The 230,686-nt window shown below is 39.1% G+C and carries 203 protein-coding genes and 1 other RNA gene (2 of these 204 cut by a window edge); 121 read left to right on the top strand and 83 right to left on the bottom strand.

The features are described from left to right. On the bottom strand, positions 1-2,319 hold the 5' portion of the coding sequence (locus tag ACOKFG_RS13630) for a glycoside hydrolase family 3 N-terminal domain-containing protein (protein WP_422861462.1). It extends 105 nt beyond the left edge of the window; 2,319 of the gene's 2,424 nt are visible here — the first part of the coding sequence; its start codon is at positions 2,317-2,319; the stop codon falls past the left edge of the window. 81 nt (positions 2,320-2,400) lie between these two features. On the opposite strand from ACOKFG_RS13630, the gene ACOKFG_RS13635 reads away from it, so the two are divergent. The 3 genes from ACOKFG_RS13635 (at position 2,401) to ACOKFG_RS13645 (ending at position 4,820) form a co-directional block, all read left to right on the top strand. Then, the gene (locus ACOKFG_RS13635; RefSeq protein WP_298790476.1) at positions 2,401-3,120 is read left to right on the top strand and encodes an NUDIX hydrolase; all 720 of its coding nucleotides are present in this window, start codon (positions 2,401-2,403) and stop codon (positions 3,118-3,120) included. Between the two features lie 146 nt (positions 3,121-3,266). After that, positions 3,267-4,100, top strand: a complete 834-nt coding sequence (locus ACOKFG_RS13640; RefSeq protein ID WP_299485797.1) for an alpha/beta hydrolase — start codon at positions 3,267-3,269, stop codon at positions 4,098-4,100. A gap of 219 nt (positions 4,101-4,319) precedes the next feature. Then, positions 4,320-4,820, top strand: a complete 501-nt coding sequence (locus ACOKFG_RS13645) for a nuclear transport factor 2 family protein (RefSeq protein WP_299174062.1) — start codon at positions 4,320-4,322, stop codon at positions 4,818-4,820. A gap of 89 nt (positions 4,821-4,909) precedes the next feature. Here the strand turns inward: ACOKFG_RS13645 and ACOKFG_RS13650 are convergent, their stop codons facing one another. Together ACOKFG_RS13650 and ACOKFG_RS13655 are read right to left on the bottom strand one after the other, a co-directional pair. Then, positions 4,910-5,869: a lytic transglycosylase domain-containing protein gene (locus ACOKFG_RS13650; protein ID WP_299174065.1), complete on the bottom strand. Its 960-nt coding sequence runs from the start codon at positions 5,867-5,869 to the stop codon at positions 4,910-4,912. 31 nt (positions 5,870-5,900) lie between these two features. Beyond that, positions 5,901-6,578: an alpha/beta hydrolase gene (locus ACOKFG_RS13655; protein ID WP_299485799.1), complete on the bottom strand. Its 678-nt coding sequence runs from the start codon at positions 6,576-6,578 to the stop codon at positions 5,901-5,903. 150 nt (positions 6,579-6,728) lie between these two features. Between ACOKFG_RS13655 and ACOKFG_RS13660 the strand changes: the two genes are divergently transcribed. Next, the gene (locus ACOKFG_RS13660) at positions 6,729-7,022 is read left to right on the top strand and encodes a GNAT family N-acetyltransferase (protein ID WP_298790486.1); all 294 of its coding nucleotides are present in this window, start codon (positions 6,729-6,731) and stop codon (positions 7,020-7,022) included. A 49-nt stretch (positions 7,023-7,071) separates the two neighbouring features. Here ACOKFG_RS13660 and mtaB read toward each other — a convergent pair whose 3' ends face one another. The 3 genes from mtaB to ACOKFG_RS13675 all read right to left on the bottom strand — a co-directional run bounded on the left by mtaB (position 7,072) and on the right by ACOKFG_RS13675 (position 10,032). Then, entirely contained in the window at positions 7,072-8,400 is a 1,329-nt protein-coding gene (gene mtaB, locus ACOKFG_RS13665) for a tRNA (N(6)-L-threonylcarbamoyladenosine(37)-C(2))-methylthiotransferase MtaB (RefSeq protein WP_298790488.1), read from the bottom strand. 107 nt (positions 8,401-8,507) lie between these two features. Then, the gene (locus tag ACOKFG_RS13670) at positions 8,508-9,683 is read right to left on the bottom strand and encodes a GlmU family protein (protein WP_422861464.1); all 1,176 of its coding nucleotides are present in this window, start codon (positions 9,681-9,683) and stop codon (positions 8,508-8,510) included. 79 nt (positions 9,684-9,762) lie between these two features. Further along, on the bottom strand, positions 9,763-10,032 hold the full coding sequence (locus tag ACOKFG_RS13675; protein WP_299485803.1) for a type B 50S ribosomal protein L31: 270 nt from the start codon (positions 10,030-10,032) through the stop codon (positions 9,763-9,765). A 163-nt stretch (positions 10,033-10,195) separates the two neighbouring features. Here ACOKFG_RS13675 and ACOKFG_RS13680 point away from each other — a divergent pair, with 163 nt between their 5' ends. From ACOKFG_RS13680 to ACOKFG_RS13715, 8 genes are all read left to right on the top strand, one after another. Further along, the gene (locus ACOKFG_RS13680; protein WP_299485805.1) at positions 10,196-10,717 is read left to right on the top strand and encodes a DUF4199 domain-containing protein; all 522 of its coding nucleotides are present in this window, start codon (positions 10,196-10,198) and stop codon (positions 10,715-10,717) included. 42 nt (positions 10,718-10,759) lie between these two features. Then, on the top strand, positions 10,760-11,707 hold the full coding sequence (locus tag ACOKFG_RS13685) for a glycosyltransferase family 2 protein (protein ID WP_299485807.1): 948 nt from the start codon (positions 10,760-10,762) through the stop codon (positions 11,705-11,707). A gap of 56 nt (positions 11,708-11,763) precedes the next feature. Then, positions 11,764-13,470 carry a phospho-sugar mutase gene (locus tag ACOKFG_RS13690; protein WP_298790498.1) on the top strand — a complete coding sequence of 569 codons (1,707 nt, stop codon included), beginning with the start codon at positions 11,764-11,766 and terminating at the stop codon, positions 13,468-13,470. A 4-nt stretch (positions 13,471-13,474) separates the two neighbouring features. Beyond that, the gene (locus ACOKFG_RS13695) at positions 13,475-15,307 is read left to right on the top strand and encodes an ABC transporter ATP-binding protein (RefSeq protein ID WP_298790500.1); all 1,833 of its coding nucleotides are present in this window, start codon (positions 13,475-13,477) and stop codon (positions 15,305-15,307) included. Between the two features lie 73 nt (positions 15,308-15,380). Then, positions 15,381-15,923: an RNA polymerase sigma factor gene (locus ACOKFG_RS13700; RefSeq protein WP_298790502.1), complete on the top strand. Its 543-nt coding sequence runs from the start codon at positions 15,381-15,383 to the stop codon at positions 15,921-15,923. Positions 15,924-15,957: 34 nt separating this feature from the next. Then, positions 15,958-16,488 (top strand): hypothetical protein, encoded by a 531-nt coding sequence (locus tag ACOKFG_RS13705; RefSeq protein WP_298790504.1) that lies wholly within the window; start codon positions 15,958-15,960, stop codon positions 16,486-16,488. Continuing rightward, positions 16,481-16,921: a hypothetical protein gene (locus tag ACOKFG_RS13710; RefSeq protein WP_298790506.1), complete on the top strand. Its 441-nt coding sequence runs from the start codon at positions 16,481-16,483 to the stop codon at positions 16,919-16,921. Before ACOKFG_RS13705 ends, ACOKFG_RS13710 begins: the two co-directional genes overlap by 8 nt. Before the next feature lie 107 nt (positions 16,922-17,028). Next, positions 17,029-17,379 (top strand): DUF6515 family protein, encoded by a 351-nt coding sequence (locus ACOKFG_RS13715; RefSeq protein ID WP_298790508.1) that lies wholly within the window; start codon positions 17,029-17,031, stop codon positions 17,377-17,379. 51 nt (positions 17,380-17,430) lie between these two features. On the opposite strand, the gene ACOKFG_RS13720 is transcribed toward ACOKFG_RS13715, so the two are convergent. Then, complete coding sequence (locus ACOKFG_RS13720; RefSeq protein WP_298790510.1) at positions 17,431-19,161, bottom strand: carboxypeptidase-like regulatory domain-containing protein; 1,731 nt, start codon at positions 19,159-19,161, stop codon at positions 17,431-17,433. 179 nt (positions 19,162-19,340) lie between these two features. On the opposite strand from ACOKFG_RS13720, the gene ACOKFG_RS13725 reads away from it, so the two are divergent. Further along, entirely contained in the window at positions 19,341-20,555 is a 1,215-nt protein-coding gene (locus ACOKFG_RS13725) for a methyltransferase domain-containing protein (RefSeq protein ID WP_298790512.1), read from the top strand. Positions 20,556-20,559: 4 nt separating this feature from the next. Here the strand turns inward: ACOKFG_RS13725 and ACOKFG_RS13730 are convergent, their stop codons facing one another. Further along, entirely contained in the window at positions 20,560-22,164 is a 1,605-nt protein-coding gene (locus ACOKFG_RS13730) for an amidohydrolase (RefSeq protein ID WP_299485810.1), read from the bottom strand. Between the two features lie 164 nt (positions 22,165-22,328). On the opposite strand from ACOKFG_RS13730, the gene ACOKFG_RS13735 reads away from it, so the two are divergent. The 7 genes from ACOKFG_RS13735 (at position 22,329) to ACOKFG_RS13765 (ending at position 30,129) form a co-directional block, all read left to right on the top strand. Further along, positions 22,329-23,237 (top strand): AraC family transcriptional regulator, encoded by a 909-nt coding sequence (locus ACOKFG_RS13735; RefSeq protein ID WP_299485812.1) that lies wholly within the window; start codon positions 22,329-22,331, stop codon positions 23,235-23,237. Between the two features lie 88 nt (positions 23,238-23,325). Next, positions 23,326-24,087, top strand: a complete 762-nt coding sequence (locus ACOKFG_RS13740) for an SDR family oxidoreductase (RefSeq protein WP_299485814.1) — start codon at positions 23,326-23,328, stop codon at positions 24,085-24,087. 215 nt (positions 24,088-24,302) lie between these two features. Then, on the top strand, positions 24,303-27,971 hold the full coding sequence (gene purL, locus ACOKFG_RS13745; protein ID WP_422861465.1) for a phosphoribosylformylglycinamidine synthase: 3,669 nt from the start codon (positions 24,303-24,305) through the stop codon (positions 27,969-27,971). Positions 27,972-28,001: 30 nt separating this feature from the next. Beyond that, positions 28,002-28,658: a DUF664 domain-containing protein gene (locus tag ACOKFG_RS13750; RefSeq protein WP_299174104.1), complete on the top strand. Its 657-nt coding sequence runs from the start codon at positions 28,002-28,004 to the stop codon at positions 28,656-28,658. A 2-nt stretch (positions 28,659-28,660) separates the two neighbouring features. Beyond that, entirely contained in the window at positions 28,661-29,125 is a 465-nt protein-coding gene (locus ACOKFG_RS13755; protein ID WP_299174105.1) for a GNAT family N-acetyltransferase, read from the top strand. A 3-nt stretch (positions 29,126-29,128) separates the two neighbouring features. After that, entirely contained in the window at positions 29,129-29,701 is a 573-nt protein-coding gene (locus ACOKFG_RS13760; RefSeq protein WP_299174106.1) for a Crp/Fnr family transcriptional regulator, read from the top strand. 71 nt (positions 29,702-29,772) lie between these two features. After that, on the top strand, positions 29,773-30,129 hold the full coding sequence (locus tag ACOKFG_RS13765) for a DUF4406 domain-containing protein (RefSeq protein WP_422861466.1): 357 nt from the start codon (positions 29,773-29,775) through the stop codon (positions 30,127-30,129). 23 nt (positions 30,130-30,152) lie between these two features. Here the strand turns inward: ACOKFG_RS13765 and ACOKFG_RS13770 are convergent, their stop codons facing one another. Next, positions 30,153-31,394, bottom strand: a complete 1,242-nt coding sequence (locus ACOKFG_RS13770; RefSeq protein ID WP_422861467.1) for a cytochrome-c peroxidase — start codon at positions 31,392-31,394, stop codon at positions 30,153-30,155. Between the two features lie 201 nt (positions 31,395-31,595). On the opposite strand from ACOKFG_RS13770, the gene ACOKFG_RS13775 reads away from it, so the two are divergent. The 6 genes from ACOKFG_RS13775 to ACOKFG_RS13800 all read left to right on the top strand — a co-directional run bounded on the left by ACOKFG_RS13775 (position 31,596) and on the right by ACOKFG_RS13800 (position 40,979). Then, positions 31,596-33,368, top strand: coding sequence for an AMP-dependent synthetase/ligase (locus ACOKFG_RS13775; protein WP_299174111.1), 1,773 nt, complete (start codon positions 31,596-31,598; stop codon positions 33,366-33,368). A gap of 138 nt (positions 33,369-33,506) precedes the next feature. After that, positions 33,507-33,953 carry a MarR family winged helix-turn-helix transcriptional regulator gene (locus tag ACOKFG_RS13780; protein WP_298790534.1) on the top strand — a complete coding sequence of 149 codons (447 nt, stop codon included), beginning with the start codon at positions 33,507-33,509 and terminating at the stop codon, positions 33,951-33,953. A 13-nt stretch (positions 33,954-33,966) separates the two neighbouring features. Then, entirely contained in the window at positions 33,967-36,372 is a 2,406-nt protein-coding gene (locus ACOKFG_RS13785) for a 3-hydroxyacyl-CoA dehydrogenase/enoyl-CoA hydratase family protein (RefSeq protein ID WP_422861468.1), read from the top strand. A gap of 1 nt (position 36,373) precedes the next feature. Continuing rightward, complete coding sequence (locus ACOKFG_RS13790) at positions 36,374-37,564, top strand: acetyl-CoA C-acyltransferase (protein WP_298790538.1); 1,191 nt, start codon at positions 36,374-36,376, stop codon at positions 37,562-37,564. A 24-nt stretch (positions 37,565-37,588) separates the two neighbouring features. Beyond that, positions 37,589-39,400, top strand: coding sequence for an acyl-CoA dehydrogenase family protein (locus ACOKFG_RS13795; RefSeq protein ID WP_299485825.1), 1,812 nt, complete (start codon positions 37,589-37,591; stop codon positions 39,398-39,400). 133 nt (positions 39,401-39,533) lie between these two features. Further along, positions 39,534-40,979 (top strand): pyridoxal phosphate-dependent decarboxylase family protein, encoded by a 1,446-nt coding sequence (locus ACOKFG_RS13800; protein ID WP_422861469.1) that lies wholly within the window; start codon positions 39,534-39,536, stop codon positions 40,977-40,979. Here ACOKFG_RS13800 and ACOKFG_RS13805 read toward each other — a convergent pair. Continuing rightward, the gene (locus ACOKFG_RS13805) at positions 40,972-42,771 is read right to left on the bottom strand and encodes a glycoside hydrolase family 15 protein (RefSeq protein WP_299485829.1); all 1,800 of its coding nucleotides are present in this window, start codon (positions 42,769-42,771) and stop codon (positions 40,972-40,974) included. The two genes, ACOKFG_RS13800 and ACOKFG_RS13805, sit on opposite strands and share 8 nt — an antisense overlap. 100 nt (positions 42,772-42,871) lie before the next feature. Between ACOKFG_RS13805 and ACOKFG_RS13810 the strand changes: the two genes are divergently transcribed. From ACOKFG_RS13810 to ACOKFG_RS13870, 13 genes are all read left to right on the top strand, one after another. Further along, on the top strand, positions 42,872-45,079 hold the full coding sequence (locus ACOKFG_RS13810; RefSeq protein WP_299485831.1) for a bifunctional alpha,alpha-trehalose-phosphate synthase (UDP-forming)/trehalose-phosphatase: 2,208 nt from the start codon (positions 42,872-42,874) through the stop codon (positions 45,077-45,079). Further along, positions 45,079-46,599, top strand: a complete 1,521-nt coding sequence (locus ACOKFG_RS13815; RefSeq protein ID WP_422861470.1) for a nuclear transport factor 2 family protein — start codon at positions 45,079-45,081, stop codon at positions 46,597-46,599. The genes ACOKFG_RS13810 and ACOKFG_RS13815 overlap by 1 nt, the downstream gene beginning before the upstream one ends. A gap of 114 nt (positions 46,600-46,713) precedes the next feature. Further along, on the top strand, positions 46,714-48,048 hold the full coding sequence (locus ACOKFG_RS13820) for a M28 family peptidase (RefSeq protein WP_422861471.1): 1,335 nt from the start codon (positions 46,714-46,716) through the stop codon (positions 48,046-48,048). A 41-nt stretch (positions 48,049-48,089) separates the two neighbouring features. Then, positions 48,090-49,703, top strand: a complete 1,614-nt coding sequence (locus ACOKFG_RS13825; protein ID WP_298790554.1) for a M1 family metallopeptidase — start codon at positions 48,090-48,092, stop codon at positions 49,701-49,703. 1 nt (position 49,704) lies between these two features. Next, positions 49,705-50,286 carry a YdeI/OmpD-associated family protein gene (locus ACOKFG_RS13830; protein ID WP_298790556.1) on the top strand — a complete coding sequence of 194 codons (582 nt, stop codon included), beginning with the start codon at positions 49,705-49,707 and terminating at the stop codon, positions 50,284-50,286. Continuing rightward, positions 50,283-51,710, top strand: a complete 1,428-nt coding sequence (locus ACOKFG_RS13835) for an amidohydrolase family protein (protein WP_422861472.1) — start codon at positions 50,283-50,285, stop codon at positions 51,708-51,710. Before ACOKFG_RS13830 ends, ACOKFG_RS13835 begins: the two co-directional genes overlap by 4 nt. A 2-nt stretch (positions 51,711-51,712) precedes the next feature. Continuing rightward, positions 51,713-53,110 (top strand): amidohydrolase family protein, encoded by a 1,398-nt coding sequence (locus ACOKFG_RS13840; protein WP_422861473.1) that lies wholly within the window; start codon positions 51,713-51,715, stop codon positions 53,108-53,110. A gap of 74 nt (positions 53,111-53,184) precedes the next feature. Beyond that, positions 53,185-56,391, top strand: coding sequence for a WD40/YVTN/BNR-like repeat-containing protein (locus ACOKFG_RS13845; RefSeq protein ID WP_422861474.1), 3,207 nt, complete (start codon positions 53,185-53,187; stop codon positions 56,389-56,391). Further along, positions 56,391-57,089 (top strand): DUF2490 domain-containing protein, encoded by a 699-nt coding sequence (locus ACOKFG_RS13850; protein WP_422861475.1) that lies wholly within the window; start codon positions 56,391-56,393, stop codon positions 57,087-57,089. Before ACOKFG_RS13845 ends, ACOKFG_RS13850 begins: the two co-directional genes overlap by 1 nt. A gap of 36 nt (positions 57,090-57,125) precedes the next feature. Continuing rightward, positions 57,126-58,346, top strand: coding sequence for a bifunctional alpha/beta hydrolase/OsmC family protein (locus ACOKFG_RS13855; RefSeq protein WP_298790566.1), 1,221 nt, complete (start codon positions 57,126-57,128; stop codon positions 58,344-58,346). Between the two features lie 409 nt (positions 58,347-58,755). Then, positions 58,756-59,337, top strand: coding sequence for a superoxide dismutase family protein (locus ACOKFG_RS13860; protein WP_298790568.1), 582 nt, complete (start codon positions 58,756-58,758; stop codon positions 59,335-59,337). A gap of 62 nt (positions 59,338-59,399) precedes the next feature. After that, positions 59,400-59,771, top strand: a complete 372-nt coding sequence (locus tag ACOKFG_RS13865) for a VOC family protein (protein WP_298790570.1) — start codon at positions 59,400-59,402, stop codon at positions 59,769-59,771. 66 nt (positions 59,772-59,837) lie between these two features. Continuing rightward, positions 59,838-60,851, top strand: a complete 1,014-nt coding sequence (locus tag ACOKFG_RS13870; RefSeq protein WP_299174151.1) for a helix-turn-helix domain-containing GNAT family N-acetyltransferase — start codon at positions 59,838-59,840, stop codon at positions 60,849-60,851. 85 nt (positions 60,852-60,936) lie between these two features. Here ACOKFG_RS13870 and ACOKFG_RS13875 read toward each other — a convergent pair whose 3' ends face one another. Continuing rightward, a complete protein-coding gene (locus tag ACOKFG_RS13875) occupies positions 60,937-61,584 on the bottom strand; it encodes an OmpW family outer membrane protein (protein WP_299485854.1) in 648 nt (215 codons plus the stop codon). 179 nt (positions 61,585-61,763) lie between these two features. On the opposite strand from ACOKFG_RS13875, the gene ACOKFG_RS13880 reads away from it, so the two are divergent. Then, on the top strand, positions 61,764-62,306 hold the full coding sequence (locus ACOKFG_RS13880) for a mechanosensitive ion channel domain-containing protein (RefSeq protein ID WP_298790576.1): 543 nt from the start codon (positions 61,764-61,766) through the stop codon (positions 62,304-62,306). A gap of 68 nt (positions 62,307-62,374) precedes the next feature. After that, a complete protein-coding gene (locus tag ACOKFG_RS13885) occupies positions 62,375-63,559 on the top strand; it encodes an LETM1-related biofilm-associated protein (protein ID WP_299485856.1) in 1,185 nt (394 codons plus the stop codon). 96 nt (positions 63,560-63,655) lie between these two features. On the opposite strand, the gene ACOKFG_RS13890 is transcribed toward ACOKFG_RS13885, so the two are convergent. From ACOKFG_RS13890 to ACOKFG_RS13925, 8 genes are all read right to left on the bottom strand, one after another. Further along, on the bottom strand, positions 63,656-64,411 hold the full coding sequence (locus tag ACOKFG_RS13890) for a LytR/AlgR family response regulator transcription factor (RefSeq protein ID WP_299485858.1): 756 nt from the start codon (positions 64,409-64,411) through the stop codon (positions 63,656-63,658). Positions 64,412-64,429: 18 nt separating this feature from the next. Further along, positions 64,430-64,759 (bottom strand): 2TM domain-containing protein, encoded by a 330-nt coding sequence (locus tag ACOKFG_RS13895; protein WP_422861476.1) that lies wholly within the window; start codon positions 64,757-64,759, stop codon positions 64,430-64,432. 46 nt (positions 64,760-64,805) lie between these two features. Further along, positions 64,806-65,111 carry a 2TM domain-containing protein gene (locus tag ACOKFG_RS13900; RefSeq protein WP_298790584.1) on the bottom strand — a complete coding sequence of 102 codons (306 nt, stop codon included), beginning with the start codon at positions 65,109-65,111 and terminating at the stop codon, positions 64,806-64,808. 2 nt (positions 65,112-65,113) lie between these two features. Beyond that, the gene (locus ACOKFG_RS13905; protein WP_298790585.1) at positions 65,114-65,416 is read right to left on the bottom strand and encodes a 2TM domain-containing protein; all 303 of its coding nucleotides are present in this window, start codon (positions 65,414-65,416) and stop codon (positions 65,114-65,116) included. A gap of 38 nt (positions 65,417-65,454) precedes the next feature. Then, a complete protein-coding gene (locus ACOKFG_RS13910) occupies positions 65,455-65,733 on the bottom strand; it encodes a 2TM domain-containing protein (protein WP_298790587.1) in 279 nt (92 codons plus the stop codon). Positions 65,734-65,859: 126 nt separating this feature from the next. After that, a complete protein-coding gene (locus ACOKFG_RS13915; RefSeq protein ID WP_299174170.1) occupies positions 65,860-67,182 on the bottom strand; it encodes a 2TM domain-containing protein in 1,323 nt (440 codons plus the stop codon). 2 nt (positions 67,183-67,184) lie between these two features. Next, entirely contained in the window at positions 67,185-67,808 is a 624-nt protein-coding gene (locus tag ACOKFG_RS13920; RefSeq protein WP_422861477.1) for a hypothetical protein, read from the bottom strand. A 165-nt stretch (positions 67,809-67,973) separates the two neighbouring features. Beyond that, the gene (locus ACOKFG_RS13925) at positions 67,974-69,116 is read right to left on the bottom strand and encodes a hypothetical protein (protein ID WP_299485865.1); all 1,143 of its coding nucleotides are present in this window, start codon (positions 69,114-69,116) and stop codon (positions 67,974-67,976) included. Positions 69,117-69,386: 270 nt separating this feature from the next. On the opposite strand from ACOKFG_RS13925, the gene ACOKFG_RS13930 reads away from it, so the two are divergent. From ACOKFG_RS13930 to ACOKFG_RS13955, 6 genes are all read left to right on the top strand, one after another. Then, positions 69,387-71,786: a TonB-dependent receptor gene (locus tag ACOKFG_RS13930; protein ID WP_422861478.1), complete on the top strand. Its 2,400-nt coding sequence runs from the start codon at positions 69,387-69,389 to the stop codon at positions 71,784-71,786. Between the two features lie 4 nt (positions 71,787-71,790). Beyond that, positions 71,791-72,636 (top strand): DUF4249 domain-containing protein, encoded by an 846-nt coding sequence (locus tag ACOKFG_RS13935; RefSeq protein ID WP_422861479.1) that lies wholly within the window; start codon positions 71,791-71,793, stop codon positions 72,634-72,636. Positions 72,637-72,705: 69 nt separating this feature from the next. Beyond that, positions 72,706-72,882 (top strand): hypothetical protein, encoded by a 177-nt coding sequence (locus ACOKFG_RS13940; protein WP_422861480.1) that lies wholly within the window; start codon positions 72,706-72,708, stop codon positions 72,880-72,882. 380 nt (positions 72,883-73,262) lie between these two features. Then, positions 73,263-74,162 carry a DUF4382 domain-containing protein gene (locus tag ACOKFG_RS13945; RefSeq protein WP_422861481.1) on the top strand — a complete coding sequence of 300 codons (900 nt, stop codon included), beginning with the start codon at positions 73,263-73,265 and terminating at the stop codon, positions 74,160-74,162. Positions 74,163-74,294: 132 nt separating this feature from the next. Beyond that, positions 74,295-75,050: a DUF3179 domain-containing (seleno)protein gene (locus ACOKFG_RS13950; protein ID WP_298790604.1), complete on the top strand. Its 756-nt coding sequence runs from the start codon at positions 74,295-74,297 to the stop codon at positions 75,048-75,050. A 12-nt stretch (positions 75,051-75,062) separates the two neighbouring features. Then, positions 75,063-75,668 carry an FMN-binding negative transcriptional regulator gene (locus ACOKFG_RS13955; RefSeq protein ID WP_298790606.1) on the top strand — a complete coding sequence of 202 codons (606 nt, stop codon included), beginning with the start codon at positions 75,063-75,065 and terminating at the stop codon, positions 75,666-75,668. A gap of 15 nt (positions 75,669-75,683) precedes the next feature. Here ACOKFG_RS13955 and ACOKFG_RS13960 read toward each other — a convergent pair whose 3' ends face one another. Then, complete coding sequence (locus tag ACOKFG_RS13960; RefSeq protein WP_422861482.1) at positions 75,684-77,504, bottom strand: PorP/SprF family type IX secretion system membrane protein; 1,821 nt, start codon at positions 77,502-77,504, stop codon at positions 75,684-75,686. A 375-nt stretch (positions 77,505-77,879) separates the two neighbouring features. On the opposite strand from ACOKFG_RS13960, the gene ACOKFG_RS13965 reads away from it, so the two are divergent. Beyond that, entirely contained in the window at positions 77,880-78,359 is a 480-nt protein-coding gene (locus tag ACOKFG_RS13965; RefSeq protein WP_298790610.1) for a GNAT family N-acetyltransferase, read from the top strand. A 118-nt stretch (positions 78,360-78,477) separates the two neighbouring features. Continuing rightward, the gene (locus ACOKFG_RS13970) at positions 78,478-78,900 is read left to right on the top strand and encodes a DoxX family protein (protein ID WP_298790612.1); all 423 of its coding nucleotides are present in this window, start codon (positions 78,478-78,480) and stop codon (positions 78,898-78,900) included. 10 nt (positions 78,901-78,910) lie between these two features. On the opposite strand, the gene ACOKFG_RS13975 is transcribed toward ACOKFG_RS13970, so the two are convergent. Further along, complete coding sequence (locus tag ACOKFG_RS13975; RefSeq protein WP_298790614.1) at positions 78,911-81,073, bottom strand: TonB-dependent receptor; 2,163 nt, start codon at positions 81,071-81,073, stop codon at positions 78,911-78,913. A gap of 255 nt (positions 81,074-81,328) precedes the next feature. Between ACOKFG_RS13975 and ACOKFG_RS13980 the strand changes: the two genes are divergently transcribed. Continuing rightward, complete coding sequence (locus ACOKFG_RS13980) at positions 81,329-84,724, top strand: tetratricopeptide repeat protein (protein ID WP_298790616.1); 3,396 nt, start codon at positions 81,329-81,331, stop codon at positions 84,722-84,724. 52 nt (positions 84,725-84,776) lie between these two features. On the opposite strand, the gene ACOKFG_RS13985 is transcribed toward ACOKFG_RS13980, so the two are convergent. From ACOKFG_RS13985 to ACOKFG_RS13995, 3 genes are all read right to left on the bottom strand, one after another. Continuing rightward, positions 84,777-88,268 (bottom strand): 4Fe-4S binding protein, encoded by a 3,492-nt coding sequence (locus tag ACOKFG_RS13985; RefSeq protein ID WP_422861483.1) that lies wholly within the window; start codon positions 88,266-88,268, stop codon positions 84,777-84,779. A 74-nt stretch (positions 88,269-88,342) separates the two neighbouring features. Then, entirely contained in the window at positions 88,343-88,897 is a 555-nt protein-coding gene (locus tag ACOKFG_RS13990; protein ID WP_299174211.1) for an OsmC family protein, read from the bottom strand. Between the two features lie 175 nt (positions 88,898-89,072). Next, a complete protein-coding gene (locus ACOKFG_RS13995) occupies positions 89,073-90,923 on the bottom strand; it encodes a sigma 54-interacting transcriptional regulator (RefSeq protein ID WP_299485886.1) in 1,851 nt (616 codons plus the stop codon). 173 nt (positions 90,924-91,096) lie between these two features. Here ACOKFG_RS13995 and ACOKFG_RS14000 point away from each other — a divergent pair, with 173 nt between their 5' ends. Further along, entirely contained in the window at positions 91,097-92,038 is a 942-nt protein-coding gene (locus tag ACOKFG_RS14000; RefSeq protein WP_299485888.1) for a LysR substrate-binding domain-containing protein, read from the top strand. 39 nt (positions 92,039-92,077) lie between these two features. On the opposite strand, the gene ACOKFG_RS14005 is transcribed toward ACOKFG_RS14000, so the two are convergent. Continuing rightward, positions 92,078-92,275: a hypothetical protein gene (locus ACOKFG_RS14005; protein ID WP_298790626.1), complete on the bottom strand. Its 198-nt coding sequence runs from the start codon at positions 92,273-92,275 to the stop codon at positions 92,078-92,080. Positions 92,276-92,393: 118 nt separating this feature from the next. Here ACOKFG_RS14005 and ACOKFG_RS14010 point away from each other — a divergent pair, with 118 nt between their 5' ends. Further along, positions 92,394-93,680, top strand: a complete 1,287-nt coding sequence (locus ACOKFG_RS14010; RefSeq protein WP_299485890.1) for a D-alanyl-D-alanine carboxypeptidase — start codon at positions 92,394-92,396, stop codon at positions 93,678-93,680. Here the strand turns inward: ACOKFG_RS14010 and ACOKFG_RS14015 are convergent. From ACOKFG_RS14015 to ACOKFG_RS14035, 5 genes are all read right to left on the bottom strand, one after another. Beyond that, on the bottom strand, positions 93,655-94,173 hold the full coding sequence (locus ACOKFG_RS14015; RefSeq protein ID WP_298790631.1) for a peptide-methionine (S)-S-oxide reductase: 519 nt from the start codon (positions 94,171-94,173) through the stop codon (positions 93,655-93,657). The two genes, ACOKFG_RS14010 and ACOKFG_RS14015, sit on opposite strands and share 26 nt — an antisense overlap. A gap of 21 nt (positions 94,174-94,194) precedes the next feature. After that, complete coding sequence (locus ACOKFG_RS14020) at positions 94,195-94,779, bottom strand: NUDIX domain-containing protein (RefSeq protein WP_298790634.1); 585 nt, start codon at positions 94,777-94,779, stop codon at positions 94,195-94,197. Between the two features lie 64 nt (positions 94,780-94,843). Further along, positions 94,844-95,497 carry a DUF2461 domain-containing protein gene (locus ACOKFG_RS14025; RefSeq protein ID WP_298790636.1) on the bottom strand — a complete coding sequence of 218 codons (654 nt, stop codon included), beginning with the start codon at positions 95,495-95,497 and terminating at the stop codon, positions 94,844-94,846. A 76-nt stretch (positions 95,498-95,573) separates the two neighbouring features. Beyond that, complete coding sequence (locus tag ACOKFG_RS14030; RefSeq protein WP_298790638.1) at positions 95,574-96,371, bottom strand: TIGR00266 family protein; 798 nt, start codon at positions 96,369-96,371, stop codon at positions 95,574-95,576. A gap of 104 nt (positions 96,372-96,475) precedes the next feature. After that, complete coding sequence (locus ACOKFG_RS14035; RefSeq protein WP_298790640.1) at positions 96,476-96,922, bottom strand: hypothetical protein; 447 nt, start codon at positions 96,920-96,922, stop codon at positions 96,476-96,478. Positions 96,923-97,015: 93 nt separating this feature from the next. Between ACOKFG_RS14035 and ACOKFG_RS14040 the strand changes: the two genes are divergently transcribed. Continuing rightward, complete coding sequence (locus ACOKFG_RS14040) at positions 97,016-97,246, top strand: hypothetical protein (RefSeq protein WP_298790642.1); 231 nt, start codon at positions 97,016-97,018, stop codon at positions 97,244-97,246. Positions 97,247-97,385: 139 nt separating this feature from the next. On the opposite strand, the gene ACOKFG_RS14045 is transcribed toward ACOKFG_RS14040, so the two are convergent. Both ACOKFG_RS14045 and ACOKFG_RS14050 read right to left on the bottom strand, forming a co-directional pair. After that, a complete protein-coding gene (locus ACOKFG_RS14045) occupies positions 97,386-97,715 on the bottom strand; it encodes a YegP family protein (protein WP_298790644.1) in 330 nt (109 codons plus the stop codon). 141 nt (positions 97,716-97,856) lie between these two features. Continuing rightward, positions 97,857-98,309 carry a DUF4442 domain-containing protein gene (locus tag ACOKFG_RS14050; RefSeq protein WP_298790646.1) on the bottom strand — a complete coding sequence of 151 codons (453 nt, stop codon included), beginning with the start codon at positions 98,307-98,309 and terminating at the stop codon, positions 97,857-97,859. Positions 98,310-98,478: 169 nt separating this feature from the next. On the opposite strand from ACOKFG_RS14050, the gene ACOKFG_RS14055 reads away from it, so the two are divergent. The 5 genes from ACOKFG_RS14055 to ACOKFG_RS14075 all read left to right on the top strand — a co-directional run bounded on the left by ACOKFG_RS14055 (position 98,479) and on the right by ACOKFG_RS14075 (position 102,629). Continuing rightward, positions 98,479-98,961: a DUF4870 domain-containing protein gene (locus ACOKFG_RS14055; RefSeq protein WP_298790648.1), complete on the top strand. Its 483-nt coding sequence runs from the start codon at positions 98,479-98,481 to the stop codon at positions 98,959-98,961. 154 nt (positions 98,962-99,115) lie between these two features. After that, positions 99,116-99,445, top strand: coding sequence for a PadR family transcriptional regulator (locus tag ACOKFG_RS14060; protein ID WP_298790649.1), 330 nt, complete (start codon positions 99,116-99,118; stop codon positions 99,443-99,445). 8 nt (positions 99,446-99,453) lie between these two features. Then, entirely contained in the window at positions 99,454-101,193 is a 1,740-nt protein-coding gene (locus ACOKFG_RS14065) for a PspC domain-containing protein (protein WP_422861484.1), read from the top strand. A gap of 85 nt (positions 101,194-101,278) precedes the next feature. Next, positions 101,279-102,001, top strand: coding sequence for a head GIN domain-containing protein (locus ACOKFG_RS14070; protein ID WP_422861485.1), 723 nt, complete (start codon positions 101,279-101,281; stop codon positions 101,999-102,001). A gap of 178 nt (positions 102,002-102,179) precedes the next feature. Beyond that, on the top strand, positions 102,180-102,629 hold the full coding sequence (locus ACOKFG_RS14075; protein ID WP_298790655.1) for a hypothetical protein: 450 nt from the start codon (positions 102,180-102,182) through the stop codon (positions 102,627-102,629). 65 nt (positions 102,630-102,694) lie between these two features. On the opposite strand, the gene trxB is transcribed toward ACOKFG_RS14075, so the two are convergent. Next, complete coding sequence (gene trxB, locus ACOKFG_RS14080; RefSeq protein WP_298790658.1) at positions 102,695-103,663, bottom strand: thioredoxin-disulfide reductase; 969 nt, start codon at positions 103,661-103,663, stop codon at positions 102,695-102,697. A 775-nt stretch (positions 103,664-104,438) separates the two neighbouring features. Continuing rightward, on the bottom strand, positions 104,439-105,356 hold the full coding sequence (locus tag ACOKFG_RS14085; protein WP_299174248.1) for a TIM barrel protein: 918 nt from the start codon (positions 105,354-105,356) through the stop codon (positions 104,439-104,441). A gap of 305 nt (positions 105,357-105,661) precedes the next feature. On the opposite strand from ACOKFG_RS14085, the gene ACOKFG_RS14090 reads away from it, so the two are divergent. Next, the gene (locus ACOKFG_RS14090; protein WP_422861486.1) at positions 105,662-106,768 is read left to right on the top strand and encodes an MBL fold metallo-hydrolase; all 1,107 of its coding nucleotides are present in this window, start codon (positions 105,662-105,664) and stop codon (positions 106,766-106,768) included. 129 nt (positions 106,769-106,897) lie between these two features. Here ACOKFG_RS14090 and ACOKFG_RS14095 read toward each other — a convergent pair whose 3' ends face one another. From ACOKFG_RS14095 to ACOKFG_RS14155, 13 genes are all read right to left on the bottom strand, one after another. Then, entirely contained in the window at positions 106,898-107,782 is an 885-nt protein-coding gene (locus ACOKFG_RS14095) for a glycosyl hydrolase family 17 protein (protein WP_422861487.1), read from the bottom strand. Positions 107,783-107,834: 52 nt separating this feature from the next. Next, on the bottom strand, positions 107,835-109,259 hold the full coding sequence (locus ACOKFG_RS14100) for an MFS transporter (RefSeq protein WP_422861488.1): 1,425 nt from the start codon (positions 109,257-109,259) through the stop codon (positions 107,835-107,837). Positions 109,260-109,316: 57 nt separating this feature from the next. Next, positions 109,317-109,931, bottom strand: coding sequence for a hypothetical protein (locus ACOKFG_RS14105; protein ID WP_298790669.1), 615 nt, complete (start codon positions 109,929-109,931; stop codon positions 109,317-109,319). 45 nt (positions 109,932-109,976) lie between these two features. Beyond that, positions 109,977-111,407, bottom strand: a complete 1,431-nt coding sequence (locus tag ACOKFG_RS14110) for an MFS transporter (RefSeq protein WP_422861489.1) — start codon at positions 111,405-111,407, stop codon at positions 109,977-109,979. Between the two features lie 10 nt (positions 111,408-111,417). Beyond that, the gene (locus ACOKFG_RS14115) at positions 111,418-112,929 is read right to left on the bottom strand and encodes a glycoside hydrolase family 30 protein (RefSeq protein WP_422861490.1); all 1,512 of its coding nucleotides are present in this window, start codon (positions 112,927-112,929) and stop codon (positions 111,418-111,420) included. A gap of 45 nt (positions 112,930-112,974) precedes the next feature. Beyond that, positions 112,975-114,267 carry a glycosyl hydrolase family 17 protein gene (locus tag ACOKFG_RS14120; RefSeq protein ID WP_422861491.1) on the bottom strand — a complete coding sequence of 431 codons (1,293 nt, stop codon included), beginning with the start codon at positions 114,265-114,267 and terminating at the stop codon, positions 112,975-112,977. 15 nt (positions 114,268-114,282) lie between these two features. Next, positions 114,283-117,744, bottom strand: a complete 3,462-nt coding sequence (locus ACOKFG_RS14125) for a hypothetical protein (RefSeq protein ID WP_422861492.1) — start codon at positions 117,742-117,744, stop codon at positions 114,283-114,285. 22 nt (positions 117,745-117,766) lie between these two features. Beyond that, entirely contained in the window at positions 117,767-119,281 is a 1,515-nt protein-coding gene (locus tag ACOKFG_RS14130; protein WP_299485905.1) for a sugar porter family MFS transporter, read from the bottom strand. A gap of 154 nt (positions 119,282-119,435) precedes the next feature. Next, positions 119,436-123,362, bottom strand: a complete 3,927-nt coding sequence (locus ACOKFG_RS14135) for a PKD domain-containing protein (protein WP_422861493.1) — start codon at positions 123,360-123,362, stop codon at positions 119,436-119,438. A gap of 28 nt (positions 123,363-123,390) precedes the next feature. Continuing rightward, a complete protein-coding gene (locus ACOKFG_RS14140; RefSeq protein ID WP_299485909.1) occupies positions 123,391-124,227 on the bottom strand; it encodes a glycoside hydrolase family 16 protein in 837 nt (278 codons plus the stop codon). A 32-nt stretch (positions 124,228-124,259) separates the two neighbouring features. Beyond that, positions 124,260-125,663, bottom strand: coding sequence for a glycosyl hydrolase family 16 (locus ACOKFG_RS14145; RefSeq protein WP_299485911.1), 1,404 nt, complete (start codon positions 125,661-125,663; stop codon positions 124,260-124,262). A 13-nt stretch (positions 125,664-125,676) separates the two neighbouring features. Further along, positions 125,677-128,862 (bottom strand): glycoside hydrolase family 2 TIM barrel-domain containing protein, encoded by a 3,186-nt coding sequence (locus ACOKFG_RS14150; protein WP_299485913.1) that lies wholly within the window; start codon positions 128,860-128,862, stop codon positions 125,677-125,679. A 281-nt stretch (positions 128,863-129,143) separates the two neighbouring features. Continuing rightward, positions 129,144-131,972 (bottom strand): triple tyrosine motif-containing protein, encoded by a 2,829-nt coding sequence (locus ACOKFG_RS14155; protein WP_299485915.1) that lies wholly within the window; start codon positions 131,970-131,972, stop codon positions 129,144-129,146. A gap of 181 nt (positions 131,973-132,153) precedes the next feature. Between ACOKFG_RS14155 and ACOKFG_RS14160 the strand changes: the two genes are divergently transcribed. From ACOKFG_RS14160 to ACOKFG_RS14215, 12 genes are all read left to right on the top strand, one after another. Then, positions 132,154-132,864, top strand: a complete 711-nt coding sequence (locus ACOKFG_RS14160) for a membrane or secreted protein (RefSeq protein WP_299485917.1) — start codon at positions 132,154-132,156, stop codon at positions 132,862-132,864. 61 nt (positions 132,865-132,925) lie between these two features. Then, positions 132,926-133,222, top strand: a complete 297-nt coding sequence (locus ACOKFG_RS14165; RefSeq protein ID WP_299485919.1) for an antibiotic biosynthesis monooxygenase — start codon at positions 132,926-132,928, stop codon at positions 133,220-133,222. Between the two features lie 24 nt (positions 133,223-133,246). Then, complete coding sequence (locus ACOKFG_RS14170; RefSeq protein WP_299485922.1) at positions 133,247-134,164, top strand: AraC family transcriptional regulator; 918 nt, start codon at positions 133,247-133,249, stop codon at positions 134,162-134,164. Positions 134,165-134,201: 37 nt separating this feature from the next. Then, a complete protein-coding gene (locus tag ACOKFG_RS14175; RefSeq protein ID WP_299485924.1) occupies positions 134,202-134,579 on the top strand; it encodes a DUF1428 domain-containing protein in 378 nt (125 codons plus the stop codon). Between the two features lie 47 nt (positions 134,580-134,626). Beyond that, positions 134,627-134,914 carry a hypothetical protein gene (locus tag ACOKFG_RS14180; protein ID WP_299485926.1) on the top strand — a complete coding sequence of 96 codons (288 nt, stop codon included), beginning with the start codon at positions 134,627-134,629 and terminating at the stop codon, positions 134,912-134,914. A 128-nt stretch (positions 134,915-135,042) separates the two neighbouring features. Beyond that, positions 135,043-136,716, top strand: coding sequence for an OstA-like protein (locus ACOKFG_RS14185; protein ID WP_422862193.1), 1,674 nt, complete (start codon positions 135,043-135,045; stop codon positions 136,714-136,716). Positions 136,717-136,721: 5 nt separating this feature from the next. After that, positions 136,722-137,918 carry an aspartate aminotransferase family protein gene (locus ACOKFG_RS14190; protein WP_298790701.1) on the top strand — a complete coding sequence of 399 codons (1,197 nt, stop codon included), beginning with the start codon at positions 136,722-136,724 and terminating at the stop codon, positions 137,916-137,918. A gap of 86 nt (positions 137,919-138,004) precedes the next feature. Beyond that, entirely contained in the window at positions 138,005-139,405 is a 1,401-nt protein-coding gene (locus ACOKFG_RS14195; RefSeq protein WP_298790703.1) for a tetratricopeptide repeat protein, read from the top strand. A gap of 24 nt (positions 139,406-139,429) precedes the next feature. Further along, complete coding sequence (locus tag ACOKFG_RS14200; protein WP_298790705.1) at positions 139,430-140,347, top strand: DUF368 domain-containing protein; 918 nt, start codon at positions 139,430-139,432, stop codon at positions 140,345-140,347. Between the two features lie 17 nt (positions 140,348-140,364). Further along, positions 140,365-141,402, top strand: a complete 1,038-nt coding sequence (locus ACOKFG_RS14205) for a DUF368 domain-containing protein (protein WP_298790707.1) — start codon at positions 140,365-140,367, stop codon at positions 141,400-141,402. After that, complete coding sequence (locus ACOKFG_RS14210) at positions 141,356-142,108, top strand: shikimate dehydrogenase family protein (RefSeq protein ID WP_298790708.1); 753 nt, start codon at positions 141,356-141,358, stop codon at positions 142,106-142,108. The genes ACOKFG_RS14205 and ACOKFG_RS14210 overlap by 47 nt, the downstream gene beginning before the upstream one ends. Before the next feature lie 142 nt (positions 142,109-142,250). Further along, positions 142,251-144,305 (top strand): DUF349 domain-containing protein, encoded by a 2,055-nt coding sequence (locus ACOKFG_RS14215; RefSeq protein ID WP_298790711.1) that lies wholly within the window; start codon positions 142,251-142,253, stop codon positions 144,303-144,305. Between the two features lie 53 nt (positions 144,306-144,358). Here ACOKFG_RS14215 and ACOKFG_RS14220 read toward each other — a convergent pair whose 3' ends face one another. The 5 genes from ACOKFG_RS14220 to ACOKFG_RS14240 all read right to left on the bottom strand — a co-directional run bounded on the left by ACOKFG_RS14220 (position 144,359) and on the right by ACOKFG_RS14240 (position 147,233). Beyond that, the gene (locus tag ACOKFG_RS14220) at positions 144,359-144,778 is read right to left on the bottom strand and encodes a CBS domain-containing protein (protein WP_298790713.1); all 420 of its coding nucleotides are present in this window, start codon (positions 144,776-144,778) and stop codon (positions 144,359-144,361) included. Positions 144,779-144,849: 71 nt separating this feature from the next. Beyond that, positions 144,850-146,421 (bottom strand): ribonuclease Y, encoded by a 1,572-nt coding sequence (gene rny, locus ACOKFG_RS14225; RefSeq protein WP_299174327.1) that lies wholly within the window; start codon positions 146,419-146,421, stop codon positions 144,850-144,852. A 51-nt stretch (positions 146,422-146,472) separates the two neighbouring features. Further along, positions 146,473-146,582, bottom strand: a non-coding RNA gene (gene ssrS, locus ACOKFG_RS14230) — 6S RNA. A gap of 53 nt (positions 146,583-146,635) precedes the next feature. Further along, positions 146,636-146,929: a cell division protein ZapA gene (locus ACOKFG_RS14235; RefSeq protein ID WP_298790717.1), complete on the bottom strand. Its 294-nt coding sequence runs from the start codon at positions 146,927-146,929 to the stop codon at positions 146,636-146,638. 13 nt (positions 146,930-146,942) lie between these two features. After that, complete coding sequence (locus tag ACOKFG_RS14240) at positions 146,943-147,233, bottom strand: hypothetical protein (RefSeq protein ID WP_298790719.1); 291 nt, start codon at positions 147,231-147,233, stop codon at positions 146,943-146,945. Between the two features lie 153 nt (positions 147,234-147,386). Here ACOKFG_RS14240 and ACOKFG_RS14245 point away from each other — a divergent pair, with 153 nt between their 5' ends. From ACOKFG_RS14245 to ACOKFG_RS14255, 3 genes are read left to right on the top strand one after another with little or no spacing between them, the layout of a single operon-like run. Beyond that, complete coding sequence (locus ACOKFG_RS14245; RefSeq protein WP_299485933.1) at positions 147,387-149,078, top strand: M23 family metallopeptidase; 1,692 nt, start codon at positions 147,387-147,389, stop codon at positions 149,076-149,078. Next, on the top strand, positions 149,032-151,551 hold the full coding sequence (locus ACOKFG_RS14250; protein ID WP_422861494.1) for a carboxypeptidase-like regulatory domain-containing protein: 2,520 nt from the start codon (positions 149,032-149,034) through the stop codon (positions 151,549-151,551). Before ACOKFG_RS14245 ends, ACOKFG_RS14250 begins: the two co-directional genes overlap by 47 nt. Positions 151,552-151,560: 9 nt before the next feature. Then, positions 151,561-152,214 (top strand): hypothetical protein, encoded by a 654-nt coding sequence (locus ACOKFG_RS14255; protein ID WP_298790725.1) that lies wholly within the window; start codon positions 151,561-151,563, stop codon positions 152,212-152,214. Here the strand turns inward: ACOKFG_RS14255 and ACOKFG_RS14260 are convergent. Then, positions 152,211-153,359 (bottom strand): cysteine desulfurase family protein, encoded by a 1,149-nt coding sequence (locus ACOKFG_RS14260; protein WP_298790727.1) that lies wholly within the window; start codon positions 153,357-153,359, stop codon positions 152,211-152,213. The two genes, ACOKFG_RS14255 and ACOKFG_RS14260, sit on opposite strands and share 4 nt — an antisense overlap. 109 nt (positions 153,360-153,468) lie before the next feature. On the opposite strand from ACOKFG_RS14260, the gene ACOKFG_RS14265 reads away from it, so the two are divergent. Then, positions 153,469-153,984 (top strand): hypothetical protein, encoded by a 516-nt coding sequence (locus tag ACOKFG_RS14265; RefSeq protein ID WP_298790730.1) that lies wholly within the window; start codon positions 153,469-153,471, stop codon positions 153,982-153,984. Between the two features lie 6 nt (positions 153,985-153,990). Here the strand turns inward: ACOKFG_RS14265 and ACOKFG_RS14270 are convergent, their stop codons facing one another. Continuing rightward, the gene (locus tag ACOKFG_RS14270; protein WP_298790731.1) at positions 153,991-154,533 is read right to left on the bottom strand and encodes a Smr/MutS family protein; all 543 of its coding nucleotides are present in this window, start codon (positions 154,531-154,533) and stop codon (positions 153,991-153,993) included. 127 nt (positions 154,534-154,660) lie between these two features. Between ACOKFG_RS14270 and ACOKFG_RS14275 the strand changes: the two genes are divergently transcribed. Genes ACOKFG_RS14275 through ACOKFG_RS14290 form a run of 4 tightly spaced genes read left to right on the top strand, consistent with a single transcriptional unit; the run spans position 154,661 to position 155,954 of the window. After that, positions 154,661-154,924 carry a DUF2752 domain-containing protein gene (locus tag ACOKFG_RS14275; RefSeq protein ID WP_313819523.1) on the top strand — a complete coding sequence of 88 codons (264 nt, stop codon included), beginning with the start codon at positions 154,661-154,663 and terminating at the stop codon, positions 154,922-154,924. Between the two features lie 10 nt (positions 154,925-154,934). Beyond that, positions 154,935-155,267 (top strand): CCC motif membrane protein, encoded by a 333-nt coding sequence (locus ACOKFG_RS14280; protein WP_422861495.1) that lies wholly within the window; start codon positions 154,935-154,937, stop codon positions 155,265-155,267. A gap of 17 nt (positions 155,268-155,284) precedes the next feature. Further along, positions 155,285-155,572: a CD225/dispanin family protein gene (locus tag ACOKFG_RS14285; protein ID WP_298790735.1), complete on the top strand. Its 288-nt coding sequence runs from the start codon at positions 155,285-155,287 to the stop codon at positions 155,570-155,572. After that, positions 155,556-155,954, top strand: coding sequence for a DUF2752 domain-containing protein (locus tag ACOKFG_RS14290; protein ID WP_422861496.1), 399 nt, complete (start codon positions 155,556-155,558; stop codon positions 155,952-155,954). Before ACOKFG_RS14285 ends, ACOKFG_RS14290 begins: the two co-directional genes overlap by 17 nt. Here ACOKFG_RS14290 and recQ read toward each other — a convergent pair. After that, on the bottom strand, positions 155,951-158,152 hold the full coding sequence (gene recQ, locus ACOKFG_RS14295) for a DNA helicase RecQ (RefSeq protein ID WP_298790737.1): 2,202 nt from the start codon (positions 158,150-158,152) through the stop codon (positions 155,951-155,953). The two genes, ACOKFG_RS14290 and recQ, sit on opposite strands and share 4 nt — an antisense overlap. A gap of 189 nt (positions 158,153-158,341) precedes the next feature. On the opposite strand from recQ, the gene ACOKFG_RS14300 reads away from it, so the two are divergent. Genes ACOKFG_RS14300 through lptB form a run of 4 tightly spaced genes read left to right on the top strand, consistent with a single transcriptional unit; the run spans position 158,342 to position 161,281 of the window. After that, a complete protein-coding gene (locus tag ACOKFG_RS14300) occupies positions 158,342-159,307 on the top strand; it encodes a KpsF/GutQ family sugar-phosphate isomerase (protein WP_298790739.1) in 966 nt (321 codons plus the stop codon). Then, positions 159,307-160,143: a twin-arginine translocase subunit TatC gene (tatC, locus tag ACOKFG_RS14305; protein ID WP_298790741.1), complete on the top strand. Its 837-nt coding sequence runs from the start codon at positions 159,307-159,309 to the stop codon at positions 160,141-160,143. Before ACOKFG_RS14300 ends, tatC begins: the two co-directional genes overlap by 1 nt. After that, the gene (locus ACOKFG_RS14310) at positions 160,133-160,483 is read left to right on the top strand and encodes a carboxymuconolactone decarboxylase family protein (RefSeq protein ID WP_298790744.1); all 351 of its coding nucleotides are present in this window, start codon (positions 160,133-160,135) and stop codon (positions 160,481-160,483) included. The genes tatC and ACOKFG_RS14310 overlap by 11 nt, the downstream gene beginning before the upstream one ends. Before the next feature lie 57 nt (positions 160,484-160,540). After that, on the top strand, positions 160,541-161,281 hold the full coding sequence (gene lptB, locus ACOKFG_RS14315; protein WP_298790746.1) for an LPS export ABC transporter ATP-binding protein: 741 nt from the start codon (positions 160,541-160,543) through the stop codon (positions 161,279-161,281). Here lptB and ACOKFG_RS14320 read toward each other — a convergent pair. Continuing rightward, positions 161,278-162,009: a CDP-alcohol phosphatidyltransferase family protein gene (locus ACOKFG_RS14320; protein ID WP_298790748.1), complete on the bottom strand. Its 732-nt coding sequence runs from the start codon at positions 162,007-162,009 to the stop codon at positions 161,278-161,280. The genes lptB and ACOKFG_RS14320 overlap by 4 nt on opposite strands. 101 nt (positions 162,010-162,110) lie before the next feature. Between ACOKFG_RS14320 and ACOKFG_RS14325 the strand changes: the two genes are divergently transcribed. The 9 genes from ACOKFG_RS14325 (at position 162,111) to ACOKFG_RS14365 (ending at position 175,865) form a co-directional block, all read left to right on the top strand. After that, on the top strand, positions 162,111-163,280 hold the full coding sequence (locus tag ACOKFG_RS14325) for a DUF4105 domain-containing protein (protein ID WP_298790750.1): 1,170 nt from the start codon (positions 162,111-162,113) through the stop codon (positions 163,278-163,280). Positions 163,281-163,302: 22 nt separating this feature from the next. Beyond that, the gene (locus ACOKFG_RS14330; protein WP_299485969.1) at positions 163,303-165,177 is read left to right on the top strand and encodes an ABC-F family ATP-binding cassette domain-containing protein; all 1,875 of its coding nucleotides are present in this window, start codon (positions 163,303-163,305) and stop codon (positions 165,175-165,177) included. Positions 165,178-165,211: 34 nt separating this feature from the next. Then, a complete protein-coding gene (locus ACOKFG_RS14335; protein ID WP_422861497.1) occupies positions 165,212-165,712 on the top strand; it encodes a hypothetical protein in 501 nt (166 codons plus the stop codon). Between the two features lie 222 nt (positions 165,713-165,934). After that, complete coding sequence (locus ACOKFG_RS14340) at positions 165,935-166,492, top strand: cob(I)yrinic acid a,c-diamide adenosyltransferase (RefSeq protein ID WP_299485973.1); 558 nt, start codon at positions 165,935-165,937, stop codon at positions 166,490-166,492. A gap of 124 nt (positions 166,493-166,616) precedes the next feature. After that, positions 166,617-166,841 (top strand): DUF2795 domain-containing protein, encoded by a 225-nt coding sequence (locus tag ACOKFG_RS14345; RefSeq protein WP_013551418.1) that lies wholly within the window; start codon positions 166,617-166,619, stop codon positions 166,839-166,841. Positions 166,842-166,975: 134 nt separating this feature from the next. Beyond that, positions 166,976-170,338 carry a preprotein translocase subunit SecA gene (secA, locus tag ACOKFG_RS14350; RefSeq protein WP_299485975.1) on the top strand — a complete coding sequence of 1,121 codons (3,363 nt, stop codon included), beginning with the start codon at positions 166,976-166,978 and terminating at the stop codon, positions 170,336-170,338. 219 nt (positions 170,339-170,557) lie between these two features. After that, on the top strand, positions 170,558-171,724 hold the full coding sequence (locus ACOKFG_RS14355; RefSeq protein ID WP_299485977.1) for a sensor histidine kinase: 1,167 nt from the start codon (positions 170,558-170,560) through the stop codon (positions 171,722-171,724). A 41-nt stretch (positions 171,725-171,765) separates the two neighbouring features. Next, positions 171,766-174,279 (top strand): M14 metallopeptidase family protein, encoded by a 2,514-nt coding sequence (locus tag ACOKFG_RS14360; RefSeq protein WP_299485979.1) that lies wholly within the window; start codon positions 171,766-171,768, stop codon positions 174,277-174,279. A gap of 8 nt (positions 174,280-174,287) precedes the next feature. Continuing rightward, positions 174,288-175,865: an amidohydrolase family protein gene (locus ACOKFG_RS14365; RefSeq protein ID WP_299485981.1), complete on the top strand. Its 1,578-nt coding sequence runs from the start codon at positions 174,288-174,290 to the stop codon at positions 175,863-175,865. Positions 175,866-176,046: 181 nt separating this feature from the next. Here ACOKFG_RS14365 and ACOKFG_RS14370 read toward each other — a convergent pair whose 3' ends face one another. Next, positions 176,047-176,283: a hypothetical protein gene (locus ACOKFG_RS14370; protein ID WP_298790767.1), complete on the bottom strand. Its 237-nt coding sequence runs from the start codon at positions 176,281-176,283 to the stop codon at positions 176,047-176,049. A gap of 405 nt (positions 176,284-176,688) precedes the next feature. Between ACOKFG_RS14370 and msrA the strand changes: the two genes are divergently transcribed. Continuing rightward, on the top strand, positions 176,689-177,366 hold the full coding sequence (gene msrA, locus ACOKFG_RS14375) for a peptide-methionine (S)-S-oxide reductase MsrA (RefSeq protein ID WP_299485983.1): 678 nt from the start codon (positions 176,689-176,691) through the stop codon (positions 177,364-177,366). 78 nt (positions 177,367-177,444) lie between these two features. Here msrA and ACOKFG_RS14380 read toward each other — a convergent pair whose 3' ends face one another. Genes ACOKFG_RS14380 through ACOKFG_RS14390 form a run of 3 tightly spaced genes read right to left on the bottom strand, consistent with a single transcriptional unit; the run spans position 177,445 to position 180,026 of the window. Further along, positions 177,445-178,857 (bottom strand): hypothetical protein, encoded by a 1,413-nt coding sequence (locus tag ACOKFG_RS14380; RefSeq protein WP_422861498.1) that lies wholly within the window; start codon positions 178,855-178,857, stop codon positions 177,445-177,447. 19 nt (positions 178,858-178,876) lie between these two features. Then, positions 178,877-179,500, bottom strand: a complete 624-nt coding sequence (locus tag ACOKFG_RS14385; protein ID WP_299485987.1) for a hypothetical protein — start codon at positions 179,498-179,500, stop codon at positions 178,877-178,879. Continuing rightward, entirely contained in the window at positions 179,484-180,026 is a 543-nt protein-coding gene (locus ACOKFG_RS14390; protein WP_299485989.1) for an RNA polymerase sigma factor, read from the bottom strand. The genes ACOKFG_RS14385 and ACOKFG_RS14390 overlap by 17 nt, the downstream gene beginning before the upstream one ends. A 104-nt stretch (positions 180,027-180,130) precedes the next feature. On the opposite strand from ACOKFG_RS14390, the gene meaB reads away from it, so the two are divergent. The 3 genes from meaB to ACOKFG_RS14405 are packed head-to-tail and all read left to right on the top strand — an operon-like array spanning position 180,131 to position 183,066. Beyond that, a complete protein-coding gene (gene meaB / locus ACOKFG_RS14395; RefSeq protein WP_422861499.1) occupies positions 180,131-181,216 on the top strand; it encodes a methylmalonyl Co-A mutase-associated GTPase MeaB in 1,086 nt (361 codons plus the stop codon). A 34-nt stretch (positions 181,217-181,250) separates the two neighbouring features. Beyond that, complete coding sequence (locus tag ACOKFG_RS14400) at positions 181,251-182,213, top strand: glycosyltransferase family 2 protein (protein WP_299485993.1); 963 nt, start codon at positions 181,251-181,253, stop codon at positions 182,211-182,213. Next, positions 182,194-183,066 (top strand): lysylphosphatidylglycerol synthase transmembrane domain-containing protein, encoded by an 873-nt coding sequence (locus ACOKFG_RS14405; protein ID WP_299485995.1) that lies wholly within the window; start codon positions 182,194-182,196, stop codon positions 183,064-183,066. Before ACOKFG_RS14400 ends, ACOKFG_RS14405 begins: the two co-directional genes overlap by 20 nt. On the opposite strand, the gene ACOKFG_RS14410 is transcribed toward ACOKFG_RS14405, so the two are convergent. The 4 genes from ACOKFG_RS14410 to ACOKFG_RS14425 are packed head-to-tail and all read right to left on the bottom strand — an operon-like array spanning position 183,063 to position 186,913. Further along, positions 183,063-184,721 (bottom strand): ArnT family glycosyltransferase, encoded by a 1,659-nt coding sequence (locus ACOKFG_RS14410; protein WP_422861500.1) that lies wholly within the window; start codon positions 184,719-184,721, stop codon positions 183,063-183,065. The two genes, ACOKFG_RS14405 and ACOKFG_RS14410, sit on opposite strands and share 4 nt — an antisense overlap. Continuing rightward, positions 184,718-185,287: a phosphatase PAP2 family protein gene (locus ACOKFG_RS14415; protein ID WP_422861501.1), complete on the bottom strand. Its 570-nt coding sequence runs from the start codon at positions 185,285-185,287 to the stop codon at positions 184,718-184,720. The genes ACOKFG_RS14410 and ACOKFG_RS14415 overlap by 4 nt, the downstream gene beginning before the upstream one ends. Continuing rightward, entirely contained in the window at positions 185,287-185,514 is a 228-nt protein-coding gene (locus ACOKFG_RS14420; RefSeq protein WP_298790787.1) for a hypothetical protein, read from the bottom strand. Before ACOKFG_RS14420 ends, ACOKFG_RS14415 begins: the two co-directional genes overlap by 1 nt. A gap of 7 nt (positions 185,515-185,521) precedes the next feature. Continuing rightward, positions 185,522-186,913 carry an MATE family efflux transporter gene (locus ACOKFG_RS14425; protein ID WP_422861502.1) on the bottom strand — a complete coding sequence of 464 codons (1,392 nt, stop codon included), beginning with the start codon at positions 186,911-186,913 and terminating at the stop codon, positions 185,522-185,524. Between the two features lie 323 nt (positions 186,914-187,236). Between ACOKFG_RS14425 and ACOKFG_RS14430 the strand changes: the two genes are divergently transcribed. Further along, positions 187,237-188,106, top strand: a complete 870-nt coding sequence (locus ACOKFG_RS14430) for a helix-turn-helix domain-containing protein (protein WP_422861503.1) — start codon at positions 187,237-187,239, stop codon at positions 188,104-188,106. 100 nt (positions 188,107-188,206) lie between these two features. Continuing rightward, positions 188,207-188,947, top strand: a complete 741-nt coding sequence (locus ACOKFG_RS14435; protein WP_422861504.1) for a methyltransferase family protein — start codon at positions 188,207-188,209, stop codon at positions 188,945-188,947. Between the two features lie 269 nt (positions 188,948-189,216). Here ACOKFG_RS14435 and mazG read toward each other — a convergent pair whose 3' ends face one another. Continuing rightward, positions 189,217-189,990 (bottom strand): nucleoside triphosphate pyrophosphohydrolase, encoded by a 774-nt coding sequence (mazG, locus tag ACOKFG_RS14440; protein WP_422861505.1) that lies wholly within the window; start codon positions 189,988-189,990, stop codon positions 189,217-189,219. Between the two features lie 99 nt (positions 189,991-190,089). On the opposite strand from mazG, the gene ACOKFG_RS14445 reads away from it, so the two are divergent. Together ACOKFG_RS14445 and ACOKFG_RS14450 are read left to right on the top strand one after the other, a co-directional pair. Beyond that, a complete protein-coding gene (locus ACOKFG_RS14445; RefSeq protein ID WP_422861506.1) occupies positions 190,090-190,731 on the top strand; it encodes a GDSL-type esterase/lipase family protein in 642 nt (213 codons plus the stop codon). A 13-nt stretch (positions 190,732-190,744) separates the two neighbouring features. Continuing rightward, positions 190,745-192,325, top strand: a complete 1,581-nt coding sequence (locus tag ACOKFG_RS14450) for a family 20 glycosylhydrolase (RefSeq protein ID WP_422861507.1) — start codon at positions 190,745-190,747, stop codon at positions 192,323-192,325. Positions 192,326-192,330: 5 nt separating this feature from the next. Here ACOKFG_RS14450 and ACOKFG_RS14455 read toward each other — a convergent pair whose 3' ends face one another. From ACOKFG_RS14455 to ruvX, 3 genes are read right to left on the bottom strand one after another with little or no spacing between them, the layout of a single operon-like run. Further along, positions 192,331-192,768, bottom strand: coding sequence for a DUF5606 domain-containing protein (locus ACOKFG_RS14455; RefSeq protein ID WP_422861508.1), 438 nt, complete (start codon positions 192,766-192,768; stop codon positions 192,331-192,333). A 52-nt stretch (positions 192,769-192,820) separates the two neighbouring features. Then, positions 192,821-193,411: a peptide deformylase gene (gene def, locus ACOKFG_RS14460; RefSeq protein ID WP_422861510.1), complete on the bottom strand. Its 591-nt coding sequence runs from the start codon at positions 193,409-193,411 to the stop codon at positions 192,821-192,823. A 3-nt stretch (positions 193,412-193,414) separates the two neighbouring features. Further along, positions 193,415-193,825, bottom strand: a complete 411-nt coding sequence (ruvX, locus tag ACOKFG_RS14465; protein ID WP_299486008.1) for a Holliday junction resolvase RuvX — start codon at positions 193,823-193,825, stop codon at positions 193,415-193,417. Positions 193,826-193,924: 99 nt separating this feature from the next. Between ruvX and ACOKFG_RS14470 the strand changes: the two genes are divergently transcribed. Both ACOKFG_RS14470 and ACOKFG_RS14475 read left to right on the top strand, forming a co-directional pair. After that, a complete protein-coding gene (locus ACOKFG_RS14470; protein ID WP_299174434.1) occupies positions 193,925-194,740 on the top strand; it encodes a 2,3,4,5-tetrahydropyridine-2,6-dicarboxylate N-succinyltransferase in 816 nt (271 codons plus the stop codon). Positions 194,741-194,993: 253 nt separating this feature from the next. Next, positions 194,994-195,797, top strand: a complete 804-nt coding sequence (locus ACOKFG_RS14475; RefSeq protein ID WP_298790816.1) for a glycosyltransferase family 2 protein — start codon at positions 194,994-194,996, stop codon at positions 195,795-195,797. Here ACOKFG_RS14475 and ACOKFG_RS14480 read toward each other — a convergent pair. Next, the gene (locus tag ACOKFG_RS14480) at positions 195,779-196,612 is read right to left on the bottom strand and encodes a glycosyltransferase family 2 protein (RefSeq protein ID WP_298790818.1); all 834 of its coding nucleotides are present in this window, start codon (positions 196,610-196,612) and stop codon (positions 195,779-195,781) included. The two genes, ACOKFG_RS14475 and ACOKFG_RS14480, sit on opposite strands and share 19 nt — an antisense overlap. Positions 196,613-196,677: 65 nt before the next feature. On the opposite strand from ACOKFG_RS14480, the gene ACOKFG_RS14485 reads away from it, so the two are divergent. The 6 genes from ACOKFG_RS14485 (at position 196,678) to ACOKFG_RS14510 (ending at position 202,172) form a co-directional block, all read left to right on the top strand. Further along, a complete protein-coding gene (locus ACOKFG_RS14485) occupies positions 196,678-197,493 on the top strand; it encodes a glycosyltransferase family A protein (RefSeq protein ID WP_422861511.1) in 816 nt (271 codons plus the stop codon). A gap of 4 nt (positions 197,494-197,497) precedes the next feature. Further along, the gene (locus ACOKFG_RS14490; protein ID WP_422861512.1) at positions 197,498-198,058 is read left to right on the top strand and encodes an L-threonylcarbamoyladenylate synthase; all 561 of its coding nucleotides are present in this window, start codon (positions 197,498-197,500) and stop codon (positions 198,056-198,058) included. Beyond that, the gene (locus ACOKFG_RS14495; RefSeq protein WP_422861513.1) at positions 198,058-199,494 is read left to right on the top strand and encodes a CCA tRNA nucleotidyltransferase; all 1,437 of its coding nucleotides are present in this window, start codon (positions 198,058-198,060) and stop codon (positions 199,492-199,494) included. Before ACOKFG_RS14490 ends, ACOKFG_RS14495 begins: the two co-directional genes overlap by 1 nt. After that, positions 199,484-200,497, top strand: coding sequence for a COX15/CtaA family protein (locus ACOKFG_RS14500; protein ID WP_298790827.1), 1,014 nt, complete (start codon positions 199,484-199,486; stop codon positions 200,495-200,497). The genes ACOKFG_RS14495 and ACOKFG_RS14500 overlap by 11 nt, the downstream gene beginning before the upstream one ends. Positions 200,498-200,542: 45 nt before the next feature. Beyond that, positions 200,543-201,037 carry an IS1096 element passenger TnpR family protein gene (locus ACOKFG_RS14505; protein WP_298790830.1) on the top strand — a complete coding sequence of 165 codons (495 nt, stop codon included), beginning with the start codon at positions 200,543-200,545 and terminating at the stop codon, positions 201,035-201,037. 76 nt (positions 201,038-201,113) lie between these two features. Next, positions 201,114-202,172 carry a nucleoid-associated protein gene (locus tag ACOKFG_RS14510; protein ID WP_298790833.1) on the top strand — a complete coding sequence of 353 codons (1,059 nt, stop codon included), beginning with the start codon at positions 201,114-201,116 and terminating at the stop codon, positions 202,170-202,172. Here ACOKFG_RS14510 and ACOKFG_RS14515 read toward each other — a convergent pair. After that, positions 202,169-203,245, bottom strand: coding sequence for a hypothetical protein (locus ACOKFG_RS14515; protein WP_298790835.1), 1,077 nt, complete (start codon positions 203,243-203,245; stop codon positions 202,169-202,171). The genes ACOKFG_RS14510 and ACOKFG_RS14515 overlap by 4 nt on opposite strands. A 74-nt stretch (positions 203,246-203,319) precedes the next feature. Here ACOKFG_RS14515 and ACOKFG_RS14520 point away from each other — a divergent pair, with 74 nt between their 5' ends. The 5 genes from ACOKFG_RS14520 to uvrB are packed head-to-tail and all read left to right on the top strand — an operon-like array spanning position 203,320 to position 211,615. Then, complete coding sequence (locus ACOKFG_RS14520; RefSeq protein ID WP_298790837.1) at positions 203,320-204,216, top strand: ABC transporter ATP-binding protein; 897 nt, start codon at positions 203,320-203,322, stop codon at positions 204,214-204,216. A gap of 3 nt (positions 204,217-204,219) precedes the next feature. Then, the gene (locus ACOKFG_RS14525) at positions 204,220-205,053 is read left to right on the top strand and encodes an ABC transporter permease (protein ID WP_298790839.1); all 834 of its coding nucleotides are present in this window, start codon (positions 204,220-204,222) and stop codon (positions 205,051-205,053) included. A gap of 28 nt (positions 205,054-205,081) precedes the next feature. Next, the gene (locus ACOKFG_RS14530; protein WP_422861514.1) at positions 205,082-207,799 is read left to right on the top strand and encodes a T9SS type B sorting domain-containing protein; all 2,718 of its coding nucleotides are present in this window, start codon (positions 205,082-205,084) and stop codon (positions 207,797-207,799) included. Positions 207,800-207,844: 45 nt separating this feature from the next. Continuing rightward, the gene (locus ACOKFG_RS14535; protein ID WP_422861515.1) at positions 207,845-209,578 is read left to right on the top strand and encodes a T9SS type B sorting domain-containing protein; all 1,734 of its coding nucleotides are present in this window, start codon (positions 207,845-207,847) and stop codon (positions 209,576-209,578) included. A gap of 48 nt (positions 209,579-209,626) precedes the next feature. After that, a complete protein-coding gene (gene uvrB / locus ACOKFG_RS14540) occupies positions 209,627-211,615 on the top strand; it encodes an excinuclease ABC subunit UvrB (RefSeq protein WP_299486017.1) in 1,989 nt (662 codons plus the stop codon). A gap of 94 nt (positions 211,616-211,709) precedes the next feature. Here uvrB and ACOKFG_RS14545 read toward each other — a convergent pair whose 3' ends face one another. From ACOKFG_RS14545 to ACOKFG_RS14560, 4 genes are all read right to left on the bottom strand, one after another. Then, complete coding sequence (locus ACOKFG_RS14545; protein WP_299486019.1) at positions 211,710-212,135, bottom strand: Hsp20/alpha crystallin family protein; 426 nt, start codon at positions 212,133-212,135, stop codon at positions 211,710-211,712. A gap of 115 nt (positions 212,136-212,250) precedes the next feature. Continuing rightward, positions 212,251-212,652, bottom strand: a complete 402-nt coding sequence (locus ACOKFG_RS14550) for a TerB family tellurite resistance protein (protein WP_299486021.1) — start codon at positions 212,650-212,652, stop codon at positions 212,251-212,253. A 137-nt stretch (positions 212,653-212,789) separates the two neighbouring features. Then, positions 212,790-213,983, bottom strand: a complete 1,194-nt coding sequence (gene sucC / locus ACOKFG_RS14555; RefSeq protein WP_298790848.1) for an ADP-forming succinate--CoA ligase subunit beta — start codon at positions 213,981-213,983, stop codon at positions 212,790-212,792. 133 nt (positions 213,984-214,116) lie between these two features. After that, positions 214,117-214,755 carry an LON peptidase substrate-binding domain-containing protein gene (locus ACOKFG_RS14560; protein ID WP_299486023.1) on the bottom strand — a complete coding sequence of 213 codons (639 nt, stop codon included), beginning with the start codon at positions 214,753-214,755 and terminating at the stop codon, positions 214,117-214,119. A gap of 164 nt (positions 214,756-214,919) precedes the next feature. On the opposite strand from ACOKFG_RS14560, the gene lysA reads away from it, so the two are divergent. From lysA to ACOKFG_RS14575, 3 genes are all read left to right on the top strand, one after another. After that, a complete protein-coding gene (gene lysA, locus ACOKFG_RS14565; protein ID WP_299174466.1) occupies positions 214,920-216,158 on the top strand; it encodes a diaminopimelate decarboxylase in 1,239 nt (412 codons plus the stop codon). A 1-nt stretch (position 216,159) separates the two neighbouring features. Further along, complete coding sequence (locus ACOKFG_RS14570) at positions 216,160-216,573, top strand: DUF3995 domain-containing protein (RefSeq protein WP_422861516.1); 414 nt, start codon at positions 216,160-216,162, stop codon at positions 216,571-216,573. 69 nt (positions 216,574-216,642) lie between these two features. Beyond that, positions 216,643-217,167, top strand: coding sequence for a DUF255 domain-containing protein (locus ACOKFG_RS14575; protein WP_299486027.1), 525 nt, complete (start codon positions 216,643-216,645; stop codon positions 217,165-217,167). A gap of 4 nt (positions 217,168-217,171) precedes the next feature. Here ACOKFG_RS14575 and guaB read toward each other — a convergent pair whose 3' ends face one another. Further along, positions 217,172-218,644 carry an IMP dehydrogenase gene (gene guaB / locus ACOKFG_RS14580; protein WP_298790857.1) on the bottom strand — a complete coding sequence of 491 codons (1,473 nt, stop codon included), beginning with the start codon at positions 218,642-218,644 and terminating at the stop codon, positions 217,172-217,174. 123 nt (positions 218,645-218,767) lie between these two features. Here guaB and ACOKFG_RS14585 point away from each other — a divergent pair, with 123 nt between their 5' ends. Next, complete coding sequence (locus ACOKFG_RS14585) at positions 218,768-219,139, top strand: DUF6686 family protein (protein WP_422861517.1); 372 nt, start codon at positions 218,768-218,770, stop codon at positions 219,137-219,139. Here ACOKFG_RS14585 and ACOKFG_RS14590 read toward each other — a convergent pair. The 5 genes from ACOKFG_RS14590 to ACOKFG_RS14610 all read right to left on the bottom strand — a co-directional run bounded on the left by ACOKFG_RS14590 (position 219,126) and on the right by ACOKFG_RS14610 (position 223,062). Then, entirely contained in the window at positions 219,126-219,641 is a 516-nt protein-coding gene (locus tag ACOKFG_RS14590) for a hypothetical protein (RefSeq protein ID WP_298790861.1), read from the bottom strand. The genes ACOKFG_RS14585 and ACOKFG_RS14590 overlap by 14 nt on opposite strands. Continuing rightward, the gene (locus ACOKFG_RS14595) at positions 219,641-220,171 is read right to left on the bottom strand and encodes an FMN-binding protein (protein WP_298790863.1); all 531 of its coding nucleotides are present in this window, start codon (positions 220,169-220,171) and stop codon (positions 219,641-219,643) included. Before ACOKFG_RS14595 ends, ACOKFG_RS14590 begins: the two co-directional genes overlap by 1 nt. An 81-nt stretch (positions 220,172-220,252) precedes the next feature. After that, positions 220,253-221,431: a hypothetical protein gene (locus ACOKFG_RS14600; protein ID WP_298790865.1), complete on the bottom strand. Its 1,179-nt coding sequence runs from the start codon at positions 221,429-221,431 to the stop codon at positions 220,253-220,255. A gap of 151 nt (positions 221,432-221,582) precedes the next feature. Further along, complete coding sequence (locus ACOKFG_RS14605) at positions 221,583-222,446, bottom strand: hydroxymethylglutaryl-CoA lyase (RefSeq protein WP_298790867.1); 864 nt, start codon at positions 222,444-222,446, stop codon at positions 221,583-221,585. Positions 222,447-222,465: 19 nt separating this feature from the next. Then, positions 222,466-223,062, bottom strand: coding sequence for a LysE family translocator (locus ACOKFG_RS14610; protein WP_298790869.1), 597 nt, complete (start codon positions 223,060-223,062; stop codon positions 222,466-222,468). Positions 223,063-223,391: 329 nt separating this feature from the next. Between ACOKFG_RS14610 and ACOKFG_RS14615 the strand changes: the two genes are divergently transcribed. Further along, entirely contained in the window at positions 223,392-225,380 is a 1,989-nt protein-coding gene (locus tag ACOKFG_RS14615) for a choice-of-anchor L domain-containing protein (protein WP_299486033.1), read from the top strand. Between the two features lie 12 nt (positions 225,381-225,392). On the opposite strand, the gene ACOKFG_RS14620 is transcribed toward ACOKFG_RS14615, so the two are convergent. Next, complete coding sequence (locus ACOKFG_RS14620; protein ID WP_299174481.1) at positions 225,393-226,430, bottom strand: quinone-dependent dihydroorotate dehydrogenase; 1,038 nt, start codon at positions 226,428-226,430, stop codon at positions 225,393-225,395. Positions 226,431-226,484: 54 nt separating this feature from the next. Further along, entirely contained in the window at positions 226,485-226,874 is a 390-nt protein-coding gene (locus ACOKFG_RS14625) for a hypothetical protein (protein WP_299174483.1), read from the bottom strand. 126 nt (positions 226,875-227,000) lie between these two features. Between ACOKFG_RS14625 and pepT the strand changes: the two genes are divergently transcribed. The 3 genes from pepT to ACOKFG_RS14640 all read left to right on the top strand — a co-directional run bounded on the left by pepT (position 227,001) and on the right by ACOKFG_RS14640 (position 230,279). After that, a complete protein-coding gene (gene pepT, locus ACOKFG_RS14630) occupies positions 227,001-228,233 on the top strand; it encodes a peptidase T (RefSeq protein WP_422861518.1) in 1,233 nt (410 codons plus the stop codon). A gap of 1 nt (position 228,234) precedes the next feature. Next, positions 228,235-228,828 carry a YdeI/OmpD-associated family protein gene (locus ACOKFG_RS14635; RefSeq protein WP_422861519.1) on the top strand — a complete coding sequence of 198 codons (594 nt, stop codon included), beginning with the start codon at positions 228,235-228,237 and terminating at the stop codon, positions 228,826-228,828. A 152-nt stretch (positions 228,829-228,980) separates the two neighbouring features. Then, the gene (locus ACOKFG_RS14640) at positions 228,981-230,279 is read left to right on the top strand and encodes an amidohydrolase family protein (RefSeq protein ID WP_299174489.1); all 1,299 of its coding nucleotides are present in this window, start codon (positions 228,981-228,983) and stop codon (positions 230,277-230,279) included. A 163-nt stretch (positions 230,280-230,442) separates the two neighbouring features. Here ACOKFG_RS14640 and ACOKFG_RS14645 read toward each other — a convergent pair whose 3' ends face one another. Then, positions 230,443-230,686: the 3' portion of a Gfo/Idh/MocA family protein gene (locus ACOKFG_RS14645; RefSeq protein ID WP_299174490.1), read on the bottom strand. The gene runs 1,106 nt beyond the window's last position; the window shows 244 of its 1,350 coding nt (coding positions 1,107-1,350); the start codon falls outside the window, past its right edge; its stop codon occupies positions 230,443-230,445.

A 230,686-nucleotide genomic window follows, 5' to 3' on the forward strand; every position in this document is an offset into this window, starting at 1 on the left:
CCAAAAGCTCAATTCCTTTATTGGAATTTGGATTGAAATGCTATCCAATGATTCTGGATGTAAAAGCTGAGTTTTGGCAAAGGCCTTTAGTTCTTTGGTAGGGCGGTCAACTCTAGAGTCCTGTTTCCCTGTATAAACCTGCACAACTTCTTTACCAGGAAATGCACCTATATTTTTTATGACAACCGCAACATTGATGGTGTCGTTTTCCAATTCAACTTCTACGTCCCCATATTCAAAATTGGTATAACTCAAACCATAACCAAAAGGGTAGGAAACATCCGTACCTTTTTTATCAAAATAACGGTAGCCTACGTATATCCCTTCGTCGTAATGGGTATAATCTTCATCGCGCACCCATTCCGATTCTGGTTTTTCCTTTGGAGGAAAAATTAAATCTTTCATCATTCCTTGAATGGTCATCATTTCAGGATTTTTAGGAAAATTGGCATTGGAGGCATGATCCGATAATTTCACAGGAAAGGTCATCGGCAATTTTCCGCTGGGGTTTGCCCTTCCGCTAAGAATATCCACAACAGAATTTCCGCCTTCCTGTCCGCCTTGCCAAGCCAACAAAATGGCATCCGGTTTTGCACTCCAGGAAGCAGTCTCTATAACCCCGCCAATATTGAGAACTACCACAAGCTTTTTACCTGCTTCATTATAGGTTTTGGCAATTAAATCGATCATTTCCTGCTCTGTTTCTGTCAAAAGAAAGTCATCCTTTTCTACCCGGTCCCCTCCTTCACCGGCATTTCTTCCTATGGTGAGAATACCAATATCGGAGGTATTCACTATGTGATTCAGTTGTTCTTTGGAATATTTGAGCTCGGGAGGAGAATATGGACTAAAAACAGCATCCATCCCCTCAGGTTTTTTAAAACCTTCACTATTGGAGAATTTATGTTCTGCGAACGCTGCTTTTCCATCTTTATTGATGTCAAACCCGGCATTCATCAATCCTTCTTCCAAAGAAACTGTGTAGGCCTCGTTTACATCTCCAGAGCCGGTCCCACCTGCAATAAACTCATAAGATGTTACTCCCAGCAAAGCAACATTTGTAACATTGGTAAGCGGCAGCGCACCGTTATTTTTAAGTAAAACCATACCTTCAGATGCTGATTGGCGGGTAATTTGGGCATGGGCTTTTAAATCAGGATTTTCTTGATAATCATAATCCTGCATTTTTCTTGTTTTGAAAATCAATGTCAAAATACGCTCTACTGCCCTATCAATATTGTCCATGGAAAGACTTCCATTTTCCGCTGCTTCTGTTAAAGCCTTCCATTGTCTTTTTGTTCCAGGTTCCAATAAGTCGTTCCCCGCCGTTATCTGGGCCGATGGGTTCTTTCCACCAAACCAGTCCGTCATGACCAAACCTTCAAATCCCCAATCATCACGTAAAACATCGGTCAGTAATTGTTTGCTTTCTGAAGTATATGTTCCGTTCACCTTGTTATACGAAGACATAATGGTCCAAGGCTGCGCTCGTTCCACGACGTGCTGAAAGCTTTTTAAATAAATTTCTCTTAAGGCTCTATCTGAAATAATGACGTCATTAAGAAATCGTTCCGTTTCCTGGTTGTTAGCGACGAAATGTTTTACCGAAGTTCCTACACCGTTGCTTTCAATACCGTTAACAATAGCAGCGCCCATATAACCTGAGAGTAAAGGGTCTTCTGAAAAGTATTCAAAATTACGACCGCAAAGTGGGTGGCGATGAATATTGGCGCCAGGCCCCAAGATCACATCAATTCCGTATTCTTGAGCTTCTTTACCCATAGCATTGCCCACCTCATAAATCAAATCTTCATTCCAAGAAGAAGCCAAAAGGGTGGCAATTGGAAAAGCTGTACAATAATATGTTCGGTCTTCACCTTCTCGGGTGGGTAAAATCCGTAGACCAGCAGGCCCGTCTGAAAGGTATACCGTGGGAATACCAAGTCGCGGTGTTGGAACAATTGTGCCAACTGCTCCCGGGATGCCTCCGGGTTCACTCTGCCCCATTGCAGATGCGATGCCACTACCCTTTAATAGGTGGATTTTTTCTTCCAAGGTCATTTTTGAAAGCACATCAGCAACCCTTTCTTTGATTTGTCTTCGGTCGTCCTCATATACATCTAATTCGCCGTTATTGTTGCGGTCCAAAAAAGTACGTCCTTCAATAGTCAACTCATTGAACTGGGTATTTTCGGCGTAGTCTTTTTCAAAACTTAGAAATGTTTTGCTGAAATAACGAAACAAGAAAAATGCGGTGAGCGCAATCAAAATAATTATTATGCCCAAAATTTTGAGCGAAAGGAATATTTTTTTCTTCATGATTATATTAATTGTGACTATTTGACACAAATGTAATAATTTAATTTGTGACTTATCGTCTCAAACGATATTTTTGTAGTAATGGAAATTCAAAAACTATTAGAAAACGGTACAGATCATTTTCTTCCCAATTTATCTATTGACCTTGTAATCATCGGATATCAAGAAGGCGAATTAAAATGTTTATTGCTGAAAATAGGACAAAAGTGGACCTTGCCAGGAGGGTATATCAATAAAAAGGAATCTGTTGATGAGGCCGTAATCCGAATTTTAGAAGAGCGAACGGGCCTCAAAGACCCTCATTTTAAATTTTTATCCGTTTTTGGAGCCTCGAATCGTCGATTTGTTCAAGAATTCAAACAGTATTTTGATAAAAATGGTTTACCGTGGCGAGAGGATTATTGGATAAATGATCGTTTTGTGACCTTAGCCTATTATTCTTTAGTAGACATTGACAATACCCATCCGGTACCCGGAGAGTTCGACGAAGCCGCATCCTGGTTTTCGATGGATGATCTCCCGAAATTTTGGATGGACCACAAGGAAATAGTTGATAAAGCCCGGAATCGTTTAAAGGAGGACAGTAAGAACGAACTACACACGCATAACCTTTTGTCTGAGACATTTACTATGCCAGAGCTGCATCATCTTCACCAAGCTATCTTTCGTGAAAAAATAGACCGCAGCCGTTTTCAAAAAAAAATGTTGGCCACCGGTAAATTCGAACGCCTGCCCAAACTGAAAAAAGAAAGTCCTGGAAGTAACCCTTATCAATATAAGCTTAAAAAAACCAACAGTTAACCAGATGTAGAATTGGATCGTTGGCAAATTCATATGTAGTTGAGGAACTGCATCAACCATCTCGGACTCTAAACAAAAAAATGAAGAAACTCCTTTATACCATTAGTTTAGTTACATTATTTACATCCTGCAATAAAAAAAAGGACATGAAAAGTATATATAAAGTGATGGAAGATATTTCAATAATATCACAGATTACCTATAAAACAATAGATTCCTTAGAAAAACAGCTGGACGTCTATTATCCTGCGAAAAAATTGGGCAAGGAACCCTGGGAAGAGCTGTCAGATCAAACTAAACCAACCCTTATTTATTTTCATGGAGGTGGCTGGGTAAGTGGAGATAGAATATCGCGGTCACTAGCGTTTTTACCATATCTTGAAAAAGGTTGGTGTGTTGTAAATGTAGATTACAGATTGCTTCAGGAGACAAATTTAATCGGTTGTGTAAATGACTGTATTGATGCAATAAACTGGGTCAATGAGAATTCCTCGACCTACAAATTCGACACAGATCAAATTTATTTATCAGGAGAATCTGCTGGTGGTCATTTAGCATTACTTGCCGGGATGATCAATGAATTTGAGTTGGACGGACATCATTTAAGCAAGAGAAAGGGCGCGATTAAAGGTATAATTAATTGGTATGGAATTACAGAAACAAAAAGTGCCATAGCATTCTGGAATGATGAAGGATATACAGATCTTATTCTAAAAAAATGGGAAGGCGACAGAAACCGGTACCTAGAGTTTACCTCCCCTATAAATCACATTTCACAACAGAAGACTCCACCAATAATCAGTTTTCATGGAAATAAAGATATCAACGTGGAATACGAACAGGCTACTTTACTCCATGAAAAGTTGGAAGCATCTGGAGTAAAAAATAAACTGGTTACCATAGAGGGCAAAAAACACGGAGACTTTTCGGCAAACGATTTAGAATTCATATTTAACGAGATTTGGGGTTTCCTCAAATAAAACTATTTGCTATTATTGAAATTGCGGAAGTATTCTTTACTGTTCAATTAAGGCCAACTAACCTACAATTGCCCTTTAGGACATAAATTCAAAAATTAACACTAGGTGTGTGGTTAAAATTCCGAACTTCACTTTTCAACATTAAGCTTATGTAGTAGATTCAAGCTTTTGAAAAATCAATAGTTTAAATCTATTAGCGCATTATTAAAAACCGAATTGATGAAATTTTGTTATCAACAAAAACTATTTCTCTTATCATTTATATTGTTGGCCACAGCTGCATGCGGTGATAAACAAACTAAAAAACCAACTGATGTTGCTGAATTGGAAATTAGAAAAATCCATAAAGCTTACGTGAATGGTTGGTTAGCATCCGATGAAGAAGGAATTATGGAGCTTTTGGTAGAAGATTCAAGAATTCAACCTAATACACTTCAACCCATTGAGGGGAAATCAGAAATTAGAAAATTTTGGTTTCCCAATGATAGTTCAAAAACAACCATAAACAATTATGTCACTGAAATAGTCAGCTTGGACGTAATGGATACATTGGCCATTTCAACCCATACATCTCTTTTAGATTGGACATATAAAAAGGATTCCATCAATTTTGGAATGGTTCAAAATGGAATAAGTACAACCATTTATAGAAGACAATCTGATAACTCCTGGAAAATATGGAGATCAATGTGGACAGATATCTATGTTGAAAGAAAGTAAAAAAGCGTCAACCATTTCTACGAACTATTGACAAACTCCTCAGCACTTAAAAGGGGCTGAAAAAGCACCCACCTTTGTAACAACAATAACTATCTTCCGGCACCGGAGTTACGATAATATCCCTTATTCGGAATCTCCACCACATATTTTTTACCTGAACTGTTGTTCAAATGAGGCTCGCGCAACCATGGATTATGTCTTTTTAGAATCTTATAGTTGATTTCATAGAGTTTGGCAAAGTCCGCCCAACTGGCAACTGCCGAATCCACTTCTACCGAAAATGTAGGCACTGCATTATAGAAATCTTCTTTTTCAACATTAAAACCATATTTATCTGGATTAGAGACAATCTCCTTTATTGCCATTATCCGAAAGACATAACGTCCTGTCTCCTCTCCCAACAATAAATCATAGTAATCATCAGCTTTTTGAATATTCATATATTTTCGAATACCTGCAGGACCAGCGTTGTACGCAGCAGCTGTCAAGGTCCAACTGCCAAAACGACTCTTCCACTTTTTAAGGTAATCACAGGCCACTTGCGTTGCCTTCTCAACATGGTAACGTTCATCAACGTTGGAATTTACTTCCAGTCCGTATTCCCTTCCGGTGGTTTTCATGATTTGCCAAAACCCTCTTGCTCCTGCGGGAGAAACCACATTTTGCAATCCACTTTCGGCTACAGCAAGATATTTAAAGTCGTCAGGGACTCCGTTCTTGGCTAAAATGGGCTCAATAACGGGAAAGTATTTATGAGCGCGCTTCATTAACAAAAGAGCATTAGATTGCCAATAGGTGTTCACCAAGAACTCACGATCTACCCTTTCTAATATTTCTGGGTCTTCCAAAGGAACTGCTTCACCTGCAAAATTTAAATCTTGTGGGATTTCTATAGCGCTAATTTGGTAACCTCTGGAAACATTCTTGTCGATAGCTTCTGTATCTGGCTTTTCCGGCTGGTCTATATCGCTTGATTGGACGGCAAAAATTAAGCTACCAATTACCACTGCTAATCCGATACCTGCCAAGATGTTCTTTATATATTTCATGCTGATTTTTTATTTCTTTCGTAAAGATATACTATATACAACTCTCTTCTCCCAAAATAATTGCCGGTAAGCGCTCATTGAACCATTTTGCACGATGTATGATCATGGTATGGGTACCATTTCTGACGGGGATACAATCTTTAATATTTACCATAGGAAAAACGGCATCTTTTTCTCCATGGATATGCACTAGGTTTTCTGGTACAATTGTCTGCTTCCAGTTTACTATTTTGTCCAAGGACCAATCTATATAGCTTTTATCTCGAACGGAAAGATACTTTTCATAAAGCTCTAAACGCTTGGTCACAGTTTCGCCAAAAGCGTATTTGGCCAAAAGTTCAACGTTGTTGACCAAACCAGTTGGCAGCAACTTATGTGCCTTGGTGTACTTGGCAAACAGCATACGCTTGGGAAGTTCAGAACTATGTTTTACGCTAGACACTATAACCACCTTAGATGTTTTAATGTGTCTCGCCATTTCTTGCACTAAAAGGCCTCCAAACGAAACTCCAAGAAGTACAGGGTTTTCGTGGCGTATCTTTGAACACATTTTTTTTGCATAAGCTGATAGGGTCATACCCTTGTCCGGAACAAACCATGCAAGCTTATGGGTTTCAAAATGAGTCGAAGGTAATGCAATCCCATCAAAAATAGAGGGATTGGCAGCCATTCCGGGCATGAGGTAAACATGGGTTTTGTTGTCGGGCATTTCTGACCTAATATCGATTTGGCTAGGAATTTAGCAATTTTTTAAGTAATTTTGTAACCCTTTTTTTATCACCGCCCCAAAATGCATAAGGAAGGTAATCTGTAATTGCAATTATGCAATTTGCACGATGTCAAATAAAAACAAAACTATATGACAGAAATGAAAATCAATGACAATAGTTTCTTGCGTCAGTATGAAACTAAGGTTGATGGGCATTTAGCCAAGATTGAATACTCTTCTCAAGAACGTAAAGTTTTTTTAACCAAATTGGTTATCCCCGAAGAAATTACACAAGACGGTTTTAAAGAAACTTTTATTAAAGCTGTGCTTCACGAGATACAAGAAAAAAACCTAAGGGTTGTTCCTACTAGCCCACACATTGCAGGTTTTCTAAGAAAAAACAGACAATACAAAGAGATGCTTCCCGTTGGGATACGCATCTAATTTATATGTAAGGTGTAAGTTTAAAGACCTCTCTTTCCGAGAGGTTTTTTTATGCCAATATCTTTTCCAATACAAAATTGAAACGGACCAATCCATCCTCATCAATTTCAGTAAGTTCCACTCGATGCAATGTATTCACTAATTTGGGATTCCAAGGAGTTTTAACTTTGACATAATTCTCCGTGAAGCCATGGATATAACCAGATTTGTTTTCTCCTTCGAACAAGACGGTTCTCATACTTCCCAATTGGCTTTCATAAAAAGCCCTTCTCTTTTTAACCGATAATCCTCTTAGCATTTTACTTCGCTTGCTCCTAATGTTTTTGGGAACCGGATTTTCCATTTCGGCAGCCAACGTATTATCTCTTTCCGAATAAGTAAAAACATGCAGATAGGAAATATCCAAATCATTTAAAAAATGATAGGTTTCCAAAAAATGTTCATCAGTCTCGCCAGGAAAGCCAGCAATAACATCTACTCCAATGCAGGCATGAGGCATGACCTCTTTAATCCGTTTTACCCTATCAACATATAGATTGGAAAGATACCTACGTCGCATCAATTTCAGAATCGTATCACTTCCGCTTTGCAAAGGCACATGAAAATGAGGCACGAAGGAATTGCTTTGAGCAACAAAATCAATGGTTTCATTTTTAAGCAGATTGGGCTCGATGGAAGAAATGCGTAATCTATGGATTCCTTCAACCTTGTCTAAAGCTTTGACCAGCTCAAAAAAGGTATGCTCATGCTTTTTATTTCCAAACTCCCCCTTTCCATAATCACCAATATTGACCCCAGTAAGTACAATTTCCTTGATTCCTTTTGATGAAATCTCCGTTGCATTTCGAAGTACATTCTCCAAGGTATCACTTCGGGATATACCTCGAGCCAATGGAATAGTGCAATAGGTACATTTATAGTCGCATCCGTCTTGAACCTTTAAAAAGGCTCGAGTGCGATCTCCAATGGCATAACTTCCAACATAAAAATCGGCCTCTTCAATTTCACAAGAATGCACCTCCCCTTTGTCATTTTTTGTTAAATCATTGAGGTAATCTGTAATCTTAAATTTTTCGGTGGCTCCTAACACCAAGTCAACGCCATCAACAGCGGCCAGTTCTTCAGGTTTTAGCTGAGCATAACAGCCAACCGCAGTTACAAAAGCTTCGGGATTGGCCTTCTGAGCCTGTTTTACAATGGTCTTAAAACGCTTATCCGCGTTCTCTGTGACCGAGCAGGTATTGATTACATAAACATCGGCCTTTTCATCAAAATCAACGCGCTCAAAATCCTCTTTTTCAAAACTTCGTGCTATCGTAGAAGTTTCTGAGAAATTGAGCTTGCAACCCAGTGTATAAAAGGCAACTTTTTTGTGCATTGACCTGCGTTAAATTTTGGGCTGCAAATTTACAAAATTGATTTGAGTAATGGATAGTTGGATAACCTAGCTAAACGCGTATGCCAAAAACAAAACCAACACACGGGCTAATAATTCCGCCACTTTTTAGTCTCTTCAAAAACATGCTCCAGAATCCGGGCCTCTTTTTCATCAAATTCAACACCTCTTCTCGCCATCATCACCTTTGCCGCTTCGAACGCTCGTTTGGGAAGATATTCTGTAAAACCAGATGCCCCACCCCAACTAAAGCTAGGTACAAAATTTCTTGGAAATCCCGGTACATATATGTTTGAGTTAACCCCGATTACTGTTCCCGTATTGAACATTGTATTGATGGCCGTTTTACTATGATCGCCCATCATAAGTCCACAAAACTGTAAGCCAGTATGGTCAAACTTTTCTGTCGCGTAGTTCCAGATACGAACTTTGGCGTAATTATTTTTTAGGTTGGAATTGTTGGAGTCTGCCCCAATATTGCACCACTCTCCCAAAACAGCATTCCCAAGATATCCATCATGCCCCTTGCTCGAGTATCCAAAAATCACCGAATTACTGACTTCTCCGCATATTTTTCCATGCGGCCCAACTGTTGTGGGACCATATATTTTGGCGCCCATTTTCACAACTGCTTTTTCGCAAAGGGCCAGCGCTCCCCGTACCATGCAGCCTTCCCATATTTCAGCGCCTTTATCTAGGTAAATAGGTCCTTCTGTTGCATTCAAAATACTATGTTCAACTACCGCTCCTTCTTCCAAAAAGATATTCTCAGGGCATATCAATTTATTGGTATTTGAAATCGGAGCACTTTTTCGTCCTTGGGTAATCAAATCAAAATCAGCCTGCAAGGCTTCTCCATTTTTTGAAAATATATCCCACGTATAATCCACAGTAAATGGCTCTTTATCCAAGTCGATACGCTTGTATTCGGATAAATCCACCTCTTCTTTAGGACTAGAGCTAAAGTAGGCGACCAACTTATCACCAATGAAGATGGCTTCGTTCTGCTTTAATGCAGTTATTGATTCGACCAGTTCGGCATTTGGCAGAAAAGAAGCAATAATGATAACATTTTCAGTTGCCTCTACAAGAGTATACTTTTCAGATAAATAGTCCTCTGTTTTGAAACTTACCGAAGTATTAAGGTACTTTTCCCATTTTTCTCGAATGGTCAAAATTCCAATTCTAATCTCCGCAACAGGTCTGGTAAATGTAAAAGGCAACAATGCTTTTCTTTGCGATCCGTCAGAAAGGATATAGTTCATGGTCATGTTTTAATGGTGCAAAAATAAAAAACGCCCCTGATTAATAACCAGAGGCGTCAAATATTGTTGTAAAAGAGGCTTATTCCTCTTTCTTCTCTTCTTTACCGAACTTTTTATACTTGTTCTTGAACTTATCAATTCTACCGGCTGTATCAACCAATTTGGTCTTACCAGTATAGTATGGATGTGAAGTTCTTGAAATTTCCAACTTTACCAAAGGATATTCAACACCATCAACTGTAATGGTTTCTTTAGCTTCGGCAGTAGACTTTGTAATAAACACATCGTCGTTGGACATATCTTTAAAAGCTACCAATCTATAATTTTCTGGGTGTATACCTTTTCTCATCGTCTTAAATGCTTGATCTCAGAATTTTCGAGGTGCAAATTTAATGATTTCTTGGATATTGCCAACTTAAAATCAACAAAAAAGAAAAAATCTATTTTTATATGTAACAAATTGATCTGGAACTTAACTAACGAGCTACAATCAACACTAAAAAATAAACAAAATGGAAGAAAATCAACCAAAAATAGGGAAGTTTTCCCTTAACTATGGACTTATTTTAGGTCTAATTTCTATTGTATTCGGGGTAATGCTCTATACCCAAGGCATGCATTATGAAATGAACACTTCGGTAATTGTTATTTCAACAGTACTTACAATTGTGGTTATTGTTTTGGGCACTTTGGCTTACAAAAAAGCAAATGGTGGCTATCTAAAACTTGGAGAAGCCGTAAAGTTGGCCGTCGGGATTGCTTTGGTCTCAACCATTCTGTCTCTTTTGTATCAATATGTTCTTATCAACTTTATCGAACCTGATTTTATGGATAAGGCAATTGCGTTGGCTAAACCCGATGCTTTTGAAAAGAACCCCAGCATGACAGAGGAACAATGGGAACAGGGAGTTGCAATGCAAAAGAAAATGTCATGGTTGCGCTACCCTATAGGTTTAATCATAAGTTGTTTGTTAGGATTGGTAATCGGACTAATAACCGGTCTTATTCTCAAGAAGGATAAACCTGCCTACTAAACCAAAAAATACTATTTTTGAAGGGAATTCCAGAATTGAACAATGCAGATTTCCATTGTAATTCCCTTACTTAACGAACAAGAATCACTAAAAGAACTTCATGATTGGATTGCACAGGTTATGCAGTCCAATCATTTTTTATATGAGATAATTTTTATTGATGACGGCAGTATTGACGGTTCATGGGAAACAATTCAGGAACTTGCAAGCTCCAATAGTCATGTAAAAGGCATTCGGTTTTTAAAGAACTTTGGGAAATCACAAGCCCTTCATGCTGGTTTTAAGGCGGCACAAGGTGACGTAGTGATCACCATGGATGCCGATCTTCAAGATAACCCTGAAGAAATACCCGAATTATACAAGTTAGTCAATGAAGGTGGAAATCATGTGGTTTCCGGATGGAAAAAAAAGCGATATGATTCCATCATCACGAAGAACATTCCATCCAAACTCTTCAATTGGGCGGCACGAAGAACATCTGGGTTAAAACTGCACGACTTTAATTGTGGATTAAAAGCATACAAGAATGATGTTGTAAAAAGCATAGAAGTATCTGGAGATATGCATAGGTATATCCCGGTTTTAGCCAAAAATGCAGGCTTTTCCAAAATCACAGAGAAAGTAGTCCAGCATCAGGCCAGAAAATATGGAAGCACCAAGTTCGGAGCCGAACGTTTTATAAATGGCTTTTTGGATTTGATTACCATATGGTTCGTTTCAAAGTTTGGCCGTCAACCTATGCATTTGTTTGGCGCACTTGGAGTACTCATGTTTATTGTTGGCTTTGGATTCTCTATCTATCTTGGAGTGGATAAACTATATATCAATAAAACAGGAAGGTTAATCACTGATCGCCCCCAATTTTATATAGCGCTAACGGCAATGCTCATTGGGTCGCAATTGTTCCTAGCTGGTTTTTTGGGTGAAATTATTGTTAGGTCACGAAAAAATGACACCCGATATACCATCTCCGATAAAATAAACGTTTAAGCAAATCTTAAATACAGATTCTTTGTAATTTTATTCCTATTAAAACAAAAATATCCATGGATTCCATTACATCAAACGCACATACTTGGCTTACTGATTTTTTTGATGAAGCAACCAAAAAGGAAATTCAACACTTAATCGCCAACGATCCCGAAGAACTTAAAGAACGATTTTATAAGGACTTGGAATTTGGAACTGGGGGAATGCGAGGAGTTATGGGCGTGGGAACCAATAGGATAAATAAATACACACTCGGAAAAAATACACAAGGACTTAGTAACTATTTGAAAAGAACATATTCCGGAGAAGATATTAAGGTCGTAATTGCGTACGATTGCCGCCATAACTCCGATACGCTGGCCAAAACGGTTTCTAATGTTTTTGCCGCAAACGGAATCAAAGTTTTCTTGTTTTCCGAGCTCAGAACAACTCCAGAGTTGTCATTCGCAGTGCGACATTTGAACTGTCATGCAGGAATTGTATTGACTGCATCTCACAATCCACCAGAATACAATGGATATAAGGTATATTGGACCGACGGAGGGCAAATTGTTCCGCCTGAGGATGGCGAGATTATTGCGGAAATCAATTCCCTTTCCTTTGAAGATATTAAGTTTGATGCCGATGAAAGTCTTGTTCAATTGATTGATAAAGACGTGGACGAAGCCTTTTTCGAGGCCTCAGTAAATAAAGGCAGTTTCGGCGCAAAAGGGAAAGATGATTTTAAAATAGTTTTCACCTCATTACACGGTACCTCAATTACGGCAATACCAGAAGTACTAAAGAGAGCAGGCTATAATAATGTTACCATTATAGAAGAGCAGGCAAAACCGGATGGAGCATTTCCCACAGTTGAATCTCCAAATCCAGAAGAACCCGAAGCATTAAAAATCGCCATCAAGAAAGCGGAAGAAATTGGAGCCGATATGGTGGTAGGTACAGACCCCGACAGTGACCGCCTGGGAATAGCTGTGCGGAATTTAGATGGGGAAATGGAATTGTTAAATGGTAACCAAACCATGGTGTTGATGACCAAATTTCTCTTGGATCAGTACAAGAAAAAAGGATTTCAAGGAAACGAATTCATTGCTACCACTATTGTTTCTACCCCAATGGTAGAGCAAATGGCCAAAGCCTATGGTGTGGAATTCAAAACAGCCTTAACAGGATTTAAGTGGATAGGCCAAATGATCAAGGATTTTCCAAATTCAACCTTTATTGGTGGGGGCGAGGAAAGTTTTGGTTATATGGTAGGTGATTTCGTGCGCGATAAAGATGCCGTCACCTCTACCCTATTGGCTTGCGAGGTTGCTGCAGATGCAAAAACCAATGGGAGTTCTTTTTACAAAGAATTAATCGATAGCTACGTAAGCTTTGGCTTTTACAAGGAACATTTGGTTTCATTGACCAAAAAAGGGATTAGCGGCGCCGAGGAAATCAAACAAATGTTAATCGATTTCAAGGAAAACCCCGTAGAATCGGTGCAAGGTTCCAAAGTTGTTTGGATAGAAGATTACAACACTTCCATCTCGAAAAATGTGCAAACGGGTGAAGAAAAAGCGATTGACTTGCCTAAATCCAATGTATTGATCTACGAAACCGAGGATGGTACCCGCATAGCGGCAAGACCAAGCGGAACCGAACCAAAGGTGAAATTTTACATTACCACAAACACCAAATTGGTGAAAGCAGCAGATTTTAAATCCGTAAATTCGCAGCTGGATACCAAGATTAAGGGTATCCTTTCCGAATTGAACTTGTAGCTGAATGAATTACTTTAAAAAGATTCTCCGTTTTGCGGTACCCTATCGTAAATATGGTTTTCTGAATATTCTATTTAATATCCTTTATTCGATTTTCAATGTGTTATCGATAATCATATTTATCCCAACACTTGGAATACTTTTTGGCACCCAAGAAAAGGTTGAAAAAGCTCCGGTTTATGAAGGTATGGGCAACTTAAAAGAATACCTCGAAGGTTCTTTGAACCATTTTCTGACCGTCAAAGTTGAGGGTGACGGACCCTTAGCGGCGCTGGTCTTTATTTGTATAGCAAGTATTGTGATTTTCTTTTTAAAAAACCTGTTTCGCTATGCCGCCATGTATGTTCTGGCTTATCTAAGAACAGGCATGGTCAAGGACATTCAAGACAAATTGTATATAAAGACTCTGGATTTGCCTTTGGGTTACTTTTCTGAAGCTCGAAAAGGAGATTTATTGGCAAGGATGACCTCCGACGTTAAGGAAGTAGAGAATTCGATTATCAATTCACTAGAAGCACTTGCAAGAGAACCAATTACTATTGTAATTGTCTTGATTTCGATGCTAGCCATAAGTGCTCAGTTGACCCTATTTGTATTTATATTTCTTCCCATCGCTGGATTCTTAATTTCTATCGTTGGAAAGAAGCTGAAGTCACAGTCCCTTGAAGCTCAAAAGGAAACAGGAGTTTTTCTATCCTTTATTGAAGAGACATTGGGAGGATTAAAAATTATCAAAGGGTTTAATGCCGAGGACAGGTTAACGGAAAGATTTACCGAATCGACTTCCAGGTTCAAAAAAATTATGATTTCCGTTTTGCAACGCAAAGGTCTTGCCTCTCCTTTCAGCGAATTTTTAGGAGTAACTGTTGTGATTACTGTTCTATGGTATGGAGGAAGTTTGGTTTTGGGAAATCAAAGCACCCTTTCTCCTCAGGAGTTTATGGGTTATATCGGGCTCTTTTATACCATTATCAATCCAGTGAAGGCCATTACCACGGTCAATTATAATATCAAAAAAGGGAATGCATCCGCCGAACGTATTTTTGATGTTTTGGATACGGAAAATCCCATCTCGGACGCCGAAAACGCCATCGAAAAGGGTGATTTATCATCGGATATCTCTATCAAAGATGTTTCTTTTAAATATGAAGATGATTATGTGCTTGAAAATTTCAATTTAGAAGTTAAAAAAGGACATACTGTAGCCTTGGTAGGGCAATCAGGAAGTGGAAAAAGTACTATTGCCAATTTGGTGACCCGCTTTTATGATGTTGATGAAGGTGAAATTTCTATTGATGGCACCAATATCAAAGCTATAAGGAAAAAATCACTTCGTGGTTTAATGGGATTGGTCACCCAAGACTCCATTTTGTTCAACGACACCGTTAAAAACAATATCGGATTAGGAAAGGAAAATGCCACAGATGATGAGATTATTGATGCAGCTAAAGTAGCCAACGCACATGATTTTATCATGGAACTTCCCAAGGGCTATAACACCAATATAGGTGATAGCGGAAATAAACTTAGTGGAGGGCAAAAACAGCGACTTTCCATTGCCAGGGCAGTCCTTAAAAACCCTCCCATAATGATTTTGGACGAAGCCACTTCTGCCTTAGATACCGAAAGTGAACGTTTGGTTCAGGATGCGCTGGAAAAGATGATGCAAAACCGTACCTCCATCGTTATTGCGCATCGTCTGTCCACAATTCAAAATGCCGATTCCATTGTAGTTTTGAATAAAGGGAAGATTGTGGAGCAAGGCACTCATGACGAATTGATGAAATCCAAAAAAGGTTATAAAAAATTGGTCGAAATGCAATCATTGGGTTCTTAACCTATCCCCTATTTCATAAGCACATTAAACCTTTTTCTATTACCTTAGTCATAGCACCAAAATGTAGAAACATTTGATTGCTGAGGAAACCTTAGTCAACGAGCTAAAACAAAAAGAAAGTCAAGCGCGAGCCTTTGAGGTATTGGTCAATACTTACAAAGAGCGTTTGTATTGGCATATTCGAAGAATTGTTTTGAATCATGATGATGCAGATGATGTGCTGCAAAATACTTTTATCAAGGTATACCGCAACATTGAGGGTTTTAAAGGCGATAGTAAGCTATATTCATGGATGTATCGGATAGCCACCAATGAATCACTGACCTTTTTGAAACAAAAATCAAAAAAGTTAGGCATAAGTGATGAGGAACTTAAAACCACAATGATTGAAAATTTGCAATCGGATGTGTATTTTGAAGGAAGCGAAATCCAACTAAAATTGCAACAGGCAATGGCGACACTTCCAGATAAACAAAAATTAGTATTCACTATGAAATATTTTCAGGAAATGAAGTATGACGAAATTTCTGAAGTATTGGAGACATCGGTTGGAGCCCTAAAAGCTTCCTACCATTTGGCAGTAAAGAAAATTGAAACGTATCTTAAGGCAGATTAAACCTTTATTGGGTTTGATTGTCTAACCAAAAAAGATGGGAAAGGACAAGGAAAATAATTTTAAGACCCCGGAGGGCTATTTTGATAGTTTTCATGACCGGCTCATGGATAAAATCAAACAGCAAGAAGGTGAAATGGAAGACTCCATAATTCCAAAATCGGATGGTTTTACCACACCCGAAGGGTATTTTGAGCATCTTCCAGAAAAAGTATTGTCCAAGCTTGACTTTAAGGAACCCAAGGTCATTCAACTAAAATCTTATAAAAAATTCTACTACAGCGCAGCTGCAATTGCTGCTGTGTTTCTCCTAATTTTTGGGCTTAACTGGAAAACAACTACCCCCGTAACGTTTGAAGATTTGGCTTCGGCCGAAATAGACGCGTATTTTGAAAATACGGAGCTAGACTTAAGTTCATACGAATTAGCCGAAGTTGTAGTGATTGATGAACTTAGCATAGATGATGTGTTGGAAAATCAATTGGAAGAAGATAACATCTTGGAATATTTAGATGAAAATGTTGAGGATATTGAAGATTTAAATTTAGATTACGATGATTATGAATAAAAAGCTACTCATACTGCTGTTGTGTTTCATGGGGACTTCTTGGTTTTATGCCCAAGGTCCCGCCAGAGATCGCATTAAAACCCTAAAAGTGGCCTTTATTACCGAAAGAGTTGGGCTCACTTCAAAGGAAGCACAAGCTTTTTGGCCCGTTTATAACGAATACGAGGAGGCATTGGAAGCGATTCGACGAAGAGAACGAATAGAACTCAGGTCTCAAATAAGCATGCTACAGGATTTATCCAGTTCGGAATCTTCGACGCTCTTGGATAAGTTCATGGCTATTCAAAAAGAAAAGTATTTAGCACAGCAAGACTTTATTTCCGAGATAAGGACGGTTATTTCACCCAAAAAGACATTATTACTCTTAAAAGCCGAAGAAGACTTTAAAAAGCGGCTATTGCAACAAATGCGCAAACGAAGAGGTGGCGGATAGCCCTTATTTCGACAAAATACACTAAAAGGAGCCAATTGGCTCCTTTTTTCATTAAACCTTAGGGCAAATCCATGGTCAAAGAACTATAAACCATAAAAATCTACGTTATGAAAAATTTAAAAACAATGTTGTTCACCATAGCATTATTGGGAAGTATGTTGGCCGCAAGCGCGCAAAGTACAGTAGTCCGTGTTTATCCAAAACACGGTACCGTGGTCGCCAAGGTCACTAAACCAAAGGTTATCGTCCATAAAAAGACCAATTTCTACTTTGCAGATGGAGTCTGGTATAAGGCCCGAGGAAAAAAATACATTGTATGTGCAGCCCCAAGAGGTGTAAAAGTTAGAAGATTGCCAAGAGCACGAAAAGTGGTTGTAGTCAACGGAAGAAAATTATACAAATACCGAGGTATTTGGTATAAAAAAACCGGCAGACACTATGTGGTCGTGAATGTTTAGTTGGTTTAGGTTAGTTGTTAGTCAAAAAGAGCGGTAAATACCGCTCTTTTTTTATTTTCCTTCGAACTCGGCTTCTAAAGGACTATTCATGAATGAGGCCAGCTTATAATTATCTTCTTTGTTTTCTAGTCGAAATAGTTTCATCATCCTATTCTCAAAAGCTGTTCCAAAATTTGTCCATAAGGTCACCTTTAAATATGTTGGCACTGTTGTCTTGTTTCCAAAATATTTAAGGTTGACCTGCCAATTTCCCTGTAAATCACTGTCCAGAAAAAATTGCTCGGATGAATATCCCCGTAACTTCTCATCTTGTATTCTTTCTTTATCCGAAGTGTTCTCATGGGTCCAGGTAAAGTATCTTTTTTTAGGGTTTACAAACTGTACTTCGAACTCAGCCTCTCCGTGCGACCATTCAAACAGCAGTCGGGTTCCATTTGGCACTTTTCCAATCGTGTTCTTTTGGTTTTCCATCCCAAGTTCGGCAACGTTATTTTTCAATAGTGCATTCAATTCCGTGAGCATTATAAAATCGATACCCTCCCTATTTTCCGAAGTCTCCTTATCAAATCTTGGGAAACCTTCTTTATTCATATAAAATCGCAATGCGGTTTTAGCATCTCCTGTTTGCTGATATGCGTTGGCAACATCTCTATAGGATTGCTCATAATTCGGTCTAATCTTAAATAGCTGTTGATAGACATCCAGAGCGGAATCATATTGCTTAGAATCCTCCAGAACGTAGGCCAGTGACTTCATAATAACCGGATTGTTACCATGTTTGTTCAAAAGCAGTTCTAGAACTTCTTCCTTTGCTGATTGCTGTGGCCATCTCTTTTGGAAATAGGTGTATGCTTGGAGATACGAATACCCTGATGTTTCCGATGAAGACTTTAAAATTTCCAATCTGCTTAAGGCATCTTCCAAAGTGTTTATATTGGTGAATTCTCCAAACAGTTCGGATTCATTGTAGTCCACTACATCGGTATCATTGAATAATCGAATGCCTAATTTGGCAGCAGCAGATTTTTTACGCAGTGCTTCTCCTCTTTTTGTATTTATTACAACTACCCCACCGGCACCTCGGGTTCCGTAACGTAAAGTACCTCCAGTTCCTGAAATCAAAGCAAGTCGATCAATTTCAGTAACCGGTATAAAAGGAAGGTCGGTAGTTGGCACTCCATCAATTTCAAATAAAAGCGGAACATTACCATTTAAAGTTCTGGTCCTATTTAAGTAGGCTTTCCTGAATCCAACCGCTGACGGATCGGATAAAAAGTAAATACCCGGAAGCCTTGCCTGCAGTATGTCCAATACATTGACAAATCCAAGACTAAAGTCATCCCCATTCATAACACGCATAGTAAAACCTACCCTATCCGCATCAAGAATACCGTAATACGTTCGTATCAATTTTTTATTGGAAGCAAATTCTTTTTCTAAATCTTTTTGCGACTTTGTTCCTCGTTTTCTTACTATTACCTCTTCTAAACGTTCTGTTTTGGGTTTCATATCAATATTCAGCAAGGATGTGACATCTTCTGTAATAATCTCAACGGGTTCCATTCCCAAGCGATTAAATACAATGACATCCCCAGGTTGAGCCTGAATATTATATCTTCCTTCCGCATCAGTCTCCGTGCTTTCTGAAGTTCCTTTTACCTGCACACTTACCTCACTTAGTGTTTTTGAACCTTCGCTTATTGTTCCATGGATGTGCAACGGATTTTCCTGTGATAAAGCAAAGAATGGGACAATTAGAAATAGTAGTAGTAAATTTTTCATAACGCAATAGATTGTTTGTTGAACATGCATAAATAGCATCAAAAATCGAGCCATATAAAGCTAGTAATTAAGAGGTTATTCTGGAAACCTAAAAGGTTAATTTTCAGATAAAACTCCATTCTTTTGTATCAGACAGATCGTATTAGAAACCATACCTTTGCAATCCTTAATTTTTTCGAATGCGTTTACATAGAAATCTGGTTTTTGCGGTTATTGATGCACTACATCTTATTTTCAATGAAAAAGAATATGCGGATAAAGTCATTGAAAAAGTACTTCGGTACGATAAACGCTGGGGAGCTCGTGATAGAGGTTTTATCGCGGAAACCACCTATGATATTGTGCGTTGGAAACGCTTGTATGCCGAAATAGCCGAGGTTAACGAACCGTATTCACGACAACATTTGTTTCGCATGTTTGCCGTTTGGTGTGTACTTAGAGGTATCCGATTACCAGATTGGAAGCAATTGGAGGAAACTCCGGAGCGCCGTATCAAAGGAAAGTTTGATGAACTATCAAAAATCAGAAAATTCAGGGAATCTATTCCCGATTGGCTCGACCAACTAGGAGAAAAATCTTTGGGAGATAAACTTTGGACCAAGGAAATTGCTGCATTGAATAAGCAAGCCGAAGTAATTCTGAGGGTCAATACTTTAAAAATCCAAAAAAATCAACTTCAAGCTTTACTTGCCAAGAACGAAATTGAGACTATTGAAGTTGAAGACCATCCTGATGCTTTAAAGTTGAAGGAACGTAAAAATGTTTTCACAACTGAGGCTTTTAAAAATGGTTTTTTTGAGGTACAAGATGCTTCATCACAATTGGTAGCGCCATTTTTGGAAGTAAAACCAGGCCAACGCGTTGTAGATGCCTGCGCCGGTGCAGGGGGAAAAACCTTGCATTTAGCATCCCAAATGAACAATAAAGGACAGCTCATAGCTTTGGACATCTATGAAAGTAAACTAAAGAAGTTAAAGAAGCGAACAAGAAGAAACGGAGTCCATAATGTCGAAACTCGTGTAATCGATTCAACTAAAGTGATCAAAAAATTGCACAATAGTGCTGACCGACTTTTGCTGGATGCCCCATGCTCTGGTTTAGGAGTTATACGAAGAAACCCAGATTCTAAATGGAAATTAGAACCTGAATTTGTGGACCGAATTATGGGCGTACAACAAGATATTCTTCAAAACTATAGCAGAATGGTTAAAAAAGGTGGTCAAATGGTTTATGCCACTTGTTCTATACTGCCCCAAGAAAATTCCGATCAAGTTCACTCCTTTTTAGCATCCGAAAATGGAAAAGACTTTGAGTTTGTTCAGGATCAAAACATTTACGCTTCTAAAAGCGGCTATGACGGGTTTTACATGGCACTTTTAAAAAGAAATAAATAGCCATCTACTTCTTTAAGGTCGGATATTCCACACCTAACTGCTCCAAATACGAATCGTATTTGGTTTCATCATAGTAAAATTTTTCAAGTGCTGTTCTAAACTGGTCTTGTTTGTCTTTGTTCAGATAAATAGGTGGCATGTCGTCTTCAGAAATCATGGGCTCAAACTTGGTTTCCTTCGTCTGCTCATTATTGAAATAATCCCAAGCTTGTTTCAGCAATTCAGGTCTGAGTAAAAAGTCAATAAGCGTCATCGCCTCCGCTTTGGCACCAGCCACCACTCCTTTATGAGCAATTGGTGTAGCCATAGCAATGGCATTACTCCAATGGTGGCCTTGAAGACCTGGAATATTTGATGGAAACCGCATGGTGACAGTGGGAACTTTCCAAGAAATATCACCAATATCGTCAGATCCCCCGCTTATGGGATCCACCACAGGTAAACCAATGGTATCCAACTTAACCGCCAATCCTTCTGTTTTTTTAGAGTTTACTTCGGTTTGCACTGCTTTAGCCAGTGTTTGGTCTGCTTCCGACCATTTGGGAAGTCCTACTTTTTTGATGTTCGCATACATGGTTTCAGCAATTACTTTATTAAAATGTCTTGGCCATGCAGCCCCTAAAACTTTGGATTTCATGGTTGTACCAGTCATCAGCGCTGCTCCTTTCGCCATATCATTGGCAGTAGCATACATTTCCATAATGCCATCGTACTTAATATCCCTGAAGTAAAACCAAATAGAGGCCTTTGAAGGCACCACATTGGGTTGGTCACCTGCATCCGTAAAGATAGAATGGGAACGACGTAAGGGGTGTAAATGTTCTCTCTTATAGTTCCAACCAATATTCATAAGCTCAGCAGCATCCAGAGCACTTCTACCCCGCCACGGAGAACCAGCAGAATGGGCAGCTTCACCTTCAAACGAATATTCAACGGAAATAAGCCCAGTGCCACGCGCAGGTCCGTAGCTTACGCTCAAATTATTACTCACATGTGTGAAAATGCACATATCAATTTTATCAAAAAGACCATCTCGGACATACCAGGCCTTTGCCGCAACCAACTCCTCAGCAATCCCTGGCCAAACAACAAGTGTACCTCCAATTTGTTCACGCTCCATAATTTTTTTCACTGCAAGGACTGCAGAAATGTTCAGAGGAATGCCTGAATTATGTCCTTCACCATGACCAGGTGCGCCATCTACCATTGGTTTATGATAAGCAACTCCAGGATACTGCGATGCTTTTGGTATACAATCTACATCACTCCCAATGGCAATTACAGGACCTTCACCATTGTTCCAAGTCGCGAACCAAGCTGTAGGAATTCCTGAAATCGAATGTTCAATAGTAAATCCATTGTCATTAAGAATACCGGTTAGATATTTAGAACTTTCCACTTCCTGGAAACCTAATTCAGCAAAACTGAATATCTTATCCACCATGACCTGGGCTTGTTTTTTATCCGCTTCCACAAGGGCTGCAACCTCAGCCTTCAATTTGGCGATTTTAGATTTGGAATATTTCTTCTGGGCGTTGACCAATGGTATACACATTGAAAAAAGTAATGCAACAAGTAAACCAGTTCGAATGGAATAATTTCTTTTCATTGGGTTGGATTTTGAATTAGCTAACAATCCTTCTAAAATACTAAATATTGGAAAGGAATCTACAAGGTTCGATTGCTTAATCTGATATAAAAACGAATAGTCATTCTTTCAAAAGATACAAGTGCCTCCAGAAAGGTATTATTTGATTTTCATAAATTTATTGCATGCAAAAGAAAAAGACTCTAGAAAATTTTTATTCAGAATCCGGAAATCAAGTCCCCGAAAGTTTGAAATCGGGAATAGGGCATTTCAATGTATTCAAGTTGGATGAATTTGCTGGCCCTAAGGCAAAACCAATGCCGTTTAATCGGAGGGACTATTTTAAAATTAGTTTAGTTACCGGGAAAAGTAAAGTTCATTATGCGGACAAAATTGTAAATGTGGACAAACATGTCTTAGTATTTTCCAATCCCCAAATACCCTATAATTGGGAGCAAATCGAAGAGCAATTGACTGGTTATTTCTGTGTGTTTACTGAAGCCTTCTTTCACCAATTTGGAAATTTGCAAAGTTACCCGGTTTTTCAACCAGGAGGACGTCCTGTTTTTCGGTTGACTGATGACCAAGTTGATTCCTTTGCGCCAGTTTACAAACGCATGTTCCTTGAAATTGGTTCTGATTATGCCTACAAATATGATATTCTTAGAAATTTGGTTTTTGAATTGATTCATGCTGCGATGAAATTGCAACCGGCCAACCTAGCTTCCAATCTACATTCTAATGCCAGCGAACGAATCTCCTCTTTATTTTCGGAACTATTGGAAAGGCAATTTCCCATAGAAAGTCCAAATCAGCAAATGCAATTACGGTCACCAGCAGATTTTGCACAACAATTGGGTGTTCATATCAACCATTTAAACCGGGCTTTGAAAGATTCCCTGCAAAAAAGTACTTCCACACTCATTGCTGAAAGAATTGTTCAAGAATCAAAAATTCTTGTCCGACATACCCAATGGAACATTTCTGAAATTGGACATTCTCTTGGCTTTGAAGAAACTGCCCATTTTTCAAATTTCTTCAAGAAACACACCTCTCTGTCTCCTCTTACATTCAGAAAAGCAGTAATTGTTTGATTTTTGCAACTAATTCATTGATACTAACAAGTTAATCAGTGTACTAGCAGTGAATTTTGCAGTGTTCATAAATTAAAATCGAAAACACATGAATACTACAAAAATTGCATTAATAACTGGCGGCAGTCGTGGATTGGGTAAAGACATGGCGCTTAGTATTGTAAAAAAGGGATTGAATGTTGTCATCTCCTACAATTCCAACGAGACGGCAGCCTTGGATACCGTAAACCAAATTACAATGTTAGGAGGTAAATGTATCGCACTACACCTAGATACTACGAAAGTAGCCACTTTCAATACTTTTAAAAAGCAACTAACACAAGAGCTCAATGACCAATGGAATACCAACAAAATTGATTACTTGATTAACAATGCCGGTTTCGGGCACAATGCCTCAATTGCGGAAACAACTGAAGATGGTTTTGATGATTTGTTGAATGTACATTTAAAAGGTGTATTTTTTTTAACGCAAACCTTATTGGACACCCTTAACGATGGTGGTGGAATCATAAATATTTCCAGTGGATTAGCACGTTTTTCTTTCCCGGGATATGCTGCCTATGCAGTCATGAAAGGAGCAATAGAAGTTTTTACGCGCTATTTGGCAAAGGAATTGGGTGAACGAAAAATAAAGGCCAATACAATTGCCCCTGGGGCCATAAACACCGATTTCAACAAAGAACGTTTTGAACAGGCCCCGCAAATAGTAGATATGATTGCCTCCCTTACTGCGTTAGGTCGTGTTGGAGAAAGCGATGATATTGGAAGTGTAGTTGCCTTTCTGTGTACTAATGATGCGAGATGGGTAAATGGACAACGAATCGAAGCCTCGGGCGGAATGTTTGTTTAGGATTAAAATAATTTATCTTGAGAAAGTCCCTTTTGGGGCTTTTTTTGTCAATAATTAAACCCAAAACCTCATTTATGAGAGCATAACAAAGGAGGGTCGGTGGATTGATAAACTATCAACACTTTGAAGTTAACAACTCTCATTTTCTATAGACCAAAATTCAAGCTAAACTCGTAAATTTGCATTTTCTTAATCTGTTCAACAATTAAGCTGATATGATTCATTTCTTTGGGGACGTCGCAACAAAAGTGTTTGCTGTCCAAACTGCACAAGAAATTGCTCCAGAAGACATAAAAAAATTGACATGGTTGTTCGGCAACCAACCTAAGATAAACTCGGCGTCTCTTGACGCCTTTTTTATTGGTCCACGCGCCGCCATGGTTACTCCCTGGAGCACCAATGCCACCGAAATTACACAGAATATGGGTGTTGTCGGAATCCTTCGAATAGAAGAATTCCACTCGGTGAATGAGGATTATCAAGACCACGACCCCATGCTTTATCAAAAGTATCCGGGGTTGAACCAAGACATTTTCACTGTCGATATTGTACCTGAACCTATTTTAGAAATAAAAGACATTGCTGCCTATAATCAGCAAGAGGGGCTGGCTCTTAATGCGGATGAGGTTGAATACTTAGAAAGTTTGTCAGAAAAATTAGGAAGAAAACTTACTGATTCTGAGGTTTTTGGTTTCAGTCAAGTAAATTCTGAACATTGCAGGCATAAAATCTTCAATGGCACTTTTGTGATTGATGGGGAAGAGAAGTCCAGTTCGCTGTTTAAATTGATTAAAAAGACGTCGGAAAAAAATCCAAACGATATTGTTTCTGCTTATAAGGACAATGTAGCTTTTATCAAAGGACCCAAAGCAGTACAGTTTGCCCCAAAAAGTGCTGACGTACCTGATTTTTACGAAGAAAAAGATTTTGACTCCGTGCTTTCATTAAAAGCGGAAACACATAATTTCCCAACTACGGTTGAACCTTTTAACGGCGCCGCTACAGGTTCTGGTGGAGAAATCCGTGATAGGTTGGCTGGGGGAAAAGGTTCTTTGCCCCTCGCAGGAACAGCTGTTTATATGACTTCCTATTCTCGCCTAGAGGAAAACCGTCCTTGGGAAAATGGAATGCAGGAACGAGAATGGCTGTATCAAACCCCAATGGATATTTTAATCAAAGCTTCCAATGGAGCTTCTGATTTCGGAAACAAATTTGGACAACCTCTAATTTCTGGCTCAGTACTTACTTTTGAACATCAGGAAGAGGCCCGCCGATTAGGTTTTGATAAGGTAATCATGCTCGCTGGTGGAATAGGCTATGGAAAAGCTGACCAAGCTCTAAAAGATACTCCGAAAAAAGGAGATAAAATTGTCATCTTAGGTGGCGACAACTATAGAATCGGTATGGGAGGTGCTGCAGTTTCTAGCGCGGACACTGGGGAGTTTAGCTCTGCTATTGAGTTGAATGCCGTTCAACGTTCCAATCCAGAAATGCAAAAACGGGCATCCAACGCCATTCGTGGCCTTTTGGAAAGTCATGATAATCCCATCGTTTCTATACATGATCATGGTGCAGGAGGTCATCTAAACTGTTTATCCGAATTGGTGGAAGAAACCGGTGGTGTTATCAACACAGATAAACTTCCTGTTGGAGATCCAACTCTTTCAGCAAAAGAGCTTATTGGTAACGAATCCCAAGAACGTATGGGGTTGGTTATTAGTGAAAAAGACCTGGAACTTCTAGACCGGGTTGCGGCAAGGGAGAGATCTCCAATGTACGACGTGGGTTCTGTAACGGGTGACCATCGATTTACATTCGCTTCTGAAAAAACAGGCGATAAGCCAATGGATTTGGAACTATCCGATATGTTCGGGAGTTCGCCAAAAACGATAATGGAGGATAGCACCGTGACCAGAAATTATGATACGGCGTCCTATTCTTTAGAACACTTTCATGACTACTTGGAACACGTCTTACAATTGGAAGCTGTAGCCTGCAAAGATTGGCTTACCAACAAGGTAGACCGTTGTGTCGGAGGTCATGTAGCCAAACAACAATGTGCAGGTCCACTGCAATTGCCTTTGAACAATTGTGGAGTAATGGCTTTGGATTTTAAAGGAAAAGAGGGTGTCGCCACCAGTATTGGGCACTCTCCTATTTCAGGATTAATAGACCCCTCTGCTGGAAGCAAAAATAGTATTGCTGAAGCACTTACCAACCTTGTATGGGCACCACTTAAGGATGGACTGCACTCCGTTTCCTTATCCGCTAACTGGATGTGGCCTTGCAAAAATGAGGGAGAAGATGCGAGATTATACGAAGCTGTTGAAGCGGTTTCCAACTTCTCCATTGATTTGGGAATCAATGTGCCTACTGGTAAGGACTCGCTTTCCATGAAACAAAAGTACAAGGATGGAGATGTAATCTCTCCTGGAACGGTTATCATATCTGCTGCAGCAAACTGTAATGACATCACCAAGATTGTTGAGCCAGTATTTCAAAAAAATGGAGGCGCAATTTATTACATCAATATTTCAAAGGACGATTTTAAACTAGGCGGTTCCTCGTTTGGTCAGATTTTGAACACAATAGGCCAAGAAGCGCCAACCGTTTCAGATGCCTCATACCTGAAACTGGTTTTTAATAGTATACAAGAACTCATTAGGGATGATATGATTCTTGCTGGACATGATGTGGCCTCTGGCGGACTGATAACAACTTTATTGGAAATGTGCTTTGCGGATAATAACCTAGGGGCCAGTCTCGATTTAAGCTCGTTAAATGAAGCCGATACAATCAAATTGCTATTTTCAGAAAATGCAGGAATCGTTTTCCAATCGCAAGATGACTCCATTGAAAAAGTTTTAACTAAGGCTGGAGTTGATTTCAAAAAAATCGGATCTGTTACTCCTGAAGGAAATCTCAACATCAAAAACCATGGAATTGAAATTGGATTGAATGTAGCATCACTTCGTGATACTTGGTTTAAGACTTCCTATTTGTTGGATCAAAAGCAAACGGCAAACAATCTGGCGCAAGACCGTTATGACAACTATAAAAACCAAGCCTTAAACTATAAATTCCCTTCAGATTTTGACGGTACGTTAACTCCTAGGTCTGAATCGACCGTTGCGCGTCCAAAAGCTGCCATCTTAAGAGAAAAAGGCAGCAACTCAGAACGAGAAATGGCGAACGCTATGTATCTGGCCGGGTTTGACGTTAAGGATGTCCATATGACAGACTTAATTTCCGGAAGGGAAACTTTGGAGGACATTCAGTTTTTAGGTGCCGTGGGCGGTTTCTCCAATTCGGATGTTCTAGGAAGTGCAAAAGGTTGGGCAGGTGCCATTAAATACAATGAACGTGCAAACAAGGTCATTAATGATTTCTTTGCAAGGCCCGATACGCTTTCTGTTGGAATTTGCAATGGATGCCAATTATTCATGGAATTGGATTTGATAAATCCAGACCATGAAACTCATGGTAGAATGACCTATAATGATTCTGGAAAACACGAAAGTAATTTCACATCTGTTAAAATAGAGGAAAACAATTCAGTAATGCTTTCCTCCTTGGCCGGGTCAACATTGGGCGTTTGGATTTCACATGGTGAAGGGAAATTTAGCCTTCCGCATGCCGAGAAAGAATATGATATCGTTGCCAAATACGGTTATGATGCATATCCGGCAAATCCGAATGGAAGTGATTACAATACAGCGATGCTTTGTGACAAAACAGGGCGTCATTTGGTGACCATGCCCCATATTGAGCGTTCCACATTCCCTTGGAACTGGGCACACTATCCAGCGGATAGAAATGATGCCGTTTCACCATGGTTAGAAGCTTTTGTTAATGCAAGAAAGTGGGTAGAAAAGAATTCGTAATTTACAGATTCTAATCAACCGTAAACAATCATGGAAAATCAACAAGGAGTAAACAGAAGAAGCTTCATTAAAAAGTCTTCTTTATTAACGATGGGAGCACTGGGAACAACCGGCCTAATGGCAGCGCCACATCTAAAACCATTGCCAAGTTTTACCCAGGATAGCGATTTAAACATCTTTGGACCTAAGGAGGGCTATACTCCACAGCTAGGAACTTTGGTTTCCATGATGAATTGGATGCGATTTGTAATCTTAAGACCAGTGCAGGATATGAGCGTATCCGACTTGGATTATTTGGTAGATGATAATGCCAATAGTATTGGTGCCATGTTAATGCATTTGGCTGCTACCGAACGCTTTTATCAAATTCATACATTTGAAGGCAAAACCTGGGGTGATTGGTCAAAAGAAGATTCAGATAAATGGTCTGTAGCATCAGGTTTAGGTGAAAAAGCAAGAAAAGAAATTAAAGGAAAACCTTTGGATTATTATTTAGAAGAAATGACCAAGGTTAGAGAATTCACCTTATCAGAATTTGCCAAGCGTGATGATGATTGGCTCATGGCCGTCGACAACGAATTTCCCTGGGGCCCTACCAACAATTACTGTAAATGGTTTCATGTTTGTGAGCACGAGTCCAACCATAACGGACAATTTAAATTTATAAAGTCTAGAATCACTTCGTAATCTTGCAGATTCGAAAAGCTAAAAAAGAAGATGTTTCCCTAATTGTGCAAATGATTGCCAATGATAAATTGGGCAAGCTTCGCGAGGATTATAAAGTACCGCTACCAGAAAAATACATTATAGCTTTTGAAAATATAGATGCTGACCCAAACCAAGAATTGGTGGTAATTGAAGACGAATCTGGAAGGGTCATTGGAACATTACAACTAAGCTTTATTCAATATCTAACCTACCAAGGAGGCATTAGAGCTCAAATCGAAGCCGTTCGTGTGCATGAAGCGTATCGCGGAAAAGGAATTGGCAAAATTTTATTTCAATGGGCCATCGAGCAATCTAAGTTGAAAGGTGCCCATGTAGTACAGTTGACCACAGATAAAAAAAGACCTGAAGCATTGGCGTTTTATCAATCGCTTGGTTTTATTGCTTCACATGAAGGAATGAAGTTACATCTTAATCCAAATTCTTGATTAATGTGTTTTGATACCATTTTGCGGAATATTTCAAAGCATGTTGCATTGACCCCAGAAGAAAAGCAGGTCTTCACCTCTTCATTGATTGAAAAAAAGTTGGAAAAAGGTCAGGTGCTCTTGCATCAAGATAGTTTTTGCGATGCCATTTACTTTGTAAATGAAGGAATTCTTCGAGCATATTTTTTAAACCCTGAAGGCAAGGAAACCACCATCATGTTTGCAATCAAGGACTGGTGGGTTACGGACATGTATGCTTTTACCAATGTTGATAAAAGTGCACTGACTATCGAAGCTCTTGAACCAACCACAGTACTGACTTTGACCAAAAACCATTTTGACCGTTTTCTGACGGAGATACCCAAATTTGAACGCTTTTTTAGAATTCTTCTTCAAAATGCATACATCAGGGAGCAGCAAAGAGGGCTTGAAAACCTCTCCTTGACCGCTCGTGACAAATACCTGCTATTTATTAAAAAGTACCCTGCTATAGCCGAAAGAGTCAATCAAAAGCAAATCGCATCCTATCTTGGAATCACTCCCGAGTTCTTAAGTATGATCAAAAACGAAAAGTAAAATTCCTTCCGCTTAAACTACTTATTTTTTCTGATTTTGTTTTTGTTTTTCTTTATACAAAACAAGTAACTATGATGATCTTGATTGCAGGACCCTATCGAAGTGGAACCAACAATGACCCAAAACTAATGCAAGAAAACCTGGAACGTTTGGAATCCATGGCACTTCCACTCTTTAGAATGGGGCATATGCCCATAATCGGCGAATGGTTGGCACTACCTTTATTAAAACTTGCAGGAGCCAAAGAGCCTGGAGATAAGGTTTGGGAGGAAATACAATACCCTGCCGCCCATAGGATGCTATTGAAATGCGATGCGGTACTAAGAATAGAGGGAGAATCCAAAGGCGCCGATGAAGATGTTCGAGTTGCGCGAGAAAATGGGTTGAAAATTTATTTTAATTTGGAAGACGTCCCCAAGGCAAATTAGCCTCAGGAACACCTTCCGCCAACCTACTCTAATTGATCAATAAATGGATTTGAAAATTTATCATCTGTGATAAAAGTCTCATCCGTCAACGTATTCATAAAATCAACCAAGGCTTGTTTATCCGCTTCTGAAAGATTCAACCTCCTAACAGTGCCGCCCTGTACTTGAAGTCTATTATCGAGGTCATCACTATTTTGCACACCACTATTATAGTGTTCAACAACATCCATAAGAGTTTCAAACCTACCGTCATGCATATAGGGTGCAGTAAGTGCAATATTCCTTAAAGACGGTACCTTGAATTCACCATTTTGGTTGTTGTTCCCGGTAATACCGCCCACACCTAAATCTGTTAGAGTTGCATCCAAACCATTATTTCTTGCCCTATCCCCTACTTGCACATTGGTATCATGGCATTGAGCACAATTGGTTTGATTGCTCATAAACAATTGTTTTCCCCTGTTTTCTGAGGCTGTAAAATTGGGGAAGTTGTTGTTTGGGTTATTTACTTGGGCCAATCCTTCGTCAAATCTGGACTGATATGAAACCATAGATCTTACAAATTGGGCCAACGCCAATGAAATGCGATTGCTGGTGATTTCACTATCACCAAAGGCCAATCTAAAAAGAACCTCATAATATGCTTCACTACCAACCTTTGTTTCCAGTTCATCCAGGGTCAGGCCCATCTCAACAGCGTCTTGAATGGGTTGCAAGACTTGTTCTTCCAAACTCGCTGCGCGCTCATCCCAAAAAAAACGCCCATTTTCATAAAATCGGGCATTGCTAAGTCCCATTGAGTTCCTGCCCGTAAGACCTCCTTCGAAACCAATACTTAGTCGATTGGGGTCGGAAAATCCATTTTGCTGCACATGGCATGAAGCACAAGAGACCGTGTTATTGGCAGACAAGCGAACATCATAAAATAAAACCCTGCCAAGGGTTGCCCCAGCTTCTGTTACAGGGTTATTGTTTGGGGTGTTATCCTCATCACTCAGTTCATTGTCCAGGAAAAAATTGGGGAGCTGAACATCATAATTGTAGTACGTTGAGGGTATATCAAGAGTCAAATTAAGAATATCAAGATCTTCCCCGGAAATTGTCCCTACGTTGTCTCCCTGGTCATCCGTGTCATCCGGGTCATTGTCTAAATCATCATTTTGGGAAGCATCCGGTAAATCGATCATTTCTTCTGAATAATCATTTGAACAGGAAATCTGAATTACCACAAAAGCTAAAATTGTAATATTGAAAACACTTTTCATAGTGGGGGGTTTTAAGTTGATACAAAAAGTAGTTTTCTACATAGGCACGGCCAGGATAGTTTTAGATTTAGATGCGTGTTTGATTAAAAACTTGTGCTCTTAAAATGTTTTTTTGTCAATTTGCATTAGACTTTGTTGAATTTTCCATTTTAAAATCCCGCTTCCTTTCCCTATTTTGCAATTACTTTACAGAAACTTACTATGCAAAAAGTTACCCGCTTATTCGATTTTCCATATTATCAGTTAGAAAAATTCCCGCTTGAGAAAGCGCTGGTCACCAAGTACGATGGACAATGGGTCGGTACTTCCACAAAGGACTATATTGACCAGGCTAATGCCATTAGCCGAGCACTATTAAAATTGGGTGTGGAGCCTAATGATAAAGTGGCCGTTATATCCATGTCCAATCGGACTGAATGGAATATTATGGACATTGGAATATTACAGATTGGAGCCCAAAATGTTCCCATTTATCCCACGATTTCATCAGCAGATTATGAATATGTACTTAATCATTCAGAAGCCAAATATTGTTTTGTTTCGTGCACAGAGGTGTTAGAGAAAGTACTCGAGGTTACTCCAAAACTGAAGAAATTAAAGGATGTATATTCCTTTGATTCATTGGGAAATTGTAAAAATTGGAAGGAAGTCTTGGAACTTGGAGCCGATGAATCCACCCAAGACGAGGTTGAAAAATTAAAAGCAGCGGTAACCCCTGAAGATTTGGCGACCTTAATTTATACTTCGGGTACCACCGGAAGACCCAAAGGTGTTATGCTTTCCCATGATAATTTAGTAAGTAATGCAATAGAGAGTTCAAAACGATTCCCCATTGTGGATGGCGAAACAAAGTCTTTAAGCTTTTTACCCCTTTGCCATGTTTACGAGCGCATGCTTATCTATCTATATCAATACCGAGGAGTAACAATATATTATGCAGAGTCTTTGGAAACCATAAGTGATAATCTTAAAGAAACAGCTCCTCATGTTATGACAGCTGTTCCCAGATTATTGGAAAAAGTATACGACAAAATCATTGCTAAAGGCACAGAACTAACCGGAATAAAACAAAAGCTTTTCTTTTGGGCCGTTGAAATAGGATTGAAATATGAACCCTATGGAAAGAATGGCTGGTGGTACGAAAAGAAATTGGCCTTGGCCAGAAAACTGATTTTCAGCAAGTGGAAAGAAGGTTTAGGAGGCAATCTAAAACTAATTGCATCTGGTAGCGCCGCATTACAACCTCGATTGGCTCGCATTTTTAACGCTGCCGAAATGGGCGTGATGGAAGGTTATGGTCTAACCGAAACTTCCCCGGTAGTTTCAGTCAACGATATGCGAGATAGTGGTTTTAAAATTGGCACAGTTGGAAAACCCATTGAAAGAACCGAAGTTAAAATCGCGGAAGATGGCGAAATCTGTATCAAAGGCCCTCAAGTAATGATGGGGTATTACAAAGACCCTGAAAAAACTTCAGAAGTACTAAAGGATGGATATTTCCATACCGGTGATATCGGTGAAATAGATTCCGAAGGATTCTTGAAAATTACCGATCGTAAAAAGGAAATGTTCAAGACTTCAGGAGGAAAATATGTGGCTCCCCAACTTTTGGAAAACCGATTTAAACAATCGCGCTTCGTAGAACAGATTATGGTTGTGGGCGAAGGTGAAAAAATGCCTGCCGCTTTGATTCAACCCAACTTTGAATTTCTATACGAATGGGCAAACAGACATGATATCACTTTAGGAGAAAACTCTGATATCATTCTAAATGAAAGGGTAATTGCCCGTATCCAGGAAGAAATTGATTTAGCCAATGAAGATTTTGCCAAATGGGAAAAAGTAAAACAATTTAGACTTACACCAGATGTTTGGAGCATAGACGATGGGCATATGACACCGACCATGAAACTCCGAAGAAAAATCATTCGGGAAAAATACATTGACCTTTATAATAGCATATATGGTCGCTAATGGAAGTCAACACTTAACAACTTAACTTAAGAGGGTGCGAAAACTTATTTGCACCCTCTTTTTTATAATACTACAATTGTCTATATTTATTATGCATGCATAATAAATTTTTGTATATTTGGTCACCAATCCAGATTTATGAAAGAGTTGACCATCGATTATGCATTAAGGGCCACATGGCAAGCCGTAAGTAAAATGTATAACGAAGAAGCCAAGCATTATGGGCTTACCATGGCCATTGGTTTCACACTCTTGAGTATTGATCCCAAAAAAGGAACGCCCAGTACCGCTTTAGGTCCTAAAATGGGAATGGAGGCGACAAGTCTATCTCGAATTCTAAAAAGTATCGAAGAAAGAGGTTACATCCAAAGAAAACCTAATCCAAAAGATGGAAGGGGTGTACTTATTCATTTGACTGCGTTAGGATTGGAAAAAAGAAAAGATTCAAAAGATGTGGTACTAAGGTTCAACGATGTGGTTAAGGAGAATGTAACGGAAGATGACCTGCTAAGTTTTTTTAGAACCGCTGAAATCATCAATAAGCTGATTATTGAAAAGAAAATTTATACAAAAACAACTAATTAATTCTAGTTCATAAATGAAAAGGCATATCAATAAAGTTGCCGTAATAGGTTCTGGTATCATGGGTAGTGGCATAGCATGTCATTTTGCCAATATTGGTGTCGAGGTTTTGCTATTGGACATAGTTCCAAGGGAGCTCAATGACAAGGAAAAAGCAAAAGGATTGACTTTGGAAAACAAGGTAGTTCGAAACCGTTTGGTCAATGACTCCTTGGTAGCGGCCCTTAAATCCAAGCCCTCTCCTATCTATCACAAGAAATTTGCAGATAGAATAGTAACAGGTAATCTTGAAGATGACATTTCAAAAGTTGGCGATGTAGATTGGATTATTGAGGTCGTGGTAGAACGTCTTGATATCAAGAAGCAGGTTTTCGAAAATTTGGAAAAACACAGGAAACCAGGCACGCTAATCACTTCAAATACTTCTGGAATACCTATCAATTTCATGAGTGAAGGAAGAAGTGACGACTTTCAAAAACATTTCTGTGGCACACACTTTTTTAATCCTGCCAGATATCTAAAACTTTTCGAAATCATTCCTGGACCAAAAACTTCCAATGAAGTTTTGGACTTTTTAAATGGATATGGCGAACAGTTCTTGGGAAAAACCTCAGTTGTTGCAAAAGATACACCTGCATTCATCGGAAATCGAATTGGTATTTTCAGTATTCAAAGTCTTTTTCACGCAGTGAAGGATTTGGGTATGACGGTTGAAGAGGTGGATAAACTTACCGGCCCTGTTATTGGCAGACCAAAATCTGCAACATTCCGTACAGTGGATGTAGTCGGATTGGATACTTTGGTTCATGTAGCCAACGGAATCCATGAAAATTGTAAGGACGATGAACGATTGGAGCTATTCCAATTACCAGATTTCATCAAAACCATGGTAGACAATAAATGGTTGGGCAGTAAATCAGGACAGGGTTTTTACAAAAAAGTTAAGGACGAAAGTGGGAAAAGTGAAATCCTAACCTTGGATTTGGACACTATGGACTATCGCTCAAAAAAGAGCGCCAAGTTTGCCACTTTGGAATTGACCAAGACGATTGATAAAGTAGTTGACCGCTTTTCAGTATTAACCGGCGGTAAGGATAAGGCTGGTGAGTTTTATAGAAAAAGCTTCGGAGCTCTTTTCGCATATGTCTCACATCGAATTCCTGAAATTTCAGATGAGCTCTATAAAATAGACGATGCCATGAAAGCTGGTTTCGGGTGGGAACATGGGCCCTTCCAAATATGGGATGCGGTTGGATTGGAAAAAGGTCTAGAGTTCATCAAAGCGGAAAGCTTGGAAGCTGCCTCATGGGTGACAGAAATGAAAGAAGCCGGAATCGATACATTCTATTCTGTTAAAGATGGTGCCACCTATTTCTATGACATTCCAAAGAAAGCCATGGAAAAAGTTCCAGGTCAGGATGCATTTATCATTTTAGACAACATAAGAAAATCGAATGAGGTCTTTAAAAATAGTGGTGTTGTTATTGAGGATTTGGGCGATGGAATCTTAAATGTTGAGTTCCAATCCAAGATGAATACCATTGGAGGAGATGTGTTAGCTGGTTTGAACAAGGCTGTTGACATCGCCGAAAAAGATTTCCAAGGATTGGTCGTTGGTAATCAAGCCGCAAACTTCTCAGTAGGGGCCAATATTGGAATGATCTTTATGATGGCCGTTGAGCAAGAATATGATGAATTGAATATGGCCATCAAGTATTTCCAGGATACCATGATGCGCATGCGCTACTCATCCATTCCAACCATCTCTGCTCCGCATGGGATGTGTTTAGGCGGTGGTTGTGAACTTTCCCTGCACGCTGATAAAATTGTGGCAGCTGCTGAAACTTATATCGGTTTAGTCGAATTTGGAGTCGGAGTTATTCCAGGTGGCGGAGGGTCTAAGGAAATGGCCTTGAGAGCATCAGATACCTTTAGGAAAAACGATGTGGAGCTGAACGTACTACAAGAATATTTCTTAACCATTGGAATGGCGAAAGTGTCAACATCGGCATATGAAGCATATGATTTGGGAATTCTTCAAAAAGGAAAAGATGTAGTGGTTGTCAATAAAGACCGACAAATAGCTACGGCCAAGGCATATGCAAAATTGATGGCCGAAGCAGGATACACCATGCCTCCTAAGCGATCCGATGTAAAAGTGCTTGGAAAACAAGCTTTGGGCATGTTTCTAGTGGGAACAGATTCAATGGAAGCTGGACATTACATTTCCGAACATGACAAGAAAATTGCTGATAAGCTTGCCTACGTTATGGCAGGTGGGGATTTATCCGAAGCCAGTTATGTAAGTGAACAATATCTATTGGATTTGGAACGCGAAGCATTTCTTTCATTATGTACCGAAAGAAAAACTTTAGAACGTATCCAGCACATGTTGAAAACAGGAAAACCTTTAAGAAATTAAGATGAAAACAGCATACATCGTAAAAGCATATAGAACAGCAGTTGGCAAAGCACCTCGAGGCCTATTTCGATTCAAAAGACCCGACGAATTGGCTGCGGAGACCATTGAACATATGATGAAAGAACTCCCCGGTCTTGATAAGAAAAGAATCGATGACGTCATCGTAGGAAATGCAATGCCAGAAGCAGAGCAGGGATTGAACATGGCGCGATTAATTTCCTTAATGGGATTAAATATCGATGATGTCCCAGGAGTCACCGTTAACCGATATTGTGCGTCAGGATTGGAAACTATAGGTATTGCAACGGCAAAAATTCAATCTGGAATGGCTGATTGTATTATCGCCGGTGGTTCTGAGAGCATGAGCTACATCCCTATGGGAGGTTATAAACCCACTCCGGACTATGCAACCGCCAAAGAAGGCAACGAAGATTACTACTGGGGTATGGGTCTTACCGCAGAAGCCGTGGCAAAACAGTTTAATGTATCAAGAGAAGATCAAGACGTATTTGCCTATAGCTCCCACATGAAGGCTTTAAAAGCGCAGGAGGAAAATCGATTCCAAGACCAAATTGTACCCATTGATGTAGAGCACACCTTTGTGAACGAAGCTGGGAAAAAGGAAACCAAGAATTATACAGTAAATAAAGACGAAGGACCTAGAAAAGGAACCAATATTCCTACCTTAAACAAACTCCGCCCCGTTTTTGCAGCAGGTGGAAGTGTAACTGCAGGAAATTCATCCCAAATGAGTGATGGTGCAGCCTTTGTAATGGTTATGAGCGAAGAGATGGTCAAAGAATTGAACCTTGAACCCATAGCACGCCTAGTTAATTACGCTGCTGCTGGAGTAGAACCCCGTATTATGGGAATTGGACCAGTAAAAGCCATTCCAAAAGCATTAAAACAAGCTGGTTTAAAGCAAAATGATGTAGAACTGATAGAATTGAATGAAGCTTTTGCTTCACAATCTTTAGCGGTAATGCGAGAACTGGATTTGAACCCAGATATTATCAACGTAAACGGTGGTGCAATAGCACTAGGACACCCTCTTGGATGTACAGGTGCCAAGTTATCTGTGCAACTTTTTGATGAGATGCGTAAAAGAGAAATGAAGGGTAAATATGGTATGGTAACCATGTGTGTTGGAACCGGCCAAGGAGCCGCAGGTATTTATGAATTTTTGAATTAAGAGAAAGAAACAAATAATAAAGCTATGAGTACTGAGACCCTAAATAAAGAAATCCTACGAGGTGGGCAGTTCTTGGTGAAAGAGACCAAATGTGAAGACGTATTTACTCTGGAAGACCTTTCAGAGGAACAAAAAATGATGCGGGAGAGCACCAAGGAATTTGTTGACAGAGAACTTTGGGCCCATTGGGAACGATTTGAGAAAAAAGATTACGCATACACCGAAGAAACCATGCGAAAAGCTGGTGAACTTGGACTTTTGAGTGTTGCCGTTCCCGAAGCTTATGGAGGTATGGGAATGGGGTTTGTCTCGACCATGTTGGTATGCGATTACATTTCTGGAGCTACCGGTTCTTTCAGTACCGCTTTTGGTGCGCATACAGGTATTGGTACCATGCCGATTACCCTCTATGGAACCGAAGAGCAAAAACAAAAATATGTTCCCAAATTAGCCTCAGGTGAGTGGTTTGGTGCATACTGCTTGACAGAACCCGGTGCTGGTTCCGATGCAAACTCAGGAAAAACCAAAGCTGTCCTATCAAAAGATGGGAAACATTATAGCATCACTGGTCAAAAAATGTGGATTTCCAATGCAGGTTTCTGTAATCTTTTTATCGTTTTCGCACGAATCGAAGATGATAAGAACATAACTGGCTTTATCGTCGAAAATGACCCTGACAATGGGATTACTTTAGGTGATGAGGAAAAGAAATTAGGGATTCACTCCTCCTCTACCCGACAGGTCTTTTTCAATGAAACCAAAGTGCCCGTTGAAAATATGCTATCAGAAAGAGGCAATGGATTCAAAATCGCAATGAACGCCCTTAATGTAGGTCGAATCAAACTGGCGGCGGCTTGTTTAGAAGCGCAAAGACGTGTGCTTTCTGAGGCCACCAAATATGCAAACGAGCGTATTCAGTTTAAGACACCTATCATCAACTTTGGTGCTATCAAGGCGAAAATAGCAGATATGGCAACCAACGCATATGCGGATGAGTCTGCCTGTTACAGAGCTGCAAAAAATATTGAGGATAGGATTGCAATTCGGGAAGCCGATGGCAACTCACATCAAGAGGCAGAACTCAAAGGTGTAGAGGAATATGCAATAGAATGCTCTATTCTTAAAGTCGCAGTTTCTGAACATGTGCAGCATACCACCGATGAGGGAATCCAAATATTTGGAGGAATGGGCTTCAGTGCCGATACTCCAATGGAATCAGCATGGAGAGATGCTCGTATTTCAAGGATTTATGAAGGAACCAATGAAATCAATAGAATGTTGGCCGTTGGCATGCTTGTCAAAAAAGCAATGAAAGGTCATGTTGACCTTTTAGGCCCTGCCACCGCCGTCGGTGAAGAATTGATGGGTATTCCTTCATTCGATACTCCCGATTTTTCTGAGCTCTTCTCTGAAGAAAAGGACCTGGTTTCGAGATTGAAAAAAGTCTTTTTAATGATTGCCGGTAGTGCCGTGCAAAAATTTGGCCCAAGCTTGGAAGAACATCAGATGTTGTTGATGTCTGCTTCAGATATTTTGATACAGGTTTATTTGGCAGAATCTACTATATTGCGCACCGAGAAAAATGCTAAAAGATATGGCGAAGATTCTCAATCCGCTCAAATTGCGATGTCTAAATTATATTTGTACAGAGCGGTTGATATTATCAATCAAAAAGGAAAAGAAGCCATCGTAAGCTTCGCTGAAGGCGATGAACAACGCATGATGCTTATGGGACTAAAACGTTTTACGAAATATACAAATCAACCCAACGTCGTAGCACTTCGTACACAAATTGCGGATACAGTAGCCGCGGATAATGGGTATACCTTTGACTAATTCAAATAATGCTTAAACAAAGCTGATTTTGGAAACCGCTCTGTAAAAGAGCGGTTTTTTTATGCTTTTTTTTAACTTAAGTAATGGAAGGTTCATCTGGAAATCTGAGTAAAAAACAAAGTAACTTTGTATTATGAAGGAATCCGTTTTACAAGAACTCTACAATTCAGAAAATTTTCAAGATAAAAGTGAGCAGTTGCTTGCGTTAGTTACCAAACATCTCGAGGATTCTCTATCCGGAAATAAACAAAAAACCCTAACATGGAACCAACCTGAAAAGGAATTGGCTTTTTGGAAAGATTTTTTGAAAAATGGTAATGAAGAGGACTTCTTTTCTGAGATTTTAAAAAGGACAACCCATACCCACAACCCAAAATATGTGGGCCATCAGGTTGGAGTTACTGCGCCAATCACATTGTTGACTGGTATGCTAAGCAACTTGTTGAACAATGGAATGGCGGTCTACGAAATGGGGATGTCTCCTAATGCTATTGAGCGAATTGTTACGGAAAAACTATGTTCCACTGTCGGATATGGTTCAGATTCCGGAGGCTTTTTAACTTCTGGAGGGACCTTGGCCAATCTGACCGCCTTGCTATCAGCTCGAAAAGCAAAGGTTAAGCAGGATGTCTGGAATGAAGGATATACCAATCCGCTTGGAATAATGGTCTGTGAAGAAGCACATTATTGCGTGGATAGAGCGGCCAAAATCATGGGGTTGGGTGAAAAGGGCATCATTAAAGTTCCTACCACTGCCGACTTCGCAATGGATATCGAAAAACTGGAAGAGTACTATCAAAAAAGTACAGCTAAAGGCATACAAGTTTTTGCCATTGTTGGTAGCGCACCGTCAACTGCCACTGGAGCTTATGACAATTTGGAGGCAATACAAAAATTCGCAGAACGCTATAACCTTTGGTTTCATGTGGATGGTGCCCATGGCGGAGCGGCTATTTTTTCAAAAAAATATACGTATTTACTCAAAGGGGCCGAAAAATCAGATTCCATGGTAATTGATGGGCATAAGATGCTAATGATGCCTACAATCACAACAGCTTTGTTGTTTAAAAACAAAACACATTCCAATCACACCTTTAGTCAAAAAGCCGACTATTTGCTGAATGAAACTGAAGAGGATGAATGGTACAACAGTGGGCGTAGAACTTTTGAATGCACTAAAAATATGATGTGCATGCACTGGTTTATCCTCCTTAAACTATATGGCGAAAAGGCCTTTGATGTCTATGTCACTCGTCAATATGATTTAGCTAAGGAATTCGCCAGCACCCTTAAAAAGAATGATGATTTTGAACTTGCTGTGGAACCCATGTCCAATATTTTGTGCTTCAGGTACGTAATGCCAGGTCTATCCTTGACCGAATCAAATGTTTTAAATCAGACCATCCGACAACAGCTATTGGAAGATGGGGAATTCTATTTGGTTCAGACCAAATTGAATGGCATTCATTATCTAAGAACCACGTTGATGAACCCTTTCACAACAATTGAACACTTAAAAAGTCTCCTGGAAAAAGTCAACGTTGCTGCTGAAAGACTCCTGTCAAATCAAATCAACTAATTGATTCGAGAATTTTTTCCTCGCTTTTCTTTCGGGAGAAATTAATCGCACACTCAATTAATGCCAAATGTGAATACGCCTGAGGGAAGTTACCCAATAAACGCTTGCTCTTAAAGTCAATGTCTTCACTGAACAGCCCCAAATGGTTACTATACCCCAACAAACGCTCAAAATAAGCTAAAGCTTTATCCTCTTCACCAATTTTGAACAGGCTATTAATGAACCAGAAAGTACATATGGTGAAAGAGGACGAAGGAAGCCCAAAATCATCTTCATTTTTGTATCTGTATAGTAATCCATCATTGTTCAAATCCTCTTCAATCGCCCTAACCGTGCTTACAAACTTGGGGTCTTTGGCATGAATAAACCCGTAAGACTCCATAAGTAAAACAGAAGCATCTAAATGAGTTGACCCATAGGATTGCACAAAAGCATTCACATCAGGATTCCAAGCGTGCTCATGGATATCGTGTTTTATCTCTTGTTCAAGGGTGGTCCATTGTTCAAGTTTACGTTCTTTTCCGAAGATTTTTGCCACTTTAATCGCTCTGTCTATAGCAACCCAGCACAACACCTTGGAAAAGGTAAAATGCCTATCCTCACCTCGGAATTCCCATATTCCTTTATCCGGTTCTCTCCAATGCTTGTTCACAATCCAAACAATTCCCTTGGTGATACTCCAAAGATCTTCTCCATTCTCAATATCATTTTCAAAACGCACCAGTTGTTCGTAGATAACATCCATCAAAATACCATAAATATCATTTTGTTTTTGTTTGTAGGCCGCATTTCCTATTCTGACAGGTTTTGAACCTCTATATCCATCTAAATGTTCCAAGGTCTTTTCCGTAAGCGTTTTTTCACGGTTAATACCATACATTATCTGCAGTTTCTCATCTTTATCCGGCATCAAATCAATAATGAACTGCAAATATCTTCTGGCGGAATTTTTATGTCCCAATTCAGACATTACCTTTATTACCATGGAGGCATCCCTAATCCAGCAAAACCTGTAGTCCCAATTGCGGACCTCACCAATGGTTTCAGGTAAAGATGTGGTTGCAGCGGCCAACACTGCACCCGTTTTATCATAAGTGAGCAACTTAAGCGTAATAGCGCTACGCATTATCTCAGCATTAAACTGCTTATAAGTAGGTGTTCTATCCACCCAATCAAGCCAATAGATTTTCGTACGCTCGAGCTCCAGGGATATTTTTTCCGTAGTCGGTCTAAAGATTTTTTCATTGTAACAAACTGAAAAATACCCGTCCTCTTTTATAGTTATTTCCTCCCCTTCCAAAACCTGTCTTTTATTAAAAGAGGTATACATGAACAGAGTGTCAAACTTTTGTTTGTTCGTTAAACTAACAACAAAATTCTTTTTGATATGATGAGTGGTCTGCCCCTGGGCATACTCAAGTTTAGGATCATACCGAACGCTAAATTTAGGGGCCCCCGAAATATGCTTCACATACCTGACAATCTCTGGTGGAGCATTATATTTCCCGGTGAGCTTATGATACCTTGGCATAAAATCATGAACTTCAAAAGTATTTTCGCCATCTGAATATCTTGTCACCAGAATGGCGGTATTTCTATAATACTGCTGATGTATCTCGTAGTTGTATTTTGTAAGGATTTCAAAACTGCCCCCATTTTTATCATCCAAAATCTTGGCAAAGACGGAGGTTGAATCGAATTGTGGCAAACAGCACCATTCCAAGGAACCAGTATCTGAAATTAATGCAGCACTTCGGCAGTTTCCAATTATTCCGTAATTTAGGTTATCCATAGTAAGGATTTGAATTTCTGTTGGTTATTGTAGGTTTTTACCTTCTTATAAATCGAAAAAATAGGAATTTTATTACATTTTTGTCCTAAAATCACCTTTCATGAGTAAAACTATAATTATTTCCAATAGACTACCAGTACAGTTACAAATAAGTGATGGCGGTCTAAATGCAATTCCAAGTGTTGGAGGGTTAGCTACGGGCATGAAATCCGTTCATAGCGGTGGTGAGAGCCTATGGATTGGGTGGTCTGGTTTGACAGAAGAAGAAACTCCACCTTCTTTGGAAAAGAAAATAGACAAAGCTTTAGAGCAACATGGATGTGCCAAAGTTAAACTTACTACCAAAGAAATGGAGGGGTTTTATTTTGGGTTCAGCAATCGCACAATCTGGCCTCTTTTTCATTATTTTCTGGAATACACAGAGTTTGAGCTTGATTTTTGGAACACCTATAAAGCAGTAAATCAGAAATTTGCCGATGCGATTATCGAACATTCGAATGAAGGTGATACCATATGGGTGCACGATTATCAATTGATGTTGGTGCCCCAAATGGTTCGAGAAAAAAGGCCTAATACTTCAATCGGCTTCTTTTTGCATATCCCTTTTCCTTCCTATGAAATTTTTAGGACATTACCCTGGCGTGAAGAAGTGTTGGAGGGGTTGTTGGGAGCTGACCTGATTGGCTTCCATACCTATGATTACGAACGTCATTTTTTAAGCTCAGTACGAAGACTTTTAGGGCTGGATGTAAGCTTTAATGATATCTACCTAGATCATCGAGTCATTAAAGTCGATTCTTTCCCTATGGGTATTGATTATAAAAAATTTAAGGATGCAGCTGTTGCCAATCAAAAAAACATTAATGAGAAGCGCAGTGACCTCCAAATAAAATTAGATAATCACAAAGCTGCAGCTCCTGACACCAAACTTATTTTATCCATTGATCGACTGGATTATAGCAAAGGCATCGCAAAACGAATTAATGCATTCGAATACTTTTTAAACAAATATCCCGAGTACAAAGAAAAAGTGCGTTTGATCATATTGGCGGTACCGTCCCGCTCCAACGTACCTCAATATCAACTACTTAAAAAGGAGGTTGATGAACTGGTCGGTAGAATCAACGGAGAATTGTCCACGGTTAACTGGACTCCTATTTGGTATTTCTACAGATCACTTCCCTTTGAAAACTTAATTGACCTTTATACCTCTAGTGATATTGCTTGGTTGACACCGCTTAGGGATGGAATGAACCTCGTAGCCAAAGAGTATATTGCTACTCGAATAGACAAAACCGGAGTGTTAATTCTCAGTGAAATGGCGGGCTCAGCTTATGAAATGAATGAGGCCCTTTTAATCAATCCAAACAATTTTGAACAGCAGGCCGATACCTTGAAAAAAGCGATTACCATGCCCAAAGAAGAGCAGGTGGCTCGTAATATGTTTCTTCAAAATCGATTGGAACGCTATAATGTTGAAGTTTGGGCCAATGAATTTATGGGGGCGCTCAATCGAAAAAGTGAGGGAGAATCCACACATAAATCCAAAAAAATGTCGGATTCTATTCTAGATAAAGTGGGTCAAAGCTATACCGATGCTAAAAAAAGGCTATTGTTTTTGGATTATGACGGCACGCTAACTGGATTTCACAAAGACCCACAAAAAGCATCACCTGATGACGAATTGTACCAACTTTTGGACAAGCTTCAAAATCAGAAAAACACCACGCTCTACCTGATCAGTGGTAGGGACAAACAAACATTTACCCGCTGGTTTCTGCATAAAAAGTACAATATGATCGTGGAGCACGGGGTATGGATTTCAAGGGATGGCGCGGAATTCAAGCTTTTGGAAAAAGTTAAGGATGATTGGATGGAAAAAATCAAGCCCGTTCTGGAATCTTTTGTTGATCGTACTCCGGGGTCCTTTATTGAAGAAAAAAATTATTCCTTGGCATGGCATTATCGAAGTACCGATCCGGACTTTGGTCAAAAAAGAGCAACCGAACTCAACACCGTTTTGACAAGCCTCATCGGTAATGATGATATTAGTGTCTTAAACGGGAACAAAGTAGTTGAAATTAAAAGCAGCAATGTGAACAAAGGCAGGGCTTCTGTTCGTATATTAGGTGAGGATGATTACGATTTCGTTCTGGCAATTGGCGATGATTGGACCGATGAATTTATGTTTGAAGAACTACCTGACTCGGCGGTAACAATCAAAGTCGGAATAAAGAAAACCCAGGCGAAGTATCATGTTGAAAATACCAAACGCGTAAGAACACTTTTAAAACGATTAGCAACATAATGAACCCCAAGTTATTGATTGTATTCCTGCTCACTGTTTCAATGTATGGGCAGGTAAACACGGACGTTTATCTGTTCGATTTATCCATGGAATCGGGAAATCCAGTTTTGACCAACCCCAAGAACATTTCGAACAATGAAGGCTATGACAATCAGCCTTCTTTTTTAGATAACAACACAGTTCTTTTCTCTTCTACAAGGGCAGACCAAACTGACATCAGAAGATTCAATATTGAAGCGGGCAGTACTTCATCTTGGATTTCGAACACGCCAACAGGAAGTGAATATTCGCCGCTAAAAATTCCGAGAAAGAATGCAGTTTCTGCCATCCGGCTTGATTTGGACGGACTTCAGCTTCTTTACGAATACGATTTGAAAACCGGTGAGCCTACTCCCATTTTTGATAAGTTAAAGGTCGGTTATCACCTGTGGTACAATGACAGCACCTTAATTTCCTCTGTTCTGGTGAGTGACCGATTGGATTTGGTCATGAGCAATGTTACGAATGGTACTCACCGCACATTACAAAGAAATATTGGACGTTCACTCTCTAAAATTCCAAACACCGAACTCTTAAGCTATGTAAGCAAGTCCACATCGCCTTGGCAAATAAAATCACTTGATCCGAATTCCGGAGTTGTAACACATATAGCTAATATTCCAGACAAGAGTGAAGACATCTGCTGGTTAAACGGCACAACAATTTTGACCGGTGTAGGGAAATCATTAATGAAATTCAATACGGAAAATGGAAATGAATGGACCTCTGTAATGCAATTTCAACAGGAGGAAATCAATAATATCAGTAGGATTGCCGTAAATGAAAATCGAACCAGATTGGCGTTTGTAGCAGAGGAATCTATTCGAAAGTTAATTGACAGACAAGTACAAACCTTCAATAATCGAGATTTACTTGGTTTTGTTTCCTGCTATTCAGAAAATGTGCTGGTACAACGTTTTCCTGATGAAATGATGTATACTGGAAGGCAAAAAATGACCGAAAACTACGATCGTTTCTACCAGAACACCAAAGAGGCCAAGGTAGAGGTGGTTAATCGAATTCAAATTGGAAATACAGTAATAGACGAAGAAATTACGCTGGTAGACGGGCGTAAAGGACATCAGGTGGCCATCTATGAGGTGGAAAATGGACTCATAAAGTCTATGCGGTTTATTTTTCCAGATAGAGAAACCAAAGATTCCGAATCCGTAGTGAAATCCCAATTGGAAGCCTACAACGCAAGGGATATTGATGCATTTATGGATACCTATTCTGATGATATTCAATTGTTTGAATTTCCAAAAGAACTTTTTCAAAAAGACAAGTCCCGCATGAAAAAATCGTATCAAGATTTTTTTGAGGCAACTCCAAATCTCCATTGTGAAATCAAAAATCGCATCGTTATTGGCAACAAGGTGATTGATGAAGAATTTGTTACCATTAATCAGTCAAGTTTAAGCGCTGTTGCCATTTATGAAGTCGAAAATGGTAAAATTGCGAAGGTGACTTTTATTCAATGATACCTCGGTCCTATCTATTACAATAAATTCTGAATTGTTAGATAATTTGGTCCTATCCTTTTATCTATTTTTAGTACTTTCATAAACTTCTTTAAAAAAATTTAATTCAAGTTTATGAAGCCATTTTTCACTTTGTTATTAGTGTTATTTTCTGTCACATCTATTTTTTCCCAGGCAGATTCAAGATTGTATGAAATTATAAACAACGTATCTGCGGAGCGAATTCAAAATGATGTCACAACTTTGGCAAATTTCGGAACACGACATACATTGAGTGATACCATTTCACAAACTCGAGGAATTGGTGCAGCAAGAAGGTGGATAAAATCAGAATTTGAAAAAACCTCTTCCCAATGTGATGGATGTCTGGAAGTATTTTATCAAAAAAACCTAGTAAAAGAAGGTGAGGGCTCAAGAATTATTAAGGATGTCTGGATAGTGAACGTAGTTGCAATACAAAGGGGAACAAAATTTCCGAACCGTTTTATAATCATGAGCGGGGATATTGATTCTCGAGTAAGCAATCCTAATAATTTTACTTCTGACTCTCCAGGAGCCAACGATAATGCGAGTGGTATGGCCGGTACCATAGAAGCGGCCAGAGTGTTGTCCAAATATCAATTTGAAAACAGTATTATTTATGTAGGTCTCTCAGGGGAAGAGCAAGGTCTTTTCGGTGGAAAAGGTTTAGCTGCTCATGCCAAGGAGCAAGGTTGGGAAATCATCGGAATACTCAATAATGATATGATTGGGAACATCACTGGAGTAGACGGCGTGGTCAGCAACCGTGATTTTCGAATTTTTTCAGAACCCGTTCCGCCTACAGAAACTGAAGACCAAAGAAGGGCTCGACGTTTCTATGGTGGGGAAGTTGATGGAATTTCTCGTCAATTGGCGAGATATGTTCACAAAACCACCAAAACGTATATGCCAGAAATGAACCCTATGATGATCTACCGTTTAGATCGTTTTGGTAGAGGAGGACATCACAGGCCTTTCAATGATGCTGGCTTTCCGGGAATCAGAATTATGGAGGCTCATGAAAATTATACCCAACAACATCAGGACATCCGGGTAGAAAACGGAATTGCCTATGGCGATGTGCTGGAGCATGTGAATTTTGAATATGCTAAAAAACTGACTGCGGTCAACGCGATTAATCTAGCTTCGATAGCCTGGGCTCCGCCTTCACCATCCACGGTTGAAATTGGCGGAATTGTTGAACCCTCAGCCAAATTAAAATGGAATAAGGTCGAGGGTGCCGTTGGTTATAGAATTTATTGGCGTGATACCACATCCCCAACCTGGGACAATTCAAAATTTGTGGGAGATGTTTCGGAATTCACTTTAAATGGCATTGTTATTGACAATTTCTTTTTCGGAGTCGCATCCGTGGGAAAAGATGGGCATGAAAGCCCGGTGACTTTTCCCAATAAAATTTTTAGATAAAACGAATTACCTCGAGTAAGGCCTAAAGTTTTGATAGCAACATGAAGCATTACCTCACATTTTTTCTGTTCATATGCGCAGTACATTTTTCCATTGCGCAAAATTTCACTAGACAAGACACCCTTAGGGGCAGCATTACACCTGAACGCGCGTGGTGGGATTTGAATTATTACGATTTGAATATTAAAGTGGACCCTGAAAATGAAACTATTGAGGGCTATAATGTCATTCGATACAAGGTTTTGGAGAAAGCTGATGTACTTCAGGTCGATTTGCAAAAACCTTTGCAAATAGCATCCATTTCACAAGATGGAAAAGAACTCGACTTCACTTCAGAAGGAGCAGCACATTTTGTGAAATTGAAAAAAAAGCAAGTACCTGGAACGTTCAATCATATTGTTGTCAAGTATTCTGGCAAACCTAAAAGAGCGCTCCGTGCTCCTTGGGATGGTGGTTTTTCTTGGGATAGGGATAAAAAAGGGAATCCATTTGCGGCAACCTCCTGTCAAGGACTGGGCGCAAGCGTTTGGTGGCCCAATAAAGACCATATGTATGACGAAGTAGACAGTATGCGTATCAGTGTAGCTGTTCCAAAAAGCTTAATGAATGTTTCAAACGGAAGGCTTAGAAGAGTAGATGAAAATAAAGAGGACAAGATATATACATGGTTCGTATCTAACCCCATTAACAACTACTGCGTAAACGTAAATATTGGTGATTACGTTCATTTTGGTGAAAAATTTCAAGGTGAAAAAGGAGAACTAGACCTGGACTATTATGTGCTGCGCAACAATTTAAAAAAGGCCAAAGAGCAATTCAAGCAGACCGCAATGATGTTGGAAGCCTTTGAACATTGGTTTGGCCCCTATCCGTTTTACGAGGATAGTTTCAAGCTGGTAGAAGTGCCTTATTTGGGTATGGAACATCAAAGTTCGGTCACCTATGGAAATCAGTACCGTAATGGCTATTTGGGTAAGGATTTATCCAGATCAGGTTGGGGACTTAAGTTCGATTTCATTATTATACATGAAGGCGGGCACGAATGGTTTGCCAACAATATCACTTACAAGGATATCGCAGATATGTGGATACATGAAAGTTTTACGGCATACTCCGAGAATCTGTATCTGGATTATCACTTTGGAAAAAAAGCTTCCGCAGAATACGTCATAGGTACGCGTGACAATATCCAAAACGACCGACCTATAATTGGTCACTATAATGTGAACAAAAAAGGTTCTGGAGATATGTATTATAAAGGTTCAAATATGTTGCATACCTTGAGGCAACTCATTGAAGACGATGAGTTATGGAGGAAGGTACTTCGAGGCCTAAATACCGAATTTTACCATCAGACAGTTACCACGGAACAAGTTGAAAACTACATCAGTGAAAAAACTGGGAAGGATTTGTCAGCATTTTTCAATCAATATTTGAGAACTACTATGATTCCAAAGTTGGAATATTCGCTTTCTGGTACTACCTTGAAGTATCGATATGTAAATGTTGTGAATGATTTTGACATGCCTATCCGTGTCTTTGTCAATGAAAAAGAACATTGGATATTCCCTAATTCTGAATGGAAAACCCAAACCATAAATGGCACTAATATGGAATTCGATATCAATTTTTATATAGAAACTCAAAAAATGTAGGTTGGATAAATATCCCGAACATTATTTTAAAAATGATGCCGAATGGAGGGACTGGCTTCATGAAAACCACACAGTTTCGGACGGAATCTACCTTATTTTCTATAAAGTAGATCATGAAATGGATAGTATGCGCTGGGAAGACGCAGTGCGCGTTGCCTTATGCTACGGATGGATCGATAGTACCGTAAAAAGTCTTGGAGATGGTAAACGAAGACAATACTTCTGCCCTAGAAAACCTAAAAGTGTTTGGAGCAAGGTCAATAAAAACCATATCAAGGAACTTATCAAGAATGGATTAATGCATAAAAGTGGACTTGCCATAATCAATGTAGCCAAAAAGAACGGTTCTTGGACTGCTCTGGATCATGTTGAGAACGGTATTGTTCCACAAGACCTCCAAAAAGCATTTGACTCGAACAAGATAGCCCTTATGAACTTTAAAAACTTCACTCATGGGCAACGAAAAAGCTATCTATATTGGTTGCATCAAGCCAAAAGAGAAGAGACCCGTCAGAAAAGGATAAAAGAAATTATTCAGCTATGTGAGGGCAATATCAAATCTAGAAATCCTGGAAGCAGATGAAAGATTACATCAAAATCAGTTATTGTCTAGTAACATCGCTATTATTCTTGGTTGGATGCCAAGATAAAGAATCAAAGCAATCGGTGGATATGCTCATTGCAAATGCCAATGTAATCCACTTAGAGACCGGTGAAATCAAATTACAGGATGTTTATATCAACAAAGGACGGATAAGTTCACTTACAAACACAGGTGAGATCACTAACTATGATGCCAAAAACAAAATAGATGCCACTGGCAAATACCTTCTTCCAGGTTTTTGGGACAATCATATCCATCTGCGTGGAGGAGATTCTCTTATTTCGAACAACAAGAATTTATTAAATCTTTTTATTGCTAACGGAATTACAACGGTAAGGGATGCCGGCGGTGACCTTACTACTTCTGTGTTAGAATGGAAAGAAAAAATTGCCGAGGGAAACCTAGTAGGTCCATCTATATTCTCCTCCGGACCTAAAATAGATGGCCCCAACGCTACTTGGGCTGGTTCTTTAGAAGTAGAAAAGGAAGATGATATTATTAAAGCCTTGGACTCTTTGGAGAAGCTCCAAGTAGATTTTGTGAAACTGTATGATAGTAGAATTTCCGGAGAACATTATTTAAAAACCATAGTAGAAGCAGAGGCCCGAGGTTTAACAACATCAGGACATGTTCCTTTTACGGTGACACTTGACGAAACCATCGATGCAGGAATAGATGCAGTGGAACATCTGTATTATATTATGAAAGGATGTGCCTCCAATGAAATAGAAATCACTGAAAAACTTAAAGCAAAAGAAATTGGGTTTTGGCAAGCCATGCCTGCACTTCAGGACAATTATGCGGATAGCACCGCCCAAAGAACGTTTCAAAAGTTAAAAGAACAGCAAGTCTTTGTGGTGCCTACCTTACATATCGGCAAGACCTTAAGTTATTTGGATGAAATAGACCACCGCAACGATGCCTATCTAAAATATATGGGGAAAGGAATTATCCAGACCTATCAAGGACGAATCGACAGAGCTTTAAATGCCTCTGAAAAAACAAGGGCAGACCGAAAAAAAATCGATGCCTTTTTTGGTCAACTTACCAAGGCACTTCACGATGCTGATGTAAGCCTTTTAGCAGGATCCGATAGTGGTGCCTATAACTCCTATACATATCCAGGGGTTTCTTTGCATCAAGAATTAAAAGAAATGGTTGAAAATGGAATTTCTCCTTTGGATGCCTTACGAACATCAACCCCAAACGGAGCCAAGTTTTTGAAAAAAAGTGATGATTTTGGCGGTATTTCTGAAGGCAAAATAGCCGACCTTGTCTTTTTGGATGCCAATCCGTTGGAAAATATTGAAAACACTCAAAAAATACATGCAGTACTCAAAGGTGGTAAGCTATTTACCAAACAGCAAATCGCTCATCTTTTGAAGGCATCAGAAATACATTAATTATGAAAACTACAATTAAAAAAATTACCCTTTTACTATTTGTTTGTGCATTTGGAAGTTCATGTCAGGAAAAAAAGCAAGCAGAAGAGATTAGTCCTTCACTGATTCTTATTTCCAAAGCCAATATTGTTGATGTCCGCACTGGGCAGGTCAAAATGGGTCAAAATATTTTTATTGATTCCGGGAAAATAAAGAAAATCAATGCATCAAAAATTGATGATCTTTCAGAATATAAAACGGTTATTGATGCTCAAGGAAAGTTTGTTATCCCAGGGATGACTGAAATGCATGCACACATTCCACAACCCCCTACTTCAAATGAGCGGCTTGAAGATGTCTTGTTTTTATATTTGTCCCAAGGTATCACAACAATTCGTGGAATGCTAGGGCATCCTGACCATTTAGTACTCAGAAAAAAAGTGCAGAACAGAACAATTTTAGGGCCAAGAATATTTACCTCCAGTCCCTCGCTAAATGGAAATTCGGTACAAACAGAAGAAGAAGCCATTAACAAGGTTATAGCTTTTCAAAAAGAGGGTTATGATTTTTTAAAAATTCATCCGGGAATTCAGCGGAATGTATTTAATCAATTGGTTAAAACCGCCAATGAAGTTGGAATCCGATTTGCTGGGCATGTGCCTGTGGATGTGGGCATCCGCCATGCGCTTGAGAGTAAATTTGCAACCATTGACCACGTTGATGGTTTTTTGGAGGGATTGGTCCCCGAAGCCGAAAATGTCGACCCAACATCCAATGGTTTTTTTGGTTACAATTTCACTCCTTTGGCGGATACCACGAAAATTGACGAATTAGTACAATTATCAAAAGATAATAAGGTCTGGATAGTACCCACCCAAAGTCTGTTCGAAAGATGGTTCGCACCGGTCAATGTCGACAGCCTGTTGGCAGAACCTGAAATGAAATATATGCCAAAATCTACATTAGAGAATTGGAGAAGAGTCAAAACACAGACTTTGGAAAACTCTGGTTTTAGTGTTTCACAATGGGAACAATTTGACGCCATCCGAAAAAGTCTCATCAAGAAGCTTCAAGATAATGGTCATGGAATCCTTTTGGGCTCAGATGCTCCGCAACTGTTCAACGTCCCAGGATTTTCCGTCCAACATGAAATGCAAGGAATGGCAGGGGCAGGTATGCAACCCTTGGAAATCTTACAATCTGCCACCATCAATCCCGCTATCTTTTTTGAGATGGAAAGCACGTTCGGAGAGGTTAAGGAGGGCACCGAAGCAGATTTGGTCCTTCTATCCGGAAATCCATTGGACGACCTAAAAAGTTATACTAAGGTTGATGGGGTTATGGCCCGTGGCTTATGGATTTCTAGTAGCGATATTGAAAAAAGGTTAAAAGTAATTGCAGAAAGAGCAGCCAAAAACTAATGGCAATCCATTAACAACTCCTTAAGAATTCCACTTACCGTTTTTGGTATCTTTAGACGACTAATTCAACTCAAATGAAACATTGCTTTACCCTATTGATGCTGTTTGCATCTTTCTTTACATTTTCACAAGAATTTACAATGGATTTGGTCCAGGATATGAAGCCACGGAACATAGGCCCTGCAGGCATGAGCGGTCGGGTTACTTCCATAGATGTGGTACATTCAAACCCTGATATCATGTATGTGGGAACAGCTTCCGGCGGACTTTGGAAATCTACATCCGGAGGCATCAAATGGGAGCCCATTTTTGACAAAGAAGTTACTGCTTCAATCGGTGCAGTTGCCATCCAACAATCTAATCCATCAGTAATTTGGGCCGGAACCGGGGAAGGAAACCCCAGAAACAGTCTCAACGGAGGTTACGGCATTTATAAATCTTTGGATGGTGGAAAAACATGGAAGTCTATGGGTCTTGAAAAAACAAGGCATATTCATAGAGTTATCATTGACCCAACAAATCCAGATATTGTTTACGTAGGCGCGATTGGTTCTCCCTGGGGAATCCATCCCGAACGTGGTGTATATAAAACCACAGATGGTGGAAAAACATGGAATAAGATTCTTTTTGTAAATAATAAGACCGGGATTGCCGATTTAGTAATGGATCCCTCAAATCCCAATAAACTGATTGCTGCAATGTGGGAGCATAAACGTGACCCATGGTTTTTTAAGTCAGGAGGCGCTGGAAGTGGACTGTATATTACACATGACGGTGGAAACAATTGGAAAAAATTATCCGAGGAAGATGGTCTTCCAAAAGGAGAATTGGGTCGTATTGGTGTTGCCATCGCCAAAAACAAACCAAATATCATTTATGCACTCATCGAAGCAAAGAAAAATGCTTTATATAAATCGGAAGACGGAGGTTTTAAATGGAGGAAAATCAATGACAAAAATGACATTGGAAATCGTCCATTTTATTATTCGGAAATATATGCTGACCCCGAAAATGAAAATCGTGTCTATTCCATTTTTACGTATGTAAATGTTTCTGAAGATGGAGGAAAGAATTTCACACAATTAATGCCGGCATATCAAGTTGACAATGGCGTACACCCAGATCACCATGCATGGTGGATCCATCCTGAAAATGGCCAGTTTATGATTGATGGAAACGATGGTGGGTTGAACATTACCAAAGATGGAGGGAAAACATGGCGTTTCATAGGTAACCTTCCTGTGGCGCAGTTCTATCATATTAATATTGACAATGAATACCCCTATAACGTTTATGGTGGAATGCAAGATAATGGCTCTTGGAGAGGACCTGCATACGTTTGGCGTGCGCAGGGCATCCGAAACAGTTACTGGCAAGAAATTGCATTTGGGGATGGTTTTGATGTGGTTCCCGATCTGGATAACAATCAATTCGGATATGCAATGAGTCAACAGGGATTTGTGTCTCGATACGATTGGAAAACGGGAAACAACTACATCGTAAGACCTACGCCCCCAGATGAAAAGACCAAACTGCGTTTTAATTGGAATGCAGGCATAGGCCAGGACCCATTCAACAATAGTACCGTTTATTTTGGAAGTCAGTTTGTACATAAATCAACCAATAAGGGACTTACTTGGGAAGTTATTTCTCCTGATCTAACAACCAACGACAAGGAAAAACAAAAGCAACATGAAAGTGGAGGTCTTACCATGGATGCCACAGGGGCTGAAAACTATTGTACCATTCTGGTCATTGAGCCATCACCGGTTGAAAAAGACATGCTTTGGGTCGGCACAGACGACGGACGTGTCCATATTACCCAAAATGGTGGCGGAAGTTGGACCGAGGTAACCAAAAATCTAAAAGGATTACCCAATGGAAGCTGGATTCCTCAAATAAAAGCTTCTAAAACTAATAAAGGTGAAGCATTATTGGTGGCCAATGATTATCGAAGATTTAATTATGAGCCATACGTTTATCGCACCAAAGATTATGGCAAAACCTGGACAAGAATTGTTGATGCTTCTGATGTCGAAAGCTATGCTTTGTCCATTGTAGAAGATTCTGAAAACCCAAATCTCATGTTTTTGGGAACAGATGATGGGCTTTATCTTTCTTTAAATGCAGGAGGTAAATGGCAAAAATGGACAGAGGGTTTTCCAACCGTTTCAACTAAGGATTTAGCCATTCAAACTCGTGAGAATGACTTGGTCATTGGCACTTTTGGTAGAGCCGCTTGGGTTTTGGATGATATTCGCCCGTTAAGGACTCTAGCTTCAAACCCATCCGTTTTACATAAAGACATCAGTCTTTTTAATAGTCCAGATGCTTATTTAGCCGCATACCAACAAGCTACTGGCAGTAGGTTTGGAGGTGATGCTCTTTACAATGGGGAAAACAGAAAATCGGGCGCAATGATTACCTATTATCTGAAAGAAGGGAAGGAAGAGGTGAAAACCGAAGATGAGGAAAACAAAGATGAAAAATCTGAGGAAGCAGGGGAAGAAAAAACCAAAGTGACAAAGGATTCCATTTTCTTTACATTCTATGACGGAAATCGACTGATTAGAACTTTAAAACATAAGACCCCTAAAAAACCAGGTTTCCACAGAATCTATTGGGATCTTGATGAGAAAGGTCCGGACACTCCATCAAGGAAAATCAACAAGAGTAAAACCGAATCTGGTGGTATCACTGTGAAACCAGGGACTTACAAAGTCAAGGTTCAATATGGAAAAGCTTTGGATTCCACAAAAGTAACTGTCAAAACAGACCCTCGCATCAATACTTCCGAAGCTTCTTTAAACGAGGTTTATACTGCTGGTAAAAAACTAGAACAATACACCCAAACCGCTTCTGATGCTGTAAAACAACTGGTACAAAGCAAGAATCTGGCAAGTAAGTACCAAAAAGAGCTAAAAGATTTGGACAAGGAAAAATATAAAGAGCAGATTGATGCTTCGAAAGAAATCATCAAACAAATAGATTCGGTTGTTGCACGTTACCTAGGCAAAGAAGATAAAAGACAAGGGATAACCCGTAATCCAGAAATTTCTGTGACGCAACGATTGAACGCAGCGAGGTTTTACGTAGGCACAAGAAAAACCGGTGTGACTGCCACCGAACAAAGATTGATAAAGTTCGCTGGTGAAGAACTCCAATCAGCCTTGGATGCGACCAACGCATTTTTCACCAAGGACTGGAAGGCTTACCAAGAATCCATCGAAGCTTTGGACGTATCACCATTTAAAGAAATATCAACTTTTACCATAGAGTAATGAAGAAAACACTATTTCTAGGGGTTTTAATGACCTCGATATTAACGCTTAATGCCCAGCAGCCAGGAGAAGATGAATTTGGTGCTTGGTATATGTATTTCGGAACCAATAAAGTAGCAGAACGCTTTAGTATTCATACCGAAGCGCAGTTTCGATTTTATGAAACCACCTCCAATTTTAATCAATTATTACTGAGAACGGGGTTAAATTATCATATCAATCCTAATGCCATTGCTACTGGGGGTTATGGATATATATCAACAGACACCAGTTTTTTGGAATTTCCGGGTGAGACCAACACCAAGGAACATCGTATTTTTCAGCAATTTATTCTAAAGAATAAAGTTTGGGAATTTCTTTTTGAACATCGCTATCGACTGGAGCAGCGTTTTTTGGATTTTGGGGATAATACGGACACCCAGCATCGGGCCCGATACCGTATTCAGGTCACCTTACCGCTAACCGATACTTTTTTCTTGAACTTTTATGACGAGCTTTTTATTAATCTTCAAGACAATTTATTCGGTCAAAATAGATTGTACGCAGCTTTGGGAGTCCACATCACCAATAACAGTAGCGTTCAGTTTGGATATTTGAGAAATCAGTTCAGTAGCGCAGTTTTTGACCGTTTACAGACAGGTTTCTTCTACAATCCCGACCTAAGAGGTGTATTTAAAAAGAAGACCAAAGACCAGTAATTGTCAATTTGGTCAACTACAAACATTTCTAGAAAAATGAGTCTTCAAAAGGTTACCTTCAAGAATGCCCAAGGTCAGGAATTGGTAGGTCGTTTAGAGCTTCCTGCCGATAACTATCCCCATAATTTTGCGGTATTTGCACACTGCTTTACCTGCAACAAAAATTTATTAGCGGTAAAAAACATAAGCAAAGGATTGACTTCGAACGGCTTTGGCGTACTACGATTCGATTTTACCGGGCTCGGTGAAAGTGAAGGTGATTTCGCCGATACCAATTTCTCTGGAAATGTCGAAGATTTAGTAGCTGCGGCGCGATTCCTTTCTGATAATTATACGGCTCCTGCACTAATCATAGGGCATTCCTTGGGTGGATCTGCCTCTATTTTTGCAGCTAGTGAAATTCCTTCAATAAAGGCTGTTGCAACTGTTGGGGCGCCATCAAATCCTGTTCATGTAAAACACCTTTTGAAAAGTGGGATTGAAGAAATTCAATCTGAAGGTAAGGCCGTTATCAATCTTAGCGGAAGGGATTTTACCATAAAAAAACAGTTTTTAGATGACCTTGAAACAAAATCATTGCCTGAAACTGCCAAGGCATTAAGAAAACCGCTATTGATAATGCATTCGCCCCAAGATGATACTGTGGGCATAAGGAATGCTGAGGAAATATATATCGCAGCACATCATCCTAAGAGTTTTGTATCATTGGACGGAGCTGACCATTTACTCTCCAGAAAAGAAGATTCAATTTATGTTGGTGAAGTCATTGCAAATTGGGCCAAAAGATATCTGGTTGAAAGTGGAAAAAAAGAAAATCGTTTAAAAACCAAACATCAGGTGGTGGCTAGCTTGGACGGTGCGGACGGATTTACCACCCAAATGAAAGTCGGCAAGCATTACATGATAGCCGATGAACCAGAAAGTTTCGGTGGAAATGACTTTGGGCCCTCACCGTATGAATTGGTTTCGGCTGGTTTATCAGCGTGTACGGTAATGACCATTCAAATGTATGCCAGACGCAAAGGATGGATGGTCGACAATGTTGAAGTACATACTTCATACAGCAAATCCCACATGGAAGACTGTGAAAATTGTGAAAGTGATACTGCCAAAATCGACACCTTTCACCGAGAAATCAAATTAACGGGTAGTTTGGACGAAAAACAGAAAGCGCGGATAATGCAGATTGCGGATAAATGTCCAGTGCATAAAACTTTGCACAGTCAAACCCAAGTCATCACTAAATTATTGGAATAGGAAATATGCGAACTATTGTCGCATATATAAAATATCAAAGTAGCGTAGTTCTAGCTCCAGAGCTGCATTATGAATTTTTCGCAGTGCCCTAACATAGTCGTTATACCCAATTTGCCCGTTTAGCCAAGCTTTTTTCGATTGGTGATACCCTTTACAAAAAGATTTTCTCTTCTTACAATAGATAAGAAAATTTATGTAATCGGTCGGTTGTTGAACCAGGGTACTCACGAACTTCTATGTTTTATTGTTGATTAAAGTGCTTTTGTTATAACGAGATTAACTTAAAAATAGTATTTCATCGGTGTTTATTAACCTTTCATCGATAGAATTCATAGTGCAATTGCAAAACAAAACTATTGCCATGTGCCCAAATATTGAGTAACTTGGACCAAAACCTAAAACAAATACCATGAAAAAAATACATACACTGGCGCTCGCTGTAATTCTATTTGTAGGCTTTAGCTGTAAACAAGCCAAAAAAGAGGCAGATGTGAGTACTGAAGAAGCAGTGGAAGAGGTAAAGGAAGAAATTGTTGCCGTAAAGTCCATAAAGTTTGCAATGGAAGCCAAAAGTGATAGTGATGTGGCTGGAGAGGTAACATTTTCCGAAGAAAATGGGAATGTAATTATGAAGGCCAACCTATCTGGTCTTTCTGAAGGAGAACATGCGATTCACATTCATGAGAAAGCCGATTGTTCATCTGCTGATGGAAAATCTACCGGTGGACACTGGAATCCAACTTTTCAGCCTCATGCCAAATGGGGTGACGAGGGAGGTTACCACAAAGGTGATATCGGAAATTTTGTAGCAGACGCCGAAGGAAATGCGGAAGTGGATTTCGCAACTGCAGAGTGGTGCATTGGTTGTGATGATGAAACAAAGAATATTTTGGGCAAAGCTGTTATCGTCCACCAAGGTGTGGATGATTTCACTTCCCAGCCCAGTGGGGCAGCTGGAGCAAGAGTGGCTTGCACCGGGATAATTCAATAAATACGGGGAGCCACCTTTTTAGGTGGCTCTTTTTTTTCATCTTCAAAACTTCGTTTGCAGCTATGAAACTAGGAGCTTTTTCTATCAGTCTTGCAGTAAAGAACCTTGAAACTTCAAAGGCATTCTATGAGAAACTCGGTTTTACCGTATTCGCCGGAAGCCAGAATCACAACTACTTTATTTTAAAGAATGGCAATGCCCTCATTGGAATTTTCCAAGGAATGTTTGAAAACAACATACTTACTTTTAATCCCGGTTGGAATGAAAATGCGGAAGCTTTACCAGAATTTGATGATGTACGAACTATACAAAAGCATTTAAAATCCAGTGGAATTGCGTTGACCTCTGAAACCGATGAAAACGCTTCAGGTCCTGGAAGTTTTACCGTGGTTGACCCTGATGGTAACGTAATTCTTGTTGATCAACATCTCTAAAGCCCTTTACCCTCCTATTTCTATATTAAATTTAATATATTTATGTAACTAGTTACATAAATGAATATGCAAAACGATTTCCTACCAGGATTGAAACATTTGGGGTTTACAGCTCGCATCAAAAGACTGAACGAGAAAATAGTTTCAAGCACCTTTGGACACTATTCAAACCTAAAAATAAAATTAGAGCCAAATTGGCACGTCATTTTTCTTTTGTTGAAGGAAAAAGGTGAGTTGACCGTAACCGAAATAGCCAATGCTTTGGGGTTCTCCCATCCTGCCATAATTAAGATTACCAGAAAAATGAAGGATGAAGGTTATTTGGAAACTTACAAGGACCTACTTGATGGAAGAAAAACACTGATCAAGATATCGAACAAGGGAGAAAAGGCCCTGCCAGATTTCGAAAAAGAATGGCTCAAAATACAAGAGGTACTTCAAGAGTTTGTAGATGAAGATTTTTTACAAAAGCTTACTGTCTTGGAACAAAAATTGAATGAACAGAGCTTCGCAGCACGTTATCAAAATCGTTATGGACAAATTGACTCTGAACAAGCGTTTGTTATTCGCAATGCCAAGCCCACTGAACACTGGCGTATTGGGCAACTAATGGTTGAGGTATATGCAGGACTTGAAGGATTTCCAAATGAGACTGAACAACCTGCATATTATCAAACCCTTAAAAACATTGGGGACTTCACCAAAAAACCTGAAGTAGAACTTTTGGTTGCCGTAACCGCAAAAGGTGAAATTATAGGAGGAGTACTGTATTTCGGAAATATGAACTACTATGGTTCGGGAGGGGCAGCTCCTTCTGAAAAAAATGCATCTGGTTTTAGGCTTTTGGCTGTTCATCCGAATGGCAGAGGTTTAGGAGTAGGTAAGGCTCTAAGTTTAGCATGTATACAGAAAGCCAAAGAGAAAAACCATAAAAACGTTATAATCCACACCACAGAATTCATGAAAGTGGCCTGGAAAATGTATGAAAGACTGGGCTTCAAAAAAGCTGTGGACCTTGATTTCCTTCAAGGAAAATTAAAAGTTTACGGGTTTCGCTTAAAAGTGAAATCGCCTTTTTAGCTGGAGAGTTTCTAGATATTGATAAAAAAGAACGACCTGGTTACCCAAGTCGCTCCTTTAATCAACTAAAATCAATACTCAAAAATTACAATTTAACCCCTACCCCAAAACCAATAATCCATGGGTTTATATCTACATCTGCTCCGACTGTTGCTCCAAGTGCAGTGGTAGCGTTTACCGTGGCATCTGTGCTAAGAAATAATTTTTTAACATCCGCATTTAAGAACCATTTGTCATTCAACATAAAATCAAACCCGGCCTGCAGAGCATAGCCAACGGAGGTATCGTAGTCCACATCATCTGCAACAGGTCCCTCGTCAACACCATAAAACAATGTTAGGTTAAGTCCTGCTCCCACATATGGAATAAAGTCTCCACCTGTAAAATGGTATTGTCCAGTCAAGGTCGGAGGAAGCAACCATACATGTCCTAGATCAATATCCCCGGCAGATGTTCCCACTGCTTCAACATTATGTTTGGTAGTTGCTAAAATCAGTTCTAAAGACCAATTTTCATCGAAGAAATATGAAATATCAAATTCAGGAACAATGGTTGTTGAAATTGAGGCGTCACCTCCAATTGCTTCAATATCTGCACTCTCATCTGGGGTTACTACTATTCCACGCAGTCTAAACTGCCAAGGACTTTCGTTAGTATCAGCCGATTCCTGGGCCATGATAAAGGTCGACATACCAAAAAGTAGCATGATTGAACAAATAACTAGTTTTTTCATTGTGCTGTGTTTTAAAATTTGTCAAAACTACCTCTAGGGTAATTCAGAGAATATGATCTTTATCATTGTCCTTCTTTTTTGATTCCAAAATTTCATTTACATTGGTTATCATTGGAAATCAGTCCTCTTTTTTCGCTACAACGAGAAATGGGTAATTTGCAAGACCTAAACGAGCATCCATGGTTGATATAATGTCTTTTAAACAGGAAATCTTGATTACCTTAATTCTAACGGTCGTCATTTTTGGTCTTAATTTATTAAGTAAACATGCGATTCGTCGGTTCGGAAGAACTAGTGCAATCGACCTAAATAGCCGAAAGATTATTTTTTATTTAAGTAATCTGTTTTTTTACGGACTCGGTATTATTTTACTTGGTTTCATATGGGGTATCAATCTTCAACAGTTTTCGGTATTCATCTCTTCTGTATTGGCCATAGTTGGGATAGGGTTCGTTGCCCAATGGTCCATTCTCTCTAACTTAACGGCCAGTGTGATTCTATTTTTTAGTCACCCCCTGCGACTTGGAGACCGTATTAGAGTTATGGATAGCGATTTCGACTGGACGGGAAAAGTTGAGGACATTAGTGGTTTTTACCTTTTTATGCGCACAGATGATGGTAGAAGGATTAGCATTCCCACTAACCTTGTAATTCAAAAAGGTATCGAGATTTTACAACCTGATGAAAATGAAGTTACTGCGCCGGAGAAAATAGAATCCTGACAAATACCATTAAATACCTAAGGGAAGTCCTATAATTTGTTTTATTTTGAAACGTAAACATTAACCTAATGAACCCTTCTGCTTCTGGTTGGATCAATAAATTTGGGCATCTTGTAAAAAGTGTACCCGATGCCTTTCCAAATTTTGAAAGCCTTTACCAAGAACTCAAAAGAAACGGGTTTGTTTATGGAATTCATATTGATATCCCGCCATTCATCAGTGTTGAGCATCAATTAACCGAGGATGAAGTAGCAAAAATTAATCTGCTTACCGCTCTATACTATACTTATCAATTCGATAAGCAAGAAAGTGATTTCGAACTTTTTGTAAATACGGTTTTCGGGTATTACCAATCGTTAGAGGTAGGTAAAATTTCGTTTCTCAATAAGATTTTGACGGGGAGTCATACAGAATCCCAACTTGAAAAGCTCATAGATTCTCGAATTTATCTAGGTGGAAACGCGTTCAATCGTGCTTTTGGCAACAGTCTTACCAATTCACTTCTGTATGTTGATGTTCTTATCTTCAGAATTTATCTTTTAGGTCAACGATCTTTGATAGAGCATGCCCAACTTTTGGAATATGTTACCATCAATATTGCATATCAAGCTTTAAATTCCAAAGAAGTCCAAAAAGAAGATGCCAAACTTATTCAGCTTTTGGGTTCGTCACTCACCTATTTAAATTTAGATGATGCAAATTATGAAGGTAATTATCATGATTTGTTGCAATACAATTTCACTGACTGTGAGAAAGATTATTTTTTGGATATGGCATGTTTGACCTTGTGGGAAGACAAGCAAATCGATCACGCAGAATCCGAGTATATTTTTCATCTTGGAAGGGATTTGGAAAGGTCCAAAAAAGAGGTCGATTCGGCCATGGATTTCGTTCAGTTTTTCTTCAAAAAAAACAAGTCGAAAATTGGGTATTTAAATGACAAAAATGTCGCTGTTCAATTCTACGAAGGAATGTCCAAAAATGTTGGAAAATTAATTTTAAGAAACAGCAAAAGATTAAAAAAGGAATTGGCAGAAAGCAAGGAATTAGTTTCACTTTTATCCAAGTCCGCAACCAAGGAATTGAATGCGGATGAAAGGAAAAAAATTCAAAATCAATTGTTGGATATTTTTAAGACCATTCCCTCGTTGGCTATTTTTATGCTTCCAGGTGGAGCTGTATTATTGCCTATTTTCATCAAGTTAATTCCTAAATTGCTACCTTCCGCTTTCGATGATAACAGAGTAGACTAAATTTCTTTGATTTTAGGCTAAAAAGCCACTATAAGAAAAACTTATAATTGATTTGTAATGACTTTATTAAATTGGTATTCAGATTTTTAAATATAATTATTCCAACCATAACTTAAAGTCTTTCACACGCTCCCTACTTACTATGATTTCTTGCTCATTAAAGCGGTTCAGCTTAATTTGAAGTCGGGAATTCGTATACGAAATGATGTCATTGATGTGATTGACGTTCACATAAAACTTTCTGCTTATTCTAAAAAAAGTTTTTGGAGACAACTCCTCCTCCAACTGCTCAAGGGTAGTATCCAACAAATAATTCCTGCCATCCAAAGTTGCTGCATATGTGCCTTTGTTCTCGCTATAAAAACATTCCACATCATCTGCATTTATGATCTTAAGATGCTGCCCCACCTTCACCGTAAATCGTTTTTTGTATTCCCTTTCCAAAGGGTTTACCAACAGCTTTTTTATGTCATTAAAATCGACTGCTATTTTTTGGTTTTCGGGTTTAAAGTTTTGATACTTTTTTACTGCTATTTCAAGCTCATCATCGTCAATAGGTTTCAACAAATAATCGATGCTATTTAACTTGAATGCTTGGAGTGCATATTCGTCATAAGCCGTAGTAAAAATGATTGCACTTTTTACCTCGATGATATCGAAAATTTCAAACGAAAGACCGTCCGATAATTGGATGTCCAAAAAAATCAAATCGGGATGTTGATTGTTCTGAAACCATTCAATCGATTCTTCAACTGAGTGAAGCATTATTGATACCTCAACATCCAATTCGGAAAGTAACCTGTTCAATCTTCTTGCGGCAGGTTTTTCGTCTTCTATGATTATAGCGTGCATTTATTAGGTAATTTATTATTATCGGTATTTTTTTTGCTCTTCTTCCTCTTCATCCATGTATTTCCGAATCTGCCTTTCTTCCCAGTTTTTAAGAAAGGGTACTTTATTTCTGTTAAGAATTAGGGCATGGATTACAATTATTAGTCCCCAAATGGCAAAATTACTGTGGATCCAATCAAAATAATAGGTCTCCTTAGGAAACCATTCTGGCATAAAAGGATGCAACCATCCGCTTTTAAAGAGATAAAATATCCCGTTGATTATTACGAAAATCTTAAGGTGATTGTAGAAGCCCTTTAGCTCTTTGACCCTTTTCTTGGCGCGTTCGTATTTTTGGATATCCATCATGACGGCAGCTTAAATAAACTTACATTAATTCTAACTGTCTTTCTCATTATTTGAACTTGTCCATTTCTTTTTTATCCTTATCGATGTATTTCTGGATTTGTCGCTCCTCCCAATCTCTCCCAAATAAAAGATTAAATCCAAAGACTTTGGATGCATGGAACAACAGCCCTATGCCCCAGCCTACCAATGTTACAAAATGAGGCCACTGCCAAAAATCATCCGTATTTCTATAAATATTAACCAATATAACAGCGTTAATAAGAGTATATATGGATAAGTGGATGTAAAATCCCTTCATTTCCTCAACCTGTTTTTTAGCTCGTTTGTACTTGTCTTTATTAAAATTTTCCATAATTATCTCCATTTTTTTGTGTTCTCATCTTCATTCATCAACTCCTTTATCTTGCGTTCTTCCCAACTCTTTCCAAAAAACGGATTGAGATTGAAGGTGCATAAAGCATGAAATACAATTCCGATACCCCATCCGAAAGCGGCCCATAAAAACCACATGTATCGAAAATCGTTTACAACATAGTTGATAATCGCTAGGGCAGATATCACCATGATATAGGACCATAGGTTGGCATAAAACTTCTTTAACTCATCAACTCTTCCTTTTGCCCTTATATACTTACTTTCTTTTTTTGATTGTTCCATTTTGGTTGGTGTTGCAAATTATTAAATATAAGTATTCGTTAAAATTTATCGTCCTGCATCAATTCTTCAATTTTGCGGGCTTCCCAGTTTTTCCCAAGAATGGGATTATAACCAGTTACGTGCATCCAATGAAGCACCAATCCAAAACCCCAGCCCAGAGCAGGGAATATAGCCCAGATAAAACTTGTGGTTTGGTAATTTATGTAGACTAGAAAGGGAATCACCAAACAATAAGTCACTAAATTATTGTAGAAGCCTTTTAGCTCTTTTACCTTCTCTTTAGCTCTTTCGTATCTGTATTCGTCTTGAGTTTTCATATGTTTTGTTTTTAGATGTATTTATTATTACACCTCAAAATTCCATATAAATAAGGGGTAGTAAAAAAATGGATTCGCGAACTGTTGTTTTACCTGGATGAACTGTATTGAAATGTCAAAATGGTATTAAAAATCATCTTGGTCCATCAGTTCCTGAATCTTACGCTCCTCCCAACGCTTACCCCAAAGTGGGTTGTAACCGAAGGCCTCCATTCCATGCGCGAGTACGCCAAAGCCCCAACCCAAAGTAGGGAAAAAGGCCCATAAAAAATCAGTGGTTCTTAAGTTGAGCCACCATAAAAAGGGAATTACAATACAATAAGCTGTTAAATTGGAGTAGAACTCCTTTATACCCTTCACCCTTTCTTTGGCCTTTAAATAACGTTTCTCCTCAATAAAGCTTTGTTGAGTTTCCATTACCGAGATTTGCTCTGTAAGGATTGGAAGCCCCACACTGAATTCTGATTTAGTTTTGGTTATAAAAACTTCACGATCAGTGAGAATACCGTACCGTTGTTTAATGTTTTGAAGTCCAACTCCACTACTTTTTTTAACGACCTGCTTTTCTTGCAGATTATTGCGCACAATCAACATCCCATCTTGTTCAATGACTTTTAAATGCAGAGGTTTGCCTGCGGTAACGATATTATGCTTTACTGCATTTTCCAATAACAGCTGCAGTGATAATGGGACTATTTTGGCGTCTGGGACACTACAATTATCTGGGATTTCAAAAACAATACTGTCTTCAAATCGCATTTTCAAAAGTCTTACATAGGTACGCGCAAAATTGAGTTCCTCATCAACAGTTACAAGGTCCTTGTTTTTCTGTTCAAGTACGTATCGATATACTTTGGATAGTGAGGTGGTGAATTTTTGTGCTTGAGTTGGGTCCTCTTCAATCAAACTGGTCAATACGTTTAGACTGTTGAAGAGAAAATGAGGATCCAGCTGATTTTTTAAAGCATCAAATCTTGCAGAGGCTGTTCCCGCAATAATTTTTTGCTTTTTGACCTCCTTTTTTTGAAGTGCCCGATAAAAATAAAAGGCATGCGTAAAAAGGGAAGCAATGATGGTAATAACAATAGCTATAATGTATGAATCCACCGTTTCTTCTCTTAGGAATTCCGTGATGGACAAACCTTGGTAATAGAAATGAACCAAATAACGCAGTATTCCAAAGGTAATAATGGTAAGAAAAAAGGAACCTATAGCACCTATCCACAGTCGTTTTTTTGGGTCTTTCTCCCAAGAATAACGAATGTCCATCCCATCATAGTAGTAAGAGTTGACAACTGTTAAACCAAACGAAAAAATAAAGCTAATGATGATGTCTCTTACAACACTATCAAAAGAATAGTCGCCATCCCCAAAGACAAAAATGCTTAGGATGGCGACAAATGCCGTTATCAATAAAGAAACCTTGACAACCTTGATAAAGTTACGCATACTTATGACTTACATTGTGCTAAGACCTGTTCTGCCCTGTCTTTTCCCCAAGAAGGATAGAACGGAGTATCGTTGTTAAAATTAGCAAAAAGTTCCAAGGCTCTTTCGATATCTTTACAATATGGTGCAATATCATTACCAAAATATCTAGCAGCCCCCATATCCCACTCCGCTTTTGAGAATATCACACGTGGGTTATCTGGAGCTAATTCCAAAGCCTTTTGATACAGTTGGGTGTTTTTGCCGGATAAGGTCATCCCATATGTTGCGCCATCAAAAGCAATCCATGCCGTATTGATCATGGCCTCTTGAACCAGTAATTCAGGATTGTCGGGTGAAATCGCTTTCGCCAAATCAGTAAACTCTTTTGCCTTTTCCAACTGTTTGGAAAGTTGTTCCAAATCGGTTACCCCGAACGAGTAAATCGTGTTTATTTGGGCCACATAATAATGAGGCAACCAATTGTCTTGTTCTGCCATGGCTATGCGTTCAAAGAGGTTTGCCGCTTCCATAGGTTTCTGTTCCCCCCATAACTGAAAGGCTTTTTCCATGCCCTTGGTATATTTATCCTGGGCGTTAACCGTTCCAACACATGCAATTAAAATAAGAAGAATTAGTTTTTTCATGACTGTTCGTTTTTTAATTATTTATGCAGCAAAAGTGCTTTAGAACAGCATATTTGACTAAAAACTATTACCCAACTGTAGATTTTTACAACTGAGTTGTCATATCGAAACAAAAAGTCCGGCAATTCTTTTGAAAAGCCGGACTCCTAAATATATAAATATTGGTTATTGGTTGCTATAATCTTTATAAATCGCTTCTTCAAAAGCCGCCCAATGGGCATCCGTCATTCTTCCAGGTGTAAAAAGGCATATTCCCGTAGCGCCGTTTAACATAGACCCCGCAATGGCTTCTCCAATCTCCTCGGGCAACAACCCATGATTTTCTGGATCTTTCTCATCACCCTTTTTTTCTGGTTTGGGGCAAATGAACAATCCGCTATATACGGGAATTCCATTTTTGATGGCCCCAACTTCTTCTTTAACAATCTCACCCACCCATTCTGGTCCTTCCAAATAAAAGTCATTGTAATTCATGGGATAAACGGCATCCAAATTCCATTTATTCCACTCCTGTCTCACTAATTTTTTGGCGATAGAAGGTCCCGGAAAAACGGCAGCATTAATTTTTTTGCCTTTGGTGTGCGCTACTTCTGCCAATCTGCTCACCATATTGGTAATAAGGTCATATCTAAACTGCTTCCATTCGGGTACTTGCGTAGCATCCTCAACTTCTTTGATGTCGATGCCGCTCTTCGCTTTGAAATCGGAAGTACAATCATCACAATAACAGTAGTCATAAGGTGCATATTCTTTGTCCATGACCAGTCCATATTTATCCCATAAACCTCGGGCCAGAATAACATCGGGAAAACGGATATAATCCAAATGAATTCCATCAACTTCCGCAACATCAGCAACGCTTCCGTACAGTTCAGCTAAGAAATTGTATGTTCCTTCTTTGCTTGGGCACAAAAATTTATAGTAGGGAACATAGGCCGGTTTTTCGAAAGCTGATTCCCCATCCCTGTTAACAGCATACCATTCTTTTTCTATTTTAGCATTCTCCCCTTGGACCATGGTAGGAATCCAGGTGTGAAATTCCATTCCAGCAGCTTTCACCAGTTTTCCAACTCGTTTATATGTTTCAGGGTCATGCCCTCCATTATACATAAGTCCATCAATTCCTTTTTTCTTAAAGTCTTCAAATTGCGCAGATAATTCTGCATCTGTTGCCTCACCAGGACCGCCCGTCCAAGCGTATACCGGAATCTTATTCTTTTTCTCAACTGAAGCAGGACTTTCCGAATTTTTGGTCTTGCAGGAAATCAATAGTAAACCGACTCCGGCGAATAGAAGAAATTTGTTCATTTTACTCATTTTTTAGTCTTACGCAAGATCAATTTATGCAAACTTTTCTTGTTCCCTGAGATTCTTAGCTCAATGACGCGTCTGTCAATATGAACACCTATAGTTTGATCACTTTTGAGTTAAGGTCTTGGTCATCAATTCTAATTTTAAGTTAAAAAATCATTCAAACTAGATTTCTTTTTGGTTTGGTGCAACCCTTGTTTTTTTCCCATGTCCTTAGGGAGAATAAAATCAAAAAACGATTACATCTAAACTTAAATCAAAAAACAGATGAAGAAAAACAAAAAAAAGCGTAGTCCCATACGTTTACTCATTGGCCTATGTCTTTTACTGAGTTCAATTACGCTAAGCGCTCAAAACAGCTATACGGTAAGTGGAAATGTGAAGGATCAAATCAATGGTGAAACACTTTTTGGCACTTCCATATTTTTAAAAGGAACCACCATTGGAGCCATAACCAATGAATACGGTTTCTATTCCATAACAGCCCCTGAAGGGTCTTACACCCTTGTCTTTTCACATTTAGGATATAAAGAAATATCGATGCAGCTTGTCCTGGATAAAAATCAAAAAATTGATGTGGAAATTGCAGAATCCTCCACGCAGTTGGATGAAGTTGAGGTTACTGCCGAAGAACCAGAGCGTGCTATTCTGCGAAAACCTGAAATGAGTGTTTCCAAGCTCAACATAAAAACGGTAAAACAGATGCCCGTAGTCTTGGGTGAAGTAGATGTAATTAAGTCACTTCAAATTTTACCAGGGGTCACCAATAATGGCGAAGGATCTAGCGGCTTTCATGTTCGCGGTGGAGCAGTGGACCAAAACCTTGTACTCTTGGATGAGGCCATTATTTATAACACCTCACATATGCTCGGATTCTTTTCGGTTTTCAATGCGGATGCCGTAAAGGACCTAAAATTGTATAAGGGTGGTATTCCAGCAAAATTTGGTGGCAGGGTATCCTCTGTATTGGATGTTAGGCAGAAAGATGGAAACAGTAAGAATTTTGCATTAACAGGCGGTATTGGCGTAATCTCCAGCAGGCTAGCCGCTGAAGGACCCATGTTCAACGACAGAGGTTCATTTCTTGTGGCTGGTAGAGGCTCGTATGCCCATCTATTGTTGAAACTAGCCGGGGAAAAGAACAGTGTGAGTTTTTATGACCTCAACCTAAAGACCAATTATCGTTTAAATGACAACAACAAGCTATTTCTTTCTGGATACTTTGGAAGGGATGTTTTTGATTTCGATGGCTCATTTAGCAGCAGCTACGGTAATGCCTCAGGAAATTTAAGGTGGAACCATATTTTCAACGACCGTTTGTTCTCAAACTTATCCCTTATTTACAGTAAATATGATTATGAACTGGGTATAGAGGATTTCGAATTTGACTGGATTTCATCCATCAAAAATTATAATGCCAAATACGATCTGAAATATTACTTCAGTGATGCATTTAAGCTCGATTTTGGTATTAGTACTATAAAATATGAGTTTGACCCAGGGCAAATCAAACCTACTGGTCCTAACTCTTCCATAAACGAACTACAACTTGATAAAAAACGAGCTTTAGAAAGTGCCGCCTACATTAATGCGGAACACAAATTGACCGACAATTTAACCGCACAATATGGACTACGATTTAGCCATTTTAACAGGATGGGAGGACAACCGTTGTCTGAGTACGCGAATGACCAACCGCTAATTTACAATCCTACCCTTCGATTTTATCAACGAACAGACCCCATTGGCGAAACTGTTTATAAGAAAAGTGAGAGCATAGAAACATTCAGCAATTTTGAGCCACGCCTTGCACTAGCCTATCAACTCAACGACTATTCATCCATCAAATTGGGTTATTCCAGAGCTGCGCAATACATTCATTTACTATCCAACACCTCTTCGGTTACTCCTCTAGATGTTTGGACTCCCAGTGGAAAGTATATCAAACCTCAATTGTCCGATCAATATGCATTGGGATATTTCAGAAACTTCAAAGACAAAATGTACTCCATGGAGGTGGAAGCCTATTACAAGACAGTAGATAACAGAATTGATTATATCGATGGTTCGGACCTGATAGGCAACAACAACATTGAGCGAGAGATTTTAAATGGTGAATCCCGAGCATACGGACTTGAACTATTGTTCAGAAAGAATGAAGGCCCTTTCACTGGTTGGATCTCCTATACACTCTCCAAATCAGAACAAAGAACTTTTGGTGGAAATGCCGGTGGCCCAGGAATCAATAATGGTGATTGGTACAATACTCCCCATGATCGCACCCATGACATTTCTGTTACCGGAGCTTATCAATTCAATGAAAAATGGAGTTTTGGGGCCAATGCCATTTTCCAAACCGGAAGGCCGGTAACCTATCCCAATGGCCAATATCAATACGAAGGTATATCCATTGCGTCCTATTCTGATCGCAATGCCGACAGGTTGCCCGCTTACCATAGATTAGATGTTTCGGCCACTTATAGACCAAATAAAAGACCTGACAAAAAATGGAAAGGGGAATGGGTGTTTGGCATCTATAATGTTTTCAATCGAAAAAATGCGGCGAGTATTTCGTTTGGACAAAATTTTGAAACCGGAGCCAATGAAGCAACCCGAACCGCAATCTTCGGCATTGTTCCATCAATCACCTACAACTTTAAATTTTAAAACAATGAAACACATATATAAAATCTTATTCAGCATCTTATTATCCGGTATAGCTTCCTGCACAGATGTTATTGAAGTCGATGTTCCCGAAGGGCCTATTCGATTAACAATTGAGGCCTCAATTGATTGGGAAAAGGGCACATCCGGAAACCAACAAACCATTTTATTAAGTACTTCTACACCTTTTTTTGAAAGTCAGAACAATTCGGCCGTAACAGGTGCATCCGTCCAAGTTCGAAACAACAATAGTGGTGTCGTTTTTAACTTTCAAGATCAGAACGACGGTCGCTATACCACATCTTCATTCATTCCCGTCATTGGAAATTCGTATACCTTGGAAGTCTTATATGAAGGAGAACAATACACCGCCACGGAGACAATGCTTGCAGTAAGTAATATCTCCAGTATAACACAAACCAGGGAAGATGGTGAGGATGATGAAGCCCTTGAAGTCAATGTTTCCTTTGTAGACCCAGTTGATATTGAGAACTATTATTTTCTCAGATTTCAAAGTAGGGAAGACTTACTACCAGAACTTTTTTACATCAAGGACGAATTTGTGGATGGTAATGAAGTGACTTTTTACTACGAAAAACTTGAGGATGAAGAGGAGAATATCCAGGAATTCGAACCTGGTGACACTGTGGACATTGTTTTATTGGGAATTTCGGAAGATTATCACAATTACCTCCGCTTGTTGGTCGAACAGTTTGAAAGTGCAGGAGATGCCTTTAGTGCCACTCCTGTGGCGTTGGTAGGTAATTGCATAAATGTGGACAATCCAGAGAATACACCCTATGGCTATTTCAGGGTTTCAGAAAAAGTAGCCAGTAGTTTTACGTTTGAGTAGTTTTTGTTTAGGTTGGTAATCCCAAAGTTCGAATCTTCGGCTTTGGGATTTTTGCATTACAGTTCATTGATGTCCGAGGAAGATAAATTTCCGCAATGGTATGAGGAAGTTCATGGTGAAGGAACTTTTATGGAATTTTTAAAGGAGTTTGGAGATACCACCCATGGAGATTTCCAAGAATTATGGGCTTTTAGGGCCGACCTTAATGGAACGGATGGTTCCGTTCAGTCCGCTGCAAGGCAATAATTCGCATTTTTTAATTATACCAGGGGGCAAAGTTTGTCCCCTGTTTTTTATGTCCAATGTCAAAATATCCAAACAAATATGACAGCCACCAATATTTTCAGTCAGTTCAAAAAAAGTTCAATAATCAGAACGATCAAGTTTTAAATATTTTTATTTGAAATTTATCTCAATAAAACTGGTATTGGGTTTTTTGTTCGTGAACATTATTAAAGCTTCTGACCGTCACTATATAACAAACTGAAGGTAAAAGCTTACAAATCAGTGCATTTCATCGAAAACCTTGAATTATCAAAGATTTTAAAAGCGGAGATTTGCATTTTTGAGGGTAACACTAAACATTAACTTCAAGGGTACTCACCCTGTTTTCAAAAACCTCAAATATGAAAATTAAATTCTTTCTGGGTCTACTCATGGCCTTTGCGCTCACTTTTATAAATTGTTCAGATGATAGCAATTCCAATACTGATGGAACGGGTAAACTAACCGTACAATTAACAGATGCTCCTTTTCCATTTGATATGGTAGCGGAGGCCAATGTCACGGTATTTAAGTTAGAAGCCAGAAACAAGGATAGTGAAGATGGTGATATGGATGAAAACACCGATAGCGATATGGATGATGACAGTGAAGGTTCTCCTTTTATTACCTTGATGGAAGAAGAAATGAATGTAAACCTTTTGGAACTTACAAACGGAGTTACAGAACAGTTGGCAAGCATAGACGTTCCTGTGGGCACATATGATCTCTTACGAATCTATGTAAAAGGGGTCAACGTAGTTTTGACGGATGGCCGAACCTTCGACTTAAAAGTTCCAAGTGGAGAACAAACAGGTATTAAAGTATTTATTAAGCCGGGAATCACCGTTGCCGGAGGGTTATCTGCAGACTTGTTGTTAGACTTTGATGTAAGCCGCTCCTTTGTCGCAAAAGGTAACATAAAGAATATTGATGGTATTAATGGCTTTAACTTCAAACCAGTGATTAAGGTGAGTAACCTTTCAACCGCTGGAAGCCTTACAGGAAACGTTAACACCTTGGAAGAAGAGATGCAGGTTGCTCTTGAAGGTGCCCAGATATCTGTTTTAGCAGCTGACACCCTAAATACATCAGGTTTTAGCGATGCAGATGGCAATTATACCATCATGGGATTGGAAGCCGGTTCTTATAAGGTATTTGCTGAATTGGAGGGCTATATCAAAAGTGATACCGTTGATGTGGAAATAGCGGTGGCCAATAAAACCATTCAAGATTTTCAATTGGTAAAAGAGGTGATAGAATAAAACTTTTGAGAGATTTTTAAAATAACAAGCGGGAATTAAATTCCCGCTTTTTTTTGTTCGCTATTCTAATGAATGGCCAAGTTTTGCTTAATCTCAATTTTGTAACTTTCAAAACATATTTAAAAACTAGTCATGAAATCAATTGGATTAACTTTCCTATTCGTATTGTGTACTATTTCGGGATATTCCCAAAGACCAAGCGCATTGGAAAATGGTAAATTTTTTGATAAAAATGGTGCCAAAATGTTATATGGAGGTGAAAGTGAGGCTGAACATTTTATCATAGATAATCTTGACCTGGAACCTGCACAGTTTCATTATGGCATTGGTCGTGAGCGTTTCCCTGCCTTGCTAAAGCCAGAGTTTCAAACCGTTCAAGAAGCAGATTCGAGCTGGACCCCGGAAAGCCGTTTTTTACTAGCCAAAAAAGGAAATGATATCAAAGCATACTCTGTTGCTGATTTAACTCGCCACGAAGTGGTCAATGATATGTTGGATGGTGAACCTGTGTTCGCTGCCTATTGTATTTTGGCAGACTTGGGAGCAATTTATAAAAGAACCTACGCAGATAAGGTTTTTACTTTCGCACTCAGCGGATATACCTATTTTGACCCACAAGTATGGGATGGATTGGACGGTTTTGTGCTATGGGATAGGGAGACTGAAAGTCTTTGGTGGCCCCTGATTGATAAAGCGGTATCAGGTTCACTTAAAGATGTTAAGCTTCAAAAACTGGAAGACACGTATTGGGAAGATACCACTTGGGGACGGATAAAGGAACAGTACCCAACCGCAAAAGTTATGAAGTCAGGTTTGGACTATGAACGTCCAAAAACGTGGAAAAGATATGATGATGTTTCTGACGTCGTAAAAAAATACGCTAACTGAAAAATTTCACCTTTGTATATTCCACATTACTACAAAAACGAAAGTGTTGACGAGGTCAAAACATTTTTAAAAGAAAACAGTTTCGGTATTCTGGTTAACCAAGTTGATGGTAAACCATGGGCCACACATATTCCATTAGAGCTCGATACAGATGACCAAGGAAAAGATGTTTTGGAGGGACATATCTCCAAGGCCAATCCACAATGGAAAGCATTTGAAATGTCCAAAGAGGTTTTATGCATTTTCAATGGACCTCACGCTTATGTTTCCTCTTCATGGTACCAAGAAGAAGAGGTGCCAACTTGGGACTATATAGCAGTGCATGTTTACGGTAAATTAAAGGTTTTGAGTGAAGAAGAAACGATGGAATCTCTCCATAAATTGGTAAACAAGTATGAGAAGGGTTCCAAAAACCCCATATCACTTCATGATATGTCACAGAAAACCCTACGGCAGGTCAAAGGGGTAGTTGGGTTCAGTATTGAGATTACCGAAATTCAAGCAGCCTATAAACTGTCACAGACCCGACCACAAGATCATGCTAAAATTGTTTCCGAACTCTCGGAACGGAAAGACTCTGGAAGCAAATTAATTGCCAAAAAAATCGAAGGCAATTAATATTAAACAAATTTCCTATTCATTATCCTGAAACTTAGTGTCAGCCCATCCAGAGTATCGGGAATTGTTCACATGCATAATCCAGATTTCATCTTTATAAGAACCCTTCATCTTAGAGCGATAGGCTGCGTAGGCGTCCTCATTTTCCTGGTATTTGGCCAAGTACACATAGTTCAATCCATTATCAGGGTTCGTAAAATATTTCGCGTTAAGGCCCTTGGCTTTCAAATTGGCCATAAAACTCTTTAGGTAACGTTCATTTTTAAAAACGTTGGCTACAATGTAATGACCTTTACTTACACCATCCAGGCTAATGAATTTTTCAACGGGCTTATAGGCGCCGCCGGTAAACGCTCCTTTTTTACTAGCAGCCTTTGTTTTAGGTTTTGCAGCGGTATTGGCAACCACTTGTGATTGCTTCACGGAATTATAACCCTTGAACTCGCTTTTTTTAGCCGGTGTGCTTATTTTAAGTTTTGCTGTCCTGTTGGTTTTAGGTTTTACAGCAGTATTTTCAGCAACTTGGGTTTGGACCGTAGCATTGTAAATAGAATCTAAGTCTGAGGAATTTTTGGCTAAATAAATTTTCTGCGCTTTTTCCTCTAGGTCAGGCCGCCTATTGTCTGTTTGTCTTTTGACCATGCGCATGACCATTTCGAAACGTTTCTCCATTTCCTGATCTTTGGACTTTTCCAAAGAGTCCATTTTAAAGAGCAATTCATCAATAATAGCGTAGCTATCTTCTTGATTCTCCTTCAATTGCTTTACTTGTTCCTCCCAAAAAGCCAAATCTTCCTTATTGGTTGGCCTAAGAGTGGTTTCTGTGTCCAGTTTACTTTTCTTTGACTTTTTCTTCTCTTTTTTGATATCGGCAACAAAAGTACCTTCAATAGGCTTTCTGGTTGAACCTTCTTCATTTGATGCCAAGGTATTCCGTGACATAGTGGGCACAAATGAAAACGCAATAGAAACCTCATGGGTCACTCCTAAATTGGCAAAATTGTTATTGATGTTCTTTTCGAAATTGTAACCGAAGGACAATCTTCTGTTCAAATTGAATCCTGTTCCGGCTGAAGCACCATAGAGCTGATCATAACCTCCTTGAATCCAACCTAGTTTGGGTAAATCAAGAATCAATCCTCCACCAAATATTGGATCTTGTTCTGCCTGAAAACGGGCTCTTGCCAAAGGTAATAGCCTTCCATCCTGAAAAATACCAGCGCCATTTTTAAATTCATGGGCAAATTGAACATGGCCAGAAAAAGTTTTCTCATTGAAATCGGTCAAAGACTTACCGGATTTTATATTGTAATCCACCAAATTTTGAGCAAATACACCAAAATCAAACTTCCCAAATGAAACATTCAATCCCGGTTGAAAAGAAATTATGGAGTTTTGGGATGCATCATTTAACAGAGGGTCCTCTTCCAAGGTTACCGCTCTATCCGGGTCAAAACTGCTAACGTAATATGGAATGTTTACACCAAAGCTCAAGCTACTTTTTTGACCTAGTTGAATACCATGGGAATAGTTAGCCATCACCCCCAAATTAGAGATAACACCTTCTTGCTGATTATACAGACTTAATCCCAGTCCAACGCGATCGTTAATTCTTCCACTATAACTTAAAAAGTAATTCTGGTTGTTATCGTTAAAGTCGGAACCTTGGCTGCGATGAAAGAGATTCACATAGGATTTATCCTCCCTAACGGCAGAAAATGTAGGGTTAATCAGAAACCTATTGAACTTTAATAGATTCTGGAACGGCACATCATAGCTTACATAGGGGTTATCTTCCTGCGCATTCATTGCACCGCAGAAAAGTAATGGTATCATCAATAGAAAGAGCCGTTTATTGCGACCTATAGGGATATTTTTTAAATGTAGGGGTAGTTTTATAGCCATGGCCTGGGGTTCTAAGTAGGTTCATTATCCCGGTTGGGATTTGTTTGGTTTTATTGTCTGGTCTCATTGCAAGATTTGGGAACTTGTAAGAGTTTTATTATTAATTGTTCTTGTAATTATACGTTTTTTGTCGACAAAAAACCAATTTAATCGTTGAACTGCATGGTTATTTGTCGACTGATGCTTATATGTAACGACAAACATTCAATTTTCTTATGTAGCTGATTTTGAGCCTCTTCTAGTTTGCCAAAATTTAAAACCAATTTCCTAGTATTTTTGTATCTGCCTATATCGTGTAAGAATGTTATGAGTGAGCATATAAAAATCGTCAGTTGTTCGGAAAAATACTTCGAGGCTTTCAAAGCGTTGAACGAGGAATGGATTAACCAATATTTTAAAATTGAAGAGATGGATCGTATCTCTCTCGGCAATCCAAAAGAATACATTTTGGATAAAGGTGGATACATTGCTGTGGCTTTGCTCAATGATGAAGCTGTTGGTGTTTGCGCTCTAATGAAAAGTAGTCACGAAGGCTTCGATTTTGAACTAGCCAAAATGGGGGTTTCGCCCAAAGCTCAAGGCAAAGGCATTGGCAAGCTTTTGGGTGAACATATTATCCAAAAAGCCCAAACTACGGGTGCCACTAAGTTATATCTGGAAACCAACAGCGTTTTGGGTCCGGCAATTGCCTTATATAAAAAACTGGGTTTTAAGGAAATAACAGGTGTTACTTCTCCTTATGAGCGAAGCGATATTCAAATGTCGCTTGATCTGAATCATTTTTGAAACTATCTACTAGACACTACATTTCTGTCGGTCTATCTTGTTCAAACCTTATACTTTGACTTTCCTATCTCGTTAAAAATGAGTATATTAAAGAATTCACCTTTAAAATTCCAACGTCATGGGAACAGTTAAGAATTTGAACAAATGGGCTAATGCCCATACCTATTATCCATTGGATTTAGTGCGAATTGCCCTTGGAATCTTTCTTTTTTACAAGGGAGTGGAATTTATGACGAATCATGAACAAATGGCCATAATGGTCAGACCCTTTCAAGAGATGCCGGGAGGAATGATTCTTTTGCATTACATAACCCCAGCACATTTTGTCGGCGGTTTTTTGATCGTGGTTGGTTTGCTAACGCGATGGGCAGCAGCGGCCCAGTTACCAATCTTAATCGGTGCGGTATTAACAAATTTCCTAGGGGAAATGAATACCACAAACCTTATTTTGGCAACGCTGACCCTGCTAGCCTGTATATTTTTCCTAGTGTACGGGTCAGGAAAGCATTCTGCCGATTACTATTTGAAAATGCAGCAATAGGAAATCAGTACTATAAGTTATCCAATTGATTGCTCTTGCCATCGTTACTAATGGTCCAAAAGAACCCTACAAAAAAGAAACTATCAGCAGGGGGCGTAATTGCCCTTCTGTCAAAGATTCCATCGACATTCGGTGTGTTTGCGTATTGATAGTCGCTTACATTGTTAAAACTCAATATATTGTTCACCGAAAAGTATAGAATCTTTTGCTGATCAATCAAGTAGGCCCAATTTACACTGAGGTTATTGAAGGATTTGGTCTTTTCTGCCAAAAATTCCGGAGTGTTCGGATTATCATAGGGTCTTCCTGAACCGTAAGAATATGAAACTCCGACCTGCGAACGCAGCTTGTTCACCCAGTATTTGGTCACCAAAGAGAAATTGTGTTTAGGTGCAAAATTAGGTGTTGCACGTTCCATAAAATTCTGATAATCACGTTCCGTGTCCAAATAGGAATATGAAATCCAATAGTCTAAGTTGTTGATGCTTTTATTGTCTCTCCAAAAAACATCGAACCCAGCCGCATAACCACTCCCTAGATTGGAAAAAGCTGAGTTGAACTGCGGAAGCTGAGTATCGTATTTTACCAGATTGTCATAATCTTTGTAGTACCCTTCTGCTCTAAACGTCTTGCCATCACCTACGTATTGGTAATTTAGAATGTAATGTGAGGTTTTTTCAGATGAAAGAGGTGCTCCAAACTTGGCCACATTAGATATAGGGTTCTGATAAAAATCTCCATAAGCAAGTGAAAATTGACCTTTGTCACCAGGCTTATAGGCAAGCGATACTCGTGGTGAAATCGTAAAATCCTGCATAAAAGAACTGTGTTCTCCCCTAATCCCAAGTTTCATTGCAAACTTATTGCTCAAGAAGATATCCGTCTCCGCAAAACCTGCCCACAGCTGATCATCGTAGTCACTTTCAAAGGTAAAGCCATCATTTGCCGAAAAGGTTTCCTCAAAATTGGTATTGAATAATTCAGAACCAATGGTAAGATTAAATCGATTGCTGAAGTTTTTTCGAACTTTAGCCTTTACGTGGGTTGCTGTCTCTTTAGCTTCTACAACGTCTTGCTGTATACCGACATCGTTCGTATCCCACGAAATGGCAGCTCCGGTGGTTAAGCTCCAATCGTTTCCGAAAAAATATTTATATGAGGAGTTAAAATAAAGGTTGTTATTCTTTAATCTAAACTGTATGAAATCATCAAAATTGATATCCTCTTGAGCAATGTCCAAATCTGCATGATTGAATCCTGTGTATAGTTTAAACATGCTCTTCTCTCCCTTGCTCCTGAAAACAGCTTCCCCCGAAATAGACTCGTATGGACTATTCCATCTTACCCCTTGATCAGAAGGAATCAAAGCTTCGTACGGTGAAAGGTTGATATAGGAAGTGTTCAAACTCAACGATTGATCACCCCATATCTCTGTATGACCCAATCCCCCACCGACAGACATTATTGAAATATCCGTCTTTTCTTGGTCAGGCACGTCGGTTGTATTCAAAAGAAGTACGCTGGATAAGGCCTGTCCGTACTCCGCAGAATATCCCCCAGTACTAAAGGTGATTCCTTTAAAAAGAAACGGAGAAAACCTGCCTCTTGTAGGTGTATTGTTTGCGGATGCGTTAAAGGGTTGAAAAACTCGAAGTCCATCTATGAACACCTGTGTTTCATCGGCCGAACCACCTCTTACAAAAAGTCTTCCGTCTTCATTTACGGTAGTTGTTCCAGGTAAGGTTTGCAGAGCCGCAACAAAATCCCCTGCCGCCCCTGCTGTGGTAACAATATCCAATGGCTTTAAAACTGAAACTTTGGAATTGTCGCCTGCCTCAAAAGTTCCGGCAGTTAAGGTAACCCCTGTCAATGCATTTATCGATTCAACCAGTTGTATCTGAATATCTTTAAAATATGTAACATCTCCTATCTCATAGTGGGGGTCATAAGACAACATGGAAATAACCAAGGTTTGGGTACCTGTTTCCGTGGTTTCAAAGTTAAAAGTTCCATTTTCAGTGGTCGAAGCACCGTCATACGTACCCTCTAAATAGACGTTGGCCCCGCTTATCGGATTGTTTTTGGCATCGGTTACGGTGCCGGATACTGTGGTTTGGGAAGATACTGCTCCTGCGATTAAGATTGTAATAAATAAAAGAATCTGGTTTTTCATGACTGTTCGTTGTTTGATACCCCAAAATTGCCTTAACAGTCTTATGTATACCAATCCGTGATACCCAATTGTAGAATTTTAATGATGAATTGAACCTTGGGTCTTAAATGATAAATCAGCCATCAAATAAGTAGAATATGGTCCAGGGGAAATCTCTTTTATTTTGTGCTTTACGCTTTAAACATTACATTTAAATAGCCATATCAACCACTTTAAACCAATATCATAAAAACCTCAGTACACACAATTCTACTTGTGTGCTTTTCGATTGTTTCGTTAAAAGCGCAAAACTCTGTAATCGATAGTCTACAGGGTATTTATCCAAGTGCCCAAAGTGATTCTGCCCGAGTTAAGATTTTAAAAGATATTTCTTGGCAATACCTCAACCATCGAAGCAGCGCCGAATTGGCAAAAAAACATATTGACAGCTTCAATTACATAAGCGAAAGAGCAAATTTACCTTGGGGCATTTCATTAGCTAACTATCAGTATGCCGTATTGGAAAGACAAAAGGGCAACTATGCTGAAGCATTACGTTTTATTGACACGTATCTTGACTTCCATCAAACGAAAAAGGAATCCTTTGCCTTGGCCAATGGTCTATATCAAAAAGCCGTCATATTAGATGATCTGGGCAATTTTGATAAAAGTCTGGAAATCTATTATTCAATTCTCAAAATTTATGAAGAACTGGATGATTCATTTAGTGTAGCCACTACCCTGAATGCAATGGGAGAAATCTTAAAGAACAATGGCAAAATGCTAGATGCCATGGATTCCTATAACCGGGCTCTTAAACTCTTCACTGAAATTGGTGATAAAACCGAAATTGCCAATTGCCTTTTTAACATTGGTGACACCCATATGCAAATGGAACAGTATGATCTGGCTCTGGAATATTTGGGTCGTGCATTGGCTCTAGATCAGGAGACACAGAGCGATTGGGGCATGGCATATGACTACGAAGCGCTTGGAAAAGTATATGGTTTTCAGGAAAAATTTGCAGATGCCTTAGAATACCATAATCAGGCGCTTGTGTTGCGCGAAAAACTTGGGTTAAAACGCGAACTGGCCTTGAGCCATTCACAGATTGGGGTTATTAATCTCAAATTAAAGCAATTTGCAAGAGCAGAAAGGAGCCTTAACAATGCCATTGAGATTGCAGAGGAAATAAAAGCCAAAGCCGTACTTAAAGATAATTATGCTGCGCTTTCACAACTCTACGAGCAAACCGGAGATTATCAGAGATCATTGGAATTCAAAAACAAATTCATTGAGGCAAAGGATAGCTTGTTCAATGAATCCAAATTCAAGCAGGTCGAAGAGTTGCAGGTTCGTTTTGAAACTGAAAAAAAACAAAGTGCCATCGCTGCCCTAGAAAAGGATGCTGAAATTACCGGGCTTCGGCTTGAACAGCAAACCACCATTCGCAATATTATCATTGGTGCGGCATTGGTCATTTTGCTGTTTGCTTACTTCGCCTTCAACAGATATCGACACAACCAAAGAGCAAGACATGCCGATGAAGAAAAGAAAAGAATGCTCGCTGAAGAACGAAAACGAACCGAAATTGAAAAACAACGTGTAGTTGAGCTTGAAAAGATAGATAAACTTAAAGATGAATTTCTCGCCAATACCTCCCACGAATTACGAACACCATTGGTAGGTATCATCGGATTGACAGAATCTCTAAAAGATGGGATAGCAGGAAAGCTTCCGAAAGCTGCCATGGAAAATTTGGACATGATTGCCAATAGCGGCATGCGACTTTCCCATCTTGTTAATGACATCTTGGACTTTTCAAAACTTAAGAATAAAGACATTGAACTCTCCATCCGTCCGGTGGATATTCATGCGCTATCCACGATTGTAATGCGCCTATCAAATCCCTTGGTCCAGGATAAAAAATTGAAGCTCATCAATTCAATCCCAAAAGATGTTCCTCTGGTAGATGCTGACGAAAATAGATTGCAGCAAATCATGCATAACTTAATCGGGAATGCTATAAAGTTTACTCAAAAGGGTTATGTAACCTTGTTATCAGAAGTTAAGAACAATATGTTGAGCATTTCTGTTACGGATACAGGTATCGGAATCCCAGAAGGCAAATTTGAAACCATTTTTAACTCATTTGAACAAGCCGATGGTTCTACACAAAGAGAATATGGTGGTACAGGACTTGGTCTTTCAGTGACCAAACAATTGGTCGAACTGCATGGAGGCTCCATTGTGGTGACTTCTGAAAAGGGAAAAGGTTCTATTTTTTCATTTACGCTTCCCTTGAGCAAAACTGATCGCAAAGACTTTGAATCCAAAGGGTTTGTCTCAACAGATTTTGTACAATCTCGGTCAACACCTCAAAAAGATTTGCCATTACCCGGAGTATCCAAGAAACATGGTCAAGAAATACCCAAAATTTTGATTGTGGACGATGAGCCGGTCAACAGAAGGGTGCTTGAAAATCATTTAACGGTTGCAGGTTACGAAATTACCGAAGTCAGTTCTGGGAAAGAAGCCTTAAAGGAATTGGATAGCGAGAATTTATACAATCTGGTATTGCTTGATGTTATGATGCCTGGAATTTCTGGTTATGAAGTTTGTGAGAAAATCAGAGAAAAATATATCGCTAGTGAGCTTCCTGTAATTTTACTGACAGCCAAAAATACCGTAAACGAATTGGTAGTTGGTTTCAATGCAGGTGCCAACGATTATTTGACCAAACCGATTTCCAAGAATGAGTTATTAAGCCGAATCAAAACGCACATCAATTTAAATACCATCCACAGGGCCACTTCTAGATTTGTTCCTTCGGAATTTGTCCAATCCGTAGGCAAGCAATCCATCACAGATGTGAGGTTGGGTGACCACATTGAAAAAAATGTCACCGTATTGTTTTCTGATATACGAGATTACACAACGCTTGCGGAAAGCATGACTCCTGAACAAAATTTCAAATTTGTGAACGCCTATGTGGGTCGTATGGGTCCAATTATCAAGGAAAACCATGGTTTTGTAAATCAATACTTGGGCGATGGAATCATGGCGCTATTTACGCATACTTCAGAAAGTGCTTTGGATGCAGCTATTGAAATGCAACGGACCTTAGCTCTCTATAATAAAAGACGAATCAAGGAAAAAGGGTATGTCCCAATTTCCGTTGGTATGGGACTTCATACCGGCCAGTTAATTATGGGTATTATTGGTGATACCCAAAGAAATGACCCTGCTGTAATATCCGATACGGTAAATAGTGCTTCGCGGGTTGAAGGTGTGACCAAACATTTTGGTGCTAACATCATAATAAGTGAAGACACCCTAAATTCCATGACAGATTCGGATGGTTTTAATTTTAGATTCTTGGGTAAAGTAAGGGTGAAAGGAAAGCAAAAAGCCATCGGCATTTACGAATGCATTGATGGTGATAGCGTAGAAAGTATTACCCTAAAATTGGAAACAAAACCAGATTATGACAAAGGCGTTGATCTATATTTTAATCAAAAATTTACAGAAGCTCTTACCGTCTTTGAAAAAATCTTACTGAAGAACCCTAAAGATACCATCACCCAATATTTTATTTCAAAAGCTAACAAATACCTGTCGGAAGGTGTGCCGGAAAACTGGCTTTCGATGACCGTTATGCACGAAAAATAAACTTTCTATTCCCTTGGAAAAGCTATGGACTTTGTCAAAAACAAACATATGCTCAATTTGATATATAGTCACTGACCAACTTTTCCGATAGTTTTCTTTCTACACCGGTATTGAAGGTTGCGCAACCCATAATTTCGCGCCACTTATAATTTGAATACCGTTGGTTGATATTAGATTGAGCTTGTTCAATAATCTCAGTAAAGGTGTCCATTTCCTTTTCAAAAAGAATTCCAAATCGTTTTTCCATTCTAAAGTATTCCGAAATAGGAAGGGTTGGGCCTTCTGAGTCTAGTTGCAAAGAGTTTAATCCTTTAGCTCTTCGGGACGGATCATTTCTATACAACAACCACTGTCCTGCTGCAACGGCAGCTTTGTGGTACTGCGAAGGATTTTTCATATCAATCCCATGAGCAGGGCTATGACAATACGCTATGATTAAGGATGGTCCATCATGTTTTTCTGCTTCAATAAATGCCTTTAAAGTCTGCTCTCGATCAGCTCCAATAGCTACTGATGCAACGTACACATCATCATAGTTCATTGCTAAAAAGCCTAAATCTTTCTTTTGTTTTTGTTTTCCCTTGGCGGCAAACTTGGCGGAGGCACCAAAAGGTGTTGCCTTGGACATCTGTCCTCCAGTATTGGAATACACCTCATTGTCTAACACCAAAATATTTACATTCTTACCAGAGGCCAATACATGGTCAAGTCCACCGTAACCAATATCATAAGCCCATCCATCTCCCCCAACTATCCATACACTTTTTTTCACCAAACTGTCGAGGTTTTGCTTTAAATTCACAGCTTCTGATGAGTTCAAAGAACCCAGTAGTGTATTCAACTTTTCAATACGAGTTCTTTGCAAAGCAATTTCGGCTTCAGTGTTTTGTTTCGCTTTTACAATGCTCTCAACCAATTCGGCGTCAAGATGATGCTTCATTTTCTTTAGTAAGTTTCTGGTCTGAGCTTCCTGCTGATCTAGCGATAGTCGAAAACCTAAACCGAATTCCGCATTATCTTCAAACAGTGAATTGGACCATGCAGGACCCCTTCCCATTTGGTCATTAGACCATGGTGTGGTTGGTAAGGCTCCGCCAAAAATGGAGCTTGCTCCGGTTGCATTGGCAATTACCATTCTATCTCCGAACAATTGTGATGCTAGTTTTAGGTAAGGGGCCTCTCCACAACCATCAACACCCATGGCATATTTAAAAAGAGGTTCTTGCAATTGTTGCTGACTTATTTGAGTAACATCAATTTTTGTTCTGTCAAACTCAGGAATGGTTTCAAAAAAATCCCAGTTCTCTTTTTCCTGCTCAATTTTCTCTTGGTTATTAGACATTATCAACGCTTTGGCAGGACAGGCATCTACGCAGTTGTTACATGAAGTACAGTGGTCAGGGTTAACTTGAATGGTATAATTAAGTAAATCAAAGCCATCCATATGCGTTGCAAATTCAACAGATTGGAAGTGTTTAGGTGCTTGGCCACTATAGTCATCGGCATATGCTTTTATCCGCAACGTCCCTTGTGGACAGGCCATGCTGCAAGCACCGCATTGCGTGCATAAATCCGTATCCCAAATCGGCAATTCTGAGATCACATCCCTTACATTGAATCTTGATGTATTACTTTGATATGTTCCATCCGAAGGCAATGCACTTACAGGAATTTCATTTCCTTTTTGCGCCAACAATTGCCCCAATAGCGTTTTTGAAAAAGTATCATCTTGCTCCAAAGGCGTTTCCGATGAAAATATTGAAGTATCAACTTTTACAATATGTTTTTTAACGAATTCCAAGTCAGCATTGTCCCATAGTTTGTTAGTCAATGCCAAATGACAAACATGGAACATTGAGATTGAATGTTCTCCTATGTCCATGAATCTGGGTAATTCTTTCAAATTCACCACGAACAACTCCAAATTTTTGGCTTGTATGCTTGTTTGCAGTCCATAAGAAAGTTTCTTCCAGAATTGGTCCGGTGTCAGTTCCGAATTCACCAAAATCTTCCCATGAAGTTTGATGTTTTCCAATACAGAATGTTCATCTAAAAATGATATGGAATCACATACCATAAAATCCGCTTCAGAAATCAAATACGGTGCTTTGATTTTATTTGGTGCCAATCGTAAATGTGCGACACTTTTTGAGTTTGACTTTTTATAATCACATTCGATATAACCTTGAACAAAAATGTCTGATTCACTACCGCACAACCTCAAATACCTACTGAAATGTTTACTGGTCTGCTCAGTTTTTGTCTGGTAAAACGCTGTTTGCTGATATTGATTGTCAATTCGAAATTCTTTGTCATATTTCAGGCTGGTGTGGGTCACATCATCTTCAATTCCTATGGTGAAGTTGTTCTTTGGTGTTGTCGATTGCATATTATCCACGACAGCTTTAACCATTGCAGGTGTGAACTCTTTGGAACTCAACCCATAACGTCCACCAACAACTTTGGGAAGTTTTTCAAATTTATCCGCAGCCTGAAATAAGGCTTGAACCACATCCAAATAAAGTGGTTCTCCTGCCGCCCCTGGCTCCTTGGTTCGGTCCAATACCGCAATGTTCTTACAGGTTGATGGTATGATATTCACCAAATGCTCAATGCTAAACGGTCGAAACAACCTTACCTTGATCAAACCAATACGTTCACCATTGGCATTGAATTTTTTGATGGTCTCCTCTATAGTTTCCGTAGCTGATGCCATAGCAACGATAATATGCTCTGCATCCGGGTGACCTATATAATCGAAGAGTTTATATTGTCTTCCCGTCAGTTCAAAAAACTTGTCCATATGATTCTGAACAATTACCGGGCAGTTGTTGTAATATGAATTTACTGCTTCCCTACTCTGAAAAAATACATCTGCTCCTTGTGAAGTACCTCTAATAACAGGTGTGTTTGGGTTAAGGGCTCTTTTTCTGTGAGCGCTAATAAGTTTTTCATCGACCATGGTTCTTATGGCCTGATCGGTAACCACTTCTATTTTGTTTGATTCGTGAGAAGTTCTAAAACCGTCAAAAAAATGTACAAATGGAATTCTGGATTCCAATGAAGCGGTTTGTGAAATCAATGCCATGTCCATGACTTCCTGTACCGAGGAAGATCCTAAAAAGGCATAACCAGTGCTTCGTACCGCCATAATATCGCTGTGGTCTCCGAAAACGGACAAAGCATGGGTTGCAATAGATCTTGTAGCTACATGAATAACGTTGGGCGTCAGTTCGCCAGCTATTTTATACATGTTTGGCATCATCAACAAAAGCCCCTGGGAAGCTGTGAAAGTAGTTGATAAGGCTCCGGTTTGTAATGCTCCGTGCATTGCTCCGGCAACACCGACTTCGCTCTGCATTTCAAATACTTCAGGAACATTACCAAAAATATTTTCTTGTTGCTCAGCACTCCACTCCTCAACCAATTCTGACATTTCAGATGCAGGTGTGATGGGATAAATAGCACACACCTCATTAAGTTTGTAGGCAATATGGGCTGCGGCCTGGTTGCCATTTAATATGTTGTGCTGCTGAGTTTTCATTTTTGGAGGTTTGGAAAATTGAAGGAAGGAAAGAAGGAATAAGCCGCCCTATATAGGGCGGCTTATTTCAAGTTTTACTTTTCGAACTCTATGGAAACTGGAGTTGGATTAGTAAGCATGTCAAATACTGGAGAGAATTGCGATAAAGCTCTCAATTGTTCATCAGAAGCATCAGATTTTACTTTGAACTTCACCTTGATTCCGTCGTACCCTTTTCTTACTTCAGGATCCAAACCAAGGAAACCGTGTAAATCAACACCACCTTCCAAAGAGGCTTCCATACCCTCAATGTCGATTCCATTAGCAGCAGCATGGTATACCATTGCTCCAGTTAAGCAAGAACCTAAGGCATGCAATACAATCTCTCCCGGATTAGGTGCCAAATCTTTACCTAAAAGGGGCTCCACATGGTCAGCTTCCATAGTGAAAGCATCTTTACTTCTTTCCGTGTGCTCAGCACCAACACCATACCAGTCTTTGATACTTGTTACACAGTGACCGCCGTCTATCCAGTTGGTTTTAGCTCTAAATTCAAATTTTGCCAAAGAAGGATCTTCTTGCACGTGATTGATGGTGTCTACCAGTTGATCTACGTTTACTCCGTTTTTAATGTTTGCTGTTGTAATCATTGTTTTAATTTTTAAAAGATTAATTTTTCGTTTTGCCTTTATTAATGCAGTTGGCGTGCCAAAAAACATAACTATTTAAAAATCAATGATTTACATAGTATTTTGAGTGAATTCAGAGTGACGATATTTCGTAATTTAACGAAATGTCGTAAGTGTATTTATGAAATTTCGTGAATTATACAGGACGAACGATGCCAAGTGCCTTAATCTTGGAAGTTAAGGTAGTAGGGCGCAGTTGTAGAAGGGCCGCTGCACCATTTTCCCCGGATATTTTCCATTGGGTTTGCCGCAAAGCCTTTAAAATATTCTCTTTTTCTATCTCAACCATTTCTTTTGAAGTAAGAATACGGTTCGATTCAGTACTTTCTTCTGTAGAGCCACCCGAAGGGGTAAGCGGAATTATGGATTGCCAGTTCACTTTACCGTTTGTAGAAACAATGATTGCGCGTTCAATCAAGTTTTGAAGCTCCCTAACATTCCCTGGCCAATCGTATTCCATGAACAATTGTTTCTGATCTTTGGATAAAGGCTCAATGTATTTGTTCATTTTTTTAGAAAACTGTTTTACCATTCTATCCGCAATTAAGCAAACATCATCTCCCCTATCCTTTAATGCAGGTACAACTATTGGAAATACATTCAATCGGTAATACAAATCTTCCCTAAATTTTCCGGTTTTTGAAAATTCCAACAAATCCCTATGGGTGGCAGCTATAATCCGAACATCAACCTTTAGCGTTTCTGAGCTTCCAACGGGGTCAAACTCTCCTTCCTGAATTATACGGAGTAGCTTAGGTTGTAAATCCAAGGGAAGTTCCCCAATCTCATCCAAAAATATTGTTCCTTTATCCGCCAATAAAAACCTTCCTTTTCTGCTGGTTGTAGCTCCGGTAAATGCCCCTTTTTCATGACCGAACAACTCGCTTTCAATTAAATTCGCCGGAATTGCACCACAATTGATTCGTATTAAAGGTTTTTCACTTCTATCACTTGCATTATGAATTGCCCTGGCCACCAGTTCTTTTCCCGTTCCTGTTTCTCCCTGAATCAAAACTGTAGCCTCTGTACTTGCAACCTGTTCAACCAAATCCAATACTTTGGCCATGGTTCGGTCTTGAGCAATTATTCCGTAATCGTTTGTCAACTGTTTTATTTCTTCCTCCAAATATTTGGTCTGGTTTGTAAGTGAACTGATTTTTCGCTCCGCCAAAACCCTATCATTAATATTTCTTAGAATTAAAGTGTAAAACATATCATTTCCTGTGCCGTAGGTACTTATAGTACCTTCATTCAGGGTTTCTGTTTCGTTGGAACCTATTACCTTTACTTCTGATGGGAGATAGGTGTTCATTCCATCATTTTTACCATCCTGATGTGACCTAACCAAGGTCTCCAATATATCTGCACTTTCTTCATCCAAAAAGAAAAGCACATTACGTTTTATTACATCTTCGTTTTCCAAAATGGCATTTGCCGAAGTGTTGGCCAATACAATTTTAAAGTTGGTGTCAAACATAATGATGGCATCCATTGCTCCATCTATCAAGCCCATCATCTTCGAATTGGACAATTCGATTTGCTTTTTTGAAACCGCTAAACTTTCTTGAATAATATCAAGTTCTCGATGCCTTCTAATCAAAACGGATAGAACGCCTTTTGTGAAACCTCTGTCCACAGCGATAAGGTCAACAAACGATTTAGGTTGAATTTTGAGCACTGATGTATCCTTCAAGGCCGTAACAGAAGCTGACCTTGGTTCTTCATCTATTAAGGCATATTCACCGAAACAATCCTTTGGAACCAAGGTACTATACAAATGGTTTTGGTCATGCACCTTTACTTCGCCGTCCAATATGACATACATACCATCTCCAATGGCTCCCTTTTCGATAATACAATCATTTTTATCGTATTCCTCCGTTTGGGCATCCTTGCACAATTGTAGTAGTGAAGTCTTATCTACTTCGGAAAAAAAAGGGACCTTTTTTAGAAAATCCACTAGATTATTTAGTTCGGTATGGGCCATTGCCAACTTTTGGTAATTCAGTAGAAAATAAATATAAAGATTTGGAAATTAATCGACATACCTTTCTAGAAAGAGTTATGCCGTAAGGTGTTCACAATATTTTGGTCTTTTTCATATCAATCATAAATATAATTGATGGTTTTTTATATTTTTATTTCTCAAACCTATGATTAATGACCATAACCCAATTACAATATGTTTTGGCAGTCGCTGAATACAAAAATTTCACTCTTGCTGCAGAAAAAAGTTTTGTCACCCAACCCACACTTAGCATGCAGGTGCAAAAGCTTGAGGATGAATTGGACATTCTAATCTTTGATCGGAGCAAAAAGCCCATATCCATTACCGAAGTAGGAAAAAAAATTGTAGCCCAGGCCAAAAACATAGTGGCCGAGGCAGAACGTATCAAAGATATTGTGGATCAGGACAAAGGGTACATTGGGGGCGATTACACTATAGGGATTATTCCAACGGTGATGCCAACATTGTTACCCATGTTTTTGGGCGCTTTTATTAAAAAATATCCGAAAGTGAACCTGATCATCAAAGAGCAACCCACCGATGCCTTGATTAGAAATATTTTGGACGGACATTTAGATGCCGGTATAGCGGCAACTCCGCTCGAAATTGAGTTCATTAAAGAACGGCCACTTTATTATGAACCTTTCGTGGGGTATGTTCCGGAAAATCATAGGCTGTCCCCAAAGGAACAGCTCATTACGGAAGACTTGCAGGTTGGTGATATCTTGTTGCTTCAGGATGGGCATTGTTTTAGGGACGGGGTTATTAATCTTTGTCAGTCTCCGCGAAACATGAATCAAGAGCATTTTAAAATTGAAAGTGGAAGCTTCGAAACCTTGGTGAGCCTGTCAGATGAAGGTATGGGAATGACATTATTGCCCTATTTGAACACCTTAGAACTTGACCAGAAGAAAAAACGACATTTAAAAGAGTTTAAAAAACCATCGCCGGCGCGGGAAATAAGTCTTATTTACCATAAAAGCGAACTCAAAATACAGATCACAGAAGCATTAAAAGAGGTAATCTCCAGTATTGTGAGGGGAGCGATTGCATTTCAGGATGTTGAAATAATAAGCCCTCTTGGAAAAAACTAACGGGAACTTTTAAAAAAAAAGCCGCATCAGCGGCTTTCTTTAATTTTTTATTAATAACAAAGTGGGTTGTAATTCTGGTTTGTCAATTATAAATTGTTGCAACCAGATTTTAAGTTCTTCGATTTCATTTGGTAATAACCTTGAAACGGCTTTCTTCAATTCTTTGGTAAAGAGTTTAGCATCAAAACTAACTTTTTGAAGCACAGTTTTGGTGTAATCTAACATTGCTCTCGGCATAGAAATTTGATTATTTTGAATTAAAGGTTGTACAGCAAATTACGAAAAATCGACCTGTGTTTCACCAAAATGGGGTTAAAAATTCAATAATTTCGTGTTAAATTCGACAAACTACAAAATGTACCTAACCTATAATCAAGCAGTTAAGAATCTAACACTCATAATGTTAGGAGGATTTTTCTTTCTTTTTGGTTGTTCTTCTTCCCGCCTTTCCAAATTTGACAAAGAGTTAAGTGGAGACACTTTTCAAAATTCCTTCCATGGAGTTCTCGTGCAGGATGCCAAAACCAATAAAGTTTTATACAGTACCCATAGTGATAGGTATTTTATTCCTGCAAGCAACACGAAAATTGTTACGCTCTTTGCAGGTCTAAAACTCATTCCAGAACGCTTTCCTACCTTAAAATATGCTACAAAAAATGATTCGATTTATATTATCCCCACTGGAGACCCTTCCTGGTTGCATCCATATTTTAAGGATAGTACGGCCATTGATTTTTTAAGGCAAAAAAAGAACATTGCCATTTACCTCAACAATTTTAATGAAGGTAGATTTGGGCCTGGATGGGCTTGGGAGGATTATCCCTATTACTATTCTGCTGAGCGGAGCTCACTTCCCATTTATGGGAATGTGGTTTCTATATCAAATATTGATGGATTAGAAGCATCCCCCCTATTTTTTTTGGATAGCACCTACATAAAGGATTCCGTCACAAGTAGAAATGAATTTGACAATCAATTCTTCATAAGTTCAAAACAAAGGGATACTATTCAGGTTCCCTTTATTGTGCATAAAAAACTGACCCAAGATCTACTAGAGTCCGCTTTGCAAAAAGAGATTACGCTACTCGAAAACGTCCCGGAAATGCCAAATAAGGTGCTCTATGGAATTTCTTCGGATTCAATATATAAACGAATGATGCATGAAAGCGACAACTTTCTTGCGGAACAGATTCTGATGACGGCTTCTTCTACACTTTCCGATACGTTGAGTATTTCAAGGACTATAGATACCATTCTGGAAAATGAGCTTTCTTTTTTAGAACATCCGCCACGGTGGGTTGATGGTTCGGGATTGTCTAGATACAATTTGTTCACCCCAAAGTCCTTCGTGCAAATTTTGCAAAAGTTACATCAAGAGATGGGTACAACGCGATTATTCACGCTATTTCCAAATTGGGATGCTTCTGGAACTGTTTCAGCATGGGAAAACCCAACGACAGAACACTTTATTTTTGCTAAATCGGGTTCATTTGGAAACACTTATAACCTAAGTGGTTACCTAAAAACGAAATCCGGAAAGGTTTTGATTTTCAGTTTTATGAACAATCATTTTCAAATTCCAAGTCGGGATGTCCGACTTCAGATGTACTCCATACTTAAATCGATTCACGAGAAGCACTAATTTTCTCCGTATTTGCCAATTTTCCAAACTTGGTCAATATAGTCTTGAGTTTTGGTGAAATATAGGTTTCACAAAAAGGTTTTTCTGGGTTCTCATAATAGTAGTTATGAAAACGTTCTTCTGAAGGCCTAAATTGATGGAAGTATTCTACCTTAGTTATAATCTGATTTTCAAAATTCGGATTTAGGGCTATCAAAATATTTGATGCGTTTTCAAAATCCTCCTTAGAGTACACATAAATTGCTGAACGATATTTATGTCTAAATGAATGCTCGGAGGTGCTCTTATGGGTATGCAGGTGTACCTCAATCAAATCTTTCATAGAAATTATTGCCGTGTCATACGTAATAACCACTGCTTCTGAAAATGATGCGTCCAAAGCGTGAGGAGATACAAAACCCTGTTCAACTTGGTCGACTCCATTTAAGGATAAAAAAACGGCTTCGGTGCACCAATGACATCCACCTCCCATAGCAATTTTTGCAAAACTCATATGGTATTGGTCGTAAAAACCCTAATCGAATAACTTGTTTATTAAGGCGAATTGTAATAACATAATTGTTTTGGCATCTCGAATTTCTCCGCTATTCATCATTTTAATGGATTCTGTAAAGGGCATTTCCAAAACTTCAATATTTTCAGTTTCCTCAGCAGCTCCACCTCCTTCACTCACCCTCATGTCTTCTTGATAATGGCCAATAAAAAAATACAAGATTTCAGTAACTGACCCTGGGGACATATATGATTCAAATACCTTTACGACTTTATCAATCTTATACCCCGTCTCTTCCTCAACTTCCATTTTGATGGTCTCTTCAGCGTTTCCTTTTTCCAATATTCCAGCGCACGCCTCAATCATCATTCCGTCCCCATTACCATTTAAATAGGTAGGCATTCGAAATTGTCTCGTCAGCACAACAGTTTCCTTTTCTTTATTATAAAGTAAAATAACAGCCCCATTGCCACGGTCATAGGCCTCTCTAGCTTGTTCTTCCCATTCCCCATCTTCTCTTTGGTATTCAAAGGAGACTTTGTTCAGGGAATACCAATTATCCGACAGTAGTTCTTTTCTAATGTTTCTAACGTTTCCGTATTTCATGGTTTATGGTTACTGGTTGATTAAAAAATCGGGTTCGTTTAAATGTCAACTGCTGATAAACTGATTATACCGATGCCGCATTGTTCAAATATTGCCTAAATGGAAGCATTTCCAAATAAACTAGTTTAATCTTTTCCTTAAAATCGGGTTGAAAGACTTCTTTCTTGTCCAATTGGCATTCCACCCCAAAAGTCTTGTTACGAAGTAAGTGAATATGTGGGTGGTCATTGGTGAACCCCTTAGGAGCATTGGTCAATTTTTCATCTTCATAGAGTCCACCAAAGCGTTTTATAAAAGAAGGTTTGTTCAGAATTTCTTGTAACTCTTCGCCATTGTAATCGATACCCTCACGAATGCTACGTAAGATTTTAGGTTCGGGGCGCCAGAAACCACCCGCCAACAGGCATTGTTTTAAACCTATTTCAATATAAAAGTCAGCTGATTTTGGGGCCTTGTCCAAACCAGCTCCAAAATGGTCTTTGTAAATAGGTTTGTTTGGATGGAACATCAGGTTGTTATTAATTCTGTTGATACCCCTTTTACCTGGTGTTGGGTAATAATCCTCATGCAGATTGGCCATAGTCAAGTCCAAATCATCCAACCACAGAATAAATTCCTGTCGAAGTGTCTTATACAACTTTCGATTGGCATCCATCCATTCTTTGTTGTTGTTTTTTTGAAGTTGTGAAAGAAAGTCGAAAAGCTCGTTAAAGTTCATGCTACGAACTTAACAAAAACACCTCTAAAGTCTCCTCAAGAGGATATTTTTTGCATTTAGCACCTGTACTTTTGCCTTAGAATTTATTATCTCCCATGGCGATGTCACCCAAAGTTCCCAAAATGCTGCCCTCTCCTTTATCCTTGCCTCCTCTTGGAGCAGCTGCCAATACTCGGCCTGCCAATCGACTAAAGGGTAATGACTGCACATATACGGTTCCTGGTCCACGAAGTGTTGCAAAAAAGAGTCCTTCACCACCAAATACCGTGTTCTTTATTCCACCTACAAACTCAATATCGTAGTCAACGGTTTGGGAAAAACCGACGATACAACCTGTATCCACTTTTAAAACTTCACCAGGTCCCAATTCCTTTTTTGCCATGGTTCCTCCAGCATGGACAAAAGCCAGCCCGTCTCCTTCTAATTTTTGCATGATAAAGCCTTCACCTCCGAACAAACCTCGTCCTAGGCGTTTAGAAAATTCGATACCAACAGATACTCCTTTGGCAGCGCATAAAAAAGCATCTTTTTGACAAATAAACTTTCCTCCTTTTTCAGAAAGGTCAATAGGTAGTATTTTACCAGGATAAGGCGATGCGAAGCTCGCCTTCTTTTTTCCTTGTCCTACATTAAGGAAAGCGGTCATAAATAAACTCTCACCTGTTAGCAGACGTTTACCTGCTGAGAATAATTTTCCCAAAACACCGGAATCTTGGCCAGAGCCATCGCCAAAAATGGTATCCATTTTAATATCGGTGTCCATCATCATAAAGCTGCCGGCTTCGGCCACAACAGCTTCCTGAGGGTCGAGCTCGATCTCCACATATTGCATCTCTTCCCCGTAAATTTTATAGTCTATTTCGTGTGCGTTCATAAAAGTCTTTGATTTGATTGATTTTGTAGCTTTAATTAATATTAGTACATCTTGTTAGTATCCATTTATATGGGTTTTGTTACAGTCAATTTGTAAAAGAAACTTTATATATGATTTTCATTGGTTTTTTCGATCAAGGTTTTCAAAAGAAAATGGAATTCCTTTAATTTCATGAATTTTGAAACTATGGGAATCGGTTCATCCAAATACTCAAGATGTATGTTTACGGACAGGACAGAATCTGATGTATCTATGCCGAAGTCCTTTATATCCCCATAGTTGATTTCGATTCCGAAAAGGGAAACGCTGGTTTCCTCCAAAATAATCTTATTGTCTTTCAGCCGGTAATACTTGGAAAAGGAATATATCAGATAAGCAGACCATCCTATTAGAGCAATGACTGCTATCGTACATACTTGGTTAATCCATACTTCTTTTATGGTCAATACACCCAGTCTATAGATTACAAATGCACCATATAGTTGGCTTATCCCTATAAAAAGTAAGCTATAAAGCGGTTTGATTTTAATTGTTTTAATCAGATCTGCCATTATCATTTACTATCTTTCCAGTTCTTTTGTTATAAGAATTCTATGGTTGCTTTTTTTGTATTGCTGCTTGTTTTCATTTGGGGATATAAGTTGATGAAAATCACACTGAATTCAAAAGATTTAACAGCATTTGCCAAAGAATTTGATGAACTTTCCAAGAAATACAAATTTTCAGATATTGGGAAATCTGAACATTATAAGGCAGAAGCAAAAAATTACCGGGTACTCAATAAAAAAACAACTATATCAAGTTTGATTTGGTTTTTTATTGAAGTAGGTAGTATAGTAATCCTTTATTTGGTGTTTGTACAGAAGTACTTTTAGTCTAACCGGCTCTAGTTTTTTGATGATACTTGTCAGGAGATTGAGTTAGGTTCTGTTTCAAAATTCAACATAAAAAAAGCGGTCAAATTTGACCGCTTTTTTTGTTATACCTGTATGAGGTTATGCCTTTGCTGTATAGTTAAGAGTTATCCTCTACAGCTGCATCAGGGGCATTCTTTTTTACCGATGCAATACCATTTTCCATGGCTGAAGTGGATGTATACATTTCACTCTTACCAATAACCTGTCCATTAGAAGCTTTTAGGTTGAAGTAAGGGCTACCGTCTTTAGCCGTTTTACGCTCAAAACGATCATCGCTCTGAGAGTTGGTCTTTACGGATTCGATACCATTTTCACATGCAGCTTTGCTATTGTACTGTTCACTGGTTAGAATCACCTGACCATTTCCAGCCTTAAGATTGAACATTGTTTTGCCAGAATTAGTGGTTTTAATTTCAAATTTTCCCATGTGTGTTTAGTTTTCTATTTAATTACTGTTAATGGTGAAATTACTAAAAAATAGTAATTCCCCTAAGATATGAAGTTTACGTCTTATTTGGCAAAGGTTTTAAAAAAAAATAATGACAATTCACTCACTGCTAGTAAAGGATTACTTAATTCTTACCGTCCATTCAAAATTAAAGGTAGAGACTGCAACCCCGTCCTGGTTTACACCTGTGGATTTCATCCAAAAGGTTTGCCCCTCCCCTGTTTCAATCGTTTTTTGAATGGCCTCATTGATCAAATGACCATCTTCACAAGTAAAGGTTATTCTTCCTAGAGCTTTTTTAGTAAATGTAGCATTGTTATTTGCCACGAGCATTGATATTCTTTTGCCGCTATTTTTGATTTGGGTGATGACCATTGCCCCCGTACTTAGCTCTGCTGCCATGCCCTGAACCGCCCAAAACATGGAATTAAATGGGTTCTGATTAAACCATCTATGTTTTACCGTTGTCACTGCTTTTTGAGCATCTATATGTCTTAATCGAACTCCACACCACCAAGCAGCAGGGAGTTTAAAAAAGGTGAATGTATTGAATTTACTGGGTTTGATAGCCATAATGGGTTTTTATCTTTGCTAAAAATACCTAAAATAATTACATTTTTAGAATGTTAAATAAATGTTAATATTTAGTACTTTGTTTTGCATAGTACCATCTTTTGGATATATATTTGCATGGTAAGCTAATAGGTTAACCCTTTTTGCAGTTAAAAATCATCAATTAAAAATGGCAACAACAGTAACCAAACACGAAAGAAATTTGTCTGCGATCATACACGCATCAACCTTTTCAAAATACTTTATTCCTTTTGGGAATTTTATTCTACCGTTGATATTATGGACCGCAAATAAAAAAGAATATCAATTTGTGGATCATAACGGAAAGCAGGCGCTCAATTTTCAAATTAGCCTATTGTTATACTCCATAGTTGTTGGAATAATAAGTGTTCCTTTTTTTGTTGGCTTTTTACCCGATTTGTTTGACTGGGGCTTTTTTAATTTTCACAAGCTAAGCGACCTGAACAATTTGAACATTCACATTAGTAGCGATGATTTCAGGTTTGGACGCTTTTTCTGGCCAGTCGGCATTTCAGGATTGCTTCAGTTTGCACTGGTGGTAATTAACATAGTGTACACCATATTGGCCACAATAAAAACCAATGAAGGGGAAACCTTTAAGTATCCATTCACAATCAAATTCATCAAATAAAATACCTAACGGAGTTTAATCATCAATCAAAAAACGAAGTAGCATCAATCAATCATCAATCAATCAATCAAAAAACCGTTTCCACTCCCCTGCTCATCACAGGGGAGCAAAGGGAAACAAAAACGAACAGTTAATTAAATAGAACTATGCAATTATGAATATAGAAAACACAAAAGCACAAATGCGCAAAGGGGTTCTCGAGTATTGCATTCTTTCCATATTAAAGGATAAGGATAAATACGCCTCAGAGATTCTTGGAGCCCTAAAAGACGCAAAGATGCTTGTAGTGGAAGGTACCATTTACCCTCTGCTTACTAGGCTAAAGAACGCTGGATTACTCAATTACCGTTGGGAAGAGTCCACTTCTGGCCCACCGCGAAAATATTATGCACTTACCGAAACGGGGCGTTTATTCTTAAATGAACTCAACGGCACCTGGGATGAACTAAGAAGCGCAGTTAATCTGGTAACCAACACAAAATAAATCAAGAAATGAACAAGACAGTAAATATAAATTTAGCGAACACGCTCTTCCATATAGACGATATTGCTTTTAACAAGCTTAAACGCTATTTGGAATCCTTAAAACGATCATTTGCCGGCACTCCGGGCAGCGATGAAATCATTGCAGATATCGAAGCTAGGATAGCAGAACTCTTTTTGGAAAAAATGGAGAACGAGCGACAGGTGATTACAGAAAAAGAAGTTGACGAGGTAATCAACGTCATGGGGCAACCAGAAGATTATATGGTTGACGAGGATATCTTCGAAGACGAACCCAGAACGACTCAAACCCGCACCACAAGAAGGTCTAAAAAGTTATACCGCGACATGGACCACAAGTACATTGGCGGCGTAAGTGCAGGGTTAGAACATTATTTAGGACTGGATGCTCTTTGGATTCGATTAATCTTTATCCTATTGGCAGTATTCACCGGTTTCGGACTTATCGCTTACATCCTACTTTGGATTTTAGTGCCCGAAGCTGCAACCACCTCCCAAAAATTGGATATGTCGGGAGAGCCCGTCAACATCAGCAATATAGAACGTAAAGTAAAAGAGGGGTTTGATGATGTTGCAGACAGTATTAAAAGTGTTGACTACGAAAAAGTGGGCAACAAGGTAAAAAGCGGCTCCAAGACCTTTTTTGACACCATTGGTGAAATTATCATGTTCTTATTCAAAATATTTGGCAAGTTCATTGGAATTCTTTTGATCATAATCGGTGCAGCAAGTCTTATTGGCATATTCGTTGCGATGTTCACGGTTGGTCTGTTCGATGCTGTGCATTTCCCTGGTGTTGATTTCTACGAAATTGTAAATACCACAGGAGCACCCGTTTGGCTAGTGTCCATACTTTTATTCTTTGCATTGGGAATTCCATTTTTCTTCCTGCTATACCTAGGTCTGAAAATTTTGGTGACCAACTTGAAATCGATTGGAAATATTGCAAAGTTCTCACTCCTTGGGCTATGGTTGATTTCCAATGGGATTTTGTTTGCACTTGGTGTAAGACAAGCAGCTGAGTTTGCCAATGTGGGTAGCGTTAATGTTAAAGATCAAATTGTGATGGCAAATCAATCAGATACCTTGACCATTAAAATGAAAGATTCTGAATACGATTATGGGATGGAAAACATTCATTTTGGAAGAATGACCTACACCTACGATGACAATGATAATCGACTGCTTATCTCGGATGATGTGGATATCAAGATTAGAAAGTCAGATGATGGTCATGTAAAGCTCAACATCCGTAAAGATTCTCATGGAAACACTTCTGCCGCAGCCCGCGAGAGAGCAAAGCAAATAAACTATTATTATGAACTTACTCCTAATGAAGTTATTCTTGACGAATTTTTGACAACTGCCCCGTCAAACAAAGCACGGAATCAAGAGGTAACTACAACCATTTATATTCCAGAAGGAAAGGTAGTATCCTTTGAAGAATCTACAGAAAGTTACATTGGTAGAGGTATACGAAATGACAGAGACCTTTACAGAAGTGGAATCGTCGAATATACTTGGGCAATGGGAGAAGATGGAGAACTGAAATGTCTAGATTGTCCGGAAGAATTGAAATCAGAAGAAAGAGATGAAAGAGAAGGACGTGATAGGGTTATCATTGACAAAAATGGTATCAACATCGATGTCGAAGATGGAGCGGACAGTTTCAAAATGAAAATTGATGAAGATGGGATTGAAATAAAATCAGAAGATAATAACAACTGAGCAACGTATTTCGACAGTTCAGAAACCTATACTATATAAAAAACAATTTAAACACGAATTTTAATCAATCATTAAAACAACAATCATGACAACACTAGCAAGAATAGCAATCGCATTTATTTTGGCCATATTCGCCTCCTCCTGTATTATGGATGTCAATTTTGGCAACGGTAAAAAAGGAAATGGTGAAATAGTGGAGGAAAGCCGAAAGGTTACGGAGGATTTCACTGTAGTTTCTGCTTCCGAAGGTCTAGATGTATTTGTGACACAAGACACGGAGTTTAAAATTTCAGTTGAAGCTGATGAAAATATCATCGACCTTATCGGAACTGATATCAAAGATGGAAAACTACGTATCCACGCCATCGAAAACATTGGAAGAGCGACCAAGAAGATATATGTAACTCTTCCTGAGGTAACCGCTCTTAAATGCTCTAGCGGGGCTGACCTTATAGTACAAAATGTTATTGAGGCAGAAAAAATTGAACTTGATGCCAGCAGTGGTTCTAATCTTCAAGTGGAACTTACCGCCTCTGAAATATCTGCAGATGCCAGCAGCGGAGCCAGTATTAAGGTTTCAGGTAAAACCGATATGCTTTATGCCGATGCCAGTAGCGGTGCGGATATTAGAGCTCGTGAGCTGGATACCAAAAAATGTAATGCTGATGCCAGCAGTGGAGCCGATATTTCCGTTAATGTTTCGGACTCCTTGATTGCTGATGCAAGTAGTGGAGCTGACATTCGCTATTCTGGAGAAGCAAGCGTAGAAACAAAAAAGTCGGTTTCTGGAAGCGTTCATAAATACTAGACTAAATAATCAATATATCCCTTTAGGGAAATTAAAAGACCTGGCAACCCCAGGTCTTTTTTTTGCCCAGGTTTAACCATTACCAATTGCGCATTAAAGTGTCTGTGGATTAAACATTTAACAAAAAAAATCGTATCTTATTAGTGAAAGAAAACGATAACTCTAAATACATACTACCATGAAAAAACTATTTGGATTGGTCTTGTTGATGCTAATTTTGATCTCTGCCACAAAATTCGCCTCTCCAATGCCAGAATCAATGCACTCAATTGAGGGAACTTGGGAACTACAGAGTTTTTATAATTATGATGACGGTGTCAATATTTCGGACACTGTTCCAACAGTCGAAGGCTATCGACAGGTAAAAATGTACTACAATGGCAAAATCATGTGGAGCAGACATGCCCCCAAAGATTCTTTGGACTGGTTTGGTTATGGAACTTACAGAATTACTGCAGATTCACTTATAGAGACACTGGAATATGGTTCTGCGCCAATGATGTCAGCCCTAGATACGCTAAGGGTCTTCAGGTTCGAATTGGAAATGACCAATGACACCTATAGTCAAATCAGTTTTGATGAAGAGGGTAACCGAACTTTTTCAGAAAATTATAAACGCATAGATTGAATTAGCACTCCATTAAAAAAGGCACCCTATAGGGTGCCTTTTTTAATTTTATATCGCATGGTCTCTTAAGAAACTACAGCTTCTTCACTCTCAACAGAGGCCAAATAACGCTCGGCATCCAATGCAGCCATACAACCGGTGCCAGCAGCTGTAACTGCTTGACGGTATTCTTTATCCTGAACATCTCCGCTTGCAAAAACTCCGGGCTTATTGGTTTTTGTGGATTTTCCCTCAGTGATAACATACCCTGTGTCGTCCATATCCAGTTGTCCTTTGAAAATGTCTGTATTTGGTTTATGTCCAATCGCTATGAAAAGTCCAGTAATGGCAATATCTTCCTTCTCCCCTGTTTGGTTGTTCACCATTCGTAAACCTTCAACAACTTGATCTCCCAATACCTCATCGACCTCGGTATTGTAACGGATTTCAATATTATCCAAACTGTTTACTCTATGTTGCATGGCCTTGGAGGCTCTCATATAATCCTTACGAACCAACATGGTAACTTTTGAACAAATATTGGCTAAATAAGAAGCTTCTTCTGCAGCAGTATCTCCAGCTCCAACTATGGCGACATCCTGGCCTTTATAGAAGAATCCGTCACAAACGGCACAAGCTGAAACTCCACCACCTCTCAAACGCTGCTCACTTGGAATATTAAGATATTTCGCCGTAGCCCCTGTTGATATGATAACCGTTTCTGCTTCAATTTGCTTGCTATCGTCAACGGTGATCTTATGAATACCACCCACCTCATCGCTAAAGTCAACAGCCGTAACCATTCCAATACGGACTTCAGTTCCAAAGCGTTCTGCCTGTTGTTGTAATTGCACCATCATTGTTGGTCCATCAATACCTTCTGGATATCCTGGAAAATTATCGACTTCAGTTGTTGTGGTCAACTGACCCCCAGGTTCCATACCAGTGTACATCACAGGTTTTAAGTCAGCTCTGGACGCATAAATTGCAGCTGTGTATCCCGCTGGGCCTGACCCTATGATCAATGTCTTTATTCTTTCTATCTCTTCTGACATAATAAAAAATCTACGCTTGAATATTAGTTCTACAAAAGTAGGTTTTTTGTGCAGAAACTTACATTTGGGTTATCATCATTTACCAACATCCAAAAAAAAAGAGCTATTGGGGAATAGCTCTTTAATTCATTATTGTAGGCCAAGTTAATTTATGCTTATATAAGATATAAAACCGTTACAACCAAGAGGCTCAACCTCAAAACCCCTTGGCGCAACGGAAACCTCTTAAAATTAAGATATACACGGATGAACACTATAAAGCAAATATCCTATCTCGTCTTTTTGGGAGGTTATTTCATGATATGAATCGCCTATCTGGAATTCTTTGGTAAACATACAATCGAAATTAACCTTAGGTATGGGTTAATTAATCAATGAGGTATTCTCGACAATGAATGACCCATTTGAATTCACCTCCGAAAATTGTTCTTTCGAAACCGAGTTATTTATCAAAGGGAGTACAGCGTTTTAAGTGCTAATTGAATGGGACATCTCTTATTTATATAAGTCAAGAAGTTGAATGCAAAATACCCTCACCCTATGTTTTTATTTCTTTGTACATTCCCGGATATTGGTCATTCTTTTTGATATAGCCATAAGAGGAATAAAATTGTTCAACACCTTCTGCCGCATCAATCCAGCAAGTGGATTATGTGTTTCTAAGAATTCAAAAAATCATCTTGAAAACCATTTAATCAATGACATTAGATTTTGACTAGCTCCACCAAAGGAGCTATTCATCGACTATTTCGGCACGGTTACTTAAAGAATGATATCAAAGAAAGTTATCCACCTCACTATAGGCTTCAATAACCCTTTTCTCACCTTCTTTACCCTGAACGGAATTTCCATGTTCCATACCAAGAATACCCTTGAAATTTTTACTATGGATAAATTTGAAGACGTTCTTATAGTTGATCTCGCCTGAAGTGGGCTCATTTCGACCAGGATTGTCTCCTATTTGAAAATAGGCGATTTCATCCCAACAAGCTTCAATGTTTGGAATAAGGTTTCCTTCTTGGATTTGTTGATGATAAATATCAAAAAGTATTTTGCAGGAAGGTGAATCCACCGCTTTGCAAATTTCATAGGCTTGTGGGCTCTCTGCCAGAAAAAGACCGGGGTGATCTCTGAAGTTTAAAGGTTCCAACACCATAACAAGACCATGCGGTTCTAAAATATCGGAAGCTCTTTTTAGAGATTCCACAACATTTGCGGTTTGATAACCCATGTTCAGCCTTAAATCAACATGACCTGGCACAACAGTCATCCATTTGGCGTTTACCCTTTTCGCAACTTCTACCGATTCTTTAATTTGCGTAAGAAACTCATCACGCATGCCTTGGTCTCCACTGGCAAGATTGGGTTTTTGCCAGTATATTTTGTGAGCTACAAACACCCCCATTGAAATGCCTTTCTTTGACATTGTGGAGGCCATTTTTTCCTGAAGATTTAAAGTTCTGCCTTTCATCTCGTTATCTTCAAAAGCAGTAAATCCCTGATCTGCCATAAAGTTTAACTGATCAATGGGATCAGCACCAGCATGGTTTTTAAACATTCCTAAATGTGGGGCATATTTCAGGTTAAAATCTTTATATATGGCTTGATTCTTACTTTGTCCCATCAACATACCTGGAACAATTCCCACCGCAGATGTTGCTGCCATTGCATTCACAAAACTTCTTCGCTTCATTCTTTACCATTTTAGTAGGGCACGTTAATTTCATAGTATTAGCAATACCCGCAAACTTGAAAAATGTAAGTTAAACAATTTGATCTTTTTGATCTTTTACTTTTGATTATTTCTTTTACCATTACTATTGAATTGTGTCAAAAACCACTTTTAAAAAACAATCTATATATTGATGAAGTCTATTGGCCAATACTGGTCCAATGAATTTAGAGCCAGGGCGCTTTGATATACCTGAAACCTATGTTTTGGCATCCAAATACTAACTTTTTTGAAATTTGAAAACACTTTTAAAATTTATAAAGCGAATGTTACTTACCATTTTGGCCCTAATAGGAATATTGGTCATCTTCTATCTCATTTTTGTAAACTTTTATCCCAGCTTGGGCGGAGATGTCTCTGAAAAAAGAAAAAACCAATATCTGTCCTCCGAACAATTCTCCGAAGGGGTTTTTAAAAATGTGAAGGATGTACCTAAAAACCAAAGTTTCTCCGAAACCCTGAAAATTGCACGAAAATTTTTCTTTGAAAAGGTAGAAAAGGGTAGACCCAACAAGGCATTATCGATACATCAGATAGATTCCCTTGAGCTTGCCAATTACATGGGAACCTCAAGACTAATTTGGTTTGGACACTCTGCTTTTTTATTGCAAATGGATGGAAAAAATATTCTGATTGACCCCATGTTCGGGGAAGTCCCGGCACCTCATCCTTTGCTGGGAGCCAATCGATTTTATGAGAATTTGCCCATTGCGATTGAAAAATTACCAGAAATAGATGCAGTTCTTATTTCCCATGATCATTATGATCATTTGGATTATGAATCGATTAAAAAGCTAAAAAACAAAGTAAAACTTTTCTATGTGCCTTTAGGTGTTGGGGTACATCTTGAAGCATGGGGAGTGGCGAAAGAATCTATCACCGAACTGGACTGGTGGCAAGAGGTTTACTATCAAGACCTTCAATTTGTTTGTACTCCAGCCCAACATTTCTCTGGAAGAAAATTGAATAATGGACAGAGTACGTTATGGAGTTCGTGGGTAATCAAATCACAAACAGAAAATATCTTCTTCAGTGGTGACAGTGGTTATTCAACCCACTTTAAAGAAATTGGCGACACCTATGGTCCTTTTGATTTTGCCATGCTCGAATGCGGGCAATACAATAAAATGTGGCCCGAGATCCATATGTTTCCAGAAGAAACAGTGCAAGCGAGTATTGATTTAAAATCCAAGATTTTTATGCCGATACATTGGGGTGCATTTAAATTGGCGTTACACTCTTGGACCGATCCGATTGAGCGGGCTGCCATAAAGGCCGAAGAACTGCAAGTTCCCATATTAACTCCTGAAATAGGAGAACCTATAATTCTGGAAGAGTTAGCCAATGACGTATCCAACTGGTGGAAAGAGTAAACAAAACCACCCTATATAAAATGGAACTGGGGTGAAATTTCACCCCAATCTTCCATTAAGCTCCAAAAAATAAACAATCTAATAAATGGAAATAGTTTGCAACCTTACCATGAGGTTGGCTTAGTCTTTTTAAAATTTTAGTTTTTCATCTTTGTCCCAAAGTCCCCAATAAGCTCCAACATCGCCTTCTGAACCAACTTTCCATGACTCGTCGAAGGAAGAGAAAAAGAATATTTCAATATCCTCTTCTTCAGACCATTTTTGGGTATTCATAAAATATTTCATGAAGTTTTCAAAGGAAGGGAACGCACCCTCCAAATTTGTTCCTTGACTCGGCCAACCTGTTTCAGAAATAATGACCTTTTTACCATTTCCAGCGCGTTGTGCCTGTCGGAACATATCTTTCATATAAAGTAAGGAATAGTCCAAATCGCAACCTTCCCAAAATGGATAACAATTGGCCAAGATAACATCGCAAGCCTCGGTAATACGAGGGCGTTCTCTAAACTCATAATAAGCGTCTACATATCCTACCGTGGTCTCAGGAATGGCATCCTTGACCAAGTGTATAAAATCGAGCAATTCATCTTCGGTAAGATCGCCGCGGTACATCACCTCGTTCCCTACGGCAGCGATATCCACATATCCTTCATTGGCCAGTTTAATCAATCCTGCAATTTCCCTTTCATTGATTTCGGGGTTATCCCCCAACCAAGCCCCCACCATAGTCTTGATTCCATATTCTTTGGCTATTCTTGGAATTGCCTCATTCCCATCTGTGCATGAAAAAGACCTAATCCATTCAGTGTAGGGTTTGATGATTTTCATGCGGCGGTGAATCTGCTCTTCTGAAATCTGGTCTCCTGGTTGCTGCCCTTCCGTATATGGACTGAAACAAAGTCCGTGCATGCCATCCTCAAGAACCTGCTTACACAACTTCATTAGTTCTTTTTCACTTTTTCCAGCATAATCCAATGAAGCTAGATTAAGAAATCGTTCTGCTTTATATGACATAATTATTCTTCAATTGTTGTTCTTAATTCATTGTTCTGTAATCCACTAAATTTTAAGTGGTTTCATTTCTTCTTTTTTCCAGTTCGACTACGACTGCATTGGCACGTTCTTCCGTAATATCGTATTTACGCATGATTAGCATAGCACCTAAAGTTCCAAGTATTGGAAAAAAAGTATAAAATAATCTCATCCCGGTAATAGCACCATCTGGTTGTGTAGGAGCGTCAGGAGTGTATCCTACCCAAGCCATAAACAAACCACTTAAAAGCCCTGCAATGGCAAATCCAAATTTAACCATCCACCAATAAATTGCACCAAAAATCCCTTCTCTACGTTGCCCTGTATTGAGTTCATCTAAATCAATTACGTCTGCAGTCATTGACATCATCAAAGTAAACAAACCGCCAATACCAAATGAAAAGAAAGGTAAAGCAATCAAAAACATATAAGGTTTACCCGGAATAAATAGAAACCAAAATAAAATATATCCAATTATTGAAATTCCTTGTGATAACATAAATGTTTTTTTCTTACCCATTTTTTTTGAGATAGCATCAATTACTGGAATTACCAAAAATGTGGTTACTAAAGCACCCACACTTCCATGCAAAGTTGGCCATATCCCCGCGGCACCTGCATCTCCGTTAAACATGTAAGAAACAATTATAAAAAACGAAAATGCTGAAATAGTCATGAATGAATTGTAAATTAAAAAGGTAGCCGAACACAAAATTTTAAACTGTGGAATTCGAAAAGCCTCTTTAAAACTTGCTAAAATTTTCTTCAGATTATTAGAAATATTGTTTTTATTTATTGGCGTAAAGTCAACTCTATCTAAAGTAGATTCACTCTTAATAAATAGTGCTGGCACCAAGGCTAAGACCGTGCAAAACGCGGCGACGTAATAGGATAATTTTCTAGTTGCTGCTGGAACACTTTCAAACATTTCTGGATCATATAAAATAATCCAAAACCAAGGTACTATTACCCAAGCCCACTGACCTATCATCTGTGCTACGGCCATTATGTTTGTCCTCTCATGAAAATCGTCACTCATTTCGTAACCCATAGCAACATAAGGCACGCTAAATATGGTAAGTCCGAGATAGAAAATGAAAGAAAACACCATGAAATAGGTGAAATTATACAGCAAGCCATTTTCAGGATATAATTGCCACATTGCAATAAAGGCAATACCCATAATTATGCTTCCAGCAAAAACGTAGTGTCTTCTCCTGCCCCATTTCGATCTCGTATTATCTGAAATAAAACCCATAATTGGGTCAGTAAAAGCATCAAAAATTCTGGGCGCAAAGAATATTATTCCCCAAAGCAAAGGAGGAAAGCCTAAGCCTTTTACCAAAACCATCATGAAAATCTGCAGTGCCGCAGGAAACATCTGGTTTGCTAGCATCCCTACTCCAAAAGCCAACTTTTGGCCAATTGGAACACTTTGCATGTTAGTTGCTTGAGTCATAAAAAGGTTATTGTATCAATTTAAGTTCCTACTGATGGATATGCATTTTGCCAAAAACTAAAAAACTCCTCTACAGTTTTTATTGGTATAAATCACAAGGCGATCTACTTCTGTGGCTCCGGCAGGCATTTCTGCCAACTGTAAGCCGGGATAATCATCATCTTCCTTCCATTTTTCTATTGTTGTGCTAAAAAATGAGGAGGCAGCGGCATCTGCTTCATAAATAATCAAATCATAGGCCTCGCCCTTGTCGCCCCCAAAACGGGTAACTACCTGCCATTGACCATCTCTTTTGTAAGATGTGTTTGTATGATCGGATTGTGGATAATATCTATCGTCTGTGGGTCTAATGATTACCCAAATATCTTTCTTATGTGATTCTGGATAAACACCCATGGTCAAAATGCGACAATCCACAGAATCTTTATCGATTGGAGAGACAACTTTTACAGCATCTACAGGACCGTCAATTTTCAACTTTTTACCTATAGAAACTTGTTCCATTTGAGTGTTGTAATTGACCAAATCTGATGAATAACTACCATAAATCATCATTAAAACTCCAAGAATTCCTAAAGGTATTCCAAGCTTGGAACCACCTTTTTTACTTGCAATCAGCGCAATTAAGATAAATAAAACACCTATTATTAGTATTACCAGTTTTGTTGACATCTTATTATTTTTTTAGTTATATATTCACTTAACAATGCAACATTGTTATAATACTCCTCTTCTTTCTTCCAACTGAGCTTTAATATCCTTAGCCCTTTCTTCGGATAAACTATATTTCCACATAACCCAAATAGCTATAGCTGCGGTTACTACAGGGATAACTATATCTGCTATTCTTAATTTGGTCATCGTGTCTACCGTCTGGGTAGCCGCATTACCATCAAATCCAATTACTTTTAAAACCAGACCTCCCAAAACCAAGGCTAATCCTTGTCCAAGTTTTACTACCCACCAGTACAATGCTCCAAAAGTTCCTTCCTTCCTTGGCATTCCGTTAACAAGTTCATCTAAATCACAAACATCGGCAGTCATACTCATCATTAATGTGAACAAGCTTCCCAAGCCAAATGACATTAATGGTATTGGAACAAAAGAAAGCCAAATGTTTTCGGGTGTAAATGCCCACCACTTCATAGCATATCCAACAATAGAAAGGGCCGTTGAAATAATAAACGCTTTCTTCTTACCCCATTTGGTGGCCATTTTTGATACAATTGGAATGACTAAAAATGCCGAAACCAATGCTCCAACAGAACTAAACCAAGCCGGCCATGTGGAAGTAGCTTCATAGCTTCCATTAAAAATGTAAAAAACGAAAATAAAGAAACTAAAAGATGCCACTATTTGGTAACCGTTGAATATTAAAAAAGTAGCGCCGCATAATTTCATAAAAGGTTTATTCTTAACAGCTTCTTTTATACTTGTAAACAAATCTTTCAAATTACTGAATACTGAGGTAAGAGTTAGTTTTTTTCTATCTCCCATATGAGAAGCATCTATACCTCTACAAAAAATAGCTGGTAAAAGTCCTAGCAGCAAACAAGCGATTCCGACATACATTGCCATTGTCCTTACTCCTTCGGCTTGATTGCTAAAAACATCTGGATCGGCGATTATTACCCAAAACCACGGCACAATAACCCAAGCTAAGAGTCCAACTGTTTGCGAAAATGCCATTAAACGCGTACGCTCGTTATAATCAGAAGTCATTTCGTATCCTAAACCAACCAAAGGTGTCGCAAACATGGTGTTTCCAATAAGAAAAACCATAGACATAATTAAGAAGTACCAAAAATTATAGTCAGAAGAATTGTTCTCATCCAGTTGCCAAAGTAGAACAAAAGTTATGGCACTTAAAATGCCTCCAACAAAAATGTAAGGTCTTCTTCTACCCCATTTTGAACTCGTATTGTCCGAGATAAATCCCATAATAGGGTCGGTAATGGCATCAAAAAAACGTGGTAGTCCACCTAAAAGTCCTGCCAAAAATGGATCCATGCCAAAAGCCGTAAGCAAGAAGAACATAAAGAATCCCAAAGCTCCTGGATATAGGTTCAAAACCAAATGTCCTGCTCCAAAAGCGGCTTTTTGGCCCAAAGGGACCCTATCTGTTTTGATGGTTTTTACGTTTGACATAATAATTGTTTTAGTTAGTACTAGTTGGTTCTTTTTCCTTCGTTGCTGGTACAACTAGGGTCTGAATGGCCTTAGAGCCTATCTGTATGTTCTTCGAAAATTCTCCGAGAGCAATATTGATGTCTATAGGTTTTTGGTTTTGATTCAATAGGACAACTGCAATGGATCCATCTGGGTTTTGAGCAGCTGTCATTTGAAGCTCTTCATTAGAGTTCTCAAAACCAATCCTAACCGCACCAGGTCTTATATATTTACTGAAATGGGCCATGGTATAGTAGAGCGGCGTAAAATACACCTCATCCTTTTCAGGGTCCACAATTACCGGAGCAACACACCAGTTTTTAAACCAATTTGGACCACCCTTTGTATCCAACACCATATTCCAATCTATCCAGCCATCTACCCAATTGTTTAAACAGCCAATAATGTCTCTGGCATATCGATATACGGGAACGTATTTTGGGTGCAGGTATTTTTGGTCTTCCGGCGCCCAATCCCAACCCCAATCTGTCGCTTCTTTGGACCAATACCAAGTGTCATCCTTCCATTTTGGCACTTGCGCATCTACGCAAGCTTCAGATTGAATAAGATATTTGTTTGGTGCTTTTTCATGGGCATATTGCAGCGCTTCCGGAAATATCTCATAGGTACTTGCGTACCAATGAATAGCAGTTCCGTTAAAGTACTTGGAGCTTGCTTCGTCCTTAAACATTTCGTCAACCCATTCTTGAAGATGTTCTCGGTTTTGATCGTAACCCAGAATTTTGACATCACCTTTACCGTCTTCTTCCAGTTTCGGTCCTAAATGGTTTTGTACGAATTGGGTCATTTCAGCAGGAGAGAAATGCATGCTTTCCCAGTTATTGTCATTGCCCAAAGGTTCGTTCTCTACGGTAAAACCCCAAATATCTATTCCTTCACTCTTGTAGGCATCTATATATTTTGAGAAAAACAAGGCCCAAGTATCATAGAATTCAGGTAAAAGTTTGCCCCCTCTCCAATCGTTATTATCCTTCATCCAAGGTGGGGCTGTCCATGGGGAAGCCAATATTTTAAACCCATCTTTTGAAGTAGCCATGGCCTCTTTTATGAAAGGAATAATATCATCCTGATCTTCTTGGATAGAAAAATGTTCCAATTGTAAATCCCCTTCTATTGGGGCATAAGAATAGTTACTTAATGAAAAGTCACAGGAATTCATATGTGTGCGGGTCAGGGAATATTGAGCTCCACTCTCGCCGAAATAAGCATCGATGATTTTTGTTCGATTCTCTTCGCTCAATTTGTTCAATAGGGAAGCAGAGGCTTCTGTAAACGAGCCTCCAAACCCAGTGATGCGCTGAAATCTCTGATCGGGTAATAACCTGATTTCGGAAACAACCTCCCCTTTAGGGAAATCGGTCATTACAGTCAATGCGTTTCCTGAAGCGGACGTCTCATAGACCTCCATAGTCAACTCTTTTTTTGCGCAGGAACTTAACATTGTCACCGTTAGAAAGAAGTAAATACTTTTATTGAACATTCTCTATTCTTTTCCCCATTACACGGGATTATAACATCACAGATCTTAATGTGTTACCACATGATCCTTTTTCAATGGTGGAGCTAAAACATCTTTCATTAAAGCTTCTTTATCACCATCATAGGTTTTGGTAATTGTGTTTCCATTTCGAGTTAAACCTTTAAAGGTTCCTTGGTCCACCAAATCCCAAAGCGCATACTTTGCCTGTCCGTCCAAAGTGAACAATCCAAAATGATTTTCAGAGCCACTTTGATTGCGTGCATCTTTCCATTTCTCATTGAAAGCTTCAAAATAAAAACAGGAAATTCCAGCACTATTGGTCCATTCGCGTAAATGCTTATGGTACAAAGCCTCTTTATACTCATCGGTAGCTCTGGATCCTTTTGGGCCATAATGACCGCTTGATACGGTTGCCCAACCTGTCTCGCCGATATGTATAGGTTTGTCCATGCCCAAACTCTTAACATAGTTGGTTACCGAATCATATTGAGCCATGGCAAAAGCTTTTGACCTTAACATGGCGGCATCAATTTTTTCTTTATCTGAAAGTTCTTCTTCTTCATCGGGAACCAACCAAAATTCTGGGTTATAATGGGAATTATGATAAGCATAGGTGTGCATGGAAATGTAATCCACCGCGTTCACCAATTTTTCCAAGTCTTCGGTGTGATAACTTGAATCTCCTCCTCCCCAAGAGGAAAAATCGTCAGAGCTAGTAATCCAAAGATCTTTGGACAATTCTCCATTTTTCTTAAGTTCCTGAAGATGCGTAACCCATTTTAGGATTACTCCAGGCTGCACATAATAGCTTGTGGCCCATCTTACCATAGCTTCATTACCAACAGCCAGAATTTTCACAATTTCAGGATACTGGTTGGCCAAAGCGACCGCCCTAGCAATTTCAGCTTCATTATTTTCACTTTCAATATTGTGATCTGGTTCCAATTCGGTCCATGCATTCTTGCAGTCTATCCAGGCGCCCAGCATAACATACATTTCAAATTCTGGGTCTTCTTGTTGTAACTCTGCAATGGCCTTCAATACATTGGAAGCTTGTTGCAGTTGCACATTATAGGTTCTTACAATTTTAATACCCATGGCCGATAGTATTCTCATATCTTCCTTGAGTTCTTCTAGGGTAGGTTGTATTTCACGGGTAACCTCTCGGTATCCTCCGTAGGAAATAGCCAAATAATCTGGATTGCCTAATATGTCCTTAGCTGTCACTTCTTTTTGTATTTGGGATTTATTTTCTTCACTGTTCTTCTCTTTGTCTTTACAGGAGATGCAAAGGATCAAAACCGTTGCAACCATAGTAAATTTCATAACTGATTTCATAGTGCTCCTTTTTTTTCATCTTAGATTTTTGGTTTTAACATTGACCTGAATATGGCCAATCTCTCCAGTTCTTTTAAATAACTTATCACTAGTTTCTTTGTCTAACCAATGGGAATCAAAGCTGGAAGTAGTATGATTGTTATACATCACTTCTAGCTTTTCTTCTTCCGATAACACATAAACAATAGGTACTTGGCAATAGGTATAACAAAGGGATCCTCGGTTAAGTTCCAGTTGTTTTGCGTTACCTTCCACATCTACAAACTCAAAGGTTTTGGATGCATTCAAAAATTCGTTTTTTCGCAATAGACATGGGTTGAAATGAAGTTTTCCTTCTTTAACAAAGACTCCAAGCTCTCCGAACCGGCTTAGTATGTCTTCTTTAACCTGCCCTGTCATTCCCGGTTGCTGGGCTCCTTTACCTGCTGGGGTATGTGAATAAGGGTCTGTTGGAAATGCTCCATACAAGGATGGCGGTTTGTGAACGCCTATGCCCTCATTGATTTCATAAAAATGTTCCAATAGCCTACCTACAACCTCTTCATTTTCCTTCGTTTCTATTGCCTTTAAACAGCATTCCTCAACAGCAAGCAACAGTTTGGAAACCATATGCCAATATATTGAGCCCAATCCTTCATATCCGTAGAAGGTTCCCGATCTTCCAGTAAAGGATTTATGATTGAAGACATCTTCAAATACTTGAAGAATGTTCTCCTTTTCCGCTATCGCCAATTTTGCATATTGTGTTCGGGACAGCTCTTCCAAAGCCGTTTTAAGGTCGCCGGCATTTTTAAAATTTCCATTGAAATGGTATGCCCCATTGTCATCTTTCTCAATAATTCTTGAATAGCCTTCCGCTAACATTTCCTCAAATAGTTTTAAGGTCACAACAGCTTCCTTGGGCACATTGTTTCGTTCTGAAAATGAAGGCAATTCTTTATTAGGATACAATAAATAACTGTATTGGTCATCTCTAAACAGCTTGCTATTTTTTAATCCATCCAAGGCTTCAAGTGCTTCCAAGGATGATAGATAACCCGAACTCAATACGGCTACCTGACCTTCCAGCATTTCACTGAGATAGGATATGGATACTTCCTTGCTGTTCTCAACGGTCATTAAGTTATATGCGTGGTACAACTGGTCTCCTCTCTTATTGGCTCTTATAGAATGTTCTAAATATTGGATACTGACATCAATAAATTGCTTCAAATCGTTCATTGAAACCGCCTCCTTCTCGCCAGAGAATGCGCTGTCGTAAATCTGTTCTCTAAAAGTGCTTCCAGCACCGCCAAGACCATCCATTATTCGCTTGCGAGATTGGTCATCAATAGAGTTTGACAACAGATTTTTATGCTTATCAAGTGTTTCCCATATCTCATTAAAAAGCTCGGTAGTTTCTTTCGATATCGCAACTTCATTCAATTTAGAAGCATCCAATACTCCTTTGAAAAAATTCAAAAAACGTCTGAGATAATACAGTGTCACCATCGAAACTCCGTTGCCCACAAGTGCATTGTTGGCATCATTCCACTCGGGACGCTGGGTATTCATCCAGATACCACCTTCCGGAATAAAGTTCGATAACTTGGAGAGTACGGTCGCGAGTATTTTCTCCATGAAATTTACTCGGTAAATACTGCCGTTTTTATCTTGAAGTAATCCTCCATCAGCACCAATTGCATCTCTTCTATCTCGAATCTTTGCATCGAGTTTATGATCAAACTCTATGGTGTCCTTGGGGTTCTTTAACGTATTCTCGTAATTTTTTATACGATAGGGCACATTGGCATAAACATACTGGTCTTGGACGAAATAACGCTCCATTTTTCCTGGATTATGGTCCTGCATAAATTCCAAGAATTTGAGTAAATAGATAATCTGATGATCTCCCCAATAACCAATGTAAGACCAAGGGTCATCCGGTTCAATAATTTCCCAATCGAAACCATCTTTGGTAACCCTATAAGGGTTGTATCCATCAAAAGTTGTGGCATTCAAGAATTTATTGATCATACTCTCGATAAACTGGGGATAAGAATGTGCAAGTGCCTCCCAATTTTGGAAAATATCTCTCCAATTCCCTTCGTAATCCAGAATTTTAGATCCGTCGTTTTCATTTTTTGTGTTGATGGAAAAACGGTTCCATGGTCTACTTGGATCACCGTGCCTTCTACTAAATTTCAAGGGCATATATTCGGAACAGAGACGGCCAAAATCTTTATCTCCACTTTTATCCGCCAATTCCCCTAAATGGGATAATGTAAATGTATTTGGGAGACTTTGAATGTCATCCTTAAACTTTTGAAAAACCTCTTTATTTGCTTTTGAAATATAATTGGAAAAATCCCATTTTTCAACTTCATAATTGTTATCAAAAATTCCTCCACGCATTATATTAAAGAGGGTGTTGGAAAAATGCCGGGTATCACGAAGTCCATCCGCTGTCATTTGTATACCATCGGAGGCTGCTCCCAACTGGATCAGTCGACTGGTTCCTAGTTCAATATCTTCCTCAACTTTTTGTTGAAGTTGCTTATCTTGTTTAATGCCATTCGAGATTCCAACAATGGATGAATGGTTTTGATTGAGGTTGGCCACAAACATCCATTTCTTTTCTTCTTTTGGAGGTATGCCTAAAGCAGCATGTACAAAATATGCTCCTTTTTCAGCCTTGACGTCCATTTCCGGAGTGAGTGGAATTCCTTTTCTGAAATTTGACAATTGTAATGATGACAACAAGTGAACGGCATTTTCAAAACCAAGTGACCATACAATATTGGCCTTAAGGGCTTCACTTGGTTCTGCTTTATCCACGATTATTGCGCTTAGTGCATAAATACCCAAACCGGAGTCTACGTCTAGCTCACTGCGCTTGTATGCGTCGACCAAATTACTCTGTCTGTTTTGAAGGTCACTTCCAACTCCGCAGGGCACAATATTTTGTAGGCCATCTAAAATGGATATGTTTACCTCACTATACCCATTATTGACCAAGGTACAATGTCTAACAAATCCATAAGCATCACTAGAGCTCCATTGATATCGGAATGTCAACTCTAAATGATGGTTGATCTCTTCGAAAATAATCTTATTTCCATGTACATTTTTATACAGATTTCTAGTTACCCAGTATACACCTTGTAGTCTATCAGAAAACGGTTCCCAAAGTTGGGATTTCTCACCTTTACCAACTCTAAACAAGGTTTTACAGCCGGTTGTCTCAATAGACTCGGTAATTTTATCATCGGTGTAGTATGGGAAGAGGGCATATTCAGCATTCTTCCTGCCGGCCGATAGACCACCATTGCTTGAAATGAACATCCAGTGATCTGAGTCACTCACTATACTCATGAAAAATGGGCGAAGATTATCGCTGTTGGAAATTTTAAAATAGTACTCGTTGCCTATTTTAACCTGCTCCATTTCTTTGATATCATTTCCTGAAATTTCCTGCATTATAGATTCTTCAATCATCTTAATTATTATTCTTCAAATATTAAGTCCTAATCAACAATTCTTCTACTTCTTCCAAGGTTTTTCCCTTGGTTTCAATGACGTATCTGTACACAAAAAAGAAAGCCAACAAGGATAGTAGGGCATATATTGCAAATGTTATGGTAGGACCTAAATTGGAAAGTTCCCAAGGGAAAATCTGTGTAACTGAGAAACTCACCAAAGAATTAAAAAAACCGACTACCGATATAGCAATTCCTTTAATTTTGTTAGGGAATATTTCTGAGATTAAAGTCCACATTACTGGCCCTAAGGAAATTGCAAAAGCCGCCACATATAACAAGATAGCGATTAAAACCAACGTTGCCTCTATATCAATAAAGTTAGTTATTTCGTTTCTCTTGAAATTTAAAAATTGCTCTTCATTGAGCACCTCATTTACTTTTAGGAATAAGTCAGACTGACTATTAAAGGATTCACCCTCAATAGTTTTCAATGCTTCATGAGTTTGAGGATCGCTAACTCTTTTCAGAGCATCATCGGTAAAGCTATAGGTGGCATTATTAAATGCCAGCGCAGCCAATAGCAAAGCAATGGTCATAAATCCTGTTCCTAAAAGCAGCAACGGTTTACGACCTAATCTATCTATCAACCAAATAGCTACAAGGGTAAACATCAAGTTTGTAAGTCCTACTACTATTGCCTGTAAAAAGGAAGAATCTGTACTTCCTCCGGCTTGTTCAAAAATTGTTGGGGCATAGTAGAAAATGGCATTTATTCCAGTTATCTGCTGAAAGAAAGCTACACCCAATGCAATAATCATTATGGTGGCATACTTACTTTTGAACAAATCGGAAAACTTCCCTTTTTTTTCCTTTTTCTCTTGACCTCTTTGTATTTCTGCGACAGTTACTTCTGCATACTCTTCTCCTCCTATTTTCTGCAAAATCTTACGAGCGAGCTTTACTTTGTTAAGTTTCAGAATCAACCATCTTGGGCTTCTAGGAACTGTAAAAAGTGACACAAAATAAATTATTGCTGGGATGGCCTCAACACCAAGCATCCATCTCCAGCTTTCTTCTCCATAATTCACTAAAAAATAGTTGGAAAAATAAGCTACAGAAATCCCGATTACAATATTCAATTGATTAAACGAGACTAAGCTTCCCCGTAATTTTGGAGGAGCAATTTCAGCAATGTAAATCGGCGCTATTAAAATGGCGCCTCCAATTCCAATACCGCCAATAATCCTTGCAATTATGAATTCTAAGTATCCCGTTGCAAATGCTGACCAAGTCGCTGAAATGGTGAAAAGCGCTGCAACGACAATTAAAACCTTTTTTCTACCGAATTTATCCGCCAATGGTCCAGCCAATAGATTTCCTGCCATTGCCCCAAATATGACGCAACCAACGGAAAATCCAAGCATGGCATCTGTCATATTAAAATAAAGGGTAATGCCTTTAACGGCCCCGGATATTACGGCGCTGTCAAAACCAAGTAAAAAGCCCCCAAGTGCCACTATCAAACTAATAAGCACTGTGTAAGACTTGTTCATTTTAACTGGTTGTTGGTTGGGTAGCAAAATATGGTTGTTTTTGGGTTTTAATATTTCTGTTTGGTAGGTTGAACAGGCCGAAAATAATTTCTGACCCATTCAACAACCAATTTTCAAAATCTTCTTGAGTATTCAAGAAGCAGTAACTTCCTATTTAGATTTCCGTTACAACAACGTCATCTATAAGAACTTCACCGGCACAGGTACCTGCTCCACCACAAGTGGCTTGTATAAGCAGCGAGATACCTTCTTCTATACTGGCATCTGTAGTAAATGTACCTGTGTACGTTTGCCAAACTCCAGTTGTACTTACATCAGTAGCATTACCTAAGTCATGCGCTACAGCTGGATTTGTAGTAAACTCTGAGAATGCCAATACTTGCAGTATAGCGCCATCCACAAAGGGTGTGTTGATTTTATATCTGAAAGTAACCTGAACTCCTTGATTACCAGCAATACTCATTGCAAATCGTTCTTGTTTCAAGTTTGGAACTTGTGCTGGACCAGTGACCAATCTAGCTGAATATGTTCCCGTGTTGGCATCTGTGTCAATTACTGTAACTGCTCCGCCTCCAGCGTTAAGTTGCCAGCAAGCTGCGTCTCCAGAATTTGCTTCAAATCCACCATTTGATAATAATTCACCCATTGGTGGTGCAGGGCAACTGCCTCCACCTCCACCGCCGGAGCCATCGTTATAGAAATAAATGTTGTCCACGTATACCGTACCTATCACATCCACCACATCCAATATCAATTGGCTGAAATCGGTGGGGGTCGCTGTTAGACCTGCAGACTGAAGGTCCGCAATGGAAACATCTACAGAGGTCCAGGAACCAGCTGCAAGTGTCGTACGCTCGTCACCCCTGGTATCGTTGCCGCTGCCAAAGCCATCGCCGGCAAAGTCAACAACCCCGGTGATGAAATCAAACCCTGTCGCCGTCCATACATCGATATGGAAATTCGTCATCGTTGAGAGATCAACGCTTGTAGCGATGGTCTCGATTCCGGCAAAGTCAAGATCGGTGTATAGTTTAACATCGTCACCGGCTACCTGAACGTCCGTCTGTCCGCCTCCCGCGCTGAAACCAGCATAGAAGGTATCGACAGTGATATCCGTGTAGGCATTACTGAAAAGAGAGATCACGTCACCGGCATCCCTTACAGGTGGTGTCGGTGCAGCCACTGTTGGGGTGTCGCCTCCACCGCCGGAGCCATCGTTATAGAAATAGATGTTGTCCACGTATACCGTGCCTATCACATCCACCACATCCAATATCAATTGGCTGAAATCGGTGGGGGTCGCTGTTAGACCTGCAGACTGAAGGTCCGCAATGGAAACATCTACAGAGGTCCAGGAACCAGCTGCAAGTGTCGTACGCTCGTCACCCCTGGTATCGTTGCCGCTGCCAAAGCCATCGCCGGCAAAGTCAACAACCCCGGTAATGAAATCAAACCCGGTAGCTGTCCATACATCGATATGGAAATTCGTCATCGATGATAGGTCTACACTAGTTGCAATGGTCTCTATACCTGCAAAATCAAGATCGGTGTATAGTTTTGTATCATCTCCAGCTACCTGCACGTCGGTCAGTCCGCCGCCCGCGCTGAAACCAGCATAGAAGGTATCGACAGTGATATCCGTATAGGCATTACTGAAAAGAGAGATCACGTCCCCGGCATCCCTTACAGGTGGTGTCGGTGCAGCCACTGTTGGGGTGTCGCCTCCACCGCCGGAGCCATCGTTATAGAAATAGATGTTGTCCACGTATACCGTGCCTATCACATCCACCACATCCAATATCAATTGGCTGAAATCGGTGGGGGTCGCTGTTAGACCTGCAGACTGAAGGTCCGCAATGGAAACATCTACAGAGGTCCAGGAACCAGCTGCAAGTGTCGTACGCTCGTCACCCCTGGTATCGTTGCCGCTGCCAAAACCATCGCCAGCGAAATCTACCACACCAGTAATGAAATCAAACCCTGTCGCCGTCCATACATCAATATGGAAATTCGTCATCGTTGAGAGATCAACGCTTGTTGCAATGGTCTCGATTCCTGTAAAGTCAAGGTCGGTGTATAGTTTTGTATCATCTCCAGCCACCTGCACGTCGGTCAGTCCGCCTCCTGCGCTGAAACCAGCATAGAAGGTATCGACAGTGATATCCGTGTAGGCATTACTGAAAAGAGAGATCACGTCCCCGGCATCCCTTACAGGTGGTGTCGGTGCAGCTTCTGTTGGGGTATCGCCGCCGCCTACTGCTTCTTTATAAAAATAGATATTGTCCACATAAATAGTTCCTACAACGTCAACCACATCCAATATCAATTGGCTGAAATCGGTCGGGGTCGCTGTTAGGCCTGCCGACTGAAGGTCCGTAATGGAAACATCAACAGAGGTCCAGGAACCTGCAGCTAGCGTTGTACGCTCATCACCCCTGGTATCGTTGCCGCTGCCAAAACCATCGCCAGCGAAATCTACCACACCAGTAATCAGGTCAAACTCGGTAGCAGTCCAAACATCGATATGGAAGTTAGTCATCTCAGAGAGATCAACACTTGTGGCAATGGTCTCGATTCCTGCAAAGTCAAGGTCGGTGTATAGTTTTGTATCATCTCCAGCCACCTGCACGTCGGTCAGTCCGCCTCCTGCGCTGAAACCAGCATAGAAGGTATCGACAGTGATATCCGTGTAGGCATTACTGAAAAGAGAGATCACGTCCCCGGCATCCCTTACAGGTGGTGTCGGTGCAGCTTCTGTTGGGGTATCGCCGCCGCCTACTGCTTCTTTATAAAAATAGATGTTGTCCACATAAATAGTTCCTACAACGTCAACCACATCCAATATCAATTGGCTGAAATCGGTCGGGGTTGCTGTTAAGCCTGCTGTTTGAAGATCTGCAATGGAAACATCAACAGAGGTCCATGAACCTGCAGTTAGCGTCGTACGCTCATCACCTCTGGTATCGTTGCCGCTGCCAAAGCCATCGCCAGCAAAATCTACCACACCAGTAATCAGGTCAAACTCGGTAGCAGTCCAAACATCGATATGGAAGTTAGTCATCTCAGAGAGATCAACACTTGTGGCAATAGTCTCGATTCCCGCAAAGTCAAGGTCTGAATAAACTTTCACATCATCACCTGCCACTTGCATATCACTTACTCCACCACCAGCACTGAAGCCAGCATAGAAGGTGTCGACGGTGATATCTGTGTAGGCATTACTGAAAAGAGAGATTACATCCCCAGCATCTCGTGTTGGAGGAGCGGGTGCAGCTTCTGTTGGAGCATCTCCACCACCAGTCATGGTTTCAACCTGCTCAACATCATCCATATAGAACGTGCCTGCGGTAGTTCCAGGACCATCAACAAACATTGTTAATCTTGGGAAGCTATCGGAGGAAGTGAAATCGAATGAAATTAGTTCCCATCCTGTACCTCCATGGCTAGCTACCAACTCAGTATCGGCACCTGTTCCTTCTTCAAGCTTTACCAAAACATCAACTGGGGCATCTGCCCAGAAGTTCATTTGGATAGTCTTGTTCGTTGTTAAATCAATATCTTCTCCCAAATCGAAAAAGATTCCTTCAAATTCAGCTCCACTATTCGTAATAGCACCAACATTTGAAGTTGCATCATTAGAACCTCCTGGAGCAGGATTATCCACTACTTCAAAACTAGTTCCTCCAAATGCATTTGGGCTATAATCAACATTAGCACCATCAAAGGTAATTGGCAACATTACTGCTTCGGGAACCACGATGACCAATTCATCTTCAAAGGTATCGGATGCCCCGGCATCATTTGAGGCCGTAAGGCTTACCGAATAGGTTCCTGTTGCATACATCTTAATCGGGTCGATTTCTGTAGAAGATGTCCCATCCCCAAAATCCCATTCGTATGAATCGGAATTTTCCGAGGTATTGATAAAGGAAACGGTTCCGGTATTCTCGTCAATTAATTGGGTAAACCCAGCTAATACTTCTGGAAGCGCATTTCCCTCGTCATCCTCTTCACATCCTAGATAGGATATTGCCAAAACCATCAAGAAAATGATTTTAGCTCTGTTCAATAATAGTTTCATTTTAGTATAATTTAAAGTAGTTAGTTTATTAGTTTTCATATACCCGAACGTAATCGACAATCATGGTTTGGGGGAATTCTGTTTCGGCATTTGGGCTGCCTACAAAGGTTCCTCCAACAGCAAGATTCATCAGAATGTAAAAAGGTTTATTAAAGACCCAGGTTCCAGTTACGTCTTCTGGGGTAATCTGATTGTACAGTACATCATCCACGTAGTAATTGATGTATTCAGGACCCCATTCGATTCCAAAGACATGGAAACCGGTATCAAATCGATCACCTTCCAAAATATATTCCTTGGAAATGGCTTGGCCGCCAGAATACCCTGGCCCGTGCACACTTCCAATGAGCACTGTTGGATTCTGACCGCGATATTCCATAATGTCAATCTCACCGGCTCCGGGCCACGGATTTTCATCAATATCGGCACCAAGCATCCAAAAGGCAGGCCAAATTCCTTGCCCATAGGGCAAACGAATGCGTGCTTCGAAGCGACCATATTGTTGCTCGAACTTATCCTTTGTCAACAATCGTGAAGAGGTATACTGCGATCCTTCGAATGCCTCTTGCCGAGCTGTTATAAGCAAAACCCCGTTATCCACTTTTACATTCTCAGGACGGTCGGTGTAGTATTGGAGTTCTTGATTTCCCCATCCATTTTCACCTGTTCCTATATCAAATCCCCAAATTTGTCCATCCGGAGCACCTTCGGTATCGAAGTTATCTTCCATGACCAAGTTTGTAAACGTTGCCACTGTCTGAGTCTCGTCAGTGGAACATCCTAAAATGAAACTTATCCATGCAACGACAAGGCATTTCAGAAAAGCTGGTCTCATTATTTTTATGCTTTTAAACTTTATGTTCATAACCCTATTTTTTGCTATTGATTAACACCTGTTTACTCGGTGTAGAAATAAATGTTGTCAAATATGAAATTCGGACCTCCAACTAGGATTAGTGCACCTAGGTTGTTCTTTTGGGTTGCAATATCTCCATCTAGAGGTATTTCAAATGATGTCCATTGTCCCACGGTCAAACCAGTCAGGTCAAATCTTTTGTCTCTGTCATCACCAATTGGAAATCCGGTGTTGACATCTGTTTCTATCTCCTGGTTTGCGCCTACGTCCCTAATTTGAATTCCAACCTCAGTTCCGGCGTCTTGCACATATACATCAACATGCAGGAATGTAAGTCCTGAAGCATCAACGGTATTATCGAAAATGATTCCAGTGAAATTATTGTTGGCGTATGCCAAAACATTCCCATTTTCAGTTGAAGTCACCGAGGTTTCCGTAGTGGACCCACCGAAGCCAGGTGAGAAATTGCTGCTTGTATCACTCGTATAAGCATCACTGAAAATCGATTTTACATTGGCCGCTGGCCTTGTCGGGGTTGGTGCCGCTTGCAAGGATCCACTTGAGGTCACCTCTATAGACCCTTCCGCCCGAACATTACCTAACAATGCCGTAATGGTTGAAGTACCTGATCCCAATACTGAGATCTGCCCCAATTCGTTTACCACGGCCACTCCAATATCTGATGAAGAAAAGTCGAAGTAAGAGGGTGCGGCGGAAACCGTTTGATTCACGCCATTGTCCAAATTATAGGTTTGGGTAAGCCCTAAAACTGGAATAGTTGATCCGGTAAACGCTTGTACAGTTACATCCACACCATCAAAAATGGCAGGGCTTGGCTGGGCAACAGTGCCCAACTTTTCAAACCTGATTTCATCCAACCATAATACATAACCCCCTTCATCTCCCTCAAAAGATGCTCCTTCAGCCAACCAGAAAAGACCGGTTTCGCTTGTTAGTTTGGAAGGGTCAGGGATTGGAATCACATATTTCTGCCAGCGCGTGCTGACTCCCAAATTGTTAAGTGTCACTTGAAATTGATTACTGGTCTCGGCCGAAATACCAAATCCAATGGCATTAATGCTTGCAGCCTGGGAGGCTTTGGCATAGAACGTAAGTGCATCAAAACCTGAAAGGTCTCTAGTAACCGTCGTGTTGAAGGCAGCACCCACGAAACCGTTTCCAAATGCAGGAACATCGAACCTCATAGAGGCATCCCCAGCAAAAACATCATTGGTTTCAACCGAAAATGCTTCGGGGTCTGCACCGGCATCCACAAAAGGGAAATAATCTAATCCTGCTGAAAAGGCATCTACAAAAACATCGCCATTTGCAGGGAATGTAGCAAATTGTACTTCATCCGAAAAATCTCTTTCACAACTGCTTAATACAATACCTAGGCAGAGAAAAAGTATGGATGGTAAGCTGATTATATTCTTATTTTTCATTTTAATAGTCTTTTTATTTGCCAATATTGATATGTATGTATGTCATAATCTCCCACTCGCTACCATTATCAAATCCAACTGGACTTATAATTGGTTCTGGGGCAAATTCAATAGCCTGATTTGGCAAGTATCTTGGGGAAAATTGATCTAACGACCTCCAGGTACCCCGGATTCCCACCTGAGTACTTGGAAGAATAAACCAATCTGGTTTACCTAAAGTGGTTGATATATCCAACATTAATTGTAATGGATACGTCAGGTTGAAATCCCTGTGGTAATCAAAAGGTCCCCAATCGTTCACTTTGACATGGGTCCGGAATTTCATGTTCTTATAAATGGCTCTAATATCCCCTCCAAAACGTTTGATTAATCTTTCACTATCACCGTTTGCCTGTCCATTTCCATAGTAGAAGCTTCCAATGATTCCCAAGTCTGAATGCACTTTAGAAACCATTCTGGAGTGGATTTCCCACAAATCTTCAGCGGGAATGGAATTTGGGAAAGCAAAGAAGGTCCTGTCAGCGTTAAAACCAATATGCGAATCAATGGTTGTAGGAAGATGACGATACACAAATCCAAGATTCATAGCGAATTTGGCATCCTCCGCCCTGTCGTTGTCCCATTCGTACATCCAAGTACCCGGAGTCGGGTCGAAGGTCAATAGAATCTCACCTGCAGTGGTCTCTCTGTTGCCACGGACGGAAAAGGGATCATCAATATTGTTTCTTAAGCGTCCAGGTGCATTTACATCATTAGGCATTGGGTCTACCAATGGTTTTTGATAGAGAAAGTTGGGCGCAATTTGGAAATTTCCTGCAGCTACGGTAAATCCAGTCAAGAAATTTGCTTGGTTTCCGCTTCCGGTATCTTTTAACTTCCAACCTGTAAATGTCAAGGTCTGGTCCGCGCCGCCATTCGCGACAAGTCCCATAACTGCTCCTTGACCGTACCAATTGAACTTACCACCTTCATACGTAAGCTTTACCTTGCCACCCCAGTTGTCATCTGAGTTTACAACATCTTCAAAAACTACATAGTCACCGGGAGTACCTCTTACATCTTGGAACGTACTTCCATTCAAAGGGTTTCCAGCCCAAATACCGCCGACATGAAGGCCAAATTTGCCAAACTCCCTTTCAATGCCCAAGGTTGCTCTTTCGGTTGGCCAAAAGGGGATCACACCACTTCGTACTTGGTTTGCATCCAGCACCCGTCGTCCACTTTCGTCAAAGACAAGCTCAGTTTTAAAATCACGGTGGTAAATCCCTGTAACGTCAAACTTTCCAATGTGCTTTTTGTATTTAAAGAGCATTGTAGGGTTGGCTCCCCACCACAATTGTGGTCCAATGGCCGCTTGTAATCCTTTTAAGACCCCTTTGCCGTCGATTTCAACTCCAAGAATCTGACCATTGTAGATATCCAAGTTCGGCCCATAGTTGGCTTCTGGATACAATCCAAAGAAATCACCCTCGTAGCCCCAATGGTAGTGACCGGTTCTATAAAAACCTCTAAGGTCAAATTCTTTTGCCTTCCATTCGAATTCGGCTTGGTATACGGCCAACCTATTGTTGTCATCAAGCACAACATCGCCTTGAGGCGAACTTATCGTGATAGGCCTTGCACGATTCTCATAAAAGATTTCATTGATTGGATTCTGAGCAACATTTCCAAGAATATTGAAATTCACCTCTGCGCGCATATTGGGAGCAGGGTTACCTTCAATACCAACAAAATAGGATTGCATATGATCAAACCCTAGTTGGTTTGGAAATGTATTTGGGTCATCTAGATCAGCATTGTCAGGTGTGGTAATTAAACTGCCTCCTGTGCTGAATGTGGAGAACTTTGCCTGAAGATTGCTTATACGCAGTAAGTTACTTTGCTCCCCGCGCAATGCGGCTTTATCGCCACGTGCCTTGAGCACCGCTTCCATTAATTCAATATTGTCGAAATGGTTTTCTACAAAGGCATGGTCGATGCCTTCAGCATATGGGTTGAGTTGATGCGCTTCTTTCAGGGCATAATAGGCGGCTCTTGGATAGAGCTCATAAAGCCCACGTGGGTTTGTTGCCCCTTTGGCACATATTCCAAACCACTCTTCATTCATGTTATTAGCTCCTGGGGAGCCTAAATCTCTCGCATATCCGCCATTTGACCAAGATGCATTATTGTCATGGACATCCGCATTTTTTCGGTCATCAAAGCCAAATTTCCACCAGCCATCACTAAACTGAAATGTAAAACCTCCAATTGAGTTTTCTACTTTTCCCAGTCCTGCCGCATTTTCATAGATTTCCTTCCAGTTACCCACCATATAATAAGCCTGGGAAAATTGGTCTTCCTTGTTTTCAACTGCGTTGAAAGCATCTGCACCAAATTCTGTAAACATCACCGGCTTATTCAGTTTGTCCTTAACCACTTGAAACATATCACCGAAGGATACTCCTCGATAGGTGTTGGTTCCATAGATATCCACGTCTTTACATTCTTCCGCTACAATATCAATGAACAATACATCTCCATTACAAATTGCCACTGGATGGGAAGGGTCCATTGCTTTCATTTTTTTAGCAGCCTCGTTCATTAACCTATACATAGGACGTCCTCGACTCTCACCAATAAATTGAATTCTTCCTTCATCATCTGGGAAATCCTCGGTTTCCGCTCCGGCCCAAAAGAGGCCATAGTTGTTCTCGTTACCCAATAAATACAATAGTAGTCCAGGGGTATTCTTATACCCATTTACCAACTCCTCCATTTCTGACATTAAAAACTCAGCGGTTTTTTCATCATCATAAATGGTTACTGGAGTCCATACACCATCCAATGTCAGCCCATATCGGCCAAAAGAATGGTTGAGCATGGTGTAGATTCCGTAGTTTTCGTAGATATACTGTATCCATTTTGCAGGAACGCCAGTATATTGACGAATAACATTGACTCCCATGTTCTTGAGAAGTGACATCTCATGGTCAAGTCCTGCCTTAATAACATCATCGGACTTTTTCCAAAAATTTGCGTTTACGGTATTGGTTCCAATGGGAATGTAATCCCAGTTCATACCGTTGATCATGAAATCCTCGCCATTGACGACCAATTTCATTCCTTCCTCATTGCTAACAACAGAAACTTTGTCTGCTTGTGCATAAGCACCCACGGCAACCAAGAAAAGTAATAATCTGAATAGATAGTTTTTCATAGTAGAGTTTAGTTTAATTTGATCCGTACCGAAATCGAAAAACATTGAAGCGGTTACGATTTTAGATTTTTCGGATGGTTAAACATATCCTAAAAAAATAGGAAGTCCATAATAAATACCTCAACAAAAAATATACATGGCAATAATTTGATGTATTTTTTGAATTATTCTCAAAATCCCCATTTTTAAAGGGATTGCAAGCCTATGAAGACTTTATGATTTTCTGGAAATTTTCTAGTTGTATAGGTAATGTTGAGGTAAATGGAAAGCAGTGTTGCTTTTTAAAGCTTGAGAATGTAATCTACCAAATTGTCATCGTGGGACAAATTCATTTTTTTTCGCAATCTATAGCGTTTTATCTCTACACTTCGAGGGGAAATATTGAACATTGGAGCTATCTCTTTGGAGGATAAATTAAGGCGGAGGTAAGCACACAGTCTTATATCATTGGGAGATAAACTTGGGTGTGAGTTTTTCAATTTCTTTAAAAACTTTCTGTCTGCATTATTGAATGCTTCTTTAAACAATTCCCAATCATCATTTTGTTTTAAGTTTTTATCAATAATTGTGATTATTGACTTAACCGACTCCTTATTTTCAACACTAGTGGCCAACTGTTCTTTCACTTTTGAGAGCAATTCATTCTTTTTAATGATACTCATGGTAGAGGCTGCCAGTTCATTACTCTTGCTCTTAAATTCTTCTTTTAATTGTTGGTTTTTGAGTTTGATAATCTCCTTCTCATTTTTGGCGTTGGCTAGCGCCATCTCCCGTTGGTTTTTCTCAATAAGTTTTTCTTGGCGTTTATGATAATAACGTCTATATGCAGTATGAATGGTAATTGAACCCAAAATTACCGCTATTAAATAGATGATTAAAAACAGATTGGAACTATACCAAGGCCGTGCAATCTTAAAACTATATGATGCGCTATTATTGGACATATCCTCACCTATCTTAGCCCGTACTCTGAAGGTATAGTCTCCTGGGGGCAGGTTTTCAAAGGTTACCGATGAATTATCGCTCCAATCACTCCAATTGGGATATATGCCTACCATCATATATTGATACTGTGGCTTGATATATTTGTTATACGTAGGCACATAATACGAGAATTCCAGGTTGTTTTCTGAATTTTGAAAGTCCCCTTTCAAGTTTTGTTCGATAAGGCTCTTTTCTGTTTCACTGCGGTCTTTCCCTCCCCCTTTTATATTCGCAATATTGACATTGAACTCATTTTCCTTAAAATCGTGAATATTGATTGTAAGATACCCGGACCGAGCTCCGAATAGGTATCGGTCTTCATCCAGCGCGGTAGCACTTTCATAGCTGATTATGCCGTTTCGCATATCCTCTGTCAGTGGAATTTGCTTTATGCTCGGGGTACTTCCTAAGCCCCCACCGGGGACAAAACCAATACTGGAATTAGAAAATGTCCATAAATGTCCATTCTTTTTGTCCAAAACCATTTTACCTGAAACATATTCGTCCTCCACATATAACTTGCTCAATATGCCATCTTTTATAAACCTTTTTTTGTTCCAATCGTATTTGAATATTCCTTTTCTGTAGGCATATAAAAGGTCCCCTTTATACTTTACAATGCCAGAGTTCGAACCTTTTATCAAGGTATCCATCTCCATCTTTTTCAATTCCAAAAGGTCTTTGCTCAATTGAAGTTTAAACACACCTTTATATTCATGATTTACAAAAACTTCATCTTCAAATACCTCGAAATGCCGCGAGGAGTGTTCAAATCCCTTAATCTTATTTCTTAACTGCCATGAATTATTCGTTCTTTCCAGCACATATAATCCATCATAGTTGCCTTGCAACAACAGATTGGGCTTGTCCGCTATCTCTCCTATCTTCCAAGTTCCCTGAACATCCGAAATTCTATTCAACCGGTCCTTTTCTACCGTATATGTTCCATTGTGGTGGCCACAAAACAAGATTCCGTCAATTACCTCCAGCGACCATACTTGTCCATGCGTACCTTCTATAAACTTAAATTCAGATTGACCTGCTATAGTCTTGTAAAAAAGCCCTTGATTAGTGCCCAAATACAAATTCCCATCTTTTATGGCCGAAGCATAGACGCTTCCCACCAGTCCTCCACTATCTGGATATATGCGAAATGGTGAGCCACTGTTGACGAAACTTATTCCAACATCCAGTCCCATCCAGATATTGCTATCAACATCTTCATATAATGATAGCACTGTATTGTTTTGTAAGCTTTTGGTTTGATCAACATGATCGATTAATGTGCCATCTGCATCAGTAAGCATTAATCCATTGGATATCGTACCCAATGCAAACCCTCCATCGCTTAACTGTAAACCGCTATAAAGACTAATTTCGGAAAGCAAATCATCTACCCCTGTTTCCCATTTAACAGGTCCATTATCATCTATTGAATAAAAGCCATTGTTCTTGGTAAGGACAAGTATTTCTCCATTCTTTTGGAACATATTTATTATCTCGTCATCCTTCAGCTGAGTTGAACCATAAACCAAAACACCCTTTCCGTTCTCGATTTTAAAAATCCCCTGGCCTATTTTTTGAAAATATATGGTTTGACCAACTCTAAATATTTTCGGCAGAAAAGCATCCGATTCAATAATATTTACTGAATTATCTCCAACATTAAACACATAAATACGATTATGTGATTGAAAAACAACATATTCTCCTTGTTCAAGAATTCCCCAAAACTCCTCATCTTGAAGTAGGCCTGCTTTAATTTGTTTAGATAAACTAGTGTATTCCAGAGTTCCTTTATTATCCTGTTTCCAAAAGCCGAACTCCTTGTAACATCCGGTGTAAATTCTTGAACCAATTACCTTTACAGATCTAATAATGGATTCATTTGGTGAAGGATATAAGGTCCACGAAGCGCCATTAAACTCAAGCAGTCCGTTGTTATTGGCTACATAGATTTTTTTGTCGATGCTTTGAGATATCGCCCAGTTTTGACTTTCCGCACCATATTCAGAAGGTGAAAAATTTTGTGTGGGGGGGAGTTCTTGGGTAAACCCTATACTACATAGGGTAAGTGCAATACATAATAGAATGTGCCCTGGTTTAATCACAGAATTTAATTCCAAGTTAGTCGGGGGTCACTTTGTTTAAGCAAATACAAAAAAAAGTGTACTAATAGGTTTGTAGGGTTAAACAAAATCAACTTCCGTACATTTAAAGTACATAAAATCATTTTATGATTACCCGAAGAGTAAATTTATTTATTTAAACAAACTTATCAGTAGTCGTTCTAAAAAACATCAGTTTATGAAAAAGATAACAGCATTGCTTATTTGTACTTTCCTATCGTTCGGAATTAAAGCTCAGAGTATTATCGGCGCCTGGGAGGGCTATTCAACTTCTGAGAATGGGGACAAACTCAAAAACGTGGTTATTTTTGCCGATGGCTATCAAGTAATCAGCATATACAATGCAACATCAGGAAAATTTGTTCATTCCAACGGTGGCACATGGAAATTAGAAGGTGATATGATGACCGAGAAAGTAGAATTTGACACTGATAATCCTTCACGCGTAGATTCTGAAGTAAGTTTCGAGGTAATTATTACTGAAAATACCATTCAGATTGCTGGTTCGGAAATGAAATTAACCAGATTGGATAATGGAACACCTGGTAAATTGCAAGGTGCTTGGTTAATGTCCGGCAGAATTAGAGATGGTAAAACCCAAGTGCGCGATACCAATAGACCAAGAAAAACCATGAAAATTTTATCCGGGACCCGATTTCAATGGATAGCGTACAATACAGAAACAAAACAGTTCATGGGGACCGGAGGGGGAACGTACACCACTTTAAATGGTAAATATGCCGAAAACATCGAATTCTTTTCAAGGGACGATTCAAAAGCTGGATTGAGCTTAGAATTTAATTATGAGTTGATTGATGGAAAATGGCACCACTCTGGTTTATCCAGCAAAGGAGACCCTATTTATGAAATTTGGAGCACTAGGAAGTAATTGTATTTAGCAAGGACAACCCATGGTTAGCAAAAAATGAAAAGTTCCCAAAATCATAATAATGGTACGAATACTATATAGCTGGAAAGTAGCTCCAGAAAAATTGGAGCTTTTTATTGAGACATGGAAAAAAACCACAAATAAGATTCACGAAGAGGTTAAAGGGGCAAGAGGTAGTTTCATGTTACAAAACCATGAAGATTCCACTGCAATAATGACCATTGCTAGATGGGATTCTTTTAATGATTGGAAACAATTTTGGCACGAAGGCAATCATAGTCAAATGGGCTCCATGCATGATTTGGGTGAGCGGGTTTCCGTGGAAATCTATAACGAAGTAGACGATTTTACAAAGTAAGAATCGCTGAGAGCTTAGCGAAATATGACAGGTAATAGAGAAATAACAACAGATTATAAGAATCGTATCAATAGGGTTTTTGAATATATTGATGAAAACCTGCACGGCGATTTATCGTTGAACACTATTTCTGAAGTTGCTTTTTTCTCACCATACCATTTTCATCGTGTGTTCAAATTTATCACCGGTGAAACCTTAAATCAATATGTAACTCGGCGAAGAATAGAGAAATCAGCGTTGGATTTACTTCATAAAACCATCCCTACAACTGAAATAGCGCACAAATTCGGCTTCAGTCAAGTTTCAGCCTATACAAGAGCTTTTAGAAAATATTATAATGTCAGCCCCACGGAGTTTCGAAAACAAAACCCAAATAGGTTTAGCAAGATTCGTCAACTGAATAGCAAGAATGGTCAAAACTATCCCGATAGCGAAAAATACATTTGCATCATCAACAATCTTAAAAACTGGATAGAAATGCATGCAAAAATCGAAATCAAAGAAATCCCTGAATTGAACGCAGCCGGAGTAACCCATATTGGAATGAATGGTGTTGAAACTGCTTTTGAAAAAATTATTCACTGGGCCACACCAAAAGATTTATTACAAGATCCAGAAGCCAGGCTTGGAAGGGTATTCTATGATAGTGCTAAAGTTACTGCTCTGGACAAAGTCCGCATGAGTATATTTTTACTTACGAAAAAGCCTTTTGAAACTGATGGTGAAATCAACCGATTAACCATTAACAAATCCAAATGTATCGTAGGGCGTTTTGAGATAACTCCAAACGAATTTGAAAAAGCATGGACAGGCCTTTTTGTATGGATGAACGAAAATGGATATAAGAAAAGCCCAGAAAATCCCTTTGAAATTTATCACAATGATTTTAGGGAACATCCTGAGAACAAATTCATTGTGGATTTGTATATTCCTGTAGAATAAATCTTTATAACAATGTGAATATCAAACAACTTAAACAATGGAAAATAGCAGCAATTATATCGATGGATTTGTACTTCCCATACCAAAGAATCACCTCAACCAATACAAACAGGCGGCTATAGAGGTTGCAAAGATTTGGAAGGAACATGGCGCACTAGAATACTTTGAATACGTTGGTGACGATTTAAAATTGGAAGGAACACGTTCTTTTCTTCATGCTATTGATGCCAAAAAGGATGAGGTTATCATTTTTGGTTGGGTTGTTTTCGATTCACGGGAAGCTCGAGACCTTGCGAACGAACAGGTCTCTGCAGACCCAAGAATGGTGGACCTAATAGCCCCATTAATAGATTCATCCCAAGTTATTTTTGATGCGACCAGAATGGCGTATGGCGGATTTCAACCGCTCATCTGATTAAATCACCCATTTGCAAAAAACAACCAACTTTTAAACAAAATATTATGATAATTCAAGTAATCAAACTAAAATCTCTGCTGCCGGAAGCAGAATTATTAAAAAGAGCTAAAGAACGAGAACCACAGTTTCAAGCTCTTAAAGGTCTTTTGCAGAAATACTATGTAAAACTTGACCAACCTGGGCAATATGGAGGAATTTATATCTGGGATTCCCAGGAATCGTTAAATGCCTATCGAATATCCGAATTAGCAGCTAGTATTCCGGGAGCTTATGAAATCACTGAAGCTCCAAATATTGAAATTATGGATATTCTTTTCCAACTTAGAAAATAAATTCAAAGACTATCCTAGGTCGAGGTATGTGGTTTTCATATTAAAGCTTTCTAAATGCCTATGCATACTTTGGCCAAAAACCCTACTTTTGGGCAAAATTTGATGGATTGAAGATCGTTTCTTTTTTCATAATTGCCCTGTCCTTTTTTATAACATTTGGGCAAGATGCTCCTGCTCCAACAGAAGGAAGACAGATTAACATTGTGTATGGGGCCAATTTCACCAAAAATGAGGAAAAATATCCAGGAGCTTCCATATTCAGTAAGGACGATGAGCGTCAAGTCCAGTTCGAACACCAGGGTGCCGACCTGTGGTGTGACATTGCCATTTTTTATTCTGCAGAAAATCGTTTAAGAGCCATTGGGAACATTCGCCTGCAGCAAGGGGATTCTATCGAAATGAACAGTGGTAAAATCGATTATGACGGTAATACCAAACTGGCCAAAGCTTGGGAAAACGTCGATCTAACGGATGGACAAATGACCTTGACAACAGACACGTTGTATTTTGATCGGGAAAATCAGTTATCCTATTACCGTTCAGGTGGAAAAGTGGTCGATTCCGCCAATGTCCTTACCAGTATCATCGGTAATTATTTTATGGAACTTAAAAAAGTGCAGTTCCGAAAAAAAGTACATATCGACAATCCCGAGTATATCATAGATTCAGAACAACTCGATTACTATAGGATTTCGAAGAATGCATATATGTACGGACCTTCAACTATAGTTGGTGAGGACTATCAGATTTACTGCGAGCGTGGGTTTTACGATACGAAAATTGAGCAGGGTTATGGGGTTAAAAACACCACCATCAATTATGACAACAAGATTATTGAAGGCGACAGTCTATATTTTGACAAAGTGACCTCTTTCGCTTCCGCTACTAACAACATAAAAATCACCGATACTATCAATAATGGGGTTATAAGGGCACATTATGCTGAAGTTTTCAAAGAAAATGACTCCGTTTTTGCCACAAAAAGAGCAGTTACCATAAGTCTTGTGCAGCAAGATTCGCTCTATATGCATGGAGATACGCTAATGGCCACCGGTAAACCTGAGGAAAGAATAATTAGGGCTTTCCGTAATGCAAAATTTTACAAAACGGACCTAAGTGGGAAATGCGATTCCATTCATTTTAGTGAAGCAACCGGTGTTACAGAACTAATTACCGACCCTATCATTTGGAATGTGGAGAACCAGATAACTGGAGATAGTATCCATTTAATATCCGACAAGAAAACGGATAAATTGGACTCTCTAAAAGTGCTTGAAAATGCTTTCATTATTTCATTTGACACCATTGGAAAAAAGGGATATAATCAAGCCAAGGGAAAAGACCTCTTTGGAAAATTCATTGAAAATGAACTTAAAATCATTGATTTAATCAAGAATACAGAGGTAATCTACTATGTATATAATGATGATGATGAGCTGGTAGGAATTGATAAGACGATTTGCAGCAAAATTCGACTGGAAATGGCCAACAACGATATTGAAGATATTACCTTTTTCATCAATCCAGATGGAGATATTTTTCCGGAGACTGACCTTCCGGTAGAAAGTCGAAAGTTAAAAGGCTTCGTATGGCGTGGCGATGAGCGCATTCTTACCAAAGAGGACATTTTTGATGAGGACGACAACAATATCGAATTGGTGAAAATTCGCGGAATTGACAATCCCATTGACATCGATGCTGAAGAACAAGAGCGGCAGAAAAAAGGTGGTGGAACGGTGATTAAAACTCCCAATACCCAAGCTACCAAACCAAAAAAGCCCGAGGTTAAAAAAGTGCAATAACCCTCATGTCAAAAGAAGACTTCCTTAAATATCAAGCTCAGACCACTCCACATCCCCTTGGTTTGGAGATTTCGCATGCAGAAGGAAGTTATATCCATGACACGGAAGGGAACGCTCACCTGGATTTTGTTGCCGGAGTCTCTGCGTGCAGCTTGGGACATGGCCATCCCAAAGTGGTCAATGCCATAAAAGAACAGGCGGAAAAGTATATGCATGTTATGGTATATGGCGAATATATCCAAGGACCAGCCGTGGCCTATACCAAACTACTTGCCTCTCTACTGCCACCAAACTTAGAAACCACCTATTTGGTCAACTCTGGTACCGAAGCCATTGAAGGGGCCATCAAATTGGCTCGCAGAGTAACCGGGCGTTCCCAGTTAATCTCAGCAAACCATGCCTATCACGGGAATACCATGGGCAGTTTGAGTTTGATGGGCTATGAGGAGCGGAAAAGTGCTTTTAGACCATTAATTCCAGATGTGAGCTTTATTCAGTTCAACTTGGCATCTGATCTTGAAAAAATCACTGACAGAACAGCCGCGGTAATTCTTGAAACTATTCAAGGGGGAGCTGGTTTTATTCTTCCTTCAGACGGGTACCTTGAAAAGGTAAGAAAACGCTGCGATGAGGTTGGTGCCCTTCTGATTCTTGATGAGATACAACCGGGTTTTGGAAGAACTGGAAAACTTTTCGCTTTTGAACACTACAATTGTGTCCCAGATATATTGGTCATTGGTAAGGGAATGGCTTCAGGTCTTCCAGTTGGAGCATTCGTTGCTTCCAAGAAAATGATGGATTCCCTTCAAGTAAGTCCAAAACTTGGTCACATCACCACTTTTGGCGGTAATCCAGTAATTGCTGCTGCCAGTTTGGCTACTTTGGAGGAAATCACTGAAAGTCAGATAATTGAACACACCTCTATAAAAGAAAAACTTTTCCGAACCCGTTTGGTACATCCTTTGATTAAGGAAATAAGGGGTAAAGGGTTGATGCTTGCGTTGCTCTTTGAGAAACCGGAAATTGCCAATTATTTGGTACTGGAAGCAGCTAAGGAAAGACTTATACTTTTCTGGTTGCTTTTTGAACCAAAAGCGGTTAGAATATCGCCACCTTTGACAATTTCTGAAAAAGAAATTACTGATGGGTGTGAGCGAATTATCAGTGTTTTAGACGCATACAAGCCTATCCCTGTTAACTAAATTGTTGATAACATACCCCTGACAACGACTTAATGATGCCCACAAACGGCTAATTTTAAGTCCATAGTTAAACCAAACACGTTCCTATGGCGTTAGATTCTAACGAAAATCCTGACAAGTCCATCAGCAAATTTGAGTCCATGCTCAAAACAGATGACGTGTATTTCTTTGACGCGGAGGACTTTGAGGAAATTATTCACCACTATCTTAATAACGGAAAGGTTTCTCTGGGTAAAAAGGCCATCCAAATTGGACTGGAACAACACCCCAACTCTTTGGAATTAAAGTTATTACAGGTCGAAGTAATGGTTTTTGAGGATAAATATGACGAGGCTGAAAAAATGTTGGACCAACTCCAGAACATTGACTCCAACAACGAAGAAATCTATATTCAACGCGCCAATATTCAATCTAAACAAGACAACCATCCTGGTGCTATAAATCTGCTTTTAGAGGCACTGAACCTTGCCGAAGATAGTTTTGATGTTCACTCATTGTTAGGTATGGAGTACCTTTTTATGGATGATTTTGAACTGGCCAAACGCAGTTTTATGAAATGTGTTGAGTTTGACCAAAGTGACTATTCCTCTTTATACAATGTTGTGTATTGTTTTGAATTCTTAGAGGATTTTGACGGCGCCATTCACTATCTCAACGACTATTTGGAAGATAGCCCCTATTGTGAAGTGGCTTGGCATCAGTTAGGCAAAATGTACTACATCATCAACATGTACCAAGAAGCTTTGACCGCTTTTGATTTTGCTATAATTTCCGATGATTCTTTCATCGGCGCCTATTTTGAAAAAGGTAAGGTCCTGGAAAAATTGGGTAGATACAATGAGGCCATCGAAAACTACGAGACCACCATATCTATTGAGGATCCAACATCACACGCCTATTTAAGAATTGGCCGGTGTCATGAAAAATTGGGCAATAATGATTTGGCAAAATATTACTATTACAATACTGTGCACGAAGACCCTCTTTTGGACAAAGGATGGCTAGCTATAACTGATTTCCATTACAAGCTGGGCAACTATGAGAAAGCACTCTATTATATCAATAAGGCCATAAACATAGATGGTGAAAATCCAACCTATTGGAAACGAAGTGCTAAAATTTATGCTGCTCTCAAGAATTTTGACGAGGCTGATTTTGCCTATAAACAAACGGTTGATTTGGGTAACTACGAATTTGACACCTGGAACAACTGGGCCGATGTTCTCAAAAACACAGGAGATTTTAGCTCCTCTATACAGGTTTTAGTTCAAGGGCTGGAGTTTTATCCGGAAAGTGCTGAACTGGTGTTTAAGTTGGCGGGTATGTATCTCAAAAGTGGTGAAGTGCTAAGTGCTAAGGAAAAACTGGCAGAGGCCATGCAACTCGATATTGATAAATTACAAATATTCGAAAATGAATTTCCTGAGTTCAATAAAGTAAAATGGCTGCAAACTTTGGTCTCTGAAATTAAAAAGGCTTCCACTTAAACCCTCTATTCCATTACCCAATTTATGAAAGTACGCCAATTTAAAGATTATGTGCTCATCACACTAAAAGGAATGGCCATGGGTGCAGCAGATGCCGTTCCCGGTGTTTCTGGCGGAACAATTGCACTTGTTTCTGGAATTTACGAAGAGCTTGTTGGAACAATCAGTAACATTAATTTGGAGTTATTTAAGTTGCTTTTTCAAGGAAAGTTTAAAGCTTTTTGGAACAAAGCCAACGCAAATTTTGTTCTAGCACTGGGAATAGGAGTTTTAGCAAGTTATGTCTCCTTCATGAAATTAGCCAAATACTTACTGGAGTATCATCCAATATTGATTTGGTCTTTTTTTCTTGGTCTTATTGTAGCCAGTATTTGGTATATGGGCAAGCAAATTCCTAAATGGACTCCCATTTTGATACTATTTTTAGTTATTGGAATTGGATTTGGATATTTTTTGACCACATTGCCTACGGCAGAAGCAAACGGGAATTTGACTTACTTTTTCTTTTGTGCAGCAATTGCCATATGTGCAATGATTCTTCCCGGAATCTCGGGAACCTTCATTTTAATATTATTAGGTGCATATAGTACTTTAAGTACCGCTATTGCCGATTTTGATGTAAAAAAAGTTCTAATTTTTGTATCTGGAGCTGTAATTGGTTTGCTTAGTTTTTCAAAAATTTTAAAATGGTTGCTCAGTAAATATCACTTCCAGACCTTTGCCGTCCTTACGGGACTAATAATTGGTTCAATTAATCAAGTTTGGCCCTGGAAAAAGGTATTGGAAACCAAAACCTTTGGTGATAAAACCGTAGTTGTCGATGACATAAACGTTTGGCCCTCAGCCTTTGAAGGTGACAATCAATTAATACTTGCCGTAATCTTAGCATTGATAGGTTTTTCGCTTATTTTTATCTTGGAAAAAGTTGCTTCCAAAAAATAAGAACACCCTATTTTCAAATGCATCAGCCTAGAACACTTCTGGATAATTTTTTTTTGGTGATAAAAGGACTTTGTATGGGAGCCGCCAACAAGGTTCCTGGTGTTTCTGGAGGAATCGTTGCTTTTGTGGGTGGGTTTTATGAAGAATTCATTTATTCCCTTCAAAAAATAAATTCCAAAGCCTTTAAGCTCCTTTTTAACGGGAGGTTCAAGAGTTTTTATCGATATACCAATGGGCAATTTTTGCTTCTATTGATTTTTGGTATGCTGGTTAGCTATTTCAGTATATCAAGGGTATTGGATTATTTTCTGGCTCAAAAAGAACTTTTTGTCTGGGCAGGTTTCTTCGGAATGATTTTGGGGTCTATCTACTATATCGCGAAAGACTTTCACCACTGGAATAAAAAAACTGTTCCAGCGGGCATAATCGGGTTAATCATAGGTATTTCCATTAGTTTTTTAAGTCCGGCTACCCAGAACGATAATTTGATATTTATCTTCTTTTGCGGGATTATAAGCGTTTCCGGTATGACCTTACCTGGACTTTCGGGATCATTCATTCTTATCCTTTTAGGAAATTACGTCCTTTTGCTTGTCGATTCGGTAAATGCGCTTTACGATACGCTTTCTGAAGTGTTTGCAGGAGATTTTGGCTTTGTCAACAACGAAAAAAGAATGGAAACCCTTAAAATATTAGCTGTTTTCACATTGGGTTCGGCAACGGGGTTGGTCACCTTTTCACATTTGTTGAGTTATGTACTCAAACACTTTAAAGAAATCTCAACCGCTGTAATTTTAGGTTTTATAACAGGTTCACTAGGCGTCGTTTGGCCTTGGAAAAGGACTATTTTTAAATTGGATGAAGTAGGCACCACTTTGATCGATAGCAATGGAGATAAAATTGTGCTTAACTACGAACGCTATTTTCCAAATTTGGCCATTGCCGAAACTTGGTGGGCGGTACTTTTTGTGGTTCTAGGAATTTTGGTATTATTGGCTTTGGATTGGTATGGAAAAAACAGGAAAGAAAAAAAACAGATTCGGGCTTCTAGGTAAGGAAATTTCATATTCCTTTTCCCAAAGATATTTTACTTCAAAGTTTGAAGAATTAGGTCTTTCGGATTATAGCTACGAAAATTATGATATTCCCGAAATTTCTGACTTAGAAACTATCTTGAAGGAACAAGACCCAAAGGGTTTTAATGTCACAATTCCATATAAGGAAGAAGTAATTCCGTTTTTATCCGCTTTGGACCCCATTGCAAAAGAAATAGGTGCTGTAAACACCGTAAAAATCACCCAAAATGGGCTCATTGGTTACAACACGGATGCTTATGGATTCCAAAAATCATTGGAACCCTTTTTAAAGCCCCATCATACGAAAGCCTTGATTTTAGGAACAGGTGGTGCATCAAAAGCAATACGATTTGTATTAGAGCAACTGGAGATTGACCACACCTATGTTTCAAGAACAAAAAAAGAAAAGCAACTTTCGTATGCAGAGCTTGATGAAAGAATCATCACATCAAATCAACTCATCATTAACTGTACTCCCCTTGGCACACACCCCAATATTAACGAAAAACCACCTATCCCGTATCAATTTTTAAGTAATGAACATCTTTTGTTTGATTTAATCTACAATCCTGAGAAAAGCGCTTTTTTAAAAGAGGGTGAAACAAAAAACACTGCCATTTGTAACGGTTTGGATATGCTCAAATTTCAAGCTGAAAAGGCTTGGCAAATCTGGAATGATTCATAAAAAAACTCCCTTTCCAAGCTGTATCCATTTGATTCATATGTAACAAAACTCCCCCAAAAGAAGAATTAATACCTTTGGTAGTGGATAATATAGTTGTTAACTTGGCTATAATTATCGTCAATCATAGGAAAAGCAACTACTGATGCAGGAAAAGGAGCAAAAACTTCAGGAAACTGAAGGTGGTACTGAGCATATAGCGGATAACGTAGAAACAACAGCGAAAGAAAACCCCAATTCTGAACCAACAACATCCGAAGAGCCAGTAATAACAGATAAGGAAAAAGAGGATTCAAAACCTGAGGCTGACGTCTCTGATGAAACTCAAGAAAGCACTACTTCAAACGAAGAAGAGGAGGCCGATGACCATATAGAGGAAATTGAAGAATCGAATGCGGAGGATGCGGAAGATGTGGAAAATGAAAAGAGACATCATATTCCAATGTTGGATTACCACGCCATGTCAATGGAGAATCTTGTGGGCGAGTTGCAGCGCTTGGTGAAAAATGAAAAGATTCAGGCCATAAGCAAACATGTCAGCTCCATCAAATATGAGTTTGACCAAAAATTTCAAGAATTTTTAGAACATAAAAAGGAAGAATTTGTCGCCAACGGCGGAAATGAAATAGATTTTAGATATAACTCAGTTGCCAAGCGGCAGTTTAACGAGGTTTACTCTGAATTTCGAGAAAAAAGAGATCAATACTACAAGCAACTAGAACAAAACCTCAAGAGCAATCTAGAAAAAAGACTTGATATCATTGAACAGCTCAAGGGGCTTGTGAATGTTGAAGAAGATATCAACACGACATATAAAAATTTTAAAGAACTGCAGGAAAACTGGCGGAATGCCGGTCCTGTTCCTCGAAAAAACTACAATGATGTATGGCGCACTTACCATCATCATATGGAGATTTTCTACGATTTTCTTCACCTAAACAGGGAACTTCGGGATCTTGATTTTAAGCACAACCTAGAAGAAAAGCTGAAATTGGTTGAAAAGGCGGAAGCGCTAGCAAAGGAACCAGATATCAACAAAGCCTTTCGCGAACTCCAAATGTTGCATAAAATTTGGAAAGAGGATATTGGTCCTGTGGGTAAAGAGCAACGGGAAGAAGTATGGGAACGCTTTAGCAATGCCACCAAGGCGATGCACAACCGTAGGCAAGAACATTTTCAGGAATTAGAAAAAGATTACGAGAAAAATCTGGAAAAAAAGCATGAGATTATTGCTTCAATTACCAGCATCGCGGAAAATGTTTCAAGCAACCATAGAGCACTTCAGCAACAGATAAAGGAAATAGAAGTACTTCGAGAAGCATTCTTCAAAGCCGGAAAAGTTCCGCAAAAGGTGAACGAAGAGACGTGGAGTGCCTTTAAAGAAGCGGTCAGAAACTTTAATAGAAACAAGAATTCTTTCTATAAAAACCAGAAAAAGGACCAGCTTGACAATCTTGAAAAGAAAAAAGCGCTTTTGGGTCTTGCAATTGCCCTAAAGGATAGCGAGGATTGGGATATGGCTACCCCTGAGATGAAGCGTATACAAAGCGAATGGAAGAAAATAGGTCATGTGCCTCGCAAATATTCAGATAAAATCTGGAACGAATTCAAAAGTGCATGCAATCATTACTTCGACCGCTTACATTCGGATAAAAATGATTCCCAAAAAGAAGAGTACGAAAATTTAGAAAAGAAAAGCGCCTGTTTGGAGCGTTTGAAAGCCTTTCAGCTAAGCGGGGACCAAGAAAAAGATATTGAGACGTTAAAAAAATTCCTGGAAGAATGGAAACAATATGGTCGTATCCCGTACAGAAAAAAGCATATCAACGGCAAGTTCAACAAGATTGTGGATGCCCTCTTTAAAAAATTAGGAGTAAGCAGACAACAGTCGGAACTTCTAAAGTATGGCGATAAAATGCAACAGCTTGTAAAAGCCGACGATGATTTTGCCATTAATAACGAAAGAGCCTTTATCCGCAAAAAAATAGACGAGAGCAAGTCCGAAATCAGACAGTTGGAAAACAATCTCCAATTTTTCTCCAATGCTTCTGAGGATAATCCTTTAGTAAAGGATGTCGTCAAAAACATTGACCGCCATAGGGAATCATTGGAAACTTGGCAGGCTAAGTTGAAAAAACTCAATATCCTTAAAAACAATCGTAATAAGGAAGAGGAAGCTAAGAGCAACGAAGAAGAGTAAGTCCTTTCTTTATAATAGTTAAGCACTGGCCTTCCTATCGAGCCCAAAGTCAATCAATATTGTTCCAACAAATAATTGATTAAATCTGTTGTTGTTACTATCCCCACCAATTTACCATCTTCTGCAATTGGTAGCGCATGAAATTCTTTTTGAGCAAGAAATTGAGCTACTTCCCTGATTGTGGTTGTTGGTGAAACGCTTATGACATCTCTGGCCATGACTTGAGATATGGTGAACATATTATACACCATAGTATCTACGCTGTCCTCGGTTTCGTCTACTGCGTCAGCAAAGCTGATTCTTAACAAATCCGTTAAACTAAGCATCCCCAAAATGCTATTTCCGGAGACGATGGGGATATGTCTTATTCCATATTGCTTAAAGTACTTTTCAGCCGTCGTAAGATCATCGTTGACGGTCAAAGTGACCAAATCCTTGGTCATTATTTTGGAAACAGGTATGTTCTTTTTCATTTGGATAGGTTTTAATATCTACCCATGAAATTACCTTAGTTCCTCTTAGAAAAATATGATAATTATCAGCGTTACTTTGCCACATTGACGGAACGGGTCTCCCTTATCACCGTTACCCTTACCTGACCTGGATAAGTCATATCAGTTTGGATTTTCTGTGAAATCTCAAATGAAAGTTCAGCCGCTTTGTCATCGCTTACTTTTTCACTTTCAACAATCACACGCAATTCCCTTCCCGCCTGAATGGCATATGCTTTTTGCACACCATTGAAACCAAAAGCGATATCTTCCAAATCTTTCAGTCTTTGGATGTAAGAATCCAACACCTGTCGGCGAGCACCTGGTCGCGCACCACTAATGGCATCGCACACCTGTACAATTGGCGAAATCAAGGTGGTCATTTCTACTTCATCGTGGTGGGCACCAATAGCATTGCACACCTCTTTTTTCTCACCGTATTTTTGAGCCCATTGCATTCCTAAGATGGCATGAGGTGTCTCCACTTCGACTTCGGTCATCGGAACTTTTCCAATATCGTGCAAGAGACCTGCACGTTTTGCCAATTTTGGGTTCAAACCTAGTTCTGCTGCCATAACCCCACAAAGTTTGGCAACTTCTCTGGAATGCTGCAGTAAGTTTTGCCCGTAAGAGGAACGATATTTCATTCGACCCACAGCTTTAATCAATTCTGGGTGAAGTCCATGAATCCCTAGATCGATTACCGTTCTTTTTCCGATTTCAGCAATTTCTTCATTGATTTGCTTTTCAGTCTTCTTAACGATTTCTTCAATACGAGCTGGATGAATTCTTCCATCCGTTACCAATCGATGTAATGACAGTCGGGCAACCTCTCTTCTGACAGAATCAAAACAAGAAAGGATAATCGCCTCCGGTGTATCATCCACGATAATCTCAACTCCTGTAGCCGATTCCAGGGCCCTGATATTTCGTCCTTCCCGACCTATAATTCGTCCTTTTACATCATCAGATTCCAAATTGAATACCGAAACGCAGTTTTCCACTGCTTCCTCCGTACCAATACGTTGAATGGTGTTGATAATAATTTTTCGGGCTTCTTGTTGTGCGGTAAGCTTGGCTTCTTCCAAAGTACTTTGAAGATAAGCCATGGCGTCCGTTTTGGCAGTTTCTTTTAGCGATTCCAACAGTTGACTCTTTGCGTCTTCCGCAGAGAGCCCTGAAATCACCTCAAGCTGTTGCACTTGACTCTTATGTAATTTCTCTAACTCTGACTGTTTTTTCTCAAGAATTTCACTCTTATATGATACTTCCTTGATTCTTCCCTCTAACTGTTCATTCAGTTTTTTTCCTTTAGAAAGTTCGTTGCTGATCTGTGATTCTTTATCTCTTGTTCGTTTCTCAGCTTCCGATATTTTTTTATCCTTGTTGATAATGACTTTTTCGTGCTCGGCCTTGAGCTCCAAAAACTTCTCCTTGGCTTGGAATATTTTATCTTTTTTTATGCTTTCCCCTTCCTTCTTCGCCTCTTTTATGATATCAGTAGCTTCTCTTTTAGCATTGGAAATGGTTTTTGTGGCCTTTCCCTTCTCTAACATTTTAGCAATAGCAAATCCTATTACCAATCCTACGACTGCAGCTACAACAATTATGATAGTGTTATCCATGTTGATTGTGTTTGGTTATAAAAAAAGCCCACATTGGGCGAAGTTTTGTACAAACTCCAAATTACAGGTTTAGGGCTAACAAGCTGCTCAAGGATCCCTATACAGGTAGGGCCTGCTTTTACAACTTAAACTCACCCTTTTCAAATATAATAGTGTTGAGTTTGTCAAAATTTATTACCAATGTGGGCAGTAACAATATTTTATTTAAAAGAACTTATTCTCCCAGTTTGGAATGTACTAAATCATTCAATGCCTTGAGCCGCTCCAGTGCCGCCGTGGTGTTTTCAGACTTATCAATTCCTCCTTGTTCGATTTTGGAGGCAAACTGCAAGGCACACATTGCAAGTACATCTTGCTTGTCCCTTACTGCGTAATTCTGCTCAAATTTTTTGGCCAAATTATCAATATTTTTGGCTGCTTTTCTTAATCCTTCCTCTTGTTTAGGGTCTATTGTTAATGGATATACCCTATCCGCAATGGAAAGCTTTATTTTGAGCTTTTCCTCCATATTTAGTTACAAGCTAATCTGCAAGTTTTGCGATGCAAACGTCAAGTTCGCGAATCAACGTATTTATCTTGAGTTTAGCTTCTGTTTTATTCGTATTACCACCCAGCATCGAGTTTGCCATTTTAAGGGAATTGTATTTTTCTTCCCATTCTGATGCGACGTTCTGTTGCAATTGGTTCTCCTCTTTTGCAAGGTTTACTTCTTCTTTCAACTTAGCATTAGCCTTGTGCAACAATTCTAACTTGTGCAACAATTTGCTTACTTTATTTTCTAAAGAATCTACAATTTCAACCAGTTCGCCCATATGCAAACATCAATGCGTATAACACAAAGTTAACCAACCTTGCCATACCTCGCAATACTTTTAAGATTTATTCTTGAGGTAATTTCTGGCACTTTTATTGCTTTTGACTAATCAAAACATTGGTTACTTTCGTAAGTAATTATAAACCACAGTATGCGCCCATATTTTTTTGGAGTTCTTTCTTTCGTTTCTCTATTCTTAACCGCCCAAGAAAAATACCCTCAAGAAACTTTTCGTTCCCCTATGGAAATTCCATTGGTTTTAGCCGGAACTTTCGGAGAACTTCGATCCAATCATTTTCATGCCGGTATTGACATCAAAACCCAAGGAAGGCAAGGCCTTCCGATAATCGCTATTGCCGATGGTACGGTGTCTAGAATAAAAGTATCTCATTGGGGATATGGCAAAGCACTTTATATCGCGCATCCCAACGGATATACTTCAGTATACGCGCATTTACGCAAATTCGGTCCAGAAATTGAAGACTATATTAAAAAGTTACAGTATAAAAAACAATCATATGAGGTAGAGACATTCCCTGATTTTGGCGAATTGAAGGTTGCGAAAGGTAGCATAATTGCCTATTCCGGAAATACCGGTGGTTCCTCTGGCCCACATCTTCATTTTGAAATTCGAAATAGTGTTACTGAAAAGCCTACAAATCCATTGCTATATGGCTATGAGGTTAGAGACGCCACCGATCCGTCATTGGTTGGATTATTTGCTTATCCGCTCTCTAGTGATGCAGCAATCAATCAAAGCGCTAAAAAGATTCAATTGAACTATACGAAACAACCAGACGGCACCTTCCTAGCAGACAAAATCAAAGCTATCGGTGTTATAGGTTTTGGTTTCAATGGTTTTGATAGGCAAGATATGGCAGCGAATAAAAATGGAGTCTATGCCGTTAAACAAATTGTCAATGGAAAGATTTATTCGGAATATGATTTTGAAACTTTTTCTTTTGGTGAGTCACGATACATTAATACGCTAATTGATTATGCCCATTTTGGAAAATTTAGGCAACGCATCCAAAAATGCTTCAAGGAACCCTACAATAGACTGGGAATTTATAAAACCCTGCACAACAATGGAAAAATTACAGTAAAGGAAGGATTATCCTATAACGTGGAAATTCATATTTCCGATATTAAAGGGAATTTGACAAAACTTGTTATTCCAGTTGAAGGGGTTAGAGAGGAGGTCAAAATAAAAAAGAAAGATAATTCTACCAAAGATTTTGTGATTGCAGATAAACCCAACAACTTTGACTTGGGTGCTGCCAAGGTTTATTTTCCGGCCAACACTTTTTATGAGGATTTCTACATTGACCTAAAAAAAGGGGCTGATACTATTTCCATCCATGATAAAAGTGTAGCTGCCCATCGAAATTTTACCATAAGTTTTGATGTTTCCAAATATTCGTTTGAAGAACGGAAACAACTATTCATTGCCCGTTTGAATGATAAAAAGATGCCCATTCATTCAAGAACCTTTAAAAGGGATGGATCGTTCACTACCCGAACGCGTTCCTTTGGCATGTACACTTTAGCAAAGGACACGGTATCACCAACAGTCAAGGCTAAAAATTTTAAAGAAAAACAATGGCTTAGCAATTATAGCTACCTAAGTTTGGAGATTTCCGATGACTTAAGTGGTATCAGCACCTACAATGCCACTTTGAATGGGGAATGGATTTTGATGGAGTATGAGCCAAAGACTAAGACGATCATTTATAATTTTGACGACAAAATATTAAATGAAACGCAATGCGATCTAAAAGTGGTCGTTACTGATAATGTGGGTAATTCCAGTACCTTTAAGAGTACTTTTTTCAGAAAATGACAATGTGATCCATGTAAAACGCCTTCTTGTTCCACTAGCGATTTTATGGGTTTTTCTTGCCCAAGGTCAAACCGCGACCATGTTGGGTACCGTTCTGGATGAAAACAACAATCCTATTCCGTCGGTAAATATTGTATCAGGAAACACGGGAACCGTTACAGACTCCAACGGATACTACCTTCTTGAACTTATTGCGGACGCCAAAAACAGCATCACTTTTTCACATTTGGGACATGAAAATGTTGTTCTTCAAGACTTAATCTTGAACACAAACGAAACGTTTGAATTCAATCCGGTGATGAAAACGGATGTAATTCAGGTGGCCGGGGTTGAAGTAACACCGACGGGTGACAAAGTTTTAGAAGGCATAACTACGGTAGAACCTGAAATTATACGAAATATTCCTGGAGCTAATGCCGGGGTTGAAAACATACTTAAACTCCTCCCTGGTGTATCATTCAATAACGAACTCAGCACACAATACAATGTTCGCGGTGGTAATTTTGATGAAAATCTGGTCTATGTAAACGGCATTGAGGTATATCGACCGTTCTTGGTGCGTTCCGCACAGCAGGAAGGGCTAAGTTTTCTGAACAGCCATATGATTTCACAAGTAGGTTTTTCATCCGGAGGATTTCAGGCCAAATATGGGGACAAGCTCTCTTCTGTACTTGACATCACTTACAAAACCCCAGTGGATTTTGGTATTCGAATGGAAGGAAGTCTTTTAGGAGCAGGCACGACCCTCGAAACCATTTCAAAAAACAAGAAGTTCAGTAGCATTTCAGGCGTACGTTACCGGAACAATAGTTTTTTGGTAAATAGCCAGCAGACCCAGAGCAACTTCAACCCAAAGTTTGTGGATGCGCAAAGCTATTTGACCTACAGATTTTCCAAAAAATTCCATTTGAGTTTTTTAGGAAACTATGCTATTAACGATTACGAAAACCAACCGTTGACCCGCCAGACCAATTTTGGAACCATAAACAGTCCTAGGGCGCTTTTGGTTTTTTATGAAGGTGAGGAGAATAGCAAGTATGTCAATGCCATGGGCGGCCTCAAAGCCGACTTTTTGGTAAATGATCACCTAAAACTTAATACCACCGCTTCAATTTATCATACCCAAGAAGAAGAATTTTCAGATGTTATCGCTTCCTACGAATTGGCAGAAGTCGACACGAATTTAGGTGGTGACAATCTTGGTGGAGTCACCTCATCGCGTGGGGTGGGTTCGCAATTCAATCGGGCAAGAAATCAATTGGATGCTTTAATCTTTAATCTAGCCCATCGGGGCAAGCTCAAGAAAAATGGAAAATCTTTAGAATGGGGTGTAAAATTTACCCATGAAGATTTTCGAGATCAATTGAGGGAGTCGGAGTTTATAGATTCTGCAGGTTTTTTTATTCGGCCTTCAAGTCCACCCGTAATCAACAACCAGCCAGAAGAGCCTTTTACCGGAGATCTTATTGCTTTCGAAGGAGTGCAAGCAACAAATTTTGCCAAAACCAATCGATTTTCTGGTTTTGCCCAGTACAGTCAACACTCGCAGTGGGGCTACAACGATATTTATGTAAACCTTGGTATCCGTGCACAGCATTGGGTTTTAAGCGGAGCGGGTTTCGACTCTAACGTTCAAACTTTGTTCAGCCCCCGCGCCCAGTTTTCCATTAAACCTAATTGGCAAGAGGATCTTTTATTTCGGTTTGCGGTTGGTAGTTACCAACAACCACCTTTGTATAGAGAATTAAGAGCTATAACAGGTATGATAAATCCAAGTGTCGAGGCTCAAAAATCCATTCATTATGTAATGGGTAGTGAATTCAGCTTCAATTTATGGAATCGTCCTTTTATTTTGACTGGTGAAGCTTACTACAAAGATTTGGACAATGTAAACACCTACACCGTGGAAGATGTTCGTATTCGCTACGCCGCCCAAAATAATGCAATAGCCTATGCTTATGGAATGGATTTTAGATTAACAGGTACATTTGTTCCTGGCGCTGAGTCTTGGGTGAGTCTTGGCTACTTAAAAACAGAGGAAAACATTGCTGACCAAGGGTATATTTCAAGGCCCACGGATCAACGTTTTAAACTAGCAGTGCTATTTCAAGATTATGTGCCGACCATCCCCAATTTAAAGCTCCATCTTAACTTGGTTTATAACACCGGTGTTCCCGGGGGTTCACCAAATAATGCGAATCCTTACGATTTTCAGAATAGATTAAGAGATTATAGAAGGGCAGATATGGGAATTTCCTATATTTTTGCCGACAGCAAAAACAAGCATCCCGAAGGTCACTGGTTACATAGTTTTAAGGAATTCAGTTTTGGTTTTGAGATTTTTAATATGTTCAACAATCAAAATTCCATCACAAATACATGGGTGCGCGATGTAGATACGCAGACGCAGTTTGCAGTTCCCAATTTTCTGACCAGCCGAGTGCTCAATGTAAGATTTGGAATGCGTTTTTAAATGAAATTGATGAGAACACACTTGTTTATTGTAGCGTTTTTGATGTTCACTATCGGAAATGCCCAAAAAAATATCTATGAAAACCGAAGGTTCGATGAGCTTAGCGCCCATCATGAACTGCTGGCCATAGTCCCTTTTATCACCAATTTGGACCTTAAGAAAAATGTAGATCAAAATGAACTAAAGAACTTAGCCCAAAAAGAAGGTTATGCCGTTCAAAATGCTCTTGAGACCTATTTTTCGAAACGAAAGAAAAGAAAAAAGTTCAATGTTGAATTTCAAAATATTGAAGACACAAATGCAATTCTTGCCCAAAATGGAGTTAGTTACGACAACTTGGACATTTATACCATAAAACAGCTTTGCAAAATCCTTAAAGTAGATGGTATAATCAGTGGTAACTTGAACCTAAATATTTTATTATCTAAGGGTGTGCCCACAAATTTTAGTCTTTTGGACTATTTTAGTGGAGATGCCAACTACGGTAGAATTGGAGTAAAGGTCAGTGATGGAGATTCTGGTAAGCTCCTCTGGAAATACGAAAAAAGTATCACCAAAAAAACCGGGAAAAACACCACTGAAATGATTGACAAGATGATGAAATTGGCTTCCCGTAAATTTCCATACGACAAAGAAAAAAAACAGCGTAAGAACAAAAATTAGCTCTCCGCAAATTCTTTGAGCACACCTATCGTGTAATCTATTTCTTCTTTTGTATTATACATGGAAAAGGAAAATCTTAATGAAGGTTTTTCTAACTCTTCACCGTCTAAAATACCATTGAGAACATGCGACCCCATATTGCTTCCTGACTGACAGGCACTGCCTTTGGAGCATGCGATTCCTTTCATATCTAAATGGAAAAGTAGCATCAACGCCTTTTGCTTGTCAAATGGCAAGCGAACATTGACCAAGGTGTATGTACTTTTATCCATATCTCCGGAAAAGCCATTAAAACGTACTTCTGGTATTTCTTTTACTATTTTTTCTATAAAGTGGCGCTTTAAACCTTTTACAAATTCTATTTCTTCGTCTAAATGTTCATATGATTTAATGAAAGCCTCTTCTAATCCAACAATGTTATGAAAAGGTTCGGTCCCAGCTCTATAACCTCGTTCTTGCGAGCCTCCAAAAATCATGGGTTTCAATCCGGAATTCTTTCTGATAAAGGCAAAACCAATACCCTTTGGACCATGAAATTTATGGGCCGCTGCTGTAAAAAAGTCTATAGCCGTATTTTGTACATCCCAAGGATAATGCCCTACTGACTGTACCGTATCAGAATGGAAAAGTGCACCGTTTTCTTTGCATAGTTCTCCAATTGCTTGGATATCAACAATGTTTCCAATCTCATTGTTCACATGCATCAGACTCACAAGTTTTTTTGAATCATCAGCCTTTAATAATTCCTGAAGATGCTCCATTATTGGATTCCCATTGTCATCCAAATCCACAAATCGCAAAGAGATTTTGTATTCTTTCTCCAATTCCTCAGCCGTATGAAGTACAGCGTGATGTTCTATTTTGGATGTTATTATGGTTTTCACCCCAAGGTCACGAACTGCACAACGCAAAATCATATTGTCTGCTTCTGTTCCTCCGGAGGTAAAAATAATCTCTGACGGATGGGCATTTAAGATTTTGGCAATTGTTTTCCTAGCCTGCTCAACGGCAGTCTTTGCAGACCTGCCAAAGCTATGGGTGGATGAAGGGTTTCCGTAATAAAGGGCAAGCGCTTCTTGCATTTTGGCAATTACCTCTTCCCTCACCTGGGTAGTTGCCGCATTGTCCAAATACACTTTTTGCATGACTTAGCTATCATTTTTCAACGTCCAAAAATAGGCCAAATAAAGTTAATTTCTTTTAAAGTATTGTTTGGTTTACTGTATTAAAATGGAATTCCTTTAAATTTGGCAAATGAGAAAATTTTTCATCCCCTTTCTACTGGTTTGTGCCGCACTATCTTGCAGTGATGGAGACCTTCAAGTAGAGACCATTGACTTTAATGAAGCAACACTACAGTTTTGCTCGGACCCTGTCACTGATTCAAACAACATATTGTTCAAAATTAATACAACGGAATCGCTAATCCTGGATTTACAAAGTGGCGCACTGAATAATGGTGTAGTTGGCGAAACCATAACCACGGAAAGCACAATCCCGGGGCAATCCACGCTCATCTATCGTAATTTTTCAGAAAACGTTACAAGTAGTTATTTCTGTGATGATGTACCACCGGCGACTCCTACCGTGGCACAGGAAATAGAAGCTCAGGATGGCGTTGTAACTATTGTTACGGTGGCAGATTCAGATGGCACCAACTTTGTGCACACCATAGTGTTGAGTGGGGTTTCATTCGTGGCAGAAAACGGTGAACGCATTACGAATTTGACCATAGATGAATTTGGTGAGGTAACAACAGTGGTACCTTAACGGAAATCAATTTCTCTGAAAGATATAGACTTCGGTAGCACCTAGTCCATATTTTTGATAATCCGCATCATACCATTTTAGATTTTCATATCTATTAAAGAGATAGAGCAGTTCAGTCTTGAGCACTCCTTCACCTACCCCATGGATAAAAACTACTTTCTGAATTCGCTTCTTTATCGCAAAATCCAGTTGTCTTTTGGCTGTTTCCAATTGAAGATTAAGAATATCAAAATTACTAAGTCCCTTAGCCGACTTCACGAGTTGGTTTATATGAAGGTCAACTTCTAATTTGGGTGCGTTTCTTTGTTTTGGCTTTTTTCCAACAGCTATCTTTTTTTTCGGCAGCTCCTTTTCAGATTTTATTTTTGAGACCTCAAAATTGGTTACTTGGATTCGTTGACCCGTCAAAACCAATTCTTCAGAAGTATATTTTAATGGAAATCCCTCCTCGGTCATTATGGTAATCTGATTTCCATCAATAGCATCAATAGAGCCTGAAATAGCCTCATCCAACACTTCTACCCTATCACCAATCTTAAATATTTGCACTTGGGAATCCTTTTTATTTTTTTAAGAAAGTTTTATATGAATCGCAAAAATAGTAGTATTTTTCTCGTCGATAACCACTGCCATGAACCCGCAATTTATTCCTTTTTTACTTGACGCAAAAGAGCTGATGCTCCCATGTTTTAGTAAAAGATTGTTTGGAATGGATTGTCCCGGTTGCGGATTGCAACGCTCGGTACTCCTACTTTTTGAAGGGGATTTTTTGGGAGCATTTAAAATGTACCCTGCAATTTACCCCTTGGTACTGTTATTCCTATTTATACTCGTTAACAATTTTGGAAAGTTTAAATTTGGAAATATTACCATAATAGTTCTTGGTATTTTGAGTGCTTCAACCATTTTGATAAACTATTTTTATAAACTCTTACAATAATTCAACTAACATGGAACAAAAAAAATTACCAAATGGCGTACTCAGTATTGTACTGGGAATTTTTGGATTTCTTTGCTGCTGCACAGGGATTTTTGGAGCCATTTCTTCTGGTGTAGGCTTTTTTCTTGCCAGAAAATCTGAAAAAATATACAAGGAAAATCCAGATGAGTATGATAATTATGGACAAATCAAGACAGGGAAAATCATTTCGTTGATTGCGTTGATCTTGAGCTTGTTGATGGTAATCAGATGGATATACATCATTTTTAACGCTGGTGGATTTTCTGAATTTATCGAGGAATTTAAAGCGGCTTATACAGAAGCCATGGAGCAATATAATTAACCATCAAAATTTTCTAAATGGAAAACAATTCGAACATGCCACCAAAACCAAATAATCACTTGGTTTTGGCTATATTAAGTACTGTTTTTTGTTGTTTAGCAACAGGAATAGCTAGTATCATTTACGCATCTAAGGTAAACGAGGCATATGCTCGTGGAGAATATGAAGAAGCACAAATAGCATCTAAGAATGCTAAAATGTGGGCACTTATTGGAGCTGGAATAGCCCTAGTTGTGTGGATTGTATACATAGCAATTTTTGGATTTGCATTTTTGGGCGCCATGGCCAATGGAGGCAACTACTAAGAAAAAGTACTTGGTAATAATATTGGGGGTATTGTCATTTTTGGCAATACTCCTTTATTTTTCATTCAATCCAGAAAATGGATTACTTTTCCCTAAGTGTCCGTTTTACAATTATGCAGGTATTTATTGCTCCGGTTGCGGAACTCAAAGGGCCATTCATGATTTATTGCATCTTCGATTTTTAGAGGCGTTTAGCCATAATGTATTGCTGTTCCCTTCTGTTTTTGTCATTCTACAACATCTAACTGTAAAATCTGGAATCGTCAAAGGACGTAGTCTTTTAAGCTATAGGTATACCCCTATGGTGATTTTGATAATAGTGCTGTTATTCATGCTACTAAGGAATCTTAGGTTTTATCCTTTTGAGTATTTGGCACCTTAATTGGCTACTTCGCTAATAAATTTTAGCCGATAGAGCCGGAGTTCTTCGTCCTCATAATCTCCATCAAATTCATCAATAGCTTCGTCTATAGAGTCCGTTTCTGCTTCTAAAAAGTAATCATGAATTTCCTCTTGTTGATCTTCATCAAGAATTTCATCTATCCAATAGGCTATGTTGAGTTTTGTACCACTGAATACGATTTGTTCCATTTCTTTGATCAAAGCTGAAAGCTCCAATCCTTTTGCAGAGGCAATATCATCTAAAGGCAATTTCCTATCTATATTCTGGATAACGTAAAGTTTTAATCCAGAGTTGGCACCAGTACTTTTAACCACTAGGTCATCTGGTCGTACCACATCATTTTCTTCTACATATTTGGCGATTAGGTCTACAAACGGTTTTCCATACTTTTTGGCCTTCCCTTCTCCAACACCATGTATATTTAGAAGTTCCTCAATTGTGATAGGGTATTTTAACGCCATATCATCCAAAGAAGGGTCCTGAAAAACAACAAAGGGTGGAACCTCCATCTTTTGGGCTTCCCGCTTGCGAAGGTCACGCAACAACTTCAACAAATTATCATCAGCACCTCCTCCGCGTGATTTAGCAGCGGTGACAATGGCATCATCATTCTCTTTGCTATATACATGATCTTTGGTCATTAAAAACGAAACTGGGTTTTCCAAAAACGCTTTTCCAACTTCCGTTACATGCAATATTCCATATTGTTCAATCTCTTTTTTAAGTAATCCTGCTACCAAAACCTGACGAGTTAAAGCCATCCAGTAGGCCTCATCTTTTTCTGATCCAATACCGAAGAATTCTTTTTCATTGGTTTTATGAGATGAAATCATAGCATTCACCTGCCCTACCAATACTTTTACAATCTCTTTGGTCTTAAATTTTTCTTTGGTATCTCGAACCACACTCAAAAGTTTTACAACTTGTTCTTGAGCCTCTTCCTTTTGTTTGGGGTTCTTGGTATTATCATCCATGTCGGCTCCTTCTCCATTCTCGGCATCAAACTCCTCTCCGAAATAATGTAGAATGAATTTCCTTCTGGATATTGAAGTTTCGGCATAGGCAACAATTTCTTGAAGCAATGCATTTCCTATTTCTAGTTCGGCCACAGGCTTGCCCGACATAAACTTCTCCAGCTTTTCAACATCTTTATAGGAATAAAAGGCCAAACAATGCCCTTCTCCCCCATCTCTTCCGGCTCGACCTGTTTCTTGATAGTAGCTTTCTATACTTTTAGGAATATCATGATGAATTACGAATCGGACATCCGGCTTATCTATCCCCATTCCAAAAGCGATTGTAGCCACAACAACATCGACCTCTTCCATTAAAAACATGTCCTGGTATTTGGAACGCGTCTTTGCATCAAATCCGGCATGGTACGGAACCGCACTTATTCCATTTACCTGTAGCACCTGAGCGAGCTCTTCTACACGTTTACGGCTAAGGCAATATATGATGCCCGATTTACCCAAATTTTGTTTGATAAATCGGATAATATCGGCATCAACATTTTGGGTTTTGGGCCGTACTTCATAAAAAAGATTAGGCCTGTTAAATGATGCCTTAAAGACCTTTGCCCCTGACATTCCCAGGTTTTTGATAATATCTTCTTGTACTTTTGGAGTGGCCGTCGCGGTAAGTCCGATAATTGGAATATTGTCTCCCAATCTATTGATAATGCTTTTAAGGTTTCGGTATTCTGGTCTAAAATCGTGCCCCCATTCCGAAATACAATGCGCTTCATCTACCGCGACAAAGGAAAGTGTCACTCCTTTTAGAAAATCAACATTTTCTTCTTTGGTCAAAGATTCCGGGGCCACGTACAGTAATTTTGTAACACCGTTTGTAATATCTTCTTTTACTTGCTTGACTTCAGTTTTAGTGAGTGATGAATTCAATACGTGTGCTACACCATGATGTTCCGAAACTCCGCGTATGGCGTCTACTTGATTCTTCATGAGCGCAATCAAAGGTGATACCACAATTGCTGTACCTTCTTTCATGATTGCTGGCAACTGGTAACATAAAGATTTCCCACCTCCAGTGGGCATTATAACAAACGTATCGTTGTCGGCAAGTACATTATGAATTACTTTTTCTTGAAGCCCCTTAAACTGAGAAAAACCAAAGTATTTTTTAAGTGAGGAGTGCAAATCGGTGTTCGTCAAACCCATTTCCGTTTTTTCATTTTAACCTGGCAACCCAAGTAGAAGGTTGCGAAATTTTTAAATTTGAATATCCATTTTATGGAAAATGCTTTCTAACTTCCATAAATGGTTTGTAAGAGATAGTTTGTTTAGTTTTGTAAACTTAAATATAAGACATTCTTTTAGGAATACAACTTAGATAATCCATTAATTACGTTGAGCAATACCCAATCTATTCTATCCATTGCAAAAAGGACCTTGGAAACTGAAAGCAAGGCCATTGAAAATCTAATTGACCAGCTCGATGACCAGTTTGCCGAGGCTGTTCAGTACATTTTAGCATCCAAAGGTCGAGTTGTGGTATCTGGAGTTGGAAAAAGTGCAATAATAGCCTCAAAAATTGTGGCAACATTGAATTCCACAGGAACTCCCGCTGTTTTTATGCATGCTGCGGATGCAATTCATGGTGATCTTGGTACTGTGCAAGAAGATGATGTGGTGGTCTGCATTTCAAAGAGTGGAAATACCCCTGAAATCAAAGCACTCTTGCCTTTAATAAAAATTGGGAAGAACAAGCTAATCGGAATGACAGGAAGTATGGATTCCATATTGGCAAAACAAGCTGATTATGTTTTAAGTACTTATGTTGAAAAAGAGGCCTGTCCAAATAATTTGGCTCCGACAACAAGTACTTCCGCTCAAATGGCTATGGGAGATGCCTTGGCTATTTGCCTTTTGGAACTCAGGGGATTCAGCAGTGCTGACTTTGCAAAATACCACCCAGGTGGTTCGTTGGGTAAAAAATTATACCTGAGAGTTGAAGATATCGTAGTCAACAATCAAAAACCCCAGGTGGCAATAGATTCTGGAGTAAAGGATGTTATTGTTGAAATTTCAGAAAAAATGCTCGGTGTAACCGCAGTCATAGAAAATAACAAAGTAGTAGGAATAGTAACAGATGGTGACATTCGAAGAATGTTGAGCAAATATGATAACATTGGCGATCTAACTGCTAAGGATATCATGACCGAAAACCCAAAATCTGTAACTACTGATACTTTGGCTGTAAAAGCACTTAAAATATTGCAGGACAATGGCATAACCCAGCTTTTGGCTTTCGATAACGATTCATATGCAGGAGTTGTCCATATTCATAACCTTATAAACGAGGGTATTTTATAATGGCAAAAACGATTGACAACAACCCTAACGAAATGTCCTTTTTGGACCATTTGGAAGAGCTTCGATGGCATCTGATTAGATCAATAATTGCGATAGTCATAGTCGCCTGCGCGGCTTTTGTGATGAAGGACTTCATTTTTGATACAATCCTTTTTGGCCCCAAAAGGATGGATTTTCCGACCTATCGTTTCTTTTGTAAAATAGCTACTTTCTTTGGCGTCGATTCTGAATTTTGTGCCGATTCCCTACCTTTTACCTTACAAAATAGAACCATGGCCGGGCAATTCTCTGCCCATATTTGGACATCCATTTGGGCCGGATTCATTGTCGCATTTCCTTATGTTTTATGGGAATTATGGAAATTTATTAGCCCTGGTCTACATGAAAAAGAACGAAAACACTCAAGAGGTTTTATTGTTGCTGCCTCATCACTTTTCTTTTTGGGAGTGCTTTTTGGTTATTATGTAGTTGCCCCATTGTCCATTAATTTTTTGGGCACTTATCAAGTGAGTAAGGAAGTCCTCAATGAAATTGACATCGGTTCGTTTATAGCTAACGTTAGAACTTCAGTGATTGCTTGTGGAATCATGTTTGAATTACCTATTATCATTTACTTCTTGACCAAAGTAGGTTTGGTAACACCTGAAATTTTAAAGAAGTACAGAAAAATAGCATTGGTAATCGTTTTGATTTTGTGTGCGGTTATTACCCCACCTGATGTGACGAGTCAAATTCTAGTGGCAATCCCTGTATTGATATTGTACCAAGCCAGTATTTACATTTCTAAAATTGTAGTGAAAAGAGAAGCCAAAAAAGAGAAGAAAAATGCCAAATAAAGTAGAAGAGTTCAATACCTATCGTGCCAAAATGAACGACAAATTATTGGCCGAAAATAACAAGCTCATCAAGCGTATTTTTAATCTCGACACCAATGCCTTTATGGAAGGTGCTCTTGATGTCAAGACCAAAGAATTACTAGGTCTGGTAGCATCAGCAGTAATGCGATGTGATGACTGTGTAAAATATCACTTGGAAAGCTCAAAGGAACAAGGAGCAACCAAAGAACAAGTCATGGAGACTTTAAGTATTGCCACCCTGATAGGAGGAACAATTGTAATTCCTCACCTGCGCAGAGCTTTTGAGTACTGGGAAGCTTTGGAAGAAAATGAGGCATAAAAAAATCCCAAAGTCAATGACCCAAATTGAGAATATCCGTAGTTTTGGCGAATTCATATGAAGCTTAGAGCTGAAAATATAATGAAGGCCTATAGGGGCCGAAAGGTTGTAAAGGGCATTTCCCTCGAGGTAAACCAAGGAGAAATTGTTGGATTGCTAGGACCCAATGGTGCAGGTAAAACCACTTCTTTTTACATGATTGTGGGCTTAATCAAACCTAATGGTGGCCAGATTTTTCTGAATGACATGGAGATTACAACATTTCCCATGTACAAAAGAGCTCAAAATGGAATTGGATATTTGGCCCAGGAAGCTTCCGTTTTCAGAAAACTCAGTATTGAGAAGAACATTTTAAGTGTGTTACAGCTCACCAACTTGAGCAAAAAAGAACAGCACATGAAAATGGAATCCTTGATTGATGAGTTTGGTCTCGGACATATTCGAAAAAACAGGGGAGATCTATTATCAGGTGGAGAACGCCGTAGAACTGAAATTGCACGTGCCTTGGCCACTGACCCTAAATTCATTTTGTTAGATGAACCTTTTGCCGGAGTGGACCCCGTAGCAGTGGAAGATATTCAGCGTATTGTCGCTCAACTCAAAAACAAGAACATCGGTATACTGATTACCGACCACAATGTTCAAGAAACTCTGGCCATCACCGAACGTTCTTACCTAATGTTCGAAGGAGGAATTCTTAAAGCTGGCGTTCCTGAAGAATTAGCACAAGATGAAATGGTTCGAAAAGTATACTTGGGTCAAAACTTTGAACTCCGAAAAAAGAAATTGGACTTCTAGTCCTTTTTAGTGTCAGAAGTAAGCAGTGAACTTACGATATACAGCAACACAATAAGTGGCAAGGCCAAAAATTGGAGGGTACTCAAAAGAACTACACTGCCAATTAAAAAAAGATAGCGAACCGCATTGTCTTTAAAACTCCAGTTATCAAATTTCAAAGCAAAAAGTTCAATTTTGGAATTAAGCAGATACGCACTCAAAATTGTCATTCCGATTAAAAACCACTCGTTCAAAATTAGAGAGTTCAAAGCGTCATTTTGATGAAACAATAAAATCAGAGGCAAGGATAAAATCAAAAGAGCGTTTGCTGGTGTTGGAAGTCCTTTAAAGGATGAAACTTGGTTTTCGTCCACATTAAATTTGGCCAAACGATATGCCGAAGCCAGAGTAATCACAAATCCAAAAAACGGAAGCGCGGTCATATCGGTTTCATGACCGAAAAAACCTAAATTCCAACCTCCAGATTCCGACATATTCAATAATTGAAACATTACAATCCCCGGTACCAGTCCGCTAGTAACCATATCAGCCAAAGAATCAAGCTGAACACCTATTTCGCTTTTCACCTTCAGTAAGCGCGCAGCAAATCCATCCAAAAAATCAAAAAATATTCCGATACACACAAAAAGTGCGGCCAGTTCCAATTTGTTCAATACAGCAAATACGACTGCAATGCATCCACTAAAAAGATTTAAAAGGGTAATAAAATTCGGAATATGTCGCTTCATGCGTTCAGGTTTTGGTAAAAATAAGCGAAAAAACAAAGTGTTTTATTTTCATCCTTCATCATGTGCGATTTATTCTGATATTTGCCCAGATAAAATCAAAAATGAGGTATAGGGTTTTCTTTTGCGTTCTGCTCCTTGCGTTTGCTCAACAAGCTATATCGCAAACTCCACAGCTTAGCGAAAAATCCCAAATAAGTTTCCTTACCTGTGCCAGGGGTGATAATTTACTTACTGCCTTCGGCCACAGCTCCTTTCGTGTTCAAGACTCCACGTTGGGCATTGACGTTGTTTATAATTATGGCACTTATGACTTCAACAGGCCCAATTTCATCTTGAATTTTGTTAAGGGTAGGCTGATTTATTCATTGTCAAGAAGCAGGTTCGACAGATTTCTTTTTGCCTACGAAATGGAAAGAAGGTGGGTAAAAGAACAAATCCTGAATTTAAACTTGGAGGAGAAAAACAAGTTATTTGCTTTTTTAGAGCATAACTATTTGCCTCAAAATAGGGATTATCTATACGACCCATTGCTTAATAATTGCTCTAGCATCGCCGGAGATATATTAAAACAGCAGTTTGGTGATGAGATTGTTTTTGACGGTTCGTACTTGGACAAACAATATACTTTCAGGGAATTGGTACGCCAAAACTTGAAAACCAATTCTTGGTCATCTTTTGGGATTGATGTCGCCTTTGGGTCAGTGGTTGATAGAAAGGCAACAGTAAAAGAGCATACATTTCTGCCGTATTATGCCATGCGACAATTGAACCATACTACCAAAAATGGGAAACCTTTGGTACAAAGGGAACGGACAATATTGGATTATGAAGAGTTTGATGTGAACAGTTTTTTTCCTCTTTCCCCACTATTTTGGTTCACACTACTGTTTTTGTTCACTGCCACAATTACCTATCTGGATTATAAACATGGCTCGCGAAGCAGGTGGTTGGATTTTTCCCTCTTTTTTATCACTGGTTTTATTGGGGTTGTACTAGCACTGATTTGGTTTGGGGCCGATCACACCTCAACACCCAACAATTTTAACCTCTTGTGGGCTTTTCCGTTCAATTTTGCAATCGCCTTCATTTATATATTCCAAAGTAAGTTGCCCGATTGGTTCACTAAATACCTTTGGATAGCTATCGGCCTGCTCTTGTTGACATTGATAGTATGGATTTTCAATATTCAAAGCTTTTCCCCACTTTTGATACTCCTATTGCTTACGTTGGCCCTTAGATATGTTTTTTTACTAAAATTTGCCAAGGTCTAGACCTGGGTAGTAACTTGTCCCTATGAATCTGTTGACCGTTGAAAACATCTCAAAATCGTACGGAGAGCTGGTACTTTTTTCCAATATCTCTTTTGGAATCAATAAGGACCAAAAGATAGCTCTTGTTGCTAAAAACGGTAGTGGAAAAACCTCTATTCTTAACATTATTTCGGGTAAAGACACCTCTGAAACAGGTCAAATAACCAGTCGCAAAGGCATTCAAATTGCCTTTTTGGAACAAGAACCCAACTTGAACCCAAATTTGACGGTGGAGGAGACTATTTTCAGTTCAGAAAATGCCATTTTAAAAGTTATCTCCGATTACGAAAAAGCGGTTCTAAATCCAGATGAATCGGAGCAATACCAAAAGGCATTTGAAGCTATGGAACGCCACAATGCCTGGGATTTTGAAACACAGTACAAACAAATCCTGTTCAAACTACATCTGGATCAATTGGATTTGAAAGTGGGCAAGCTTTCTGGCGGACAAAAAAAACGGTTGGCATTGGCCAATGCCTTATTGAACAAACCCGACTTGCTCATTTTGGATGAGCCGACCAACCATTTGGACCTTGAAATGATAGAATGGCTCGAAGCCTACTTTGCCAAAGAAAACATTACACTTTTCATGGTCACCCACGATCGTTATTTTCTAGAAAGGGTTTGTAATGAGATTATTGAACTCGACAATAACCAATTATATAGCTACAAGGGCAACTATTCATATTATCTAAGGGAAAAGGACGCCAGAATGGAGCGTGAGGAAGTGGAACAACATAAATCCAAACTTCTTTTTAAAAAGGAATTGGATTGGATGCGAAGACAACCCAAGGCCAGAACAACCAAATCCAAGTCTCGAATCGATGATTTCAATGAAATCAAGAAAAAGGCGCATCAAAGAAGGTCTGATCATCAGATTCAACTCGAATTGAACATGGAACGTTTGGGGAGTAAAATTTTAGAACTTCACAACGTTTCAAAATCTTATGGGGATAAAATAATTTTAGAAAAATTCGATTACAACTTCACCAAAGGTGAGCGTGCAGGTATTATAGGGCAAAACGGCACTGGAAAGTCTACCTTTCTTAATATCATCACACAAAAAGAATCTATAGATGGCGGTAAAGTAGTTATAGGGGACACTTTAAAGTTTGGATATTATACCCAAAAAGGAATCCCGGTTAAAGAAGGGCAAAAGGTTATTGAGGTCATTCGGGAATATGGCGATTACATTCCATTGAAAAAGGGAAAGCAAATATCTGCCCAACAACTGTTGGAACGATTTCTATTTGACCGAAAAAAGCAGTACGATTTTGTAGAAAAACTAAGCGGAGGAGAGCGAAAACGACTGTATTTGTGCACGGTTCTTATCCAGAATCCCAATTTTCTGATATTGGATGAGCCAACAAACGATCTCGATATTGTCACTTTAAATGTTTTGGAAAGTTTTTTACTTGATTTTCCTGGATGCTTAATAGTAGTGTCCCACGATCGTTATTTTATGGACAAAATTGTGGATCACCTATTTGTTTTTAAAGGAAATGGAGTAGTTGACAACTTTCCGGGAAATTATTCCGATTATCGTGCATATGAGGATAGCAGGGTAATTGCCGAACGTGAAGCCAAAAGCAACTCGGAAAAAGTTGTAAAAAGCAATTGGAAAGAAAAAGACGATTCTAGAAAGTTGTCCTATGCAGAACAAAAGGAACATAACAAGCTTGAGAAGGAAATACAAAAATTAGAGCAGCAGAAAGAAGCGCTCCAAAACAAATTCACCGATGCCGATCTATCCGGGGAAGAAATCAACCAATTATCCATTGAACTCAAAGAGATTTCCAACACCTTGGAAGAAAAGACGGAACGTTGGTTTGAATTATCGGCTATATTGGAAGGTTAACAAAATGTCCGCGTCAAGACTTTAGGAGTATTTCATGTTCTTCAAATTAAAATCATATTTCAATTTTCTTTTAAAATCTACCAATCAACATGGGGTGCACTCCCCGTTTGTGTTTTCTTTTGTCACCAAATGCCTTTACACCAAGAAAAGATTACATGCACAAAAAACCATCAACGTACTCCTAAAAAGCATCGATTATTTTGATTTTAGGCACCTCCAGATTTATGACAATCCTAAATTGAAAAGCACCATCTTAAACAGTTATCCCAAATTGAAATTCAATGAGCAGACAACGGATCTATTATTCATAAATGACTTAGATCAAAATGCCGTCCGTCATGTTCTTTCAATCAAAACGCTGCATAACAACAGTATGTTACTTGTGGATGGCATCCATTCCAACCAAGAAAAAGAGAACATATGGAAACGCTTGATTCGTATTCCCAACATAACGGTTAGCCTTGATATGTATCACTGTGGAGTACTTTTTTTACGTAAAGAACAAGAAAAAGAACATTTTACCATCCGGATTTAAAAAGGTAATTTTAGACAAAGAATTCGTGTATGCAAGGCAATGTAATCTATTATCTTCTCGGGATTTTGGCCATTATTTACTTGGCAGTACTTTTCAAGAACAAGCGAGGCAGACGGGAACGAAAGTCCCGAAAATTTATGGATGGCAAAAGAAAACATGAAAATAACCAATGATCAGTGCGTATCTGCAATTGCCAATTCACAAGTTGATTCCTAGAGAAGTATGAAAATCTACACCAAAACAGGGGATAAAGGGACCACGGCATTATTTACGGGAAAGAGAGTCGCCAAACACCACATCCGTATAGAAAGCTATGGTACTATTGATGAGCTCAACTCTTTTTTAGGTTTAATACGAGACCAAGAGATAGATGAGCACTCAAAAGAGACATTGGCTCTTATCCAAAACAAATTGTTCACCGTGGGTGCTATTTTAGCTACTGAACCAAAAAAAGAAAATCGATTAAAGATTCCCAGAATTTCTGATGATGACATTACTTTGTTGGAGAACGAAATGGACCAAATGAATGAAGAACTCCCCGAAATGACCCATTTTATTCTTCCAGGTGGACACACCACAGTGTCATACTGTCATATTGCCCGAACTGTTTGTCGCAGAGCAGAACGCATGGCATCATACCTCAACGAAAATGAGCCCCTGCCAAACAATCTACTTTCCTATATAAATAGACTTTCCGACTACCTTTTTGTATTGGCACGAAAGTTGTCAAAGGATTTGCGGGCCCAAGAAGTGAAATGGATTCCTGAAAAATTAGACTAATAAATTGCTTTTTTCTGCGTTACAGAGTAACATGCAGAAAATATTTTTCAAATAATTCCGATTTTGCTTGACAAATTGGGTTTAAAAATTATTTTTGCAAAAAATTTAAAATCAAACCGTTACTATGTACTGGACATTAGAATTAGCTTCATATTTAAGTGATGCGCCTTGGCCAGCCACCAAAGACGAATTAATAGATTATGCCATCCGTACTGGAGCTCCTTTGGAAGTTGTAGAAAATTTACAATCCATGGAAGAGGAAGGTGGCGAAATTTACGAGTCCATCGAGGAAATATGGCCCGACTATCCCACCGAGGAAGATTACCTCTGGAATGAGGACGAGTATTAGATATACAAAAACACAAACACTTATTAAAAGTCTCATTTGAGGCTTTTTTTTATGTAATTTTGGCAGCCTAGCAAAAGGATTTCGACCACTCTTTACAATGGAACGGCTTTTGCAATCCAAAAGAAAAATTATTCATGAGCTTTATTAATTCCGTACTAAAGGTTTTTGTAGGTGATAAATCTGAAAAAGACGTAAAGGCATTACAACCTTTGGTAAATGAAATAAAATCCTTTGAACAACAGCTTGAAGGACTCACCAATGACGAACTAAGACAGAAAACAGTTGCTTTTAAGGCGAAGATCCAAGAGGATTGTCAGGAGATCAACGACCAAATAGCCAAGCTTCAGGAAGAAATCCAAAATTCGACAGATATAGATCGAAATGAGGAGATCTATACCGAAATTGATAAGCTCAATGAAGAAGCATATAAAATTTCCGAAAATACGTTAAACACAATCCTTCCGGAAGCCTTCGCGGTGGTAAAGGAAACAGCAAAACGATTTACCGAGAATGAGACCCTTTCTGTTACTGCAACGGAATTTGACCGTTCGCTTTCGGGTTCAAAAGATTATGTGACCTTGGAAGGTGATAGTGCCGTATGGAAGAATTCTTGGGACGCCGCGGGAAAGGAAGTTACTTGGGATATGATCCATTACGATGTACAATTGATCGGTGGAATCACACTGCATCAAGGTAAGATAGCCGAAATGCACACAGGAGAAGGAAAGACCTTGGTAGCCACACTCCCACTCTATCTTAACGCATTGCCAGGAAAAGGAGCCCATTTGGTTACGGTAAACGACTATTTGGCCAAAAGGGATAGTGCTTGGATGGCGCCTATTTTTGAATTCCATGGACTTTCTGTAGACTGTATTGATAAGCATCAGCCTAATTCAGATGGAAGAAGAGCTGCTTACAATGCTGATATCACCTACGGAACCAACAACGAATTTGGTTTTGATTATCTGCGGGATAATATGGCACATACTCCAGGTGATTTGGTACAGCCACCACATCATTATGCCATTGTAGATGAGGTCGATTCTGTACTTATTGATGATGCACGAACGCCTTTAATCATATCAGGACCAGTTCCTGAAGGAGATAGACACGAATTCAACGAATTAAAACCCAAAGTTGGTGACATCGTTCAAAAACAACGTCAACATTTGACTGGGGTTTTGGCAGAAGCTAAAAAGCTGATTAAAGAAGGAGATACCAAAGAAGGCGGTTTCCTTTTATTACGTGTACACAGAGGTTTGCCCAAAAACAAGGCCTTAATCAAGTTTTTAAGTGAAGAAGGCGTAAAACAGCTGCTTCAAAAAACGGAGAACTTCTATATGCAAGACAATAATCGGGAGATGCCCAAGGTAGATGCCGACCTATTGTTTACCATTGATGAAAAAAACAATCAGATTGAATTGACTGACAAAGGAGTCGATTACATTTCTGGTGACCAGGATAAGGATTTCTTTGTGATGCCCGACATTGGCGGTGAAATTGCAAAGATTGAAGAGCAAGAACTGGAAATCGAAAAAGAAGCTGAACTCAAGGAAGAACTTTTTAAAGATTTCGCTGTAAAAAGTGAACGCATCCATACCATGAGCCAGTTGCTTAAAGCCTATACACTGTTTGAAAAGGATGTGGAATATGTGGTGATGGACAACAAAGTAATGATTGTTGATGAGCAAACTGGTCGTATCATGGACGGACGTCGCTATTCGGACGGATTGCACCAGGCCATTGAGGCGAAGGAAAATGTGAAGATTGAGGCCATGACTCAAACCTTTGCTACCATTACCCTTCAGAATTACTTTAGAATGTATAACAAGTTGGCTGGGATGACCGGTACAGCGGTTACTGAAGCTGGCGAATTCTGGGAAATTTATAAGCTGGATGTGATGGAAATTCCAACCAACCGTCCAATCGCAAGAGATGACCGTCATGATTTGATATACAAGACCAAGCGGGAAAAATATAACGCAATTATTGAAGAAGTTACAGAGCTTTCCAACGCAGGCAGACCGGTTCTAATAGGTACCACCTCAGTGGAAATATCAGAATTGCTTTCAAAATTGCTTAGCGTTCGTAAAGTTCCACATAACGTATTGAACGCCAAATTGCATAAAAAAGAAGCTGACATCGTGGCTGAAGCCGGTAAAGGCGGCATTGTTACCATTGCTACCAACATGGCAGGTCGTGGAACAGATATTAAATTAAGTGATGAAGTAAAAGCTGCTGGCGGTCTAGCTATTGTAGGAACTGAGAGGCACGATTCAAGACGCGTTGACAGGCAGCTACGTGGACGTTCTGGACGTCAGGGAGATGTAGGAAGCTCCCAGTTCTATGTTTCTTTAGAAGATAACCTAATGCGTTTGTTCGGATCTGACCGTGTGGCCAAAATGATGGACCGTATGGGACTTGAAGAAGGTGAAGTCATTCAGCATTCGATGATGACAAAATCCATTGAGCGTGCCCAAAAGAAAGTAGAGGAAAACAACTTTGGCATTCGTAAGCGTCTGTTGGAATATGATGATGTCATGAACGCCCAGCGCGAGGTGGTATACAAAAGGAGACGTCACGCCTTACAAGGTGAGCGTTTGAAGGTGGATGTTGCCAATATGATCTACGATACTTGTGAAGTCATTGCAGAGACTAATAAAATGGCAGATGATTTCAAAAACTTCGAGTTTGAACTCATTAAATATTTCTCGATAACCTCTCCGGTCAATGAGGAAGAGTTTAAAAGGTTGAGTTTTCAAGAAATTGCTAATACAGTTTACAAAGGAGCATACGATTTCTATCAGCAAAAAATGGAGCGGAGTGCCACCGTGGCCTTCCCTGTCATCAAAAAAGTATACGAAGATCAATCCAATAAATTCGAACGTATTGTAGTTCCCTTTACGGATGGAATCAAAACCCTAAATGTCGTTACCAACTTGGAGGCTGCATACAGCAGTAATGGAACACAATTAATTACCGATTTTGAGAAAAATATTTCCTTAGCCATCATAGATGATTCGTGGAAGACGCATCTGCGAAAAATGGATGAATTGAAACAATCGGTGCAATTGGCGGTACATGAGCAAAAGGACCCGCTTTTGATCTATAAGTTCGAAGCCTTTGAATTATTCAAGGAAATGATCGATAAGGTAAACAAGGAAATCATTTCATTCCTGTTTAAAGGAGAATTACCTTCCGAGAATACCAATCCTATTCAAGAAGCGGGGAACGTTCGAAGACCAAAGGAAAATTTGCAGACTTCTAAGGAAGAAATTCCAAATAGTGATGAATTGGCCGCTCAAAACAGGGCCGTAGGTCAGACCCAAGGAAGAAGGCCTCAGGTAACCGAAACCATAGTTCGTGAAAAACCGAAAATTGGTAGGAATGACAGGGTTACCATAAAAAATATCATGTCAGGCGAAAGCAAAACTGTTAAATACAAACAAGCCGAACCACTTATTGATAAAGGCGAGTGGGTGCTTGTAGAGGAGTAATTTGCTTTATGGCAGACAACCTAAGTGACAGTTATTTATAGCTGTCACTTTTTTTATATAAAAAACATAATTAGATTTACAGCACAAACACCCCATATTAATTACTTGTGCTACACAATTTTCAACCTTTTTCTTGTAGCAGAGAAGCACAACATCAGAGCGCAGTTCATGAAAATGCCTTATAACGACAAATATCGTTTACAACAAAAATTAGATCTGGTGCTCAAAGTAAATTACAGCTCGGCCATTTTTGCTATTTTGTTTGGGTTGGTATGCCATTTTTTTCTTGATATAAAAGGTATAATTCCATATGCTTTCTTTGGATATGCAATTATTAATATTACTAACACTTTCCTATATACCAAACATAAAAACATAGCACTTACCTATAACTTTACTTCAATTATTTCTATGGTTGGAGCCATCATAGTAACAGTGTATAGTGGCGGTATTCAAAGTCCGTTCATTTTTATTTTGGCCATTGTTGTTTTTACGGGTTATGTCACCACCATGGTATATGGTCAAATTTATCTTATTCTAAATCTGGCTGTTATTGCCATGCTGTTTTTATATGACCTTGGGGATTTTAGAATATCAGAAAATACAGTTCCAGAAGCATCTAGAAGTTGGTTTGCTTTTTTAAGTACCGTTTTCGCCGTTTACTTGTTAGGAGGGGTCGTGGGAAAAAATTTATTGCAAGCGCATATGCGATTGTATAAATCCCGAAACGAAATACAAGAACGCATAGGGGAAAAAGAAACCCTATTAAAAGAAGTTCATCATAGGGTAAAAAACAATTTACAAACAGTATCCAGTTTATTGAGTCTTCAATCTAGGACAATCGAAGATGAAAAGATAAGCGGTATCATCAGAAGTAGCCAAAACAGGGTGGTTTCCATGGCAATGGTTCATGAAATGTTGTACAAAAGAGATGATTATTTGTCCAAAATAGAACTTAAACCCTATGTAAAAGAACTCATAGAATATTTACTACGATCAGTGAAAGGTACTGGTAGTAACGTCAAGGTTGATTTGAACATTGAAGAAAATAAGCTTAGTATCGATACGGTTATCCCGCTAGGCTTAATTATTAATGAAACGATTACCAATGCTCTTAAGTATGGTATAATGGACGACCAAGGGGGTATAATCTCCTTATCCCTTAAAAAATTATCCAACAACCGTTACGAATTATATCTTGGCGATAACGGTGTAGGTTATTCCGAAAATTTTGATCCAAAAAACGCAAAATCCCTAGGACTTAAGCTTATTTATAATCTTACACGTCAGCTAAAAGGAACTTTAGCGAGGGACCTTTCTAAAAAAGGAACCTATTATCGCATAGAATTTGAAGAAATTGTAGATGATTTCAATACAATCGGCTAAAGCTTTTCCTATCTTTAACCGACTAACAAATTCTTCATCAAATGCTCAAAAAACTGCTTTTGGCAGCACTGATTATAAGTGCTCCCGTTTCCGCACAAGACTATTTCTTTAAAAAATTTCACCCTTTTAATACCAGTATCCCATCGCCCCAAGAGTTTTTGGGCCATGGTATAGGTGATAAGCATACACGTCATGATCTGATTGTAAGTTATCTCACCAAACTTTCTGAACTTTCAGATAGAGCCAGCATACATGAATACGGACAAACACATGAAGGAAGAAAATTGGTCATTCTTACCATCACCACTCCCGAAAACCTTAAGAATCTGGACCAGTTAAAAGCCGAGCATCTGAAATTCACAGATCCCTCACAAAATCCAACCAATTATGATGAAATTCCCATATTTATCAATTTGGGATATAATGTTCATGGTAATGAACCTTCCAGTTCAGAGGCGGCATTGCTCACAGCATACACCTTGACCGCATCCAACCATCCTGAAATCCTGAATTATTTGAACAAGGGTGTCATTTTTATTGATCCCACCATTAATCCAGATGGCAGGGACAGACACACCCATTGGGCAAATATGTACCAAGGAAACCCGTTGGTAGCGGATCCGCAAGATGCCGAACATAATGAATATTGGCCACGAGGAAGAACCAACCATTACTGGTTTGACCTTAATCGGGATTGGCTTTTGGCAATAAATCCGGAAAGTCGTGGCAAACTTAGCTGGTATCACGATTGGTATCCAAACGTGGTGACGGACTTTCATGAAATGGGCTCACAAAGCTCCTATTTCTTTGAACCCATGAAAGACAATGGGTCATTGAATCCTATAATGCCAAAGGAGAACTATATTGATTTGAACAATTTATTTGGAGATTACTTTTCGAAAGCCCTGGACAGCATTGGTTCGTTTTATTTTACCAAAGAGGTGTTTGATGGCACATATCCTGGTTATGGATCCTCCTACCCAGATTTACAAGGAGGTTTGGGGCTATTGTTTGAGCAGGCAAGTTCGCGAGGTCATAAACAGACTACCGAATTTGGGGAAATCACCTTTCCTTTCACTATTCGAAATCAATATTTATCAAGTATCACCACTGTTAAGGCTGCCATTGAAAATAAGGCGCTGTTGAGAAAATATCAGCAAGATTTCTTTAAAAGTGCCTTGGGAAATGCTTCCAAAAGTAGAATCAGAGGTTATTCCTTTAAAGATGATCACGACCCCAATCGTGTAAAAGCGTTTATCGACAAATTGTTATTGCACAAAATTGAAGTATTTAAATCCGGAAACGGTTTTGTTGTACCCACAAGACAACCACAGTACCGGATGGTTCAGACCATGTTCGAGACCTATGAAAAATTCAGGGACAGTGTCTATTATGATGCCTCAGCTTGGTCCGTGGCCAATTTCTATAATATGAAATACAGACCGGTCACCTCGTTGAATCTTGGAGAGAAAATCACAACGGTCAAGAATCTAGCGAATCCTGAAACGGTTCTGAAATCAAACTATGCATACATTATCGATTATGACGATTACAATGCGGTTGCCACTTTAAACTATTTACAATCCAAAGGACTGGTCGTTTCAAGCTCTTTTAAGCCCTTTACGGCCAAAACCAACGCTGGGAATAAAAGTTTCAACTATGGAGCCCTAGTAGTTCCTGTTAGTCTTCAAAAGAAGAGTCCCGACGAGATATATAAAAGAATTCAAGAAGCTCAACAAAAATTCCAGGTGCCTATTTATGCGACCAACTCTGGCTATAGTATTAAAGGTATCGATTTGGGAAGCAGGTATGTTTCTCCAATTAAAAAGCCTAAAGCGGCCATGATTATTGGGAATGGTGTTCGTTCTTATGAAGCTGGGGAAGTTTGGCATTTGTTGGATACACGAGTGCATATGCCCATTACCAAAATTCCAATGAGAAATCTAAGCAGGGCCAATCTGGATAAATACAACACATTGGTAATGGTTTCTGGGAGTTATGACTTCAACAAAAAACAGCAAGAAAAAATTAAATCTTGGGTGAGTAAAGGCAACACTTTGATTACCATAGGAACGGCATCTAAATGGGCTATCGATAAAAAATTGGTCAAGGAAAAGTTGACCAAAAAAGAAAAGGATTCTACAGAAATCACCCAAAGAAAACCTTATGTTGATGCCTCGGAGAATTTGGGCAAGGAAAGAGTTGGCGGTGTTATTCTTGAAGTTGATTTAGATGTCACTCATCCCCTAGCCTTTGGATATCATGATACTTCCATTCCAGTATACAAAAACAACACAGTATGGCTTGCTCCAAGTAAAAATGCCTATGCCACAGTAGCCAAGTATTCCAAAGACCCACATATTGATGGCTTTGTTACCAAAAAGAACATGGAAGAAAACCTGAAACTCTCTGCGTCGTTGATTGTTAGCAAACTAGGAGGTGGTCGAGTAGTGCTTTTTGCAGATAATCCCAATTTTAGAGGGTCGTGGTATGGAACCAACAGGTTATTCCTGAACGCTCTGTTTTTAGGAGATAAAATTAGAATTCCAGAATAACAACTATTATGAAAAAACTGTTTTTACTTGTTGCCCTGTTCCAATTAGGTTCTGGCTTGGCACAAGAAAATCTTAGCGAAGGGCCATTTTCCCAACTTATAATTAGAGGAGTGACACTGATCAACGGAAATGGCGCCCCTCCAAGAGGCCCCGTTGACATCGTTGTGGAGGACAACAAAATCACAAAGATTCAAGTGGTAGGCTATCCTGGGGTCAAAATTGATGAGTCTAAAAGACCTCAACTCAAGCCTGGAGGCAAAGAATTGAACTGCGAGGGTATGTATCTTCTGCCGGGCTTTGTGGATATGCATGGCCATATCGGCGGTATTGCGCAAGGCGCGGATTACGACTATGTCTTCAAACTATGGATGGCCCATGGAATTACCACTGTCAGAGAACCTGCCGGACGTGGCGTGGACTGGACGTTAGATTTAAAACAAAAAAGTTCCAAAAATGAAATTGTTGCGCCAAGAATATTGGCCTATACTGCCTTCGGGCAAAAGTCAAGCGGGTTTAATCCGTTGAACGATGCTCCAATCAGCACTCCCGAACAAGCAAGGAAATGGGTGCGAGCCAATGCAGAACGGGGAGCAGATGGTATAAAGTTCTTTGGGGCAGCCCCCGAAATTATGGCAGCGGCTTTGGAAGAGAACAAAAAACTCGGACTACGTTCCGCCTGTCATCACGCCCAATTGGATGTTGCACGTTGGAACGTCTTACATTCAGCACGAGCTGGGTTGACCAGCATGGAACACTGGTATGGGCTTCCTGAAGCTTTATTTGAAGACAAAACAGTTCAAGACTATCCCTTGGATTACAACTATCAAAATGAGCAACATCGCTTTGAAGAAGCGGGTAAACTATGGAAACAAGCCGCCAAACCTTATTCTGAGCATTGGAACAAGGTGATGGATGAACTGATTAGTCTTGACTTCACCTTAGACCCCACTTTGAATATTTATGAAGCAAGTCGGGATTTACACAGAGCTCGAAGAGCCGAATGGCATGAGGACTATACCTTGCCTTCTTTATGGGATTTCTATCAGCCTAGTAAAATCTCACATGGATCCTACTGGCATGATTGGGGCACCGAGCAGGAAGTAGCCTGGCGAGAAAATTATAAACTATGGATGACTTTTGTAAATGAATACAAGAACAGAGGAGGCAGAGTTACCACAGGGTCAGATTCTGGATTTATATTCCAGTTGTATGGTTTTGCCTATATCCGTGAAATGGAGTTACTGCGTGAAGCAGGTTTTCATCCCCTGGAAATAATCCGTTCTGCTACCTTAAATGGTGCTGAGGCCTTAGGTATGGATGATAAAATTGGTACAGTAGCCGTAGGTAAGCTTGCCGATTTTGTTGTCGTATCCGAAAATCCGTTAAAAAACCTTAAGGTACTTTACGGCACCGGAGCCATCAAACTAACCGAAGATAATGAAGTTGTTCGCGTTGGTGGTGTTACCTATACCATTAAAGATGGGATTATTTACGACGCGAAGGCACTTTTGCAAGATGTAAAGAAAACAGTACAGCAACAGAAACAAAAATTAAACTACAAAATAAAGCAACCGGGATTAGAATAGTTTGCATAGTGTAAAAGGTTTGGGGTTAAGTTAAGGTTTGGGATGTAAAAACAATATTGTCCGAAAATCTTGTATCAATCTCTTGGATTTCGTCTCTTACGCATTGAGAAAGCAATCGATGCGATAACAAAAGCCGTGCTAAAGAATAATGCAAGTGGTATGGCAATTCCCAATATCATTATTATGCCAATTTAGATTTGTTTCTTTTAGTTCTGAAAGAAAGTTCTTTTTTAACTCGAGAGTTTTTAAATCTGTACAGTCTAGCAACCTTAGTTTCTTTTTCAGTCTCTTCTTGGATGGTAATATCCAATTCAACACCAACAGTTGTAGTTTCAATTTTCACTTCTTTAGAAGCGTCTTGCGCCATTGCTAAAGTTCCGAAGAAGATTACTGCGATAAGGGTTAAAATTGCTTTCATGACTTGGGTTGTTTTTACATTGTAAATCTACTTTCACATGACCCCTGACCCGGATTTATCTCGCTTAACGCCCATTTTTTTTCGGTGTCGGAACTTTTTTCGGCTGAAGTGTATTTTATCCTCGATAAACGTTTTGAGCAGAAAAAACACGCTATCGATTCCATGTGCATTTCGTCGATACTCTCAGTAATAACAGAGGATACAGTACATGCATTTGGTCCGATTTTTTGATAAGGACGTCGACACTGTTAATGACCAAACACCACTGGGTTTTTATATTTTTACGTCAAATAGGATGAAAATTGATACTGAAAATCATGACACGCAAAAATTGCAAGCCCTAAAAACATATCTACACTTCGTAATAGATTATATTAGGGTACGACAAAGTCTAAAAACATATCTGTGAGAACCTTATTTATACTTTTGATTCTATCGTCATCTTTAGGATGTCAGTCCAAGACTCCAAATAAAAATCAGCCAACGATAGCGGAGCACAAAACCGTTGAAAAAGTTGTTATTTCCCCTGAAAAACTTCAGGAATATGAAACTGCTTATTTTGCCAGTGGGTGTTTCTGGTGTGTTGAGGCAATCTTTGAAAGTGTCAAAGGGGTTAAAGAAGTATACTCTGGTTATTCCGGAGGGCCTGAAAAGAACCCTACATATGAACAAGTAGCTTATGGAAAAACAGGACATGCAGAAGCTGTCGAGGTCTTTTATGACCCTGAAGTAATTTCTTTTACACAATTGGTTCAAGTATTCTTTGGCTCCCATGACCCTACTTCCTTAAATAGACAAGGCCCTGACCGTGGCGCACAATATCGCTCCATTGCTTTTTACAAAAACGATGCTGAAGAGAAAACCATAACGGATTATATTGCTCTTTTAGAGTCTCAAAATGTATACGGAAGGCCTATAGTAACCCAAGTTGTGGAATTCGATGTTTTTTATCAGGCCGAGGACTATCACCAAGATTATGAACGAAGAAATCCTAATAATTCCTATATCAGAAATGTTTCAATCCCGAGATTGAATCGGTTTAAGGCAAATTTCAAATCATATTTAAAAGAAGAATCACGCTAAAGTGTGATGGACGTTTGCTGAAGACTTTTTGCTAAGCGTAGGCTGGTGAAGAAGAATCAAGGAAAGAATATTATCACACTATTCTTTTAATGCGACCTCACTATACTTTGAGTTTATATTGACGGTCTTCCCATTCTTATTATTGATATGATAGCCTTTATGTACGCTGGTATTGTAATTTTTAGATGATCCAATAGCAAGAACCTTAGGAAAGGTAACATCAGAACTGGTTTCCTTTACATAAATAGAGAACGGTACGGAAGGTATAGCAAAATCTACTTCGCCATTCTCCACAGTAATATCCACATCAGAAAATGTATTGGACACTGAGTTTATTTCTAGTGCTCCCAGATTGTTTGTTACATAAATCTTATCCCTCAAATGATCTATGGTAACATTCGAGGAAACAGAGTGCAACGTAAGTACACCGACTTCATTTAATTTTACGTGATCGGAATAATCAGTTTTCAATTGTCCATAGTTCCAGTTTTGTACTACAACCGGAGAATATGAAGCTCGGATATCAGTTCTATCCCCATCAATGGTGGAAGCAAGCAAGCTTGCATAAGACAAGCTTGCTTTAATGTTGTTGGCGTTGGATGCCAATTTTACCTCTCCGTGTCTAACATTCATTTTTAGTTTAACGGATTTTGGCATTTTAATCTTGATATATTTTTTAACCTTATACTTTTTTCCTTCCCCATCAGAAGAAAAGTAAAAAATATTGGAATCATCACCACTTTGTAGTCTGAAAACTCTTTCTGCTCTGTACTTCCCTCGTTCCCTATTTCTTTCATTTCGAAGTTCATTGCGCTGTGCACGGGCTTTATCCCTCATGGCTCTAGCTTCATCTCTTACAGCACGGGCTTCCTCCCTCATCTTTTCGCGTTGTTCCAAAAGTTTTTCTCTTTGCTCCCTGCGTTCTTCGGTCATCTTTTCCATTTTTTCACTCCACTCTTCAAAGCGCTCTTTATAATCTTCATCAAACTTTTTATCAAAGTCTTTTTTCCACTCCTTCATGTATTTATCGCCATCTTTTTTATACGCCTCATAATCAAAGTTTAGATGCGGAATAGGTGGTAATGCGGGCATTTCGGGAATTACAATCACTTCGGGCATTTCTGGAAGCTCTGGAATTTCGAAACTCTCCAATAGCGGTTCAACAAAGGAAACATCGGGGACCACGAAATCAAAATCGTGGTCAAAGGAATTGCCAGAAAGTACGCTAAAACTGTTGCCGATGGTTTTAATATCAATTTCCTTGCTGTTTCCTAAAATCCTGATAACATCTTTTTCAAAATAAGTCTTGGCTTCCTCTTCAGAGGCACCTTCGAGTTCTACCACAGCGGTAATTTCCACTTGGTTTTTGTCCCAGGTCTCAAATTCAATATCAGCATGACTGGTATCAATATTCAAAACCGTTTCCGAGTCAACATTAAATGTCTCTTTGTACGTTTTTGATTTTTCCTGGGCCTGACATATGACTCCCATTAGGCCAAATAGGAAAACGTTAAACAATATTTGCGGGTTCCTGTTCATTTTTTGATGATTTTAATTGATTCAACTTTGATTTTAATTTTTGTAATAATTGCAATCGCAACTGCAGGTTTTGGATCAGGGCATTTATGGTATCATCATTGGGTCCAATATCATTGAGTTCCACTGTCAGCTTGTTATACTCTTTATCCAATTCGGAAAGTCTCAACATATAGCTATCAATAATAGCCTTGTTTTCTCCGGTAAATTCTAAATCTGAAAGCTCCAGGTTAATATTGGTTACATAATAGCTCTCTACTTTTTTCAAATCGGGTGAAAGGTCTCCCAACGAAATACCATTGCGTTGCACTTGTGTGTTCTCAGTATCAGCAATAGTGGTTTTGCGCTCCTCGACGGCCTCCTTACTAGAGAAGAAATAAATTGCCAAACCCAATAGCACGACTACCGACGCTGCAACCCTTAGCCAGAAGAACGAGCTAGATTTTCTTTTAGATTGAAGTGGTGATTCAACCACTGCTTCTGCATTTGGTAAATCTTCCTCCAATCTGGATAAAAATCGAGCTTCATGACCGTCCTTCATCTTATCTTTTCGGAGCTCCCTTTCTTTAGCGAACAATTCTCTAAGATCCTGTGCCATATGTCCTATCCTTTAATGTTTCTTTTAACTTCGTTTTACCTCTCAACAATCTGGTTCTTGATGCGGTCTCCGAAATCTCCAATATTCCTGAAATTTCATTATGATCATACCCCTCCATCAAAAACAACTGTACTACATATCTATATTTTTCCGGGAGGTTTTCAACAGCATTCTTAATTTCCTCAATTGAAATCCCATCCTCAACCGTCCAATCGTCATCATCTACAAGGTGAATATGCCCCTCATTCAATTCAACTGTCTTTTGATGTTTCGACTTTAAAAAATCGATACTTCCATTGATGACAATTCTTTTTAACCAAGCACCAAACGTAACCTCACCTTTAAATTGGTCTATTCGCTGAAAAGCTTTAATAAAAGCTTCTTGCAGTACATCTTCTGCATCATCCGGATTTTTCAGAAAACGGATGGCCACACCATACATACCATCGCAATATTGCCTGTAAAGCTTTAATTGCGCTTGGCGGTCGTTGACTTTGCATTTTTCTACCAGTTCAATCTGAAACATGGTCGGTTTTGGTGTTTGGTATTATAGTTGTTCAAGTTAAGGACGATATAAAAAAGTGCGTGTTGCAAAATTGTTTCAATTTGAGCCTTTTTTAACATCTTACGATGAAAACTTTATACCTTAGTGGTTATCATAGCAGTACCACCTTGGCAAAAGAGCAACATATTTCTTCCCATATTTCTAAAATAAAAAAGATTCGAAAGCAGGATATCTCTGCTGAGCAATTGTTACAAGGAATTTTTGAAGGAGACAAAGCGCATCTGGCCAAAGCAATAACCCTTTTGGAAAGTTCAAAACCTGAACATTTTCAAAAAGCCAACATCTTGATTGAGCAATGTCTTTCCAAAAAGAACAATAGCATACGAATTGGAATTACGGGGGTTCCTGGAGTAGGGAAAAGCTCATTTATCGAAGTCTTCGGTTCTACATTGACCCAATTGGGGGAAAAAGTGGCTGTCCTGGCGGTTGACCCTACGAGCACCTTAAGTAAAGGGAGCATTTTAGGGGATAAAACTCGAATGCAAATGCTAGCCAAAGACCCTAATGCATTTATACGACCTTCCCCTTCGGGAGATTCGTTGGGTGGTGTAGCCCGAAAGACGCGGGAGAGCATAATTCTATGTGAAGCTGCTGGTTATAATGTTATCTTAGTTGAAACTGTAGGCGTGGGTCAAAGTGAAACCATGGTCCATAGTATGGTCGATTTTTTTCTACTACTTAAGCTCTCTGGCGCAGGAGATGAGCTGCAAGGCATCAAAAGAGGCATCATGGAAATGGCCGATGCTATTGCCATAAACAAAGCCGATGGCGGCAACATTGAAAAAGCCAAATTAGCAGAGGTCGAGTTTTCAAGGGCTCTGCATTTGTATCCTCCCAAAGAAAATGGCTGGTTGCCCAAAGTACTTCGATGTTCTGCTTTAGAGCAGACCGGTATTGTTGAAATCTGGCAAATGATTGAAGGATTTGTTGATCAAGTGAAAACGAACGGATATTTTGATGACAACCGAAAAAATCAAAACAAAAATTGGTTTCTTCAAACAGTGGATGAGCTGTTAAAACTACATTTTCATCAGAAAAAGGCATTCGAAAAAATCCAGGCCGAAATGTTGAAAGCAGTGGAACAGCAAAAAATATCCCCATTCTATGCTGCAAAAAAACTGTTGGAAAGCCTAACCGGGGAACTTAAATAAAAGAACTAAATTTGCCCAGATTATAAGCCAACACATGAGCACTGTCACCGATTCCCTGCTATCCATTGTGGTTCCATTGTACAACGAAGAGGACAATGTGGTCTTGTTGACCGAAAAAATCCATGAGAATTTAAAGGGTTACGACTATCAAATTATTTATGTAGATGATTTTTCTACGGACAAGACCAGAACAGTGGTCAAGGACATGGATGATCACAAAGTTCATTTGATAGAACTTAAAAAGAACTACGGTCAAAGTTTGGCTTTGGCGGCTGGAATCGACTATGCAGAAGGGGAATACATTATCACCATGGATGGTGATTTGCAAAACGACCCTTCAGATATTCCTCAAATGTTGCAACATGCGGTGACCGACGACTATGATGTAGTTACAGGAATTCGACAAAAGCGTAAAGATTCTTTGGTCAAAAAAATACCATCGAAAATTGCAAATTTCTTAGTTCGCAGGGTCACCAAATTGGATATCAAAGACAATGGTTGTGCCCTAAAAGTTTTTACAAAGGATATCGCCAAAGGATTAAATCTTTATGGCGAAATGCACCGTTTTATTACGCTTCTGGCCTATTTGGAAGGTGGACAGATAAAACAGGTGCCAGTAAAACACCATGCACGTCATGCAGGGGTTTCCAAATATGGTTTGGAACGGGTTTTTAAAGTGGTGGCCGATATGATGCTCTTGCTTTTTATTCGTAAGTATTTTCAAAGACCAATTCACCTTTTTGGAATTTTTGGAGTGCTTTTGATCATACTCGGTTTCTTCATCAATATTTATCTGCTCATTGTAAAGCTAGGTTTTGGAGAAGATATTGGTACCCGACCACTACTGATTTTTGGTATGATGTTCATTTTAGGAGGAATCCAGTTGTTCACTATCGGAATTGTGATGGAACTGCTTATTCGAACCTACTATGAGTCTCAACAAAAAAGGCCTTATCGTGTCAAAAAAATAACCATCGGTGACGGAAAAGCTGCGTAAAAAACTCATTACAGCACTCAAGATTGTTGTTAGTGTAGCGCTGATTTACTTCATTTTTACGAAAATTCAATTTGAGGATGTTGTCAAAACACTCAAGGACAGCAATCCATTATATCTCATTCTTGGAATATTATTGGTGGTCCTTTCAAAAGTTTTGGCCGCATTTCGACTCAATCTTTACTTTCATCAAATTGAGGTCAGAATCACCCAACTAAGCAACTTAAAATTGTACCTGCTAGGTATGTTCTACAACCTTTTTTTACCTGGAGGAATTGGAGGTGATGCTTACAAAGGTTATGTAATTCAAAAAAAATACAAGTCAGGCACCAAAAAAGTTGTTTCCGTTTTGCTTCTGGACCGGCTGAGTGGTATGTTGTTGATTTTTATTTACATCTGTGTTTTAGCCCTGTTGCTTGATTATCCCATTTTTGCCACCCACAGATGGATTTTTGCAACCGGAATTCCACTTAGCATAATCGTATTTTTGGGGCTTAACAAACAATTTTTTCCTTACGCTTTGCCGGTTTATTGGAAATCTTTAGGGTACTCTGCGTTTGTTCAATTGTCCCAACTCGTTTGCATTTTGTGCATATTAAAGTCACTATCTATTGAACTACAGACTGTTGAATATTTGTTTACCTTTTTAATCTCATCGATTGTTTCGGTTATACCTTTGACTATTGGTGGATTTGGAAGTCGTGAAATCACCTTTCTCTATGGAGCTGAATGGCTAGGTCTGACTGAGAGTACTTCAGTAGCAATCAGTCTCACCTTTTTCTCAATAACCGCGTTAATCTCCCTTTTCGGGATATTTTATCACTTCAAAAAACCAAAATTGGAAACTTTGGATTAGTCCAAATGTACCAAGTGCATTTTGTTGAGTTTATCTCTGCGAGTGAGTGGGTTTAGAAATTTCAACTGCAACCTTGTGATTCGAAACTGATCCACCGTTATTTCATCATGCCAATGGTAGCCAGCATTCTTTAATTTTTGCAGCTCATCGGGGGTAACATACACCCAGGCTTTGGGTACTTTTTCCAAGTCAGAAATCGAAACGATATTGACCGGGTCCTGGTTATAAAAATCAAGCGCCCATGTATGCCTTTCAGAAATCTTGTAAATATTATCTACGGGAACATTGTGCTCTTGAACTTTTTCAGCCATGGTTGATCCACCTTGATATGCCAAAAGCGAAGGATAAAAGTGTATGTTCAACACGATGTTCAATAGTATTGAACTAAAGGCAGATAACGTAATGGTTCGTTTAAAATAATCTTCACGTTTAAGGCAGAAATAACCGATAAGAACAAACAAGAAAAGTAAAATGAGGTAATATTGGATCCCATTAAAATCAAAAACATAAAAGCACGATAGCATTGTAAATATGAATACCAGACTCAGGATAAAATACTGTATTCCAAGAAGTACCTTTATGGTCTTTTTTTTCGATTTTTCATACACTTTTATAAGGTAAGCCGCCGTTAGCACTGAATATAGCGGGATAAGAATATTTATGTAGTGCGGAAGCTTAAACTGGGCAAGACTGATAAGGAAAAATAAGATCGTAATTGAGCCCACGGTTAAAAACTCCAACTTGGGTTTATATGCAAATTTTGTTTTCCAAAAGGTTTTGACCTGCGTCCAGTAAGCCAGCAAGGCAATTACGGTCCATGGAAGAAAAACCCATAAAAAGGTATGAAAAAAGAAAAAGAAATCGCTACTGTTCTTCCCAACTCCCTGGCCACTCATTCGTTCAAAACTTTGTTCCCAGAGAATGAAAAATACTCCGCTCCTATTGTCTCTTCCTCTTATAATTTTTTCGGGGTGGAGGTCAAATTGCAGATAATAGGCGTATAGCATTGGGGCAATGGTCAATCCGAAAACCAGAATTGCCAAAATCAACTTCCAACTCAAAACAGTTTTCCACTTTTTAGTATATGCAAGATGACATAAAATTGAAATACCAATTACAACCAGCGCAATCTGCCCTTTGGTTGAAAATGCCAGCCCTGCTCCAAAAGCGCCCCATAATATGTTCTTTAGTTTGGCTTTTTCAATATATAGGGCCAATTGCCAAATAGAAAATATGGTGAATCCGGTTAAAACGGCATCTGTTCTTACGTCAATAGTACTAAGAACAATGGTCTGGGCAGTCATAAAAACAAGGGCTGCCAACTTGCCGACGTTGTTATTATAAAGCAGTTTTCCAAGCCCAAAACAACTCCATGCTCCCAAAAGGGTAACCAAAATCCCTGGGATTCGATATGCCCAATCATGAATGCCAAAAATTTTATAGGAAAGTGCTGCTAGCCAATAGTGCATATGTGGCTTGTCCAAATATTCCTCGGTACCTTTGATCAAGGTAAAAAAGTCGTTCTCTTGGACCATTCGCATGGCCATGACAGCAAATTGGGCCGAATCATTCTCGAAAAGTGTAACAAACATTCCGGCTATATACACCAGAACTAGAAGGGAAAGTAAAAACCAATACCTGGCGGATGATATCATGCTCCCAATTTTTGGAATGCAAATATAGCCAACTTGGCAAATACCCAGCCGAACAAAGCACCAAACAAAATTCCGGTCACTACATCCAAGGGATAATGCACACCAATATATATTCTACTATACGCGACAATAAAGGCCCACAGAATGAGTATATCTCCAATGTATTTTACTTTTTTGTAAAATAAGATGGAAAAAAAAGTAGCTGGTGCGAAGGAATTGGCCGCATGTGCGGAGAAATAACCATATTGTCCTCCACAATAGTTTTTGACCAAACGCATGATCCCGCTTACTTCCGGGTCATGGCATGGCCGTAACCTACCTAAACCGTATTTAAAAAAATTGGATAGTTGATCCGTACAGGTAATCAATAAGGCGATGCTTACCAAAACAACTGCGGTTCCCTTCATTCCAAAACTTTTATAGGAGAAGTATAAAAGTACTAGGTACAATGGAGCTGAATTTCTGGTTTTGGTCATAAACATCCAAAATCCATCCCAAGTTTCTGTACCCAGCCCGTTTAAAAATAAAAAGGCTTCTTTATCCCAAAGTAATAGTTCTTCAAGCATTAGCTATCGTATCGTGAAACTTCCCTATCATAGAATGCCGTTGCCGCTTCGATTAAGTTTTCTGCTTCATCCGCCAAATCAGCTTCATCTTCTTTGGAAAATTCTTCCAACCATTCTACTTCATCATTTTCAAGGTTGATGATGAACCTAGGGTATTCAGTATGGACAATGAATATTGAACTTGGATGATCTGTGTTGTCGCCTAAAAGAAACTTCGGTAATTCCATTTTTAATCTATTCGATTCCTTCGGAATCCTGTTTGCTTTGTATTAATTTCTTGGTCAAATAATTAAATCGAATATACAACATTACGGCTGATGCTGTAAGTCCCAATAGAAGTCCCATCCATATACCCGTACTCTTGAAATCGGTGAACAACCCAAAATAGTAACTGACCGGAAAACCAATCAACCAATAGGCAATAAAGGTTATGAATGTTGGTATTTTTACGTCTTGGAGACCTCTTAAAGCACCTAAAACCACTACCTGGATTCCATCTGAAATCTGAAAAAAGGCCGCCACCAATAGCAATTTAGCCGCAATAATAATTACTTCGGTATTGTCCATTTGGTTCACAATATCATCCACATCCAAATATATAGTGGGTAGCCAATGACGTCCTAAAAGGAAGATAGCCGCAAACACTATTTCTAACAATAGCGTGAGAAAAAAGATGGACTCTGCAATTCTTCTTAAATCTTTGAAATTCTGTAACCCTTTTTGATTCCCTACCCTAACCATTGCAGCAACACTCAATCCCATACCTACCATAAAGGTCATACTACTAAGATTTAGTGCTATCTGATTGGCAGCCTGTGCATTTTTTCCGAGCACTCCACTCAACCATATGGCAGCGGTAAAGATGGCCACTTCGAAGAACATTTGAAGCGCAGATGGAAAACCCAAACTAATGATCTTCTGCATTACCTTTTTCTCGATAAGTCTGAAATTGAATTTGGTAATGTAGGGTTGGAATTTTTCCTTTCCTTTTAATAAATACCAGATATGAGCGACCATCACAAACCTCGAAACCAAGGTTCCAATGGCAGCTCCAACAATGCCCAATTTTGGAAATCCGAATGAACCAAAAATCAATAGGTAGTTGATTACAATATTCAGGATATTGGATAACACCGTAGCATACATGGGATATTTGGTCTGCGAAAGCCCTTCCGAAAACTGTTTAAATGCTTGAAAGATAATAAGAGGCACTAATGAGAAAGCTACCAAATCTAGATAGGGAATAGCCAATTCCACCACCTCTATTGGCTGCTCCATATGAAACATCAAGGGCTTGCACAATAAAATGATTCCGAAGAGGGAAATCCCAAGTATGGTGCATAGCACCAATCCATGCTTTAATGCACTCTTACCATTAGCAATGCTTCCTGCTCCATCAGCCTCAGCCACCAAAGGCGTTATTGCTGTTGAAAACCCAATACCCAAAGACATTGCGATAAAAACAAAACTGTTTCCCAAAGAAACAGCGGCAAGTTCTGCCGTACCCAATTGTCCGACCATAATGTTGTCAGCAAAGGCAACAAACGTATGCCCCAGCATACCCAGAATCACAGGATAAGCCAGTCTTAGGTTATATGAAAATTCTTTGGTGTACCTGCTGAACAAAGCTGAAATTTACGAAGCGTAAAGATAGCTGGAATGGATAGATTTCAGGATTGTTTTTTGGCTTCTTTTTTAAAACGACATTGAAAATTTTTCAACTTGAACTCGCAACCTATCTGCATCAATTCACCCTTGAATCTTACATTAAAATTCCCGAACTTCACTTATCGGCCGATATAGCCTATTAAAACGAGTGATATCTTAACCGTTGGCAATAATTTCAATTTAGTCTAACACTGCTATAAACATAATTGAAATAGAAAAAATATGATATTGAATTCAATAGTTTATATACATATATTGAACTAGAATATTTTCGAAAGATTATGACTATAGATGTATATGATTTTTTCAAAAAGAATCCCAAATTCAATAAGCATATTGGAAATGACTTTCTTTTGGTGGAATATAAATGCCCATTAAATGTTGAAAAGTTTCAACTATGGACTAAATCTCACTTAATCACATACGTTATTAGCGGTCGTAAGGATTGGATAACTCCTAAACAAACCTATGGCCTTACTGCAGGTGATACACTATTTGTTAAAAAAGGGGTGTATACTACAAAGCAATATCTTGAAGAAGACTATTGCGTTATGCTCTTTTTTATGAATGATGAGTTCATCAGAAAATTTACTTTGCAAAATCATTTAACATCAAGAGCTTCTCAAGACGAAGTTACAGAAGATGGCATATTAAAAATTAAGACCAACAATTCGTTCCAGATTTTAATACAGAGTATTTTACAATATCTGACAATGAATGAAGCTATTCCGGCTGAACTTGTGGAACTAAAATTCAAAGAATTGATTTACAATATTACCCTTAATAAAAACAATAGCGCATTTAAAAATTTATTGCTCGAGATTTCAAATCAAAAGAAGGCTAATCTTGAAAATATTATGAATGCTAACTTTCAATATGATCTTCCAATCGAAGCTTTTGCAAAACTATCGGGGCGAAGTCTTTCAAGTTTTAAGAGAGATTTCAAAAAGTGTTTTGAAACCTCACCATCAAAATGGCTCATTAATAGAAGACTTACCTACAGTAAAATGCTACTCATTAACACCCAATTGAACATCAATGAAATTTGTTATGATAGTGGTTTCAAGAATACATCTCATTTTATTCGAGCCTTTAAAGAAAAATACACGTTGCCCCCAAATCAGTTTAGGAAACTAAATGCTAGTTCATAGGTTACTTTTGAGCTTTAGAGAATATTTTTAGGACAGCTCAGCAAATTTGTAGTCGCTTATTTAATTGAATTTTGAGTCATTATTAATTCAACTAAATATTATGAAAAAGCTATTCATGTTCGTCTACTCAATTATCTGTTATTGTATTGGTTTTGCTTCCCTATTATTTTGGATTTTATCGATAAGTCATTTAATTCCGGAAATATCAATCGACAGAAATCCTGAAGTCCCATTTTATTACGCGCTTTTAAAAAATCTTGCACTGGTATTACTTTTTGCAGTACCGCATAGCGTAATGGCTAGAAAATCATTTAAAAATTGGATTACTAAAGTTCTTCCAAGACCCGTAGAAAGAAGTACCTATGTACTACAAGCAGGTATTTTGCTCTTTGTTCTCATATGGAACTGGGAACCAATTGGTGGTAACATATGGACAATTGAAGAAGGAAGTATTCTATTTTATACCATGTACGTTTTATTTTTTTTGGGGTGGGTAATTTTGTTTGTAAGTACTTTTCTAATCAATCATTTTGATTTATTTGGTCTCCGACAAACCTATTTAGAACTATTAAATAAACCATATACTGAATTAGAATTTAAAGTGGTTTCGTTTTATAAATATACAAGGCATCCGTTGTACTTAGGTGGCATTATGGGACTATGGTTTACACCAGTAATGTCCGCAACACATTTAGTATTCGCTGTTCTTTTGACTGTGTATTTCTTCATTGGAGCTTTATATGAAGAAAAAGATTTAAAGGCAAATTTTAAATCTAAATATTTAGCCTATATGAAGAAAACACCCATGATGATACCTTTTTCAAAAAGAAAAACTGATTGATTAAAACTATTGCCAACAATGCCTATAGCAAATAGGGCATAAAGTGTTAAATTTAAATGCTTGGGTGTGTTTGCCAAGTCCGCCATATCTTTTGGATTTGGCATTAGATAAAAAAAAGAAAAATAACAAAATAAAAAGCTCTGGCTACTAGCGCGGACGGAAACGATGCCAGCACATCAACTCGCCCGCTGCTATCGCAGACGGCGTACCCGCCCTGCTTGCCATAGCCGAGATCGATAAGTGAAACCTTAAAATTTAGATTTTTTTCGCTATCGCGTTTTTGCTTCTTCCCAAAACACATCCATTTCGGCTAGGCTCATTTCTTTTAAGGTTTTTCCAGCTTCTTTTGCCTTTCCTTCGAGATACTGAAATCGCTTAATGAACTTTTTATTGGTCCGTTCGAGTGCGTTTTCCGGATTCACATCTAAAAAACGGGCATAATTGACCATCGAGAACAAAACATCTCCGAACTCAGATTCCATTTTATCATGATCCGCAAGCGCAATTTCGGTCTGGAGCTCTGCAAGTTCTTCTTTGACCTTTTCAAAAACCTGTTCGGGTTGTTCCCAATCAAAACCAACTCCAGATACTTTTTCTTGTACTCTATTGGCTTTAACCAGGGCCGGAAGACTGTTAGGGACACCTTGAAGCACGCTCTTTTTACCTTCCTTGAGTTTGATATTCTCCCAATTTTGCTTTACCTGTTCTTCGTTTTCAACTTTGACATCACCATAGATATGAGGATGTCTATTGATTAATTTCTCGCAGATATCATTAGCCACATCCGCAATATCAAAACTATTTGTTTCCGAACCGATTTTGGCATAAAACACAATATGCAGCAACAAATCTCCCAGCTCTTTTTTGACCTCTTGGAGGTCATTGTCCAAAATAGCATCACCCAACTCGTAGGTTTCTTCAATGGTCAAATGCCGGAGTGATTCCATGGTCTGTTTTTTGTCCCAAGGGCATTTTTCGCGAAGCTCATCCATGATGCTCAGCAGGCGATCAAAAGCTTTCAGTTGCTCCTGTCTTACGTTCATCTAAAAAATTTTATCTAAAAGTACAAAGACCGTAATTTAGGTCATCATAGTTTTTGGTGTTATTTTTAAAACCCTATTAACTATTTTTTCAACAGCTAGATGCGATACGTACTACTTTTTCTTCTGACTGCAATAAGCTTGAATGCTCAGAATGAAATACCCTTTAAGGACGAGGTAAAAGAAATTCAGGAAAAGGTGAACACCACTTGGGATTCAGAAAAACCCACCATAGTGTTTACAGGAAGTTCAAGTGTACGAATGTGGGAAGACCTTCAGGAAAGGTTTCCTAACAAACAAATACTGAATACCGGGTTCGGTGGTTCACAGTCGGTGGATCTTGAGCGTTTTCTGGATGAGTTGATTTTGAACTATAACCCGAAACAGGTGTTCATTTATGAAGGTGACAACGATATCAGTAGCAAAAGAAAACCAAAAGCCATTGAAGGTACCATTCATGATATCGTTGAAGAACTACAACTTCGAAGTCCAGAAATGGAAATTGTTCTCATCTCGGCAAAACCGAGTATCTCAAGGTGGCATCTGAAAAGAAAGTACAAAAGACTGAACAAGAAGCTGAGCAAATTGGCGGCAGAAATGAAAAACGTACGCTATGCCGATGTCTGGTCGATCATGCTGAATAAACGAAAATTAAAGACCCATCTTTTTATTGAAGATGGATTGCACATGAATCGCCAAGGCTACGACCTTTGGTACGCTGTGCTAAAAGATTATATAAACTAAACACCCAACGGAAATGTTATCAAGAGCTGTCCTAATTTTAGCAGTGGTTATTTCACTTACTGCATGTCAATCCAAGAAAAAGGAAATCAATTTTCCCAAAACCGATCTTTCAGCAGTTGCTTTGATTCCTAAGCCTGTAAAAACCGTATCTACGCATAGTGCGTTTGCTTTAGATTCAAACACCGTGATATTTACTTCTTTGGACGATCCAAAATTTGAAAAGGCAGCCCAATTTCTAGCTGAAAAAGTCAACGCAAGGCTTGGGTTCGATTTATCGGTCAACACTACTTCGGAAGAAAAGGATATCGAACGTGTAATCTACATCAACCAATCCGATAGTGTCAATCTAAAAACTCCAGAATCTTATCAACTCTATATTAAAAAAGACTCTATTTACCTCAATGCGAAGACAGCAGCTGGTGCTTTTAGGGGAATTCAAACTTTGAGACAACTTATTCCGGAACAGAGCAATGATACTTTGACCAATCATCCGCTATGGTTAATTCCCACGGGTAAAGTATTTGATGGGCCCCAATTTGGATACCGTGGTGCCATGTTGGATGTAGCACGACATTTTTTCACCGTAGAAGAAGTAAAAAAGTTTATAGATCTTCTCGCCTATTATAAATACAATGCCCTTCATTTACATCTTACTGATGATCAAGGTTGGCGATTGGAAATAAAGTCCTGGCCCAAACTAACTGAAATAGGGGGTCAAAGTGAAGTTGGTGGCGGAGAAGGTGGATTTTTCACCCAAGAAGATTATAAGGGTTTGGTACAGTATGCCGCTGACAGGCACATGATCATTATCCCAGAGATTGATATGCCCGGACATACCAATGCAGCATCATTAAGTTATCCTTTTTTACATGCTGGAGGAAAAGCGGATAAACCTCGAGTAAGAACCGACATGAAAGTAGGCTACAGTTCATTTCATGCACGAAAAGACACGGTATATGCATTTTTGGATGATGTCATTGGTGAACTTGCTGAATTAACTCCAGCTCCATACATCCACATTGGTGGCGATGAGAGCCATGTCACCAAGAAAAGTGATTATCTCTATTTTGTTGAAAAAGTGGAGAAAATTGTATTGAAACATGGTAAAAAAGCAATCGGTTGGAACGAGATTGCACAGGCCAAACTTGACCCATCTACCATTGTACAGCTTTGGAACGAGCCTCATAATGCCATGAAAGCAGCTTCGGGCGGTTCCAAAATTATCATATCGCCAGCAAAAAAGGCCTATCTGGACATGAAATATGATTCCCTTTCTGAATATGGGCTTACATGGGCTGGTATGATTCCGGTGGATGTGGGCTATAATTGGAGTCCCGAGGATTATGTAGAAGGATTGCCCAAAGATCAGATTTTAGGTATAGAAGCCCCACTTTGGTCAGAAACGATTTCAAACAGTGATGAATTGGAATATTTAGCCTTTCCAAGAGCTATCGGCTATAGTGAATTGGGCTGGTCCAACCCGGAAAACAGAAATTGGGAGGATTATAAGCAAAGGTTGGCCAAACAAGTTCCTTTCTTAAATCGAATGAAGGTCAATTATTATCCCTCTAAACAAATAGATTGGGTTGAGTAGAACAATTACTCTTCTTCATCTGATTTGGAAGATTGAGCATCTTCCGAATCAGGTGCTGAGAAGTCAGTAAGATTATTTTCAACTAAGATATTGTACCACTGTACAATCTTTTTGATATCACTGGCATAGACTCTGTCCTCATCGTAATTGGGTAAAATTTCAAAGAAATACTCTTCAAGCTGAATTTTTTCAGCTTTATGGCTTACGGAAGTTTTCTTTCCGCTTTCTTTTTCCTTGATTTTTTGGAATACCTCCCTTAACGGAACTTCTTCCTCAAGCGTATAAATGGCAATCTCGGACAATACACTGACATTATTACGAAGTCCGACGGTGACCCTTTTCCCATCCAACAAGGATTCTCCAACAAAACCACCTCTTGTCTGTGTCAAAAGTTTGAAAAGTCCAGGTTTTCCACCTACTGATAATATCTTGTCCAATGCCATTTTTACAATTTATGCGGGCAAAATTATACTTTTAATTGAAACTCAATTTTTTTTAACGTGCTTTTTTGATATTGGGAAATCTCATTTTATAATCAACATTGATTTTTCCTTTGGAAATCTTGTCCAACCTGCTTTTCAAAAGCCTCTTTTTTAAAGAAGAAAGTTTATCCGTGAAAAGCACACCTTGAATATGATCATACTCGTGCTGAATCACACGAGCCAAAAGACCATCAAATGTTTCTGTGTGTTCTTTGAAGTTTTCGTCGAAATAGTTTATGGTGACCTCAGGCTTTCGTTTGACATCTTCCCGGATATCAGGAATACTTAAGCATCCTTCATTGAAATCCCATTCGTTTCCGTTTTCTTCCTCGATTTTGGCATTAATGAATACCTTTTTAAATCCTTTAAGCTGATTTTGTTCTTCCTCCGTCAGCTCTTCATCATCGGCAAAAGGTGAGGTATCCACCAAGAACAAACGAATGGCCAAACCGATTTGGGGTGCGGCCAAACCAACTCCATGGGCATTGTACATCGTATCCCACATATTGGAGATAAGCTCTTCCAGTTTTGGGTACTCCGAAGTAATATCTTTTGCTACCTTCCTTAAAACGGGGTCTCCGTATGCAACAATGGGTATAATCATAGGTTAAATACTATTTAGGTGCGCCTGTAAAATCAGAGTGGCACTAATTTCATCAACCAATGCCTTATTCTGTCTTTTTTTCTTTTTCATTCCACTATCCAACATGGATTGAAATGCCATTTTGGACGTAAAACGCTCATCTTGTCTTTCAATTGGAATTCCAGGAAACTTGGCTGAGAGCTTTGTCAAAAAAGGCTGAATCAATACTTCTGATTCTGAAGGTGAATTGTCCATCTGCTTTGGAAGTCCAACAACAAATTTTTCCACCTGTTCTTGGTCCAGATAATCAACCAGAAAGGAAATCAAGTTTTTGGTCTCAACTGTAGTCAAACCGGAGGCAATTAATTGAAGTTCATCGGTAACCGCAATCCCAGTCCTCACTTTTCCATAATCCAATGCCAAAATTCTTGCCAATCCAAAATTTTTGGCAAAAATAACCTTAAAAATGTTATGCTTTTAAAATAAGGGGCAATATTATAATCTGCCGACTATCTTTGCCAAAATTTTAATAGAATGACAGCATTAAGAGCACTTATTGAAAAAGCTTGGGACAACAGAGAATTGTTGAAGGAAGAAGGAACCCAAAATGCAATTAGGGAGGTAATAAATCTTATTGATATTGGAGAATTGCGATGCGCTGAGCCTTCTGAAGATGGTTGGCAAATCAACGAATGGGTCAAAAAGGCGGTGGTGCTCTATTTCCCTATTCAAAAAATGGAAGTTCTGGAAGCGGGGATTTTTGAATATCATGACAAGATTCCGTTGAAAAGAGGATATAAAGAAAAAGGTGTTCGAGTAGTGCCACACGCTGTCGCCAGACATGGTGCATATATCTCTCCCGGGACTATTTTGATGCCCAGTTATGTGAATATTGGAGCCTACGTTGATGAAGGCACAATGGTAGATACTTGGGCAACCGTGGGCAGCTGTGCCCAGATTGGCAAAAATGTGCATCTAAGTGGTGGTGTTGGTATTGGTGGTGTTTTAGAACCCTTGCAGGCAGCACCAGTAATCATCGAAGATAATGCGTTTATAGGGTCGCGTTGCATTGTTGTTGAGGGAGTAAGAGTTGAAAAAGAAGCGGTACTAGGGGCAAATGTGGTGCTTACGGCATCAACCAAAATTATTGATGTTACAGGAGAGTCTCCTATCGAGCTTAAAGGTAGGGTACCTGCTAGATCTGTTGTCATTCCTGGAAGTTATACCAAAAAATTCTCTGCCGGGGAATATCAAGTACCGTGCGCGCTCATCATTGGAAAAAGAAAGGAAAGTACGGACAAAAAGACTTCTTTGAACAATGCGCTTCGTGAACATGATGTGGCGGTTTAAATATTAATCCTAAGAGCCCGGTTGTCTCAAAATCATATCAGTTTTCGGCAATTCATAGAATTTATTAAGTATTGGAAGCAACCATCTTCATCTTTCTTATCTATTAAGTAGGTTGATTAAAAACTGTTAAAATTTTATGGAAAAGTAGGGTATTTCTGTTTTAAATTGTTTTGTAAGAAAATAACCTCACGGACAATTTTTACCCCGTTTTTTTGTTATAGTTTTGTAATCGCCAAACCCTATACCAATAATTATGGCTGTTTTGAGCACCCCAAAGCAAAAAATATCAGCGTTGATCATCACCTACAATGAGATAGGTTATATTGAAAAATGTATCGAATCTATTTCATTTGCAGATGAAATTCTTGTTGTCGATTCGTATAGCACAGATGGAACTTTTGAATATTTAAAGGAACATCCAAAAGTCAACGTAATACAAAACCCTTTTGAGAACTTTACGGCGCAAAAGAACTTTGCATTGAGACAGTCAGCAAATGATTGGACCTTATTTGTTGACGCTGACGAAGTTGTAAGTAAAAAGCTTGAGGAAGAAATTATTGACACTGTCAATAAGCCCAATGCTTGCGAGGCGTATTGGTTCTATCGGAATTTCATGTTTCAAAACCAGCGACTATATTTCAGTGGATGGCAAACCGATAAAAATCACAGACTTTTTAGAAAGAGTAAGGTAAAGTTCACGGACAAAAAATTGGTTCATGAAACTTTGGAAGTTGATGGTTCTTCTTGTATTTTAAATGAGAGACTTACGCATTATTGCTACAAAAACTACGAGGATTATAAGGGTAAAATGCTTAAGTACGGGCAATTAAAGGCCAAGGAGTCTTTTTACAAGGAAAAGCAGTTCAACTATGCCCTAATGATTATAAAGCCATTTTGGAAGTTTTTCAATCACTACATCATTCGACTGGGCTTTTTAGATGGAAAAAAAGGTATTATCATCTCTTATTTGAATGCCTTAAGTGTGCTGGAAAGGTATCGTGAATTGAAGCGGTTGGAAAAGAAAAACGAGCTTACCTACTATTTGGTAATGCCGTAATGACTCCACACCAATTTTTGATTTCTTGTTTCCTTACGAATTGATTGGTTTTTTGCAATGGACTCAGGTGTTTTGTAACCTCTTTTGTGGTCCAAATGCACGCAAACTGCACTATAGCGCAATTGCTTTGATTTTATCCCAAAGTTGAACAATCGTTCACCCAATTCCCGATCTTGTCCTCCATATTGCATACGCTCGTCAAAACCATTCACATTGACGATATCCTTTTTCCAACCGGATGAATTATGACCGTTCCAACTGGCATTGGTAGGGGTGAATGTATTCAAAATCTTGGAAATAAATCCGCTTGCTGTAAGCTTGTTGTTCTTAAATGTTTTGGGTACCCCTTGCTCCTTCAACCAATGGATTTTAAAACAATTTTGCAGCTCAATATCCTTAAGTGTAATCAGCTTTGAAATATTCATAGGGAGCATGTAATATCCACCAGAAATAAAAAAGCCTTCTTCTTTGTTGATATAATGCACTTCAACAAAATCCTCTCGCGGGATACAATCACCGTCGGTCATTATAATATAATCTGCGCTACAAGCCGTTACAGCTTTATTTAGGATTCTCGATTTTTGAAAACCGTCATCTTCCTGCCATACATGCACAATTTTGTAAAAGACTTCTTTCGACATGGATTCCAATAGTTCCCGAGTTTTGGGTCCAGAACCATCATCTGCAACAACAACCTCAAAGTCCTTAAAAATCTGACAATTAAAGCCCCATAGTACCTTTTTCAACCATTCTTCCGAGTTGTAGGTGCTTACTATAACCGATATTTTTGGAGCGTCTTTTTCTGCTGACTTCATCTTGGCAAAAATAGAATATAAAATATTATCTCATATGCTTAATTTTGAGGTTTCAAAACAATTCGATGAAAGTAAAAGAAATACCAACCTCCCTTTACACACAAATTATACTTTCATCAACCTCTACAGAAAAATTGGTCAAAAAAAAAGAGCGTTTGCCGATTATCGCATCTGTGGCTTCGATACCATCTCGGTTAAACATAGTCCATCTAACCATTAAAAGTATTCTAAATCAAGATGTTCTCCCGAAAAAAATAATCCTTTGGCTTCATAAAGACCTAGAGAAAAAAATCCCAAAGAAGCTTTCATTGCTCGAAGGTGAAATTTTCAGCATAAAGTATTCAGAGACATACAGTTCGCATAGAAAACTGGTTGAAACACTACAGGTTTTTGCAAATGACCCTATCGTAACTTTTGATGACGATATGATGTATCGAAAAAATTGGTTGTCAAAACTCTATAAAGTACATCAAGAAAATCCAAAAAAAATTATTGCCAACCAGTCAAGATGTATTACCCGGAACGAAGCTGGGGATTTGCTATCCTACAAAGATTGGGTATCTGGAAAAATAGCATGTAAAAATGCTGACGCACTACTACCGATAGGAGCTGGTGGTACGCTATATCCTGCCAATTCGTTAGATTCCCAGGTCTTTGATGAAAAGTTATATATGGATTTAGCTCCAAAAGCTGATGATCTATGGTTTAAAGCCATGGCTCTTTTAAAAGGAACACAGTCAATCCAAGCCAAGAATAGCGGTAAAGAACCTATCCCGATATGGGGATCTCAAAAAGTCTCTTTAAAAAAGACCAACATTTCTGAAGACAAAAATCGGACGCAATGGCTAGCTTTGGCCAATCATTTCAATCTAAAAGTTTAGAAAGTTGACTCAAGAAATTAATACGTGCATAAAAGAACTTCAAGAGGGCAATTTGATTCTATACCCTACGGATACGGTATGGGGAATAGGGTGTGATGCAACCAATCCAGAAGCTGTCAAAAAGGTCTATCAACTAAAAAATAGAGAGGATAGTAAAGCGCTAATCTGTTTGGTGGCGCACCAAGCCATGCTTGAACGTCATATAGAAGAGGTTCCGGATGTGGCATACGATCTTATTGATTTGGCCGAAAAACCAATTACCATCGTTTTTGACCAACCTAAAGGCATAGCCAAAAATCTCATTGCCGAAGATAACACCCTTGCCATTAGGGTAGCTTCAGATAAATTTTGCCAATACCTGATCAACAAATTTGGAAAACCCATTGTTTCTACCTCCGCGAATGTTTCCGGAATGCCAACACCAAAACAATTTAAAGAGATCGCTCCGGAAATTTTAAAAGGAGTGGACTATGTGGTAAATTTGCCCGACGAGAACAAAAACCCTTCCCCATCATCCATAATAAAATTGGGAAATGATGGACAAGTGAAGGTAATTCGGGAGTAATGAGGGAAGAATTCCATAAAAAAGTACTACACCATCCCATATTCAAACTTATAGGAGAAACCGCAGATGAACTGGGTGTGGACTGCTATGTGATAGGTGGATTTGTGCGAGACTATTTCTTAAATCGTAGCACACCAAAAGATATTGATGTTGTTGCCATTGGAAGTGGAATTGAGCTGGCCACAAAGGTGGCTTCCAAACTAAAGGGAAACCCTCAAGTTTCTGTTTTTAAGAATTTTGGCACAGCCATGATCAAACACGAAGATTTGGAATTGGAGTTTGTTGGTGCCAGAAAAGAAAGCTACCAGCGCAACAGCAGAAAACCCATTGTTGAAGATGGAACCTTGCAAGACGACCAAAACCGTCGTGATTTTACCATCAATGCCATGGCCTTGGCCTTGAATTCATCCAACTTTGGACAATTGTTGGACCCCTTCGGCGGAAGAAAGGATTTAGCTCTGAAAACTATCCGCACTCCGTTGGACCCGAATGTGACTTATTCAGATGACCCACTTCGAATGATGAGAGCCATTCGATTTGCTGCCCAATTGAAGTTCGAAATAGAACCACACTCTCATCAAGCAATAATAGAAAACAAGGAACGCATCAAAATTGTTTCCAAAGAACGAATTGTAGATGAGTTGCATAAAATTTTAATGAGTGAGAAACCTTCTGTAGGTCTCAAATTGATGCATCAAACTGGTTTGTTGCCCTTAATTCTTCCCGAACTTACCGCACTCCAAGGGATAGAGGAAATCGAAGGGCAAAGACACAAGGATAATTTTTGGCATACCCTCGAGGTAGTTGATAATATTTCGGAAAACACCGATAATCTTTGGTTAAGATGGGCCGCTTTGCTTCACGATATTGGCAAGGCGCCTACCAAACGCTTTCATAAAAAACTTGGCTGGACATTCCATGCGCACGAATTTGTAGGTGCTAAAATGGTTTACAAACTCTTCAAGAGATTGCGAATGCCATTGAATGATAAAATGAAATTCGTTCAAAAAATGGTCCTGATGAGTTCAAGACCCATTGTACTGTCTGAAGAATTTGTTACCGATTCAGCTGTTCGTCGACTGGTGTTTGATGCCGGTGATTATGTGGACGATTTGATGACCCTTTGTGAAGCCGACATCACTACTAAAAATCCAAATAAGCAACGGAAATACAAGAACAACTTTAAGATTGTTAGACAAAAAATCATTGAAGTTGAAGAAAAAGATCAGGTGCGTAATTTTCAACCTCCGGTATCGGGAGAGGAAATCATGAAAACCTTCAATTTAACACCCTCCAAAGAAATCGGAATCATTAAAGATGCCATAAAGGAAGCTATTTTAGAAGGAGAAATCCCAAATGAATATGAAGCAGCTTATAATTTTATGCTTCAAAAAGGTAAAGAAATGAACCTAAATCAAATATCGGATGAAAAGTAACAAATATGTCATCTATTGGCTATTGACCGGATGTGCTCTTATTTTCATTATGGTTGTGGTTGGGGGAATCACCAGATTGACGCATTCAGGGCTTTCCATTTCTGATTACAAACTGATTACCGGAACATTGCCTCCAATGAATCAACAGCAATGGGAAGACGCTTTTGAGCTTTACAAACAATATCCTGAGTATCAAAAACTGAATTACCACTTCACGATCGAGGATTTTAAAAGCATCTATTTTTGGGAATGGTTACACCGTGTTATTGGGCGGTTGATAGGCGTTGTTTTTATAATCCCCTTTCTTTTCTTTTTGGTTCGTAAAAAGTTGGACAAATCCACGATAAAAAAATGTCTTGTATTACTTTTTTTAGGTGGATTTCAGGGGTTTTTAGGTTGGTATATGGTAAAAAGTGGACTTGTTGACCGTCCAGATGTTTCCCATTATAGGTTAGCTGCACATCTGACTACCGCTTTTCTAACCTTTGCCTACAGCTTGTGGGTAGCGCTCGATTTAAGGTATCCCTCAAGAAAAGAAGTTCAGGTAAAAATCAGAAATTTGATCCGAGTTACATGGGTAGTTTTGGTACTTCAAATTATTTGGGGGGCCTTCGTAGCTGGACTAGATGCCGGATTCATTCATAACCACTGGCCGATGATGAGCGAAGGAAAATTGATACACCAAACCGTTTATATAGAACAACAGCCGGTAATCAGAAACTTTTTTGAGGGAAAAAGCGGAGTGCAATTCGTGCACCGTTATATGGCCTATATCGTAGTCGGTCTAATCGTTTTCCTTTGGTATCGTACCAAAAAAATGAACTTGACTCCATTGCAAAGCAAGGGAATACTATCATTGCTGATTCTGGTAGGGCTGCAATTTTTGTTAGGTGTACTGACCTTGATTTATGCCGTTCCCCTTTGGTTGGGTGTTGCCCATCAAGTATTAGCATTTTTTTTACTGGCCGCCATGACTTTTACCTTGCATAGATTCACCAAATGAAAAAGTATTTGTCTTAACTTTGTCCTCCACTTTAATTTTTAGTGAATGATTTATAAAATCAGGATAATTCTTGATACTGAGGAAGATATCTTTAGAGATATCGAAATAGAAGCTTCCAATACCCTGGAAGAGTTCCACGATGCCATTACCCAGGCTTTCGGATTTGGTGGCAGTGAAATGGCTTCTTTTTATACCTGTGATGAAGAATGGACCCAGGATGAGGAAATTGCACTTTTTGATATGAGCGATACGGGGTCGAATGTTAGGTTAATGAACGAGACCTCTTTGGAGGATGTGCTGACCGAGCAAACTCCAAAATTGATTTATGTATATGACTTTTTAAGCATGTGGACCTTTTTTGTGGAACTGGCCGATATTGTTGAAAAGGAAAACGGAAGGTCATACCCTAACCTTTTGTTTAGTTTTGGTGAACTTCCTGATTCTCCTCCAGAAAAAAAATTCGAATCCCAGTCCGAAGTGGACTTTGGTGATTCCCTGGATAGTTACGATGATTTGGATTTTGATGAAAATTGGAACTAAAAAACTCAAAGAAAAATCCAAAGCATTTCCTAACCCTTACTTTGCAACCTAAATTTCATAAACCCTTTACCAAAAGATGTTAAATCTATATTCTGCCCAAATCGAAAGTGTATCCCTTCATCGTGTGGGAAACAAAAGCAAGAACGAACCCATTTTTCTATCCTCCGAACCTTTTTCATTGAATGATGAGATGGCCGGGTTGCTCAAGGAGTATTTTTTTAAACCATTTCGCGAGAAGGAAGAAAACTATTTCAAGTTTGCACATGAAGTGGATTTAGAGTTCAATGAGATTTTTGCATCGGTGTCCGAATTATTTACAGATAATTCTAAGGCCCATGATGTTTCGAAGAAAATTACCACTAAACTCTATGAGCAGTCCAATCATCCTCATATTAAAAGCGGTGAAGTCTATATTGTCCATTTTTCCGATATGGTCATTGACAATCAAAAAACAGATGCGGTTGGAATTTTCAAAAGTGAACTGAAACATGATTTTCTTCAATTTGAAGAACAAGGGCAAAACCTTGAAATTTTAATTCAACAGGGAATCAACATCAACAAACTGGATAAAGGATGCATTGTTTTCAATGTGGAAAAAGAAGAGGGATACAAGGTACTTTCCGTTGATAGCAATCGATACGATGCTAAATATTGGCTTGAGAACTTTTTGGAGATTGCTCCATTGACTGATGAGAATTTCTACACCAAAAATTATTTAAAGTTCTGTCAGAATTTTGCCAAAGACGTTGTTTTACCTGCGGAAGACAAGCAACAGGAGGTGCTGTTCATGAACCGTGCGGTAAATCATTTCGCTAAAAATGATGCGTTTGAGGAAACTTCGTTTTTAAATGAAGTAATGGAAAACCCAGAGCTTATACCAGAGTTTAAGCATTATAAGGTTGAAAAAGGGCCAAAATTTAGTATTGAAGACGTTTCCAACTTCGATATTGCAAACAAGGCCGTATCAGATGCTAGAAAAAAAATAAAGAATGTCATCAATTTGGATACTAATATCCAGATTAAAATGGATTTTATAAATCCTGAATCCGCACAAAAATTTGTAGAAAAAGGCTGGGATGAAGAGCGCCAGATGTATTATTATTTGGTGTATTTCAACAAAGAGCAGAAAAGCTAGGATTTACCATCCAAGATTTGCCTCATGCTTACATCCTGGTAATTGCGCTTTACAAAATCAAGGGCCAGAGATAATACTTCGCCCATGGTGGTACTCTTTTTAAAATCCATATCCTTGGTCAGGTCATAAATCTCAAGCTTCAGTTTGGTAATATTTTCATCTAGTGAAATCTCATCGTCCAAACAGGCATCCAAGAGTCGTTCAATCCGATCTCCGGAACTCATAATCCGTTTGGCTACGATAGAACGCTCTTCAATTTTGTATTGGTCAACCGAGTGTTTTTGCAGTTTTCCCCGAACCAGTTCAACCATTTGAAAGTTTTCTTTAAAGAACTGAGGACGATAAACCTTGAGTTTCCCTTCAAAACATTGTTGATCAAAGTCTATTGCACGTATCTTATAAACCACATGGTCAAAGTCGTGTGTGGGCACAATCACATAATTGTAAGAACGCATATCGCCCAGTAACCGAATCATGCAGCGTTCATTGAACTTTACAAACTCTTTGGCCAATTGCGCTTTTTCAGGTTCCGTGCATTTGGGCAGCATATCTTCAATAAAGACATCTCCAGGAATTCCGGCAATATGTTCCTCAATCAGCGTATCTCCGTAAACCAAGAAGTTAAGGTTATATGGTGACAACATATGTTCCAATTCAAGCCCATAGACCCTTGATGCATCCGCTTTTTTTACATAGAAATAAGTGTAGTTATCATTGAGAATGTTCCTTACCTTGATTCGGAAAGGTTTGGAATTTCCAAAGGTGCAATAATCAACAGCATCAATGTTCAAGTATTCCAAAATGCGATTACCCCCATCAGAATGTAAAATGGAATAGACTTTTTTTAAACTCAAATCGATTTCCTCTCGATCAAAATCGGAATAGTAAGCCCGAACCCAAAGCGTGTCATCGCCTTCAGCATCATATACGACAACAGAACCCGCAAAACGAAGCAAATCATCGTAAAAAATAGGAATCTCAATTTTTCGATTGTATCGCTCCAGATATCCATCCAATTTTTTATTGACTGGATATGCCGGTTTTTTCTTTGACATCAACTTTTCATCAGACATTCTTTCCCTATTTTGTAACAAATTCTAGAATACCTCGTCAAGTTACTATAAACAAATCAAAAAACGATTCCAGCTTGGAAACTATACTGACCGTAAGCAATCTGACAAAAAAGTTTGGTTATCTCACCGCCGTAAAGGATTTATCCTTCACTATTGAAAAAGGAAATGTCTATGGCATTTTAGGCCCCAATGGAAGTGGTAAATCCACCACTTTGGGCATTATCTTAAATGTGGTTAACAGAACCGCAGGAGAATTTAGTTGGTTCAATGGAACCACTACCACGCACGATGCACTAAAAAAGGTTGGAGCCATTATTGAAAGGCCCAATTTTTATCCGTACATGACCGCAATCCAAAACTTGAAACTGGTCTGTAAAATCAAGGAGGTCCCTTCTGAAAAGATTGAAGAGAAACTTGAACTTGTTGGTTTATGGGACAGGCGAAACAGCAAATTCAGAACCTATTCCTTGGGGATGAAACAACGTTTGGCAATAGCTTCAGCACTGCTCAATGACCCTGAAATTTTGATTTTGGATGAACCCACCAATGGTCTAGACCCGCAAGGAATTCATCAGATTAGACAAATCATCAAAAAAATTGCCGGTCACGGTACCACTATTCTTCTTGCATCACACCTGTTGGACGAGGTAGAAAAAGTCTGCTCTCATGTAGTTATTCTTAGAAAAGGCGAAAAACTATACTCTGGTCCTGTGGACGAAATGTTGTCAAGCCATGGTTTTTTCGAGTTGCGAACTTCCGATATGGAAAAGTTGCACAAGCTTCTTGAGAAGAATGCAAGTTTTGGAAAAATAACTCAAGAGAATGGCACTATGACTGCCTTTTTGAAAGAGGAAATGAATGCGGAGGAGTTAAACAAAATGCTGTTTGATAAGGGGATGGTGCTGTCACACCTTGTAAAACGCAAAGAAAGTCTTGAAGAACAATTTTTAACCTTGACCAAGAACAACTAAGAAATGGTACGCTTACTACAAATAGAATTTATAAAACTTTGGAATAACAGAGCAAGTAAAATATTGATCAGCTCGTATTTTATTTTGTTGACATCTATCGCTTTGGTCGCTGCCATTAAGTTTGATATTGGCCCGGTACAATTCCATCTCGCCGATCAAGGAATCTTTAATTTTCCTTATATCTGGCACTTCAACACCTTTATGACCGCGATTTTCAAGCTTTTTCTAGCCATTGTAATCGTTTCTATGATGGCCAACGAATACAGCAATAAAACCATCAAACAAAACCTAATCGATGGGCTCTCCAAAAAGGAATTCATCCTTTCCAAATTTTTGACCGTCATCTCGTTTGCGTTGATTTCCACCGTGTTCGTTTTTTTGGTGTCCATGATTTTGGGGTTAATCTATTCAGACTATAATGAATTGTCAATCATATTTTCCGATATGGAATTTTTGTTGGCCTTTTTTATAAAATTGGTTGGATTCTTTTCTTTTTGTCTCTTTCTTGGAATTTTGGTCAAAAGATCGGCTTTCGCTCTTGGCTTTCTTATTATATGGGCCGTTTTGGAACAACTTATTTTTGGTTTATTGGGTTGGAAAATAATGAGCTGGGACAATGCCAAGTTGGTTAAGGATTTCTTTCCCCTTCAGTCCATGACCAATTTAATAAAGGAACCTTTCACAAGACTTTCTGCGGTTCAAAATATTGGAGAGCAAATAGGGGAAAACATGAAATTTGATTACCATGTATACTGGTACGAGTTTTTAATCGTGTTCTTCTGGACGGCACTTTTTGTCTATTTATCCTATGCATTATTGAAAAAGCGCGATTTGTAGTATCTTGTGAGGTGCTGTAAATCGCAGAATGCTATATAGAAATTGCTTCATATTAATTCTTTGCTTGTCTTCCTATGCCCTTTTCGGTCAAGGACAGACCGCTAATTGGTACTTTGGAAATGGTGCCGGTGTCAGTTTTAATAACGATGGTACCGTGACAGCTCTGAACAATGGACGAATCAGCACCTTTGAAGGTTGTGCTTCTATTTCCGATGCAGCTGGTAATCTTATCCTATATACAGACGGAATTCGTGTTTTTGATAGGAACCATAATATCATGCAAAATGGTAGTGGTTTGTTTGGGGACCCATCTAGCACGCAATCGGCCATAATAGTAGAAAAACCTAACGATCCAGACATTCTTTACATTTTCACAGTTGATACTTCGACATTTGAGGGAGACCCAGACAGAGGGTTGAATTATTCAACCGTAGACCTCACCTTGAATAATGGTGATGGAGCCATTATTGAAAAGAATGTCAACCTCTTACGAGATTGCTCGGAAAAAATAGCAGCTGTGGTAAAGGATTGCTTTGATAAATCCATTTGGGTAGTAGCCTTGGGAAAAGAAAATAATGCTGATGACCGTTTTGACACTTATTATGCTTTTGAAATAACAGCAACTGGAGTAAACACAGCTTCAGTGGCAAGTACATTTAACACCCTCAATGTCCAGGACCCAAGGGGATATCTTAAATTTTCTGCCGATGCGAGTACTTTGGCAAGTGCCAACTCCTCTTCTGGTCTATACTTATATGATTTTGATGTCAACACTGGTATGTTGTCCAATCAAGAACGCATTTTGGTAACCGCTCCCAACAAATTTGCCTATGGAATTGAATTTTCATCCAATTTGCGGTTCTTATATGCGCACACCTCCAATAACGCCCCCGCCGGTCAAGAAGGAGGACATTCATCTTCATTGGTGCAATACGATTTAACGGCTGCGGATATAGCTGCTTCCGAAATTGAAATAGACAGACGATCAATATACCGAGGAGCCCTTCAGATGGCACAAAATGGGAAGATTTACAGAACTATAGCAGAAAATTATCTTAGGGGAACTCCTTTTTTAGGAGTCATAGAAAGTCCGAATGAGTTGGGTGCAGCAGCCAATTACATTCACAATGCAGTTTCTTTGAACGGAAGAAATGCCACTCAAGGCCTTCCTCCTTTTATCCAGTCTTTTTTTGACCGAGTAGATATTATACAAAATTCTGATGGGTCTAGTGGCTCGTCACTTAGTATATGTGAAGGGGAACAATTCACACTTGCCGCTGAAAGTATTCCAAATGCCACTTACAATTGGGAAAAAGACGGTAACCCTATAGCCAATTCGACCAATACCCTTACCGTGGACCCAGCGGGAGTAGCCGATTCAGGTCGGTATAGTCTAGAGGTGATTCTAGCGGACCCTGGGGAATGTCCCATAATTGGTGAGGCTTTTATCTCTGTCAACCCGCTACCACAAGCATCTCCGGAAGTATTGATACAATGTGACGCTTCTTCTACCAACTCAACCGATGGCATAGCACCATTCAATCTGGAACAAGCAATAACCTCAGAAGACTATACCTATTCTTTCTACGAAACAGCTGCCAATCTAAATACTGACAATCCGATTAGCAACCCAAAAGGCTTTATCAATACAAATCCGTTTAATCAGACCATCTATTATAAAATTGTCGATGACAATGGTTGTGAAGATTCATCTACTTTGGAATTGCAAGTAAGGTCTGTTGTGTTCAGCCCTAACGACGAGCGAAATTATTACGTCTGTGATGAAGACCCAGAGGACTTGTTATTGGATGGAACTTTTGACCTTGATGCATTATTAAATCAAGAGTACCCCAACAATGACGTAGTTCTTTACACCTCATTGGAAGATGCTTCATTGGAGCAAATGCCCATCAATGGAAATTATAGAACTGAATCCACCTCGATATACGCACGAATAGAAAATTCCAATGTTTGTGAGGATATTGATGTCATAAACCTTATTGTCAATCCAACACCTTTGTTCACTTTTGAAGAAGAAGTTCTATGGTGTACAGACGGACCTTCTATTTTTTTGGAAGCACCGGCGGGTTTTGATGTGTATAGATGGTATAAAAACGATGGTGGTAGTAGGCAAGAGGTCAGCGCACAGCAAACCACGGAAATTTCTGAAATTGGTGATTATGTTCTTGAAGCTGGATATCGCTATGTGACCAATGAAGGTACTTTTGATTGTATGAACGAGGTTAGTTTTATCGTGAATCCTTCAAACAGGGCCATGATAGAAGATGTTTTGGTTGAAGACATTTCCGACAACAATAAACTAGAGATTTTAGTCTCTGGGGATGGTAATTACGAATACGCCATAAACGATGAGCTCAGTTATCAAGATTCACCAATATTTGAAAATGTTGACCCTGGTTTTGTTACCGTTTTTGTTCGAGATAAAAATGGCTGTGGAGTGTCACAAGAAATTGTTTCCGTGATTGGTTATCCCAAATTTTTCACACCTAATGGCGACAACGTCAACGATACATGGCAAATTATTGGTATCGATACACAATTTCAACCAGAAAGTATTATTTCCATTTACAATAGATATGGAAGATTAATGGCACAAATAAGTCCTAGAACCGGCGGATGGAATGGAACATATAACAATAGTATCCTTCCCGCTGCCGATTATTGGTTTAAGGTAGCCTTGGAAGATGGACGAATTTTTAAAGGTCATTTTGCCTTAAAACGATAATACCATAAAAAAATTGATTAACTTAAAATGTTTGATTTTGATCAAATGTTAAAAAAATTGCTTCTCATAACCGTCCTCTGCGTTACCGCCGTTGGAACTGCGCAGCAATGTCCAGACTTATTAAGTCCTTTGGATGGAGCTAGTAATGTGCCAGTAGAGACCATGATTGCCTGGGAATCGGTCCCCGGAGTTCCCGCCTATCGCATACGGTTAGGGCTTACTCCTGGAGGAGCGGAAATTCTTGAGCGTTCAGTTGGGAATTCCACATCCTTTACACCACCTTTGGGATTGCCAGAGAACACACAAATTCACGTTACTATTATTCTGGATTTTCTTTTTGATAGTAATCCCGACATTATCTGCTCAAACCAATCCTTTACCACGGAAGATGTGACAAGTCCACCGAACTGCACTTCCATAAGAACCCCAGTTGATGGTGCCACCAATGTTAGCGTGTTTTCAAACCTCGTTTGGAATTATGCTCCAAAAGCTACCGGGTATTCCGTCCAATTAGGAACAACTCCGGGGGGCAGTGACATCCTTCCATTGACTCCAGTAGGAAATGTACTATCTTATAATCCTCCGGGTGAATTTCCTGCAAATACACTGATTTACGTCTCCATATTTCCGACGAATGAAAATGGGTCTGCATCGGGCTGCATGGAAACCAGTTTTACTACTGGTGCATTGGCGACCATACCTGGATGCACAAACCTTATGAGTCCATCAAATGGTGATACAAATGTGCCTCTTACCCCATTGCTTGAGTGGTTCCCAGTACCAGGAGCCACAGGATATCGGGTAACCATTGGATCATCTCCAGGCGTAGCCGATGTCTTGGATAACACCTCTTTTCCAACAAATTCTACATTCGTTTTGGAATTTGAGCCCAACAGAACATTTTTTATTACCATTGTCCCTTTCAACTCGGCCGGGGATGCAATTGGATGCGGACAAGAAAGTTTTTCAACCTTATTGGGTTGTGGACCATATTTGGACACAACAACGGGAGAATTTGTATCCTTGAACCCCGAAATCACTTTCCCAGATACCATTTCATTATGTTCAAATCAAGTCCCGCAAACCTTTACTTCAACAGATGTAGCAGATGGATATCGGTGGTATCAAATTGATCCATTTGGGAATGAGAGTTTAATCTCATCCACCGCCGATGTTGACCTCAGTGAAAATGGCATGTACCGATATGAGGCTTATACAAATGTCGCCCAATCCGGACAACTCATTGAATGCCCATCAACCAAGCTGTTCGAAGTAGTTTCTTCGGAAGTTGCTACCATAAATAGTCTAGATAGTCAAGATTCCGGACAGAATATACGGGTGACCGTCAATCCCTCCGGAGGAGGGGATTACGAATATGCCGTGGATGACATCAATGGGCCATATCAAAATAGCAATGTATTCAATGTAACACCTGGAACTCATACCTTTTATGTTAGGGATAAAAATGGTTGCGGTATCGTTGAAGAAACTTTTTCCCAAGACCTGACAGTTGAGGGGTTCCCAAAATTCTTTACCCCCAACGGAGACAGTGTCAACGATTTTTGGCAATTTATTCAACCTAGAGGTTCAGAAACCATTGTTTTCCAATCTATTCGAATCTTCAATCGATATGGTATGTTTCTTCAAGAAATCTCTCAAAATTCCCTAGGATGGGATGGAAATTTTGGTGGCCGTCCTTTACCTTCAGGGAGTTACTGGTTCAGGGCTGTTGACAATACAAATCGAGAAATACAAGGGTACTTCGCGCTTAAAAGATAATACCACGTTTTGCTTCATTTTGGTGTATCCCTTTAGTATTTTTATGGGATGAAATTTCAAGTTGTTTCAGATTTTAAACCAACGGGCGATCAACCCCAGGCTATTGCAGAATTAGTCAAGGGCCTCCATGAAAATGAACCGCACCAAACACTTCTTGGCGTAACGGGATCAGGAAAAACATTTACGGTTGCCAATGTGGTGGAAAGCGTACAGCGGCCCACCTTGGTTTTGGCTCACAATAAAACCTTGGCGGCACAGCTTTACTCTGAATTCAAACAGTTCTTTCCCAACAATGCGGTTGAATACTTTGTATCCTATTACGATTATTACCAGCCTGAAGCCTATATTCCTACCAGCGGACTTTATATTGAGAAAGATTTATCCATTAATGAGGATATCGAAAAGCTCCGTTTAAGCACAACCTCTTCCCTACTCTCTGGACGCAGGGATGTTATCGTAGTAGCCTCTGTATCTTGTTTATACGGAATTGGAAATCCCATTGAATTTCAAAAAAATGTCATTTCCATTAGAAGGGATCAGGTGATATCAAGAACAAAATTTCTGAAACAGTTGGTACAAAGTCTCTATTCCAGAACCACCGCAGATTTTAGAAACGGAAATTTTAGGGTGAAAGGAGATGTAGTCGATGTATTTCCTGGCTATGCTGACCATGCATTTAGAATTCATTTTTTTGGGGATGAGATAGAGGAAATTGAGGCCTTGGATCCTTTCAACAATAAGGTCATTGAGATTTATGATGCCTTAAATATCTATCCTGCGAACATGTTCGTGACCTCTCCTGATGTTCTTCAAAACGCAATTCACCTCATTCAGGATGATTTAGTCAAACAAATCGCTTATTTCAAGGAAATCGGAAGGCCCTTAGAAGCAAAGCGACTAGAGGAACGCACGAATTTTGACCTGGAAATGATTCGAGAACTCGGCTACTGTTCCGGAATCGAAAATTACTCACGCTATTTGGATGGCAGGGAACCCGGAACACGTCCTTTCTGTCTTTTGGATTACTTTCCAGACGACTATTTAATGGTGATTGATGAAAGTCATGTGACGATTCCTCAGGTACATGCCATGTACGGTGGTGACCGTTCAAGAAAGGAGAACTTGGTGGATTATGGATTTCGACTCCCGGCAGCAATGGACAATAGACCGCTAAAGTTTGAAGAATTTGAAGCTTTGCAGAACCAAGTGCTTTATGTAAGTGCCACCCCAGCAGATTACGAATTGCAGCTGAGTCAAGGTGTTTATGTAGAACAGGTCATCAGACCTACGGGATTGTTGGACCCTATTATTGAAGTACGTCCCAGCTTGAACCAAATTGATGATTTAGTAGAAGAAATTCAGCAACGAGTGGAATTGGATGAAAGGACATTAGTTACGACCTTGACCAAACGTATGGCCGAAGAATTAACTAAATATCTGTCTAGAATCAATGTACGTTGCAGGTATATCCATAGTGATGTGGACACTCTGGAACGGGTAGAAATCATGCAAGATTTGAGAAAGGGTTTGTTTGATGTTTTGATTGGGGTTAATTTACTTCGTGAAGGCCTTGATCTTCCAGAAGTTTCCCTTGTTGCCATTTTGGATGCTGACAAGGAAGGTTTTTTACGCAGTAACCGTTCACTGACCCAAACAGTTGGAAGGGCAGCCCGAAATCTAAATGGTAAAGCAATAATGTATGCGGATACCATTACGGACAGCATGCAGAAAACGATTGATGAAACGAATTACAGAAGAGAAAAGCAAATCATCTATAACAAGGAAAACAATATTGTACCAAAAGCTTTGAAAAAAAATCTGGATAGCGCGTTGGCTAAAAATTCTGTTTCCACCTATCATTTCCAAAAAGAAGAATTGCGAGCAGCTGAGCCGGATTTGGAATATCTGACCCAAGATCAAAAGGAGAAATTGATTCGGGAAAAGCGGAAAGCCATGGAAAAAGCGGCCAAAGAATTGAATTTCATGGAGGCCGCAAAACTAAGGGACGAAATAAAAATGCTACAGGAACAAGAGTAGAAGAAAGCCCCACCAAAAGGCAGGGCTTTCCTCAACTAACCAACTAAACCAACCATCATGAAACACCTAGACAGGTGTTCTCCTAAAAGTTATACTATCCGATTGTAATCAATCTTTTGGGTTCTGGCAGTGCTTCTTCCTTTTTGGGAAGGGCCACTTTTAAAATCCCATCTTCGTATTTAGCATCAATCTTGGAACCGTCTACGGTTTCGGGCAAGGTAAAAGCCCTTTTAAAAGATGCATACGTAAATTCTTTTCTTGTGTAATTTTCCTTGGTTTCTGTATCCTTGGATTTTACTTCGCTTGAAATTGTCAGGATATCGTTTTCCACTTCAATTTTAAAATCTTTTTTCTTTCCTCCCGGGACGGCTAATTCAAGTTCAAAACCTTCGGTATTGTCCTTAATGTTAACTGCAGGAGCAGAAGTTTTCCAATTATCAACTCCTCCAAACCAATCGGGATTTAAAAATTCGTCCATAATGGATGGAAAAAACAAGTTATTTCTTTTGACTAGACTCATGTGATCAAATTTTATATTAAACATGTAAATCACCCTGATATAGACAAAGGTTATACCAATAGAAATATTATGTCATTTTGACATTTTTTTAACAAAATTAACTGTCAATATGACACTAATTGTAATGTGCTTTGAAGATATTGATCAACACTTCTGCCGGAACTACCTTGTCTGGGTACTTATGCATCACCTCTAACACTTGTCCTATTGCTGACGGAGGAAGTCCCATGGTCAGTCCAATATTATACAATGTATTGATCTCTTTTTGATGTTGTTCTTGGTCAACATTCATTAAAAGTAAAAGTCTATGGAATTGCACTATACGCTCAGCTTGTGACTTCAAAGTCACCTTGGGAGATTTTTGATTCAATAGCTTTTCGAAGGTCATTTCATCAATTCCAAGGTTTGATGCCACTCCACGCAAAAACTGATATTCAGAATCCTTTAAGGTATAGTCTACCCGTGCAAAAGCAATCATTTCGGAAAGTATACTTAATTTTTCCTTGTAGGTTCCCATATCGGTTGGAGCTGATTCTTAATTAGATAACTCCAAAACATGACCTTTTAGTGTGCAGACCGGCTAGGTTATGTCATTAAACAAAAAAAAAGCAACGTTGAATAACGTTGCTTTTTTGTATCATTTAAGAAGAATGTTTAGTTCAATACTTCTTTTACCTTGTCTGCTGCCTCTTGGAATTGAACTGCTGAGTGAACCGCTAAACCGGAATTGTCAATAATTTCTTTGGCCAATTCGGCATTTGTTCCTTGTAACCTAACAATAATAGGGACCTGAATCGCGTCTCCCATATTTTTGTACGCATCAACAACACCTTGGGCCACACGGTCACAACGCACGATTCCTCCAAAAATATTAATTAAAATAGCCTTCACGTTCGGGTCTTTCAAAATAATCCTGAAAGCTTCTTCAACACGTTTTGCATCTGCCGTTCCACCTACATCCAAAAAGTTGGCTGGTTCTCCACCCGCCATTTTTATCAAATCCATGGTCGCCATCGCAAGTCCTGCTCCATTAACCATACAACCTACATTTCCATCTAGGTCAACATAGTTAAGACCCACCTCACGTGCTTCTACCTCAATGGCATTTTCCTCACGTAAATCCCTCATTTCAGCATATGCCTTTCTCCTATACAGGGCATTATCGTCAATGGATACTTTAGCATCTACTGCCATTATCTTATCATCTGATGTCTTCAAAACTGGGTTGATTTCAAACATACTTGAATCACTTTCAACATATGCCTTATAAAGTGATGAAACAAACTTTGTCATTTCTTTGAAAGCCATACCGGACAATCCAAGATTAAAAGCAATCTTTCGTGCTTGAAAAGGCATTAATCCCGTTGCTGGATCAATCTCTTCGGTAAAAATTAAATGTGGGGTTTTTTCCGCAACCTCTTCTATGTCCATTCCTCCTTCGGTGGAATACATTACCATATTTCTACCAGAAGACCTATTCAATAAGACCGACATGTAAAACTCATTGGTCTCACTATCGCCTGGATAATAAACATCTTCGGCAACAAGCACCTGATGTACTTTTTTACCTTCTGCAGATGTTTGTGGCGTAATCAAATTCATCCCGATAATGCTACCAGCAATTTCTTCAACTTCTTTCAAGTTTTTGGCCAACTTTACACCACCACCTTTTCCACGTCCACCGGCATGCACCTGTGCTTTAATAACGTGCCATCCTGTACCCGTTTCTTGGGTAAGTCTTTTGGCAGCATCAACGGCTTCTTTGGCATTACGCGCAACAATACCGCGTTGGATTCTTACTCCAAAACTGGATAAAATTTCTTTTCCTTGATATTCGTGAAGATTCATTTGTGAATTGACTTTTAATTGGGGACAAAAATAGAAAACGACTTTGACAAATTGAAGATGAATATGGATTAATTAAGCTCGAACATAAACTATCATCTAACAGAGGTGATGGAATAATCAACTACAGTATGCACTACATTCTGAAATCCTCGAAATCCAATGGATCAAAATTCTTGAAGTGACCGTTCATTTCAATTATGTCCTTTGTTCGATTGACTTCACTCAGCACTGTCGATGTAGTTTCTAAATGTTTTTTAATAAACAACAATCTTTCTGTTTCACTGGGTATTTGAAGCAATTGGTACTCTTGCTCGAAGGAGAGTCCCATTTTATGGGCAAGAGTATAACTATTGAATTGTTTTTCAGGGATTTTTGTGAAAGGAACATCCATCAGCTCATATAAGTTTTCAACCTTTTGCAAGACCTCAAGCTTTATCTCTTCATCATTATCGTTTTCCGAATCCAAAAATTCAACCTCCCCTCCAGCGTATAACTTTCCATCCATCTGATTTTCAAAAGACAGAATTTTAAACACCTGTCGAGCCACACATACCACATCCATTTCGCCATTTTCATATGTAGTAACCACCTCAGCCAACTGTACTTCAGTACCATAGGCAATGGTATTGTCGATAAAGACAGGTATCCCAAATGTAATCGCCTCTTGCCTACAATCACGAATCAATTGCTTATACCGCTCTTCAAAAATGTGGAGCGGTACAGTCTCTCCGGGAAAGAAAACCGTCTGAAGCGGAAATAGGGGTAATTTCATGCTGCGAATTTCGCCTAAATGTACGATGCGCACTTTAAAAGAACAAGCAGGCGAAAATGTTAAATGTTGTTTTTAAAACAATTTGTTATATTAATATGATTTAGTGTCATATTCTTGTCAAACTTACCAGCAAGTTTTAGATTTGCTTTAAACAAAGATAGCATATGAACTCTCAAAATTTATTGAAGCTAGCCACCCAATTTGGTGCTCCTCTATATGTATATGATGCTGAAAAGATTTCATCTCAATTTCAGCGTTTGACCAAAGCTTTTACTGGTGTTGAAAGTCTTAGGTTAAACTATGCCGCCAAAGCACTTTCAAATATTTCTATTTTGAGATTAATGAATAGCCTTGGAAGTGGATTGGACACCGTTTCTATTCAAGAAGTTAAGCTTGGGCTTATGGCCGGTTTTAAGCCTGAATCTATCATATTTACCCCCAATGGAGTTTCCTTGGAGGAAATAGAAGAAGCATCCGCCCTGGGTGTTCAAATTAATATTGATAACCTTTCCATATTGGAACAATTTGGGAGCAAACACCCGGATGTTCCTGTGTGTATTCGAATAAATCCACATGTGATGGCCGGTGGAAATTCGAAAATATCTGTGGGTCATATCGATTCCAAGTTTGGAATCAGCATCCATCAAATACCACATTTATTGCGAATCGTGGAACTCACCAAAATGAACATCAACGGTATCCATATGCATACGGGGAGTGATATTTTGGATATTGATGTATTCCTATATGCTTCGGAAATCTTGTTTGAAACCGCTAAAAATTTCAAAAACCTAGAGTTTATCGATTTTGGTAGCGGGTTTAAGGTTCCTTATAAAGCTGGAGATGTTGAAACTAACATTGAAGAATTGGGCAAAAAACTAACCAGTAAATTCAATGAATTTTGCAAAGAGTATGGAAAAGATTTGACACTAGCCTTTGAACCTGGTAAGTTTTTGGTCAGCGAGGCTGGTCACTTTTTAGCAAAAGTGAACGTCGTGAAACAAACCACTTCTACAGTGTTTGCCAGTGTGGATTCAGGTTTCAATCATCTTATTCGTCCAATGCTTTATGGGTCTTCTCATGAAATCGTTAATCTATCAAACCCGAAGGGCAAAGAACGTTATTACTCCGTTGTTGGTTATATTTGTGAAACGGATACTTTTGGTAGTAACCGGAGAATCAACGAGATTTCGGAAGGCGATGTCCTCTGCTTTAAAAATGCCGGGGCCTATTGTTTTACCATGTCGAGCAATTACAACTCCAGATATAGGCCCGCGGAGGTGCTTTGGAGCAAAGGAAAAGCTCATCTTATTCGTCAAAGGGAAACATTTGATGACATTCTAAAAAATCAAGTTGATATAAAAGATTTGTTCGAGAAACCTAAGGCAGCTGCTATAAAATAACATGGATGTATTGGCCATACTAATTTCAATTGTTCTAATTGTTCTGGCAATACTTCATTTTTTTTGGGCATTATTTGGCATCAAAGAGCCTGAAGCTGTAGTTCCAACTTCTATAGGCAGCAATCAGGTAAAAACTCCAAATAAAATCATGGCTGTTCTTGTTGGGTTGATTTTACTTGGTTTCGCTTTCGTATTTATAAACAAAATCAGCAATTACGTCGATTACGCCTGGCTACGATATGTTTCTATAGGTATAGGCGTGATTTTTATTATACGCGCCTTTGGTGACTTCAAATATGTTGGATTCTTTAAAACTGCGAAGAACAGTAAATTTTCAGCGCTTGACACCAAGTACTACTCCCCACTATGCTTGCTCATGGGTGTTCTTGTCCTTATTCTCGAGTTTATTGGCTAAACACTATTTTGGCATAATTTTCGTTAGTTTTGATATAGTCTGCGGACTAAACCCTCAAAATTCGGAACGATGCGTGCAGTTTTTACCTACTTAACTAAGATCAGTCTTTTCACACTACTTTTTATTGGATTTCAATCCCATGCGCAAAATGTAAAATGGCTCAGCTGGAATGAAGCGGTCGCATTATCCCAAACTGATACCAATCCCAAAAAAATATTTGTTGATGTATATACAGATTGGTGCGGATGGTGCAAAAAAATGGACAAGGATACTTTCCAAAAACCAGAAGTGGCCAAGTACATGCAAGAAAATTTTTATATGGTGAAGTTGGATGCCGAAGGAAAAGACCCTATTGAATTTAAGGGAAACACTTTTAAGTTTGTTCCTTCAGGAAGAAGAGGTTACCACGAATTTGCGGCAGCTTTGTTGCAAGGAAAAATGAGCTATCCAACAGTAGTTTTTCTTGATGAAAAATTGAATATGTTATCCCCTGTTCCAGGATATCAGAAAGTGAAACCTTTTATGGAAATTGCCCGTTACTTTGGAGATGATATCTACAAAACCAAAGATTGGCAAGCTTACGCTGGCAAGTAAATCTTTATCTACTATAGTTTGGACTTTCCTTGGTGATCGTCACATCATGTGGGTGACTTTCATTGATTCCACTTGCGGTTATCTTAACAAACCTGCCCGAATCTTTTAGGGTTTCAATGTCTTTGGCGCCACAATAGCCCATACCAGCACGCAGTCCTCCAACAAATTGATGTATGCTTTCATACAATTCTCCTTTATACGGCACGCGACCAACAATACCTTCAGGGACCAATTTTTTAATGTCATCTTCCACATCTTGGAAATAGCGGTCCTTACTTCCTTCTTTCATGGCTTCAACTGACCCCATTCCGCGATACGACTTGAACTTTCGTCCTTCATAAATAATCGTCTCACCTGGAGATTCTTTGGTTCCTGCAAGCAAAGAACCCAACATAACAGTATCAGCACCGGCCGCAATGGCCTTTGGAATATCTCCTGTATAGCGAATACCTCCATCAGCAATGACAGGAACTCCACTACCTTTTATTGCGGCAGCTACTTCCAATACCGCCGAAAACTGCGGAAACCCAACTCCAGCGACCACACGTGTCGTACAAATTGAACCTGGACCTATACCAACTTTAACGGCATCCGCTCCAGCTTCCACCAAATACTTGGCTGCCTCTCCGGTGGCGATATTTCCAACAATGACCTCCAATTCAGGATAATTGGCTTTTACTTCTTTAAGCACGCTTACAACACCTTTGGTATGTCCATGAGCCGTGTCAATAACAATAGCATCCACTCCGGCATTGACCAAAGCTCCTGCCCTATCCACTGCATCTTGGGTCACTCCAATTGCGGCCGCAACTCTTAATCTACCGTAGTGGTCTTTGTTAGCTATGGGTTTTTGGGTCAATTTGGTGATATCCCTAAAAGTGATAAGTCCCACCAGTTCGTCATTTTGGTTAACTACGGGAAGCTTTTCGATTTTATTTTCTTGGAGAATTACCTCGGCTTGTTCCAGGGAGGTTCCTTCACCAACAGTTACCAAGTTTTCGGAGGTCATTACCTCACTTATTGGCCTACTGTTGTTTTTTTCAAACCTTAAATCACGATTGGTGACAATCCCAATAAGCTTGTTACTTTCATTGACAATGGGAATACCCCCAATACTATGTTCTCTCATACTTGCCTTGGCGTCCATCACCAAAGCATCCTGCGTTAACGTAACAGGATCCAGAATCATACCACTTTCCGCTCGCTTCACCTTTCTTACCTTAATGGCTTGCTGCTCAATGGTCATATTCTTGTGTAACACTCCAATGCCTCCTTCACGAGCCATGGCAATGGCCATTTGTGACTCAGTAACGGTATCCATAGCCGCGGATACTATAGGAACATTAATGGTGATGTTTCTGGTAAACTTTGTTTGAATATTGACCTCTCGGGGAAGTACTTCGGAATATGCCGGCACAAGTAGGACATCATCATAAGTTAGTCCTTCGCCAACAATTTTGTTTAGGTGGGCTTCCATTGCAATTACGGATTAATTGCGTGCAAATATACCACTTTTAATTCAAGTATAAATCTTATTGGTTTTTTGGTAAATTTTAATTTATTTTTATTTAGACTTATTATAAATAATAAATATATTTACATGATAAAACAGCAGAGAATTATGTGCGAGTCCCAAAAAATCCTTAGTCAAACTAAAAATGGAACATTGACCTTTTGTGATAAAAGCAAGCTTTTTCAAATGGTCTATAACAATCTATGCTTTGAGTTATACGAATGGGAATTGGATTCATTTAAATCCTATATCTCCCAACTGGATATCTCTTATTGGGAAAACGAGTTTAAAAATTGGATCCATGAACGTAAAATACCAATCTCTGTGGGTCAAAAGCACTTTATTATTTTAGTAAGCAAATGTGAAATTCTGGAGATTAAACGCCTGTTGTCTATTAACCTCAACCAGCTGAAGCTTCTCGCTTATAAAGAAATAAACTACACCTTTATTGAGAATTGAGGTCTTTACCTTTTTTACTACTTCCCACGCACTGTAAAAAGACTAGTGCAGCGGAAAAAGTAAAGGTAAGCGTCATAAGAGTACCTGAAAAAATAACGATGTATTTCATCCATGATATACCTTTCCACATAAGATATATGCCCCCAAAGGTCAACAGAACTGAAAGAAAAGGTTCTATGGTCAAAAACAGCTTCCAGTTCTTGGGAAACTTGGCAATCCAAACCAATCCACCTAACAAGAAGAAAATAAACGACATGGATAAGATATGGGTATGGACAATGGTAAGCATCTCCCGCTCCCCTTTTCGAAACTTCATGACCGTCGCACTCTCATCCTCTTCATTGCCCAAATAATTCTCCTCTAAACCAGCTGGTGTTGTGGCCTCTGTCTGCCCTATAAACAAAAGCCCTGTAAAAAAGCCTATGGAAAGTACTATAACAAATACCGCAATAAAAAGTCGGAGTTCTTTCGGGAAATTAGTCAGAAGACCGTTATATTCCATTATAACTGTTCTTTTTCCTGAAGAATCCCAATAGTTTGTAAAAGATTATCCATGGATTTTGTCATGGAACGGACGGAGATGGTAGCTCCGGAAATAGCATCAATATTAGTTTCATCACTTACCCGGTCACCGCCAGTTTTCCCAACAAATTGCTTAAGCCATCTTTTACTGCCTATTTCCCCGCCATATTCTTCACGATATATAAGCACTTTGGAATTCAAGACTTTTAAATCACCATCAAAAACTACCAAATAATCAAATTTGGCCGTTTTGCTCGGTGCCTGATCGACAAAAGCATAACCCAATATCGAATCTTGAAGGTCAATCTTGTAGAAATTATCCCCAGAAATTTTGGTGGGAAGTGCTTCATTAATTTCCTGGGTAACCGTAACTGGAGTCAAACTGAAGTCGGAGACCTCAAAAGTCTTCTCAACTTCCTTTATAACCCTTTTATGGACTCCTTTTGGAATACCAAATCCAAAGAAAAGTAACAAAACAAAAAGTGTTGCAAATGGTTTGACAATTTTCATGCCTCAAATATATTAATTTAGACTTATTATGAATAAAAATAAGCCGAATAATCTTTCAACAGCACGAAAAAAAAGGTGTGGTTAAAACCACACCCCTATTCCAAAATTAAGTCTGTCGGTAACATCGTCACCGTCCAAAGCGTTGCTCCTGAACTGATAATCTCCTTTGATTACCACGCCAGGGGCGATATGATAGGTAAGTCCTGTTGTTACATCTGTACGGTCGTACGCTTCATTTTCTACCAAAGCACCATCGGTATTGGCATGGGTGTCATATTTTTCGTAGCGTGCGAAAGCGAATAGTTTTTGTCTTTTACCTGACGGGAGTAGATTATAAGCACCCTCAACATACCATCCTTGTAGGGCACTACCCAAATCTCTTCCTGTTAGATTGTTATAGGCTTCAGTATCTGACAAAGAAGCATGGATAAATTGTCCACGTGCGGTAAAACGTTGATAAGCGTATCTTGCATCAAGTCCAAACATTGCCATTCCAATGTCGGAACCATCAAATTGTTCTACATCATCGGCTGCTTGTGTACGTCCAAAATAAGTTGAAAACCCAAGACGCAAACCACGAATTCCATAATAGTCCAACTTGGTGGACAGATTTGGACTATCAATAGTTGAGCGAATACCTTTCTGTCTTCCGCTTCTTAATCCATTCGAGCCTCTTAAAATTCCAGAAACTCCTCCTTCGCCATCTGCTTCTGAGGATTTAAAACCGTTAAATAGATACGCTTGATAGCCAAGAGAAATAGAATTGAATCTGCCTGTTACCCCTACTCCAAGTTCTCTCCAGGTTGTGGGTACAATTACATTATCTACCATAGGTCTTTCTGTTCCGTTGAAGGTTGTAGGTTCGTGAAATTCATTCACAATACCCATAGGAACAAGCATTAAACCCCCTCTAATATTTAAGTTAGGTGCCGCATTATAGTTTACAAATGCCTGCTCAACAAAAACTTCTTCTACGTGCTCAAACTCAATTTCTGTTACAAACTGGGTACGGTCATCAAAACGATATCCAAAGAGTATTACCAGACGTTGCACATCTATTTCACCATTTTGACCATTTGGCTGATTGTACAACATCTCCCCATAAGCCCCAACTGTAACCGCCGAAGCATAATTTCCCGAAAGAAGTCGTTGCGCCGCATTGATTTGTTTTTGAGGATCCAAGGTAATGGAATCGGTTTGCGTCTGCGCAAAAATTGATGTTGAAACTAGCAATGCTAAAAGAAGGGTGTACTTCCTCATTTGTTTGTTATTATTATTTAGATTGATTTTAAATAAATTGATGGCAGCAAATATATTTCGACCGTTGGAATGGACCAAATTTATTTAGACTTAATTTAAATAAATTTTAATATTTAACATTTTGGTGACTTAGGAAGCAACCTGTAGTCAATTAATGATAGGCCGAAAAAAGTTCAGTGGCCTTGTTGTAAGCGGCTTCAAAAACCATCCAATTAACCCCTGTCTCTGCCTTTTGTGAAGTAAAATACGAGAGCATTTTCTCGGTTGGCATATTTCCGGTAAGTTCATCTTTAGCCATGGGACATCCTCCAAAACCTTGGACCGCTCCATCGAAACGTCGACATCCAGCTTGGTAAGCTGCATCCACTTTCTCATGCCATTTTGTAGGTGTGGTATGTAAGTGAGCACCAAATTCAATATCCGGATATTTTGGAATCAGGTTGGAAAATAAATAGTCGATAACTTCTGGAGTAGAACTACCAATGGTATCGGAAAGCGATAAAATTCTGGCTCCCATAGTCGCTAATTTTTCCGTCCATTCCCCTACAATTTCCACATTCCAAGGGTCCCCATAGGGATTGCCAAATCCCATAGAAATATAAGTGACTACTTCCTTATCATTGGTGTTGGCAATTTCTAAAATACCTTTAAGCGTTTCCACAGATTGGTCAATGGTCTTATGGGTATTCCGCATCTGAAAGTTCTCCGAAATGGAAAAAGGATACCCCAAGTAGTCAATAGCCTGATGCTGTGCAGCATCATTGGCTCCCCTCGTATTGGCCACAATGGCCAACAACTTACTTTTTGTTTTCGAAAGATCAAGTTGTTCCAAAACTTTTGCAGTATCCACCATTTGAGGAATAGCTTTGGGAGAGACAAAAGATCCGAAATCGATGGTGTCAAACCCGCACCCCAATAGTGATTGAATGTACCGCACCTTTTCCTCAGTGGGAATAAAGGTTTTGATTCCTTGCATGGCGTCCCGTGGACATTCTATTAACTTTACCTCTGCCATTGTCTGCATAAAATTACCACTATTTATCAGATAAGATCAAATAGATAGCTATTCCAACAAAAACAAAAATCTGCATCCATTTTAAGTAAAATCCCGTTTTTGAATTTCTCTTGAGATAGTTGGAAATAGCTCCGGCCAAAACGGCAATTGTTCCAAAAATGACAAAGGCAATCAGCATAAAAAGCAAGCCAAGAACATAAAATTGAATAACCGGATGAAGTTCTGTACTGAACAAAAATCCTGGAAAAAATGCCAGGAAAAAAATGGTCACCTTTGGGTTCAACACATTCATGGTAAATCCTTTCCAAAACAATTGGCCCAATCCTCTTGAAGAAACCCCTTTCTTATCCAAAGAAATTGTAGCATCACTCCGATATACCATCACAGCCAAGTAGAGTAGATAAGCTGCTCCAAACAATTTGATTCCCCAAAACAAGGTATCACTTCTTTTGATGACTTCAGAAATGCCAAAGGCCAATAAAGTTGTATGTACCAAACATCCGCTTACTAAACCTGCAACTGTGGCCAGTCCAGATTTCACCCCATTGGAAATACTTTGACTAAGAACAAAAATGTTATCAGGGCCCGGAGCAATCGCCAATATGGCGGCAGCCATGCAAAATCCTATTAAAATTTCATAATTCAAGATAGAAGTGTTTCAGTTGGAAATGTACAAAAATAATGCAGTCTGGCTTGTTGTTTTTGACTTGTTCAAACTTGATATGTATCGCCGTAATGTCAAGAATTTCGGCAATCCGCTAAACTTTTTCACACAAATCAGCTCTTTAAATAATATCCATTATATTTATCCTTGCCCTTTTATTTGGGTATACGATTAGATAGCTAGCTCAACGTGTTGTGAAAAAAACCTCAGTACTATATTTACTGTTCTGTTGCATTTGTGCACCCTGTTTTGGACAAATCCTTGTTGATCCTAACTATACAGTGGAGCGTTTGGTAAATGAGGTTCTTGTAAACAGCAGCTGCGCAGAAACTTCCAATTACAGGTCCTCTACTGGTACTAATTTTGGTGTAAATGGGATTGGTTATTTTGAATCCAATGGAAGTAAGTTTCCCTATCGAGAAGGTATTGTAATCTCCACAGGCAATGCGATAGATGCGATGGGACCAAATATTGATATTAAAACCGCTGGGGACGAGGCTTGGTTGGGCGATAATGATTTGTCGGCTGCAACCGGTGTCTCAAGTCTTTTTAATGCGTCGTATATCGAATTTGACTTTGTTCCCAAAACCAACAATATAAGTTTCAATTTTCTTTTTGCATCCGAAGAATATTCGGAAGCCTACCAGTGTACCTATTCCGATGTTTTTGCATTCATCTTAACAGACTCAAGTGGTATTTCCACCAATCTTGCCCTTGTTCCAGAATCAGAGGATCGAGTTTCGGCAACAAGTATTAGGCCTGGGGTTCCGAATACTTGCGAAGCAAGCAACAATAAATACTTTGGAGGTATCAATGGAGACGGTTCTGCTATTTCCATGACGGGAAAAACAAAAAGTTTAGTAGCTGAATCCTTAGTGAACCCTGGAGAAACTTATACCATAAAACTTGTCATAGCGGATAACTTGGATACTGCGTTGGATTCCGCCGTCTTTTTGGACGGAGGGAGTTTTTCCATCGATGTTTCCCTAGGTGAAAATAGAACCGTAAGAACTGGAAATCCGCTTTGTGATGGAGAAATTTTTGAAATGGATGCCACTGCATCAGGAGCGGCACATTATAGATGGTTCCGAGATGGTGCTCGGCTGCACCATTTTGATGATTTACCTATAGTATCGGTAACAGAGGATGGCACCTATGAGGTGGAAGTTGAGTTTTCTGCCACATGTGTTTCTGAGGGAAGAGTAGAAATTGAGTTTATAGCTCCTCCACAGGTTGCAGAGCCACCCATAGATTTAAACGTATGTGATTTTGAAAGTGAAGGTCAAGGACTAGTTGACCTTTCTGAAAATACTCCTCGAATTGTTGGAGGTCAAGACTCGAGTATTTATCGAGTATACTATTATAGGTCCATGGAAGATGCCGAAAACTTCGAAAATGTAATTGGTGTTCCCGGAAGATATTTAATGAGTCAACCCACTGAAACCATTTATGCACGAATTTCTTCAGGAAGAAGCTGCCACGAGATAGCCTCTTTTACCATCAATCTGCGTCAGTTAGATTTTTCATCGACTTTGCAGGAAGAATATATTTTATGTTTAGATGGTGAAGGGAGTCCTATTGAACCGCGACCGCAAATGGATACAGGGCTTTCCTTAACGGATTACTCTTTTACTTGGTATCATAATTCGATAAGTGCAGGGAATTTAATTACAAATGAAAACCAACCTTTCCTTATTCCTTCCGAATCTGGAATTTACCATGTTGTGGCTCAAAATCTCCTGTACAATTGCGAAATATCTCTATCAACAAGTGTAATCACATCGGAACCTCCAACGCTTTTTGAGGTGAATATTTTGAGTGACCTGTTTGCGGATAACCATTCTATTTCTATTGATGTTGAAGGGCCTAGTGAGTATATGTTCAGTTTGGACGGATTTACCTTTAGTGAAAACAACGTTTTTTCCAATCTGAATCCAGGAGGTCATATTGCATATGTTCAAGATTCAAATGAGTGCAGTATCCTATCCAAAAAATTCTTTATTGTGGATTATCCTCGATTTTTCACTCCTAACGGTGATGGCATAAATGATACTTGGAAAATTGTAAGTCTATTTGAAATTGAGAATCCTGAAATAATCATTTTTGACCGATATGGTGTGATTCAACATCAATTTAACAATGAAATGGGATGGGATGGTACCACTAGAGGGAATAAAGCTCCCTCAACAGATTATTGGTTCAGTCTCACCTACGATACCAAAGAAGGTACTAGAAAGGTGTTTAAAAGTCACTTTACTTTAAAACGATAGCAAGATGTGCTATCATGACTTTGCCAGAATAGCTTGATTGATGCTCTTTACCAAAGCAGGGCCTTCATACACAAAACCAGTATAAAGCTGAATTAAATCTGCACCGGCATCCAATTTTTCCAGCGCATCTTCGGCAGTGTGTATCCCCCCAACTCCAATAATAGGAAAAGCTTTATTGCTTTCTTCGGCCAAGAATCGAATTACTTCAGTGCTCCTATTGGTCAATGGTTTTCCGCTAAGTCCTCCTTTTTCCTCGGTCAAAATGAGATGTGATTTCAGTCCTTTGCGTGAAATAGTCGTATTCGTTGCAATTATTCCATCAATCTTAGTGTCCTTTACGATTAAAATAATGTCCATTAACTGGTCATCACTTAAATCAGGAGCAATTTTTAAAAGAATCGGTTTTTCCTTTTGATCTCCCTTTTTGGCTTGTTTCGCGTTTTCCCGTTTTAATTTTTTTAGCAGGTTGGTCAATGGTTCTTTGTCTTGCAACTCACGCAATCCAGGAGTATTCGGAGAACTTACATTAACCACAAAATAGTCCACATGATCAAAAAGGGCCTCAAAACAAATCAGGTAATCCTTTATGGCATTTTTATTGGCCGTTACTTTATTCTTACCAATGTTTCCGCCAATCAACACGCGATGATTTTTTTTCAGCTGTTCTACTGCTTCAAAAACACCTTTGTTGTTGAATCCCATCCGGTTGATGATTCCTTGATCATCCAACAAACGGAATAATCGTTTTTTAGGGTTTCCTTCTTGTGGTTTTGGCGTTAACGTGCCAATTTCAACAAAGCCGAAGCCAAAATCGGATAATTCGTTATAAAGACGGGCATCTTTGTCAAAACCTGCCGCAAGACCAACAGGGTTTTTAAATTTCAGTCCAAAAACCTCTCTTTCCAGTCGTGGGTCGTTTACAGCCCATATCTTTCGGAAAAGGCGGTTAAATCCAAACTTGGAAAGCGTCCGAATGGCCCAAAAAGAAAAATGGTGTGCAGTCTCAGCATCGAGCAAGAAAAGCAGAGGACGTATAAGGAGCTTGTACATTTAAAAAATTTTGAACAAAAATATAAACTCTAAATTCACATTTTAAGAAATTGGTTATTTTTCGTTAACTGACCTATCCAAATGTATAGGTTGTAACATCATTTGTCCGCACAACTCCATATAAAGGTTGTATTGTTTGTCATTGAAAATAGAAAGCAGTCTTTTGTCAAGCATTCGTACATTTTGCTTCATGCTATCTAAAAGGCCGCGATATTTATAGGATAGGGATAGCAACGCTTCGGGAGAGCTTTCTGCATTACGCTTTAGAAGAAATTTTGCTTGATCCTTCAAAAGCTCATTTCTATACCTTAATTCAGCACTCCAGTTTTTCAGTTTTTCCAATTGCGACTCGTTCAATTGAAAAACTTCCGCAATAGAATCATCGTTTCCTCCTCCTATTCCCAACGCACATTCTTGTTGGGCTGAGCAGAAAATCCCAGACATTAATATAATAGACAAAAAAGTCTTTCTCAACTTGGTGGTTATTCAGAAATGGGAAGATACCTTTTAGAGCATCTTTTTTCTTAAAATCACGATTGAATAAACGTTATTTTTGATGAAATGCACATTATGGAAAAATTATTACCCCGATTTCTTGAATATGTGTCCATAGACACCCAAAGTGACCCCTACTCAAAATCCACCCCCAGCACGGAAAAGCAATGGAATTTGGCCAAAAAACTGGTTATGGAACTCCACCAGATTGGAATGCAGGAAGTTTCTATAGACGAACATGCCTACATCATGGCCACATTGCCCAGCAACATCGAAAAACCTGTTCCGACTATAGGCTTTATCTCGCATTTTGACACTACGCCCGATTTTAGTGGAAAAAATGTAAAACCACAGATTATAGAAGATTATGACGGTTCGGATATCATTCTAAATAAAAAGAAGAATATTGTGCTTTCTCCGGATTACTTCGAGGATCTTTTACAATATGAAGGGCAAACATTGATCACCACAGACGGAACAACGCTTCTTGGTGCTGATGACAAGGCAGGAATCGCAGAGATTATTACAGCTATGGAGTATTTGATAAAGCACCCAGAAATCAAACATGGAAAAATTAGAATTGGATTTACTCCAGATGAAGAAATAGGCCGTGGAGCCCATAAGTTTGATGTTGAAAAGTTTGGTGCGGATTGGGCCTATACCATGGATGGAAGTCAAGTTGGTGAGTTGGAGTTCGAGAATTTCAATGCCGCAAGCGCCAAGATAGTTATCGCAGGAAAAAGCGTTCATCCAGGTTACGCTAAAGGAAAAATGGTAAATGCAATTGGTGTTGCCAATGAGTTTTTAGGGTTGCTTCCCTTAAGGGAAGTACCAGAGCATACTACCGATAGAGAAGGTTTCTTCCATGTGCACAAAGTCAAAGGTGAAATTGAAAACGCGGAAATTGAACTGATCATTCGTGACCATGACAAAGAACATTTTGAAGCTCGAAAAGAATTATTGCAAGACATTGCAAACAAGCTGTTGAAGAAATATGGTGATGATTGTATTCAATTACAAATCGAAGATCAATACCGAAACATGCACGAAAAAGTGGAACCTGTCTTTCATATTGTGGAAATCGCAAAAGAGGCCATGGAATCTTTGGGCATAGAACCTATTATCAAGCCCATCCGGGGTGGTACCGACGGTTCCCAACTCAGTTTTATGGGACTCCCTTGCCCAAATATTTTTGCTGGAGGACATAACTTTCATGGAAAATACGAATACGTTCCTTTGGAAAGTATGGAAAAGGCAGTGCAAGTAATCGTGAAAATCTGTGAGCTTACAGCTGAACAAATAAAGTGATATGGAAAAGACTCAAAAACTAGAGGCGTATTACCAAACCGAGCATTATTTTAAAGCTGAAATCAATGCATTGAGAAAATTGGCGCAGCAAACGGAAGCCATTGAAGCCTATAAATGGAATTTTCCCGTGTATACCGTAAATAACAAAAATGTATTCGGGATCTGTAAGTTCAAAAACCATTTTGGAATATGGTTCTTTAATGGCGCTTTCCTAAATGACCCAAAAAAAGTATTAAGTAATGCCCAAGAGGGAAAAACCAAAGGTATGCGGCACTGGAAGTTTGAATCAATGGATGCCATTGATACGAAAGAAGTCCTTAACTATCTGAATGAGGCCATAGAAAATCAGAAAAAAGGACTTTTCATTGTTCCCAAAAAAGCTTCAAAAGCACTGCAGATTCCAATTCTTTTAGAAAAAGCTCTAACAGAAAATCACACTTTTAAAACCGCCTTTGAAAACTTTTCGCCTTACAAGCAAAAGGAATTCTGCGAATATATTACGGAGGCCAAACAAGAAAAGACCAAGCTTCGAAGATTTGAGAAAATCTTGCCCATGATTGAAAAAGGAATAGGCTTGAATGATGCTTATCGCTAGGGGATTTAAAATCTATTATCTCACTTGCTATTTGCGTACATAGGCTATCATCTGGATTTTAATTTAAAAATTCCGAACTTCACTTGCCCAAGGATTTGAATCATTAAAACGATTCATTTCTTCTTAGTTAGCGGTCATTAAAGCGAATTAAAGTGAAAAAAACAAATAGAACATCGGTACTTATATTTTTTTGGATTTCAATAATCGCAAATGCACTGGCACAAGAATCCGACCAATACGTTCTGGCAGGAGGAGTTTTGGATTTTAATACGGAGCGAATTGAAAAAAATGTACTTATAACAATTAAGGACGGTAAAATCTCTAAAATTGAGAAGAATCCCAGGCCTTCAAAATTAAAAAGCTACATTGATTTATCAGAATATACAATTCTTCCAGGATTAATAGACTGCCATACACATCTTGTAGGAAATTGGTACTTGGAGCAGGATGAATTCGATGTTTACACTTTACCGGCAGCGACCTACGGAATAATTGGAACTGTAAATGCAAAGAAAACACTGGAAGCAGGATTTACTACTGTTCGAGACTTGCATAGCTACTTCTATGGTGATGTTGCCTTAAGGGATGCTATCAACAAAGGTTGGATTATTGGACCAAGAATGTATGTCAGTGGACCGGCACTCACCATTACTGGTGGACATGGTGCGTTTGGCAATTGGTTAAGTCCTCAAATCCAATTTAGCGAAAACCTCGTAAGCATAGCAGACGGAGAATATGAAGTAAGAAAAGAAACACGTAAGCATTTAAAATATAAAGTTGACTGGATAAAAGTCTTTGCAACGGGTGGATTTGGTTCTTATGGGACGAAACCAGGAGCTGCATCATATACTATTCAAGAGATTAAAGCTGCAGTAGATGAAGCCAATAAAAGAGGCATTAAGGTTGCAGCCCATGCACATGGCGTAGAAGGAATCAAAAATGCCCTGCGAGCTGGTGTGACCTCCATTGAACATGCCACTTTTCTTGATGATGAGGCGATTGAACTACTACTTGAAAAACAAGCATACTTATCAATGGACTTATTATCGGCTTACTATGAGTTAATAGAGAAGAATAAGGATTATGGCGATAAAGATGTTGATTGGAGCAATAACAAAATGTTTACCTCCCTTATCGAAACATTTTCAAAAGCTTACAGGAAAAACGCAAAAATAGTATTTGCGACAGACGCTGGAGTTTATCCACATGGCAGAAATGCTGAACAATTTTCGTTCATGAAAAATGCGGGAATGAAAGAAATTGATATCATTAAAAGCGCAACACTCACAGCAGCCGAATTACTTGGGATTGAAGATAAGTTAGGAAGCATAGAAATAGAAAAGTTAGCAGATATTATAGCAGTAAAAGGTAATCCACTGGCTGATATTACATTACTGGAAAATATATCTTTTGTAATGAAAGAAGGCAAGGTTTACAAACATGAAAAATAATGGCTGCCAATAACATGTATAATCAATTGTTAGGGGTTGTGTTACTTGGCAAATCCTGCGGATTTTCTTAAGGTTCGGTTCCACTTGCAAGATTCGTTGCGCGTGACTCACAGATAACCATACATAAAGCGATATATGCGTCCCTTCAAAAATAAAGCATAGCTTATCCTATTTCTGGCAGCTTCCATCCATTGTGATAGTTAGTGTTAAGCAATAAATCGGCTCCGCTATTATTAAAGCTTGACTTTTCGTTATCCCAGAACAACCTTTCCCCTGTTTTGTAGGCAATGTTACCCATATGACAAACTTTGGCGGCATCATAACCCACTTTTATAGGCGCCCTTAAAATAGTTTTATCCCGATTTTTAACTGCTTCAACAAAGTTGGCTGTATGCAGGTCCAATCCG

Source organism: Flagellimonas rhodophyticola, assembly GCF_049332665.1.
In the GTDB taxonomy this organism is placed as follows: domain Bacteria; phylum Bacteroidota; class Bacteroidia; order Flavobacteriales; family Flavobacteriaceae; genus Flagellimonas.

What these genes read in the sequence shown, in the direction of transcription:
- ACOKFG_RS14115 (WP_422861490.1), bottom strand. Translation starts at nt 112,929, where the DNA reads ATGTTCAATAAAAGTATTTACTTCTTTCTAACGGTGACAATGTTAAGT.
- trxB (WP_298790658.1), bottom strand. Translation starts at nt 103,663, where the DNA reads ATGTCAGAAGAGATAGAAAGAATAAAGACATTGATCATAGGGTCAGGC.
- ACOKFG_RS13735 (WP_299485812.1), top strand. Translation starts at nt 22,329, where the DNA reads ATGCAAAAGAAAAAGACTCTAGAAAATTTTTATTCAGAATCCGGAAAT.
- ACOKFG_RS13845 (WP_422861474.1), top strand. Translation starts at nt 53,185, where the DNA reads ATGAAACATTGCTTTACCCTATTGATGCTGTTTGCATCTTTCTTTACA.
- ACOKFG_RS13950 (WP_298790604.1), top strand. Translation starts at nt 74,295, where the DNA reads ATGAAATCAATTGGATTAACTTTCCTATTCGTATTGTGTACTATTTCG.
- ACOKFG_RS14455 (WP_422861508.1), bottom strand. Translation starts at nt 192,768, where the DNA reads ATGGCATTGGACAAGATATTATCAGTAGGTGGAAAACCTGGACTTTTC.
- ACOKFG_RS13770 (WP_422861467.1), bottom strand. Translation starts at nt 31,394, where the DNA reads ATGAAAAGTGTTTTCAATATTACAATTTTAGCTTTTGTGGTAATTCAG.
- ACOKFG_RS14280 (WP_422861495.1), top strand. Translation starts at nt 154,935, where the DNA reads ATGGAACAAAAAAAATTACCAAATGGCGTACTCAGTATTGTACTGGGA.
- ACOKFG_RS14525 (WP_298790839.1), top strand. Translation starts at nt 204,220, where the DNA reads ATGGTACGCTTACTACAAATAGAATTTATAAAACTTTGGAATAACAGA.
- ACOKFG_RS14635 (WP_422861519.1), top strand. Translation starts at nt 228,235, where the DNA reads ATGGAAAAGACTCAAAAACTAGAGGCGTATTACCAAACCGAGCATTAT.
- ACOKFG_RS14400 (WP_299485993.1), top strand. Translation starts at nt 181,251, where the DNA reads ATGAGCACTGTCACCGATTCCCTGCTATCCATTGTGGTTCCATTGTAC.
- ACOKFG_RS14420 (WP_298790787.1), bottom strand. Translation starts at nt 185,514, where the DNA reads ATGGAATTACCGAAGTTTCTTTTAGGCGACAACACAGATCATCCAAGT.
- ACOKFG_RS14045 (WP_298790644.1), bottom strand. Translation starts at nt 97,715, where the DNA reads ATGGGAAAATTTGAAATTAAAACCACTAATTCTGGCAAAACAATGTTC.
- ACOKFG_RS14190 (WP_298790701.1), top strand. Translation starts at nt 136,722, where the DNA reads ATGTCAAAAGAAGACTTCCTTAAATATCAAGCTCAGACCACTCCACAT.
- ACOKFG_RS13885 (WP_299485856.1), top strand. Translation starts at nt 62,375, where the DNA reads ATGAACCCTTCTGCTTCTGGTTGGATCAATAAATTTGGGCATCTTGTA.
- ACOKFG_RS14605 (WP_298790867.1), bottom strand. Translation starts at nt 222,446, where the DNA reads ATGGCAGAGGTAAAGTTAATAGAATGTCCACGGGACGCCATGCAAGGA.
- ACOKFG_RS13690 (WP_298790498.1), top strand. Translation starts at nt 11,764, where the DNA reads ATGGATTCCATTACATCAAACGCACATACTTGGCTTACTGATTTTTTT.
- ACOKFG_RS14180 (WP_299485926.1), top strand. Translation starts at nt 134,627, where the DNA reads ATGATAATTCAAGTAATCAAACTAAAATCTCTGCTGCCGGAAGCAGAA.
- ACOKFG_RS14510 (WP_298790833.1), top strand. Translation starts at nt 201,114, where the DNA reads ATGTTAAATCTATATTCTGCCCAAATCGAAAGTGTATCCCTTCATCGT.
- ACOKFG_RS14435 (WP_422861504.1), top strand. Translation starts at nt 188,207, where the DNA reads ATGAAAAAGCTATTCATGTTCGTCTACTCAATTATCTGTTATTGTATT.
- ACOKFG_RS14430 (WP_422861503.1), top strand. Translation starts at nt 187,237, where the DNA reads ATGACTATAGATGTATATGATTTTTTCAAAAAGAATCCCAAATTCAAT.
- ACOKFG_RS13870 (WP_299174151.1), top strand. Translation starts at nt 59,838, where the DNA reads ATGCAAAACGATTTCCTACCAGGATTGAAACATTTGGGGTTTACAGCT.
- ACOKFG_RS13805 (WP_299485829.1), bottom strand. Translation starts at nt 42,771, where the DNA reads ATGGATAACCTAAATTACGGAATAATTGGAAACTGCCGAAGTGCTGCA.
- ACOKFG_RS14160 (WP_299485917.1), top strand. Translation starts at nt 132,154, where the DNA reads ATGAAAAAGATAACAGCATTGCTTATTTGTACTTTCCTATCGTTCGGA.
- ACOKFG_RS14335 (WP_422861497.1), top strand. Translation starts at nt 165,212, where the DNA reads ATGTTCTTCAAATTAAAATCATATTTCAATTTTCTTTTAAAATCTACC.
- ACOKFG_RS14585 (WP_422861517.1), top strand. Translation starts at nt 218,768, where the DNA reads ATGATAAAACAGCAGAGAATTATGTGCGAGTCCCAAAAAATCCTTAGT.
- ACOKFG_RS14140 (WP_299485909.1), bottom strand. Translation starts at nt 124,227, where the DNA reads ATGAACATAAAGTTTAAAAGCATAAAAATAATGAGACCAGCTTTTCTG.
- ACOKFG_RS14290 (WP_422861496.1), top strand. Translation starts at nt 155,556, where the DNA reads ATGGAGGCAACTACTAAGAAAAAGTACTTGGTAATAATATTGGGGGTA.
- ACOKFG_RS14570 (WP_422861516.1), top strand. Translation starts at nt 216,160, where the DNA reads ATGGATGTATTGGCCATACTAATTTCAATTGTTCTAATTGTTCTGGCA.
- ACOKFG_RS13905 (WP_298790585.1), bottom strand. Translation starts at nt 65,416, where the DNA reads ATGGAACAATCAAAAAAAGAAAGTAAGTATATAAGGGCAAAAGGAAGA.
- ACOKFG_RS14345 (WP_013551418.1), top strand. Translation starts at nt 166,617, where the DNA reads ATGTACTGGACATTAGAATTAGCTTCATATTTAAGTGATGCGCCTTGG.
- ACOKFG_RS13640 (WP_299485797.1), top strand. Translation starts at nt 3,267, where the DNA reads ATGAAAAGTATATATAAAGTGATGGAAGATATTTCAATAATATCACAG.
- ACOKFG_RS14390 (WP_299485989.1), bottom strand. Translation starts at nt 180,026, where the DNA reads ATGTTTCAGATTGAACTGGTAGAAAAATGCAAAGTCAACGACCGCCAA.
- ACOKFG_RS13660 (WP_298790486.1), top strand. Translation starts at nt 6,729, where the DNA reads ATGACAGAAATGAAAATCAATGACAATAGTTTCTTGCGTCAGTATGAA.
- ACOKFG_RS14370 (WP_298790767.1), bottom strand. Translation starts at nt 176,283, where the DNA reads ATGAAAGCAATTTTAACCCTTATCGCAGTAATCTTCTTCGGAACTTTA.
- ACOKFG_RS14055 (WP_298790648.1), top strand. Translation starts at nt 98,479, where the DNA reads ATGGCAACAACAGTAACCAAACACGAAAGAAATTTGTCTGCGATCATA.
- ACOKFG_RS14010 (WP_299485890.1), top strand. Translation starts at nt 92,394, where the DNA reads ATGTACCTAACCTATAATCAAGCAGTTAAGAATCTAACACTCATAATG.
- ACOKFG_RS14065 (WP_422861484.1), top strand. Translation starts at nt 99,454, where the DNA reads ATGAACAAGACAGTAAATATAAATTTAGCGAACACGCTCTTCCATATA.
- ACOKFG_RS13945 (WP_422861481.1), top strand. Translation starts at nt 73,263, where the DNA reads ATGAAAATTAAATTCTTTCTGGGTCTACTCATGGCCTTTGCGCTCACT.
- ACOKFG_RS14620 (WP_299174481.1), bottom strand. Translation starts at nt 226,430, where the DNA reads ATGTACAAGCTCCTTATACGTCCTCTGCTTTTCTTGCTCGATGCTGAG.
- ACOKFG_RS13900 (WP_298790584.1), bottom strand. Translation starts at nt 65,111, where the DNA reads ATGGAAAATTTTAATAAAGACAAGTACAAACGAGCTAAAAAACAGGTT.
- ACOKFG_RS14105 (WP_298790669.1), bottom strand. Translation starts at nt 109,931, where the DNA reads ATGTCAACAAAACTGGTAATACTAATAATAGGTGTTTTATTTATCTTA.
- ACOKFG_RS13760 (WP_299174106.1), top strand. Translation starts at nt 29,129, where the DNA reads ATGTGTTTTGATACCATTTTGCGGAATATTTCAAAGCATGTTGCATTG.
- def (WP_422861510.1), bottom strand. Translation starts at nt 193,411, where the DNA reads ATGATTATACCCATTGTTGCATACGGAGACCCCGTTTTAAGGAAGGTA.
- ACOKFG_RS13810 (WP_299485831.1), top strand. Translation starts at nt 42,872, where the DNA reads ATGAGTAAAACTATAATTATTTCCAATAGACTACCAGTACAGTTACAA.
- ACOKFG_RS13645 (WP_299174062.1), top strand. Translation starts at nt 4,320, where the DNA reads ATGAAATTTTGTTATCAACAAAAACTATTTCTCTTATCATTTATATTG.
- ACOKFG_RS13815 (WP_422861470.1), top strand. Translation starts at nt 45,079, where the DNA reads ATGAACCCCAAGTTATTGATTGTATTCCTGCTCACTGTTTCAATGTAT.
- ACOKFG_RS14165 (WP_299485919.1), top strand. Translation starts at nt 132,926, where the DNA reads ATGGTACGAATACTATATAGCTGGAAAGTAGCTCCAGAAAAATTGGAG.
- ACOKFG_RS13875 (WP_299485854.1), bottom strand. Translation starts at nt 61,584, where the DNA reads ATGAAAAAACTAGTTATTTGTTCAATCATGCTACTTTTTGGTATGTCG.
- ACOKFG_RS14480 (WP_298790818.1), bottom strand. Translation starts at nt 196,612, where the DNA reads ATGAAGTCAGCAGAAAAAGACGCTCCAAAAATATCGGTTATAGTAAGC.
- ACOKFG_RS13780 (WP_298790534.1), top strand. Translation starts at nt 33,507, where the DNA reads ATGAAAGAGTTGACCATCGATTATGCATTAAGGGCCACATGGCAAGCC.
- ACOKFG_RS13710 (WP_298790506.1), top strand. Translation starts at nt 16,481, where the DNA reads ATGAATAAAAAGCTACTCATACTGCTGTTGTGTTTCATGGGGACTTCT.
- ACOKFG_RS14530 (WP_422861514.1), top strand. Translation starts at nt 205,082, where the DNA reads ATGCTATATAGAAATTGCTTCATATTAATTCTTTGCTTGTCTTCCTAT.
- ACOKFG_RS14330 (WP_299485969.1), top strand. Translation starts at nt 163,303, where the DNA reads ATGAATCTGTTGACCGTTGAAAACATCTCAAAATCGTACGGAGAGCTG.
- ACOKFG_RS13825 (WP_298790554.1), top strand. Translation starts at nt 48,090, where the DNA reads ATGAAGCATTACCTCACATTTTTTCTGTTCATATGCGCAGTACATTTT.
- ACOKFG_RS14505 (WP_298790830.1), top strand. Translation starts at nt 200,543, where the DNA reads ATGATTTATAAAATCAGGATAATTCTTGATACTGAGGAAGATATCTTT.
- ACOKFG_RS13765 (WP_422861466.1), top strand. Translation starts at nt 29,773, where the DNA reads ATGATGATCTTGATTGCAGGACCCTATCGAAGTGGAACCAACAATGAC.
- ACOKFG_RS14050 (WP_298790646.1), bottom strand. Translation starts at nt 98,309, where the DNA reads ATGGCTATCAAACCCAGTAAATTCAATACATTCACCTTTTTTAAACTC.
- ACOKFG_RS14120 (WP_422861491.1), bottom strand. Translation starts at nt 114,267, where the DNA reads ATGAAATCAGTTATGAAATTTACTATGGTTGCAACGGTTTTGATCCTT.
- ACOKFG_RS14415 (WP_422861501.1), bottom strand. Translation starts at nt 185,287, where the DNA reads ATGCTTGAAGAACTATTACTTTGGGATAAAGAAGCCTTTTTATTTTTA.
- ACOKFG_RS13910 (WP_298790587.1), bottom strand. Translation starts at nt 65,733, where the DNA reads ATGAAAACTCAAGACGAATACAGATACGAAAGAGCTAAAGAGAAGGTA.
- ACOKFG_RS14625 (WP_299174483.1), bottom strand. Translation starts at nt 226,874, where the DNA reads ATGTCTGGGATTTTCTGCTCAGCCCAACAAGAATGTGCGTTGGGAATA.
- ACOKFG_RS14005 (WP_298790626.1), bottom strand. Translation starts at nt 92,275, where the DNA reads ATGCCGAGAGCAATGTTAGATTACACCAAAACTGTGCTTCAAAAAGTT.
- ACOKFG_RS13655 (WP_299485799.1), bottom strand. Translation starts at nt 6,578, where the DNA reads ATGCCCGACAACAAAACCCATGTTTACCTCATGCCCGGAATGGCTGCC.
- ACOKFG_RS14030 (WP_298790638.1), bottom strand. Translation starts at nt 96,371, where the DNA reads ATGAACGCACACGAAATAGACTATAAAATTTACGGGGAAGAGATGCAA.
- ACOKFG_RS14365 (WP_299485981.1), top strand. Translation starts at nt 174,288, where the DNA reads ATGAAAAAACTGTTTTTACTTGTTGCCCTGTTCCAATTAGGTTCTGGC.
- ACOKFG_RS14285 (WP_298790735.1), top strand. Translation starts at nt 155,285, where the DNA reads ATGGAAAACAATTCGAACATGCCACCAAAACCAAATAATCACTTGGTT.
- ACOKFG_RS14385 (WP_299485987.1), bottom strand. Translation starts at nt 179,500, where the DNA reads ATGGCACAGGATCTTAGAGAATTGTTCGCTAAAGAAAGGGAGCTCCGA.
- ACOKFG_RS13695 (WP_298790500.1), top strand. Translation starts at nt 13,475, where the DNA reads ATGAATTACTTTAAAAAGATTCTCCGTTTTGCGGTACCCTATCGTAAA.
- ACOKFG_RS14600 (WP_298790865.1), bottom strand. Translation starts at nt 221,431, where the DNA reads ATGAGGAAGTACACCCTTCTTTTAGCATTGCTAGTTTCAACATCAATT.
- ACOKFG_RS13930 (WP_422861478.1), top strand. Translation starts at nt 69,387, where the DNA reads ATGAAGAAAAACAAAAAAAAGCGTAGTCCCATACGTTTACTCATTGGC.
- ACOKFG_RS13840 (WP_422861473.1), top strand. Translation starts at nt 51,713, where the DNA reads ATGAAAACTACAATTAAAAAAATTACCCTTTTACTATTTGTTTGTGCA.
- ACOKFG_RS14485 (WP_422861511.1), top strand. Translation starts at nt 196,678, where the DNA reads ATGAAAGTAAAAGAAATACCAACCTCCCTTTACACACAAATTATACTT.
- ACOKFG_RS13970 (WP_298790612.1), top strand. Translation starts at nt 78,478, where the DNA reads ATGGGAACAGTTAAGAATTTGAACAAATGGGCTAATGCCCATACCTAT.
- pepT (WP_422861518.1), top strand. Translation starts at nt 227,001, where the DNA reads ATGGAAAAATTATTACCCCGATTTCTTGAATATGTGTCCATAGACACC.
- ACOKFG_RS13775 (WP_299174111.1), top strand. Translation starts at nt 31,596, where the DNA reads ATGCAAAAAGTTACCCGCTTATTCGATTTTCCATATTATCAGTTAGAA.
- ACOKFG_RS14170 (WP_299485922.1), top strand. Translation starts at nt 133,247, where the DNA reads ATGACAGGTAATAGAGAAATAACAACAGATTATAAGAATCGTATCAAT.
- ACOKFG_RS14475 (WP_298790816.1), top strand. Translation starts at nt 194,994, where the DNA reads ATGGCTGTTTTGAGCACCCCAAAGCAAAAAATATCAGCGTTGATCATC.
- ACOKFG_RS14260 (WP_298790727.1), bottom strand. Translation starts at nt 153,359, where the DNA reads ATGCAAAAAGTGTATTTGGACAATGCGGCAACTACCCAGGTGAGGGAA.
- tatC (WP_298790741.1), top strand. Translation starts at nt 159,307, where the DNA reads ATGGCAAAAACGATTGACAACAACCCTAACGAAATGTCCTTTTTGGAC.
- ACOKFG_RS14495 (WP_422861513.1), top strand. Translation starts at nt 198,058, where the DNA reads ATGAGGGAAGAATTCCATAAAAAAGTACTACACCATCCCATATTCAAA.
- ACOKFG_RS13915 (WP_299174170.1), bottom strand. Translation starts at nt 67,182, where the DNA reads ATGCGTAACTTTATCAAGGTTGTCAAGGTTTCTTTATTGATAACGGCA.
- ACOKFG_RS14235 (WP_298790717.1), bottom strand. Translation starts at nt 146,929, where the DNA reads ATGGAGGAAAAGCTCAAAATAAAGCTTTCCATTGCGGATAGGGTATAT.
- ACOKFG_RS13785 (WP_422861468.1), top strand. Translation starts at nt 33,967, where the DNA reads ATGAAAAGGCATATCAATAAAGTTGCCGTAATAGGTTCTGGTATCATG.
- ACOKFG_RS14500 (WP_298790827.1), top strand. Translation starts at nt 199,484, where the DNA reads ATGAAAAGTAACAAATATGTCATCTATTGGCTATTGACCGGATGTGCT.
- ACOKFG_RS14450 (WP_422861507.1), top strand. Translation starts at nt 190,745, where the DNA reads ATGTTATCAAGAGCTGTCCTAATTTTAGCAGTGGTTATTTCACTTACT.
- ACOKFG_RS14035 (WP_298790640.1), bottom strand. Translation starts at nt 96,922, where the DNA reads ATGGCAGATCTGATTAAAACAATTAAAATCAAACCGCTTTATAGCTTA.
- ACOKFG_RS13880 (WP_298790576.1), top strand. Translation starts at nt 61,764, where the DNA reads ATGGTTGATATAATGTCTTTTAAACAGGAAATCTTGATTACCTTAATT.
- ACOKFG_RS13920 (WP_422861477.1), bottom strand. Translation starts at nt 67,808, where the DNA reads ATGAAAAAACTAATTCTTCTTATTTTAATTGCATGTGTTGGAACGGTT.
- ACOKFG_RS13650 (WP_299174065.1), bottom strand. Translation starts at nt 5,869, where the DNA reads ATGAAATATATAAAGAACATCTTGGCAGGTATCGGATTAGCAGTGGTA.
- ACOKFG_RS14610 (WP_298790869.1), bottom strand. Translation starts at nt 223,062, where the DNA reads ATGGCTGCCGCCATATTGGCGATTGCTCCGGGCCCTGATAACATTTTT.
- ACOKFG_RS13675 (WP_299485803.1), bottom strand. Translation starts at nt 10,032, where the DNA reads ATGAGAAAAGGTATACACCCAGAAAATTATAGATTGGTAGCTTTTAAA.
- ACOKFG_RS14135 (WP_422861493.1), bottom strand. Translation starts at nt 123,362, where the DNA reads ATGAAACTATTATTGAACAGAGCTAAAATCATTTTCTTGATGGTTTTG.
- ACOKFG_RS13635 (WP_298790476.1), top strand. Translation starts at nt 2,401, where the DNA reads ATGGAAATTCAAAAACTATTAGAAAACGGTACAGATCATTTTCTTCCC.
- ACOKFG_RS14250 (WP_422861494.1), top strand. Translation starts at nt 149,032, where the DNA reads ATGTGGGTAATTCCAGTACCTTTAAGAGTACTTTTTTCAGAAAATGAC.
- ACOKFG_RS13985 (WP_422861483.1), bottom strand. Translation starts at nt 88,268, where the DNA reads ATGAAAACTCAGCAGCACAACATATTAAATGGCAACCAGGCCGCAGCC.
- guaB (WP_298790857.1), bottom strand. Translation starts at nt 218,644, where the DNA reads ATGGAAGCCCACCTAAACAAAATTGTTGGCGAAGGACTAACTTATGAT.
- ACOKFG_RS14575 (WP_299486027.1), top strand. Translation starts at nt 216,643, where the DNA reads ATGCGTGCAGTTTTTACCTACTTAACTAAGATCAGTCTTTTCACACTA.
- ACOKFG_RS14590 (WP_298790861.1), bottom strand. Translation starts at nt 219,641, where the DNA reads ATGGAATATAACGGTCTTCTGACTAATTTCCCGAAAGAACTCCGACTT.
- ACOKFG_RS13935 (WP_422861479.1), top strand. Translation starts at nt 71,791, where the DNA reads ATGAAACACATATATAAAATCTTATTCAGCATCTTATTATCCGGTATA.
- ACOKFG_RS13705 (WP_298790504.1), top strand. Translation starts at nt 15,958, where the DNA reads ATGGGAAAGGACAAGGAAAATAATTTTAAGACCCCGGAGGGCTATTTT.
- ACOKFG_RS14085 (WP_299174248.1), bottom strand. Translation starts at nt 105,356, where the DNA reads ATGAAGCGAAGAAGTTTTGTGAATGCAATGGCAGCAACATCTGCGGTG.
- ACOKFG_RS14020 (WP_298790634.1), bottom strand. Translation starts at nt 94,779, where the DNA reads ATGAAATACGGAAACGTTAGAAACATTAGAAAAGAACTACTGTCGGAT.
- ACOKFG_RS14025 (WP_298790636.1), bottom strand. Translation starts at nt 95,497, where the DNA reads ATGAACTTTAACGAGCTTTTCGACTTTCTTTCACAACTTCAAAAAAAC.
- ACOKFG_RS14255 (WP_298790725.1), top strand. Translation starts at nt 151,561, where the DNA reads ATGAGAACACACTTGTTTATTGTAGCGTTTTTGATGTTCACTATCGGA.
- rny (WP_299174327.1), bottom strand. Translation starts at nt 146,421, where the DNA reads ATGGATAACACTATCATAATTGTTGTAGCTGCAGTCGTAGGATTGGTA.
- ACOKFG_RS13995 (WP_299485886.1), bottom strand. Translation starts at nt 90,923, where the DNA reads ATGGCCCATACCGAACTAAATAATCTAGTGGATTTTCTAAAAAAGGTC.
- ACOKFG_RS13895 (WP_422861476.1), bottom strand. Translation starts at nt 64,759, where the DNA reads ATGATGGATATCCAAAAATACGAACGCGCCAAGAAAAGGGTCAAAGAG.
- ACOKFG_RS14595 (WP_298790863.1), bottom strand. Translation starts at nt 220,171, where the DNA reads ATGAAAATTGTCAAACCATTTGCAACACTTTTTGTTTTGTTACTTTTC.
- ACOKFG_RS14560 (WP_299486023.1), bottom strand. Translation starts at nt 214,755, where the DNA reads ATGAAATTACCCCTATTTCCGCTTCAGACGGTTTTCTTTCCCGGAGAG.
- ACOKFG_RS14195 (WP_298790703.1), top strand. Translation starts at nt 138,005, where the DNA reads ATGGCGTTAGATTCTAACGAAAATCCTGACAAGTCCATCAGCAAATTT.
- ACOKFG_RS13715 (WP_298790508.1), top strand. Translation starts at nt 17,029, where the DNA reads ATGAAAAATTTAAAAACAATGTTGTTCACCATAGCATTATTGGGAAGT.
- ACOKFG_RS13790 (WP_298790538.1), top strand. Translation starts at nt 36,374, where the DNA reads ATGAAAACAGCATACATCGTAAAAGCATATAGAACAGCAGTTGGCAAA.
- ACOKFG_RS13740 (WP_299485814.1), top strand. Translation starts at nt 23,326, where the DNA reads ATGAATACTACAAAAATTGCATTAATAACTGGCGGCAGTCGTGGATTG.
- ACOKFG_RS14215 (WP_298790711.1), top strand. Translation starts at nt 142,251, where the DNA reads ATGCAGGAAAAGGAGCAAAAACTTCAGGAAACTGAAGGTGGTACTGAG.
- ACOKFG_RS14075 (WP_298790655.1), top strand. Translation starts at nt 102,180, where the DNA reads ATGAAAAAACTATTTGGATTGGTCTTGTTGATGCTAATTTTGATCTCT.
- ACOKFG_RS14000 (WP_299485888.1), top strand. Translation starts at nt 91,097, where the DNA reads ATGACCATAACCCAATTACAATATGTTTTGGCAGTCGCTGAATACAAA.
- ACOKFG_RS14325 (WP_298790750.1), top strand. Translation starts at nt 162,111, where the DNA reads ATGAGGTATAGGGTTTTCTTTTGCGTTCTGCTCCTTGCGTTTGCTCAA.
- ACOKFG_RS14150 (WP_299485913.1), bottom strand. Translation starts at nt 128,862, where the DNA reads ATGAAAAACTATCTATTCAGATTATTACTTTTCTTGGTTGCCGTGGGT.
- ACOKFG_RS13865 (WP_298790570.1), top strand. Translation starts at nt 59,400, where the DNA reads ATGAAACTAGGAGCTTTTTCTATCAGTCTTGCAGTAAAGAACCTTGAA.
- ACOKFG_RS14470 (WP_299174434.1), top strand. Translation starts at nt 193,925, where the DNA reads ATGACAGCATTAAGAGCACTTATTGAAAAAGCTTGGGACAACAGAGAA.
- ACOKFG_RS14275 (WP_313819523.1), top strand. Translation starts at nt 154,661, where the DNA reads ATGCTCCCATGTTTTAGTAAAAGATTGTTTGGAATGGATTGTCCCGGT.
- ACOKFG_RS14015 (WP_298790631.1), bottom strand. Translation starts at nt 94,173, where the DNA reads ATGAGTTTTGCAAAAATTGCTATGGGAGGTGGATGTCATTGGTGCACC.
- ACOKFG_RS13820 (WP_422861471.1), top strand. Translation starts at nt 46,714, where the DNA reads ATGAAGCCATTTTTCACTTTGTTATTAGTGTTATTTTCTGTCACATCT.
- purL (WP_422861465.1), top strand. Translation starts at nt 24,303, where the DNA reads ATGATTCATTTCTTTGGGGACGTCGCAACAAAAGTGTTTGCTGTCCAA.
- ACOKFG_RS13940 (WP_422861480.1), top strand. Translation starts at nt 72,706, where the DNA reads ATGTCCGAGGAAGATAAATTTCCGCAATGGTATGAGGAAGTTCATGGT.
- ACOKFG_RS14205 (WP_298790707.1), top strand. Translation starts at nt 140,365, where the DNA reads ATGCATCAGCCTAGAACACTTCTGGATAATTTTTTTTTGGTGATAAAA.
- ACOKFG_RS14070 (WP_422861485.1), top strand. Translation starts at nt 101,279, where the DNA reads ATGACAACACTAGCAAGAATAGCAATCGCATTTATTTTGGCCATATTC.
- ACOKFG_RS14110 (WP_422861489.1), bottom strand. Translation starts at nt 111,407, where the DNA reads ATGTCAAACGTAAAAACCATCAAAACAGATAGGGTCCCTTTGGGCCAA.
- ACOKFG_RS14445 (WP_422861506.1), top strand. Translation starts at nt 190,090, where the DNA reads ATGCGATACGTACTACTTTTTCTTCTGACTGCAATAAGCTTGAATGCT.
- mazG (WP_422861505.1), bottom strand. Translation starts at nt 189,990, where the DNA reads ATGAACGTAAGACAGGAGCAACTGAAAGCTTTTGATCGCCTGCTGAGC.
- ACOKFG_RS13960 (WP_422861482.1), bottom strand. Translation starts at nt 77,504, where the DNA reads ATGATACCATTACTTTTCTGCGGTGCAATGAATGCGCAGGAAGATAAC.
- ACOKFG_RS14090 (WP_422861486.1), top strand. Translation starts at nt 105,662, where the DNA reads ATGTTACTTACCATTTTGGCCCTAATAGGAATATTGGTCATCTTCTAT.
- ACOKFG_RS13890 (WP_299485858.1), bottom strand. Translation starts at nt 64,411, where the DNA reads ATGCACGCTATAATCATAGAAGACGAAAAACCTGCCGCAAGAAGATTG.
- uvrB (WP_299486017.1), top strand. Translation starts at nt 209,627, where the DNA reads ATGAAATTTCAAGTTGTTTCAGATTTTAAACCAACGGGCGATCAACCC.
- ACOKFG_RS14200 (WP_298790705.1), top strand. Translation starts at nt 139,430, where the DNA reads ATGAAAGTACGCCAATTTAAAGATTATGTGCTCATCACACTAAAAGGA.
- ACOKFG_RS14535 (WP_422861515.1), top strand. Translation starts at nt 207,845, where the DNA reads ATGTTAAAAAAATTGCTTCTCATAACCGTCCTCTGCGTTACCGCCGTT.
- ACOKFG_RS13855 (WP_298790566.1), top strand. Translation starts at nt 57,126, where the DNA reads ATGAGTCTTCAAAAGGTTACCTTCAAGAATGCCCAAGGTCAGGAATTG.
- ACOKFG_RS14040 (WP_298790642.1), top strand. Translation starts at nt 97,016, where the DNA reads ATGAAAATCACACTGAATTCAAAAGATTTAACAGCATTTGCCAAAGAA.
- ACOKFG_RS14240 (WP_298790719.1), bottom strand. Translation starts at nt 147,233, where the DNA reads ATGGGCGAACTGGTTGAAATTGTAGATTCTTTAGAAAATAAAGTAAGC.
- ACOKFG_RS14310 (WP_298790744.1), top strand. Translation starts at nt 160,133, where the DNA reads ATGCCAAATAAAGTAGAAGAGTTCAATACCTATCGTGCCAAAATGAAC.
- ACOKFG_RS14360 (WP_299485979.1), top strand. Translation starts at nt 171,766, where the DNA reads ATGCTCAAAAAACTGCTTTTGGCAGCACTGATTATAAGTGCTCCCGTT.
- ACOKFG_RS14320 (WP_298790748.1), bottom strand. Translation starts at nt 162,009, where the DNA reads ATGAAGCGACATATTCCGAATTTTATTACCCTTTTAAATCTTTTTAGT.
- ACOKFG_RS13965 (WP_298790610.1), top strand. Translation starts at nt 77,880, where the DNA reads ATGAGTGAGCATATAAAAATCGTCAGTTGTTCGGAAAAATACTTCGAG.
- ACOKFG_RS14340 (WP_299485973.1), top strand. Translation starts at nt 165,935, where the DNA reads ATGAAAATCTACACCAAAACAGGGGATAAAGGGACCACGGCATTATTT.
- ACOKFG_RS14220 (WP_298790713.1), bottom strand. Translation starts at nt 144,778, where the DNA reads ATGAAAAAGAACATACCTGTTTCCAAAATAATGACCAAGGATTTGGTC.
- ACOKFG_RS13800 (WP_422861469.1), top strand. Translation starts at nt 39,534, where the DNA reads ATGAAGGAATCCGTTTTACAAGAACTCTACAATTCAGAAAATTTTCAA.
- ACOKFG_RS13850 (WP_422861475.1), top strand. Translation starts at nt 56,391, where the DNA reads ATGAAGAAAACACTATTTCTAGGGGTTTTAATGACCTCGATATTAACG.
- ACOKFG_RS14265 (WP_298790730.1), top strand. Translation starts at nt 153,469, where the DNA reads ATGAGAAAATTTTTCATCCCCTTTCTACTGGTTTGTGCCGCACTATCT.
- ACOKFG_RS13750 (WP_299174104.1), top strand. Translation starts at nt 28,002, where the DNA reads ATGGAAAATCAACAAGGAGTAAACAGAAGAAGCTTCATTAAAAAGTCT.
- ACOKFG_RS14145 (WP_299485911.1), bottom strand. Translation starts at nt 125,663, where the DNA reads ATGAAAAATAAGAATATAATCAGCTTACCATCCATACTTTTTCTCTGC.
- ACOKFG_RS13835 (WP_422861472.1), top strand. Translation starts at nt 50,283, where the DNA reads ATGAAAGATTACATCAAAATCAGTTATTGTCTAGTAACATCGCTATTA.
- ACOKFG_RS13720 (WP_298790510.1), bottom strand. Translation starts at nt 19,161, where the DNA reads ATGAAAAATTTACTACTACTATTTCTAATTGTCCCATTCTTTGCTTTA.
- ACOKFG_RS14515 (WP_298790835.1), bottom strand. Translation starts at nt 203,245, where the DNA reads ATGTCTGATGAAAAGTTGATGTCAAAGAAAAAACCGGCATATCCAGTC.
- ACOKFG_RS14100 (WP_422861488.1), bottom strand. Translation starts at nt 109,259, where the DNA reads ATGACTCAAGCAACTAACATGCAAAGTGTTCCAATTGGCCAAAAGTTG.
- ACOKFG_RS13685 (WP_299485807.1), top strand. Translation starts at nt 10,760, where the DNA reads ATGCAGATTTCCATTGTAATTCCCTTACTTAACGAACAAGAATCACTA.
- recQ (WP_298790737.1), bottom strand. Translation starts at nt 158,152, where the DNA reads ATGGGTTTGACGAACACCGATTTGCACTCCTCACTTAAAAAATACTTT.
- sucC (WP_298790848.1), bottom strand. Translation starts at nt 213,983, where the DNA reads ATGAATCTTCACGAATATCAAGGAAAAGAAATTTTATCCAGTTTTGGA.
- ACOKFG_RS13925 (WP_299485865.1), bottom strand. Translation starts at nt 69,116, where the DNA reads ATGAACAAATTTCTTCTATTCGCCGGAGTCGGTTTACTATTGATTTCC.
- ACOKFG_RS13860 (WP_298790568.1), top strand. Translation starts at nt 58,756, where the DNA reads ATGAAAAAAATACATACACTGGCGCTCGCTGTAATTCTATTTGTAGGC.
- lysA (WP_299174466.1), top strand. Translation starts at nt 214,920, where the DNA reads ATGAACTCTCAAAATTTATTGAAGCTAGCCACCCAATTTGGTGCTCCT.
- ACOKFG_RS14095 (WP_422861487.1), bottom strand. Translation starts at nt 107,782, where the DNA reads ATGTCATATAAAGCAGAACGATTTCTTAATCTAGCTTCATTGGATTAT.
- ACOKFG_RS14060 (WP_298790649.1), top strand. Translation starts at nt 99,116, where the DNA reads ATGAATATAGAAAACACAAAAGCACAAATGCGCAAAGGGGTTCTCGAG.
- ACOKFG_RS13725 (WP_298790512.1), top strand. Translation starts at nt 19,341, where the DNA reads ATGCGTTTACATAGAAATCTGGTTTTTGCGGTTATTGATGCACTACAT.
- ACOKFG_RS14175 (WP_299485924.1), top strand. Translation starts at nt 134,202, where the DNA reads ATGGAAAATAGCAGCAATTATATCGATGGATTTGTACTTCCCATACCA.
- secA (WP_299485975.1), top strand. Translation starts at nt 166,976, where the DNA reads ATGAGCTTTATTAATTCCGTACTAAAGGTTTTTGTAGGTGATAAATCT.
- lptB (WP_298790746.1), top strand. Translation starts at nt 160,541, where the DNA reads ATGAAGCTTAGAGCTGAAAATATAATGAAGGCCTATAGGGGCCGAAAG.
- ACOKFG_RS14210 (WP_298790708.1), top strand. Translation starts at nt 141,356, where the DNA reads ATGGAAAAAACAGGAAAGAAAAAAAACAGATTCGGGCTTCTAGGTAAG.
- ACOKFG_RS13680 (WP_299485805.1), top strand. Translation starts at nt 10,196, where the DNA reads ATGGAAGAAAATCAACCAAAAATAGGGAAGTTTTCCCTTAACTATGGA.
- ACOKFG_RS13975 (WP_298790614.1), bottom strand. Translation starts at nt 81,073, where the DNA reads ATGAAAAACCAGATTCTTTTATTTATTACAATCTTAATCGCAGGAGCA.
- ACOKFG_RS13795 (WP_299485825.1), top strand. Translation starts at nt 37,589, where the DNA reads ATGAGTACTGAGACCCTAAATAAAGAAATCCTACGAGGTGGGCAGTTC.
- mtaB (WP_298790488.1), bottom strand. Translation starts at nt 8,400, where the DNA reads ATGCACAAAAAAGTTGCCTTTTATACACTGGGTTGCAAGCTCAATTTC.
- ACOKFG_RS14545 (WP_299486019.1), bottom strand. Translation starts at nt 212,135, where the DNA reads ATGAGTCTAGTCAAAAGAAATAACTTGTTTTTTCCATCCATTATGGAC.
- ACOKFG_RS13670 (WP_422861464.1), bottom strand. Translation starts at nt 9,683, where the DNA reads ATGAACTATATCCTTTCTGACGGATCGCAAAGAAAAGCATTGTTGCCT.
- meaB (WP_422861499.1), top strand. Translation starts at nt 180,131, where the DNA reads ATGAAAACTTTATACCTTAGTGGTTATCATAGCAGTACCACCTTGGCA.
- ACOKFG_RS14550 (WP_299486021.1), bottom strand. Translation starts at nt 212,652, where the DNA reads ATGGGAACCTACAAGGAAAAATTAAGTATACTTTCCGAAATGATTGCT.
- ACOKFG_RS14380 (WP_422861498.1), bottom strand. Translation starts at nt 178,857, where the DNA reads ATGGGAGTCATATGTCAGGCCCAGGAAAAATCAAAAACGTACAAAGAG.
- ACOKFG_RS13990 (WP_299174211.1), bottom strand. Translation starts at nt 88,897, where the DNA reads ATGATTACAACAGCAAACATTAAAAACGGAGTAAACGTAGATCAACTG.
- ACOKFG_RS14130 (WP_299485905.1), bottom strand. Translation starts at nt 119,281, where the DNA reads ATGAACAAGTCTTACACAGTGCTTATTAGTTTGATAGTGGCACTTGGG.
- ACOKFG_RS14410 (WP_422861500.1), bottom strand. Translation starts at nt 184,721, where the DNA reads ATGATATCATCCGCCAGGTATTGGTTTTTACTTTCCCTTCTAGTTCTG.
- ACOKFG_RS14245 (WP_299485933.1), top strand. Translation starts at nt 147,387, where the DNA reads ATGCGCCCATATTTTTTTGGAGTTCTTTCTTTCGTTTCTCTATTCTTA.
- ACOKFG_RS14125 (WP_422861492.1), bottom strand. Translation starts at nt 117,744, where the DNA reads ATGATTGAAGAATCTATAATGCAGGAAATTTCAGGAAATGATATCAAA.
- ACOKFG_RS13730 (WP_299485810.1), bottom strand. Translation starts at nt 22,164, where the DNA reads ATGAAAAGAAATTATTCCATTCGAACTGGTTTACTTGTTGCATTACTT.